Raw genomic sequence first — 225,417 nt, forward strand, 5'->3', positions numbered from 1 at the left:
GTCTGTTACCATGCTAGCATAGTATGATTTTAATGTCAAGCATTTTTTGATAGTAGATACAGAGAAATTCAAAAAAATGTAAGTGGGGATTAAAGAAAAAGGCCCCGAGGTGAGAACCACCAAGGGGCCAGTGTGACCAGTTTGCTGAAGAATGAGCTCAATGAATTCAATGAACTCAAGGAATTTCCTGCTCCAGCCGAGCTTTGCTCTGCTTTGAGGCGAGGAGAGCGGGGTTGCTCTGGTCAAAGTTGTGGCCGAGGCGGCAGTACCAGAGGTCGCTCACACGGTTGCCAAGCCAGATGAGGCACGCGACCTTGCGGTCGTCGCCGAACCCCTGTCGAGATCCCCACAGGCAGACTGTCTTACCCTTGAACTCTTCCGGGTATGTCTCGGGATCCTTGAGCCAACCCTGGACAACCGGATGTTCGAGGTAATAGTGGCGGCCCCTGAATTTCGGATCTTTGTAGTACTCATCGAGCATGAGTCCGCTGCCTCCTCCCCTCTCCTGTGCCGGATGAAGATGGAGTTCGAAATTCCCCCGTGATTCATCCACCATGGCTTGCAATCTGCTTGCAAGCCACTCCGGCGAACGCTTGCCATTCTGGACCATCTTGGCGATAGACGCCCAAAGATCGAAGATCCGTTTCCAGACGTCAACTTTGCCACTACTCATGGCTTTCTCCTGTAAAGAACCCGCCCGCTACCAACAGGCGTTTCCGGATTCTGCCGGAACAGTTGCGAGAATACCTCGCTAAATCTATTTTAATCTAATCACATAAAAGCTATGCTGTCACGGCAAAAAATTTTAAAGCATTTTGGAGTAGGGTTTCTCGGACTTTTTCAAAATCTTCCCCCTTTATTTCAGATATCTTTTTGACGACTTCCCTGACATGCATCGGCTCATTTCTTTTACCCCGAAACGGTTCCGGAGAAACATACGGACAATCTGTTTCGGTCATAATTCTATCGAGTGGCGTATTTTTTATAATCTCATCGTATTGCCGGGCGAAAGTTATAACTCCGGTAAACGAAAGAAAAAAGCCGGCATCTAAAATTTCTTTGGCCTCTTCCCAAGAACCGGCAAAAAAATGGAAATTGCCGGAAACTTTCGCTTCTGATTTCAATATTTCCAGAGCGTCGCGGTAAGCGGATTTTCCGGAACCAGCTTGCCCTGAACTTGCCTGCAGTGAGTTTGTCGAACCTGTTGAAGGGTTTCGAACATGGAGCATCAAAGGTTTCTTGAATTCATTAGCTAGGGCAATTTGGGCTGAAAAAGATTCGCGCTGTTTCTTTTCTGATTCCGGGGTGCAGCGATAATAATCCAACCCGCATTCCCCTATTCCTAAAACTTTTGGATGCTTTAAAAGTTCGCGATAATAATTTTCGTCTAAAACTTCGCCACGCGAAACAAACCCCTCGACTTCGCTCGGGGCAAGTTCCTTTCCGCTACTTCCGAGTTCTTTTTCATCATGGAAAGATTTATCTGTATGAATCGGATGAATACCGACAATTGCATAAACACCTTTTTCATATTTTTCCACCAATTCAACCGCAGATTTGGAGGTATCTTTCTGCGTGCCAACATTTATCATCCATACGCCCGCCTCCAAAGCGCGCTCTATAACTGCTTCCCGATCTTCATCATAAGCGGCAAAATTTACGTGGGCGTGGATGTCAATGTATTGGGTAGGTTTAGGATTCATGAATTAATCTTTTCTGGGAAATAGCGAATTTTTGGGCATTTTGTTTTGCTTTATTAAATCCATAATCTTTTCAGCTGTTTTGGGTATAAATGGTTGGAGGTAGAATCCTATAATATACAGTTCTGATACAAGTTCTTGAATAATATGGTTACCAATTTCTGGATTAGATTTAACAACTTTAAATGGCTGCTCCTTTTGAATCTTTCTATCAAGTTTTTGAATCTTGGAAAATATAAAATTCATCGCTTCACCTATTTCAAACCTGTTGAATACGTCAATCATATGTTGAGGATAATTTTGTTTATATAATGAGGTTAAAACATCATTATCTACAGCCATTTTCATAATCCTAGAAACCAAATTTCCTAGTCCATTTGCTAGGTCAGCATTATAAGCGGTCTTGAATTTTTCAAGAGTAAATTCGCTATCTTCAAAAGAGTTTACGTGCCGCGCCAAATAAAAACGCAAGGCATCTGTGCCGTACTCTTCAATAATTTCAATCGGGTCAACCGTATTCCCTAAACTTTTGCTCATTTTTACTCCGCCTTCGCCCAAAATAAAGCCATTGATAATAATTTGCTCGGACGTCTGAATTCCGGCTGACATAAGCATTGCTTGCCACATTGCCGACTGCTGACGGAGATTGTCTTTGCCGGCATATTGAGTTACCGGCCACCATTTCTTAAAATTTTCTTCATCTTCAGACCAGCCGATCGCTGAAATGTAGTTTACCAACGCGTCAAACCAAACATACATTACATGTTCCGAATCGTCCGGCACCTCTACACCCCACGGCATTTTTTCTTTAAGGCGCGAAATACTGAAATCTTCCAATCCCCTTTCAACGAATCTTTTAATTTCATTAAAACGGAAATTTGGCACCACAAAATCCGGATTTTTTTCATAAAATTCCAAAAGCGGTTTTTGATATTTAGAAAAACGGAAAAAATAGTTTTCTTCTTCAAGAATCTCAATACTTAAATTCGGATGATCCGGACATTTTCCATCAACCAATTCTGATTCAGTCTTTTCCAGCTCACAACCAACACAATATTTAACGCTGTAATTTTTTTTATAAATATCGCCGTTTTTCTGGCAAACACGCCAAAATTCTTGAGCCGCGACAATATGCTCCGGATCAGTCGTCCGAATAAAATTTAAATCAGGAAGCATGCCGAGTTGCCGGACAAAATTTTTAAACTTTTCAGCATACTCATCAACATAAACTTGTGGGTCTTTTCCTTGTTCTTGTGCTTTCCGATAAATTTTTAATCCGTGCTCATCGGTGCCGGTATTAAAAAAAACTTCAAAACCCATAAGTTTTTTATATCGGGCAATAATATCGGCTCTGACAAATTCCAAAGCATGCCCGAGATGGGGCTCGGCGTTCACATAAGGCAAGGTGGTGGTAATGTAAAAAGTTTTTTTCTGGTTCACAAGTCAAGAAGTTTTTTCCGGCGTTTTTTTGGCATGTTTTCTTTTATCCATGTCCTCCAAAAAAACCATCGCAACCGCCGCCAAAGGAACAGAAATCAAAATCCCTAAAAATCCGGCTAACTTGAAGCCGACGACCAAAGACAAAATAACAATAATCGGCGAAAGACCGACAACTTTTTTGACAACCAAAGGGTAAATCAGCTGACTTTCAAACTGCTGAATGATGACGTAAAGGCCGATAACAATAAAAGCCATCGTTAGTCCACCATCCAAAAAACCGAGGGCGATAGCCGGCACCGCGGCAATAATCGGCCCAAAGACCGGAATAATTTCCATAATCGCCGCCAAAAAAGCTAAGAGCAAGGCATTCGGAACCCCCAAAAGCAAGAGGCCAAGGTAAGTCAAAACTCCAACAATAACAGCAAGAACTATCTGACCCTGTACCCACAGACCGATTTTGGCTTCCGACCGGTGCCACAAGTCAAGAATATATGCTTCATATTTTAAAGGCGTTACTAAGCGCAAGAAATGTGACACTCCACCTTTCTGAACTGAAAGATAGAAAGATAGAACAATAATCAAGACCAAAGACAACATACCGCCAAAGAAGACCGACGCAGCGCTAAGAAAATTAAAACTGCCGGACAAAGCTAAATTGGCTTGAGTAACAAATTCTTGGAGTGAAAAATCTCTGATCACCGACTGACCCAAAAAGCCGTCCTGCAGAGGATTCCAAACCTCAAGCTCGGTTAAATGCTCCGGCAAATCTTTAAGCAAAACGGTTGTTTCGTTTAAAAGCGGAACAAGAAGAAAATAAAAAGAAATAGCAAAAATCAAAGCTGCTAAAAGATAGACAATCAAAACCGCTATAACTCTCGGTATTTTGTGTTTGCCAAACCAGCGAGTAGCCGGCTCAACCGCCGAAGCAATGAGAACCGCAGTCAAAACTACTAAAACTAAATCGCGAAGGACAAACAAAGCCCAAACCAAAATCAATATAAAAACAACCTTAAAAACACTTCCAGTGGAAATATTTAGCATTTTTAAATAATAGCATAAATTGGTGGCTAGTCAGTAGTGAGTGGTTTTTAGAAAAATCAGCAAAAAATGGTTGGGTAGTCTTGCAACATTAGGACACTTGCTACACTCCATACAACACAACTCTTTACCAGACCATTTACCACCAAAATCAATCTCCTTTCAAACAATTTAAGACGGCCGTCTTAAATTGTTTGAAATTAAATTAATTGAATTATTTATATCAAATGCATCAAAATCAAATTCGCAAGATTTTTAGAAGAGTATTTTTGTTTTTAACTTCCCCAACAACAGCTAGATTGAGTTTTCGGTTTTGGAAAATGTCTTTGGCAATTTTTTGAATGTCACCAGCAGTTACCGCTTTTATTTCTTTTGCCATTTGCTCCGGTGTTTCTAAAGAATGTTTCAAAACTTCTTGGTAGCCGAAAAATTCGGCCATAGCGTCAGAGGTTTCAAGCCCTAAAAATAAATTGCCAATCAAATAATCTTTGGCTTTTTTTAACTCTCCTTCCGGCACAATTTCATCCTTCAGCCGGCAAAATTCGGCAAGAATCGCGAGAATCACCTCCTCAATCCGCTTTTTATCCACGCCGGCTGAAACCGCCAAGTAACCGTGGTCGGTATATTCATCAGTAAACGATTTGACATAATAACCGACTCCCATTTCTTCGCGCAGTTTCTGAAAAAGCCGACTGGACATCCCCTGCCCTAAAACGGCGTTCAAAACTTTGAGCGCCGGCAGTTTTGAACTTTTAATTGAAAAAGTTCTAACACCTAAAATCAAATGTGTTTGGTCGGTCTTTTTTTGTTTTATTAAAATTTGCGGAGAATTTTGCCGCTCAACAACGGCCAGCTTTTTCTCCCTACTTTTACTTTTTAGATTGGCAAAAGCTTTATTCGCTTCTTTCAAAACCTCCCGTCGATTAAAATTACCGGCGACAATTAAAGTCGTAGTGTTTGCTAAATAATGTTTGTCGCGATAAGAGACAAAATCCTCTCGCTTCATTTTTTTGACCGTCTCTCGGGTGCCGGCAATATTCCAACCAGCTGGCTGATCGCCGTAAAGAAGCGACATAAAAAGATCGTAGATATGGCGCTGGGGCGTATCTTCATACATATTTATTTCTTCAACAATCACACCTTTTTCTTTTTCCATCTCTCCGACCGGAAAAGTTGGATGGAGATACAAATCAGAAATAATATCAACGAGCTTTTTGAAATGTTTCGGATGAGCTTTGGCGTAGTAGCCGGTAAACTCTTGAGAAGTAAAAGCGTTGTATTGAGAGCCGATTGAATCAAGCTCGCGACTCAAATCAATGGCTTTCGGCCGTTTTGTTGTGCCCTTAAAACACATATGCTCCAAAAAATGCGACAAGCCGCTGATGTTTTTGGTCTCATATTTTGAACCGGCTTCAACCATAATTAAAACCGTGACCGCCGGATTGTCTTTGTGCGGAATGGTTATTAGCCGTAAACCGTTTTTGAGAATGGTTTTTTGAAATTTCATATTTAAAATCAATCGGAAAAAAGATGGATTAGCTCTTTTATTTGAGTTCTTTTTTGCTCGCCCGTATCGCGATCGCGGACAGTAACAGTCTCGTCTTCAAGAGTCTGAAAATCAATTGTTACGCAAAAAGGCGTTCCGATTTCATCCTGCCGACGGTAACGCTTGCCGATGTTGCCGTTGTCATCGAAAGTTACCATCGAAATTTCTTTGCGAATCATTTCATAAACCTCTCTCGCCTTCTTTACAAGCTCCGGCTTATTTTTCAAAAGCGGAAATACCGCGACCTTAACCGGCGCGATTTCCGGCTTTAACTTTAAGTAAACTCTTTTTTCACCTCCCATTTCGTCTTCGGTGTAGGCTTCAAGTAGTACGAATAAGACAGCTCTATCAACACCACCGGAACATTCAATATCCCACGGAATAAATTTACTCTTCGACTCTTCATCAAAATACGAAAGATCTTCATTGGAATATTCGCTATGCCTCTTCAAATCCCAATCAGCGCGGTGATGTATTCCCCATGCTTCTTTCCACCCAGCAAATGGCGTATTGTATTCAATATCCCAAGCATCTTTTGCATAGTGAGCTCTTTCATCTTCCGCGTGCTGGCGAAATCTTAGGTTCTCCTCTTTAAACCCGAGGCCAAGATACCACTCCCATGCAAATTGTTTCCAATATTCAAACCACTTCTTCCCTTCAGATTCTTCCGGCTTGATATAAAATTGCAATTCCATCTGTTCGAACTCTCTTTGTCGGAAGAGAAAATCTCTAGGAGTAATCTCATTTCTAAAAGCTTTGCCAATCTGGCCTATACCAAAAGGTATTTTGGGGTGCATAGAATCTAAAATATTTTTAAAGTTAACATGCACACCTTGAGTTACTTCCCCGCGTAAATACACTTTCTTAGATGTTTCTTCTGACGCACCTAATTTTGTTTCTACTAAGAGATTAAATACTTTCGGTTCGGACCATTCCACCTTTTCTTTCTTATGTTTCGCTTCGTGTTCTACAATCGCTTCGGGCTGATCGGCCCTAACTCGTTCGTGACAAATTTTGCATTCCACAAGCGGATCAACCAGTCCAGCTTCACTAGTATGACCAGAAGCATCCCAAACGCTTGCGGGCATTAAAATAGCCGCGCTCATTCCATATACATCCTCTCTATCAGAAATAAATTTTTTCCAGAAATATTGTTTGATATTATGCCTTAACTCCACCCCGTAAGGTCCGTAATCAAAAATTCCCGACAGTCCCCCGTAAATTTCAGAACCTTGGAAAATGAAGCCTCGGCGCTTGCAAAGGCTGACAATTTTGTTCATTAGTTCTTCTTTCTGATTCATAGATATTTAGGGCGATACTACTCGGCCCATTTGGAACGAATAAATCGGATCAGTTGTAATTCTGATGGTTGCTGGTGGGTTACGATCCGAAACCTCTCTTCCCACAAAAACATCACGTCCAGTCGCTAAAACTTCCCCGACTAAATTTGATTCATTATTAACCTGCCCCAAGCTCGGCGAAAACCTTACCTGGAAAGCCACTTCAAGTGGCGCATTTGAAATTCCCTGACCGGAAAGGATTCGGCTTATATTCCATTTTACAATTCGTGTGTTCGGGTCGAATTTCAAATCAGCAGAAGATGGACTAATTCGATTAAGCCATTCTACATAAACTGGCAGAATTGCGCTAACTTCAATATCGGCAACCTCATTTATGTTATTACTAAGAGACCAAATTATAGTATAGGTCGTTGAACTCTCGGCTTTAGGCGGAAGTGGACCGGAATTTACAAACGGTCCAACAGAATAAACCGCCCGTGAAGCGACAGTCAAATCAGTCTCAACCTTAACATCTCTCAAAGAAGAAATGGTTATTTCCTCTGGCGAGCGCCCTTCTAACAAACGTGTCCCTTTTATAGTCGCTGTCATTTTTACTGATGAATTTTTTAAATTTTCCAAATCACGAGCATTAAATTTGTTAATCGCAAAAGAAAAATCTAAAGTTCCACTTTGCCCACTTCTTATCTTCAAAAAATCTGCAAAAGTATTTTTATCCCAAATAATTAAATTCTCCTGGGACCGGTAAAAACCACGGCGATCTGGTGACACGGAAGCCCTATCCCAACCATTACCGGCAAAAGACAGGTTTATGGAGACATCACTCAAATCGTCTGGCAAATTGTTTCTCCAATTTATCTGTCCACGGACGGTATTACCAAGCTTGCTAATATATTCACCCGATTGAGTGCCTTCGATGTCCATCCTAAGGGCCAAAGCCGGCTGTCTTATAAAGACCGGCTCGCTGTGTGACAACAATTCCGTGCCAATTATTCTTTCGTCAGTCTGACTCTGAATGCCCACAAAATATCTAAAATTCTTCTCATCTCCGTCTTGCCCACCGATTATTCCTCTTAAAACAATTTCTGACCGACCCCTTGGCTCTAAATCTCCAATAACCCAAATTCTGTTATCGAAAGACGGTTCTGGCAAAGACTGGGTAAAAGAAAATTCCGGCGGATATTCGGCAATAAGCATCAGGTTCTTCAAAACCGAAGTTGAATTAGAAATAATAGAAATTCTTGATTCTATTTCTTGACCAGATCTTGCTTCAGGCGACGCTAAAACAGAAACAGAAATCGGCGCAGAACGAAGCTCAACTTTGTAAATTTCCTCCTTAGCAAAAACACTTCGCCCTTCGCGAGTCTTGTATTGTACTAAAATTTTTATTTCCTTGATGCTCTGTGCCGGACCAAACAAAACTGAATTAAACACTCTTGAAAAGCGGCCGTCTTTTGGGGACAAAACCCCAACTATTTCTTCTTGTCTCAAAATTGGCTTTTGTAAATCCATTGGATCTCTTGTCCCGTCCGGATACTCCAGAATTAAAACCACATCTTCAAGTAGAATCCGATTTTTATTAACTACCGAAACGTCAAGGGAAAGCTCCTGCCCGGATTCAATTGCTGACAAACCCTTTACATCAATAATTACTTTGTCAGAGCTGATTCTGTTAAACCCAAAAAAAATCGCTACCATGGCAAGCGAAACTGCCAAGATAGAAAACGAGATTGAAAAAAACAGCGATCTTCTCAGAAAATTTTGAGAAAAATGAAATTTCTTTTTCGCCTTCTTCTCAATTTCCGGCCAATTTTCCCGAGCTTCAGTTTTTTGGCTATCCAAGGAGTGGCGAGATTTTCGCAAAATCGAAGGCCGATTTTGAGCATAAAGTTCTTTTTCCAGTCTATCTATGGCATTTAGCTCGTTCTGGTCTTTTGGATTTTTACCCTTCCTAATATCATTCATACAGAAAAGATTTTAACATAAATATAAGGATAGAGCGCTCGGTTTTTACAAAATTATTGTTTGTCTTTTTTACCAAACTAAGCTAACTAAAAAGCTGGCTGGCCTTAAAGGAAGCGTTTATTTCCTTCACTGCTTCACGCCTCCACGAAGAAAAAATTTTCAAATCTTCCGGTAACAAATTTTCTTTTTGCAAAAAAACTTGCCAAGGCCCACCGTCTCCAAGATACCCCAGAAAATTTAGAGAGCGCAAAATCGCTATGCATTCAAAATTTTTCAATTGTTCGGGAGACAAGGGGTTGAGAAGTAAAAAATTAATGTCGTTTTTGATTGAGTCAAAAAAAATATGATTCTGCTCATCTTCAGGTAAAAGTTTTTGAATAAGAGTGAAAAAACGAGCAATAAAATAAAATTTGTCGTCAGCTTGGAGAGCAAAATAGAGATTTAAATTCGACAGAGCATCGGTAATTTTCCAACCATTCTTACCCTTAATAAAGGTAAAATTGCCGGCAGAATAATCGGTCAAGGCCGGCTTGAGTTTCGAGTGGGGCGCCCGAGCGCTTTGCGCTCGGGCGTAAATCAAGCCCAAATCGCGAGTAAAGATTTTGTACATTTTACTGGCTTCGCCTGAATTAAAATTTGCCAAAACAAAGCCGGGAGTATGATATTTTTGATACATTTATAACTCTTCCAATTTAATACCACCTTCGCCAAATTCAATTTTCACCTTAGTCTGCTTATAAATTTCCTTTTCCAATCCCCCTAGAGAATTTTTCAAGCTAGAATCAAAAATAAATTCGGCCTGATCTTGCGGTTTGAGGTTTTTTTTCTTTCTTAGATCCTGAATCTGGCGAACCAAATCTCGGAATCGACCTTCTTTTTCAAGTTCCGGAGTAATTTTAGAATCAAGTAAAACCTCTTCTGAAAGAGTCTCAGCAAAAATTATCTCCTTCACATTTACCTCATCCTTTACAAGATTTGTTAGCTCTTCCTGATTTTGCAGTTTCAAACTTTTAACTTCCAGTTTCCCTAAGGGTTGCCGAACTTTCAGGCCCGCCTTCGCCCTCTGTTCAAGCGCCAAAGAAACAATTCTCCTAACTTCTTTCATGTCTTCTAAAATTTTTGTTTCGAGTTTTGTATGTCGGGCTGTATTTTTAGGCCAATCTTTCAGATGAACACTTTCAGGCCCACCCTCATATTTTTCCTTCAATGATTGATAAATTAATTCAGCAAAAAACGGTATAAACGGCGCAATAATAACCGACAAATTCTCCAAAACAAAATAAGTTGTCGTCAAAGCTGTGTTTTTATCCGACTCATTTTCATCATTTTTAAATCTGTCTCGCGAGCGCCGCAAATACCAAGTTGAAAGATCATCAACAAAATCAGTTATTGAGCGAGTCGCCCGATCAAGCGCATACCTTTCCAAAGATTGGGTGACTTCTTCAAGAAGTTCATCTAAACGAGCTAAAATCCAAATGTCTAAAACATTCGGAGAATCCGGCCGGCCTTGAACTTTTAAGCCCGATTTTTCATAAAGTTTATAAAATTGCAAAACATTTCCAAGCCGCAACAAAACTTTTTGCATTGCTTCCTGAACGCCCTTTTCCGAAAAATTCAAATCCTGACCACGAACAACCGGCGATGTTAAAAGATACAAACGCATTGCGTCAGCCCCATACTTTTTTACGATTTCCATCGGATCTGGATAATTTTTCAACCGCTTGGACATTTTTTGTCCGTCTTCAGCCAAAATCGTGCCATTTACTACAACAGCTTTATAAGGACTCTTACCAAAAAGCAAAGTCCCCAAGACTAGCATTGAATAAAACCAGCCGCGGGTTTGATCCAACCCTTCAGCAATAAAATCCGCCGGGTAACCGACTGGCCGATTGAAAATTCCCGGGCGCGGATTGAAAATTTTCAGGTTTTCAAAAGGAAAATGGTTTTGAGCGTAGGGCATTGAACCGGATTCAAACCAGCAATCAAAAACTTCCGGTACCCTTTTCATTTCCCCGCCACATTTACACTGAAATTTTATTTCATCAATAAAAGGTCTGTGAAGTTCGAGTTCAAAATTTTCATTTCTCGGTAATGGTAAATATTTTATCTCCTTAAATCCGCCGGTTTTTACGTAGTCGTCGTGAAGATTCTTCTCTGCTACAGACTGACCATCGCTCCAGCCCAAAGCGCCGGCTTCCATCATCCAAATCGGATATTCGTGAGTAACAATCAAAATGTTTTTGCCTTCATACCTTCTTTCCATTTCAGAAAGAAAATCACAAACTCTTTTTTTGACATCAGAAAGATTCTCTCCACCATTCGGCCTTTTGGTTACCTTCTCTAAAGTTGAAGAAAAATATTTCCTATACTCCTCAATCGGTTTTAGATTAAATTCTCCAGAATCTATCTCTCTAATTCTTTTGTCAAAAAAGATTTTTTCAGAAGGTAGATTTAATTCTTCAGCAATAATTTCTGTAGTTTCTTTGGTTCGGAAAAAATCTGAAGAAAAAACTAGGTCAATTCTTTCTTCCTCTCAAATGACGGGCGGTTTTTTGGGCCTCCAGACGACCCTTCTCCGTCAGATAATGCGGGTTTTCCGGTCTACCACTAACTATGTTTTTAGCATTACTCTCGGCCTCACCATGGCGGACCAAGATGTAATTGTTTTTGGATTGAAGCTTACTGCTTAATTTTTCAACCGAACCGACAATTTCTTTAAACTCGCATTTTTCACATTTCCAAACCGGAACCGGCGCTCCCCAAAAACGGCTTCGTGAAATTGACCAATCTTTTGCATCCGCAAGCCAATTGCCAAATCGGTATTTGCCAACTTCTTCCGGCACCCATTTTATTTTCTTGTTTTCAGCGACTAACTTATCACGGTGTTTCGAAACTTCAACAAACCAAGAACTAGATGCGTAATTGAGAAGTGGCGTATCACAGCGCCAACAGTGCGGATATGAATGAACCACTTTTTTCTTTGAGAAAAGAAGCCCTTTATGCGCCAAATTTTTGATAATTTCGATGTCAGTTCGCTGACTGTCTTCCTTGGGCTTCACAAGTAGGCCGGCAAAATCTTTAACCTCCGGTTTGAATTTACCGGTAACGTCGACGTGCTGAATAAATGGTAGATTTTCTCTTTTTGATAATTCATAGTCTTCCGAACCGAAAGCCGGCGCGATGTGAACAATGCCTGTACCCTCTTCAAGAGACACGAAATTATCTGCATAAACTTTCCAGCCGTTTTCTCTACCTTTTAAGCTTGTGTCATTTGAGTAATAATCAAAAAGCGGCTCATATTTGAAACCAACCAATTTTTTGCCTTTAAATTCCTCAATAATTTCATACTGCTTGTCAGCCAAAACTTCGCCGGCTCGGTCCTTGGCTAAAATATAAATTTCATCTTCAAGTTTTACTTTTATATAATCAGCTTCAGAATTTACGGCTAGCGCGACATTGCCCGGGAGTGTCCATGGCGTTGTCGTCCACGCCAATAAGTAAGTTTTTTCAGCTTTTGGAATTTGGAATTTGGAATTTGTTTGTGCTTGAGTGTTTGTAACTTGGAATTTTGCAGTAACTGATATATCGGTCACGTCGCGGTAACCTTGCGCGACTTCAAAATTGGAAAGGGTAGTTTCGCATCTAGGACAAAGATGCATTGACTTGAAACCCTCATAAACCATTCCCTTGTCATACAATGTCTTAAAAGCCCACCAAACTGATTCAGTATAAGAAGCATCCATTGTTCGATAATCTTTTTCCATATCAACAAATCGGCCGAAGCGCGGGATTTGTCGGCGCCACTCGTCGGCATAACGCAAAACGCTATCCGAAGCTTTTTGGTTGAAATTATGGATTCCATAATCAATAATGTCTTTTTTGGTTTTTAGACCGATTTCCTGTTCAATTAAATTTTCAACCGGCAGGCCATGGCAATCCCAACCCCACCTTCTTGGCACGTGATATCCCTGCATAGTTTTGAAGCGAGGAATTACGTCCTTAATTGTTCCAGCTAAAATGTGGCCATAATGAGGTAAACCTGTCGCAAAAGGTGGACCGTCATAAAAAATGAAAGTGCCTTCTGGCGAAGGTTTTTGAAGTGTTTTTTCAAAAATTTTGTTTTCTTGCCAAAATTTCAGGATTTCTTCTTCCCTCTCGGAAAGCTGGTTTTTATTAGACTCGTCGGACATATGAGGATGATTTTAGCATAATTAGGGTATAGGGTTTAGCCACTAGGGTTTAGGAAAAGAAAACGCCCCGCGCGAGTACGCGCGGGGCGAAGGATTCAGGCGCTCTATACAAAGTTCCTAAAAAGTCAAAATTAGAATTTAATAAAGAGTCCGCCAAGCATAATTATTTGAGGCGTCCTTAGCGCAGACTTCCGCAGAATCCTTAACTCCCGACGCTCCTTGAGTAAACCAAAAAGTTCCTCTTTGAGATACATTGCATGATGGTCTGGATTCTTCTGATAAAATTTTTACCCCGCCGTTTACCTGCAATTTTGCGCTCGGATCAGCCGTGCCGATTCCGACATTGCCGGATTTGGTCATTAAAAAATTTGGAATTTGATTGATACCGTCAGAAATAACAAACGAAGCGTCTCTTGTACCATCATTGCCAACCTGCCAAGTCCCCTCGCGATTTTTAAAATAAACTAAAGATGACTCCTTATTACCACCTGCTTCTATAGAAACAATCGTATATCCATCGGGTCTAAAGAGGTGTAAAAGAGTCTCAGGATTTGTTGTCCCAATTCCAACATTTCCTCCGCCGGTAGAGGTGATTCTCATCCTTTCTGTGTTGTTAGTTCCAAAACGAAGATAACCATTTTCAAAGTTCCAAATAGTAGAGTTCAATTGGTTGTTATTCATTCCGACAAACAAACCGTCGGTGGCAAGGTGGCCACTGTTGTCGTTAGTAAGAAGTATGGCGCTCTCTCCACTTTGGGCAACATGGAGTCTTTTTTGCGGATTTTCTGTTCCGATACCGACATTACCCTCAAAACTACTGTCTCGACTTGAATATTGTCTAAAACCACCAACAGAAACAACTCCGTCTCCGCTACTACTAATGCCAAAAACTCCTGTCCCAAGTTGACTAGAACCCATTATTCCTTTTCCAAATTCACTAACCCCTTTTATTCCTGCCCCAGCGAAAAAAGGATTTTTACTGTACCCGTAAATTGCCGTGGCTGTTTCTAGGCCATCCGGACCATCAAATTCTTCCGTAGAGATGGCTCCCAACATAATAGGAATGGGTGGTAACCAGTCATCTCCTATGTGAATCACATCGTTTGTATCAAATTCCAAATTCCTCAAAAAACTGTTGGCGACCCACTTTTGGCCGTCACACTTTACTGTCTGGCCCTTGACCCCTATTGGCAAAAGAGTTGAGCCGCAAGTTCCGGAAACTTTTTTTGAATCAAGTTTTGTCAAAGTTTCGTTTGTCTCCAGTAAAGACAGACTGGTATTTAAATTTTGTTTAGTGGAAATTAAAGCGGTTGACTTAGGTTTAGACGAGACAACTTGCGCTGATTGTTCTAAGCCCGACAGATAATTTATTATTGCGCTGAAAAATGATTGTAGCGGATTCTGAACGGTCTGCTCTTCAGCGTAAGCACTTGTGGTAGAAAAAAAGAGAAGTGAAAAAATGAATATCGCGAACACTAAATTTTTCATATTTTTCATGTTAATTATTAGTTATTTAGCTGATAAAAAGCACAAAAATTATATCACATCCTCTCCGGCACCTTTATACCTAAGAGATTAAGGCCGTTTGTAAGGGTGATAAGAAAAGCTGCGGTTAGGGCGATTTTGTAAGGAGAGTTTTGGTCGACGAGATCAACAATTTTTTCTTTGGCGTAAAAACTGTTGAACGCTCCGGACAGCTCGATCAAATATCCGACCAGCTTTTGCGGTGCAAAATCTCTTGCCGCAACTTCTACCACGCTCGGAAATCTGTACAGCAGTTTTTCAACATCGTTCACATTCTCCCCTCCTCTTTTGACACCGGCTTTTACTTTTTCTGTTCGCGCTTTTTCCAAAACCGACTTCGCCCGCACAGCCGAATACTGCAAATATGGTCCGGAATCACCTTCAAATGAAAGTGATTTTTCAAAATCAAAGACAATGTTCCGGCCAAGAGCTTGTTTCAAAATTGAATATTTCAAAGCGGCCACCGCAATCTGATCAGCAACCTCTTCTTTCTTTTCGATTTGCCGATCTTTCATCTTTTCAAGCGCCATTTTTTTAAGTTCATTCAAAAGCCATTCGCCGGAAATGATACTGCCAGTCCTAGAAGACATCCGGCCTTCCGGCAGACGTAGACGGCCGTGCGAAAGATGCTCTATCTTGCCGTTTAAATCCGGAAAAACGAATTCGGCCGCCTTCATCACGACCTTGTAATATTCGGCTTGCTCAACATCGGTTACGGTAATTGACCGGTCAAATTTAAAAAATTTACGCTTGAGTTCAATCAGTCCCAAATCTTTGGCTTCGTATGTCGGCAGACCTTCTGAATTTATAAAAACTCGTGTGTGGAGACCGGATTTTTCTTCTGGGAAAATTATCGCGTTGTCACTTTTTTCAAAAATATCTGGATTTTTTTCAACCAATTTTTTACCTATTTCTCCGGCTTGGCTTTCAAAAAAGTGACCGTCAAACCTACTTCCAAGTCGAGTATAAATTTCCTCAAAATGCTGTAGCGACAATTCTCGGCCTTTTTTGTAAATTTTATTTATTTCCGGATCAGATTCGTCGTAAATTTTTTTGTTTATTTCAACAATTTCTTTCTTGGCGACCTCATCACCTTCATAAGCCCTATCACCTTCTGCATAAAACTTTCCGAGGTCGTGAATAGCTAATTGTGAATAGTCAAAGTTTTTATCAATAATTGCCCAAATCGCTTTAGCCACATGAAGCCCGACATCGCCGTGATAAGTCACACATTTAAGCTTCGGAGCTTCGGCTTCGAGCAAACGTGAGACCGCCTCGCCAACAATGTTGTTTACTAAGTGGCCAATGTGAAATTCTTTAAAAGGATTCGGCTGGGTATGCTCAATTATTATTTTTTGGCCAGCCAAATTTTTATTCCTGCCCCACCTATCTCCTTCTTTTAAAATTTTCTTTATTTCCTCTACAAAAAATTCTTTTGCTAAATAAAAATTTATAAACCCCGGCCCAGCAATTTCAATTTTTTCAATTTCCTTAGGTTTTGACGCTATCATATATGGTAGTAGTTTTTCGGCAATCTCACGCGGATTTTTATTCAAGTCTTTTGCATAAACCAAAGAAACATTTGAGGAAAAATCTCCATGAGAAATTTCAGCAGGATGCTCAAGCTCTATCCTTGGATCTTTAACCCCAAAACTTTCCAGAGCTCCTTTTATTAAATTTTCCAGCTTTTCTTTCATTTGTATTTCCCTAAACCCTATTGGCTACACCCTATACCCTAGACCCTATTTCCTCCCCGTACTACCCCACCGACCTTCGCCACGACTGGAAGACGAGAGCTCATCAACTTTCTCAAAACCGGCAAAAACCACCGGATGCACAATCAGCTGGGCAATTTTGTCGCCTTTTTCTATTGTATAAGATTCGTGCCCAAGGTTAACTAAATGCACATTATACTCCCCGCGATAGCCAGCATCATAAACCCCGCCCATCACATGAAGTCCGGCTTTGGAAATACTGCCTTTGTCATGAACAATAGCTCCAAAACCTTCCGGAAATTCCAAAGCGAAACCCAAAAAGAAAATGTACCGCTCACCTGGTTTTAAAATTTTGTCTTCCAGCGAATACAAATCCAAACCAATATCGCCCGGATGAGCGTAAGACGGAATTTTGGCCTCGGAATTCAAAATTTTTATTTTAAAAATCGGTTTATCCATAACCTAGAAATTATATCTTGATTGGTATTAAAAAGAAAAAGAGCGCCCAGACCAGATGGTCAAGGCGCCCTGAGGGTGAACGAGAGAGAGGATCAGTAGTAGACGATTTGGATCGTCGGTTTGACGAGAATGCAGACCGAGGTGTCTGCACTGCAGGACAGGTTCTTTTCACAATCAATCGGTCGATTGCAGAACCCGATGCGATCTTTGCACTCGCATTTGTCCATGACCACGATGGACACCATGCCCTCTGCCATGAAAAGCTGGGTAGCTCTCCCGACAAAGAGTTCTCCATCAGAGAACTGGATGGCCAGTCCGAGGACCGGCCGGCCGTGCCTCATGGCGAGAAAGCCGGAGATGTGGTCAACCCCGTTGTTCTCGTCAGAGGAAAGAGGAGTCACCGCTTCAAACTCGATCCAGTTCTCAGTGAGGATGAACTCCTGCTTGATGACAAAAGTCGTCCCATCGACGACAACTGTCATCCTGTCTCCATCGTAGTGCACGATGATTTTGCGGTCACCATCGGCGCTCGAGTAGGCGATGTAGAAGAGGTCTCCGATGGGAAGCTCGTCCCGAACATCCGGAACCATCTGCCGAACAACCGGTTGAGCCATGAGATTGGCCGGGAAGAAAACGAAAGCGACCATCAGAGCGAGGGTGTACACCACATGTTTGCACTTCATGTTCTACTCCTTGGCTTGGGATGAGGTATTCATCGACGAACCAATCCCCACTCGTACGTCCGAGTAGTTGAAAGACCAGACTGAAACTGTCCAACCCGATTGTGAATTCTGACATTCTCCCTTCTGGTCAGCAGACCGGTATCGACATCAAGGAAGTAAGTATTGGCGCCATAGTAGAAATCCAGGCGCCCCTTCTCATCTTCCTCTTCAAACTTGTAGTGCCGGTTGACAACCTTGTAGACCTTTCGGCCATTCAAAACATCTTCCTGGACCTCTCCTTTGGAGATTTGCTGGGCAAGATCGTTAGCCCAACAGTTTCTCCAGAAAAGCCATGCTTCAATGTTGGCCCCGCAGGAAACAGGCAGTCCAGACGTTGCAGGATTACCTAGTTCCAAACTGGCCGACTCCATCCAATCCTCATCGCAGAGGCCGGACAGATTGAAGCGTTTGGTCTTTGTGCTCCCATCAGGCTGAACCACCTCCGCCACCCCAACAACCAAACTGGTACTCTTGTCCTCCGTGAGACGAACGATAGTAACCGGTTGGTCGGAGATGTCATGCCGGAAGATTTCCGACACCAAACTTGTAGGGGTCATAGTCATCGTGGTGAGAATCTGAACACGGTGGTGTTCGCCAGCCACAAGTGCCTGGCGAATGGCCGCCTCAGGATCTCTCTCTCCAACCTGACTGTCTTGAAGATTCATCTCGTAGTAGGTGACGTCTTCCGTCATCTCGATCACGATCTTCTTCTCGGCAGAGTTGACCTTGTCGCGGAACCGCTCCGCGATCTCTGCGGCAGTAGGCAGTACTTCTGCCACGACTGCGTCCCGCGTAGGCGGATCTGCCTGCGACGAAACGATCGCCGCAAGGAATGCCGAGATCAAAACCAGGATCCTGTTGAACTCCTTCATGCGTGTCTCCTTGTTTTTTCTCTGTGCTCTCTCTCAAAGAGCTGGTGTTTTGGTAATTCTGCTACCATTATAGCAAAAAAACCGTTTTGTCAACAGGTTGTGGAGAATTATGGATTAGAGCCCCCGCTTCCTCGCCAAGGCGAGGAAGCGGGGGCCTGATTTAATTTCTTAAAATTTTATCTATTTTTTGAGCAATCTTGATGAAATCTTTTTCCTTTTTACCACGGGTTGTCTCGGCCGCGGTGCCAAGCCGGATCCCGGACGGATCAACTGGGCTACGAGAATCAAACGGAATAGTATTTTTATTAACAATGATTCCGGCTTTTTCCAATTTATCACTGGCTTCTTTGCCGCCAATTCCTCCTGCCCTGAGCGAAGTCGAAGGGTTTCCGTTATTCCAGACGTCAACCAAAAGTAAATGTGAATCAGTGCCGCCGGAAATTATTCGCCAGCCGAGTTTTTGCAGTTCTTGAGCGAGCGCTTGGGCATTTTTAACAACTTGTTTGGTATATTTTTTAAATTCCGGTTTATCCGCCTCTGCTAAAGCTACGGCGACCGAAGCGATTTGATTCAAATGTGGACCGCCCTGAAGTCCCGGAAAAACCGCCCTATCAATTTTTTTATTCAGTTCTCTTTCATCAATTCTGGAAAAAATCATGGCTGAACGCGGGCCACGCAAAGTTTTATGAACAGTCGTTGTTACAACATCAGCGTAGGGAAAGGGTGATGGATAAACTCCGCCGGCAATAAGTCCGGCAATGTGAGACATGTCCACCATTAAATAAGCGCCCCTTCGACCTTGCTCAGGGTAAACCACAGAATCCGCAATTTCTCTAAATTTTTTCCAATCAATAATTCGCGGGTAAGCGGTAAAGCCGGCGACAATTATTCTCGGCTTTTCTTTTTTGGCGATTTTTTTCAACTCTTCGTAATTTATCGTCTCGGTATTCTTGTCCACACCATACGGAACCTGCTTCCAAATTTTTCCGGTAATTGAAACCTTGTGGCCGTGAGTCAGATGGCCGCCGTGGTCGAGCGACATGCCCATAATCTTTCCTTGCTCCGCCGAAGCATTCTGCGAAGGCGAGACGCCTGCTGGAACAAGTGCGAGATAAACGGCGACATTGGCTGGCGAGCCAGAAAGCGGTTGGACGTTTACAGACCATTTAGCAGGATTTAATTTAAATAATTTCAGAGCTCGCTTTTTAGCCAGATCTTCCACCTTGTCTGAAATTTCGTTGCCCCCGTAGTAGCGATACTTAGAATAGCCCTCGGCATATTTATTGGTAAGTTCAGAGCCCAAAGCTTTCAGCACATCGCTTGAAACATAATTTTCCGAAGCGATAAGATTGATGACGCTTTTTTGCCTTTTTTCCTCAGCTTTTATGAGTTTTTCTATCTCCTTATCTTTCATAGCGTATATACTATCACATTTTTTAACCAATATCGGTATTTTATTTGGTCTTATGAAAAATATTTTTAATACTTATTTTAATTTGATTTTTATCCATAAAAATAAAAAATTTTATAATCAATCTACCACGGCCGTGGTAGATTGATTATAAGAAGGCAAATTGTTATAATCATCTAATATGATTTATAGAGGTTCATTTTCGGAACTAATTCTTAAACTACTTCTTTACAAGACCCTCCCCTATAAAGATGTTGAGGAACTTGTAAGAAAACATAAACAATACAAAAACAAACCTAGCGCTTCTATTAGAAACACACTCACTCGATTAAGAAAGAAGGGGTTGGTCAAAAAAACTCAAACCGGCTGGTCATCCAGCAATCTGATAAATTCAGTGCTAAAAAATAACATCAATGAATTAGATAAAATTAAACTTCAAGCGTCTAAGAATAAAAAGAATGGGGAGATGATAGTAATGTATGACATACCTGAATACCTAAGGTCAAAAAGAGATATATTAAGAGATGGACTAAAGGTTCTTGACTTCAAACAAAAACAGCAGAGTGTCTGGATAGGTCCTGCCCCACTACCTGAAGAATTTATGAAATTTATTAATGATTTAAAAATTACAAAATATATAAATTTCTTTAAAGTTAAGGAAGAAGATATTGTGTAATCATTTCGGCACGGCCGTCGTGAAATGATTATATTTTACAATCCAATATATTTAGATCTAAAAAAATATTTCAGATTTTCAATTTTTTCTTTACAATTTCAAAAACTTTTTGGTGCACGTCCTCTGGCGACATGCAAATATTTCCCTTGCAACAAGAAATTTTCTCCCAATTTTTATTTGTTTTATGGAGATAAAGAGCGGTATTTCGAGAATCTTTAAGATGAAGTAAATTGTCTTCGGCCACATCACGCTTACCGTTTAAATATTTCTTGCTTCTTTTGGTAACTTTGTTCTCCAGCCATTTTTTACTGACTTCAAAAGGTACATCCAAATAAATCACCGTGTCCGGTCGCGGGATTTTAAAAATTTCAAATTCCATTTTATCCAGCCATAACAAAAACTTTCTTCTCTTAGTCGCGGAGCGAATTTTACTACCCTGATGAATTTGATTGGCGCTGACATATCTGTCCGAAATCACAACGTAACCAGCATCAAGCCATTTTCTGATTTGCTGACTTGATTCAAAGCGGTCGGCGGCATAAAGCACCGAAGCAACCTGCGGATCTGTCTGAATAAAATCACCAAACTTACCAGACAAATAATCACCAATAAGCGCACCAAAAAAATTATCGTAATACCTCGGAAAATCAATCGTCTTCACTTTGTAACCCTCTCTTTTAAGTCGATCGGCCAAAAATTTGGTCTGGGTCGCTTTCCCTGACCCATCAATGCCGTCTATAACAATTAATTTTCCTGTTTTCATTTTTTTATTTTATTTAAACTGTCTACCCAAAATATGAGTTGGAGTTGAAAAATTAAAAAGCTTTTCACTACCATCAAGAAGGAATACATTTTTAATCCCTGCTTCAATCATTTTATCCCAGCACGGCTTACAACACCACCAATGACCCCAAAGATATAGATCGGCACCAGAAATATCTTCTTTGGTTTTTCTAGCATCTAGAATTGCTCTTGGCTCCGCATGACTGTCATATCCACTGCACCCGGGACAAAGCCAGTATCTTGTACCAGACTTTATTTTGAAAAATTTCCTAATACAAAAACCGTCTCGATGAAATTTTTGGAGTTTAGAATTCTTAAGAAGCGATTGATTGGCTCCTGTCCCTACAATAGAATCTTCAATAACAATAACCGCACCAGTTGGCTGCATTGAATCACTTGAAAGATTCCGCGCCGCTTCCATCGCCGCCCTCATAAAAGGATTATTATCTGGAACATAAAAAATCTTTCGGCCTTCCGGGAGGTATGGGTACTCAATCATGATTAGATTATTGTATAATGGCACTACCTTAATGACAAAGTTTGACCAAATCTACAAAGAAATGCTTAGAGCTCTCATGGAGCGCGGTATTGAAGAATATTCCGAGCGAACCAAACTCCACACCAAAGCTCTTCCTGGCATGCACTTCCAAATTAATCCAGAGTATGACGGTTTTCCGCTTTTAACTCTTCGAAAAATTCCCGTTATTGCTCCCATTGCAGAACAAGTCTGGTTTCTCTCTGGCTCCAGAAAGCCGGAGGAACTTTTACGCGATTTCACAAAAATTTGGGACGTCTTCACCAACCCAAACGACGTTGTGACTGTCGCTTACGGTTATCGCTGGCGCAAACATTTCGGCCGAGACCAAATCGGCAAACTCATTGAACTTTTAGAGAAAGAGCCAAGCTCCCGACATGGAGTTGTCATCGCTTGGGACCCGGGCCAAGACGGCCTCTCAACTTTCAAAAAAGCCAACGTCCCCTGCCCTTACACTTTCACGGTAAATATCATCGGGGGCAAACTTCATTTGCATAACATTGTCCGTTCAAACGATATGGTTTTAGGATTTCCTTTTGATGTCACTGGATTTTGTTTTCTGCAATACGTTTTGGCGCAAAAGCTCGGAGTCGAAGTCGGAACATATTCCCATTCAATTTCAAACGCCCATATTTACGAGAACCATTATCCGGCGGCAGAAGAAATGATAAAAAGAACTAATGGCCATCCGCCGATTAAATTAGCTCTGCCGGAAAAGACTTTTGAACGCGCAGAAAAAAAAGACGCGGATTTAATAAATGAAATTACAGAACAGCTTAAAGAGCAGTATAATCCGATGGAAAAAATTGAGGGGTTAAAAATCGCGCTTTAATACATCCCGTACGAAGTATTATATGTACTATACATACGTATTACAGAGTCATCAAAACAAGAGATTATACACCGGGTACACGAGTGACTTACGGAAACGTTTTAAAGAACATAACGATGGAAAATCGTCATACACCAAAAATCGCGGTCCTTACGAGCTTATTTATTATGAAGCATGTTTAAATAAAGAAGATGCGAGGTCGAGATAATTATATCTTAAATCAGGAAGAGGTAAGCGTTACCTTAAATCAAGGTTAAGACGTTTCCTACTTCGTACGGGATGAAAACATACATTATCGCAGCACTGTCAGCCGACGGCTTCATAGCAAAAAATAACACCGAGTCGTCCACAAAATGGACAAGCAAGGAAGACACGGCTTTTTTCCGAGAGCGGACAAAAAAAACCGGAGTGATGATTATGGGCTCTACGACTTTTGAAACTTTTGGTGGAAAACCCCTGCCCGGCCGACGCAACATCATTTATTCAAGATCTAAAAAATACGAAGGTGTAGAAACAACTTCAGAATCTCCAAAAGATCTTTTAAATCGCCTAAAGAAAGAAGGGGTGGAAGAAGTCGCCATTTGCGGGGGATCTTCCATTTACACCCTTTTTGCCGAAGCTGGACTGGTGGACAAACTAATTTTAACGATAGAAAATATAATTTTTGGAGAAGGAGTGCGGTTGTTTAATAAAAAAATTGATTTGAAAATTTGCTTGGCTTTACACCAACAAATCGGCCCGAATACGGTTGTGCTAGAATATGATGTAAAACTGCTGAAACACGCTGAACCTAAAATACACCACTGAAGAACGCCGAAAAGAATCAGCGACCAATCAGCGTTTTGATCGGCGACCAATCAGCGGAATAATCATGGCTATAATCACAAAAAAACAAATTTTAGAGAGAATTGAAAAGGGCGAGATCGGCTTCAAGCCGGAGCTTGACCAGTTCCAGCTGCAAGCCCACGCTGTTGATCTTCGGCTGGGATTTACTTTTTTAATTCCAAAAATTTGGCGGCTGACTGAAAGAGGCCGAGAGGCCGTCAACATTGACCATTTTGCCAAAGATCGGCCGCAGTATTTTGACACGGTAGAATTGGAAAAAGGCCAGTTCTTTGACCTTCTACCCGGCGAACATATTTTGGTTTCAACTTTAGAATCAATAAAAGTGCCGGCTGATTTAATGGCCGTTCTTTACCCTCGCTCTTCGGTAAATAGAAAAGGTCTTTCGGTTGATTTGACCGGTATCATTGATTCCGGCTACGAAGGCCAGCTGGCGGTGCCGGTTAGGAATAATACTCAAGCTCAAACAGTCCGGCTTTACCCGGGAGAAAGGTTTTGCCAAGTTGTTTTTGACCGGCTTGATGAAAAAGTTGAAATTACAAAAAGCCGATATCATAAAAAAGACATTATTGAAGGTTTTATAAGAAACCATGGAGAAAAATCGGAACGAGACGAAGAAGAGATTGGGATGATTAGAAAAGGTGAGATTAAAGAGCTGAAAGAAAAATATAAGATTAACAATTGACAGTTAACCTTTAACAATTAACTAAAGACCAAATTTCGCAAAGCGAAATTTGGTCTAGTTACATGTCACTTGTCACAGGTAAAATGTTTTTATTTTACCTCCACCCCCATGCTTCTAGCGGTGCCTTCAATTATTTTTGCGGCGGCTTCAATATCATTTGCGTTGAGGTCCGTCATTTTTTCTTCAGCAATTTTTTTAATCTGCTCGCGCGAAATCGTACCGGCCTTGGAAACCAAATTCTTTCCCGACCCTTTTTCTTTACCGATAGCTTTCAGAATAAGCCGCGAAGCCGGCGGAGTTTTCAAAACAAAATCAAAACTTCGGTCTTCATAGACGCTAATTTCAGCTGGAATAAGCTGACCTTTTTTTTCTTGAGTCCTGTCATTAAACTGCTTAACAAATTCACCGATATTAATACCAGCTTGGCCCAAAGTTGGCCCCAGAGGAGGAGCTGGTGTTGCCGCCCCGCCCATCGCTTGAACTTTTATTTTTTTAACTAATTTTTTAGCCATCCCTTTTGGAACTTATTTCGTAAATTTAGAGCTATTATCTTACTTATTTATAGACTTCTGTCCAGCCCGATTCAAAAACTCTGGAGATCCCCAAAGATCTAACAAGACGAGAATTTAAATCCTCTTCACTTGCAAGAAATCCAGCTCAACCGGTGTTTCCCGGCCGAACATTGAGACCAAAACTTTAACTTTTCCTCGAACTTCGTCAATTTCAGAAACTTTGCCTTCCAAATCTTTAAATGGACCATCAACAATTACTACCGCATCATTTTGCATCAAATTTATTGAATGTTTAGTGGTATCTTTACTCATTCTCTGGAACAGTTCGTCTATCTCTTTTTTATCTATTGGCACTGGATAAATTCCAGAACCAACAAAACCGGTAACTCGTGGGGTATTTCTAACCACGTACCAAGAATCATCAGTAACAACCATTTCAACCAAAATATAGCCGGGATAAATTTTTTCTTCTTCTTCAACCCTCTTTCCACCCTTAATTTTTATTTTCTTCTCTGTAGGCACGATGACATTAAAAATCTTGTCTTCCATACCCAAAGACTCAATTCTTTGTTTTAAATTTCGGGCAACAGCATTTTCGTAACCGGCATAAGTATGAATAACATACCAATTTCGGCCCTCGGAAATTTTTTGCTTGACCGAAGAAAGTTGGGAATCACCAACTTCCTTTTCAAAAACGTGAGTGTCAGAAGAGATCTCTATTTTGCCGTCCGAATTCTCCTCCTTCGGCTGATTTTGCTGATTATTTTCATCCATAACTAATAACTAAAATACAAGATATTCAATGATTTGGGCAAAAATATAATCAAATAGACCCAAAAATAAGGCGACGAAAAAAGAGATAGCAACAACAACGAGAGTAAAAACCAAAGTTTGTCGTCTGGTCGGCCAGCTGACATGCTTCAACTCGCCTTTGGTATCTTTGACATAATTTAATACTCGCTTCATAAAATCTTTAAAAAAAGCCCTGACGGGCGTAGCCCAATACTACGCCCTTATGAAATTAAAGTCAATAAGACAACTCACCTTATCTCATAGGTGATATGGACTTGAGAGATAATCTTGTTCTCACCGGCAGGAATTCCGGGAACAGGCGTCGCTTCTGATTTTAATACGGCCTCATTCATAAAATCGCCGCCTAAACCATACGGATAAAAATCTCCGGATTCAGAAAAATTCACCATTCTCACTAATTTTACTCCCAGGTCACGGCTCAAATCCTTGGCTTTTTTCTGGGCTTCTTCTATTGCCATTTTTCTGGCTTCGGCTTTATGACTTTCTTTGTTATCAACCAAGAAATCCGGACCAGAAATATTTGAAACATTTGCTCCGCCTAAAACAGAGATTATTTCTCCAACCTTGTCCAAGTTACGAATTTTTAAAGAAATTGAATGGCTTAATTCATAGCCAACCAAAACTCTTTCATTTGAGGGAATTCGGTATCCAGAAACAAAGTTCGCGTATTCATAACGCGGAGAAAGATTATAGCCAGTGGTTTTAATATCTTTTTCTTCCAGTCCTTTCTGTTTTAATTCACCTAAAAGAGAGTTCATCTTTTTAGTAACTGCCGCTTGGGTTTCAGAAGCAGTTGCCTTCTCTTCAGTAATAGAAAAAGACACTGTGGCAACATCAGGTACGGCAAAGACTTCCCCTGTACCAGAAACAGAAATTACATTTTGCGGATAAACTCCCGAACCAATATAACGAAAATCCTTTAAATCGCTTATAACCCTAACGACCAAAAACAATGACAATAAGATAGCGACCAAACTTGCTGCCTTGAAAAACTTGTTTAATTCTGGACTGCTCATAATTTTTATAGTTTAAACTAAATAATAATCACCTAATCATCTTATCAAATCTTTCTCTTGTAAGCGATAAGCAGAAATTAAATTTTCAAAAAGCGCCGAAACAGTAAGCGGTCCAACCCCGCCAGGAACCGGAGTTATCGCCTCAACAATATCCTTAACCGCTTCAAAATCAACGTCGCCGACAATTTTTCTGCCAGAAATCTCTTCCTCAAGCTTACCGGTTGGTAAAGAATTTATGCCGACATCAATAACAATCTGGCCCGGAGACACAAATTTCTCATCAACAAAATTCGGCTGACCGATTGCTACGACCAAGATTTCCGCCTGTCGGCTAATTTCAGAAAGATTTTCTGTTTTTCTGTGAGACACAGTGATTGTCGCGTCACGATTCAAAAAAGCCAGCGCAATCGGTTTGCCGACAAGATCCGACCGGCCGATAATAACCACTCTCTTTCCGCTCAAAGAAATCTCAAAAAAATCCAAAATATTCAAAACACCCTTGGCGGTGGCCGGAATAAATCCACCCGCCTCTTTATTCCAAAGCTTTTTTAAATTCACAGACGAGAGGCCGTCCACATCTTTTTGACAATCAATTTCATCAAAAAAACTGCTGGAACCTAAATGACTTGGTAACGGCAATTGCAATATAATTCCGTGAAAATTTCTATCAATATTCACTTTTTTGAGTTCTCTTGCCAGACTTTCTTGATCTATGCTGTCCGCAAAACGGAAATGCTCAACCTGCGCGCCTATTTGTTCGGCAAACTCTTTTTTCTTTTTTATATAAAGTGTAGACTCGGGATTATCGCCAACTTGGAAAATCGCAAGTTTTGGGGATTTGGAAAAACCAGCAATCTCTTCCGTAAGTTTGTTTTTTATTCGCAAAGCCACTTTTTTACCATCAAGGATTTTTGTCATTTTTTGAATATACAACGAAAATCAAAATTACTCCACAGAAAAAGCCCCGACGATTGGGGCTTGTTGTCAGTTAGGAGTCCTGACGATGAAGTAGTTGCCGACGCCGTAGACCTGCGGCTGATGAGGTTCCGACCGCTTCTCTGTCTCGAGAAGGTGCAGATGGTAGCCGTCTTTTTTATCACAGATTGAGACGGCAAGAATTTCATCGTTATTCCCGGTAACGAAGAAGTGCCACCAAAATCCGGAAGGAAGTGCTGGCAATTTGTTTTCCCCCACGATCCAGCGAATCTGTCGGGAAGACAAAACCAGTTTCTGTCTGATGTGCCTCTCACCTCCGGCTGCCCGGACAATGGCTTGCATGTTTAGATTGACCGTCAAACGGCGCGCTTCCGCTCTTGTTGCCTCCGTAGCAACATTTGGCACACCAAACCGGTCAATTCCCGAAGCCTGCTTGAACGGAGAACTTCGGTCTTCTTCCTTGACCAAGAACGGGTGGGTGTCCACCAATTCAAGTGGCGGGATCTCGAACGATCCCTGCACCTTCTGGAGCGCCCGAAAACTTCGCCTCGACATGATCGGCAACGCCAACCTATTGTCAGAATCCATCTCGCCCCCTTCTGCCGGTTTCCGGCTGAAATTTCCACGAGCCAGCACAAAACAGTCCGGATAAAATTTTATCAAGACTTAAATCAAACTCCAAATCCTAGGTGTTAAAAATCGCCTCGGTCTTGCTTAAGAATGTTTTCAGAAAAGTTACTTCTTAAAGAAGATGTGGTAGAGATTGAGCGGAGATTCTTAAACTCGCCACGAACAGATCCGGTAACCACTGGCGAGATTAAAATACCTGTGTTTGGTCCCTCTTCGCTGACAGAAATATCTTCTGAGCCAGTATCAGAAAATTCAATTCTAATCGGCAGTTTGTGACTGGCCTCCAAAAGCATTTTAATTTCACTTGCCGATCTGAAAACCGAATCAAAAACTTCTATCGCCTCTCTGTTGGATTTTATTTCAAACAAAACTCGGCCTTCCTCCAATTCACCTCTTATCTGACTTAATCTTTTACCAAAATTATCGTTGACTATTTTTTGTCTCTTTATCAAAATTTCAGCATCATCAACCGCCTTTTCAGCCCTAGCCAACTTGATTTTTGCGGTTTCCGACAAATCATTGGGTGCTCCTTCTATATCAACTTCTGGTGCAATGGAGCGCTCCATGGTGATACTAGCTAGATTTTCTTTGGCTCTGGGAGCAACAGACGCAACTTCTCCAACAACAACTTCGAGACTTGAGAGGATTCTCTCGTTAGCGCTCAAAGATATTTCAAGTTGGTCCTGCAAAATCGCCACCTTTTCGTTTTCTCCCATATTTTTCAGAACACCAACATAGTTTTTTATATTTTCAACATGTTTTTCCAGCCGGCTCTCAACAATCTCTATAGCTTCTGGTGAAAGACGCCCTGTGGCAATAACTGCTTGAGTCTCTTGTAATCTCTTTCCAACTAATTTAACTTCCCGAGTAGCTTTGGCGGCAGTTGAGAAATCAAAAGACCCAGCCAGACGCTCGTTGAATTCGGTTTTGACAGGATATAACAAGTCTCCGGGTACTGCTCTACTAGCCGCTGCCATAACCCCGCCCCCGCTCAAAACAAAAATCAAAAGTGCGGCAAACGAAACCGCCAAGCGTGGTTGCGACAAATACCAAAACCACTTTTGAGCAAAACGCTGTTTGTCCAAATCCCCTCTTAGACTTATCAGATTTATTTCCGAAATAATTCTATTTTTCAGGAGATTTTTTTCATCTTCTGATAGATGAATATTATTAAACTCTGAAAAAATTTTTTGAAATTTGTCTTCCATATTATTCTAAAGTATCCATTTTCTCTTTAAGTTTTTTCATCGCTCTATTTAAGCGAACCGAAGCGGCGTTTTCTTTGATATTTAAAACATCTGCAATCTCCGAGGGTGAGAGACCATCAAGAAATCGCCAGATGATAATCTCTTTGTCTTTCTCGCTAAGCTCGTCAATTAAATCTTTAACCCTTGAAAACTCGGCGTTTTCTAAAATCTCATCTCTCGCTTCGGAGAAATCAAAACCTTTTTCGGAAAGTTGGTCTAAAGAAACATTCTTACCTTGCCGGTAATAATCTATAATCAAATTACTAGCCACCCTATAAAGAAAGGTTTTTATGTTACGGACTTCCTTGCCGGAAGAAATATACTTCCAAGTCCGAACAAAAGTCTCTTGAACCAAATCTTCGGCTTTTTCTTTATCCGACACCTTGAAAAAACAGTGCCGAAAAAGAGCATCGGCGTGTTCGTCATAGGATTTTATAAATTCCTGTTTTGCTCTTTCTAAAGGTTCCATAATAAAGACGAAAAATAAAGAAAGTTCTTACCCACAAAAATCTGATTTTTAAATTCTAACAAATCAAGAAAACAAAGCGGTGCGCTTTGTGAACACCCCTAGTGATAGTCAGACCGACTGTTTTGGAGAGCCCGAACCTGTTGCACCGCTTCTTCCCCAGTTATAACACCCTCCTTAAAATTCTCTTTGATTGAATTTATAATTGAATTCTCCCGATCAGCTGCTCCCGTTTGCATAATCTGGTTTCTAATCACTTCAATTTCTGTCAGCGGATCAGGTCTTTTTTCATATTCATTTATCATTGATTCAAAATTCATATTTTTGGGGTGCCTATCGGGAATCGAACCCGAATTGCAAGTTCCACAAACTTGAGTGTTAACCGTTACACCATAGGCACCATTATTCAATCTTCAATACTTCGGAGCGGTTTCTTTGACTCCAGACAAGTGATTTGCCAACCGCGCCAGTGCATAAAGTAAGCTAGACAACCTGTTGAGAAAAGATTTTGTGTCGGCGGAAATTTTTACTTCACCTACCTCCTCTCCCGCCACCACTCTCCTCTCGGCTCTCCTTGCTAAAGTTCTAGCGACATCCAACATCGCCGCCTGTTCCGAACCTCCGGAAATAAAAAAACTTGTTATCGGTGGTAATTCTTTTTCAATTGAGTTGATAATGTCTTCCATCTGCCTGACCTTGTCTGCGGTAATATTTTTCGGAGCGCCGGCAACCTCCGCTTGGACAATGAAGAGGTTTTCTTGGGCGTCGTGAATTATCTCGGCAAAATTTCTTTGAGCTAACTTCAAGTCACTAGTTTTAACCTTGCAAAGACCGAGAAAGGAATTGATTTCATCCAAAGAGCCGAGGGCTTCAGCTACCGCTGAATTTTTTGAGATTCTAGTGCCCGGCGGACAACTGTATGTTTTTGTTGTACCGTCGTCACCTTTTCCTGTAAAAAGTGCCATATTTTTAGCGTTTTAGCATTCGGTTTAAACCAATGCTATAAGTCACTTTAACAAAAATACGGAAAATAATCTACGAGCGGTGCTGTAATTACAAGACTCGCGAGAGTCTTTTTTTAAGAGGCAACGGATTAACTAAGATATGAGGTGAACAATAAGTACAACAAGCGCAACTACAAGTAGTGCGTGGATAAAATTGCCTCCCACCTTAAAGCTAAACCCAAGAAGCCAGAGAACAAACAAAGCGATAATTATTGTCCAAAGCATATTATTTATGTGCGGTTATATATTTTCTTAAGCTTAAGAAGACCCCGATGTGCTTGGACGGCAACAGCATTTCTCGACTGCCCTGTAATAAGAGATATTTCTTTAAGTGAGAGATCCTGCGCATATCTCATTCGCATTACTTTCTCGTATTTTTCCGGTAGATATTGGATCAAAAGAATTGCCGCCTTGCTATCAAAAGTAGTGGCCACACGTTCTGAATCATCAAAACCCGGTTCAAATCCTTTTTCAAGAAGAACGTCAAGAGAAGATGTTTTACGCTTACGGTATTCATCAATAATCAGATGATTAAGGATGTGATAAAGAAACGGCTTCATTAAATCAATCTTTCCTCCCTTAACTAAATATATCCAAGTCTTCATGAAGGTATCTTGAACCAAATCTTGACTAGTTTTTTGATTATTTACTTTGAAAAAAGCGTATGAGTTCATTCTTTTCTCATAGTCATTGTGCGCTGAGGTCAGTATTCCCTCTCGCTCGATTCTTTGCTTCGGGGTCATCATATAAATTAAGCCGAGTGCAGAAGAGTTACATTACAAGACTATTACAGAGGTTCGGTGGTTTTTGGAAGTATCTATATTTTAAGGGCCCATATGGCCTTATTTTGGAGAGACCTGCCTTATTACAGAAACATTACAAAAGCGCCAGAGACAATAAGGGAGTACTTAGATTTTAAGTATAGCACTTCAGACATCTTATAGCGAGTCTTTGTAAGAATACAGATTTTCTAGCGGCATTTGCTGTATGGAAAATAATGAAATTGAAAATAAAAATATGGAAGAGAGCAAAAGACTCGCAGAGCAGGCGCGTATCACGATCGGCCCTGATTTTATAAATCATTTCTGGGAAAAAAGCTGGACATACATCAAGACGGTGGTTGATGTTGTGCGTGAGCCGGTTTTAATCCTAGATAAAAATTTCCACGTAATGGCAGCTAATGAATCTTTCTACCGAGTGTTTCAGGTTGAAGCAAAAGATACTGAACAAAAAAACGTTTATGAATTGGGAAACGGCCAGTGGAATATTCCCTCTTTACGAAAACTACTCGAGGACATTTTGCCTAAAAACACATTTTTTAAAGGATTTGAGGTCACTCACGAATTTCCTTCGATCGGACAAAAAACGATGATTCTAAACGCCCGACAAATTCATGTTGAAGAAGATACCGATTTTCCTCCAATCATACTTCTTGCCATAGAAGATGTTACAGAAATGATGGGTGTTGCCGAAATGCTCGCACGCCACACAAAACGTTTTGAAATACAAACAGGAGAACGTATAGAGAAGTTGGAAGTTTATATCAAAAAATTAGAGAGAAAAGTCAACGAACTTAAAAGTAATCCTAAAAATTCATAAAAATCTTCTGTAATCACGTCTGTAATGATGTCCAGTGCGAAGCGGCATTATCTGTAGGGATTATACATAAAAGGTCGATTGTGTAGGACACCTCAATAATCTCTAAAATTTAATCTAAAAAAACTATATGAACAAAAAAATAACTCTACAAAAAAACTCATCGCGCGTAAATATTCTCTTCAGCGTAATGTTGATGGCAACACTTATTTTCTCAATCTTCGGAATTAAAAGTGTGTATGCTGCCATTACTAGCCAATTAGATATTGGCGATAGCGGCTCACAAGTTACCGAACTTCAAACATATCTATCAACAAATGTGAGCATCTACCCTGAAGGTTTAGTTACTGGATATTTCGGCCAGCTTACCAAGGCGGCAGTAGAAAGATTCCAAACAGCGCAAGGGATTGTCTCTCAAGGAACGCCGGCAACAACCGGTTATGGTCGTGTCGGGCCACAGACAATAGCAAGGATCAATAGTCTTATGGGTTCTGGAGGTTCTGCTGGGGGAAATCAAGCATCTTGGGACACTTCGCCAAGATTGAGCAACCCTACAGTTCAGCACACAAATACAAGTGCAACCTTCGCGTGGACAACCAACGAGCCAACTCAAGGTCAGGTCTATTGGAGCAATATGCCTCTTCAACTCAATGAGGCAACAGGGCACCGCCAACAGCCATACGTAAGTGGAGCACTTGCAGCTAATGCTAGCGGCATGCAAACCAACCATGCGGTTACGGTTTCAAACCTGCAAGCAGATACTACATATTACTACCTCGTCCGAGGTGTTGATAATGTAGGGAACATGAGTATGGTATGGCCAAGTCACTTTCGCACCAATCAATAACTGATTCGGAAAGTGAAATAAAAAATCACCGCCTGAGGATCGGTGATTTTTTATACAAAATTATTTCTTAACACTTAATCAATCTTCAGATTTCCAAAACCGTTGAGTTCTGTATTGGTGCCCAGAGCGGGATTTGAACCCGCACGCTCTTGCGAGCATAGGCCCTCAACCTATTGTGTATACCAATTCCACCATCTGGGCATACAAATTAGTATGAGCCAAAAAGTGTCTTGGCTCAAGGAGAAAACCGACTACTTGGTTTCTTCTTTAGTTTCAGAGACTTCAGCACTTTTAATCGCTTCCGCTTTTTGCTCTGCTGACTCTGTTATTTCTTCCTCAACTTGTTCTATTTCATTTAATTGTGACTCGTCTGAAATGCTTACTTCTGGAAGATTTCTAATATTTCTCATCTGACGTCTGATTTCTTTAGAGGCCTTGTCTCTGATGTGGTAAAGCTTGGCTCGACGGACTTTTGACCTTCTCACAATTTCAATTTTATCAATCATCGGCGAATAAATTGGAAAGATTCTTTCAACTCCAACACCGCTTGTCACTTTACGAACGGTAAAAGTCCCGCCGGATTCCTTGCCGTGCTTAACCGCTAAAACCAGCCCCTCAAAAACTTGGGTTCGGAACTTGTCTTTTTCCTTGATTTTCTGAAAGACCTTAACCGTGTCGCCGGATCTTATATCAATTTTTTTTCTCTCCTCAATTTTGACCGGAGAAATTATCAAATTTTTAGCTTGCATAGTGAAAACAAATCTATCACAAAGCCGGTAAATTGACAATAAAAAGGTTGATTCTGCCCATTTTATTTCATTGTAGAGTTTTTGCTCTGATTTAGGGCCTCCAATGCATTCACAAAATCTTCCGGCAGGGGCGCTTCCATTTCAATTGTTTTAGCGTTTGGCAATTGGAAACGAATTTGAAAAGCGTGAAGAGCCAGACGCTGGAAGCCGAGTAAGCACGGTTTTTTAGAAGCATAAATTTTGTCACAAACAACCGGATGATTTATGGCTTTGAAATGAACACGGATTTGATGTGTCCGACCGGTTTTCGGCCGAGCTTCTAAAAAAGAAATTTTTTCGCTGGACTCTGGATCGAGTCCAACATCTAAAAACCGCCATTCTGTTATGGCCGCCCGCAAGTTTCCACTCTTTCCGGAAAGTGCCGTCCAGCGCCTTGGGATTTTTTTGGTTCGACCGATCTCCAACTCAATCACTCCGCTTTTTTCTTTGGGATGGCCGTAGACAAAAGCACGATAAACTTTCTCAACTTTTCTGTCTTGGAATTGTTTTTTCAGAAAATCATGGACATCCTGATTTTTGGCTATTATTAAAACTCCGCTTGTCTCTCTGTCTAGTCGATGAACAATCCCAGGTCTTGGAATCGTCTCCCCTTGCGGGGAAAGCCATGGTTCTCCGACATCTTTAAGCGCCGGAAATTTTTCAATTACCCAATCGGCAACCGATGGCTCAATATTTCGCCCGTCGGAATGAACAATTAAGCCGGCCGGTTTGTTGATGACCAAGACACTCTCGTCTTCGTACAAAACTTTTATCTTTTCCAAGATTAAATTGTCGTTGGTCATTAATTAAAAGTTAATATGTATAGTGGTTAGTTAAGGGTCACATCGGTTTTTACTAAAATTTTATTTTAAATCCTTGAAGTTTTACCGCCGGTTCTCGCCAAGAAATTTCAACATTTGAAATTTTTGAACCAAAAGGCCCCTTCCATAAATGTTCAATAAATTTTTGAAGTTTTTCTTCACTACCTTGGGCCACAACTCGGACCTTGAAATCTGGAATATTTTCTACCTCTCCAGAAAGCCAGAGTCCGTCGGCTTTTCTTTTCACAAAATCACGATAACTGACCCCTTGGACCTTACCAGAAACAATTGCCTTTATTTCCTGCATACATATAAATTACAACGATTTTCTCTTGAATGAAAGTGTTTTTATATAACTTTACTGTTCCAGTGCAAGTTCGGAAATCTTTTCAATCCAACCCTTTATTGTCAAGAAGACTTTCATATCATTAACGTCTATATCTAGAGTTCCATATGGTAAAGTTTTTCTTTTTCGCAAACTTATCTTACTTTGTTTTAAATATGTTTTATAAAACTGACTACGAGGTATTCCTGAAATTTTAGACCAGTATCTTTCTGTTTCTTCTATGTCAGCACTCTCAAATGTATGAATGTGACCACGAAATTTATCTTCAGGGACACTACAGACTTCCCTGAAAAATCTCATCATTACTTTTATCACTAAAGGGTCGCTATTTGAGATACGGGCTGTCCAATGACCAGTTTTACTACCTTCACCCCAATAAATCATCGCGCCGACTATTTTTAAATCTCTATGTGATAAGTTAGAAAAATCTTTTTTTGCCGAATCTATTATTACTTTTCGTTTCGCGCTTATATTAGCTAGTCGGCTTAGTCTTCTCTTCTCTATAGACTCAACGCTTCTACCTCTTAAAGATATTCTTTTCTTTTGTGCTTTAGTGAGAACAATATCTCTAGTCCAAAAACTGACACTGGCTTTTGGAAAACCAGTCTTTTCTATGATCTGATTCATTGACATACCCTGTTTCCTTAATTCTCTGGCTTTTTCTTTTTCGACTATTTTCATTGAGTAGAGTATAGCATATGTAATATGATTAACATCAGTCTAATTATCCACGCATTGAAGAAAAAGGCGTTTTTAGGTATAAATATAGAGCGCGGTTAGCTCAGTTGGTAGAGCAATTGTTTTACACACAATAGGCCGTGGGTTCGAGTCCCTCACCGCGCATTGCGTATTGATTCAAAATAGAAATTAAAATTAATTTAAACGCTCCCATAGTTTAATGGATAGAATGCAAGATTGCGGATCTTGCGATCCAGGTTCGATTCCTGGTGGGAGCAACAGAAAGAAAAGTCTAAAATCCAACAAACTCAAGAATTTTCTGAAAAAATGGTTCATTTAATTCTTCTTCTTCCAAATACTGAAGCAAAAAATCTCTGACTTCTTCAATACTAATTTCTTCCGTAATCGGCAAATGAATATACGGCATCCAAAACTTGTTTGATTTGAAAAGTATTTTTGGATGAAGCGAGTCTCCTTCTATCCAAAAAGATTCAAGCGACCCGAAGGGGTAAAAATATTTGTCTAAAACAATTCCTCGATTGTTTACCTCAACATCAACAAGTCTTGGCCCACGTAAAGAGAAAATCACAAGCGCCAAAACCGCGACAATTATCAAAATAGCGAAAATATAGTTTCCCAAAATAATAGAGGCCAGAACAATTCCAAAAGCGATAATGCCAATCGCCCAATACCATTCAACGCCTTTGTGCCAGTGGGCAAATTCTGGACCCTGCCAATTTATTCTGCTTTCCATACTTTTTATAATATATCACAAAGAAAACCCGACATTAGAAAGTTTTAAAGAGGTAAAATCTGAATCACTGAATTCAAAAAACCGATAATATCCAAATTTGTAGAGGTCCAAGCAAAAATGAAAATCAGTGTGCAAAGAGCTGCTGACGCCAAACATAAAGAACACAACCTCCCTAGAACAACTAGCTGAATAAAAGTCAGATAGATTGAAAATAAAAAAGCCAGAATAGTAACGGACAAAATCGCGAAGGAAAAAAATTCGTGGTGTAGTTTAGGAAAGAAAAGAAAAACCGCATAACTTATGGAAACCAGCAAATAATATAAAATTCCCAAGTTCTCAACCGGAATTCCAAAAAACTTGGAATACTTACTCGTCACAACCGTCTGGCAGTCAAAACCAATCGGACAGACAAGATCTTCTTTAGAGACTCTTTTTCTCCTTATATGATCAGAAAGCCAGACCCCGACGAGTCCGAAGAGGCCTATTAGAGTAATCACAGAGAAATTGACCATATTATGCAAACATCTTATCACAAAATTGCCCGACTTTCTTGTTGAAAAGTTTTTGTAGAGTAAAAATTCCGTGATAACATTGTCCTTATGAAAATCAAAATTTCTAGTTTGTACTATCTTTATTTCGGTTTGATTCTGCTCGGTATGAGCGGTTTTATTTTTACCGTCTTCTTGCCAAAACCGGTTGGTTTTTATGCATTTATTGCCACGGCTGCTTTGGGCGGTTTTGGAGTTGCCACCAACATATTTATTACCAAAAAGAGCAAAAGACAATTAATCTGCCCGACCGGCTCTGACTGTAACGTTGTCGTCAACAGCCGATTTTCAAAATTCTTCGGAATCCCTCTTGAGAGAATGGGGATGACTTATTTTGCTTCTATTGTTATTTCTTATCTGTTCCTTATCTTCATACCAGAAATTTTCAGTCCTAATGCTTTAACAATTCTCGTAGCGCTAACTCTTTCGGCCGGCCTATTTTCTTCTTATCTTCTGTTTGTGCAAGCATTCTTACTCCGCGCTTGGTGTATTTGGTGTATTTTAGCTTCTTTTCTGTCCATAACGGTTTTTGTTTCTTCTTTTGCTAGCTTGCCTGTGGCTGTTGCTTTCTTGGCAGAATTCCAATACATCATCGCGGCAATAAGATTTTTTGGCTTTGCTTTTGCTGTTGGTGGTTCAACCGCCGCTGTATTTATTTTCTTTCGAATGTTAAAAGATTTGGACATAGACGACAAAGAGCTTCATCTTTTAAACGGAATTCTGGAGCTTGTTTGGGTCGGTTTTGGTTTAATACTTATTGGCCAACTGGCTTTTTATGTGATGTACGCGGAAATGCTTGCTTCTTCCGGACTTTTCATAATGCAAACCGCTGCTCTATTCGTCGCCGCTTTCGGCAATGCCGTTTCAATGATTATATACGGACCATTTTTGGTTTTTGTTCCATTTAGAAAAGAAGGTGGGCCAGATTCACCAATGTTTGCATCTCTTAGATTGCCGACCGTGATTGTTTGGGCTATCACCTTGTCGTCTTGGTATTTTGCTTTGGCGGTTGATTTTATTCCCAAACAATTTAATCTCGCAACCGCAGTTTTAAGCTATGTGGTAGTTTTAGTTGTCGCCGCCGCTTGTGGAATAATCTGGGAAAAGCGCTTTATAGAAAGGACAAAAACACAAGAAAATTCTATCTAGATTTCAACTTAATCTCTAAAAGCTGGAGCACCTTTTAGACGGAAATGAGACTATATGCTGCAAGTCTGTTCAGACGTTAATTTTTCCGCCACAATGCGGACCGCTCAGGTTCAGTACCAAGGTGGTGAGGTACCCTAAGGGTATTTTAGAGGATTTTCGATGACTCTATACTAGGCACTCGGGTCGCTAGTCAAAATTTGGACTGCTGTAGCCCAAGCCTCGTCCGGAGTCTCAAAGACTGGATATCCGAGCTTCTCTGCTTCATCCTTGTAATGAGGCCGCTCCCCGTTGAAGAATGCGTCAGCTTCGAGCTTTTGCAGTTCTTCCGTCGCACCCCAACGTGGCTCTTTCTTGTTTCTTTCAAAAGTTTCTTCAAAAGATCGTCCAATTATCGCGATTCCAGGAATATGTAAATCTCTATGTGCTAAGTGCGGAAGAATATTCACTCCTTCGAAAATCACAGGTCTATCCTCGTCAGCGTATTTGGCAAGCCTCACAAGAACCCCTGGCCAGAAACCTTCCGACTGCTTTACAAGGTTTGCCCACTGTTCCTCGTGAGTAGTGGTCGTGTAATAAGTATGTTCGTCTTGATCTAAATAAAAATTTACCCATTTCTTATATCTTTCATCTTTGGTCAACTCTTCTCTAAAGTCATCAATTGAAACACAAATGCCACCTACTTTTTCAGCAAGTTTTTTAGCTAGGTAAGATTTCCCCGCTGTTGGTATTCCAGTTATAAAAATTTTTTTCTTATCCATAATTCGAATCCCTTCGGGGTTTTTATGTTTTATCACTTTTGGGTTAAAAGTGTTTTTTCAGAAAAGCTCGACCTGAGCCAGATTTTAAATACTTCTCAAATTCAAATGCTTTGTATTTATCTGATGTGGCGAAATAAAATTCTAAACTTACCGGCAAGCGATTCTCTGTTGCTGGAACGTGACCCTTTGTGTGTCTCTCTAATCTTTCCTCAATATTGTCTGTGCAACCGACGTAAAAACCATCTTTGCATTTTAGACTATATACGTAGTACATAATTATGATTGGCGAAGGTCGCCTTCGCAAACCCACTGGCGGACTTCGTCACGCCGTAGGTTCGCTTCGGCGAACCGAATGTTGCCTTCGCAAACCCACTGGCGGACTTCGTCACGCCGTAGGTTCGCTTCGGCGAACCGAAGGCGGAGGAGGTGGGATTCGAACCCACGATGCCTTTCGACATGGCGGTTTTCAAGACCGCTGGAATAAACCACTATCCGACTCCTCCGAACTAAGGCGGATTAAATTTAACATTGCGGTTTTGTTCTGTTTACCTTACCAAAACAGAACCTGTATTTCGCTGAACAGAACTTTAAGCCCCCTTTTCGATTTTTACCTTTATTAACAATCGGCAATTACGTTGTTAATTGTTGGTCTCGTTTGTCTCAACTTTATACCTGTTAGCAACAAAAAATATATAGATGATGTCTAAAATCCCAAGTGTATTTACGATAAGGATTATTACGAACCACCTTTTGTGAGACAAGCGAGCCGCTTTCCAAAGGGCAATCCCCTTCCAAAGTAAGCTCCAAACCAAAATCAATAGAAATAAAGCGCTATTATTTCCCACAAAAGACGTAAATTCAGGACCCAATAAATCAGCCATACGAGAGCAATACTACCAAAAAAAATTTCCCTCGTAAATCTAGCGTAATTCCTTATATAGCTTCGCATGCTCTTACGTTCTATAATACAGAAATGCTTTTGGGTATTGATTACGGACAAAAAAATGTCGGCATAGCGTTATCCTCCGAAGATGCAGTTTTGGCTTTCCCGGAAGCAGTTTTAAAAAACAAAGAAGCTCTGTCTAAAATTAAAGAAATCTGTCAAAAACGAAAAATTACCGGGATTGTTCTAGGACAATCCTTGGATTTCAAAGGCAAACCGAATCCAATAATGACAAATATTCTGTCTTTCAAAAAAGAATTGGAGGACGAATTAAAAGTTCCGGTTTATCTGGAGCCGGAATTTTTAACGACCGCGCAAGCAGCGCAAGAACAGGGTCGTCACAAAAAGATTGACGCATCAGCTGCGGCTATAATCTTACAAAGTTTTATTGATAAAAAAAACCAAAAAACATAGTATAATTTTACCAATGCGTTTTTTTGATATTTTTCCTACTCCAAAATTTCTAAATCCTAATGTCGCCGGATTATCAATCAGCGATAGCTGCGTTTTTTTTGTTCAATTTTCTGTCCATAAAAATGGGAAGTTGGTTTTAAAAAAATTTGGTAAGCAAGAACTGCCAGAAAAATCGATAATTGGAGGGGAAATTAAAAACTCCAAAACAATCACGAGTATTCTGGAAGAATTAAAACGAAAAAATAATCTTCGCTTTATAAAAGCTAGCTTACCTGAAGAAAAAGGATTTATTTTCAAGACGGTTTTGCCAAAAATGAAAGAGAGTGAGATCGAGGGAGCCCTCCGATTTAAAATAGAAGAAAATGTACCAATATCAGCTAACGAAGCGGTCTTTGATTTTAAAATTTTGGGAACAATCGACAATAACTTAAGAGTGGCGGTTTCGGTCTTTCCCCAAAATACCGTTTATGAATTTTTAGAAATATTCAAAATGAGTGGATTAGTTCCGTTATCGTTTGAATCAGAAGCGCAAGCAACAGCTAATGCCGTAATAAAAAATAGTGATGCGAGGCCATATATGCTGATTCAGGCAGGAAAAAATAAAACCGGACTTTATATTGCCGAAAACCAAACAGTTCAGTACGCATCAAGCATTGAAGTCAACACCTTCTCTAAAGAAAAACTGGCAGGAACCCAAGATAGCGACGCAATGCCGATAAAATACATAGGTGAAGAAATAAAAATATACGGCTCGAAAGAAAAAACAGAACCCGTTAAGGAAGAAATGGAAAAACTACTTTCATATTGGCAATCAACAGACAAAAACAATCAGAAAATAAGAAAAGCATTTGTCTTTGGTGAAAATGTGGATGAAGAAATTTTAAAAAACATATCAGCGGTTTCGCCTATAGAAATTGAGCTAGCAAGTGTGTGGGCAAATTGTCTGTCTCCTGAAGAACAGGTGCCGGAATTAAATTTTGAAGAGTCGTTAAAATACGCAACTGCAATTGGATTGGCAATTCCAAGTAACCATCTTAAAAAACAAAATGGGTAATTTACTACCAACAGAATACAAAAAGGAAATTTATCGGATGTATAAAATCCGATTATTGATAGTTTTTATGATCTTCGTTTCTTTTACCGGATTGGTTATCTTGATTTTTCTAGCGCCGATATTTCTATCAGTAAATTTCGAATTTCAATCCCTTGAGAAAGAAAGAGCGGTTCTTGAGGCGGAAACACCAGAATTAAAAGTGATAACAGAACTTGAGTCTAAGGTGTCAGAGATTAATAGGAAAATCCAAGTATTAGGTCAAGACAGCGAGAGTAAGACAACCAAAGTTTTGTCAGAAATAATCAGCAACAAAACGACTGGGATAAAAATAAAATCCATAAGTTACTCAAAAAAAGAGACGGGCACAGTAATCTTTTTAAGAGGAGAAGCAACAACCAGAGAGTCACTCGTTCTTTTTGCGAAGCGACTTGAAGATATTGATAATTTTACTGATGTGAACTTGCCAGTTTCAGACTTGGCAAAAGACAGGGATTTGGTTTTTTCAATTACATTTTCAGTAATCTAAAACAGACAATGCCACACAATTCTAAAAAAACATTATTGTACACATTATTTCCGGCAATTATTATTTGGGTTGTCGCGACTTTGGTGTTTACAACCACCGAAAACAAAAAGTCTGATGTTTTAGAATTGTCCGCATCCGTCGTAAATCATGAATTAAAGAAAGAGGGTGTGCGTCTTTTAGCCCAAGACCTTGAAAAACTCCAAGCGGAGTTTGAAGAATTGGAAAGTTTTGCGGTCGGAATTAGCCAAGAAGAAGTTGTCAGCTTTATAGAAAAAATTGAGAAGCTAGCCGAGGTTAGCGGTGTTCAGTCATCTGTTGAAAAAATCGACGTCATAAAGACGGAGGAAGGTTTTTTTGAGATGTTGGAATTAACAATAAAAGCATTTGGAACATGGGGTGGAGTTTTTCATTTCTTGAGCTTAGTAGAAAATCTTCCATATCAAATTGATGTTAAAAATATTGTGCTTGAATCAAAAACTTCAGAACAGGGAGATTCGGCTCCAGAATGGCAATTGCAAATATCTTTCCAAACTTTAAAATTCAAATAAAAAATGGATGCTTTTCTTAAAAAATTGAAGTCGTTTAGTTCTAAAGGTTCTGTATACAAAAAGTACACCAGTCATCCAGACCGAGATTGGTTGATTATGTTTTACACTTTCTCTGTAATCAATTTATTAATTGCCGGTCTTTTGTTTTTTGAATATCAAAAAACAAAAGATCTGGCAGCTACGGAGACTGGCAGTCCGTCTCAAGAAATTCAGTCTGTAGACAAAAACAGCTTAGTAAAGACCTTGGAAGTCTATAGAGAAAAGAAAAACCGATTTGAATCGTTATTGGAAGAGAGACCGGAGAGCAGAAACCCTGCTATTTAAATTTGCACTTTTGTTTTCTCCGTTTTTAGTGTAATTTGTTATTTGAATCATCTGCCCTCGTAGTTAAATGGATATAACTGGAGACTTCTAATCTCCCATTCTAGGTTCGATTCCTAGCGAGGGCACCGTAACATTTGGCTTGTTATTGTCTAAGATTTTAAAAAATATATAATTTATTAATTATTAGAAAAACAAAATAAAAATGGACAAAATAGTCAGAGACTTTGTTTCTCAAGAACCCCGTCAGTACAAAATGAAAATCGGAAGGACAGTTGCCTCGTCTCTTACCGGATTTGTGGTCGGAGCGGTTTCAGCAAGTATCGTCTGGCATGTCGCTCTAAACAATTTTGGAATATAAACAAAACAAAACGCCCCACGACGAGAGTCGCGGGGCGTTTTGTTTTTAATTTCTAATTTTTGATAAGGGAGGCCATTTGAGATTTCTTTCTGGATGCCTTTTCTTTACTTATAACTCCCCTTTTAGCTGCCTTGTCTATAGCTTTGTAAACTTCTGGAAGAATCCCTTTGGCTTCGTCGAGTTTTTGATCTGCCGTCAGTTTCTTGATCTTTTTAATAGCGCTAGACATAGCATCTTTCCGGCGAAGATTAAAAACCCTTTTCTTCTTAGAGCTTCGTAAGGCTTTTTTGGCTGAACTTGTAATTGGCATAATTTTGTCCAGCCATCTTAACACAAGAAGAAGAAAAGTCAAAAAACAGCCCCAACCGAAGTTGGGGCCAGAGAGTTCTCTCCCAATTAGGGAGAAATGGCCGGGGCTGGACTTGAACCAGCAACCTGCAGATTTGGAATCTGTTGCTCTACCAATTGAGCTACCCAGCCAACAATTTCTTAATCTAGGGAAAGATGCTATTATTCTTCGCCCAAAAAGTCAAACTTTGCTATCATTTAGTCAACAAAATGATTGCTAAACTCAAAGGTCCAGTAATTTTCAAAGACGAAAAAAGCGTAATTATTGACGCAAACGGTGTCGGTTATAGAATTTTCACGCCGGCACATTGCCTTTTAACATTCAAAATTGATGAAACAGCCGAGATCTGGACGCACCTCTCGGTCAAAGAAACTTCCTTGGAAATTTTCGGATTTCTTTCGCAATCGGAACTAAATTTTTTTGAACTTCTGATTTCAATTTCGGGCATCGGACCGCGGTCGGCTTTGGGAATTTTAAACCTCGCCGAAATAGAATCCTTAAAAAAAGGAATTTCGGAAGGCGACATAACTTATCTGACCAAAGTCTCCGGCATCGGTAAAAAAACCGCCGAAAAAATAGTGGTGGAATTAAAAGACAAGTTGGGCTCAAAAGGATCGCAAGCAAGCTCAACCAAAGAAGACGTGGAGGTTGTGGAGGCCCTAAAAGCCCTTGGTTATTCCCAAGAAGAAGCTCGAAGTGCTTTGAAATCTGTTTCAGCCGAAACGCAAGGTACTTCGGCAAAAATAAAAGAGGCGCTGAGAATTTTAAGTAATTAAATGAATCTTATAAAATCCTTGATCCCAAAAAAAATCATCGATATCTGTCGTCCGACATATCATTACTCTCTCGCTTTTCTTGGCGCTGTGATTTACCGCTTTCCTTCAAGGAAAATAAAAGTTGTGGCGGTGACCGGCACCAAAGGCAAATCAACAACAACCGAGATTGTGAACGCTATTTTGGAAGAAGCTGGACTAAAAACCGCCCTGGCCAATACTTTGCGATTCAAAATCGGCGGAAAAGAAAAAAGGAATTTGTTTAAAATGACCATGCCGGGCAGGTTTTTCTTGCAAAAATTTTTGCGACAGGCGGTTAAAGAAGGTTGCGACTTTGCAATAATTGAAATGACTTCCGAAGGCGCAAGGCAGTTTCGTCACAAATTCATTGACCTGGACGCTTTAATTTTCACCAATCTTTCTCCAGAACACATTGAATCGCATGGCTCTTACGAAAATTATGTCAGGGCTAAATTGAAAATTGCCGAGGCGCTTTCCAGAAGCAGTAAGAAAAGAAAAATTTTAATCATAAACAATGACGAAAAAGAAGCCGAAAAATTTAAAGCCGTAAAAAATACTAAAAAATTTTTGTACTCGATAAGTGACATGGCCGACCTTCTGCTCCAAGACCAAAAAAGTTCTTTCGTCTGGCAAGGTCGGCGCATTGAAACAAAATTAATCGGCAAGTTCAACATCTATAATATCCTCGGTGCCCTGTCTTTAACCGAAGCGCTCGGCGTTGATTTGGAAAAAGCCAGACGAGCGATTGAAAAAATAGAAAAAATAAGGGGACGGGTGGAAAAAATTCCAGCAAACGGTTTTGATGTTTATGTTGACTATGCCCATACGATTGATTCACTAACAAAACTTTATGAAGCTTTTCCGAATAATAAAAAGATTTGCGTGCTCGGTAATACCGGTGGCGGACGTGATCAATGGAAACGCCCGGGTATGGCAAAAGTTGCTAACGAATACTGTCAGGAAGTGATTCTGACAAATGAAGATCCTTACGACGAAGACCCGCAAAAAATTTTGGATGAAATGGCGGTTTCCGTATCAAAAGAAAAATTAAAAATTATCTTGGACCGGCGGGAAGCGATTCGCACTTCTCTAATAAACGCGAAAGAAAAATCCTCGCTAATCAAGACGGACAAAAAAAGTGAAAAAGTGGTTGTTCTTATCACCGGTAAAGGCACCGATCCTTTCATCATGGGCCCCCACGGCTCAAAAATTCCTTGGGACGATGCAGGTGTGGTGAGGGAGGAATTGAAGAAATTAGGGTATAGGGTCTAGGGTTTAGGGTTTAGGGGAATGAAGTGCCCCCGGATCGCAAGCGCGAGCCGGGGGCGTGTTTGTAGTTTTTAGGCTCTCATTTTAGCCGATGCCGCGGAGAGAGCCGATCCCGGAACCTCGAACTTCTGAGAGTTCTACTTTCCGGGAAACTATACTTCCTTACTACATTCTAACAATCCTATTATTTTTGTCAAGTCGTTCGTAATATCCCAATAGCTTGGAATCACTTCTCTCTGGGAGGTTAAACCTTGCCGTGAGCTATTATAGAAAACCGCCAAGCACCGGGGTGCTTGGCAGAGGGCGGAGGACCAAGGACAAAGTGTCCGAGGAAGACATAGTGACTGAGGTCCGAGCTACTTGTTGCGGAAGCGGAGGGCGGGATTATTGATGTCCAAGAAGCTGTCGCTGAGCCAATACCAGCGCAACACGATCTCGCCATCGTTCCAGTACAAATACCGGACGTAGAGGTTGCCGTCAGGGTTGCGGTAACGTACAAAGCATCATCTGCGCCACCACTCCTTGAATTCTCTTAGAGTTGTATAGAATTTAGCATCAAAATGCCTCAATGTTTTGTACCAAGTATCTTCATTTTTTTTGAAGTTTCTACATACACCACTCTATCCAAAACCTTGGTTGTGAATACTCCCGGTGTATGGATACTGGGTTCGGTAGCGAAAAGCCGTAACCGCCCGCATATTCACCTACTGCCACTTTTATTTTATCACAGAAAAAGCCCCGACCGAAATCGAGGCCTCCATTTTTGACGCTTTGGATTGCGTTTGGCGAAAATCGCCGCGAAGAACTAAGGTCAAAGGGTCTGAAAGACCCGAGTACCCAAGTTCTAAGCACTAACTTGCGAGCAACGCCGCAGGGAGGTCGGAGAGGCACCCGTCGTCGAGCCAGTAGCCGTCCCAGTCCCACCCGCCACCGTCCCAGGACAAAAACCGGACGCAGAGGCGGCCGCCAGGGGAGCGGTAGACCGTTCCCCAGAAAAGGAGGTAACGGGTCCGGCCCTGATCGTCGACCTTCCAGCTGTCAGGAATGAGGTCGGGGTGAGCCAGGAGATAGTCGAGAACGTTGGCGTTGAGAACCGGCTTGCCTTCAAGCTCCTTGCGAAGCTTGTCGCCCTTGATGACCTTGTCACATTGCTGGTTCGGCGAAAGGAAGAACTCGATCTTCTTCCCGTCGAGGTAGAGGTCGTCGCCGTCGCGAGTCAGCTTGAGGTCGCCAGACTTCTGGTGCTTTTCCACCTCCCAGCCGCTGGGAACGAATGGGTCGGCATTGCCGAGAATGATGTGGTCCTTGATGACCACTTCGACGGTGCCAGCGAGAAAGCGCTGAACGCCATCCTCGCCACCCAGCTTGTCCCAGACGGCTTCGATGCGGCCCAAAGTGTTAGGATACTTGCTCATGACATCTCCTTTCCGACTTCTAGTCGGATTTTTCTACTTACCCTACTAGGGTTCGAGTGGTTTGTGCCATTTGTGCCAGATGACGACCACACTGGTAGTCATAGCCAGAAAACCTCTATTTTAAAGGTCTTTTGGCTATGACCGCTTTTTCTTTTCCACCAAACTTTTGTCTTGCCCGCCAAAATTATTTTAGAATTTAGGTGGGCGAGCAAAACCTAGGCGGACAAGTAGCTCTTTTAAGGTACAAATTTCTGCTTTAGATTATACATAAACATACCTTCCTGCCAATGGTTGCAGGTTCCCGAAGCATCCCTATACCCTATTGGCTATACCCTAAACCCTAACTTAACAAGTGCAATTTATCTCCACAACAGTAAACACTAAAGGCCCAAGCATTGCTTTGGGCCTTTAGTGTATGGCTTTCTGCAAGTTCTAATATTCTAAGATTTCGGCAGAGATCCTGAGACTAATTAGAAACCCCTTTAGATACTCTTCAGAATATTAATGAGCTTCCGATTTATGAAGACTGTTTGCTTCTGAAATGTGGCTCCTTGCTGAAGGATTCCGTATTCTTTGAGAAGATTCAGGTATCTTTTACAGGTGGTCACGGGTACACCAGTACTCCTACTCACCATAGGTGCCGTGAGATACGGCTGTTTAAAAGCATAATCAAGTACCATGATCATTCGCATACTTGCTGCCTGCTTTTCGACAACAGCTTTTCCATTCTTGTATAGCTCATCAATATCTAGTACGAGCTTGAGAGAAAGTTCCGCTTGTCTTTGAATACCCTTGAGGAAGAACGTGAGCCACTTATACCAATCCTCTTTCTGATCCACAGCAGAAAGGGCCTTCATGTATGAAGGTTTATGTTCCTCGAAATAACCGCTTGGATAAAGAATGGGCAGCGTAAGGAGACCTTCTTTTATAAGGTATAGCGTAATTAGCAGACGCCCCACTCGGCCGTTACCATCTTTGAAAGGATGGATGGCCTCGAATCTGTGATGAATAACACCACAAGCAATTAACGGATTGAGTTTCCCACTATCTTGCATAAAGGCAATCAACTGCTCCATCAGCGCTGGCACATGCACTCCGTCTGGTGGAAGATACCTCGCTTTTCCTTTATCCGTGCCATCTTTACCAATCCACACTTCATCCTTTCTGAATTCGCCAGGAAGTTTCTTACTCCCTCGCGCACCATGCAAGAGAGTTTTATGCATCTCCCTTATGACAAACTCACTAAGTCCATGCTTTTCAAGTCCTGCAAGCCCTTTGTACATTGCCCGTTCGTAATTCACAATCTCCTGCGCTTCGTTTCGCATCTCAACAGATTGTTCAGCAAGACCCAGCTGATACGCATCTTCTATTGAGGCCTGTGTTCCCTCGAGCTGTGAACTCGATTCGGCTTCCTTTGCCAAAACTGGCCTCATCAAAAGATCAGGGTTCTGTAAAAGACGAGCAGTCTGCCTCAAACTACCAATTGCACCTTGCGTTTGAGCAAGTTGATTTGCCAATTCTTCATCATAAATCTCCTTAAGCTTTGGGGGGAAAGTATGGCCTAAAATAATGTTTTCCTTCATCCATCCATTTTTAGCAGAAAATGGTCGGATTGGCAAGTCATCCAACCATAAATGGTCGGATAACTTTTTGGACGTTCAAAATGCACGATTAACGGTCGGAATATTTCAATCCCTTGGGACGATGCGGAGGTGGTGAGGGAGGAATTGAAGAATCAGGGTCTAGGGCGCAGCCAATAGCCAATAGGGTCTATTATTTATTGATATTTCACTGGCAAGGTAAAACCCTGTCAGTAGAATTACTATTAAGAAAAACCCGCGCCGCAAGGACGCTGGGGGGGGGACGAACAGTGCCAGCCCACAACTCCAAGTGAGAATCCTTACTTAGAATTCCTTGAAGTAAGGAACTGGTTGAGGCCTGAAGCAGCAGTAAGAACCAGAACGAGATTCGCGATCCAGACGATTCTCGTGATATCCGGCCTGCCCAAAATGAACGGCAAAAAAGCATTAAACATCACGAGAATGAAGATGAGCAACAATGCGAGGAACATGCTCTTTGGCATTTGACTTACTCCTTATGAATGTCTCATCGGGCCGTGAAACGCCTACCAAGAAACCCTGATTCTGTTTGTAATATTAGCACAAACTCTTGAAACCACAAGTTTCTATATATGCCCCCGATTATACACAAAAATACCTTCCTGTCAATGGTTGCAGGTTCCGCGCGATCTCTAAAACCTTACTGTGGGATTAACCAGACAAAGAAAAAGCCCCGCATCGCTGCGGGACTTCTATGTCTACGTCTGATATGTTGCGACAATTTTATCGCAAGCAAAGAGCCCAAAAGTTCAGAGCGTCAAGTCCTAAGCGCTAACTTGCGCGGATGGTGGCGGAGGCGGAAACATGGCTCTCGCATCGAACTGGCGGTAGATGGATCGCCAGCAAGCCCAGTCGTAGTCCCAGTACAGACACCGGGCGCAGAGGATGCCATCAGGGTTGCAGTAGACCGTTCCCCAGAAGAAGATGTAATGGATGTAGCCCCGCTCATCCACCTTCCAGCTGTCGGGAATAAGGTCGGGATGAGCCAAGAGGTAGTCGAGAACGTTGGCATTCAGGAATGGCTCCTTCGCGAGCTCCTCGAGGGACTTCTTGTCATCGATGGATTTGTTGCCCATATGATTCGGTGGGAAGGTAATCTTCTTGCCATCCAAGAACAAATCGTCGCCCTCGCGCGTGAGCTGGAGGTTGCCAGACTTCGTGTGCTTTTCCACCTTCCAGCCGTCTGGCACGAACGGGTCGGCGCTACAGTTGATGATGTGGTTCTTGATGACAACAGCGAGCTCGTCACGAAGGAGCCGATCGACACCCTCCTCGCCACCCAGCTTGTCCCAGACGGCTTCGATGCGGCCCAAAGTGTTAGGATACTTGCTCATGACATCTCCTTTCCGACTTCTAGTCGGATTTTTCTACTTACCCTACTAGGGTTCGAGTGGTTTGTGCCATTTGTGCCAGATGACGACCACACTGGTAGTCATAGCCAGAAAACCTCTATTTTAAAGGTCTTTTGGCTATGACCGCCTTTTTACAAATAGCTCTTTTAGGTACAAATTTCTGCTTTAGATTATACATAAACATACCTTCCTGTCAATGGTTGCAGGTTCCCGAAGCATCCCTATACCCTATTGGCTATACCCTAGTTCTAGCAGGTGCAATTTATCTCCACCATCCCGCACTTCTTGCACTTTAATTTCATTTTACCCGCATTAATGCACGCTCTCCAATGACTTGGATCAAAAACAGCCGAAGTTATTTTGCATTCCGGGCATTTGAAGCCGTCAACTTCCCCGCCGCAGGTTGAGCAATGTTTGCTTGAAGCAATATTTATATGACTCATGATTTAATTTTACTCCCTGAATAGATAATGTAAAATGACTACGAACTACTTAGTACTAACTAAAAACTAATTCATCCTCTCAAAATTTTTGGCTGTGAAATTATGATAATAGATTTTACCCCGCCCTATTTTTTAAAAAGCCATCCCGCCCCAATTTCACTTTTTCAAAACAACAGATAGTGGTTAAATGTTATTATGTTGAGTATCCCATCTGCGACAGGCTTCGCCCGGCAAAGGATGAGCTATTCGCTCACGCCTGTCGCATGTAAATCAAAAGGTGAAATTGGAGCGGGATGCTCAAAAATTATATTCATTAACATTCATTAATTTTTGGCATGCCAGAACTACCCGAAGTCCACACAACCGCAAAAATGCTAAATAATCTTCTGTCCGGACGGAAGATTTTAGATGTCTGGACAAGTTATGGAGGGGTGATTCACGAGGGCAAAAATCATATAAAAAACAGAAAATATTTTTCTGGATTTAAGAAAAAAGTTGTTGGTGAGAAAGTGAAGAGTGTCAGCCGGCGGGGTAAAAATGTTTTGATTCATCTTTCAGACAACAAAACAATTTTAGTTCATATGAAAATGACGGGCCACTTACTTTTCGGTAGCTATCGAAAAGTAAGTGGAAACTCTAAGTCCGAAACTCTAAATTCTAAACAAGCTCAAAATTCAAAATCTAAAATTACAAACAGCTGGGAAAAAGAAAAATGGATGCCAAATGAACCGGCAAAATCACCACTTTGGGATCCTTTCAACAGATTCGTTAGATTGGTTTTTATCCTCTCTGGCAAAAAACACTTGGTTCTCTCCGATGTTCGTAAATTTGCCAAAGTTTGCTTGATTGAAAAGGATGAAAAAACTGACATTGATACGCTTGGGCCGGAGCCACTTGAAAAAAGTTTCGGATTTTCGAATTTCAAGTTTCAACTTATGAAAAAACCAGCCTGGAAAATCAAAACCGCGCTAATGAATCAAGAACTCATCGCCGGAGTTGGAAATATTTATTCAGACGAAGTTCTTTGGCTTGCCGACATTCATCCGGAAAGCCAAGTTTCAAAAATCCCAGAGAAAAAAAAGAAAATTTTGTTTCAAGAGCTAAAAATAATTTTAAAGAAAGGAATTGAATTCAGTGGCGACTCAACATCGGACTATCGCCGGCCAGATGGTCAACGTGGGTCTTTTCAACACCACCATAAGGTTTACCAAAGAAAAGGAGAAAGGTGCCTTAAAAAGAACTGTGCCGGAACAATTTCCAGAATTGTCGTCACCGGCCGTAGCGCTCATTTCTGCCCCAAACACCAAAAAAAATACTAAATTTCCAAAATTCTAAATAGAGCGATGCCGGTAGCTACCGAAACGTTGAGAGACTCTTTTTTACCCTTCATCGGAATTTCAGCCACAACGTCGCTTAATTTTAAAACTGATTCTGGCAGACCATCTACTTCCCCGCCCAAAACAAAAGCGGCTTTTTCTTTGGCTGAAACTGTTTTGTAATCAACTGAATTTTTGGACTGTTCGATTGAGATAATTTGAAAACCTTCTTTTTTAAGATTTTTTAAAACTTCTAAAGAAGATTCGGCTTTCTCCCAAGGAATGTTTTTTTCAGCGCCGAGAGCAACTTTGGCCAAATCTTTTCTCGTCCGACCGAAACGATCTTTTGGAGTCGGTGTTACGCCTACTAAATAAATTTTTGAAACGCCGCAAGTATCAGCGGTTCTAAAAATAGAACCAACGTTATGAACGCTCCGAATGTCACACAAAATTAAAACTGTATCTTTTTTACTGTTGGCCATTGACTATTTTTAAGATAAAATGTGAGCATGCTTAATCCTTTCCCTGAACTTTTAACTTACGGACTTATGGCGCCATTTATTCTGCGTCTAGTTGTCGGTTACTTATTTATAAATCTTGGCTACTTGAAACTGACCTCGGAAAAGGGTCGGTGGTTATCTTCTGTCAGTTCTTTAAGATTAAAGCCGGCGGAATTTTTTGTAAAGATTTTTGCTTTGATGGAAATTATTGGTGGAGCAATGCTTTTTATCGGTCTTTACACCCAAGTCGCTGCTTTGGCTTTGGCATTTTTGACCTTTAGCGAGCTTTATGTTGAGTATAAAGAAGAAAGTTTGCTTAAAAGAAATCTGGTTTTTTATCTTTTGCTTTTTGCCATCTGCCTTTCTCTTCTTTTTTCTGGAGCGGGTTTCTTGGCTTTTGACTTGCCGCTTTAGAATTTTTTGATATATTTTAGTTTTGTAAATCTGCCTAAAGCTGTTTTGGTAGGTATGAAGTTAGTTATTTCCGATTATAGCTGTTTTGGTAGGTATGAAGTTAGTTATTTCCGCTTATAGCTGTTTTGGTAGGTATGAAGTTTATTATTTCCGATTATAGCTGTTTTGGTAGGTAGGTATGAAGTAAAAATATATCCGCCCATAGCTCAATTGGTAGAGCAGTTGACTTTTAATCAATTGGTTGTAGGTTCGAGTCCTACTGGGCGGACAAGTTATATCTTCAAAATAAATTTTTCTAGACTAGAGAGAAAATCTATTTTGCCTAAATGGGCTTCGTGATAAAGCGAATTCAAACCAGAAGAAAGTTTTTTCAAATCTTCGGCTGAAAAATTCTTTGAAAATTCCTTGGCTTTTTTATAAGGAAACGATTTTAACCCGCTCTCGGCTTCATTTTTTGAATCCAAGACAATCAAAATATTTTTTACCTGCCAAAAAAGCACTCCCAGAATTTCTTCCGGAGTAAAGCCGGCTGTTTGGGCTTTTAGAAAAAGAATCCAGAATTTTTTTCGATCTCTTCGACCAAAAGCGTCTGAAAGACTATAGAGATTAAAAGGTCTAATCTCCGGTAAATCCATCTTCTCTATTTTTGCTTTCCCTTTCAAAACTTCAGTTAGTTTTTTTTCTTCTTCCGTCTCCAATAAAACAAACACATTAGGAGACTCTGAAAAACCTAAGACGCTCTCTAAAAACAAATCTCTAAATTCAGATACGGAAAAAATTTGGTCAAAGACTGCGATAATTTGTTTTTCAAAAAGACCCTGCCCTTTAATCAAGTTTTCAATTTCAGACCGAGAAAAATTATCCTGAACAAAACGTAAAACAGAATTACTACCCGTCTTTTCTTGAAATTCTCGGATCAAATCAGCCAAACGCCTGTTTTTCTTTACGTAGTCATTACCAAAAAGCGCGATTATCATATTTTACTTTTGAGAGGTTTAAGTTCTAACCAATTTTTGCCGACTTCTGCGCTTGCCAAAAGCGGCACCCCGTTTATTTCTTTCGGATCCAAAACTCTTTCCATAATTTCTTTAATTTTTGGTACTAATTCTTCCAATAAATCGTTATGAATTTCGTAAACCAACTCATCGTGAATCTGCAAAACCAAACGAACTTTATCTTGCAATTCATTTTCCTGAACATATCTATCAACCCCAATCATCGCCAACTTTATTATATCGGCTGCAGTCCCTTGGAGAGGTGCGTTAACTGCCATTCTTTCCGCCGCTGAACGAATATAATCTATACCGGACCTAAGCGCCGGAAAGTATCGACGACGTCCAAAAAAAGTCTCTGTGAAGCCATTTTTTCTGGCTTTTTCTTTTACATCTTCCAAATAAGTGGCTAGGGTTGCAAACTTTTTAAAATAATCATCAAGAAATCTTTGAGCTTCCTCCCTACTTGATCCCAAACTAAGACGCAAGGCGTTTACCCCCATACCATAAATAATTCCAAAATTTATAACCTTGGCTTTACGCCTCATTTCATAATTAACTTTTTCAATTGGTACTCCAAAAACCTCTGAGGCTACGGCGCTGTGGATGTCGCCATTTTCGTGAAAAACATTAATTAATTTTTTTTCGCCCGAAAGAAAAGCTGCAACTCTAAGCTCAATTTGCGAGTAGTCAAAAGCCGAAAGCTCAAAACCTTCCTCGGCGACAAAAGCTTTTCGTATCCTTTTACCCAGTTCAGTCTTTATTGGGATGTTCTGCAAATTCGGAGAGTTTGATGACATTCGCCCAGTTGTTGTCCCGGTTTGAGAAAATTTGGCATGCAGTCGACCGTCGGCAGACAGCATTTCTGGGATGTTGTCTATATAGGTTGAGAGAAGTTTCTGAAATTCTCGATACTCCAAAATCAGGGGTATTACCGGATGCAAGTCTTTCATTTTCTCTAATTCTGATTCGCGTGTTGATTTGGCGCCAGTTGAAGTCTTTTTCTGGTTTTTCGGCTTAAGCTTTAGGTTTTCAAAAAGAATAACCCCCAACTGTTTCGGAGAGTTGATATTAAATTCCAAACCGGACAATTGCCAGATTTTCTTCTCTAATTTCGAAAGCTCTGTGTGATATTCACCGGAAAGCTCTTTCAGAAAGGAGGTGTCAATTTTTATTCCCCGATCTTCCATCCTCTCAACAACTGAAATGAGAGGAGTTTCAATTTCTTCAAATAATTTTTTTAAATTTCTTTTTTCTAACTCGACAAAAACTTTTTCTTTTGCCTTCTCAAAAGAATCGGTTGATGCAAATCTCAAGACATCTTCGGTTGTTGGATTTGTAATGTTAGAATCCAACAACCAAAGAGCCACGAGTGTTTCTTTTAAATCTTTTTCTGGAATCCTATAATTTTTGGAATGGTCAATAAGTTCCAAACGAGGGTCTTCTTTTTTTTCTGAAAAATCATTTTTAACTCTGTCAGCCAAAGCCCTGAATTCTAAATCTTCAAAAATCTTCAAAATTTTTGATTTGTCCAAAATTTTCACCCACTCTTTTTCTGGTAATTTAAAATCTATCGGCACCTCTCTGTTTATAAGCGCCAAAGTTTTAGAAAATATGGCTTCTTCTTCGTTGTTTAGCAAAATCTCTATAATTCTCTTTGAAACTCCAACCTTCTCAAATCTCTCCGGCGCTCTTTTCAATTCTTTGTACATATCCTCAATAGTCCTGAATTCTTTTATTAAAATACTAGCGGTTTTTTCCCCAATACCCGGCACCCCAATAATATTGTCAGATGGGTCACCCCTCAAACCCTTATAGTCAGGTAGGAGTTCTGGACCAAAACCAAACCTCTCTCTCACGCCGTTTTCATCATAAACTACTGTATCTTTTATTCCCTTTTTTAAGGTATATACTCTGACTTTATCACCAGAAACCAACTGCAAAGTGTCCATGTCGCCAGAAGCGATTATGATTTCAAGGTCTTTCTGTTTCTTTAGTTTTTCTACTATTGTTCCCAAAAGATCGTCAGCTTCGTATCCAGGCATCTCATAAGTTGGGATACTGAAACTTTTAAAAACTTCTTTTGATTTTTCAATTTGCCAGATTAAATCTTCCTTGGTCTTGGCTCTTTTGGCCTTGTATCCCTCATAAGCTTCGTGGCGGTAGGTCGGCTTGCCGACATCAAAACAAGCAACTATGTAGTCCGGCTTAAATTCAGAAATAATTTTAAGAAGCATAAGGGATAGACCGTAGAGAGCGCCGGTCGGCTCACCTTTATTGGAAGAAAAGTCTGGTAGAGCATGATAAGCTCGATGAAGAATAGCTTGTGCGTCCAAAAGGACCAGCCGTTTTTTATCTTTGTCTTTAGTTTTAGTCATTTTTAAGTTCAAAGATCAAAGTCCCAAATTCAATTTTTGAGTTTGATTAGAACCCAAGGTTTAGGTTTTTAATTGACTTGATTTCTCTCTCCGACTCGTTTACAACTCTTAATCTAATGATAACAGCTCCTTTAGGAATCACACTAATCACATTTTCCGGCCACTCAATAAAAACTAAGTTGTCTTGTTCGGAAACAATATCCTGCCAACCAAGACTCAAAAGCTCGCTTCCAGACTTAAGTCTGTAAGCGTCAATGTGTATAAGGTTCTTGAAAGACGGGGTGTTGATTTTATAACGTTTCAAAATTACAAAGGTGGGGCTAGTGATATGCTCTTTGATTCCGAGCGCTTTTGCCAAAGACTTTACAAGGGTGGTTTTACCGGCTCCAAGCTCACCGGAAAGACATATGATCACGGCTTGTTTACTCTGTTGTTTTGAATAAAGTAGCTTGACCAAATTTTTTGCAAAATCGTCAGTCTCTTTTAAGCTTTTTGAAATAAACTTCATAAAACAATTTTAACAGACAAAACGACCATTTGTTCAAACACGCTAAAGGGGTTAAAATGTACTTGATTATGGCCAAATTTCAAGAAGAAAAACAGAACCTGAAAATCGAGGAATTAAGAAAGTCCGAAGCAGAAGAATTGGCCCAAACTCTTTCTTCAAAGTACGGTCTTTCGTATATTGATTTAACAATAAGTCCAATAAATATAGAAGCCCTGAAAATTTTAAGTGAAAAAGACGCTAGAGCGTTCGGGCTTGCTGTTTTTGATGTCATAAATAAACGCCTGAAAATCGGCATCTTAGCACCCAACAATCTAAAAAGTCGAGAAATGATAGAATCTCTAAAAAGAAAAGGTTACCAGATAGAGTTGTACATGGTCTCTCAAGAGGGTCTAAACAGGGCGTGGGAAAGATACGCTGATCTTCATACATCAGTAAAAACAAGAAGTGGCGCTCTCGATATTTCCAACGAAGGTCTTTTAAGTTTGATAAAAAACGCCAACAGTCTTGACTCAATAAAACAGCTTGTAGAAAAAAATCTGGTTTCAAAAGAGATTAACCGGACCTCAAAAATTCTTGAAGTGATATTAGCCGGCGCTTTGTCTATAAAAGCTTCAGATATTCACTTGGAGCCGGAAGAAAATTATGTTCGCCTGCGCTTTCGATTAGACGGAGTCTTAACCGACATCTTGAATTTTGATAACGCAACATACAAACTTTTATTGTCTAGAATAAAACTTCTTTCGGGGCTGAAGCTAAACATAACAAGCCAAGCTCAGGATGGGCGATTTAGTATTATTTTAAAAGACGAAGAAATAGAAATAAGAACCTCAATTTTACCCGGAGCTTATGCCGAAACAATAGTTTTGAGAATCCTGAATCCAAAAGCGATATCCGTGTCTTTAGAAAATCTAGGCATGCATCCACGTCTGTTGAAAGTCTTACTTTACGAAATAAGTAAGCCAAACGGTATGATTTTAACCACTGGTCCAACTGGCTCTGGAAAGACAACAACCCTTTACGCCTTCCTAAAAAAAATCCACCAGCCGGGAATTAAAATAATTACAATTGAAAATCCGATTGAATACCACCTACCGGGAATTGTCCAAACACAAACCGACAACAAAGAGGGTTACACCTTCCTCTCTGGTTTAAGAAGTGCTCTGCGACAAGACCCAGATGTCATAATGGTTGGCGAAATTCGAGATTCTGAAACAGCTTCGGTCGCCATCAACGCCGCTCTTACTGGACACTTGGTTTTTTCAACACTCCACACCAACAATGCCGCCGGCACCTTCCCTCGCCTCATAGACCTGAAGATAAATCCGAAGGTTATAACTTCGGCAATCAATGTAGCTATGGCTCAACGCCTTGTAAGACGGCTTTGTCCTAAGTGCCGAAAAGTTAAAAAATTGTCAGGGCAAGAGAGAAGTTCGGTTTTAAAAATTTTGGAGTCTATAAAAGAAAAAAGCTACCTTGAAAATCTACAAACAGAAAATGTTTGGGAAACCCAGGGTTGCAAAGAATGCAACTTTACCGGTTTTGCCGGAAGAGTTGGGGTTTATGAAGCTATAAGAACCGATGAAAAAGTTGAGGGAGTAATACAAAATAATCCGAGCGAGCGAGAAATAAAAAAAGCGGCAGAAAATCAGGGGCTTTTAACCATGGCGCAAGACGGAATAATTAAGGTTTTTCAAGGAGTTACGTCTATAGCTGAACTTGAAAGAGTGGTTGAACTGCTAGAATAAAAAGGTGTGAATTGCGATATTGATTTCTGATTTATTACGTGAAATGATCAAGTAATAAAAAACACAAACCTCTAAGCAACACTTTTAAGTGGAACAAAAAAGCATGGTTGATAGCTAGGGATAATTTCAGCCAAGACCAAAAGGTCCCCGCTAAAAACCAAAAGGCCCGGAGGCCCGTTGCTTAGAGGTTTGTGTTTTCAATTTGCCAAATTTCTTAGGCACAACCATCCTAGCATAAAACATGGTTTATGTCAAATGTTTTAAACTTTCAAAAAATAGTAAAATGACAGAATAAAAAGACAAGTATGGGAAAAAAAGAGGTAGAAGAAAAAAACGATTTTCAATATTTAGACCAAAAACTTCGACCGAGTAGGTGGGATGAATACATAGGCCAGAAAAATATAAAAGATAATTTGCATATTTTGCTCTCGGCAGCGAAAGAAAGAGAGCATCCACCGGAACATATTCTCTTTTATGGCCCGCCCGGGCTCGGTAAAACAACTTTAGCGCATTTAATTGCCAAAGAAATCAGTGCTCAGATAAAAATAACTTCCGGTCCAGCGATTGAAAGGGTCGGAGACTTGGCTTCAATTTTAACCAATCTCTCACCGGGCGACATTCTATTTATTGACGAAGTCCATCGACTGAACAAAGTCATTGAAGAGGTTTTGTATCCGGCTATGGAGTCTGGCACCTTAGATATTGTCTTAGGTAAAGGACCTTCAGCCCGTACCGTGCAGTTAGAATTGCCACCCTTCACCTTAATTGCCGCTACCACCAGAGTAGCGCTTATTTCCTCTCCGCTTCGTAGTCGTTTTTCCGGCGGGATTTTCCGCTTGGAATACTACAACCAAGAAGAAATAGCCGAAATCGTCAGACGGTCAGCAAAAATTTTGGGAATTGAAATTGATGACAAAGCGGTTTTGGAAATTGCCAAGCGCAGCCGCTTTACGCCTCGCACCGCCAATTATTTTCTTAAGAGATGTCGCGATTATGCCCAGATTAAAAAACGAGGGCTGGACGAGAAAACAGCAAAAGAGGCTTTAGAGCTTTTGGGAATTGATGAAATGGGGCTTGCATCATCTGACCGAAAAATTCTTGAGGTTATCGCCGAAAATTTTAAAGGCGGACCGGTCGGGCTTAACACCCTTTCAGCTTCCATTTCCGAAGAGATGGCAACGATCGAGGAATACAACGAACCGTATTTAATCCAGATCGGCTTTTTGGAACGCACCCCTCGCGGTCGCTCATTAACCGATCTTGGCTTTAAACATTTAGGTCGCAAAAAAGAGGGGTTGTTTTAAAAAAATATAAAGGTTCCTCGAGTCAAGCCCCAAGGGTAATGTACAAACAACTTTTGGCACCTTTAATAAATACACACAGGTAGTTTTAAGTAGTTTTAATGTACCCAAAAACAATAACATACCCATTAATAACATGTCCATTTCAGTTCAGGCATTTTCAAACAATCTATGACGGCCGTCATAGATTGTTTGAAAATTTAATTCTTGATGTTAAAATTAATAAAGCAAGAAATAAAAGAGAAGAAAGTATAAAAAATAATTAAGACAAATAAAAAATATGATTTACAGGGGAACAATAACTGAAATGCTCCTTAAAGCCCTTCTTTACAAGACCCACTCTTTCAGAGAGGTTGAAGAAATGGTTAAAAAATATAAACCTAACAAAGAGGTTTCCCGAATTTCAATTTTAAACACTCTTTATAGGTTGAAAAAGAGGGGTTTGGTCACCAAAACGGCTTCCGGCTGGTCGGCAAACAAGACCACTAAATCGGCACTTGCTAATAGAAGTAATTTTAATAAAAATTATTTTTCTAAAAACAAAAAAGATGGACAGATAAAAGAAATGATTGTTATGTATGATATTCCAGAAAATCTAAGAGCAAAACGGGAGCGCTTACGAGAAGGATTAAAAGCTTTAGAGTTTAAACAAAAACAGCAAAGTGTTTGGATTGGACCAGCCCCATTACCAAAAGAGTTTATTAAATATCTTGCTGAATTGAAAATAATAAAATTTATCAATTTTTTTCAAGTCAAAGAAAAGGATATTGTTTAATCAAACATTTTAAGACGGCCGTCTTAAAATGTTTGATTAGTAAAACAAAATTTTATTAATTAATATTATTAATTAATTCTCTGTTAACCAGTGATTTAAATTCTGTTAACTGGTATCAAAATACTATGAATTGGAATTCAAATTGTAAACTAGTATCTAAAAGAAGTCTGTTAAAACCATAGAAATACGAAAATAAGAAGCGAGAGATAAATATGTTACTATCTATAAAATTGAAGTTTAAAATTTATTAAAATATGGCAGGTCACAACAAATGGTCAAAAGTTAAGAGAAAGAAAGCGGTTTCGGATGCTGAAAAAAGTAAGGTCTTCAGTAAAATCGTCAAGTTAATCAGCAGTGAGGCAAGAAAATCCGGCGGAGTTGAATCAGCCGGACTTAAAACGGCAATTGAAAAAGCCAAGGAAGCTAACGTACCAAAAGATGTCATTGAACGGGCAGTTAAAAAAGCTAAAGAAAGTGCGCCACAAGAGTCAATTACCTACGAAGCATACGGGCCGGGCGGAGTAGCTTTGATAATAGAAGCACTGACTGAAAACCGAAACAAAGCGGCGGCCGAGGTAAAACACATTCTTTCCAAGCACGGCTTTTCTTTGGCCTCGCCGGGAAGCGCCACCTGGGCTTTTCAAAAAGACCCGGCATCCGGCAACCCTGACGCAATGATCGGGGCAGGTTGGCAAGCAACAACAATGATTAAGTTGTCAGAAGAAGATGGTGAAAAACTCGGGGCCTTGATTGACGATTTAGAAGAAAACGACGAAGTGCAAGAGGTTTTCATGAATGCCGAATAAAATTGAAAAATATTTTTAATTGATGAAAAATTTATCGGACTTCCTTAAAAAATTCAGGGTTCTGGTGAAGGACGACAGTGAATTGAAAAAAATAATTTCTGAATCTTTCAAATCGGCTGCCGGAATTGCCACAGAAACTGAAAGTTTTGAATTTAAAAACGGAATAATATCTTTGAAATCAGAAAAATTTAGCCCTTCACAAAAAAATGCTGTTTTTTTAAGAAAAAAAGAAATTCTTTTGGAAATAGAAAAAAGAAGCGGAAAAAATTTCAAAGACGTAAGGTTCTAATCAACAAGAATTAGTCCGTGATGGAAAAAGAAATTTCTGTTTCAGACTTGTTGAAAACAGAGTCGTAAACAACCGCCCTCAAAACATTTTCTCCAAACGGCGCCCCAACCTCTTGTGGCACAAAGGAGAAAGTAAAGTTTGGTGCGTCAGCGCTTCCCAAAAAGCCATCGTTTAAGAAAAACTCAATTTTATTCCTTGGATAGAATCCATTGGTACTTGTCCGAACATTAATTTTTTGGTTGGCCGAATACTCGCGACCTGACAGTGGCTCATTAACGCTAATACTTGGGAATCGTTCCGGAACATGAACGTCGTCAAACTCTGTTGGTAAATCAGCTTCAGTCAGCTCTCTTATCCCCTGCCTTACCACCCATTCTCTAACTGGAAAATCCCAGAGTTGGTATTGGGAATCACGCGCCGGGTTTATGGGTCTCTCACCTCTTGGATTGTCTTTGTCCAGCCAATGAAGAATGGTTCTGATTTCGCCGATAACAAGTTCTTCCAGGGTTTCTTTTGGAGTGAACTCCGTCGCCAGCTTGCCGGAAATTTTATCAACCAAGAAAGATTCGCCACCCTGCCAGACACCTCTCAAAACAGGTTTCAAGTCTCCTGTTTCAGACGGAGCGTCTAGAGATTGGCTGGAGAATTTCTCTGCCGGAAACATTGGCAAAACTTCTTCCATAAAAGCTCTCCAAAAAGGCGCGATAATAAAACCTGCAATTTGTTTTTCCATCGGAGAATTATCATTATTTCCAGCCCAAGCGCCAACAGCTAGGTTCGGTGTATAACCAACAATCCAAGCATCACGATAATCATTGGTCGTTCCAGTTTTAACAGCTACTTGCTGGTTAGCAAAGTGGAGTGGAGAGTTTTGCCCAAAGGCCGGAGCACGAGCTGAATTGTCTGAAAGAATATCTGAAATTTTACGAGCCGTGTCTTCAGATAAAACTATTCTGGGCTCCAAAGTATTCTTTTCTAAAACATTACCTTTTGAATCCATAATTTCCATTATTACCGAATGCGGGATGCGGACCCCATCATTGGCAAAAACCCCATAGGCACTTGTCAGGTCAAGAAGTGCGACCTCGCCACCACCTAAAACTAGGGTCAATCCGTATCTGTTGGCATCTCCCAAATTTTGAATACCCATGGCGCGTGCCAGATTTAGTGTTTCTTGGAGCCCGGCAAGATAGAGAGTCTTAACGGAAGGAACATTGACTGATTGTGCTAGGGCCTCTCTCATAGTAATCGGCCCGCGGAAAACATTATCGTAGTTTTGAGGCATATAACAATTTGCGCCGACACCTTGTGGGGAACAGCCAGTGGTAAACACTGTCGGCAAATCAAACAAAGAAGTTTCTGGTGTATATCCCTTATTGAAAGCCGCGGCATAAGCAAAGGGTTTGAAAGCCGAGCCCGGCTGTCTGAAAGCTGTTGCCACATTAAAATTACCATCAATCTCTTCGTCAAAATAATCGCGTGAACCAACCATAGTTAAAATTTCTCCGGTTTTTGGTGCAACAACAACTAACGCGATGTTTTCGGCATCAAAATTATCTTTGTTTCTTAAAGCAAAATCTTTAGCCAGATCTTCGGCCTTCTTTTGCATTTCATAATCAAGAGTCGTTATAACCTTTAGACCGCCACTTTCCAAAACCTGCCGACCATATTTGCTTTCAAGAAGCTCTTTTACATACATTACAAAGTGCGGGGCTTTTATACCACGATCCTCTCGAGGTCTGAATTTTACTTCTTCTGAAACGGCGCTCTGATACTCATCTTGAGTGATAAAGTTGTACCTTAGCATTTCTGTAAGCACTAGATTCTTACGACCCTCCAGTCTCTCTCGATTATCTTTTTGATAAGGTGAGTAAAAAGATGGGGCTTGCGGCAAAGCAGCAAGATAAGCGGCTTCCGCCAAAGTTACATCTTTTGCTTTTTTACCAAAAAAAGCATTGGACGCCTCTTCTACACCGTAAATATTTCCACCGTAAGGACTTTCGTTCAAATACAAAGCCAAAATTTCGTCTTTAGAAAGCAAGTTTTCAAGCTTAACAGCCAAAACCCACTCTTTTATTTTTCTAGAAATTTTTTTCTCGGTCGTAAGTAAGGAATTTTTTATAACCTGTTGGGTAATAGTTGAACCACCTTGTCTAAACTGAAGCGAGCCAAGGTTAACAAAAACCGCGCGCAAGGTTGAACGAATCTGGATTCCTTTGTGATTATAGAAATTGGCGTCTTCTATGGCCAAGGTCGCAATTTTAATATTCTCTGATATGTCTTCAAGTGGAACAATTGTTCTTTTAATATCTTGAGATATGTCAAAAAGTAAAACCTCGCCGGTCCGATCGTATATTTTTGTAGACTGAATCACTTTTCTTTCATCAAAAGACTGCAGATCGGGAATTTTGAAAGTTGATATCCAAACAGCCAAAGACCCAAGGATTAAAAACCCAGCAATTAGAACCCATAAAAATAAAATTTTAAGCCCGCCCCTTAACCACTCCATCTTGATTTTTAAATAAGACAACAACAGATAAAAATATTACCACGAATCAGCAAATATGATACATTTAATACAAAATTATGAAACCAAACCCTAAAGAAATAGCGTCTTTCTTCTCAAGAGGTGTTTATCAGTTTATTGACCCAGACGATGTTTTTCAAAAAAAACTGAAGGAGAAAATTTCCGGAAAATACCAAAAACCACTAATTGTGAAGTGGGGGGTAGATCCAACCCGCCCAGATCTTCATCTAGGGCACGCTGTTATCTTAAGGAAACTAAGACAACTTCAGGATTGGGGTTGTAAGGTTGTTTTTTTGGTTGGAGATTTCACTTCCTTGATTGGTGATCCAACGGGAAGAAATAAAGTTAGACCGGAAATTGAACAAAATGAGGTAGAAGCTAACATGAAAACTTATTTAGAGCAGGCCGGAAAAATCTTAAGAACAGATAAAGACTCTTTTTCCTGGATAAGAAATTCGGATTGGTTTACTTCTCCTACCGACCTTAATTTGCCTGAAGACTACAAAGTTAATTTAGAAATAGACAAAAAAGGAGAGAAAACCAGCGCGCCGATAAACCCGAACTCATTTGTCGGCAAGGCAATTGTATTTGAAAAGACCAGAATGCAAATCGGAATTTCCGAACAAAAAAAGGTAGCGGTAATAACTTTAAAAAATTTTTTGTGGTTTTTAAAAAAAACAACCCACGCCAAACTAATTGAAAGAGATATGTTCCAAGAGCGACTTAAATCGGGACAAGAACTTTACGCGCACGAATTAATGTACCCGGTTCTCCAGGGAATTGACTCTCAAATCATCGCGCAAATCTACGGTAGCTGTGACATCGAGGTTGGAGGCAGTGATCAAGTTTTCAATATGCTTTATGGGCGCGACACGATGAGAATATCCGGACTCTCACCTCAATCTGTCTTGTCTTTTAAGCTTCTGGAAGGAACAGGTGGTAAAGAAAAAATGAGCAAAAGCTTAGATAATTACATTGGGATTAATGAGTCACCAGAAGAAATTTTTGGGAAGACCATGTCCATACCTGACAACTTGATAACCCAATATTTTATCCTTTGCACCTATACCCCGGAGGAAGAAATAAAAGAAATAGAGAACAAACTTGAAGATCCAGAGAATAATCCAAGAGACTTAAAATTAAGGTTGGCAAAAGAAATCACAGCAATTTACCACGGACAAGATAAAGCTAACAAAGCTGAAGAAAGTTTTTTAAAAATTTTCCAAAAAAAATCAGTGCCAGAGGACATGAAAACCGTTGAGGTTATGAAGGGAGAAAAACTGTCAGAAATTCTAAAAAAAGAAGGATTGGTAAAATCAAAATCGGATTTCAGAAGATTGGTACAAGAAGGGGCTGTTGAAGAAGTTAGTAGCGAACAAAAAATTTCTGACCCTGAATTTAAAATTTATGAAGAAACCTCAATAAAAATAGGAAAAAGAAGGTTCGTTCGAATTCAGCCAAAATAAAGTACCTTACTGAACCCAAACTTCATTCTGAATTGCCAAAAAACAAAATCCCCATAGCGGGGGTTTTGTTTTAGTATCTACATCTCCTCTTCGTCTTCATCATCTCCAATATCATCATCTTCAGTATCCTCGGTTTCTTCCATTTCGTTTAATTCGTCTCCCATGTTTTGGATTATTTAACATGATAAGTCGGCGACCACCTTCGTATATCCGAAGGTAAATCATTTTTAGCAGATTTATTTTTTTTTGTAAACGTCATTTTTAGAGCCTGTGGATAACGAGCTACTACCCCAAATCAGAGAACCTAAACGAGGCGCAAGCGGTAAGACCAACAGCGATTGCATCATATTCGTCGTCCTCCAACTTCCCCTTTTTCTCTATTTTTACAAGTCTCTTAACCATCTCTTCAACCTGCGACTTATCACTTCGGCCATAACCAGTTACCGCAATTTTTACCTCAAGAGGGGAGTAATGTTTTGTTTGCATTCCAAAAAGCATAGCTTCATACAAAATAATTCCACGCGCCTCCGAAACAAGCAGAGCAGTTTTTTGATTTTTATTAAAAAATAAATTTTCCATTGCCAGCAGGTCTGGCGAAAAATCTTTTGAGACTTTTTTAATTTTTTGGCCAATTAAAAGCCATCTCTTTTCCTTGTCAGATTTTTTCGTAAAGAAACACTCCGAATGAATAAGTGTTTCTTTCCCGCCACGGACTTTTTCCAAAACAGCAATCCCCAGTTTTTCATAGCCCGGGTCAACAGCCAGAATTCTTATTTTTTGCATTTTAAAAAATAGGAAATTACCTATTCATAGGCATCACCAGATACAAGAAGCTCTTGTCCCCTACACCGCGTATAACCATCGGTTTAGATACATCATTTAAAGAAATTGACACGCTGTCAGAAGAGATAGAGCTCAAACAATCAGCAATATACTTTATGTTAAAACTTATATCCAACTCCTTGCCAGAAAGAGCGGCGTCCAACTTACAATTGTTCTCTCCCAACTCCGAGTGTCTCGTCCGAACCTCCAAATCCTTTTTTGCCGGAGAAACTAAAAAGTTAATTTGATTGAGCTTGTCAGACCAGACGTTCGCCAACTTCAGTGCCGAAATTAAATCTTGACGCAAAATTACAGCTTCGGTCTCAAACTCCTTAGAAATAATTTGTTTGTAATCCGGAAAAGAGCTATCAACCAGACGGGAGGTGATATAAATTCCGTCAGAGCTTAGAGAAATCTGATTTTTATCCAAAAAAATGTTTGTTTCGCCTGTCTCGTCTTCTAAAACCCTGACAATCTCAAGAGCGTTTTTATAAGGCAAGAGAACATTTCCAAAATCCTTATTTTGCTTCACTTTTATTCTTTTTTCCGCCAAACGAAAAGAGTCTGTAGCCACAAAAACCATTTCACCGGAGTCGGTGTAGATAAAAACACTCGACAACTCTGGCTTTATGGAGGACTGTGTTGAGCTATACCAAACAGATTTTAAACCGTTAGTAAAGTCCTTGGTTGAGACTGAAAAGGCGTCAGATTTTGTCTCTGGAATCGAAGGGAAGTCGTTAATATCTTTTGTTTTTATAACTGATCTGTTTTTTTCAGTTGCGACCACTATTTCTCCGTCTCTGCCCTCAATTTTTATATTTTTGCCGGATGGCAAGTTTGTCAAAAGATTATTTAAAATTTCCCCAGGGACAGCCACCGAGCCAGGTTTTTCTGTTTTTACCGGAACATCCAAACAAACCCCGATTTCAAGATTAGTGGCCTTAATAGTCAATCGATTATTCTTGTTCTCCAAAAGTAAACAACTCAAAATCGGTAGTCCTGGATTTCTATTTGTCGCTAGTCGACTAGCTTTGGAAACCGCTTCTGATAATTTGTCTTTTGAACATTCTAGTTTCATTTTATTTTTCTATATTATTTCTTAATTATTTATTGTTATTTTTATTATTATCTTTGTTGATAAGTGGAAAAGTGTTTTTTGTCTTTATTTCTAGGCCTATTTATTTTTTGTCAGTGTGTAAATGTTGTTTAAAAGTCAGGCGATCTTCCAAATAAGTTGTTTATAAAAAACCACCGTCCTTAAAATTCTTTGAGATATCAGTCGTTTATCCACGTGTTTGCTTTTGTTTTTCCACATCATTTTTTCAACTAATAATCGACCTTAGTTGCTCTATTTCTTTAAATAAAACGCTGTCGTTTTTTATCTCCCCTCTTATTTTCTCGCAAGAATGAATTACGGTTGTGTGATCTCGCCCACCCAACTTCTCACCGATTGATGGATAGGAAATCCCAAAATCTTCCCTAAGGAGGTACATTATTATTTGTCTTGGTTTTATAACCTCCTTTTTCCTGGTTTTTTCGTATATGGTTCCTTCTTCCATATTATAAAAATCGGAAACAATTTTAATAACCTCTTTTACCGACAGTGTCTTTTTGGGTTTAGAGCTGTGGCGTAGAAGATTTTTTACGTCGTTTAGAGTTAACTCCCTGTTTTTAATTTGGTGTTGGCAGGAGATCGTGTTTAACGCTCCCTCAAGTTCCCTAACGTTTGAAGTGATGGTTGAGGCGATGAAGTCTATTATCTCCTGCGAGAGCTCAATATTGAGACTTTTGGACTTGGTTTTAAGTATCGCTGCTCTTGACTCATGGTCAGGAATAGGAATATCTACAATCATTCCAGCGCTAAATCTGGATTTTAATCTATCTTCCATATCAGGAATGAAATTCGGGTGCTTGTCTGACGAAAATATTATCTGTTTGTTGCTATCGTGTATGTTGTTAAATAAATGGAACAGCTCTTCTTGAGTCTTTTCTTTGCTGGAAAGAAACTGAATGTCGTCCATTATCAAAACATCGTATTTTCTGTATTTTTCCTTAAAATTATTGACCTTGTTAGTCTGCACTGAATTTATGTAATCCATAGCAAATTTTTCAGATGTCGCATAATGAACTCTTTTTTCCGGGTAAGAAGTTTTTATTTGATTCCCTATTGCTTGAATAAGGTGGGTTTTACCGACCCCCGTGTTGCCGTAGATAAAAAGAGGGTTGTAAACTAAACCCGGCTGTTTGACAATTGCTTGGGAGGCGGCAAAAGCAAGTTCGTTAAACGGACCGACGACAAAAGAATCAAAAGTGTATTTTGGGTTTAGATTGTCCTCTCTGTTTATATGAAACTCCCCGAGAGGAAGTTCTTTGTTTGCAATACCCCTGACAGACACGGGTTTTGAGGGTGACTCAACACCTCTTTTTTTGGGGTCAGTCGGAGAGATGTTGTATTCAAGCGCTCGAACATCGTCAGACAACTTTCTTATGGTTTTTAGTATGAAATTGTGGTGCTTTGAGGAAAGCCATTCCTTAACAAAAGCATTCGGCACGCTCAAAAAAACCACCCCGCCATCCTTTTTTGATATTAAGGTATCTTTAAACCAGGTATTAAAATTGGCAGGAGAGATACTCATCTCTATTTCGGCCAAGGCGTTTTCCCAGAGTTTTTTGTTGTCGTCCATAGTTTTGCGTTAGTAATTATATCTTTTGATTTTGATTTTGAAACTTGTTAAAAAGCTCCAATTGTGTTTATAATATGTTTACAAGTTGTTAATAAAATTTATGGCTAAAGCAAACAAACTAAAAAGACGAAAAAGATCTAGAGCCCACGGCTTTCTGGGAAGGATGAAAACTGCTAGTGGAAGACGCACTATCAGATTAAGGAGGCGGAAAGGAAGAAAGAATCTCTCCGCCTAACCCAACTTTTGTTTTTTATGCTCCCCTCTTCTCTTAGAGTCAGGAAAGAGTATTTTCGGGAAATTTTTAAGAGTGGAAAATTTTTTCCTAGCAAAAACCTGACTATTGTAGTCTTGGAAACAAAAGAATTGGCGCAAAAACAAAGCCGGTTTTCTTTTTCAATCTCCTCCAAGGTCTCCGGAAATGCTGTTGATAGAAACAAACTGCGTCGGCGCGGCTACGCGGCGGTCAAAGACTTAATTCTCCAGATAAAACCGGGCTTTTTAGCGGTTTTTGTTCTAAAAAAAGGTGCCGAAAAGCTGAATTTTGAAGAATATAAGAAGGAAATAGAAGATCTCCTAAAAAAATCTAGCTTGACAGACAGGTAACAATTTGATAGGTTTTGCCAGGAAATGAACCTAGACAGAAGCTCGGAGCTTTCTGTCGGACAGAACAAGGAGAATGAGCGTGGAGTTGCTTTTGCTTAAGGGAATCTTAGGAATGATTATTTCCGCGGCAGCTGGGTTCCTTACAGCGATCGTGGGCGTTGTAATGTGCGCAACCCTCTTCAAGAAAGAGATTCAGTTAAGAACAGCCCTTCTTTTCTTCGGAATCCCCACCTCTGTGATTATCTTCCTCATCCTGATACCGTTTTCCCATATTCTCATCTCTGAGGAGAGGAGAGAGGTTGAGGAGGCCAGGAAAGCCTACGCCGAAGAGAATTTCGGGAATGCCCAAGTCGGCGACTTCATCCTCCATTCTGACGGCACGGTTGGCGTTATCCTTTGGGAAACCTCGCACGGTCTGCGTGTCCAATACCTGGAATCTGCGGGTGTTGGAGGAGGAGGACTACTCCCCTTTAAGCTCCACCCACATCTCGTCGAAGGGTCAATCCTAATCCCCTACGGCGCCGGCGAGGAGCCGAGCCACGAATGGGCCGAGGTTGCCCAACAGTACTTCGCACCGGTTATCTCAAGGCGAGAGCGGTAAGGCTCGTCTAGCCGGAGGAATGAACGGCAAGACCCCCTTGAAACCGCACGTGGCAAGCAGACACGGTCTGCACCGCGCGCGGTTTTTTCTTTTCAATATTCGAAAATCTCCAGTGGTCTGACCGCTGGGAGTTTATTGACTAACTTGCGAACTTTCGAAGTCCGCAAGTATGTGATAACGAGACGTCACCTCGCGGAAGTTTGGAATTTTACTGAAAATGGATTAAAATACCGAGATGTCTTGGTTATATAACACTCTGATGTATGAGCCCCTATACAACGGGCTTATTTTTTTGATGGACATCGGGGCTGATGCCGGTGTGGCAGTTGTAGTCTTAACCTTGATTGTTCGTTTTATTCTGTTCCCTCTTTCCAGAAAAGCGGTTATAACCCAGCAAAATGTAAAAAGATTTCAACCGGAAATAGATGCAATAAAAGAAAAGTACAAAAAAGATCGGCAAGAACAGGCCCGCAAAATTTTAGAGCTTTACAAAGAAAAAGGTATCAACCCGTTTTCCAGTTTTTTTCTAATTTTAATTCAGCTCCCAATCATTTTTGCTTTGTACCGAATTTTTTGGGCTTCCGGTTTGCCGGAAATTAAGCAAAATATTTTGTATTCTTTTGTGCCGGTTCCTGAATCTGTCAACATGGTATTTATCGGAATTTTTGATATTGCTTCTAAAAGCTGGGTTCTGGCGGTTTTGGTTGGCATAACAACTTTTGTCCAAATGAAGCTTTCAATGCCAGCTTTGAAAGGGGCTAAGCCGATAGGTCAATCGTTTAAAGATGATTTAGCGCGCAGTATGAATATCCAAATGCGATATTTTTTTCCGGTAATTTCCATATTTATTTCCTACACTCTATCTGGCGCTATCGCTCTCTACTGGCTGACGAGCAACTTGTTTACCATTGGCCAAGAAATTGTTATAAAAAGAACAAACGGAATTAAATCAGAAAAAAATGGAAATAAACAAAAACAATGAAGAACAAGGTGAGAGCTTGGCCTATTGTTTAGAGGTTAAAGGTGTAATTGAAGAGATGCTTTGTCGAATGAGAGTTGATTACGATGAAATAGAGGTTTTCAAGGGTCTTTCTGATTCAGGCCCGAAGTTTGTGGTTAAAAGTCAGGAGTCTGGAATTTTAATTGGTCACCATGGTGAGAATTTGCGTGCCTTCAGTCACTTGGTTAGAAGGATAATTTTCCAACGAAAAAATGGTGTTACCAGATTTACTCTTGATATAAATAATTATCAAGAAGAGTCAGCAAAGAAAATAAGAAATAAAGTTATTTTCGTGGCAGATGAGGTAAAGAAAAGTAAAAAACCTGTTGAGCTTGAACCGATGTCGGCTTATGAAAGAATGATAATCCACTCCTTGTTTTCTTCCGACCCGGAAATTCAGACAGAATCAATTGGTGAAAAATCGGAAAGGCGGGTTGTTATTCGACCCAAGACTTAAGTTTAAACAATCAACTTTTAGTTTAATTTGTAGGCCCAAAGAGAGTGGTCTTTTTTGTTAATGAAGAACAAGAATTCTTCATTGTCATCCATCAGTAGATTGGTTGCGTCTGCGTCTTCTAATAAAAACATTGGGTATACATTATTTTTTTCCAAATTTATTTCCCACAAAGCGTCTTCAAAAGAAACTAATCCTTGGAGCCAGCTGTCGGGGTAAATGGCTCCCGTCGGAACTGACTCCGGGGTGGCGCAATAAATTAAGTTTTCATTTTTCTTGCTCCAGACACATTTTTCGGTGAAAGTTTCAAGGAAATTCAAATCTGGTCGCTCTTTGTTTTCTAGGTCGAGAACTCTTAGGAAGATTTTGGCGTTATCAAATCCGGAATAAAGAAATCGGTCTCCGTTGGGGCTTGCCAGAACCGACAAGCCGAAAACTTCACTAAGAATTTTTCTTAGACCACCGTTCGTGTTTAAAACATACGCACTACCCGGGAAGATAAAAGACGGTTTAGTTGTAAGAAGTATTTCATTTTCGGAAATCGCTTCAGCCGACCATTCTTTTGCTGGAGACTCAAAGACTTGTTCTCTCTCGGTTCCGTTTGGGTTAGAAATAAAACCAACAGACCCCTCGCTGTCTTCCAAAATATAGAAAATTTTATTTGATTCGGGTAAATATGTAAGATTTTTTATGTCTGTCGGCAGGAAGGTCAAAGAGGTTTTGTAAAGACCTTCCCCCTCTTCTTCAACCACAATCGGCTTTTTGGCACCAGTTATTTCGTTTAATTTTTCTCTAGTCCTCTCATCGACAACTCCGTTTGACTCTTCTATGGTTGCATATTTTTCTTGAAATCTTTCAACCGCGGCTTTGGTGGCCGGACCGAAAATTGAGGTTTCTAATCCAGGACTGCCACTACCGGAGACCGCGACTCTGGTATCTGGGTCTTGGTTTAAAACTCTTTGCAAGTTCAATACCGCCACTCCAGTGCTCCCCTGTTGTAGTTCGGTTGTGAATTCGTAGCCGGAAATAATTCCGCCGATTTCAGACTCGGGACTTAGAATTTGCAAAGCGACACTCTCTATTGTTTCCCGGTCTTCTTTTAAAAATCTTAAAATGGCGGTGTCTGTGCCGGCCCAGACAGCTTCTTGGATTTTTGGCAAGGTGGTGTTGGAAATTCTAATCAAATTAGCGGAATAAGAGCCTGTTTCCCAAATATGGCCGGTGGCGCGGTCTATAAATCTAACAAAAATTTCTCCATTTTGACTGAAAACATTAAATCCGGCGATTGGGTTTTGAGAAATTTTAGATAGTGGTGAGTTAAAAATTTGTTCTGTGGGGCTGAATTCATTTTCTCCAACCTCTTCCTGGGTCGGAGTAACTGGTCTTAAAGTCGGCGTTTCGGAAGTTCGGCCAAAAGGAAAGAAGTCGCGGATGCTCAATCCCGAATTTTCTTCTCCCGGCGCTTGGCGAGTAGCAAGAATAAAGAAAGTAAGCGCCAAAACGGCAACAACTATCAGGATAATTAAAATTACTTTCTTTTTTTTCATATTTATATTAATCCGGAACGCGCTCACAGACATAAGCAATGCATTTAGGTGGTCCGGCGTATATTGGCCATTGATTGTCTCTTATTTTATCCCAGCACTTCTTACTTGATTCAAACGTATCCTCAAACGGTCCGAAACTTGTCCTCTTTCCACCACAGTTTCTTGTTCCCGGAATTCGTGTGTCTATTCTAAATATCCTATAATTTCCCGGCGGGTCACCAGTGTCTTTTAAGACATCATTTACTCCACCCACAATTGGATCTTCTAATGGAGGTGGTGGTAGCAGCTCTTCCTCTTCTTGTACGCTTTCTGGTTTTGTTATGTTCAATTTGAGGGAAAGTAGGTCTGGATTAATGGTATAGAGGATAATCCAAGCGGCGATAGCCAAGAAAAGTCCGATTAGCGCCTTGCTGATTTTTTCTTTACCGTCTTCTTTACCAGAAAAAGAACCAGAGGTTATGTATTGTATCCCACCAATCATTATAACGAGAACCGCCAAAACGCCGGTAATTCCAATTGCCAAGGCAAAAGCCCCACTTAAATAATTAGCCAGAACAACCGGCTCATTGTTGGGTGTAACGCCAGGGATTGGCGCTAGTGGAACGTACCCGGTATCTTGCGCTGTGGCGAATAAAGGCAGAGCGCTTAAAACAGAAAGAACGAGTATTAGAATTATCAGATTTTTATTTTTCTTCATACTAAAAAACTATTCGGTTAGATTTAAAATAATTTCTGATTGCCCAGTCTGCAGAAGTTTATTTTTATGTCTTACACTTAAAGAAATTTCAGCTTGGCCGGTAATTTGTCCTTCTTTTCGTAAAGTTAAAGAACTCCTGTTTCCGGCGGATTGCCCTGCTTGGCGCCAAGAATATTCCAAATCATTACTGTTCTTGAGCGATGCTGAAAAAAAATATGGCACAGCAGACAGAGTAATTTCTCTATCTTTTAATTCAAAACCCAGAACCGCCCTGTTCAGCATAAGTCCGTATAGAGGACTGTCTTCATAAATTATAACCCGTGGGTTGGAGTTTACGATCCTTGCGGATTTTTCAGCTCTGATTGAGCCGTCCGAATTTGAAACCTCGACCTTTATGTTTAAAGGTCTTGTTATCGGGCCGGTACTGATGGTGATTTTATCTTTTCCTAATCCAGAATCTCTTTGCAATAAAGTGTTGTCTCTATACCATCGGAAAAATAAATTTTGAGGATTAATTCTTTGGCCACTACTGTTTAAAAATATGGGAAGAGCTGATATTGACACCTCACTTCTGTCGGTGAAAATTGCTCGACCTTTGTAAAACGGCGGGGTGTAGGTTTCGGCGTTCCAAATCAAATCAACTTCGGCCGATCTCATACTTACTTCCCTTCTGAACTCCTGTCCACTAAGAGTTGTTAATTCTAAGACAAGGCGGGTTAATTCTCCCAGCTGGCCTGATTCAAATTCAAATTCCGTTTCGCCGATACCACTTTTTGCCAATTCGCCGTTCAGGAACCATGAAATGTTAGCTCGCTTTAAGTCTGTGAGATTCATCTCGACGCTGGCGAGCACTGTTTCCAATGGCGCTGGATTGGCTGGTTTTAGATTCAAAACAAGAAACTCATCAAGAATCGGCATTTGGGCACTTAAAAGTGATGGCGAAAATAAGAAAATAAGAAATGTAAACAAGAAATAAGTTTTTTTTACGGTTTCGACTGTTTCAAATTTCATATGTTAAATTTTATCATAATTTGGCGATCGAGCTCATTCCAGACTTACTCTTTTTAGTTGTCCAAATTGTTATAGCAACCGAGCCGGTTATAGCTGGTAACATGTTTACAAGTGGGATCAGGGATATGACAAGACCACTTCCCATCGCGGCGATTCTTTTTCCAGTCATTAATTTCACTCCCTTCATCATAAACCACAGGAAAAACACAATATAAGCCATTCCACCTATGACAATGCTTATGATCTGGCCGATGACGGGAATTAAATTGATTAAAAAAATAATTAGATCAAAAAACAATGCGGTGCCAATCATGAGATAAATTGAGCCAAGCCCAATTTTCTGGCTCTCGTCTTCCGAGCCCGAAACTGCTGTTGGTTTTTTAAGATTTGGCTTTGGTGTTTTGTCGGGCATTTTTATTTTTCACTCTCCTTCTCTTCCAATTCTTGCTTGGCTTTTTTGATGGCCAGAATTTGCGATGGGTCGGAAGTGATAATTTGGTCTTCGGTGTAAGAGGCGATGATTTTTATAGCTACGTGCTTTAGTCCGGCAAAGAAAATTCCCTCTCCGACACCAGATTCCAAAAGCAAAAACTTTTCTTCGTCGGTTAGATTAAAAACCTTCTGGAGCTTCTCTATAACCGTCGGCGATTGTTTTAACAAAATTTGAATTGAAGAATTGGTGATAATCGGTAAACCGTAAGGTGACCTTAAGAAGTCATCAACGTCTTGAGTGATTGTTGAAAGACCAAGATAGTATTTTCGGCCTCTTTTGGCTAAGCTCAAAAGGAATGAAGCGGTATCTTCAGACTTCATCATCCACCACGCTTCGTCAATGACCAATAACCGTTTCTTCAGCTCTTTTCTGATAGCGTTCCAAATGTAGTGCATTACGATGTACATAGCCACCGGCTTGAGCTCATCCTCCATATCTCTTAAGGAGAAGACCACAAATTTATTGTTGATATCTATATTGGTCGGCTGATTTATAAAACCAGACCAAGTACCAACTGTGTATTTGGTCAGTCTTTGGGCCAAAGATTCTGCGCCACTCATTCCCTTTAAAACCATTTCAAAATCTGAAAGCAATGGCGCTTCTACGTTTGAAAAATTGGATTCCGGTGTGATGTCTCTTAAGGCGTAAGTTTCTGTGATGGCGCGGTCGATGATTGCGTCTTCTTCCGGTGTTAGACCGCCGAGCATCAGACGGAACAAGCCGACTAAATTTATAATGTGTGAACGCAGAACGTCGGCATTTGATTCATCCTCGCCGGCTATTGGCAGGTCAAAGGGGTTTATGTGGTGCTCGGAAGTTAAAGAAATTTTGAAATAGCGCCCTCCGATAGCGTCGGCCATGTATTCATATTCCCTCTCCGGATCAATAACCATAACATCGGCATCAAACATTAAAGTTCTTAAGATTTCCAATTTTGTTGCGTAACTTTTGCCGGAACCGGATTTGGCAAAAACAACCGAGTTATAATTTTCCAGAGAAAATCTGTCAAAAAGAACCAAGCTTGAGTTGTGCCGGTTTATTCCGTAAAGAATTCCTCTGTCAGACGTTAAGTCAAAGGAAATAAAAGGAAAAACACTGGAGAGAGGTGAAGAGTTTAATTTTGAATGGACTTCTAAAAGGTCTGTGCCGATTGGGACAACGCTTTTGAAACCTTGTTCTTGCTGGAAGAGCGCGGGTTTGACATATACCAGTTGGGCTTCCAAAACTGATTTTATTTCTGTTTCTATTTTGTCTAACTCCTTCTCATTATCTGCATAGATTGAAATGTATAGTCCGACATCAAAAATTTTTTCTTGGGCCTGCTGAAGTTGGTCTCGAAGATTTTCCAAGTCTTGGTAGGCAGTATCAAGCATTGGGTCTCTAACCATTCCCTTTTCCTCTCGGCCATGTATCTGGCTTTGAACTTCGGCGACTTTTTTTTGAAATTGTTTGAGGATTCTTGCGGTGTCTATTGGGTGAACAAAAATTGAAACATCGTAAATTTTATCCAGGTTTATAATCGGTGAAAACCAACCTTCCGCTAGGTATCTCGGGTAAGAAATTACAAAATATGTTCTGGCGATTTTATTGCCGAGATTCAGTTCTCGAGGACTGACTTTTAGAGCGCTTGGCGCGATGACGTCTTTAAGCTCCAAGACGCTCGCCTGGTAAAGCTCTTGGGGCAATTTTAAGATCTCCTCATCCCCACCTCCTTTCTCTTTGTTTTTCTTTTTAAATATGCTTAAAATTCCCATTTTTATTCTTCAAGCTTAATAGCTTTTTCAAGCTCCCCAGGATTGAAAGTTTTGTAAAAGAGTTCAACAACTTCCTCTGTCCTTAAAACTACGGTTCTCAAACCAAAACTTATAAGACCTTGTTCTAAAACTGAAATTCTCTGCTCTAATTGAGTTAAGTTTTCTTCAAAAACATCACCCTCACTTTCTTTCTTGTCTACGTTTTTTTCTTTTCTTCGAAAGTTGGCTAAAGAAATTCCGCCTCCTTTACCCCTTTTAATTATTGATGGGGTGTAAGGTATTACTATGAAAAAATGTTTTGTCATTATATTGGTGTTTTCGGTGAAAGCTTTTATAAAACCAATATATTCTCTGACCTGAATTTTCATCAAATCGCTTTTTTGTGCCTTCTCTCTTTCTTCTAAGAGAGCAAGGTATGGTCTAATGTCGAGCCGTCTTGATTGCACTACAATCTGTACCGAGAAATCTAAAGAGTTCAGAAGGTTTTGAAACTGAAAAATTATTGCTTTTCTTTCCTCCTCGGATTTTAAGGCAAAGTTTGTGGAAGAAACCATCAAAATCGCTCTCAAACTCCCATCTTTTAGGGTTATGATTCCGTTCCTTATTTCTTTTATTGGAACAAACTCTTGTGTTGCTTTAGCAGAAATTGCCATTTTATTAAAAATTATATTTCAGTTTTTTAACTGAAAGACCGTATAAAACATTCTATCATTTTTTTACCCGATTTTTTCTGACACCTTGCTGTCTTTGTATCTCCTGATTTCTTCTCCCTGTTCTTTCACATCTAATTTCCAAGTTAAGTCTTTGAGTTTTGAGCCGGTCAGTCGTGGAACAAACTCATCCGGCATTTTTTCTGTTTGTTTCGCATCTTTTATTACTATCTCTTCTTTTTCTTCTTTTCTCCAAATATAAAGTTTGCCGGAGAGCAAGTATTTAAAAGCTGCCTCAAGAATTTCAATGAATGGTTTGTTATTGATTTTCCAAAATGCCAACGCTAGACCCAAAGCACCAATTGGTAGGATAAGTAAAAGAGCTAAAAAACGCGGCAAGACATTATATAGCACGATTATAATTCCAGCTGTTCCGGCAAGATAAATAAACTGCTTTAAAGTAAAAGGGCCGATAATTTTGTCCTCTACTTCTATAAATTGTGGGACTTGAAAACGCATAAGCTAGGGTTTAGGGAAGAAAGAAGTTTGTTTAACATCTTCATTACTTCCACTAATTAATTATACACTTTTTCGGTTTCGTTTTTGTTAGCCAGTTTCAGGTCTATAACTAATAAAAGTTGAGTTTCTAATTCTGCCCCAGAACCAAAAGCAACTCTTACGAATTGAATATATTCTTGTCTTGATTTCCTACTATAACCTTCTGCAAGCTTCTGCAAGGTTAGACGGAATGGAAACTGCCGACCGACGCATTTGTGAAACCAGCCCGTATAATTCCTCTCTTGGAAATTGTTTGGTCAGGTTATAGACAGACTTAACAAGTTCGAAATTTTTTTGCCAAACAATCAGGTCTTTATAAGATTGCATTTCCCTATTGGCTATACCCTAGACCCTAAATCCTATTCGAGAGGTTCACGATACGGGTCGGTGCTGTGATATCTTTCTTTTCTGGATTTTTCTATTTCTTCTTGGCTTTTTGCAAACGATAAATCATTGTTGCCGGTCGGCAAATTTTCCGGAGCAGAAGGTCTTGGCTCTGGTCGGAAATCAGTTTGTCTTGATTCGCCTGTAATCTGCCGTTCAAATGCTGTTTTCTGTCCGTAAGCTGGTGGATGTTCTATTTCTTCCAAAATTCGGCTTTTGTCCAAATTCTCTTCATCATCTTCTTCCTCGTACTGATTTTCTATTTCTACACCCCCGACATTTCCTTTCCAGTCAAAGTCGTTTGCGCCTAAATCTTTTGCCGGTTCAATCCCATATCTTTTTGTATTGTTTATGGGTGGATTTTCTTTTATTGCCGAGTTAAAGACCGGCGCTTTATCATTTTTTATTTCCGGCACTTTAGACAATTCCTCTCTGATTCTTTTTAAAGAGTCGTTTGGTTCTGGTTTTTTTACTGCTGTCTGGGGCGGTATATATGTTTCTGGCTCTCTTCGTGCCACTCTTTCAGATCTTTCGTTTAGGCCGGCGGATAAATTTGGAGTGTAATTTTTCTCTTGCGGTTTCTGGTTTTCTTTTTCGCCGAGACCAGTTTCCGTCATTCCTTTTTCGTTTTCTTCAATCGCTTCTTCTATAGCTTCCAAAGTTGTTTCCACCGGACGAAAAATGTTTTTATAGACATCGGTTGAAATCAAAGATGCTTGGCCAAAACTAATACCTAATTGTTTTTGAATGTTACCACCGTAGTCGCTTAAATTTTCTAAACCCAAAAGCACAAAGTAGGTTTCGTTTTTTAGCGCTTCCAGTTGGTCTTCACTTAAGCCGTTGGCGGTGGCGATTGCTCGGAACTTACCCCTCAATTCAGGGTTAGCGATTGTTTGTTTAAGGTCGTCAGGTAAGTTTTGATAATTTTCTTTTATTAATTGCTTTAAATCATCCATTTTATTTTTTATTTTTAATCAACAAATTTATTTTTTGTCTTTGTCTGACCCTTTGTCTTTCCCCCCTTTTTCCTCATCTAAGATATCTCTTATAACGCTTTCAATATTTTGGCCAGGAGCTTTACCTGTCCGAATAGCTTTAGCTGCCGCTATTCTTTGTTCTTTGTTTGAAAATGAGAAGGTTTGTCTTAAAACCCCTCTCGGTCTCTCAAGTTCTTCGGCTCTTTGCTCCATTACAGCTTTTTTCACTTGCGCTCCTTTGATTTGGGCGTTTGTATTCCTTTGTTTGTATCTTTCTCTAAGTTTTTTCATTTCCTGTAAATATTTCTTTCTAGCTTCAATTATCTGTCGTTTTGCTTCTTCTTCCGCTTCTTCTTGGGTTCCCGCTCCGACAGCTACTGTATCTATTTTTTCCTGCTCTATTCTGTCTAATTCTGCTTGGTATGTGCGGCCGATTCTTCCTGCCTTACCTTTGTCTGGCGATGCCTCAACCGTGGCCATTCTCTGGCTTCTCTGCTCCACTACTTCTTGTTCAGCCTTTTCCCCAGCCTTTTTTGCTTTTTCTACTTCAATTTTTGCAAAAGCATCCCTTCGTTTATCTCTTGCTTTTTGAAAGTCCGCGCCACTTGGGCCTTTACCACCAAACTTGCTCTTTGAAAGTCCCGTAAGCGGGGCTCTTAACATAGAACCAACAGCTGTTTGTCCGAATCTCGTACCACCGAGCGCTCTGTCAGCCCCTGCAGCCAATCTGCCGACGGTTTGTCTTGCCGGAGCTGACCCCATTCTTTTGGCGCTGTTGCTTGCCCATTTCACCGCTTTTTCTCCACCCTGAACCCCGATTAATTTCGCGGCGACGATTGAGAATGCTGCCATTCCTATAACCACTATAAAATTGAAGATTATCGCCATTTTGTCTTTCAAAAGACCCTCCACGAACCCTTCCTTATTAGAACCACTTAATCCGTCTGGTATTATGCGGGTGAGAGATTCTCCCAAATTTGTTCCACCGTTTGTCAATCCATTTAGTACTAGTATTGTTACCCAGATCAAAGCTAGAAAAATTGGAGCAAAGATCGCTTGAGAGATAAGTGCATCCCACCATTTTTTTGACCAATCGTCCTTCGGTAAAGCCATAGCGGCAAAAGCTAGAGGTGAAAGAATCATCAGGAATATTAAGACCACAAACCTTATTGTTAAAAGAATTGCTGCGGCGGCAAAAACAAAAGCTACCACCATAAAAAGGAAAAAACTTAAAATTGCTACCAGAAGAATGTTTAAGGGGCCGTTGACAGTGCTTAGTAATTTTTCTGCTCCCGCTAAATTAAAAGCACTTTCAAGTCCGAGTTGTCTCATAAATGCTCCGGAGAGGCCTAAATCTTTTCCGGTGCTTGAGACCCCCACCTCTTCTATTTGATTATAGAAACTTGTTGCCACAATATTTGAGGCATCTATAAGAGCTTTTGTGAAAAACAAACTGAAATTTATTAGTAGAGCGATGATTATGACATGAACCAAGAGTTTTTTGGTGGTAGCGGTATCCATCCGCAAAATGGTCATTATGGCGATGTATAGGATGATGAAGATAAAGAAAATATTGGCGAGGTCTCGGAAAGTCCCCCAGGCATCTGTTATGACCGGCAGGTCTCTAACCCTTTGAGCCATTTCCACGATCGTATAATCAAGAGTGTAGTTTAACAATAGTCCAGCCAAGCCAAGAACCCAACCGGCAAGCATGATTATAAATTTACCAATCCAAGAAGCTATGCCTTCTGCAAAACCTTCAGCGAATTCTTTAGGTTTTTCAGCTACCATTTGACCTCCTTGGATAATTCCACGAATAGCTATATCTGCGCCGGGAAGCGGCACAATTTGAGCTTCAGAAGATTTTGTTTCAATAAACGGTAACGGAAAAACAGCCGAAAAAAATAAGAAAACTATTAGAGTTGAGAGAAACAGAAATTTTTGTTTTTTGTTAATGCCCGTTAAGTTTTTCATAGCGGCAGGGTTGATGTGGCGACACTCATTGACCGACCAGATTCTTGCTCAAGATCGTTAAACGCGGATACCTGGTAAGTATATTCTGTATTGGGAAACAAGCCGACATCTGTAAATACCGTCTCTGTTGTAGTTACGACAGAGACGTCATTCCTCCATACCCGATAGTTTATTGATCCGATTTGTCCGACTGCTGGATCCCAACCAAGACGAACTGTTGTCCATGTCGTGTCGAGAACTTTCAAATTTTCAGGAGTTAAGGGAGCGTATTGGCGGGTCGGTACTTTTTCGTCAGCTCTGGCCTGCGCTGCCCCCTTTAATCCGCCGCTACTTAAAGCGCCGGTGATGAGTTGGCTCGAAAGAGATTGTAGAATACGGTCAAAACTGTCAGCTGTTTCAAGTTCCCGCAGTTCCGTTCCAAGGGCGGTATCTAAACTGTTGGCAATTGTTTTGCCTGGCGTAATTATATTCCCGATATCATCGGTCAAAGAGAAAAATCCGTCGCCCCAGTTTAATTTCATAAGCTCTGTGTTTTGGGCGCCTGCGATTCTGGAATTAAGCTCGGCTTCAGTTGCCGAATAAGCTCCGTAAGGATTGTTTTGCGGTTGGATAATCTGAAACCAACCATCCCATCCGCCGACTGAAAAACCACCGGGCTTTGTAAAATTAGCGTAACTTTCCGCATTTTGGAGCGCGCCGGAGAGGGTGCAGGACCACCGCGATCTACTCGACTCAAATTGGTTATTATATTTGAAATTCAAGAGGCCTCTTAAATCAAAGCCGAACTCGGGAGTTTTGAACGGACTGCAGAGGAAACTCTCTAAGCCGGCGCTGTTTATAAACCCACCAGCAACAGAATCGGCAACGCCTAAAAAGAAATTATTTGGATCGGTAACAAATGCCGACCCACCAGCAAATCCAGAATCCACCCACTTGATTATATTGCTTGTTACCATGCCTAAAATTCCGCTTGAAATCTGTCGGGCGATGAAATCGTGGCTTGTCGGAGCGAGTGAAGCGGCCACTCCCGGACTTAGGGGATAAATTCCTGGTACTTGGCCGACTTCTTTTGCAGTGTTGGCGCCAGTGGCAATCGCAGTGTTCATTCCGTAGGTGTTTAGAAAAGTTCCTTGTAGAGCGTCAATTGGAACGTGTGGTTGAGCTTTGGCTTGGATTGGGGCGAGCGTGCAAAACATCGCCAAAAACATCGCCGAGCAGAATAAGAAGTTTTTTTCAGCTTTGGTTTTCAGGAAATTCATTTAATAAAAATTTATAAATTTAAATATTCAGAACTTTTTCAATCACGTAGCCCGGGTCGTTTGGAGAGAAATAAACATCGTTTTTCTTCAAATATTCGCTGATTTTTGAAAGTGCCTCGCGTAAATCAGAACCATATCCGGCGTAATTACTGATAATAAATATTCCATCAACCGGGTCTGACAAAACAGTTTCAAAATTCTGAATGCTGATTCTGACTCCATTTAAGGCATTTATCATTTCAAGATGCGAGGAAGCGATTTCCGCAGGTGTTTCAAGTTTCAGATATTCGGAGATTAAATTGTCGTAATTTTTTATTACCAGCTCAAGTTGTTTTAATTCAGCCGGACTGTTTAACTGCATAGCTTTGGCCAAAACGTCGTTTGGGTTAGGAACATTTGCGGAAAAAGAGTATTTTTGGGAGATTTCGCCAATCTTGTTTCCGTAAAGACGCAGATCTTCTTTGCTGTTTCTAGCGCTGATTTTCAGATCCGAAATTCTGTATTCCGTCGCTGATTTTCTTAAAATTTCCTGATCAATGGGGTTTTTGTCAAATATTTTTTTTATTACTTCTTCCTCATCTATCCTTTCTTTGTTTTTCTGGGCTTGGAAGTATTCTTCTAAGACTCCTTTTGCCAACTCATCCGCATAGGCGCCGCTGACTCTGGGAATAATCATTTGCCGTCTTTCCAAGATTTCTTTTTCCCACATAGCCAAAGAATTGTTTGGGGACTCGGTTCTTATAATCGGCTGGTCGGACTTATAAACTAGTTCGCGCTCGGCGCCCAATTCAACGCTCGCTGCCGTGACAATTATCACTAGGGAAAAAACTATCGCTCCGATTATGGTTATGATTGATTTTCTAGGCATAAAACTTAAAAGTATTATATCAAATAAAAGCCGGAATTCATTTTGTTTTTCAGCTGTGTGGATTATTTTCTCTACCTTGTTGTATAATAGGCGAAATGTTTTTTAAAGAAAAAAAATTGAAGATTTACAAATACTTTTTGGCCGTTTTTATTTTCTTCCTTTTAATTTTTGGCGGGTTTGGTTTGGGCTTTTCGCAAAAAGATTTTAAACCGGGAATCGTTTTCTTGTCGCAGAAACTGGGTTGGTTTAACCTTGGCTTGGCAAACGCTTCAAATCACTTTTCTTTTTTGCTTTTGCAGGCCGAAAACTGCCGGGAAATAGTTTCGGCGTACGGAGAGTTGACTGATAGCAGGATTAGCGTTTGTGTTTCAGCTTTTAGAAGTTGGGAAAAATGGGGCTTTGAAAGAAACGATGATTTTCACCCGCTTTGGCTGACTTGGCTTTATTGGAAAGAAAACCCCGACAAGCAGGCACCTCTGACTTTTGATGGTTGGGCAAGGGGGGCTTCCGGCATGCTTAATTCTTGGGCAAAATTCATGAGTGAATATGAGGGGCCGTTAGATGATATTCACAACCCTTGCCACGACATCACTCTTCACTACTCTTCCAGTGTCATTAATACTCCGCTACAAAATCCGGATACGGGATGGAGAAACTATTCCAGTTATTACGAATCATGTGAAGAAAAATTCAACAAATTTTCGGAATATGAATATGACGATCCGGAGCACCCGCTCTATCTTTTTTGGGAACAATGGAACACAGACCAATCTTGGGAGACGGATGATGGACAACAGAATCTTATTCCGCCCCCAATTTTCAGCCAATGGGAAATTGGCGCTGGACTTTTAGCCGAGAGCGAATGGAATTTTACGAGGCAGCCGTTTTTTAGTAGTTTACCTGGCTTTGGTGGGAGGGTCGCAAGCGTTATGGACTGCACCTGCGACGAGACTAAGCTTTTTTATTTAACACCCGTTCCCGGAAGCTGGTCTGGGCCGTATTTGGTAAGAGAGTCAACTGACTTGCACCCGGTTTACGGTCCTGTTTCTTCAGGCCGGTGGGTTTTGGGGAATGTTAATTCCGGCGGATCTTGCATGATGACTTCCAATACCGGTTGCTATCCAATCCCGACAATGTTTAAAGTTCAGCCTCGTCCGGCCGGAGTCGGCGCTAGCCAATAGTTTTTCTAATTAAAATTTTTCGCCAAACAACCCCAATTTTCCAGAGTCAAATTTTCGGCTCGGCTTTTCTCGGTGATATTACATTTTTTGTAAACCTCTTCTAATTTTTCTTTTGGCGCGAAAATCAGGAACTTCTTCTGTAAAATTTTTCTTTTCTCGGCGAAGCCGACTTTTATAATCTCAAAAAATTTTTCTTCCGCGATTTGGTTTTTCCGGAAAAAATCACGGCTGATATTCTTTATGGCGATAATCCCCGAATCTACTTTTGGCGCTGGACTGAATTCTTTGGCTCGGACTGTTTGGATGTATTTCGGATTACCAAAGGTTTTAACGCTTATGGACAATAAACTTTCTTTTTTATCTTGGGCTACTATTCTTTTGGCGACTTCTTTTTGGAGCATTAAGACCATGGCCGCTGGCTGGTTGTCGCTTTGTAAAAACTTTCGTAAAAACTTTCCAGTTATGTAGTATGGTAAATTAGCTACCAATTTGTAGCTATTTTTAATGTAAGTACTTTGGTCTATTTCTAAAATGTCACCATGAATTATTGTAAGTTTTCCGCTAGAAATTTCAGCCCCGAATTTTTCTTTTAGAAACGGGATAAAACGATCGTCTTTTTCGATCGTGATAACTCTACTCCCCTGTTTTAACAATTCTTCAGTCAACAATCCTTCTCCTGGCCCGACTTCTACCACCAAATCGTCTGGCAAGATTTCTGCCGCCTCTCTCATTGTTTTCAAAATTTTCCTGTTTCTCAAGAAATTTTGACCGAGAGTTTTTTTGGCTTTAATTCTCATTTTTTTACTTTAAAATTCGATGTTTATGAAGTTTGAAGACCGGTTGTAAAATTCTATCAATTCGCCCGGAATGTCGGCGATGAAGGATGAAGGCAGGTTATAGACATTGTTGCCAAAAATTCCCCGCCGACCCGCGTAAGAAAGAAAAACCTTTTTTCTGGCTCGCGTCAGGGCGACATAAAACAGACGCCTTTCTTCTTCTTTTTCTTCCGCTCTCATATTTGGGCGTTCATAAGGAAATAAATTTTCTTCAAGGCCACTAATAAAGACATAATCAAACTCCAAACCTTTGGCGGCATGCGCTGTCATGAGTTTCAAATTTTCTTGAGGTTTTTCCGGTGAATCTTCGTCGGTGGCGAGCGAAACATCGTCTAAAAATTTGCTCAATGATTCACTGGGATTTCCGTAAGAATATCTGCCGGCGAAATTCACAAGCTCAAGGATGTTCTCTAAGCGTTCTATGTCTTCAACTCCACCTTTCTCCAGATGATTTTTCAACCCGCTTTTTTCCAAGACAAACCTGATTAATTCAGATGGATATTTTGTCTCTGACTCCTTTTTTATTTCCAGCAAAAAATCTCTAAATTTTTTAATTTTTATTTTAATTCCGATGTTCAGCTCGCTTTCTTTTCCGGCAAAAATTTTCAGAAGAGAGGTTTTCCCTAAGCCCCTTGGCGGTACATTTATTATTCTTTTAATATCCGAGAAGCTTTCCCAGTCCAATGCCGCTCTTAGATATGAGACGATGTCTTTTATTTCTTTTCTTTCAAAAAATTTGATGCCAATAACTTGGTATGGCAGGCCCTCCCCCATAAAGACCTCTTCTAAAGCCCGCGATTGAAAGTTGGCTCGGTAGAGCACGGCGATTTCTTTTGCCGAAACACCGCCTTGAATAAGGTCTTTGACTAGCGTGGCGATTTTTGCAGCTTCATCAATCTCATTTTCCGCTTCTATGAGTGAAAGTTTATCCCCTATTTCGTTTCTGGTGAATAAATTTTTTTCCGGCCGGAGTGTGTTCTTTTTTATGACTTCGTTAGCGGCATTTAGAATGTTTTGACTTGATCGATAATTCTCTTCCAAAAAAATCATCTTTGCTTCCGGGTAGTCTTTTTCAAAATCAATTAGGTTTTTGAATCTGGCACCTCTGAAGCTGTAAACACACTGGTCGTGGTCGCCGACCACGCAGATATTTCGCTTGTCTTTTGCCAGTCGTTTGGCAATTTCATACTGAGCTTTGTTGGTGTCTTGGTATTCATCAATGTGTATGTAGTGCCAAAGGTCATGATATTTTTTAAGGATTTCGTCTTTTCTCAACAAAAACTCACACTTTAGAAGTAAATCGTCAAAATCCAAGGCCCTCTCTCTTTTTAGAATTTTTTCATACTCTCGCCAAACGTGAACAACTTCTTTTGGTAGGTATGAAAACCCAGAATCTTCAAACGAAAATTCTTCAAAATCTTCCGGAGTCTTGAGTTCGCCCTTTTGTTTTGAGATTAAACTTAAAATTGCGCCGGGAGACAAATCACTTTTTTTTCCAAGGTTTTTCAAAGACTCTTTTATAGCTTTTTTTGAGTCTTCGCGGTCAAAAATTTTAAAATACCTGTTTAGGCCGAAGATTTTTGAATTTTCTTTTATTATTTTTACACCCAATGCATGGAATGTTCCGAGGAACGGACCTTTACCATTATGAATCTCAACCCCTCCTTGTTTAAGGAGTTCAAAAACTCTATCTCTCATTTCCCGCGCGGCTTTATTGGTAAAAGTAATTGCCAGAATTTTTTCCGGATCCACCCCGCTTTTTATAAGATGGAGAATTCTCCAAGTCAGGGTTTTGGTTTTTCCGGCTCCGGCTCCGGCCACTATCAAAACCGGCCCGTCAATCGTTTCAACCGCCTCTTTTTGCTTTGGATTTAATTTTTCAGAAATATTTTTCATTTTTAGTCAAGGAAAGTCTCTATCCACAGACCATTTATGTTACTATTGACTCCCCACCTTGTATCGCTATAATGGCAAGTATACCAGAAATGAGGTCACCCTGAATTCAGAGGCGACAGGACACAGAAATTCCGAATTATCATTAATTTAAGCAATATTTTACTTGATTCTCAAAATATCGACCCCCCAGGGTCTCTAAGTCGGGGTCGTAAAAACTGTATTTTATTTGGAAGAACCTTTCTGATAAAGGCCTTGTTGTTGCTTGTGGCGGTTTCTGTTCCTTTTTTAGCTCAAGCTAAAATCATTTCTTTCGTTTCTAATCTTTTTGCCAGCGGAAACGAGGTTTGGGACAAAACAGCTCCAAATTCTCAACAAATGAATTTACTTGAAGCCCCACTATCCCCTTTCAACTCAATTGGTGGTGGAGACGTTATTATTGACGGTGGTGCTCTGCTAGTTGAGGGCGGTCTTTTGTCAGGGCAAGGCGACAGCTTGCACGAACCTGGCAAAATAAGCGTCTATGTTGTACGCGAAGGAGATTCCTTGTCGCAAATTGCTAAAATGTTTAATGTTTCGGTCAATACTATACGTTGGGGTAACGATATAAAGGGTAACACTATAGCTCCCGGGCAAACTCTTGTGATTTTGCCAATTTCTGGCATTCGCCATACCGTAACATCCGGAGATACTTTAGAGAAAATCTCCTCCCGTTATAAAGGAGACGTGGAAGAAATTATTGCTTACAACAATATCAGCAAAGATTCGAAACTTGCCGTAGGTGAGATATTGGTAATTCCGGGCGGTATTATTCCTGAATCAAGTCCAACAGTGAGAACCTCTTCGTCTTCTTCTGGTTCACAATCTCGACCGTCTTCAGGCGCGCCGGTTTACGAGGGCTATTATTTAAGACCGATTTCAGGCGGTTACCGCTCTCAAGGTATTCACGGCTACAATGGTGTTGATTTGGCAGCTTCTGCAGGCACTTCAATTATGGCTTCGGCAAGCGGAGTTGTTACCGTCAGTAGAAATTCCGGCTGGAACGGCGGTTACGGTAATTACATAGTTATTTCACATCCAAATGGTACTCAAACTCTCTATGCTCACAACCGCAGTAACACTGTCTCTGTCGGCGAACAGGTAAAACAGGGTCAGGTTATCGGTTATGTTGGTTCAACAGGAAGATCAACCGGTCCGCATGTCCACTTTGAAATTCGTGGAGCTAAGAATCCGTTTTAGTTTCTTTCTCTCTTATAAATTTTCAGAACTGTTTCATTGACTTTTTACTATAAGTTCGCTATAGTCTAAAAAGACAAAAAAGAACGCTTGTCGCGTTCTTATAGACGAAAGGAAGCGGAAATGAGAAAGGCGTTTTCTGTCATCGAGACCCTCACGGTTCTCGCCATATTGGTGATTCTTGGTCTCATTCTGTTTGTCCATTGGCCTCTGGCGCCAACTCCGACACCGCCTGACACGACCAAGATTGTGGAGAAATACGGAAAGAAGTGGGAGGGTGTTCAGGTTGGCGACATCCTCATCAATCAGCGCGCCGGCCACGCTTACTTTTTTCTGTCGTTTGAGGGGAATGACTCGTTGCAGGTCTGGAGCTTGAATAATCGCCACGCTGTGGCCGATCCGATTCTGCCGATTCATAATCGGGCATTTGATTTCCGGATCATTCCTCGTGGCGATCCGGAGAATCCAAGCCCGGAATGGCTTCAGGCGCTTGACGAGTGGTTCAGGCGTTTTGTGCCAGACCAGCCTCGAGACAAATGAGAGAGGTCTGAACCCACACCCCGCACGCGAGTGTGGGGTTTCTTATTTAAATACTAAAAATCGTTAATCTTTTTCGGCCGGTATTGCAGGGCCTCAAGTAAGTGGTTTTCTTTTATTTCCTCCGACTCTTCAAGGTCGCCAATCGTGCGTGATAATTTTAAGACTTTATGGTACGACCGAGCTGATAAATCAAGCTTTCGGGCAATGTCGTTAAATTTTTTTTGTAATTCTTCCGGAATCGTCAAATATTCAATCAAATTTTTAGCTGAAAGCCGACTATTGGTTTTTATATTTTTTAAACCAAGTTTTTCAAATCTGTCTTGCTGAAATTTTCTGGCTTTGACGACTCGTTCTTTGATTTTTTCTGTCTCGCTTTCTTTTCTTTGCTCCGAAAGTTTTTCATAATCAACTTTTGAGACTTCAAGCCATAAATCAATCCGATCCATGATTGGCCCTGAAATTTTTCTTTGATAACGACTGATTGCGCTTGGTGGGCAAAGACAATCTTTACCCTTAACTCCAAAATTTCCGCAGGGGCAAGGGTTCATGGCGGCGATCAAGATAAAGTCAGCCGGGAAAAGTGCCGAACCCTTACTTCGAGAAACGTTTATAACTCTTTCTTCAAGTGGTTGACGCAGGGATTCTACAACTCGTCGGTCAAATTCTGGAAATTCGTCCAAGAAAAGAACACCGCGGTGAGCTAGGGTTATTTCGCCGGGTTTGGGAATTTGTCCTCCACCGCCAACAATAGAGACGTGTGATGATGTGTGGTGGGGTGAACGGAACGGCGGATGAACAATTAATGGCTCTCGCAAACTGCCGGCCACCGAATGGATTCCGGTGATTTCCAGAATTTCTTCAAAAGACATTGGTGGTAGAAGGAAGGCGAAAGCTTTGGCCAACATGGTTTTGCCGGTGCCCGGCGGGCCATACATAGAAACATTATGTCCGCCGGCGGCAGCAATTTCCAAACCACGTTTGGCACTCTCTTGACCGCGAACATCAGCAAAATCAATTGAATAATACCTTGCTTCCGTATTAAATTTGGTTTTTGGTTGGGGTGTAATTTTTGCTTGCCAGTGCTCTTCTTCAAATTTCTCACTCTTTTTTTCGTTGACGTGCGCAACCACTTCTTTTAGGTTTTTGGCACCAAAGATTTTTAGCCCATTTATCAATCCGGCTTCCTTAGCATTTCCCTTTGGCAAATAAATTTCTTCAAATCCTTGATTTCTAGCTTCTTCAGCTAATGGCAAAACCCCTTTCAGTGGTTGAAGTTCGCCGTTCAACGATAATTCTCCCAAAAATAGTTTTTTGTCTGGATTAAATTTGATTTCTTCTGCGGCCAAAAGGTATCCTAGGGCAATCGGCAAATCAAAAATTGGCCCTTCTTTTTTTAGGTCGGCTGGGGCCAGGGAGACAATAACTTTTTGATTTTTGGTTTTAGGTGAGCTGAATCCTGTGTTTTTTATTGCAGCTGAAACACGATCTTTTGATTCTTCTACTGCTTTGTCGGGCAAACCAACAATTGAAAAAGAGTTTAAACCTTTTGATAAATCTATCTCAACACTGATAATTTTGGCTTTCAGTAAAACATTTTGGGCACTGAATACTTTTGCAAACGCCATAATTATCTTTGCTTTTTATTTAGTTATTCATATGCTCTTTACAAGTTTCGGCCGCAGGGTTGGCTTCCAGCCGGTCGCGCTCGATCGGCTCGCCAGAGATTTTGCAAAAACCGTAACTACCATCCTCTATCTTTTTTAGGGCATTTTTGACATTGTTGAACCTGATTTCCAACTCATTTAAAATACTAGCGTTCTCTCTGTAGGCCTCATAGGCGTCTCCAACTTCATTGGCGTCAGCCGAAGAAACTATAATTTCTGCCGGTCTTGCCTCCCAGTCTTCTTTGTTATCAGGGTTTATTCTTCCAACACTCTCCAATTCTTCTATTAGAATCTTTTTTTCTTCCTCAAGTTTTTGTCGGAGGTGTTCAAGGTCTAAATCGTTTCTTTTTTGCATATTCAAATAATAGCATGAATTAGTCGGTGGTTAGTAGTTTTTAGAAAAATTATCAAAAAAGAAAAGTAGGGACCGGTTTTGCTATATTAGGATCCTTAACGCACTAGGGGCCGGTTTTGTTACACCCCACACAACACAATTCTTTGTCATTAAAATAAATTTTTACCAAAAATAACTCTTTACAAATAAACCACTAACCAAAAACCATTAACTCTATTTCAAACAATTTAAGACGTCCGTCCTAGATTGTTTGAAAACCAAAATAATTGAATTATTAATATCAAATGCATCAAAATCAAATTCTCAAAATTTTGTTTGTCCAAAACAGTGAAATTTTTATCTAACTGAAATAGTAAACCTGTTCAGAATTTCCCGAAATGCTTCTTCTCTGTCGGTGATAACCAAGTGTTGATTATCTAAGAAAGAATACAAAACAATTGTTTCTCCGCCTCGGGCACGCAAAATTCTTAAATCGCGATTTCTGGATGTCGCGTCTTCAAAACCGCTTCTCGACTCCAAATCCTTAGCCAAGATGTCTTTAAGATCTTTTGCAACATTTTTTTCCCAAGAAAACATTCCAGCAAAGGTGTGGTCGAAAGACTCAATTTCTAAGATAACAAACGGCGAAAGGGTTTCTGTGGATACAAAACCAAAGATTGCTTTGTCGCCAAGAGCTCTTAAAAGAGATTGTGGCGCGTTTTCTGCAATTGACACAAAGTCCTTTGCGCTAATTGGAATTTCTCCGCCCGGAGTTTTTTGAGTCAGATAAATTATGTTTATACCGCTTTGGACATCTTCTTTTTGAGAATTAATAGCAGAAATTAGCGTGTCTTTTTTTAATTCAGAAATAGAAACCACCTTTAAAGCGTCTGCGCGAATTATCGTGTCTTGTATTTGTTGTTCTGGTTTGACAGGGACTGATTTTATTATTTTTCTCTCTCTAATCACTCTTGATATTTCCAAAGAAACAAGAATCATACCCAGGACAACTAGAAAGACCAACCCACCGATGATAATTTTTTTCATCAAGAGGGGTTCTTTTCGGAAGTTTCTTTCTTTTTTCTTCGAAGTGTTTTTTTTCTGCTCTTCTAGGTGGATTTGAGCTTTTGAAGCCTCTTTGTCTCGTATAAATTCTGCTAAATCGCGCTCGTAAGTTCGTATCGGCTTAACAACTTTGAAATAATTTTCTTGGTTGTTGGAAACACTCGCCTCGCGATTTTGTTTTTTACTTTCTTCCGGTGTCCATTTCTGGTTTTCTAGAGTCATTGTTTGATAATTTGTTTTTTATGAAATCCGGATCAGCTTCTTTCAGTGAAAGCTTTATCCTGTCTCTTTCGTCAATCTCTTTAATTATAACAGGTATTTTTTCTCCTAGACTTAAAACTTTTTCTATTCTTTCAATTCTTGTCGGCGCGATTTCCGAAATATGTAATAAGCCCTCGGCGTTTACTCCAATCTTTACGAAAGCCCCGAACTCAACGATTTTTGTTATTTCGCCAATATATTTTTCCCCAGCTTTATATTCTTTTGTCATTTCCCTAACAATAATTGCGGCTTTTTCAGCCCCGCCGTTTTTGCCGGTGATGAAGACACTACCGTCGTCCTCAATGTCAATTTCCGTCTCGGTAGCTTCTCTGATTTGGTTTATGGTTTTGCCGCCAGAGCCGATGACTAGTCCAATTTGATCCGGCTTTATTTTGACTATGACAATTTCCGGAGCATTTGGTGAAATTTTTTCACGAGGTTTAATAATTTCACTTTCTATTTTGTCTAAGATTTGCAATCTCGCTTCTTTACCCTTTTGGAGTGCTTCTATCAGAATCTTGAGTGGTACACCGTGGACTTTGACGTCCATCTGAACGGCTGTGATCCCTTCTCGCGTGCCGGCAACTTTGAAATCCATATCCCCATGATGGTCTTCTGGGCCTTGAATATCGGTCAGGATTTTATACTTTTCTTCATTTTCCATCATAAGTCCGACTGCGATGCCGGCCACCGGTCTTTTTATTGGAACTCCGCCGTCCATTAAGGCCAAAGTGCCGGCGCAGACTGAAGCCATTGAGGTTGAGCCGTTGGAAGCAAAGCATTCCGAGACCAGACGAATCGTGTAAGGAAAATCTTCTTTGCTCGGCAAGACGGCAGACAAAGCTTTTTCTGCCAAAGCGCCGTGGCCGATCATTCGTCGGTTAAAACCGCCAACTCGTCCGGTTTCGCCTGTTGAAAATGGCGGGAAGTTGTAGTGATGCATAAATCTTTTCTGGGATTGGAATTCCATGGCATCTATTATCTGCGAGTCGCTTGGCCCGCCGAGCGTCAAAGCCGAGAAAACATGCGTTCCGCCTCGGTAGAAAATTCCTGATCCGTGGAGAATTGGTGAAATTCCTCCGGCCTTAGCAAAAATCGGCCGGATTTCATCAAGTTTTCTACCATCAGCTCGTTTTTCTTTTTCAATTGCCTCTTTGTGGATAAGTTCGTTGGTTTTTTCTTCGTAATATTCTTTGGCCAAATTAATATCAATTCCTGGCGCTTCTTTAACAAAAGTTTCAATCCATATTTCTCCTAGTTCGGAGATTTTTTCCTTAGAACCGCTAAAAAGATATTCCGACATTTTTTCTTTGATATGTTTGTCAAAAACTTCAGTCAATTCTTTTGGAAATTCGGCTTTTTCCACCAACATTTTTTCTTGGCCGATTTCTTTTATGATATTTTTTTGAAATTCTTGGAGTTTATTGATTTCTGTCAAAGCTAGCTCAAAAGCTTCGGCGAGTTCGCCTTCTTTTATCTCTAATGCTCCAACCTCAATCATATTTATGCTGTTTTCTTTTCCACAACAGAGAATATCAGCGATAGAATTTTCCTCGCGCTCTTTATAAGTCGGATTTACCTTTAAGCGAGAATCGTCTTGGTTTTTGCCGATTCTGACAGCGCTGACTGGCCCGTTCCACGGAACTTTTGAGGTGCCCAAAGCCAAAGAGGCACCAATAACTGCTAAAACATCCGGATCGTATTCGCCGAGCGACAAAACGGTGATGATGACTTGAACTTCGTGTCGAATATGTTGTTCAAACAGCGGTCTTATGGTTCTATCAACTATTCTGCCGGATAGGATCGCTTCTTCAGTTGGTCTCCCCTCTCTTTTGTTAAAACGTCCGCCTAGAATTTTGCCGACAGCGTAGAATTTTTCTTCAAAATCAACGGTTAAAGGGAAAAAATCTATGTTGTCTTTGGGGTATTTTGAGATTACGGATGTTGCCAGAATTACGGTGTCACCCATTCGTACCATTACCGAACCATTGGCTTGATCGGCCAAATTATTGAATTCAACTGATAGCTTTTGACCGGCGAGATCAAGCTCGTATTCTTTTTTGTCCATTTTCTTAACTCGCCTTCGGATTCTAGTTAGAAACCTGAAAGGGGTTTCTCCCTATCACCGAAGACCAGTAATTATGAGTAATAAGAAAAATATAACAGATTATCCACTTTTCTGCCATTTTCAAAACCGTTTTTGTATTTTTTGTTATAATAAGATTGTTATTAATTAAAAACGGTCGATTAAATTTTATCAGCTACTTTTACAAAAAATGAAAAATAGCGCTTTAAATTGGATTGTCTGGATTTTGTTGGTTGTCGGTGGTCTTAATTGGGGTTTGGTTGGCCTCGGTTCTTTCATGGGTGGCAACTGGAATGTCGTCAACTGGATTTTCGGTTCATGGCCACTTGTTGAGGGCTTGGTTTATGTTTTGGTCGGTCTTGCTGCAGTTCTTTTTGTTTTCAGCGGCCGATGTCGTACCTGCATGCCGAAAGGTTCCCAAGGCGGATCTGCTCCGATGGCTTAGTTTTACTTGAATTTCAGCCGTAGTTGATCCGAACTCCGATTCGTTTTTTTGGGTCGGGGTTCGGCGACACGGTATTTTTTACGCTTAATACTTTATGTTGGAAAAAATTTCCAACCTGTCTTTTAAAAAGGAAGATGGCGGAAGCGACATCTTAGAGATTTTGATAAAAGAAGCTTTTGAGTTGAATGCTTCAGACATCCACATTGATCCGACAAGTACCTATTTGAATATTCGTTTCAGAATAGATGGTGGCTTATACAGACTACCCTCTGTTGATTTGGAAAAACATTCTGAAATCATTTCTAGAATTAAGATTTTGGCTGGTTTGCGGATTGACGAAAGAAGAAAGGCGCAAGATGGGCGGATGCGCTTGGAATTTCCAGGTGGTAAATTTGTTGATATCCGAATTTCAATGGTCCCCTCTTTTCACGGTGAGAGTGCTGTTTTAAGAATGCTCTATGATCGGGACGAGGCAATGAATCTTTCCTTTTTAGGTTTTGGAGACGAGAATCTTTTAAAAATAGAGAGGGCGATAAAGAAGACTGGGGGTATGATTTTATCAACGGGTCCGACTGGTTCGGGGAAAACCACCACCTTATATTCCATACTTAAGGTCTTGAATAGAGAAGATGTTTCAATCGTTACTATAGAGGAACCGGTTGAATATTCTATCCCAAATATAAGGCAGATTCAGGTTGATTACGGTTGCCAATTAAATTTTGCCAATGGTCTGCGCTCTATTTTGCGGCAAGACCCAAATATAATAATGGTTGGTGAAATTCGTGATAAAGAAACTGCCCAAATTGCTGTTAACGCAGCCCTTACTGGTCACCTCTTACTCTCAACTTTGCACACCAACGACTCCGTGGCCACCTTGCCACGGCTCATTGATATGGGCGTTGAACCTTTTCTCTTGGCGTCAACTTTTAATTTGGCAATCAACCAAAGACTTGTCAAAAAGATTTGTCAAAATTGTAAAGCTGAAATGGAGATAAAAGATAAACAAAAGCGCTCGCTTGAGGAACTTTTGGGTCAAGCTTTACCCGACTCACCCTTTTACAAGGGTTTAGGATGTGAAATGTGCCACAAAAGCGGATATTCTGGTCGGACTTTGGTTGCAGAAGTTTTAAGCGTGGATGAAGAAATTCGCCGGCTTGTTATCGATAAAAAATCAGCCGGGGAAATCAGGCGAATAGCGATAAAAAACGGGATGACACCACTACTTCACGATGGAATTTTAAAAGCTTCTCTTGGTATCACTACATTAGAAGAGGCTTTGCGTGTTGGTTATGAATAAAATCTTTGATAAGTTAATAAATTTTAAAAAGATTCGTCGGCAAAAAATCAAAATCAGTTTGCCAGAGCAAATTAGTTTCGCCAGTCGACTTTCCTATCTTCTGGATTCCGGAATTCCAATTTTAGAATCTATCAGAATTCTTGAAGTCAAAACTAAAAGTAAGCGGGTTAAAGATTTTTATAAAAAGATTTCCGAAGAAATCTCTTTGGGTCGGTCTTTGTCGCAAAGCTTGAGGCCGTATTTTGACGGCTTTGCTTTGAGTGTTATAGAGATTGGTCAGCAGGGCGGGTTTCTGGGCAGTAATTTGAAATATTTGGCGGAGGAGTTAAAAAAGAAAAAAGAATTGCGGAAAGGGGCGATTCAAGCCCTCGTTTACCCTTCTTTTATCGCTCTTTCAACCTTGGGAATCATTATTTTTTTGTCAATGTATATTTTCCCAAAAATTCTACCTGTTATTTCCGGGCTCAATATAAAATTACCGCTTAGTACTCGTGCTGTTATATTTTTTAGTGATTTTTTAAGTCAGACATGGTTTTACTTCCTGATTCTTATTGTGCTTTTCACAACTCTGTTTTTTTGGGTGCTCAAAAAAAACGATAAGTTTAAGTTTTTTGTCCACAAAAAGATTTTTCGAATCCCTTTTTGGGGTGGAATTTACCGAGACTGTCTGCTGGCAGGTTTCTGCCGAACTTTTGGAATGTTGCTACAGGCCGGTCTATCTGTGGATCGGGCGCTGGAGATTTCTGAATCGGCTACTAGCAATCTTTTTCTTCAGTCAAAAATTTGTGAAATTCGTTCTGGTGTTTGTCGTGGTGTCAGTCTCTCTAGCTTTCTGTTTGCCGATAGCAAATTTTTTCCTTCCGATATTTCCGAGATGTCAGCGGTTGGCGAGAGAACCGGAAATCTAGCATCGGTTTTTATCAGTCTTGGCGATTTCTATAGCGAACAGTTTTCCGACCAAATAAAAAGAATTTCTTCGGTGATAGAGCCGGGACTACTTGTTGTCGCCGGTCTTTTGGTCGGTTTTGTTGCTGTCTCAATAATTTCACCTGTCTATGAAATCACAAAAAGTTTCCACCAAAGGTAATACTTTGCGCCTTGCCGGATTTTCAATCGCAGAAATTTTAATCGCTCTTTCAATTTTCTCTTTGGTCTTGTCTGGCGGGTTTTTTCTTAATCTAGACATGTTTACTGTTGGAAATTTTTTGGCGGAAGAAAAAGTTTTACGCGCTCTGTTAAAAGAGTCTCGAAGTCGAGCTCTGGCAAACTTTAATGAAATTTCTCACGGAGTCTTTGTTGGGTCTGATAAATTTTTCATTTTTGCTGGTGAAGACTTTTCCAATTCTGAAGTTTTGGAAGAATTTAACAGAAATAAAAAAGTGAAAATCACTCTTGATGAAGAAGAAAATTTTGAAATAGTTTTTGAAAAACGTTCGGCGCGAGTAAAAGAAAAGAAAGAAATCATGATTTCTGACGGAGCGCGTAAAAGTTTTATTTTTATTGGTCTTGAGGGAGAGATTAAATTGCGATGAGTTTTAGAAATAAGAATGTGAAAAGTTCTGGTTTTAGTATTTTTGAAATTCTCATCGCTCTTTTTATTTTTGCTTCAACCGTAGCGGCAGTTTTTGTTTTGATGTTTGGCAATCAGCTAGCGGTCATTAAAGCCGGAGTTTTTCAGGAACTTTTGGCGCGCTCACAGTTTGCGCTTGAGAGAGCTAAAGCCGACGCCGTTTTAGATTTTGAAGAAGTCTCATCTTGGAAACAAACAAAAGACGGGTTTGAAACGGAAAGAGAAGTTTCTTTGTTTTATGAGCACACAAAAGCTATTAAGACCACCACCTCTTCTCTCACAGATAAAAACTCTCGCCCCTCTGTTTTGTCAGTTTTAGTTTCAGATTGGCAGAGCAGTATCGGACAATCAACTTGTTACAGAAAATTACCGCCAGCAAAAAAATATAAAATTCTTGGAGAAGCGTTCTCACTGCCAGGATCAACGTCTGCGTCAGGCGTGGATGTCTCTTACGGCCTTGCTTATGTCACCCTGGAGTCTGGCGCTGGCAACAATTTTTTAATTGTTGATGTGAGAGATCCAAGCGATCCTTTTTTGTTTGAATCTTTGGCAACAGGACTAAGGTTGAATTTTCTACGTTCTGCTTCCGGCTTTGTCTTTCTCGCCGCCCATTCGCTTGCTTCTCAATTACAAGTAATAAATTTGTCGGATTCGTCTATCTCTAATTTTAAAATTAGGTCAGACGATCCTGAAATCAAAGACCCCGGTCAAGGTGTGAGCTTACACTATTCAAAAAATAAAATTTATTTAGGAACGGCGGCGTCTGAAAATTACGGACCGGAATTTCATATTCTGGACGTGAAAGACCCCCTGAATCCGAATCTAGTTTGGTCTTGGGACATAGGCAGTCGAGTTAATGACATTGTTGTGAAGAATAACTTTGCTTTTTTGGCCTCGGTCAATCCGCACCCGTTAAGAATCGTTGATTTGAATAGCCCGCAATCCGAACCGATTAAGATTTCGGTCGATTCTTCCAGCAACCCTAATCATTCCGGACAAAAATTATTTTTATTAGACGATCTTCTGGTATTAGGTCGATCTGTTTTAAATCCAAATGACGATTACAATGAGCTTTTGGTTTTTAATATGAAACAGCCAGAATCGCCTGAATTTATTACTGGATTATCAATCAAAGAGAGTGTGCGAGACTTAATTTTCAGAGAAGGTTTGATTATTGCAGTAACAACTTTTGACAATGAAAACAAAATTAGGTTTTTTGATTTCCAAGACGGTGTTTTGGATGAAAATTCTTTTAATATAGAACTACCGGGGAAACCGACTTCCTTGGATTGTGAAGATGACATTTTTTATGTTGTGACAGAACAGCCAAGTAAATTAGTAATAATCGCGCCGGAAAAGTAATGAAACGAACAATTAGAAATAATGACGGATTTCTTTTACTAGAAGCAGTTATCTATTTGGCGCTCTTTTTGGTTTTTGTTGGAGGAGTCGCTTCCAGTTTTTACCACTTATCTTTTTCAGACCAAGATTTATCAGAAGAAGTGTTGGTCATTGACGAAGCCGAATTTGTTTTGAAAAAAATAAATTGGCTTTTGTCCGACACCTCCAAAGTTCTTAAGCCAGCGTCTGGTGAAACGACTGAATATCTTTTGATAAAGGATGAATTTGAAAAGACTACAAAAATTTTTCTAGACAACGGATTGGTTGTTATGGAAGTTGATGAAGAAGAAATTTTTTTGCATGACGAAAAAGTGGTTTTTGAGAATTTGAGATTTTTTAATCATTCCGATGTGCCAGTTCAAAATTTTTTAGTCGAGACCAGTTTTATGGTCGGAGGTCGACAGTTTCAATCAGCTCGTTTTGGTTATGAAAAAACAAATTAGAAAGAAAAAAACCGAAGGATACGCAGCGCTTTTGGCAGTGGTTATAATTTCTTTTATGGCCTTTACCGCGGTTTCTTCTTCGTCACTTGAAGGTATTAAAAGTTTTTTCGGAGTTTTGGACAGAGAGAGTAAAGAAATCGGATTCAATTTAGCACTCTCTTGTTTTGACCAAGCGGTTTTGCGGGTTGTTCAAAATCCGAATTGGCAACCAAGTTCTACTTCCGAAGAATTGTTTTTAGATGGTGGGACGTGTTTGATAAAAGAAATTAGTTTTTTAGATAATCAGAATTTTAAAGTTATGACCGAAGCCAAAGTTGGCAAAACCCACACTTCCTTAACCGGAGTTTTTGATTTGTTAAATTTTGAAATTATTTCTTTAAAAGAAATCTAAATTTTCAGTTTAAAAGAATCTTAGCGGTGATACTGATAGCGGCAGTTTCAGTCCGCAAAATCTGATTGCCAAGCGAATAGACTGGGATATCGTTATTTTTAAAACTCTCAATTTCTTTTTGTGCGAAACCGCCTTCCGGGCCGATGAAAACACCAGCTTTGTTAAATCGGATTTTTTCTAATGAAAATTTCTCACCTCTTGGGTCAAGGGCGAAGTAAAAAATATCAGAAGCTCTATTTTTTATCACCTCACTTAAAATTCTCGGTTCACTGATTTCTGCCAACATATTTTTGCCTGATTGCTCCGCCGCTTCTTTTATTATTTTTCGGCTTCTTTCCAAATTGATTTTTTGTTTGATACTCCTTTCAGAAATTATCGGCGAGAATTTTTTAACACCCAGCTCAACTCCCTTCTCCAGAATCCACTCAAATCGATCTTTTTTAATAAAAGCTGGGAAAAGTTCAAGTTCAAACTTTATGCTTTGTTCCACTTTTCTTTTTTCAACGACTGAAAATTTCGCGCCATCTTTACTAAGATTTTCTATAACACACTGAAATTCAAAATCACCGCCGTCAAAGAGAATGACTGAACCGCCAGTTTTTAGTCGCAGAACATTTTTCCATTGATTTATCAGATTCTTTTCTTTCACGACTATTTCCTGCTTCTCGTTTATTTTTTGTTCTATAAAAAAGCGATGGACTTTCATGGGAATTTTTGATAAATTTCAAACATTATAATAATTGTAGATTCCATAAAAACAAAATGCTTATACCAACAGTTATAGAAAAAAGCCAATTTGGCGAAAGGGCCTACGACATCTATTCTCGGCTCCTAAAAGAAAGAATTATTTTTTTGGGTGGGCCGATTGACGATTATGTTGCTAACTTAGTTATTGCCCAGCTTTTGTTTTTAGAATCAGAAGACAACAAAAAGGACGTGTCTTTGTATATTAACTCTCCAGGCGGTTCGGTAACTTCTACTTTAGCGATGCTCGATACCATGAACCACATAAAACCGGATGTCGCTACGGTCTGTGTGGGTATTGCCGCTTCAGGTGCTGCTATTCTTCTTTCTGCTGGTGCCAAAGGTAAAAGATTTGCTCTGCCAAATTCTGAAGTTATGATCCACCAGCCATGGGGTGGGGCGCAAGGTCAAGCAACGGACATAGAAATTACCGCTAAACAAATTTTAAAAACCAGAGACAAATTAAATCAGATTTTAGCCGAACAAACCGGTCAGTCGTTGGAAAAAATCAAAAAAGATGTGGATCGCGACTATTTTATGTCGGCGGAAGAAGCCAAAAAATACGGAATTATAGATAAGATTCACCAACCAAAAAGTTCTTGATTTACTTGCGTCTTGTTCCCTCTTTGTTATACTTAATTTGTCTGTTCTAGGTTTTGCAGGTTGTCCAGTTGGTGCCTGTCGGTCAAAGGTCTGACGCTCAATCGGCTCTAGACCGGCCACCCGCCCTGTGGGGCAAGAAAACGGGTAAAACTGGCTCCTGCGAATACCGGCCCCGGGGCGTTTCCACGCCCCGGGGCTTTTTCCTAGACTTTTTTGAAACTATAGAGTACTATAAAAAAGTACTTTTATTTTTTTAATTTGATGATTTCGCTTCTTTTTAGCTTTTCTTTCGGATTTTTCCTAAATTTTCAGGTCATGTTCAAGAAAAAACCAATCTTACCAAATTCTTTACTTCCTTTTTAGGATTTTTCTGCGTTAGAAAATAGAAAGTTCAGAAGAAAGCGAATTCATTCGCTTTTATGTCGTTAAAAATAGTGTTGCTGTTGCTTATAGCGGCGGGTTTAGCCGGAATCGCTTTTGGCTACTTTTTGCGTTGGATTATTTCACTTGGCAAAAAGGGTTCTGTTGAGCTTGAAATCAAGCAGAGAATTTTTGAAGCTAATACCGAAGCTAAGAAAATTGTTTCGGAAGCTGAAGAAAAAGCCAGAAAATTTCTTGAAGAAGCAAAAAAAGAAATCAAAGAAAGAGAGGTTGGAATTAAGAGGCAAGAAGAGAGGTTGATAAAAAAAGAAGAATTTTTGGATAAAAGGCAGGTTGATATAGACAAAGAAGCTGAAAGTATAAGACAGAAAGTTGTTGAAGTCAGGGCGATTAAGGATAAAGTTGATGAGGTTTTGAAACAACGTCAATCGGAGCTTGAGAAAATAAGTCAATTAAGCAAGGACGAGGCCAGAAAGGAACTTTTTGCTTCTGTTGAGAAAGAGAGCGAAGAAGATTTGGTTGCCCGGATGCAAAAACTTGAATCCCAAGCAAATGAGCGCTTGGAGAGAAAGGCGAAAGATATTTTAGCTACTACGATTCAGAGGTTGGCGTCTTCGGTTTCTTCAGACATTATGACCACAAACGTTGTAATTCCTTCTGATGAAGTGAAGGGTAAAATTATCGGCAAAGAAGGGCGTAATATCAAGGCCTTTGAGCGGGTAACTGGCGTTGAAGTTATAATTGATGACACACCGGGCTCTATCACTCTTTCTTCTTTTGACCCTATCCGACGTCAAGTTGCTAAAGTGGCTTTGGAAAATCTTATTTTAGATGGCAGAATTCAGCCGGTAAAAATTGAGGAGATGGTTGCTAAATCAAAAGAGGAAATTAGCAAGATAATTAAAGAAAAAGGTGAACAAGCGGCTTACGAATGCGGGGTTTTGAATCTTGATCCAAGAATTATTATGATTCTAGGCCGACTCCATTTCCGTACCAGTTATGGTCAAAACGTGCTCCAACACTCAATTGAAATGACCCATATTGCTGGAATGCTTGCCGAAGAGCTTGGGGCAGACATTGCTGTAGCTAAAGCCGGCGCTCTTCTACACGATATCGGCAAAGCCCTTGACCATGAAGTAGCCGGTAGCCACGTCGAGATCGGACGCAGAATTCTTCAAAAGTTTGGCGCTAGCGAAGAGATTATAAAAGCTATGCAGGCCCATCATGGTGAATACCCTTACGAGACCATAGAGTCAATAATCGTTCAGGTGGCTGATGCTATTTCTGGGGGACGCCCGGGCGCCAGAAGAGATACGGTGGAAAACTATTTGAAACGCCTTGGAGAGCTTGAGGCAATAGCCAATTCATTTAAGGGGGTTGAAAAATCTTACGCTCTGCAAGCCGGAAGAGAGATCAGGATTTTTGTTACTCCAGATCAAGTTTCTGATTTAGATGCCCAAAAAATGGCTAGAGATATAGCTTTAAGAGTTGAAAATGAGCTAAAATATCCGGGTGAAATAAGAGTAACTGTTATTAGAGAAACTAGAGTTGTAGAATATGCTCGGTAGGGGTCAGCAGTAGAGAGGATATCAGATAATAATTTTTTCCTGGAACGTCTAGATTTGAATTGTGAAGAACACTTGCTCTTAAAAAACCTTGATATATAATGTTTTTTGAGCTATAAAGCAAGAAAGCTTTGTGGAATAAGGAAAAGTCGAATTTCCTTTCTGACAATTTATCAGTAAAAATCGTTTTACTATGAATAAAGCATCAATTGTGGAGGCCGTTCACGCCAAGATCGGTGGTACCAAAGTTCAAGCCGAGCAGGCCGTTGATACGGTAGTTGATTCAATTATTAGTGCCTTGAAACAAGGTAACGAAGTTTCTATTGCCGGCCTCGGTATCTTTTCAGTTAAAACTCGCGCCGCAAGAACCGCTCGAAATCCTCGCACCGGCGAGAGTATTCAGGTTCCTTCAATGAAGGTTCCTAAGTTTAGAGCCGCCAAAGGTCTTAAAGACGCTGTAAAATAACGGCTCAAGAGAAAAGGAATTTCCATAAGGTCTGCAAAAACATCCTGCTAAAAGCAGGATGTTTTTGTTTTGGTGCGGGATGGGAGAATCGGTCACAAATATTTTGCTTCGCAAAATTTCGCTACCCCGTCTCGCTCTCGCCTTCGGCGAGAAGCTCCGACCTTCGATTCTCCACGCAGGCAAAGCAGTTTGCCTGCTCATCCCTTCCTCACTACGTTCGGTGCGGGATGGGAGAATCGGTCACAAATATTTTGCTTCGCAAAATTTCGCTACCCCGTCTCGCTCTCGCCTTTGGCGAGAAGCTCCGACCTTCGATTCTCCACGCAGGCAAAGCAGTTTGCCTGCTCATCCCTTCCTCACTACGTTCGGTGCGGGATGGGAGAATCGGTCACAAATATTTTGCTTCGCAAAATTTCGCTACCCCGTCTCGCTCTCGCCTTTGGCGAGAAGCTCCGACCTTCGATTCTCCACGCAGGCAAAGCAGTTTGCCTGCTCATCCCTTCCTCACTACGTTCGGTGCGGGATGGGAGAATCGAACTCCCGACCGCGGTTTGGAAAACCGCTATTATACCATTTAACTAATCCCGCCCTTTTTCTAAACTCTAAAATACTAGCAAAAAACAAAAACCTCGACAAATTTGTCGAGGTTTTTGTTTCTGAAAAGTCAGTGAAAGTTACATAGAACCTTCTCCACCTCCTTCTGTTCCTTCAGTTTCAGGAGCCGGGGTAGTTTCTTCTCCGTTGTCTACTGGTGTTTGATTGTCGTCCATTGTTTTTTATATTAACCCTGCAAAACCTGCCATCAAAAATTTATTTTAGCGGCAGACAAATCAGGATGTATTGATAATTATTAAATCCGGCTTTTAGCCAGATTCTTCCCTATTATACACTATATCTAGAAAAGTCAAAATATTTATCCCTCAATTATCAACATCTAAAGCTTTCTGGAAGTCGTCATTTACATCCAACTTATTTGTTTTTTCTAAACCGCATGAGAGGCATTTGTGCAACAATAGATTTTTCTGGCTTCTCTTGAAAAAAGAAATCGGCTTCATGAGTCCACCGCAGTCCGAGCCCCTGTCCCCCGGGTTTATATCTACATGCCGGCTCCAAAGGCAAACGGGGCAATGATTGGTGTAGCCGTTTCCTTTCACAAACTGTCTGCAATTCAAACACTCAAAGTCCTCTATTTTTCTTTGAAATCTTTTCATTAAAACATTCATTGTTCTTGAGAAATATGCTAGCATAGCGATGTTGAAGAAAAAAGACGGAGCGTAGTATAACGGTAGTATACATGGTTTGGGACCATGCGGTCCGAGTTCGATTCTCGGCGCTCCGAACGAAACGAAGTGGGGTGAGGGGTGAGCAAGCCAACTTCTTGGCCTGTGTTCGGAATAGAACGATGGAGCATGTTATGAGGGTGGGAAACACTCTCGGTGTCTCGATCAAATAAAGATTTGGTTTCTATCTAATTTTTCTATTCCGGCAGAATGTCCTCAATCATCCGGACTTTTGCTGTTTTTCGGTCCGGGCTTAATAGAATTGCAATTACCGCGAATTTCCAATCAGAATTTTCCATTTTATTTTGTAATAAATACGTTTGGACAGCCATGCCGATTCTCTTTATCTTATGCTTCTCGACTCTTTCTTCCGGCCGATTCAATTCCCTATCTTCTTTCTCAAGACTAGTTTTGACTTCAATGAAATAATAAAAAATGTCTTTTTTAGAGACAATGTCTATTTCCCCAAATTTTCGTCTAAAATTACGATTAAGTATTTTATAACCCTTATTTTTGAGGAATTTGCAGGCAATTTCCTCACCTAACTCCCCTGTTTCTAAATGTTCCGGCAATTTTTTATTGTCTTTTTGACTTTTAAATGAAAATACCATTTTTACGGCTTAAACAAAGGATTTTTGGGTGAAAAATAATAATTTTTTGTCCAATAAAATTTTGTCCTTTATGCACATTTCCCCAGAGTTATCCACAGATATTGTCGTTAAGAAGTTATATTTTGATGCTAGTGTGTCCGCACGATAATTTTGTGATAGCGCACGGCACAGGGTAAAAACCAATGGTAAAAATTTAGTGTGCGGGTAGGGAGAATCGAACTCCCGTCTGATCCTTGGCAAGGACCTGTCATACCACTAAACTATACCCGCAGTATCATTAAAACTTTTAACTTGTAAAAGTTAACGATAACCATAATAACAGAATAATAAATTCATTGTCCAGAGTAATTTGTTGTTAGTTTTGGTTATCGGTCATCATTTATTAGTTATTATAAACAATGTTTTTCTTTGTCGGAGTTCGGATTACTGAAATTCTAACGAATTTCAGTCTTGGCGGCAAATTCTTTGTTCTTTTAAATTATTAAAAATGAAAAGACCACCGTTCGCTTTCGCTACTAGGCGGCCTGGCTGTGGAGGGATGTTCTACTCGTTCATTCCCACCATCTTCTTGAGCTCATGCAGTAAGCTCTTCTTCGGATTGGGATTGAGGTCGTTGCTGACGTCCCAACTTGCACCCGAGTGGATGATATGCAGGATGCGCTCACGCAACTTCATCACATCCTTCGCCGAAGTGCCCTGCACGGTTAAGATCAAGTTTCGAGAGCCGAACCGCAGAAGATGCTGATCGTTCTGTTCGTACTCCTTGAACCCATTGCGACACACTTGTCCATGTGCGTTGCCGAGGTAGAAGTAAGCTTCCAACGGCTCCTGGGGGCCGCGCCAACCCTCTCGCGGATCTGTGGAAGAGACATTAATCCCCATCCTCCAACTCACAGTCATCCCCTCCGGAACGACGAAGTCATCCGGCAGGGTGACGAACGAGAGTTTGCGGACGACTTCTCCTTCGCGATTCAAAAGAACTAGACTCGACATGGTACTACTCCTTTCTTCTTTGCGTCTTGAGTTGTCCCAAGATCGCTGAGTGAAGTGAACAAGCCATCATGGTGATTGCTCTAAATATTAGTATAGCAATTTATACTAGTTTGTCAAGGTTTCGTGAAGATAAAAAACAGCCATATTTCAGGTCATTTTTCACTCAAAAATCCAATGATTAACTTTTCCAACGCGGTGCCCCCGGCAGGAATTGAACCCACATCAACCGGTTCGAAGCCGGTTATTCTATCCATTAAACTACGGGGGCGATGCCTAAAATTATATTGAAAAATTAGCGAAAAATCAAAGTCTGTAATAAAATTTAAGATTATGCATCTGAACAATCCTAAAATTCCTAAGGAAATAATAAAAATTGCCGAAGAGTTGAAAAATGCCGGTTTTGAAGCTTATCTTGTGGGCGGTTGTGTTCGAGATTTGATTATTGGATTGAAACCGAAGGATTGGGATTTTGCCACCAATGCCCTACCCGACGAGATAATGAAGATTTTTAAAAACTCATTCTACGAAAATGAATACGGTACTGTCGGGGTTGTTAACGATTCGCCAGACGATGGAAATTTAGACGAGACTTTGAAAGTCGTAGAAATCACCCCCTACAGAGAAGAGACCGGCTATTCTGATTTTAGAAGGCCAGATGAAGTTAAGTTCGGGACAACATTGGAGAAAGACTTGAGCCGTAGGGATTTCACTATAAACGCCATAGCTCTAGACCCACATAAAGGACAAGTTATTGACCCATATAAAGGACAAGTTGATATAAAAGACAAAATTATAAAGGCCGTAGGCAAACCAGAAGAAAGATTTGGAGAAGACGGTTTAAGAATTCTAAGAGCTGTCCGTTTAGCTTCGGAGTTGGGATTTGAAATTGAAAAGCAAACAAGGACAGCGATTGTTTCCGGTTCGAGTTTCATAAGAAACATATCTCAAGAAAGGATAAGAGATGAGTTTTCTCGAATAATAATGTCAAAAAGCCCAGAAAATGGCCTTATTCTTTGCCAAGAGCTAGGTATTTTAAAAGAATTTTTACCAGAATTGGAAAGAGCTGTTGGGATAAAACAAAATAAAGCGCATTCTTACGATGTTTGGACGCACCTTTTAAAGAGTTTACAGCATGCAGCCAACAAAAATATGTCTTTTCACGTGAAACTATCAGCTCTATTCCACGATATTTCAAAGCCAAATACTAGGAGGTGGTCAGAAGAAAAAAAGGATTGGACTTTTTACGGTCACGATGTTGTTGGTTCACGTGAAACAGAGAGAATATTAAAAAGACTGAAGTTTCCCGTGAAAACGGTTGAGAAAGTTTCTAAACTGGTTAGATGGCACATGTTCTTTTCTGACACCGATAAAATAACACTTTCTGCGGTGAGAAGATTGGTTGCGAATGTGGGAAAAGAAGATATTTGGGAATTAATGGATTTAAGGTCTTGTGATCGAATAGGAACAGGGAGGCCAAAAGAAAGCCCATATAGATTAAGGAAATTCCATTCAATGATAGAAGAGGTTATTGCTGACCCAGTCTCTGTATCTATGCTAAAGATAGATGGTGCGAGAATAATGGAAGTTACACAAGAAACACCCGGACCAAGAATAGGTTTTATTCTGCACGCACTACTTGAAGATGTTTTGGATGACCCGTCTTTAAATGATGAAAAATACTTAGAAAATAGGGCAGTTGAGCTATCAAAATTGGCAAATTCAGAACTTGAGAAGATAGGGCAAAGCGCAAAAGGTAGGAAGGAAGAGGAGGAAAACAAAAAATTGGCTGAAATTCGTGGAAAATACTATGTTAAATAGCCAAGATACAGGTTTCACTTGAAACAGACAAAGCCTCGCGGTTGCGAGGCTTTTTTGTCTTTAATCGCCACGAGCAGAAATATCAGATAATTATACCTAGTTTTTAAGATGAAGTTTGTAGTGTGTATTTATCGAACATCTCCGTTCGGGCGTTTTGCGGTTGAACCGCTGAAGAACAACATCTACTCGGCAACAGAGGTTGCCTAAAAGACATCCTTTTTAATTATACAAATTAATAAAGGACATAAAAGTTTTTAAAGGACAAATATGTGGATAACTCGAACGAGTAATGATTATTTGGCTATATTTAAAGAAATAGGGCAGTGGTCTGAACCAAAGATTTCGCTGTGTATTTTTGTTGAGATTAAATTTGGCATAAGATCTTGACTGGCAAAAAAATAATCAATTCTCCAACCAACATTTCGGTTTCTGGCAAAAGTTTTCATATCCCAGTAGGTGTAAGCTTCCTTTATGTCGGGGTAAAAATGACGAAATACATCCAAATATCCTCTTGCTATGACTTTGTCTATCCACGCGCGTTCTTCTGGAAGAAAACCTGTGTTTTTTGAATTTTCTCTTGGTCTGGCCAGATCAATTTCTTTGTGTGCGGTGTTTATATCTCCACAAAATATGACAGAAAGCCCCATTTTTCTTAGATTTTCTGTGAATTTTAAGAATTCTTCGTAGAATTCAAGTTTGAATTTTAATCTATCCGGCCCGCTCCCGCCGTTTGGAAAATAGACATTTATTAAAGCTAAATCACCAAAATAAGCCGTTAAAAGCCGTCCTTCTTTATCAAATTTTTCTTGCCCCATTCCTTCTTCAACTGCGTCCGGTTTGTCTTTTGAATAAATGGCAACTCCGCTATAGCCCTTTTTTTCTTTGGAGTGGTCAAAAAAGCTGAAATATCCTTGAGGATTTCTGACCTCTTCCGGAAGTTGGTCTGGATGAGCTTTGGTCTCTTGAAGACAGAGAATATCGGGCTTTTCGTTCAAAAACCAATCCCAACAACCCTTTTTATAGCAAGCCCTTATGCCATTTACGTTCCAAGATATGATTTTCACGGCTAAATGATAACACGGATGAAAATGAAAAACCGACCGCCCTTGTGCTTGGCAGTCTTGGATTCGGCGGAACCCAGTTTCTCTTTGGAGATTAAGATGACCACAAGCGGTGCCCTATTTTTGGCCATTTTTACACACATCCATTAAATCTAGTAAAAAGTGCCAAAAGTGTTTAGACATTACCTATTTTAATTGACTTTTTGCTTTGTTTTGCTATAATAAAGGTAGATTTTTCGAAAACCTCTTGGACCTTCGGCTTGTTGCTGTTGGTTTCTTGAGAGACAAGAAAAAGGAGCGGGGAATGAAAAGGCAAAGGCAGAAGTCCGCGCCTTTGGCGGCGGCAGGAACGCTACTGTTCGTGGTCGCGTTCGGTTCCGGCTGCTCAAATGCCGGGGAAGGTGCCTTGTCTGGCGCCGCGCTCGGGGCTCTGGCTGGAATGGGACTTGGGTCCCTTACCGGTAGCATGGGGCAGGGCGCGGCCGCCGGTGCGATCATCGGTGGCGTCGGGGGAGCAGTCATCGGCGACCAGAACAGTCGCCAGGAAAGGTACCGTTGACCCCGGAAGGGCTGTCCAGACTGAACCGAAAGGTGAAAGTCTGGCAGCCCCATTTTTTTGAATTGATATTTTATTAAATTATGCTAGAATATAGCTATGTTGACAAAGAATAAGAAACAAAGGGCCATAAAAGCTGTAAAAATCCATGATTCTGATACTGGGTCCCCGGAAGTTCAGATCGCCATTTTAACAAAAAGGATAGAAGAGCTTTCTGGTCATTTAAAGAAAAACAATAAAGACAATCATTCAAGAAGAGGTCTTTTGGGTCTAGTTGCTAAACGCCAAAAGCATATGAATTATCTTGCCAAAAAAAATCCGGCCAGATATAGGTCTGTTTTAAAAAAGTTAGAACTTAAAAAGGTTAAATAATGCCTATTTTATAAGATAAATTTTTACGACGAGAATCCTTCTCGTTTTTAAAGTGTTTTATGTCTGTAATTAAACACGCGCATCAGAAAGTTGGAGTTTTCATAGATACCCAGAATCTTTATCACAGTGCCAAGCATTTATACAACGCTCGAGTTAACTTCGGGCAAGTTTTAAAAGACGCGGTCTCTGATCGACTCATAATTCGAGCTATTGCTTATGTCATAACGACGGAAACCGGCGAGGAAAAGGCCTTTTTTGAGGCATTGGTTAAACTTGGGATAGAAACCAAGACAAAAAACCTCCAGATTTTTGCTGGCGGGGCTAAAAAAGGGGATTGGGATGTCGGGATTGCTGTTGATGCTATAAAATTTGCGCCGAAACTTGACGCTGTTGTTTTGGTTTCGGGTGATGGTGATTTCGTGCCTCTTGTTGAGTATCTTAAGACCAATCAAGGTTGTCAGGTTGAAGTTGCTTCTTTCAGGCGCTCGGCTTCAAGCCGGCTCATAGAAGTAGCTGATGATTTTATTGATCTAGATAAAGATCCTAAGAAATATCTTCTTCAGTCTAGCCGACCGAGAAGGCAGAGAGGTTAGTTTTTTCGGATTGTTGGTGGGCTCTCGAAATAGGGTAGTGATGCCTGACGTTTTTCAGGCCTTTTTGTGTATAAAAGTGTTTGTAAAAATTTAGATTAGATAGTATATTTTGTTTCGGGTCAAATTTTATGAATCTAATTTTTTTTAAATGAAAAAATCAATAATCGTCTTAGTTATTGTTGTAGCTCTGGTTGTAGTCGGAGCGGTTTGGGCTTTCAACACCAACCGAGCCGTCGCACCGGAGAATGGAGTTGTCCAAAATGGGGAGGTTGATACTTCCGATTGGCAGACGTATCGAAATGAGGAGTTAGGGTTTGAGTTTAGGTATCCAAGGGAGTGGGGGGAAGTTGCAGTTTCTCCGGTAACTCCAATAGTTTCAATGGTTATAGGCATACCAGGTAATGATCAGAGTAAAATTCGCTTTAACATAAATTCTGCTCAAAGAACTGATCAACAGTTGAAAAACTTAGTATATTTACAGGTAGAGGGAGATCAGTGTGAATTCAATCTAGCAACCTCAAGAGAACTTCCAAATAGTAAATTTTCCAGTATAAGAATGGAGCAAACACAAACACGACTATCCTGGGAAGAATGTCTGACTATTTCTAATACTATTCCAGACGATAGAAAAGAAAGAAAAGTTATTAGTCCTCACGCCTATACCGTTGTCTATCTTAATGACAACGAAGTTCCAGAAGTTATGCGAAAAGATTATCAGGAATTTAAATTATTTATAAAATCGTTTAAAACGATATGATGATCAAACAAAAACATCTTTTTATCACTATTCTTGTTTTGGGTCTGTTCACTCTATCTTTACTTGCTGTAGCAGACACCACGAATTCTACACAATCTCTTATTTCTAATTCTGAAACAGAAAAAGATGTTGTGGAGGGTAAATCAAAAACCACTAGTTCTAGCGACCCGATTCTCCCAATAATTACTGATACACAAAAGCCAGCAACAACCTATACTCACCCAGAACTCGGTTATTCTTTTGAGTATTTATCAGATTGGTTGCTCGGCACTTATAAAAGCAACGGCTATGAGGCAGTAGGACTATGGGACCCCGTAGCACAACAGCAAGAGGGCGCGGAAGGCCATCTCATACAAGGGGCGAAGATTGAAATATCCACCTGCAACTGCGCTCCAATAAGTTCTTTCAAAAACACAATCGTAGAACGAACCGGAAAAGGCCCTGAAACAATAACCAGTGTTTCTGAATCAACCCTTAATATTTATAAGGACCAAACACCAGTATCAGTTGTAAGAGTAGATTACAAAACAGAACTCGGGGGAGGTAAAAGCGTATATTTTGTTGGTAGAGATGGATTGCTTTATGTGCTCACTTTAGGGATTCCGAATCTTGAAACTTTGGGAACTGGCCAACTTCAAGAATACAGGTCTGTTTTTGAGGACGTGATTCAATCATTTACCTTTAGCGAAATTGCTTATGAAAACCACTAAGATATTAAGCATAATTTTTGGAACACTCATTTTCTTTGCTGTAGTTTTATCTGTTTTTGCCAACCCAAGAATATTATATCTACCTTTTACTGATCTTGAAGTTTTTCTCAAGCACGGATGGTACTATGATGAACAGGAAACAGATGAGCATAAAGGAATAGATTATTTCAAAGGACAGTCAGGAAACTGGCAAGAGTTTGAAATTCTCGCTGTGGCGGGAGGAGTAGCTGAGTATAGACCAAATGGTAGTCCAACGTGGGGTAATTATGTTGTTATTGACCATCAAACCGGCTCACCCCCTTATTATACCGTTTACGCTCATCTAGAAAGCTCACCCTTACCCGCTTATACACAAACGGCAGTTAATGAAGGTGATTTAATAGGTATTGCTGGTGCTACTGGGTTCACCGATCCACCGGGAACAGTTCATCTACATCTTGAATGGTCAAAGGACGGAATAGGGCAGTTTGGTACTAAACTTGATCCTTATGGGATTAAAAAATATTACACATATTATCCTGGTTATCCAAATTTTATAGATTGTGGCATTGACCTTCAAAATCCAGGTGTTTTCTGGTGGACAGAATGTCCGCCGATTCCACCTGGTGGAGGCGGGGATGATCCACTTCCGGTAATAAATGTTTCCGGAAATATCACCGAAGACACAACATGGAAAGCGGGGTATGTGTATTTAATTCAGGGGTCAGTGACGGTGGTTGAAAATGTAACTTTAACTTTAGAGCCCGGAGTAATCGTCAAATTTCAAAACACCTCCTCCCGCTTCAACATCTACGGAAACCTCTACGCCCAAGGAACCCAACAAAACAAAATCCACTTCACCTCATACAAAGACGATACGGTCGGCGGTGATTCAAACGGAGATGGCAACAATTCATCGCCGGCTCCCAGCAATTGGCGGCAAATCACTGTCTTTGAGAATGGTTCAGCCGATCTTTCCCACGCCGTCTTGCGCTATGGCGGCTACACTTGCGCCTACTGCGGCATCAATCCCGGAGGTCTTTTAGTGGACGGCGGACAACTTACCCTCGCCGACACTTTGATTGAGAAGAACAATTATGGGATATATTTCAAAAACATCACCGGCACTACAAGCATTTCCAACTCCACCATTTCTAACAACACTTCTTATGGCATCTTCTCAACCGGCGGCAACCACGACATATATCTCTCCAACTCCACCATCTCCAACCATTCCGATACCGGTATCTATGCTTCCGCCAGCGCCACAACTACTGTTTCGCTTTTGAACAATACTTTCCAGAACAACCAAACAAGAGACGGTTACTTTTCCATTTCCAACATTAACTTCATCAACCAAGGGAACACTACTTCAGGCACCGGAGGCAACGGCTTCCACATTTCAGGCACTCTTTTAGGCAACCAAATCTGGAACCCTGGTGTCCCTTACATTATCAGCACCGTCACCTTACCGGCCGATACCACTCTCACAATTAACCCCAATACCATCGTCAAATTTCAAAACACCTCCTCCCGCTTCAACATCTACGGAAACCTCTACGCCCAAGGAACCCAACAAAACAAAATCCACTTCACCTCATACAAAGACGATACGGTCGGCGGTGATTCAAACGGAGATGGCAACAATTCATCGCCGGCTCCCAGCAATTGGCGGCAAATCACTGTCTTTGAGAATGGTTCAGCCGATCTTTCCCACGCCGTCTTGCGCTATGGCGGCTACACTTGCGCCTACTGCGGCATCAATCCCGGAGGTCTTTTAGTGGACGGCGGACAACTTACCCTCGCCGACACTTTGATTGAGAAGAACAATTATGGGATATATTTCAAAAACATCACCGGCACTACAAGCATTTCCAACTCCACCATTTCTAACAACACTTCTTATGGCATCTTCTCAACCGGCGGCAACCACGACATATATCTCTCCAACTCCACCATCTCCAACCATTCCGATACCGGTATCTATGCTTCCGCCAGCGCCACAACTACTGTTTCGCTTTTGAACAATACTTTCCAGAACAACCAAACAAGAGACGGTTACTTTTCCATTTCCAACATTAACTTCATCAACCAAGGGAACACTACTTCAGGCACCGGAGGCAACGGCTTCCACATTTCAGGCACTCTTTTAGGCAACCAAATCTGGAACCCTGGTGTCCCTTACATTATCAGCACCGTCACCTTACCGGCCGATACCACTCTCACAATTAACCCCAATACCATCGTCAAATTTCAAAACACCTCCTCCCGCTTCAACATCTACGGAAACCTCTACGCCCAAGGAACCCAACAAAACAAAATCTACTTCACCTCATACAAAGACGATACGGTCGGCGGTGATTCAAACGGAGATGGCAACAATTCATCGCCGGCTCCCAGCAATTGGCGGCAAATCACTGTCTTTGAGAATGGTTCAGCCGATCTTTCCCACGCCGTCTTGCGCTATGGCGGCTACACTTGCGCCTACTGCGGCATCAATCCCGGAGGTCTTTTAGTGGACGGCGGACAACTTACCCTCGCCGACACTTTGATTGAGAAGAACAATTATGGGATATATTTCAAAAACATCACCGGCACTACAAGCATTTCCAACTCCACCATTTCTAACAACACTTCTTATGGCATCTTCTCAACCGGCGGCAACCACGACATATATCTCTCCAACTCCACCATCTCCAACCATTCCGATACCGGTATCTATGCTTCCGCCAGCGCCACAACTACTGTTTCGCTTTTGAACAATACTTTCCAGAACAACCAAACAAGAGACGGTTACTTTTCCATTTCCAACATTAACTTCATCAACCAAGGGAACACTACTTCAGGCACCGGAGGCAACGGCTTCCACATTTCAGGCACTCTTTTAGGCAACCAAATCTGGAACCCTGGTGTCCCTTACATTATCAGCACCGTCACCTTACCGGCCGATACCACTCTCACAATTAACCCCAATACCATCGTCAAATTTCAAAACACCTCCTCCCGCTTCAACATCTACGGAAACCTCTACGCCCAAGGAACCCAACAAAACAAAATCTACTTCACCTCTTACCGAGACGACACAATCGGAGGTGACTCCAACGGAGATGGCAACAATTCATCGCCGGCTCCCAGCAATTGGCGGCAAATCACTGTCTTTGAGAATGGTTCAGCCGATCTTTCCCACGCCGTCTTGCGCTATGGCGGCTACACTTGCGCCTACTGCGGCATCAATCCCGGAGGTCTTTTAGTGGACGGCGGACAACTTACCCTCGCCGACACTTTGATTGAGAAGAACAATTATGGGATCTACCGGCGGACTAGCGGTAATGTTTCCGTCACTCAAAGCTCAATTAAAGAGAATACCTCCTACGGCATATATCACACCGGCACCGGGACAACGACCGCCACTTCAAACTGGTGGGGAGATCCGAGCGGGCCTTATCATCCGCAAAACAATCCAAACGGACAAGGCGACAGAGTCTCAAATAATGTGGAATTCAGCTCCTGGTTAATTGAGGATCCTTTTTGGAAACAATTTATATTTCCCAAAAAGTAGCTATCTTACAACTTTCATTGGAATGTTCTCGTCAATTTCAGCCGACCGGGCGTAAATTATTATTCTATTTCCTTCCTCGGCGCCCGTCTTGCCGATATAGTAGCCGGTATTGTAATCAGTTTTGTCTTTTAGGTGCCCGTCTTTTGGGTCAATTGGCATTTCGGCAATATATTTTGGCACTAAGCAATCATACAGATCAATTTCTCCTTGCGAGCTTCCAGATTTTATAACTGTGGTTGGCAAGCCATTGTCATCCTGACTTGTTAGAATTTCTTTTTCTACTCCGTTGCAGGTAAAGATGCCTCTATTTTCAGCCATATTTTGGCCGACAGCATTTAAAATAGCGTGGATTGCGCTAGCCCTCTGCGTGTCGCGGGCTTGGGCGAACTGATGCCCCGGATTAATAGCAACTAAAACTATGCCAGCCAAAATGGCCAGAATCCCAATGACTATTAGAACTTCAATTAGAGTAAATCCCAGTTTTTTGTTTGTTTCCATAAAAAAGACAAATCGCCATTTTTAAATTTTAATTTTTGGCAATATTCCTTTTTTATTTTACTGCTGATTCTCCAAGAACTCCAGAACCGCTGTGTTTATAAGAATTGTTTCTACAAAGATTTCAGCTCGATTTCTATCAGCACCCGGGTATTCTTTAATAACCTTTTCAACTTCTTGCTCCAAGATTTTCGGGTCAGCGGTAATTTTTTCCACAGCGGCTATTTTGTTCAGCACCAACTGGCTTTGAGCCCTTTTTTCTGCCTGTGGACGCCAATCTTGCCTTATTTTCTCTTCATCGGCCTTGGTTTTTTCCAAATAATCTTTAAATGACATACCGGCGACTTCTATCTCTTCTTTAAATTGCGCCAACATCTTTTCCAACTCTCCTCTTACTAGAATTTCCGGTAATTCAATTTCTGAATCTTTTATTATTTTTTCCAGAATTGCTGTCCTTTTTTTGTTTTTTTGTTGGTGCTTCTTTTCTTCTTTTAAATTTTGTTTGATCTTTTGTTTTAAGTCTTCTAAATCTGTGAAATTTCCAAGCTCTTTTACGAAATCTTGATCCAATTCCGGCAATTTCCCATCTTCCTGTTTTCGGGCCTGTCTGACTGAATCTATTACCTTTTCAACTTCGTCATCACCAACTTCAGGATCCTCCTCAATCGGATTTTTGTCTTCCGAAGCGATTTTTTTGTAGTCAGCTAATTTAACTTCCGGCACTATTGAGGTTTTAATTTTTACACCAAGCTCGTTGCCTAAAGCCAGTTTTGTAATGGTAACTTCCGGCCGACCTATAGCTTCAATTTTGTGTTCCAACAAAATTTGCGGATAAATTTCTTTAATAGCTTCTTCAGCGGCGTCTTCGAGAATCCGAGCTTCGCCGACTTTTTCAATAATCATTTTTTCCGGCGCGTTTCCTTTACGAAAACCGGGGAGCTCCAAGTTTTCTTTGTATCTTTTTACAATCTTTTTTCTCTGCTCCGCTAGTTTTTCTGCTGAAATTTGCAGGTCAATTTCTATCTCGGCGTTCCCGAGTTTTTTTATTTCCAATTTGTAATTTTTGTTTGTCATCGTCCAGGCACTATATACTTTTTGCTTTTTATTTTCAAGTTTGGGGTTTAAACAAAAAATCCCGCAGAAGCGCGGGATTTTTTGTTTCAGAATAGAGTATAGAGTTTTGTTGTTAGATTTCCTCGATTTCTCTTGCCGCGGCTTCTAGCTCGGCGTCCAGATTGCTAAGGTCTGTTTTTTCGAGATCAGCTTCTATCGATGCCAACTCGTCTGAATCGTCCAAACTTCTAAAGTCTCCCAATTCGTTTTCTATATCAGTAACCGATGGCTCATTGGCCGATGGGCCTATTGGACTTTCATCGTTGATAAAGAAGTACAAACTGCCGACAATTATCAAAGCTAGGATAATAACAAGGCCGATTGTTGGGCCCCAAGATTTGGAGTCTCCAGATGATGTTTGAGAGTTTGCGTTTTGGTTGTTTTCAAAATTATCCATAAAATTTTTTTAACTTTTTAATTTTATTGTGACCTCATACTTATGACAACCTCCACAAGCGCCTGATGAGCTTCTTGTATTGTGTTTCTCAAGTTGTGGACGAGTTCTCTAATTCTAGCAAATTCTTCCGTCAGGTTTTCTCCTGTCAAAATTTCTTGGTAGTTTTGGGATACTGTCGTTAATTTGGCGCTAGCGTCTTCGATTTTTGTTCTGGCTTCGGCCAAAAGATTTTTAGCTTGGGTTAGGTCTTGGCCTTCAGCTTCACTTTTTTCGATTCTTGATTCAATTCTGTCCGCCAAATTATTTAATCTCTCTATTGCGGCAGTCATTCTGGTCAGCATATTACTCATGTATTTTAGGTAATTTCTGACGCGCATTTCAACGCCTCTTTCAATCTGCTCTGGGCTCATTGTTCCAGCTAGTTCTGCTCTGCTGACAGCTCTTTCAACTAGAGCCGGAGAGACATTCTTGCTTCTCAAGCTAACCTCCTCTTCTTGCATTGAGACCGCCAAACACCTTCTCTGAAGCTCTGATGCTCTGACTGTTTGACACTTTTCCAAAACTCCAGAAATTCTAGGAAGATCTTCTTGATATCTAGTGAAGTTGTTCAAAAGGAGTAGGGCATCAAGTGTGTTGACTGTTCTGTCGTTATTTAAGTCGGCTGGGCAACTTGTGCTAACCGCAGGACAAGGTCCGAACGATTCGACTAATATTTTGAAGTCTGTGAAATCAACGTGACCGTCGCCATTAAGGTCGCCAAAGATTCTGTCTTCTGGCGGTACCAAAGAGGCAATTTGAGTTAAACTTGCCCGACCAGGCATTGCTCCGCTTCTGATTGGCGAAACTGATGCCGGATTCATTCTGGAATCGCGGATAACTGGATTAACTCCTTGCACATTTTCTTCTGGGACTGGAATAATATTCCCCAAAGTTCTATTGATTTCTTCGTTTATCCTGTGGGAAGGCGCTTCTTGCTCAACTTCAGCATAAACGGCTGGCGCTGAAAAAATCAGCCCCAAAGACAAAACAAAAATGAAATTTTTTTTCATATGGTTTTTGTTAAAATAATAAATTTAAACTTATAAAAAAACTCGTTACTTATTACAAAGACGTAAATATCTAAGTTTTCTTACTTCCGGTCTTCTGATTTATACATTTCAACCGAGCGTAAAAATGCTTTTTGCGCTTCGTCTTTGCCTTTAAATCCAAGAATCACAACTTCTTTGTTTTGCAGTTTTTTGTAAGTTGAAAAGAAATGCTCGATTTCTTTTAGAGTGTGCTTGTTTATGTCTGCCAAATCGTGTATTTCGGAAAAACGCGGGTCATCAACTGGAACGGCAATAATTTTGTCATCGCTATCCCCGCTGTCTGTCATATTTAAAATTGCCACCGGTCTTGCTCGGACTAAAACGGAAGGCAAGAGCGGAAAAGTGGTTAAAACTATGACGTCCAAGGCATCGCCGTCATCCCAGAGTGTTTGTGGAACAAAGCCGTAGTCCATCGGATAGTCTTGAGCGGTGTGCATTGTCCGATCCAGAGCGATTAAGCCGGTTTTTTTATCAATTTCGTATTTATTTTTTGAGCCACGCGGAATTTCAATAATCACATTCATTTTTTCCGCTGTCCCCGGGTCTATGTCGTGGAGAAGATTCATAATTATTCCGTATTTATATTTTTATTATTCTGTAAGGTTTTCTTTGATCTCTGTTTCTCCCGTTGCATCCGCTTCCGCCAGATTTTCGCCTTTGGCAGACCTGACATCTATTTTCCAGCCGGTTAATTTGGCGGCCAGTCGGACATTTTGTCCGCCACGGCCAATTGCAAGTGACTGTTGGTCTTCCGTAACAAACGCTATCGCTTTGTTTTCTTTCTCATCTATCTCAACTTCCATGACTTTAGCAGGCGACAGGGAATCTTCAACAAATTTTTTCGGATCTTCAGACCATTCTATTATATCAATCTTTTCTCCGCCAAGCTCGGACATTACTGTGGAAACTCTGACTCCGCGCTGGCCGACCATCGAACCGACTGGATCTATGTGTTCGTCAATTGAGGCGACTGCGATTTTTGAGCGCGAACCGGCTTCTCGGGCGACTGTCTTGACCACTACTGTTTCAGCGCTGATTTCCGGCACTTCAGCTTCAAAAAGTTTTTCCAAAAACTTCGGGTTTGTTCTGGAGAGTCGTAGAAAAATACCTCTAGCACTTTCTTCTACTTTGTAGAGATACGCCCTGACTCTTTCTCCCTGTGAAAATCTTTCTCCTGGTATTTGGTCTTCAAAAGATAAAATTCCAGTTGCTTTACCAACATCTATGAATATATTTCCTCTCTCAATTCTCTGAACCGTTCCACTGACGATTTCCCCTTCTTGTGCACCGTATTCTTTAAGAACCGCCACTTTTTCGGCCTCTCTGATTTTTTGGATTATGACTTGTTTAGCTGTCTGTGAAGCGATTCTGCCGAAATCCCCCTTAGATTCAAGAGGAAAGACCAATTCTTCGCCGACTTGCGTGTCCTTCTTAACTTTTTTGGCGTCCTCAATCCAGATATGGTGTTCCGGATTGAATAATTCTTTAACTGGTTCTTTTTCGTCTTGTTGTTCAGCTTTGATTTCCTCTAATGCTTCCTTGTCGGCAACTGCGGTATTTTCATCCACAACTATCTTTACTTGGAAAAATTGGGCTTGGCCGGTTTGCGGATCAAACTGGGCTTTGATAATTTGACCTCGTTCGCCGTATTCTTTTTTATAGGCCGTGGCCAAAGCCGACTCTATGGCTTCAAAGGCCTTTTCTTTCGGCACACCCCTTTCTTCTTCAAGCTGTTCTAAAACTGAATTTATTACTTTTAGGTCAAACATTTATTTTATTTATTTTTCTAAAAATTAAGTCCGCCGGAGGGCGAACTTCAAGTGTCCTTATTTTACTCTTTTGCAATTTATTAGTCAAATTCGGGGTGTAAGAATGGGTGTAATACAACGTCTTCATTGGTGGTCGAAACGAAAGATTACTTTAGATTTTACTTTATAAACAAAGTTAATTATGAAAAATTCAAAATTTATTAGAGTCAGTTTTTCTGTGGTTTTGGTTTTTGTCTTGGCTTTCGTCGTGTCTGGTGTGGTTTTTGCCCAATCAGACAATGATACGAGAGTTAATGACAGGGCAAAATCGATTGAGCCGATTTCAGTAATGCCGGTAAGTTTGCAATTCGGCAATATTCTTAGAGTCGGTTCAGACAACGAAAATGTCAGACAGTTGCAAGTCAATCTTAAACGCTTGGGTTATTTCCCAGCTGAAGTTTCTGAAACTGGTTTCTTTGGTTCAATAACCGAAGAAGCGGTTAGAAAATTTCAGATTGCCAGAAGTATTCCTGTTTCAGGAATTGCTGATAGTGTGACTCTTGGCGCTTTGATGAAAACTGCCAACCCAGCTAGAGTTTCTGCCGAAAGTCTTGTTGGTACACGCTGTCTTGCTGATTGGAATAATGACGGCCTCGTTGATACAAGAGATTTACTGGCTTTCTTGAACGCCTGGTCTGCTAAAGACATCTCGGCTGATATAAACAGAGATAACGTTGTAGATCACCTAGATTTTGGGATGTTTGTCAGAGTTTGGAATCAGGGCTGTCCCGCACCAAATCTAGACAAATGTTCTTCAACTGACTTCAACAAGGACAACGTAATTGATACTAGGGACTTAACCTCTTATCTAAACGCTTGGACTTTGAGAGACATCTCGGCTGATATGAATGGCAATGGCTCTGTTGAGCAAGAAGATTTTCAAACCTTCCTTGATCTCTGGAAAGAGTGTTCTGTAAGATAAATACCGAAACTTGCTTGACTAAAAATACGAAACAACCCTGCCTTTAGGCGGGGTTGTTTCGTATCTTCCTTTTTTTGATATTTAGTGTTAAATTTATTTTGATGAGAATAATAAAGGCTCCCCGGGGCAAAGCCACAGGGTATTGTCAGAACCCGCTTTACTCGTCCATTCGCGTGACAGAGCCGCGCGGTATTGAACCTATATTAGCTCCTCGGCCGTCGGCACGATGGAGTCGGCCTTTGGCCAGACGAAGTCAGCCGTCGGCACGATGGAGTCGACCTTTGGCCAGACGAAGTCGGCTCGGAAATGTGAAAGCTTTGCTTTCCCATTTCTCTCGCTCTACGTCGCTAATAAAAGGAAGAGTTTTTGTTTATTTTGCTTTTCCCGTTATTTTTTCTATTCTATTTTCTGTCGGTCTAAATTCTGCCAATGCCCAGATTGGTGGTGGGGTTCCAACTTTTACAAAACTTTATGGCGCCGCTTGGTCTTCTAATATCGGCTGGATAAGTTTCAATTCTTGCGAGGTGGATTTGTCGGAAGGAGCGGAGGACTGCCCACCGGGGGTTTCGTATTCTGTCCAAGTAAATAATGAGACAGGTCTTATGACCGGCACCGCTTGGTCTCCCAATGTTGGCTGGCTACAATTTGGCGGTTTGTCTGGTTTTCCTGAAGGCGGTGGTACTGAAGCGACCAATGCCAAAATTGTGCTTTCACAGGGAGCGTCCTTCGGGAAGGTTGAGGGCTGGGCTAGATTTTTAGCTGGTACGGATGACCCGGATGACGGCTGGGATGGTTGGGTTTCAATGTCAGGAACTAATTATCCATCCCCGCAAAGTAATGGTAACGGCGGAGTAACTTATAATGCGGAGCTCGGTAAATTACTTGGTGCTGCTTGGGGTGGGCCGGTTGTCGGTTGGATTTATTTTGGCGATACGACGGGTGATTGGCCGAATGTTTGGTATGGCTTGCCAGACGCAGTGCCGGACGAGTTTGATTATTCTCTAGACTCTTCGTCTCCTAATTATGAAATTTCAATTCCTGCGGGTGGATCAGGAGATGTTACTGTTTCTATAGATTTAGAGAGTGGGGAACCAGAAAGCGTAGAATTGTCGTATCCGGTAAATCCCAACGACGGCATCTCTGTTTCTAAAGTTGGTGGTGATGAAAATCCTTGTGTACCAATGCAAAATGACAGTTGCGAGATTATTCTTCGGATAAGTGTTGGGGGTGATGTGGAGGAAGGAGAATACGAATTTATTGTTTCCGGAACTCCATTAGATAAAAACACAACGGTGAGATTTTCTGTGCCCGCTCCGCAACCGCCACCGCCGGTCGTAAATTGCTCGGCTGAAGGTGGAATAGCCGGCGGGAAATTCTTCTTTTTAGACGAAACGCCAGTTAATTGGAGTGCTTCCATATCTATAACAGGAGAGGGTGAGCCGGAAGAGCCGGAATATGTTTGGCGGAGCGATGGTATAGTTGTGGCTGATTGTGATGATGACGACGAGTGCGAATTGTCTTATACGACCGTCGGTCCAAAATTGACTGAAATATCAATTGACGGCGGTTTGGAATTCTATCAATGTGACCCAATATTTATAATCCCGAGAAGTATCTTCTTTATAGAAATTTAATAAAAAACTATGGTTCATAAAGTTTATTCTGAAGAATTGGAAAAGAGATTAAAAAGAGTAAAATGGTATTATCTCGGACTTTTCTCTGCTATTTCTGTTGCCATTATTTTATTACTTATAGTTATTAGGTCCGAAACCCGTTTTTTTGTTGAGGTGCAGGAGACGAGGGTTAGTTTGACAGCCGAAGAAAGGACAGAGATTGAAAATCGACTACTGGCTGGTTGGGCGAAAAGAGATTTGGGTTTTAACGAGCGCAGGGAGATCGAAATAAAGGTCTTGGGGGCGGATGTGGAAGCTAAAGTTTTATCGCCAGAGGAAAGAGAAAAAATTGAAGAGCGTTTAAAATGATTAAAAATTATAATTTAATTTTCAAGTCTGACTTGAAACTTTAAAAATTATGAAAAAATATTTAACAAGCGTAAAAATTGTAATTCTGGCCGGCGCATTATCGGTCGGAGTCGGTTTTGTCTTGGCACAATGGACACCACCAGGGCAACCTTTTCCAGATGGTAATACGCCACCTCCGGTGAATGTTGGTTCAAGTGAACAGGTCAAAGAAGGTTCTTTTTGGGCGAACTTTATCGGCTCACAAGGTCCGGCTTATGTTGCTGGAAATTTTGAAGTCGGCAGTCGGCTGACAATTGCCGGTGGTGATCCGGAAGCTACTAAAATTTTAGTAGCTGAAAACAACGAAGGGCTGGTGGCTTGGAGCAGTGTCAGTTCTTTTTCCTGTGAGAGAAGAACAAGCACTTCTGCCAATTCTTCAACCGCTTCGGTCTCCTGTGTGCCCGGGGAAATTTTAACTGGCGGAGGCGGGGATTGTGGTAATCGGACCATGAATTACTCAAGACCCCATGCAACTCAAGAGAGGTGGGAGGTTCAGTGCGCACAAATTGCGACTTCGGTTTCTGCAATGGCAATTTGTTGTGAACCAAATTTGAGATTTCTTGATGTTGGTGGGCCAATGCAACCTATTTAAAAAAATGTGAACAAAAAACCCCGCTTTCGCGGGGTTTTTTGTTATAATTCAATTGTAGAAATTTTTCTTAAACATTTTTTATGCACGTTAACTCGGAACAATTAAAAGAATTTATCGTTGACTCCGGTCTAATTTCTCAAAAGGATTTAAAAGAAGCGGAAAAAAAATCTAAATCTGAAAAAAAACAACTGGAAGACGTGCTTCTTAAAAATAATTTGTTAAATACCGATGAGCTTCGGAGGATTCAAGCTATGGTTTTAGGCATTCCCTTTGTAGATCTTAAAAATCAAAAGATTGATTTTGAAGTTTTGTCTCTAATTCCGGAGCCGGTGGCTAGAAGTCACAGCATTGTGGCTTTTCGAAAGACTAAAGATTCTCTTGAGGTGGCAATGCTTGATACTGATGATTTACCAGCGATTGATTTTGTCAGGAAGCGGGTTGGCTTGAAGATTCTACCCCGCTTGACCAATGAAGAGTCAATTAGAGATGTTATTCTCCAGTATCAAAAATCACTTAAAGCTGAATTCGGAGAAATAATCAAAAAAGAATCAGATTCTCTGAAAATGGTGACAGAAGGCGGACCCGAGGAGATGTCGGGCGACGATTTGAAAAAGCTGGCGGAGGATTTGCCGGTCGTAAGGATTGTTGACACTCTTCTCAAACACGCAATTATTCAAAAGGCGTCCGATATTCATATTGAACCACTGGAGAGCCAAGTTGTTGTTCGTTATCGCATAGATGGAATTTTGCGCGATGCGATGGTTTTGCCGAAAAATGTCGCTTTAAGCATAATTGCTAGAATAAAAGTTCTTGCTAACTTGAAATTGGATGAAAAGCGCTTGCCGCAAGACGGTCGTTTCAGGATTGATATGGCCAGCGAGAAAGTTTCTTTTCGCGTCTCAACTCTGCCGGTGTATTACGGAGAAAAAGCTGTTATGCGCCTTTTGCGCGAGAACGCCTCCGGTTTTACTTTGGAATTACTTGGTTTTCACGGTGAGGCCCTAGAAAGAATTCACACTGCCACACGGCTTTCAAACGGAATGATTTTGACCACCGGTCCGACCGGTTCCGGAAAAACCACAACTTTGTATTCGGTTTTAGAAATTTTGAATACCCCGGATGTAAATATTTCAACCATTGAGGATCCAGTTGAATATCAAATGAATAGAGTGAATCAAACCCAGGTCAAACCGGAAATTGGACTGACTTTTGCTGCCGGATTGAGAACTCTTGTCCGTCAAGATCCAGACATAATTATGGTTGGCGAAATTCGAGACAATGAGACAGCTTCTTTGGCGGTCAACGCCGCCCTGACTGGTCATTTAGTGTTGTCCACTTTGCACACCAATTCGGCTGCGGGCGCTATTCCTCGTCTGATCGACATGAAGGTTGAGCCGTTTCTTATTGTTTCAACCGTTAATGTTGTGATTGCTCAACGCTTGGTTAGAAAATTAACGGAAAAAAGGGAGAAACATTTTCTGACTCAAGCCGAATTAGACAATTTAGGCAAAATGGTTGATCTGGAAAGAATTTTGGATTTTCTTAAAGAGGAAAAAATTGTTGACGCAAAAGCCGATTGGAAAGAAATTCCTTTTTTCAAACCAAAGCCGGGTGAAGAATCGGAAGATGGATTTAGCGGTAGAATCGGAATATATGAAGTTTTAAAAATCTCACCTTCTATAAAAGAATTAATCTTACAGAGTAAAACCGACAAAGAAATAGAAGAGCGAGCTAAAAAAGAGGGAATGATGACAATGATTGAAGATGGGATTTTTAAGGCGGTTCAGGGCTACACTACTATTGAAGAGATTTTAAGGGTTATTTCAGAATAAAAATAAAATGAAATTTAATTTCAAAGCGATTAAATCAACAGGCGAGCGTTATGAAGGTGTCAGGGAGGCAGTTGACGAGCGCTCTCTTTATAGTGAATTGAAAAAAGCGGGAGATACTGTAATTTCAGTTTTTGAAGTTAAAGGTAAAAAGAAGAATTCTTTGGTGGCGAGTTTGTCCGGACTTTTTGGACGAGTTGGAGCATCTGAAAAAATAAATTTTGCGAAGAATCTCGGTTCGATGATTGATTCGGGGTTGCCAATGACGCGCTCTCTTTCGGTTTTGGAAAGGCAAACTAGAAACAAAAAATTCAAAACAATAATTTCACGGATTCAACAAGGCGTTGGTCGCGGTGAATCTTTGAGTGAGTCGGTGACGCAATTTCCCGAAGTTTTCTCGCCCCTCTTTGTTTCTATGGTTAAGGCGGGCGAAGAAAGCGGAAGTATCGCTAAATCGCTTAAGTCTGTATCTGAACAAATGGAAAGAACACGTCTTTTGGTCAGCAGGTTGAGGGGGGCAATGATTTATCCGGCGATCGTAATCTCGGTAATGCTTATAATCAGTGTTTTGTTGCTTATCTTTCTGGTACCAACTTTGACCCAGACTTTTTCCGAGCTTGATCTGGATTTGCCCTTGAGCACCAGAATAATAATTGGCTTAAGTAGCTTTCTTAAAGAAAATACTTTTTCTTCTTTGCTTATCTTGGTTTTTCTAGTTTCTTCAATGGCTTTTATTTTCCGGACGAAAGGTGGTAGAAGAGTGTTGAGTTTCAGTTTTCTTAAAATGCCGGTGATTTCAGCTTTGATAAAAGAAAGCAATTCCGCCCGCACAGCTCGCACGCTTTCAAGTTTATTATCCGCTGGAGTTGATTTTTTGGTTGCGATTCAGATAACTCAAGAGGTTGTTCAAAACCCCTTCTACAAAAAAGTCTTGAAAAAAGCCGAGGAGAATGTGAAAAAAGGCGATTCCATTGCTTCGGTTTTCTTGGAAAAGAACGCTCAGAATTTGTATCCGCCTTTTGTCGGCGAAATGGTTTCTATTGGGGAAGAAACTGGGAAGCTTTCGGAAATGTTTTCCAATATCGCCGATTTTTATGAAGAAGAAGTCAATCAAAAGACCAAGAATTTTTCTACGATTGTTGAACCGGTTTTGATGGTTTTTATCGGACTCTTTGTTGGTATTTTTGCTGTCTCAATGCTCGGTCCGATTTACTCGCTCGTTGATGCACTGTAGAATAACAATCAGTTTTTGTGCAGAAGGTTTAGCTTTTTATGTCAAAAATCAAAAATCAAAAATCTTTTTTTAAGCAGGGTTTTACTCTTCTTGAAATTCTTGTTGTCATCGTTATTGTCACCATCTTATCGTTTATTTCCTACGCTTCTTTTGCCGCCTTGCATAAAAACAGAATATTAGAAAAAGAAGCGGGTGTTGTAGTTTCTGTGCTCGAAGAAGCGCGCTCTCTCTCAATTTCTTCAAAAGATGCCTCACAATACGGAGTTTTTTTTGAAGTTGGGGGCAATACAATAGCTTTGTTTTCCGGAGCTAATTATTCTCCCGAGTCGCAAGACAACAAAGTTTATATTTTAGATGAACTGGTTGTCATTTCTGGAGTAAATTTGGTCGGTGGGGAGACCGACACAGTTGTTTTCCAAAGATTGACTGGCGCGACTGATCAACATGGGACAATTGTTATTGCTCGCACTCAAGATTCAGAGGACAATATTACTATCGCTGTCTATCCGACCGGTGTAATAGAGAGATTAGAATAGTCTAATATTTTTATGAAGAATAGAAACAATAGAGGGTTGACTGTTGTGGAGCTTTTGGTGGCAGTTGCGATTATAACGGTTTTTATAACCTCAATTGCTTATTCGTATTCGGCTATTTTGCGATTGGCTTTTAATAACACACTAAGCATTAAAGCTGCTTTTCTGCTTGAGGATACGGTAGAAGCGGTAAAATTTTTGAAAAGAGTCAGCTGGCAAAATAATATCGCCGTCCTTGATTCAGATCAGGATTATTTTTTGAGTTTTACAGGTAGCGGTTGGGAGGTAGTTTCAGAAAATATTTTTATTGACGGGGTTTTTGAGAGAAAGTTTATTTTGGAAGATGTTAATCGTGACTCTGACGGTCGAGTCGTTGAATCGCCGAGCGGTACGCTTGATGCTGGCACCAAAAAATTAACCGCTTATGTTTCTTGGCAGAAAAGTAGTGCCACTACCACGCGTTCTATTACAACGTATCTATCAGATATATGAAAACAGGTCTCAAAAAAACAAAATCTGGTTTTTCTCTAATTGAGATGGTGATATATATTGCTATTATGGCTTTGATTTTGGTTGTTGTCGTCAATACTCTTTCAGTGATGATTTTGTCTCAAAAAAAGATAAAAAATCACAGAGTTATAGAACATTCATCTTCGGTGGCCTTAGAACGTTTGACTCGAGAGATAAAGAGTTCCAAGAGAATCGACTTTGACCAAAGCGTGTTTGGTTCTAATCCCGGCCGGCTCGTACTTGAAGTCGAAAATCTGATTGGTGAATCAAGAGAGATTGAGTTTTTTGTCGAGGACAGTATTTTAAAATTTAGAGATGGTGAATTAGTCGCGCCGCTAATTGATTCGCGAGCTACAATTGGAAGTTTTCTGCTCTATAGCTTGTCGGAAGACGGTGCGCAGGCCGTCCGGATTGCTCTGACAATAGAAGCTGGCTCTGGTGAGTTTGCTAAGACCGAAACATTTTACGCTAGCGCTTTAATGCGTAATTAAACAAGTTTGTTTTATGAAAAAAAATAGAAATAACGACTTATCACTTTGCCGAGGCCAAGCTGTCTTGATTGCTGCTATTTTCTTTTTGCTTATTTCTTCTGTTGTAATTTTTGGAATTGCTATTCCGATTTCAAAGCAAATTGCCGTGGCCTCCGACCTTTTTAAATCAAAAGAAAGCTTTTTTCTAGCCGAAGGCGGATTAGAAGACGTTTTTTATAGACTGGCTAACGGGTATGAGGTTTTGTCGTCCGAGCAACTTAACTTTGGTGATTATAATGTAAATATTGCTATTACTGATGCCGGTCAAAATAAGGTGATTGTCGCTGAAGCGGACAGAGGGTCTTATTTTCGTAAAATAAAAAGCGAATTATTTTTAGGTGAAGGTAATTCGTTTAATTATGCCGTCCAGTCAGGTAACGGAGGTTTTCGTATAGAGGGTGGGGCGACCGTGAATGGCAATATTTATTCTAATGGTGATGTTATTGGTCTTAGTGGTGTAACAGTAACCGGCTCTGTCGTAGCGGCAAGTAGCCCGACAGTTTTTCCTAATCAATCCAATAGCTCTCCATCCATTCCCCCAAACGACCTAACCTTCGGTTCTTCAAACGGTAATCAAGATTTTGCTCAAAGTTTTCGGCTAAGCGAGTCCGGTGCTGTTTACAAAGCCAGGATGTATATGAGAAAAAGCGGAAGTCCGAGCAATATTACCGTCAAAATTGCTTTTGACAATAATGGTCTCCCAGGCGCAATGGTGAGCGGTGCACAGGTAACATTACCGGCCGGTTCGGTCGGCACATCCTACGGTTGGGTGGAGGTGGTTTTTGGTTCTCAACCATATATACAATCCGACACTACTTATTGGTTGGTCTTAGACAAAGCAAATAATTCTGGAAGTTATACAATTGGAGCAAATACTGATTATGCGAGTGGCGTTGGCAAGGTCGGGAGATTTGGTTCGACGTGGAACGACACCTTTCCTTCGGGGTTAGATGGCTATTTTGAAATATTTATTGATGGCTTTGTTTCAAAGATTGAGGGGGAAGGCGGTAGTCAGTGGTATCAACCTTTTAATATAAACGGCGACAGTTGGGCAAACACAATTATTCAGACTAGGACTTATGGCACAATGTATTGTCAAAACTCAATTAATAATTATCCAGGACCTAGCGGAACCCCATGTGACACATCTCGTGCTGATCCTGCGCCTCAAGGTTTCCCAATTTCTGATTCAAATATTCAGTCATGGAAGGATGAGGTTTCGGACTCTATATCTAACAGTGATTTATGGGAGCAGAGTGAGACAATGACTGTGCCGTGGGACGGAATTAATAAAAACACGCCCCTCAAGGTAAATGGTAACTTAACCATTAGTTGCAATAACGGTTATCAAGCAGTTTTCAGCGACCTTTTGGTTACTGGTAATATGAGCATAGGTTCAAGTTGCACGACAATAATAAATGGATTTTTGAAAGTGAACGGCAATTTATCTATGTCTGGTGGCGATACAAATATCCTAATGCCGACTAAGACTGTTTGGGTTGGTGGCAATATTGATTTCGGAACAAAAAAACTTCAACTTCATTCGTCATATCTTAATGATAGTGGAATAATTTTAGTTGACGGAAGAGCAAATATTGGTGGCAGTTTTGTTTTTGAGGGTTCGGGGCAACCAACAAGTTTTCCAATTTTGGTTTCAACAAGCTTATGCCCGTTTGGTGCATCGTGTGGGGGAAACCCAGCTATAAGTGTGGCCGGTAGCGCTGGGGCTGCGGTTGTTGTTGCCCCTTACGGAACCTTGCGACTTGCAGGTGGTTCTGGGGTAAAAGCGATGGTTGCTCACCGAATTGAAATTTCCGGAAGCGGAGAGGTGAATTATGAGTCTGGACTAGCTGACATAACATTCTCTTCAGGTCCGTCAGGTGGCTGGAATGTGTTAAATTGGAGAGAGGTTGAGTAAAATTAAAATATGAAAAAAATAATAATTGGTAATTGCCCCGAAAAATTTAAAATCTTTGATTTTTTAATTTTTCGAGGGTCCCGTGATGTTCGAACCTTTTTTGTTAGTAGATATTATACTAGTTAATTAGATTTTAAATTAAACGGGGTCCTCGAAAATGTAATCTCACTCTGTTCGAACATTTTCGGGAGAAAATGAATTAAATATGAAAAAAATAATAATTGGTAATTGGAAGATGAATCCGGAAACGGCTGAAGAGGCCAAGCGGATTTTTTCCGGTATAAAAAAGCTGGCAAGAGATTTTAAAAAAACCGAAATTGTTATCTGCCCGCCGTTTGTTTTTCTTGTTTCACTTTCGACTTCCAACCTCCAGCTTTCAAACTTAAAGCTTGGCGCTCAAAATATTTTTGAAGAAGACCCGAAAAATGGCAGTCGGGCTTTTACCGGCGAAACGAGCGCCACAATGCTGAAAGGTTTAGCTGTTAAATATGTAATTTTAGGTCATTCTGAAAGGCGGGCGCGTGGCGAGACGGATGAGGTAGTTAATAAAAAAATAAAAACTGCTCTTAAAGCCGGCCTTACGCCCGTGGTTTGCGTTGGAGAAAACGAGCGCGATAGTGATGGAAAATTTTTTGAGATTTTAAAAAATCAAATTAAGAATACCTTTGCCGGACTAAAGAAAAATGATTTTTCAAGAATAATTTTGGCTTATGAGCCGGTCTGGGCGATTGGCAAGAGTGAAAGAGATAATCTCAAAGGTGCCGATTTACATGAAGCGGTAATTTTTATTAGAAAAGTTTTATCAGAAATTGTTGGTAAGCCGTCGGCTTTTAATGCCCGAATTATTTATGGCGGGTCGGTGTCTTCGGCTAACGTCGCGGATATCATTTCAAACGGTCGGGTTTCCGGAATTTTACCAGGCCGAGCCAGTTTGGATCCGAAAGAGATGAAAGAGATCTTAATAATCCTGGAAAAATTAAAGTGAGAAGTTTAAAAGGAATTGGTGATTTGTTCGGTAAGAAGGTTTTACTGCGTATTGATCTGAACGTTCCGATCAAAGACGGTAAAGCTCTGGAAAATTTCCGGATAAAAAAAGTCCTGCCAACTATAAATTTTTTAAAAGAGAGTGGGGCTAAGATAATCCTTCTTTCTCATTTGGAAGACAAGAATAAAAATGTTTTGGGACTAGGGCCGGTTTATGAATATTTGAGAAAATATTTTCCGGAAATTATTTTTGCCTCGGATTTTAGCGAGCTTAAAATAGCTATTCAGAATGCCGGGGCCGGAGATTTAATTCTTTTAGAAAATTTAAGGAATTGGCCGGGTGAAAAAAGTTGCGATGAAAATTTTATTAATGAACTGGCTTCATTCGGTGATATTTACATAAACGATGCTTTTTCGGTCTCTCACCGAGAGCACGCCTCAATTGTCGGTTTGCCGAAAAAACTTCCGAGTTTCACTGGATTTTTATTTGAGGAAGAATTGAAAAATTTATCGAAAGTTTTTTCGCCCGAACACCCCTTTCTTTTTATTCTCGGCGGCGCAAAAACCGAAACCAAACTTCCACTCTTTGCAAAATTTATTAAAACTGCCGATTATATTTTTATCGGCGGTGTTTTAGCCAACGATTTTTTAAAAGCCCGAGGATTTGAAGTTGGAAAATCCCTTGTTTCAAAAGGCATAGAAGAAGAAATCATTCGGCTTTCACAAAACTCAAAAGTTATTCTTTCTCAAAATGTCATTGTCGGAAACAAAGATATCTCGATTAAAAAATCTATTGGCAATGTTTCAGAAGAAGATGCGATAAAAGACGTGGTGGTTAGTGACTTAGAAGTTCTTGAGCGAGTCATTCAAAAATCAAAATTTATTCTTTGGAACGGCCCAATGGGGAATTTAGAAGAAAGTTTTTTGGAAGGTACGCAGAAATTAGCCAAGTTGATTTCTCAAAGTCCGGCCAAATCAATTATGGGCGGTGGAGATACAATTTCAGCTTTAGATGACTCCGTTTTGGAAAAATTCAGTTTTGTCTCAACCGCCGGCGGCGCGATGTTGGATTTTCTGGCCAACGAGACTTTGCCGGGGATAGAAGCGCTTGAGCTAGGAAATTAGGCGCTAGGCGTTAGGAATTTAGTAAGAAAAAAGCCCGGCGTCCTTGCGTCCGCCGGGCTTCTGGGGTCTCGCGTAACGCTAGTGCGCGCTGACGCAACCCCATCGCCCAACCTCACTTTCCTGCAAAGTGGGGTGGGCGTGTTGAGTCGCAACCTCCAGGTCGTGCCCGTTTGACCCGAAGTGAAGAGCTCCGCTGAACTAGGGGCCGTATTGCAGGCAGGCCAATTTCAATGCGTGCTCGTTGCGACCAACTTAACTTGTTTCTATTTAGGAGATTACCACCGTGCCTTTTTCTTGTCAATCTAGACCTTGCCGGGGATTGAATACTCGCGTTAGATTTTACTTTTAAAATAGAAAACCCGTCGCGAGGGCATAACTCGCGACGGGTTGTGGAGAAAATGATTAAAGACAGAGGATTCTCCTGTACGGAAGGTGAATGACTTCTTCCGCACATCCTCTACCTCTTCGTTCGGGGTCACGGCGCAGGGCACAGCCCCAAATCGCTACCCGAACGCTCTGTCGAAGATTCTATACCTTTTTTTATTTTTGTCAAGTATTTTCAGCTATCTTTCTTCTCTAAGTAGTTAAAACACGCCTTAAAATAAAGCTTTTACAAGGACTACCCTTGGTACAAGGACTACCCTTGGATTGGGGGGATTGATTGTCTGACTAAGAATTTTCTAGTATTTCCCTAAACCCTAAACCCTAGTCTCTAGACTCTATTCAAGGTTTTCTTTTATCTTTTCAGCGTTCTCTGGTAGGTCGCTTTTGTGTCCCTCGGCATCTCCGGCTGGGAAGACCCAAATGTGGGCGTGGGGCTGTTCGTCGCCGATAATTCGGCATAAAATCCACTCTGTTTTAAAGGCCTTTCTCTGGGCTAGGGCGATTTTCCGGGTAATTTCAAAATATTCACCAATATTAGGCACATCCCAAACCCAACGGTAATGCTCTTTGGGAACAACTTGAACGTGTCCCGGTGTCTGTGGATTGATGTCTAAAAAAGCCATAAAGTTTTCGTCTTCGTAAACTATGTGAGCCGACACTTCCTTTCTGGCAATTTTGCAAAAAATGCAATCTTTTTCCATGTTGGGGATTATAGCATGATATAATCTTGAAAATGAAAGAATATTCTTTGGCGGAAGTCCCGGTTTTGGCAGGTGACTCGGGGAATGACGCCGACATTCTTCTTAAAAAACTTCTTTATTTAAGGGGATTAAAAACTGAAGCGGAGATAGAAAAATTTTTAAATCCAGATTACGACGAGCATCTTCACGACCCTTTTCTATTGAACGATATTGAAATTGCCGCTGAACGGATTATTTCTGCTATAAAAGAGAATCAAAAAATTATCATTTACAGCGACTACGACGCCGATGGTATTCCGGGCGCAGTAATGCTTCGGGATTTCTTTGAGCAAATCAACTTTAAAAATTTTGAAAACTATATTCCGCATCGACACAACGATGGCTTCGGCTTACATTTGGAGGCGGTTGAAAGTTTTGCTGAAAAAAATACTCGACTTATCATTACAATTGATTGTGGCACGGCGGACGTTGCGCAAGTCAAAAAAGCTAACGACCTTGGAGTTGATGTCATTATTACGGACCACCACGAAATAAACGGCGGTGGCTTACCTCCGGCTTTGGCGGTCATAAATCCCAAGCGACCGGACTCAACTTATCCTTTTCCGCATCTATGCGGGGCGGCGGTGGTTTATAAGCTCATTCAAGCTCTGATCCAAAAAGGCGATTTTTCTTGGCCGTCTGGCAAAGAGAAATGGTTTTTAGATATGGCCGGCCTGGCGACTCTCTCTGACATGGTGCCGCTTTTGGGAGAGAACAGAATTTTTGCTTATTACGGCCTGAAAGTTTTGCGAAAGTCGCGGCGGCCGGGTCTGCGTCAAATTTTCCAGAAATTGAGAATAAACCAAAGATTTCTTTCCGAAGACGATATAACTTTTATGATTACCCCTCGGATTAACGCCGCTTCCAGAATGGGCAGCGCTGACGACGCCTTTTCTTTTTTAACCGCTAAGAATTTTTCGGAAGCCGAAGTGGCGGTGTTACGGCTAAATAAAATCAACGATGAAAGAAAGGGTCTTGTGGCCATAATCGTAAAAGAAATTAGAGGAAGAATTAGAGACAATGATCCAGGAATCCACGACAGGGCGGTTGTAATTGGTAATCCAAACTGGCGGCCATCTCTGCTTGGTTTAGTAGCCAATAGTTTGGTTGAGGATTTTAAACGACCGGTTTTTCTTTGGGGTCGAGACGGGGAGAATATGATAAAAGGTTCGTGTCGTTCCGATGGCAGGGCAGATATTCTGGCTGTGATGGAGCGGACTAAAGATTGTTTTTTAGAGTTCGGCGGTCACAAAATGGCCGGCGGTTTCTCGGTCTTTTTTGAAAAAATTCACACTTTGCCGGAGAGAATTTTTGCGGTTTGCGACGATTTGGCTCTTGAAAATAAAATAGAGGGTGGGATTTTGGCAATTGACGGAAAATTGAGTAGCCAAGACTTAACTCCGAAAACTTTTGAATTAATTGAAAAACTATCACCTTTTGGTGTCGGTAATCCTAAGCCCGTTTTTCTTTTGGAGAATTTGGAAATAAAATCAATCAAAAAATTTGGTCAAGGAGGCAAGCATGTTCGAATTACTTTTCTGGAAACTGACATACCAGGCATTTGTTTTTTTGCCAAACCGGAGAAATTTGAAGATTTGGTGGAGGGAAGCAGAGTGGATTTAGCGGTCAACTTGGAGAAGTCTTTTTTTATGAATCGTCCGGAGCTTCGTCTGCGGATTGTTGAAGTTTTTAAAAAAATATAATGAATCAGAAATCACAAATTATAATTTTTACAGACGGCGCGTCACGGGGTAATCCGGGCCCGGGGGGCTGGGGTGCCATCATCGCTGAAAGCGGCGATGTACGGATTAACGCGGATGAAAATGCACGCGGATTAACGCGGATTGTCGAACTCGGCGGGCGAGAAGAACATACCACCAACAACCGCATGGAATTAACTGCCGCAATAAAGGCTTTAGAATTTTCTCATACCCTAAACTCTGGTGGCTATACACTAATTTACACCGATTCAAAATACTTAATAGACGGAATAACTAAATGGATTTTTTCTTGGGAGAAAAGAAATTGGGTTACCAAAAACAAAGAGCCAGTTTTGAACAAAGATTTATGGGAAAAACTTTTAGAGCTGACAAAGTTTAGAGAGATAGAATGGAAATATGTTGGTGGACATTCCGGAATTGCCGGCAATGAGAGAGTAGACCAAATTGCCACTGAATTTGCCGACGGAAAAGCCACAAATCTTTTTTCAAGTGATATTTCAAAATATAAAATTGATATTTTAAATTTGAACGGGGAAGAAAAGAAAAAAAGTTCTAAAAATCGCTCTCGCAGTAAAGCTTATTCGTATTTAAGTATGGTAGAAGGTGTGGTCGAGAAGCATAAAACTTGGGCAGAGTGTGAGAGGAGGGTAAAAGGCAAAAGTGGCGCCAGATTCAAAAAAGCATTAAGTGCGGAAGAAGAAAAAGAAATTATAAAAAACTGGTCTCTCTGAAGTTAATTTTCTGGGCGGTGCAGGGCGGTGTAGAGTAGTGTAGAAAAATGAAGCTGAAAAGAAGTCGATTTTTAAGCATGATTGCTCTTATTCATAACCCTAGAGTGTTTCCGAGTTTCTTTGTTTTAAATATTTATTTCTTAAGAACACTACAGTGGTAATTAGAAAAACATAAAAAACAATCACGAGTGACCAATGGAAATTTTCTACTTTTATACCGCTCCATTTAAAGTTATCAAAAAACTGGCTTAAAGAAATTATATAGCTCAATAAAAGAAATGCCGGAAAAGAGAAAACCACTCCAACAGCTTGAGAAACGAGGCCGGCTAAGATTCCGATAAAACCGAAACCGATGACAAAAGGCAAGAGGGGCACGACAAGAACGTTGACTACCGGCGCGGAAAGAGAAAAGAGTCCGAAGTTGTAAACCAAAATCGGCAAAGTTGAAATCTGGGCGCCTAAAGTCATTGATAAGACTTTTTTCAACCAAACTAATTTTTTGTTTTTCAATACAGAAATTTTTTCAAGTATTAAATTAAAAAGCGGGGCGATATAGATAATTCCCAAAACCGCTAGAAATGACAGTTGAAAACCGGCATCAAAACGCAAAAGTGCGGGATTAAAAAGAAGCATTGCGAATGCCGCCAAGACTAAAGCTCTTGGTGCGAAGTAATTTCTCCGCACCTTTTCCGCCAGAAGCACTATACTTGCCATAATGCCGGCTCTGACCGCTGATGGTGGAAAGCCGACAAGGGCAATATAAAAAATAAGAAAAAATAAAACCAGATAAAAACCCCGATCCTTTCCCAACTTGGTTCCATAAGCAAAAAAAGCCATAAGAAGTGAAGCGATGATGGTGATGTGCATTCCAGAAATGGCGGTGATGTGGCGGATACCGGTTGTGTTAAAAGATTCCTTCAGATAATCCGGCAGAAGTTGTTTATCGCCCAAAACCATCGCGCCTAAAAGTTCGCTTTCAGGAAAAGGTAGGGCGCGTCTGTTGGCCTGCCTTAGCTTTTCTTTTATTTGTAAAATCGCGACATAGAAATTGAAACCACTCTTTTGGAGAATTTCTATTTCCGGATAATAGGAAACGGTTCGGATGCCGTCTTTTGATAAGAATTCGCGATAATTGAAATCAGGAAATTCTTTAGGAGTTTGTAATGTGCCTTGAATTAAAATTTTGTCTCCCGGGTTAAATTTTTGGGAAAGCTCGGTGCTGACTAAAATCTTTTCGTTTAGAGGTTGGGTTAGCAAGATATACTTGATGTGATTTTCTCTTAAATCTCTTTGCCCCCTTATGACGCCAGAGATTTTGACGACTTCTTCAGTGTCTCTAAAAATCCGCAGTTCATCTTTAGCAAAGAGTTTTGCTTCGGTTCTTAAAATTCCCAAACCGGCAAAAACAGAAATGAAAGCGATACCAAGAAAAAATTTAAGCGCTTGGCGATCTAATATAAAGATTAGCGTAAATACAGCGAGTGAAATAAAAGAGAGGTTAATGAAAAAAAGCCAGGGAAAATCAAAAAATGACCTTAAGAAAACTCCGACAACAAAAGCGGCGAGAGAATAAAACAGCCAATCAGCCAACTTCATTTTTTATTTTTTAATTTTGCGAGTAATTGTTTTCAATGGTCTCCCAATTTAAATTTTCAAAAAAGTCTTCCACGTATTGTTTTTTACCGCTCGGTTGATAATCGTAAACGAAAGCGTGCTCCCACATATCAAGCGCCAAAATCGGAGAAAGTCCTGTTAAGTGTCCTAAATGTTGTTCGTCAATCCAGGCGTTTAAGAGTCGGTCGGCTTTTTTGTCGTGATAAAGGATTGCCCATCCGATTCCGCGGGTTAGTGCCATATGCTTGAATTCCGCAAGCCAATCTTCAAAATTTCCGAATTCTTCTGTGGTTTTTGTTTTTAGTTTTGAGTCGTCTTTAAGCTCTCTTGCTCCGCCTTCAAATGATTTGAAATAAAATTCGTGGTTTCTCATGCCGTCAAATTCAAAGCCAAGCCGTCGGCGGAGTTCGCCAATCTGGTAAGTATTTTTTTCTCTGTCTTTTGAAAGTTCGGCAATTTTCTCCAAAATTAAATTAGTATGCTTAACATAGCCCGAATAAAGCTTCAAATGCTCCTCAATATTTTTCGCTGATATTCCCTTAAGCTCCGGAATATTAAATTTTTGTTCTTGATACTGCATATTTTTTAATGAGAGTAAGTAATTTTTACATTATAACATCTATCAATTTTTTAAAAAAAGAAAAACCCCACCAAAAGGCGGGGCGGTGGGACGGGTTTAGGGTGAACGGAAAGTAGTTACGTCATCATGCAGGCAAATGCCCCAGACCATGCTGCAAGTCCGACTGCCCCCACATAAATCTCCGGGCAATTCTTCCAGATTGTTGTAAGAAATTTCAGGATCACACCTCCAGCTGTATTTGTCTTGTGCACGTCTAACCTCTTTCTGTTTGTTGGTGTGTGGGGCAAACACAACGAGTGTTTACCAAGCTCCGTTTATTATAATACATAAAAATCCAATAGTTGTCTATGAGGGGGAGAGGTTGTATTATTATCTTGATTTTTTATTTTTTTAGAATGTTAGAAACTATTCAAAAGCATTCAAAAATTGCGCTTGTTGTTCTGCTTCTTCTAACAAATGTTTTTATTTGGAGTGTTGTTTGGTCTTCCGGTAATTCTCAATTTCAAATTTATTTTTTAGATGTCGGTCAAGGAGATGCAATTTTAATAAAATCACCCTCTGGCAATAAAATGTTAATTGATGGCGGGCAGAGCGCTTCGGCTTTGATGTTGGCCTTATCTAAAGCTATACCTTTCTATAGTAAAAAGATTGATGTTGTATTGGCAACACACCCGGATGCCGATCACATTGGCGGCTTGTCGGAAATTTTCAGGCGTTTTGAGGTGGATTTTGTTATCGATCCGGACGTCTTAGCTGAAACCAGAATTTTTAGGGATTTTCAAAATGCAGTTGCCTTGTCTGATTCCCAAAAACTGATAGCAAGAAGAGGTATGAAAATTGATTTGGGCGGTGGGGTTGTTTTTGTTGTCTTGTTTCCCGACCGAGATGTTTCAGGGCTTAACCCGAATGACGCTTCAATCGTCGGTAAATTATTTTTTGGTGATACAAGTTTTTTGCTTGCGGGCGACGCGCCGATAAAAATAGAGGAATATTTGAATTTTTTGGATAATGAATTTTTAGAAAGCGACGTCTTGAAAGTTGGGCATCACGGCTCTCGAACGTCAACTTCCGATGATTTTGTTACAGCTGTTAATCCAAAATACGCAATTATTTCGGCTGGTCGTGATAATAGATATGGTCATCCACACAGCGAAGTCTTGGAAATTTTGAAAAACACCGGAACAAAAATCCTCGGCACTTATGACCGCGGTACAATCCTTTTCAAATCCGACGGCCGGCGGTTGGAAATTAGAGATTAATTTAAGTAAATTTAAAACCCCCAACGGTCTGACCGCTGGGGGGTTTTGCTAGAGCCTAGCGCCTAACACCTAGCGCCTATTTAAATCACCCCAGCTTCCTTTAGAGTTTTGAAAGCTCCGTTTTTGCGAATAGTTTTCAGGCCTTTAGTAGAGATGTTTAAAGATACCGTTTTTTTAAGTTCCGGAATGTAGATTCTTTTGCGTTGGATATTCGGCCGCTTTGGTTTTTTGCCAGTCGGATTAAATTTGGTGGCACGTGTGCGGTTGGAATATCCCCCACCAACGATTGTTTTCTTTTGTGTGATTGGACAAATCTTACTCATGGAACAGGTAACATGTAATATTGAACATTGGAATTTCAGCCAGTTCTGTTCTAGACTTCATGTTTTATATTATATGAAATATTATGCTATCATAATCTCATTAAAAATCCAAACTTTTAACTTCCCACTTTAAACTTTTTATGGCCGGTCCTGATTTTATTTTTATAATAGTCATACTCATAATGTCGGTAGTGATCCACGAACTGGCTCACGGCTACTCGGCTCTTTGGCTTGGCGATTCTACCGCTAAATACGCCGGTCGGCTGACTCTAAACCCGATTAAACACCTTGACCCGGTCGGCTCGGTTTTGGTTCCGCTTTTACTCTATATTTTACCCGGCAATCTAATTTTTGGTTGGGCGAAGCCGGTTCCTTACAATCCCTACAATCTTCGCAACCAAAAATGGGGAGAAGCGATTGTAGCCGCCGCTGGGCCCTTAACCAATATATTGATAGCCGTAATATTCGGCTTAATCGTCCGACTGAATGTCGTTTTTGGAGTTTTTCCGCCGGCTTTCACTGATTTAGCGAGTATTGTTGTCTTTATGAATATTATTCTGGCGATTTTCAATCTTGTCCCAATCCCACCTCTTGATGGTTCAAAAATACTTTTTTCCGTTTTGCCATACCACATGCAGAGATTTCGTCTTGTCTTGGAGCAATTTGGCTTAATTTTGGTAATTTTTTTCATCTTTGTTCTTTGGCGATTTATCTTTCCGGTTGTCTTGTGGTTCTTTTATCTAATAACTGGTCCAGCTGGTATAGACGGACTAATGAGATTTTTGGGCTGACTTTAGTTTTCCCAGATTCCAAGTCTTGCTTTCTCTTTGGTCTGTGATAATATACAGCCCTGTATTTGTTTTTTAGCGTTTCGGGTTTTCAAATTTGATTTTAATTATGCCGACGATCAATCAATTAGTAAAAAAAAGCAGAAAAAAGATTTCAAAGAAGTCAAAAGCGGTGGCTTTGGCCAAAGGTTTTAATGTGCTTAAAAATAAGCCGGTATATTACCCGGCGCCTTTTAAAAGAGGTGTTTGCGTTAAAGTTACTACCAAAACTCCAAAAAAACCGAATTCTGCTATCAGAAAAATCGCCAGAGTACGTTTGACAAATGGCATGGAAGTAACCGCCTATATTCCTGGTATTGGACATGCTCTACAGGAACACTCCGTTGTGCTTTTAAGAGGAGGAAGAGTAAAGGATGTTGGTTTGCGCTACACGATTGTCCGTGGCGTTTTGGATACGACCGGTGTTGAGAGCCGCCGACAGGGTAGAAGTTTATATGGATCTAAAAAACCAAAGTAACTAGGCGCTAGGAAAATTCCTAAAACCTAACATCCTAATAACCTAATTTTATGCGTAGAAAAATTAAAGACAAAAGAATATTGAGGCCAGACAATAAATACGATTCTCAAAAGATAGAGAAGTTTATAAATTACGTTATGGAAGACGGCAAAAAAGAGGTTGCTCGTAAGGTTGTATACGATTCTTTTGATTTGTTAACTAAAAAAGCCAAAGTGGAAGACCCGTTGGAAATTTTTGAAACTGCCCTGAAAAATACTACTCCAAACATGGAAGTCCGTTCGCGCCGAATTGGAGGTGCCAATTACCAGATTCCGAGAGAAGTCAGAGCCGAAAGAAGGCAAGCCCTTTCAATGAAGTGGATTATTGAAGCGGCGAGAAACAAAAAAGGCAAGCCGATGAGAGAGCGGCTTTCAGACGAGATTTTATCAGCCAGCAAAAATGAAGGCGAGGCGGTGAAGAAGCGAGAAAATACGCACAAAATGGCGGAAGCCAATAAGGCCTTTGCCCATTTCGCGTGGTAGTGTCTTATTTTTTTTGATAAATTTTCTTACACTGCAAACTTTTTAAAAAATTCTCAATATTTATGAATCGCGACTATCCATTAGAAAAAGTACGAAATTTTGGCATTATCGCTCATATTGATGCTGGGAAAACCACCACTTCCGAACGCGTTCTTTTTTATACTGGCGTTTCTCACAAAATAGGCGAGGTGCATGAAGGGCAAGCGATTATGGATTGGATGGAGCAGGAGAAGGAGCGTGGCATTACGATAACTTCTGCTGCCACCACTTGTTTTTGGGTGCCGACCTATGAAGAAAAATCCGACCAAAGTAAGAAGCATAGGTTTAATATAATTGATACTCCGGGCCACGTTGATTTTACAGTTGAAGTGGAGCGCTCACTTAAGGTTTTAGACGGCGGAGTCGTAGTTTTTGATGGTGTGGCCGGCGTTGAGCCACAATCAGAAACAGTTTGGCGACAAGCTGACAAATATAAAGTTCCAAGAATTTGTTTTATCAACAAGCTAGACAGAATGGGCGGAAGTTTCGAGAAGTCGTTTCAGTCAATTTTGAAAAGGTTGACGAAAAACGCAGTCAGAATGCAGATTCCAATCGGTGAAGAAAGCTCTTTTGAGGCGATTATAGACCTCCTTAGAATGAAGACTTATTATTTTGAAGGCGAGATGGGAAATACTTTGCGAGAAGCAGAAATTCCGGAGAGCCATAAGGCCGACGCTCTAAAGTACCACGCGGAACTTGTTGAAAAAATTGTAGAAAATGACGAGCTTTTAATGAGTAAATATCTTGATGGACAGGAAATTCCTATTAGTGATTTGAAAAAGACTTTAAGAAAAGCCGTCATTGAAAATAAGATAGTGCCGGTTTTCACTGGTTCGGCTTTGAAAAATAAGGGAGTGCAGTTGGTTTTGGATGCAGTGATAGATTATTTACCCTCGCCGATTGACGTGCCTCCGATAAAAGGAATAGACCCGAAGACTGGAGAGGAGATAGACAGAAAATCTTCTGACAGCGAGCCCTTTGCCGCTCTAGCTTTCAAGCTTCAAACCGATCCTTATGTCGGTCAATTAACTTATTTCCGGGTTTACTCTGGCATAATTTCTTCTGGCTCTTATGTTTATAATTCCACAACAGGAGAAAAAGAGAGACTTGGTCGTATTCTTAGAATGCACGCCAACGAAAGAGAAGAGGTCAAGACAGTTTTTGCTGGAGAAATCGCCGCCGCTGTGGGTCTTAGAAATGCCAAAACGGGGGACACTCTTTGTGATGAAAACAAGCAAATCATTTTGGAAAAAATAGAATTTCCGGAACCGGTTATTTCGTTGAGAGTTGAGCCAAAGACTAAGGCCGACCAGGAAAAAATGGGTATTGCCCTAAAGCGCCTATCGGATGAAGATCCAACCTTCAGGGTTAAAAGTGATCCGGAAACCGGTGAGACGGTTATTATGGGAATGGGCGAACTCCATTTGGAAATTTTAGTTGATCGAATGAAAAGAGAATTTAGTGTTGAGACAAGTGTCGGTAAACCGCAAGTAGCATATAAAGAAACAATTACCGGCACGGCTGAAGTTGAAAATAAATATATCAAACAAACTGGTGGTCGTGGACAATATGGTCATGTAAAGATAGTTTTAAAACCACTTGGACCCGCTCCAGAAAAATTACCGAAAAATATCAAACGGGAAGAGGGCTTTGAATTTATTGATTCAATCAAGGGCGGAGTCATACCGCAAGAATTCATTCCTGCTGTTGAAAAGGGAGTGAGGGAAGCTATGGAGAGAGGTGTTGTTGCCGGCTACAAAATGACAGATGTTTCCTGCGAATTAACTTTCGGCTCATATCACGATGTTGATTCTTCAGAAATTGCGTATAAGATTGCCGCCTCGCAAGCTTTTCAAGAAGCGGCCAAGAAAGCCAAGCCAGTACTTTTAGAGCCAATAATGAAAGTTGAAGTCGTTGTTCCGGAAAAATTTATGGGTGATATAACAGGCAATTTGAATTCTAAAAGAGGTCAGATTGATTCTATGGAAGACAAGGGTGAATTAAAATCAATTGTTGCCAAAGTTCCGCTTTCCGAAATGTTCGGATATGTTACTGCCTTGCGTTCTATGACTGAAGGACGAGGCACTGCTATGATGGAATTTGATCATTACGAAATCGTACCTCCAAACGTTGCTCAAGAAATAATTGAGTCAAGAAAATAGGTATTTAAAAAAGAGTATTCAACTGTCTTGCTTTTAGTGATAGAAACGTTTTGAATACTCAAATCTTAATAATTAACAGGAAATCCTTGACTCTAACTGTTTTTCTGTTAGTATGGTTCTACACTTAAAAGTGAAGTGATTTTTGTTGCTTGTTTTGAAAGACAGCGACAATCAGTTAATAATTAACAATTAACAATAAAAAATAATATGGCAGATTTTGATAGATCCAAGCCACATGTCAACGTCGGAACCATTGGTCACGTTGACCACGGCAAAACTACTTTGACCGCTGCGATTTTGAATGTTTTGAATCGTGCCGGCAAAAACGTTAAGTTGAAGGGCGTAGACCAAATTGACTCGGCTCCGGAAGAAAAAGCCAGAGGTATTACTATTGCTTTGTCTCACAACGAATATGAGACAGACAAAAGACATTATGCTCACATTGATGCCCCGGGCCACGCTGACTATATTAAAAACATGATTACTGGTGCCGCTCAAATGGACGGCGCGATTTTGGTTGTTGCCGCAACCGACGGTGTTATGCCACAGACCAGAGAGCACATTCTTTTGGCCAAGCAAATCGGCGTGCCTAAAATAATCGTTTTTCTAAATAAGTGTGACGCTGTGCCAGACAAAGAGCTTATTGACCTAGTTGAAGAAGAAGTCAGAGAGCTTTTGAATAAATATGAATTTGACGGTGCTAATGCTCCGGTTATTCGCGGTTCTGCTCTCAAGGCATTAGAATCTCAAGACAATAATGATGAATGGTCGCAAAAGGTTATGGAATTGGCTAATGCTCTTGACGAATATATTCCAATGCCGGAAAGAGATGTTGAAAAACCATTTCTTATGCCAGTTGAAGATATTTTCTCAATTGAAGGTAGAGGAACTGTGGTAACAGGTAGAATAGAGAGAGGAAAGTTGAAAGTTGGTGAAGAAATTGAGGTTGTCGGACTTAAAGATACCCAGAAAACAGTTGTTACTGGAATTGAAATGTTCAATAAATCACTCTCCGAAGGTATGGCTGGTGATAATGCCGGAATACTACTTCGCGGTTTGAAGAAAGAGGATATTCACCGCGGTCAAGTTCTAGCCAAGCCAGGTTCAATTACTCCGCACACCGAATTTGAAACGGAAGTCTATATCTTGAAGAAAGAGGAAGGTGGACGCCACACTCCATTTTTTACTGGATACAAACCGCAATTCTACATGAGAACAACTGACGTTACTGGAGAATCTACTTTGCCGGAAGGCGTTGAAATGGTTATGCCCGGAGATACAGTAAAACTCAAAGTCAAACTTGTGGCACCGGTCGCCCTTGAAGAACAACAAAGGTTTGCCATTAGAGAAGGAGGTAAAACAGTTGGTGCCGGAGTTGTTACCAAGGTTATAGCATAGATAATCAATCAAGCTCATTGTCATCTTAAGTTAACGGTGTTTGGTAAATCGTAAAACCAAAATATGCCAACTAAAGAAAAAAAAGAAAAAAAGGCCAAAAAGGGCGGAGATGCTGGTATTTCAAAACTGAGGATTCGTGTCAGAGCTTATGAACATAAAGTTCTGGATCTATCGGTAAAACAGATTATTGATACCGCCTTGAGGTTTGATGCTGAAGTCGTTGGGCCAATTCCTCTTCCAACAGAGATAAAAAAATACACCGTTAACCGAGCATCTTTTGTTTATAAAAACTCAAGAGAGCAATTTGAGATGAGGGTTCATAAAAGACTGATTGATATCATTAATCCGGACCCTAAAATAGTTGAATCTTTAACCAACCTTAACCTACCTTCAGGAGTTGAAATAGACGTGAAAATAATGTAAGAATAGGCGCTAGACTTTGGGTGCTAGAGACTAAAATTTGTTTCTGGGCCTGAAGTCTAGTTTTCTAAATTATTATGAAATTTATCATCGGAGAGAAAATCGGAATGACCCAAATATTTGATACCGACGGACGGGCTGTGCCGGCAACGGTTGTTAAAACTTGTCCGCAGGTTGTCACGCAGATAAAAAATCTTGAAACTGATGGCTATTTTGCCTTGCAGGTTGGTTTTCAGGAGGTAAAAGAAAAAAAGATAAAAAAGCCACAAAAGGGTCATTTGAAAGATTTGGGAAACTATAGATACTTTAAAGAGTTTCGCTTGTCCGGAGAAGATTTGTCTTCTTTTAAGGTTGGTGACAAGATTGTTTCCTCGATTTTCTCTGAAAACGACGATGTCCGTGTCTCGGCGGTTTCCAAAGCCAAGGGTTTTCAGGGCGTTGTAAAAAGACATGGTTTTGCCGGTGGTCCTAGGACTCACGGTCAGAAACATTCTGAAAGGGAGCCAGGATCAATTGGTGGTGGCGGACGAGCGGGTGGCCGAGTGGTAAAAGGCATGAAAATGGCCGGTAGAATGGGTGGAGACAGAGTAACTGTCAAAAATTTGAAAATCGTTAAAGTTGACAATGATGAAGGGTATTTAATGGTTTCCGGTGCGGTGCCCGGCAGAAAAGGAACTTTTGTTGAAATCTTGTCTATAGAGTAGTATTGATTTTTACTTAATATTTATGGAAGCCAAAATTTACAACAAAGAAGGAAAAGAGGCGGGAAAGATTCAATTACCCGAAGAGGTTTTTGGTGTTGCGTGGAATGACGATTTGATTCACAAAGTTGCGGTTTCTATGGCTTCAAACAAAAGGGCCGGTACGGCTCACACTAAAAATAGAGGTGAAGTAAGTGGTGGTGGTAAAAAACCTTGGAGGCAAAAAGGGACTGGTCGTGCCAGACACGGCTCAATTCGAAGCCCGATTTGGGTTGGTGGCGGAGTTGCTCACGGTCCTCGAAGTGATAAGAGTTTTGAAAAAAAGATAAATAAAAAAGAAAAAAATAAGGCCTTAAGGGTGGTTTTGAGCCGAAAGTTAGCTGATGGTGAGATATTATTTATTGAATCTTTTGATTTCTCTGGGCCAAAAACCAGTGAAGCTAAAAAAGCGCTGTCCTCTCTTTCCGCTGTTTCTGGTTTTGAAAATTTGGTTTCTAAGAAAAAGAATTCAGCAGTCATTGCTTTGGCTGATAAAAATAAAAATTTGGAGAAGAGTTTTAGGAATTTTGGGAATATGGAAGTGGAAGAGATTAAAAATATCAATCCGCTTTTATTACTCGAGCATAAATATTTGATTATAGCCAACCCCGAAGAATCATTGAAAAAAATTCCAGGTAAAATTTAATTATGGCGCTCTTTAAAACAAAAAAAGAAAAAAAACCAGCGATCGCAAAAGCTGTTGAAGAAAAAAAAGCCGAAAAGGTTTCTTCTGAATCTGGTGCAAACCCGACTTTGACGAAGGGTGATTTTTTGGCTAATTCGACGCTGAATTATCCAGCCGATGTCATTTTGAGGCCAAGGATTACCGAAAAAGCTACAGACGAACAACAAAAAGGCGTCTATATTTTTGAGGTCAGAAAAGATGCGACAAAAATTTCTGTTAGAAAAACCATAGAAAAAATTTATAAAGTTAATCCGCGCAAGATAAACATAGTAAAAAATCCAGCAAAAAACTTGATCGTAAGGGGAAGAAAAGGGGTTAAGCCGGCAGTTAAAAAAGCGTATGTTTATCTGAAAGATGGCGATAAAATAGACATTGTCTAACTTTTTCGGAACAGACTTTTATTTGTTTTTTAAAAAATATGAAAACATTCAAACCGACAACTGCAAGCAGAAGACAAATGTCTATCCCCGGCTTTAAGGGAGTTTTGACATCTAAGAAACCCCAGAAGTCTTTGACTAAAGGCGGGAAATTGGCTGTTGGGAGAAATAACCAAGGGCGGATTACCACCAGACATAAAGGTGGCGGACACAAGAAAAGATACAGAATGGTTGATTTTGCTTTGAATAAAAAAGGAATACCTTTCAAAATAGTTTCTGTTGAATATGATCCTTTCCGGACTGGTTTTATTGGTCTTGCAGTTTTTGCCGATGGAGAAAAGGCATACATACTCTTGCCTCAAGGGGTGGTGGCTGGTGAAGAGCTTTTGATTGGGGAAGAAGCTCCTATCAAGGCTGGTAATCGTTTACCTCTTAAGAATCTGGAGGTTGGAACCTTTGTCTACAATGTTGAATTAAAACCTTCCGGCGGAGCACGCCTTGTGAGAAGCGCGGGAAGTTTTGCTGAAATAGTCGCAAAAGACGCTGGATATATTGGACTTAAAATGCCTTCGAGCGAAGTGCGTAGGGTGCCAGAAAATTGCTGGGCATCAGTTGGTTCGGTTTCTAATCCGGAAAATCGTTTGGTAAATATTGGTAAAGCCGGAAGGAGCAGGTGGCTTGGTATCCGTCCGACCGTCAGGGGTTCGGCTATGAATCCGGTTGACCATCCTTATGGTGGAGGTGAAGGGCGTTCCGGTCGCGGATTAAGAAGGGCTAAAAGCAAATGGGGAAAGCCGACAGGTAAGGGCCAAAAGACCAGAAAAACCAAGAAGTACTCAAATAAGTTCATAGTTTCCAGAAGGAAGGTCGGCAAGAAGCGCCAATAGGACTTTTTGTTTGACAATAAAACGCTTTCTGCTATTCTTTTTATAGCTCGCCATGAGCTTTTATTTTTAATATGGTTAGATCATCAAAAAAAGGACCTTACGTTGACCCAAGATTACTGAAGAAGATTTCCGGTAAAAAACCTGATGATGTTGGAGTTATCAAGACTTGGTCGCGGGACAGTCAAATTTCACCGGAAATGGTGGGTTTTGCTTTTGGTGTTCATAATGGCAGGGAACATATTGAGGTAAGAGTAAATGAAGACATGGTCGGACATCGTCTTGGCGAATTCTCTTTGACTAGAAAATTTGTTAAACACGGCGGAAAGATGCAGAAAGATTTGGAGCAGAAAAAGAAAGAATCTGAAATAGAGGCGGCAAGAGCGGCAAAGACAAGTGGGGATTCAGCTAAAGCTCCGGGAAAATAATTTAAATAAGGAACATGAAAACCGTTTCAGCAAAACTGAATATGTTGAGGCAGTCGCCGAGAAAAGTCCGATTGGCGGCGGATGCAATTCGCGGCAAGGCGGTTAATGATGCCTTGGTGGCTTTAAGTTTTTTAAATAAAAGCGCCGCTTCACCGATTAAAAAACTTGTTCAATCAGCCGCGGCTAATGCCAAAGGACTTGGACTTGACCCAGATCAGCTAAAAGTCAAAAAAATTTCAGTGGATGCAGGAACGATATTATACCGACGCCGGTTTCGCGCCCGAGGACGAGTTATGCCGGTTCGCAAAAGAACCAGCCATATTTCTTTAGTTTTGGAAGAAAAACCGATGAAAAAAGATGGCGCGGAAATTATAAGTAGTAAAAAATCCAAGCCAAACAAAAAATAAATTTATGCCGCACAATGTTCATCCTTATGCTCATAGAATTGGAATTTTAAGAGGTTGGAAGTCTCAATGGTTTGGCTTGAAGCAGAAATATACCGATTCTTTAAGAAGCGACCTTCTGATTAGAGACTTTCTAAAGAAAAGGTTGAAAGGATTTTATATTGCGAACGTTATAATTGAAAGAAATCAAAAAATTTTGAAAGTCGTTATCGAGACTTCAAGACCGGGCTTAATTATAGGCCGGAGTGGAGAAGGTGCCGCTAAACTGAAAGAAGAATTGGTCAAGAAGATTAGAAAGGCCGGTTTTTCTTCGGAAGCGCAGGAGTTAAAGATCGATATTAAAGAAGTGAAATCTCCAGAATCAAACGCCGCTATTGTCAGTCAAATGATCGCTGAAGGTTTGGAGAAAAGAATGCCTTTTCGTCGAGTAATAAAGCAGACCCTGGACAAAGTAATGGCTAATCGAGATGTAATTGGTGCAAAGATTCAGCTTTCAGGCCGTTTAGGTGGCGCAACAATGTCCAGAAAGGAGAGCAAAAAAGCCGGTAGAATTCCTCTTCAGACTTTTCGCGCTGATGTTGATTTTGCGAGACAAGAAGCCGTGTTGCCTTACGGTAACTTGGGAATAAAAGTCTGGATTTACAGAGGAGATATCTTTGAGGAGAAAGGTGCAAAAAGTAATTAGCCCAATGTAGTTTTGAGATACCATTACACAGAATTTATTTAGAGCAACTGTTTCCAATAGAGTAATAAAAATAATTTAAAAATCATGCTGTTCCCAAAGAAAGTAAAATACAGAAAGTGGCACACTTTTCGAGAAAATCCTAAAAAAGTAAAAATTGCCACTCGCGGAACGGAAGTCTCTTTCGGCTCTTTCGGTCTGAAAGCGACAACCACATCTCGCATCAGGTCTAATCAAATAGAATCAGCCAGAAAAACAATCTCTCGAGCTATCGGCAAGACCGGAAAAATGTGGATTCGTATTTTTCCTGACATGCCCTTCACCTCTAAACCGGCTGAAGTTAAGATGGGTAAGGGTAAGGGAGACATTCAAGGATATCAGGTCCAAATAAGGCCCGGACGAATTCTTTTCGAGGTTGATGGAGTTTCTGCTGAAGTTGCGGCTGAAGCTTTGCGTAAGGGTGGTACGAAATTACCAGTCAAAACTAAAGTGGTCAGCCGTTTGTAATTTTATGGCGTTTAAACAAGACACAAAAGAATTAATAAAAATGTTGGCGGAGAAAAAAGAAGCTTTGAGAAATTTTCGCTTTAACATCGCCGGAGGAAAAATCAGAAATACCAAAGAAGGTCGGGACTTGAGGAAAGAGATTGCCAGAATTCTTACGGAGTTGCACCAAAGAGAGATTAATGTTAAGAAATAGTGCTTATGGATCAAGAGAAAACAACAAAAAGGAAAGTCTTGTCTGGGGTTGTGGTTTCAGACAAAATGAAAGACACAATCGTTGTTAAAGTTCAGCGTTTTGTTAAACATCCTAAATTTGGTAAATACGTTAAGATAAACAAGAAGTTTAAAGCCCACGATGCTGGTAATAGTAAAAAAATTGGAGACAAGGTTTCAATTGAAGAATGCCGTCCAATTAGTAAAGACAAGCATTTCAAAGTAATTTAAGTTCTGTCGTTTAAAACCACTGGTTTCAAATCATAGAATCCGAAATTTAAAATTAAAACATGCTTCAACCTCGTTCAATCGTAAATATCACCGACAATTCCGGCGCCAAAATCGGCCGAGTTTTTAAGATTTTAGGTGGTTCTAAAAGAAGATATGCGCAGATTGGAGATGTTTTGGTTTTATCAGTTCAGAAAGCCGAACCAAGAAAGGCGGTCAAGAAAAAGGATGTTTTGAGAGCAGTGGTTGTTAGGCAGAAGAAACCTTATCGACGCTCTGATGGGTCATATGTGCGTTTTGACGATAATGCAGTAGTTATTTTAGAGAAAGAGAAGAATGAGCCAATTGCCGGACGCGTATTCGGTCCGATTCCAAGAGAGATAGGTGAAAGAGGATTTCAAAAGATTGTTTCTTTGGCACCGGAAATCGTATAACACAAGTTGCCAAGAATATTTGTAATATGAAAATAAAAAAAGGAGACACAGTAAAAATAATTGCCGGAAAAGATAAAGGAAAATCGGGAAAAGTTGAAAGGGTTTTAACCGACAACAATAAAGTAATTATCCCGGGCCTTAACTTGTTTAAGTCGCACCAAAGACCAAAAAAACAAGGTCAAAAAGGGCAGATGGTTGATAAAAGTATGCCAATTCATATTTCCAATGTTATGTTTGTGGATCCTAAAAGCCAGAAACCTACAAGAATCGGAAAACGTTCAGAAAATGGCCGAATGAAAAGATATGCCAAAAAAAGCGGGCAATTAATTGATTAGTTAAAAGATTATGACTCAAATTGCGCAAAAATTGGAAAAGACCTTTGAAGCTTTGAAGCCAGCTATGGGCTATCAAGGCCAGATGCAAGCGCCTCGGTTAGAGAAGGTGGTTTTGAGTGTCGGCGTTGGATCTGTAAAAGACAAGAAGAAGCTTGAGGTTATTGAAGATCGATTAGCAAAAATAACTGGTCAAAAACCATCTCCTAGACCAGCAAAGATTTCTATAGCTAATTTTAAATCAAGACAAGGTGAAATTGTTGGTTACCAGATTACTTTAAGGGGTAAGAGAATGATAGATTTTTTGGAGAGATTTATCAGAATAGCCCTGCCTCGCTCCAAAGATTTCAAAGGTATTTCCTCTGATTTTCTTGACGATATAGGCAATTTGACTATCGGCATTAAAGAACACACCATTTTTCCTGAAACTTCTGATGAAGATATAAAGGATGTTTTTGGTTTGGCAGTGACGATTGTAACTACAGCCAAAAATAAGCCAGAAGCCGAAGCGTTTTTCAGACACCTCGGTTTACCTTTTAAAAAATAGGGATTGGGGTATAGCCAATAGTTCGGGTTTGTTGATTTATCAAATTGAGAATTTTTGATTTCGCATCATTCTGCGCAAAATTTTTATTGACAAATAAATTAGTTATGATAGAATAGAAAAGGATGTTATTTTACATTGTCGTTGCAAACGGGCAGGAAAATGTGTCTTAAGGACTCATTTTCCTGCCTGTGTTGGGCTGGATTTCCCGAAAGTGTCGACGGGCCAAGGGGAACTTGGAAAATCGACACAAGTATCTTCGCCTCCAGGTGAGGCAAGGAGAAAGTCATGAGGTATCTCAGTGAGAAGCGTCGTCAGCGGTTCGCCCGGGAATTTCCGGGGTTGGATCAGATCCCCGGTTTCAAATGGGCGTCGATCAAGAAGTTCGACGTCCAGCGTGTCAGTCCGTTCCTTCTTCAGGGAGGAGGGATTATCATGGATGATCACAGAACGGTCTTCTACGTTGTCTACAATGGAGCGATGACGCGCCTGGATGCCAATGTGATCTTCGATCCTTCCTCTGATCGGCGGCCGAGCATTTACGTGCGGTCTAATGGAGAGCAGATTTTTCAGATCAGTTCCAGACCGCCAGACTTCATCGTTGAGATCCGCAGCGAATGGGATTCCCACGGTAATTCCATTGATGTCTGCATTATCTACAAGGCCGACAAGTTCGACTGGGATGGATACTTCAAGCGTTTCGAGCCTGGACCGGAGAAGTTCGAGCAGTTCGTCTGATGACAGCCAGCAACGGCAAAACGTTCTCGATTGACGTCTAAACAATCGAAGCCCCGACCATCTGGCCGGGGTTTTCTTTTGTATTTTCCTAAACCCTACACCCCAAACCCTAAACCTCACTGGCTATACCCCAGACCCTATACCCTAATTTAAGACCTACGGCAAGGTTAAACCTCCCAGAGAAAATACTGCTTAACAAAGCGATATTTTTCTTACACCTAATTGTCAAGGTTTAACCTTGACAGTGCTTACGCCTTTATTTTTCTTGACATTGCAATTAAATTGTACTATCCTTAAAAAGGATACGGAAAAACATGTGGTTTTCCGACAAAGTTTGTCATCCGGTTTGCCTAGCTCCATGTAGGAGTTAGCGCTGAAATAGTCAAGAGACAAAAGGAGATAAAGATGAAGAATCTGTGGATTTGTACGACCAGGATCTTTCTGTTTCAGATCTTGGTTGGTGGAGTGACGTTCGGTATGACCGGCGATGTTGCACTTGCGGCTACCGCGGTCATCATCATGACCGCCGCCGCGGTCATTGTCACCGCCCTCTCTGCAATCTCCACAACCGCCACCTACGCTGATCTTTTAACCACTCTTGCCGCTCTCATCGCCGCCTTCGCTGCCCATGCCGCTCTCATCGCCGCTTTCGCCTTCATCGAACTCGCCGCCTTCGTCATCGCCGCCCTCGTCTTCGTCATCGCCAAAAACGCGAGGGAAAACGGAGCCAAGGAGCCGTTCTGGGCTCTGTGGCTGACGGCATTGCCGGCCGGTGTCGGTACGATTATCGGCGGTTCGTACCTGCTTGCCTTGCGCTTGCAGGGCCGGAGGACAACAACCGCTTGATGAGCCATACCCCCGCGTCCATGTGACGCGGGGTTTTTCTATTCTATTTCTGTCCCCACATTTTCAAACCATCTAAACCCTATACCCCAGCAGACCCTATACCCTAATTTGACATAAATCTCCTTTCTGCTATTCTTTTACAAGCTCACCAAGAGCTATTTTAATTAGGGTTAGGAGTTTTGAATTTCCCTAAACCCTAAACCCTAGTCGCTAAACCCTAGTTCTCATGGCCACTAAAGCCCAAATTGCAAAATCAAAGAAAAAACCAAAGTTTCAAACCCGAACTGTTCGGCGTTGTTTTAAGTGTGGTCGTTGCAGGGGTTATATGAGAGATTTTGACCTCTGCCGAATTTGTTTTAGGGAGTTTGCGAACGAAGGGGTTTTGCCGGGGATTAAGAAATCAAGCTGGTAATTTTTTAATTTATCCTTCACTAGATTTGGAAAAATGACTGATCCAATATCCGATTTATTAATAAGAATTAAAAACGCGGCGCAAACTGGGAAAAAGCACGCTTCTGTTTCTTATTCCAAACTAATGCTTAATTTGTTGGAAGTTCTTGAAAAAGAAGGTTTTGTAGAAAAGATTTCGCAGAAAGGTAAAAAACCCGGAGATCGATCTATTGAATTTGAAATTTCTTACGATGGCTCAAAACCGAAAGTCAAAGGTACGGAAAGGGTTTCCAGGTTTTCAAGAAGGGTGTATTTGAAAAATAAGGACATTGCGGCAGTCAGAAAAGGTTTCGGACGCGTTATTTTAACGACCCCCAAGGGAGTTATGGCAGACAGAGAAGCTATTAAAGAAAATATCGGCGGCGAGGCCTTGTTTCGAATTTGGTAATAAAAAATATGAGCAGAATAGGAAAAAAACCAATTTCTATACCGGAGAATACCACTGTCAGCTTAAACGACGGCCTTTTGCTGGTAAAGGGCCCAAAAGGTGAGATTTCCAGAAAGTTTAACGACAATATCAAAATTTCTGTTGAGGATAATTCGGTAAAGTTAACACCTGCAAAGAAAGATAATTTCAGCCAAGTTCTCTGGGGAACCTACGCTTCTCATGTTGCCAATATGGTAAGTGGGGTAAACACCGGTTTTGAGAAAAAACTCGTAATAGAGGGTATTGGATTTAAAGCGGAGGTTAAGGGCGATAGCATTGTCTTAAACGTCGGTTTCTCTCATCCCGTAGAGTTAAAAATCCCTGGAGGGATAAATGTTGTGACCGAAAAAGATTCAATAAAAATTTCCGGGATTGATAAAGAAATGGTCGGGCAGTTTGCCGCTAAAGTAAGAGATGTTAAGAAACCAGAACCTTACAAAGGAAAAGGTATTCATTACGAAGGAGAACAGATTAGAAGAAAACAAGGCAAGAAGTCTGCGTAAAAATTTTTAAACAAAGCTATGAAAGTCTTAACAAAGATAGAAAGAAGGAGAAAGAGAATAAGGTCAAAAATTTTTGGCACGGTAGAGCGACCACGGGTTAGTGTGTTTCGATCCAACACTTCTATCTACGCTCAAGTCATTGATGATAAAACCGGAGAGACATTGGTAGCTATTCATACTAAGAATGTTGAAGGTAAGAATCCTACCGAAAGAGCCAAACAAGCCGGCAAATTGTTGGCCGAGAAAGCTAAAGAAAAGAAAATTACAAAGATAGTTTTTGATAGAGGGGGTTATTTGTTTGGTGGTAAAATCAAGGCTTTAGCAGAAGGGTTGAGAGAGGGTGGTCTAGAATTTTAATTTGTTTTTTAAAGATTATGAAATCAGAAGAAAAAAAAGAGGAAAAAGCAGGGGCTGAAGTTGCAGACAACAAACAGCGTTCCGACAAGCCGGTCTTTGCAAAAAATAGAAGGCGCCGTTCGGACAAATTCGAAAAAGCCGGCCGACCTAAGCCGGAATTTGAACAGAAGATCATAGAGATCCGCAGGGTTGCCAGAGTTGTTTCTGGTGGAAGACGCTTTAGTTTTAGTGTGGCCTTAGTTGCCGGCAATAGAAAAGGATCAGTCGGTGTCGGGCTTGGCAAGTCAAATGATACTCCGGTTGCGATTGAAAAAGCTTACAGAGACGCAAAGAAAAATTTGATAAATATATCTTTAACCAAAGACTCCTCTATCCCACATTTGGTAAAAGGTAAATTTTCTAGCTCAAAAGTAATAATGATGCCGGCTCCTGGTAGAGGAATATTAGCCGGAAGCTCCGTTCGAGACGTGGTGGAATTGGCAGGAATAAAGAATATAAATTCTAAGGTTGTCTCCGGTAGCAAAAATAAGCTAAATAATGCCAAAGCGGCAATAGAAGCATTAGTTCAGTTTCAAGGTTAGATTTGAAATAAATTAAACACTATGCAGTTACACAACTTAAAACCAAAAACCAAAAACAAAAAATCCCGCCAGGTTGGACGTGGAGGTAAGAGAGGAAAAACCTCCGGTCGTGGTATGAAGGGGCAAAAAGCTCGAGCCGGTCGCAAATTAAGACCGGAAGTTAGAGATTTGATAAAGCGTTTGCCTAAAAAAAGAGGTTATAGATTCAAGAGTTTTCAGATCAAGCCCGTAATTATTTCTCTACAAGATATAGAAGACAATTTTTCATCTGGCGAAGAGGTTAGTCCTGATTCTTTATCTAAGAAAAATTTGATTACCAGAAAAGATTTGGAGATTGGAGTAAAAGTCTTGTCTGATGGTAAACTAACTAAAAAGATTGTTCTGTCCGGATGTTTGTTTTCCAGTTCTGCAAAGTCTGCAATTGAGAAAGCCGGAGGCGAGGTAAAATAAAAATATGAGCGGATTTAGCACAAAGTTAAAACTCATCTTCCAAGATAGGATTTTGAGAAAAAGAATATTTTTTGTCCTTGGGGCTTTAGTAGTCTTCAGGATGCTGGCATCCATCCCCATCCCCGGAGTTGACGCTTTTCAGTTAGAGAGGTTTTTTTCTGACAATCAATTTCTGGGTCTTTTGAACATTTTTTCCGGTGGTGGTTTGGCCAATCTTTCGATTGTGATGCTTGGTGTTGCGCCTTATATTACCGCTTCTATTATTATGCAGCTTCTGACCATTATGTCGCCCAAACTTAAAGCCATGTATCAGGAGGAGGGGGACGCGGGCAGGAAAAAATTTAATCAGTATTCAAGATTTTTGACCGTGCCTCTTGCTTTTATTCAAGGTTTTGGTTTTTTGGCTTTTCTTCGCTCACAGGGCGTGCTTGCGGAAATGACTTTAACTGATCAGTTGGTGAACGTTTTGATTATTGCCGCCGGTTCAATTTTGCTTATGTGGATTGGTGAATTAATTTCGGAGTTTGGTATTGGTAACGGAGTTTCAATATTAATTTTTGCCGGTATTGTCGCCGTCCTACCTTCAACTATTACCCAGCTCTTGTTTACTTTCGAAATATCGCAATTACCAATTTATCTTGCCGCCTTTGTTGCCGCTCTAGCGATAACTTACGGTGTGGTCTTTATTACTGAAGCCGAGAGGCCAATCCCAATTACTTATAGCAAGAGAATCAGGGGCTCTCGAGTCTTCGGTGGAGTTTCAACTTATTTACCGCTACGTTTGAATCAAGCTGGAGTAATTCCGATTATCTTTGCGCTCTCTATTCTTCTTTTCCCGCAAATGGTCTTAAATTTTCTAGGTAGTATTGATAATTTGACAGTTCAAAATATTTCTCAAATTCTTTTGAGAATTGTTGAACAGCCGTGGATTTACGCGACAGTCTATTTTGGTCTGGTTTTCCTCTTCACCTATTTTTATACTGCTGTAACTTTTGACCCGAATACGACCGCGACTCATTTGCAGAAGAGTGGAGCTTTTATCCCCGGAGTTCGTCCCGGAGAAAACACTTCTTCTTATGTCGGAAAGATTTTAACTCGCCTGACTTTGGTTGGCGCCTCGTTTTTGGGTATTATCGCTGTTCTACCCCTTGTTATGGTGGCTTTAACCGACATCACCGCTTTTGCTATCGGTGGCACAGGCCTTCTGATTGTTGTTTCGGTTGTGATTGATTTGATAAAGAAAATCGAAGCCCAGATAACAGCAAGAGAATATTAAAAGATGCAAATGCGAACACGAACTTTCATGTTTTTTGGCCCGTCTGGCTCTGGCAAAGGCACACAAGCCAAGCTCTTGATAGATTTTTTGGAAAATAAACAGGGACGGAAAGTTATTTACATAGAAACCGGCCAAAAAATAAGGGAATTTATAATTAATGGCGGTTATACCAGTCGCCTGACCAAAGAAATCATAGACAAAGGTGGACTTCTACCGGCTTTTTTGCCGGTTTGGCTTTGGACGAGTCATTTGAATGAAAATTTTACCGGTGAAGAAGATTTAGTGCTTGACGGTTTGTGTCGTCGACCATATGAAGCGCCGGTTTTGGATTCGGCTTTGAAATTCTACAAATTAGACAAGCCGTTTGTGGTTTCTTTAAATGTTTCTCGCGACTGGTCTATGGAAAGACTTAAATCAAGGGGCCGGAAAGATGACACCGAAGAATACATAAACAGCCGTCTTGATTGGTATGAAAAAGAGGTGGCGCCCTCGGTTGATTTCTTTAGGAATAATCCCGATTATAATCTTTTGGAGATTAACGGCGAACAACCCATAGAGAAAGTTTACGAAGAAATAATTCAAAAATCCGGAATCTAATTTTTCCAATTGTCTATTTTAAAAAACAAAGAGGAAATAGAAATTTTGCGGGAGGGCGGACGACGTTTGGCTCGGATTCTTGCCAAGATAAAAAGTGCCTCAAAACCCGGAATTAGCACCAAAGATCTTGATGATTTAGCTTTTCGGTTGGCAGATGAAGGTGGCGACAAACCGGCGTTTTTAAATTATTGTCCGGAAGAAAATGGCCGGCCATATCCAGCAACCCTTTGCGTTTCAGTAAATGAGGAATTGGTCCACGGCCTGCCTTCTCCCGAAAAAATTTTAAAAGACGGGGATATTATTTCTGTTGATATGGGTCTTAATCATCTGGGTCTTATAACAGATTCAGCAATAACTTTTCCGATAGGCAAGATTCAAAAAGAAACTCAGCTCTTACTTAAGGCGACAAGGGAATGTCTTGAAACTGGAATTAAGGAAGCTAAATCAGGAAACTTTGTTGGTGATATCGGTTTTGCTATAGAGAAAACAGCCAAAAAATACGGTTTTGATTTGGCAAAAGGACTGGCCGGACACGGTGTTGGTCACAAGGTCCATGAGGATCCGCTTATTCCGAATACTGGAAGGAGGGGGAATGGCATGAAGCTAAAAATTGGTATGGTTTTAGCGATTGAGCCAATGCTTTGTCTTGGCAGTGGTGAGATTTCTCTGGAAAAAGATGGATTTACTATTAGCACCAAAGACAAATCCCTTTGCGCTCATTTTGAACATACAATTGCGATTACCGAAAAAGGCCCGGAGGTGTTGACTTGTTGAAGTTCGCGATTTTGCTATTTTTAGTAAATTCTTCTATACTTTTTGCATTATCAACTACAGACTGTTAGCTACAAATTAATTTACTATGCACCCAAGCAAAGAAAAAACACTAGTTATCATTAAGCCCGATGGAATTCAGAGGACTTTGATCGGCGAGATTATTGGACGATATGAAAGAATCGGCTTAAAGCTCGTTGGGCTCAAAATTGTGGTGCCGAAAGAAGATCAAGTTCACGCTCACTACACAGTTGATCCGGAATGGATTCAAAAAACTGGTGAAAAGGCGATTTCGGCTTATGAGAAGAAAGGGCAAACTCCTCCCTCAACAGATCCGATGGAAGTCGGCAACAAAGTTTTGGAAAATTTGAAAAAATATTTAACATCCGGCCCGGTTGTGGCAATGGTTTGGCAAGGCGCTCATGCGGTTGAGGTTGTTCGAAAAATTACTGGAGGCACGGAACCCCGTTCAAGCGATGTCGGCACCATCCGAGGCGATTTTGTATTGGATTCATATCAAATGGCTGACACTGACGGCCGAGCTATCAGAAATCTTATTCACGCTTCCGGCTCAACTGATGAAGCTCAAAAAGAAATTTCTCTTTGGTTTGACGGAAATGAAATCGTAAATTATCGATTAGTTCAGGAACAAATCACATACGATGTAAATCTAGACGGGATTTTGGAGTAATTCTCTTGTTTTTGGTATAATCTATAAGGGGTTGTTTGAAACATTCTCTATGACATTTGTCAGGGAGTTCAAATTGCTCTACTCCTCGGAGTAGAGTTGAGAGCACCCACCTATGATTTTATAGGGCAAATGTTTTCAAATGACCCCCACTAAAATTCCTCCGCCCGAAGCGGGGGAATTTTAGTTTTGGCACTGTGATATCATTAAGGCGTGCAAAACTAGTTAAAAAATGGAAAATAAAATTCTAAAAATTATCCTAGGACTCATTGTCGCTATTGCTATTTTACACACGGTAGCCATCTATTTCTATTTGTATTACGAACTTTGGTGGTTTGATATTTTGATGCACTTTGTTGGCGGTTTTTGGACAGTCTTGTTTTTTCTCTGGCTTTTGGTTTTTTCTGGAGCGTTTTTGCTTGATGTTGAACGTAAAAATCCGGCGATTCTGTCTTTCTTGGCAACGTCTTTTCTTGTGATCGTTGCTGTTTTTTGGGAAATTTTTGAACTAAAATTTGGTCTGACTTCTCTTAACGACTTTGATTATATTCAAGACACAGTTTCTGATATCTTTTCGGCTTTTGCCGGCGGACTTTTGGCTTCTCTATTTTTCTTCCGGAAAGTTTTTAAAAACTTCTAAAAGAAAAAGGCGCCCCATACAGATAGCGCCCACGAAACCGTCTTCATCAGCTGCTGACTCTTTCCGCCTTACTCAGGTAGAGTTTCCGGCAGAGTTGACTCGGCTGGGGTTTGGTTTCCCCCCTTTCTTCTTTTTCTCCTTCTTTCCGGCACACTTCCTGTTCCTCTGCCGGATGCGTTGTTGATTGAGGTTTTTCCACACGCTCTTTTTCCATGGATTTCTCCTTCTTGGTGTGCGAGTCCAAAATATATGATAGCAAAATATCCACCTCGCGCAATGCAAGGTGTGGATTTTGACTGTTGGAGTTAGGAGATTTTTTTAATTACCCTCTTGAAAGTTTCCGGATGATTTTGTGCCAAGCCGGAGAGGATTTTTCTGTCTAAAGCGATATTGGCTTTTTTCAGAGCACCAATCAGTTTACTGTAAGAAACTCCCTGCTCTTTTGAAGCGGCTCCTATCCGCACGTTCCAAAGTTTTCGGAAGTCATTTTTCTTATCTCTTCGGTGCGCAAAAGCGTGAGCGCCAGCATGAACTAGCGCTTCATATGCTTGTCTTTCTTTTTTTGACCTGCCATGTCTGTAACCCTTGGCTCTCTTTAAAACATTCTTTCTTGTTTTAAGGGCGTGAACCCCCTTCTTTACTCTTGTCATGGTTCTTTCGGCTTAGATAATATTTTATTTTGATAAAAATCTTCTACTGATTCTCTTGTTAAATTTCAGAGATGAGGATCTCCTTTTTGCAATCCCTTTCCGACCGCTGTCTTTGGAATTGAAATGATTTTGACCAGTTTTTCTTGCAATAACTTTTCCTTTTCTGGTTACTTTCAACCTTTTTGTATACGATTTGTTTGTTTTCATAATCTTAAGTTATTAAACGCTTAGTTTTTGACTCTAGTTTTTTATTGTATCCTGAAGCTAATTTATAGAACTTATTTTTATTTTTTCTCTATTATTATTGTCATTCCCTTCGGACTTTTTTTGGGCGGTTCAGCGATTTTATACTCAACCGGCAATAATTTCAAGATTCTATCCATTCTGTCCTTCAAGAAGTTTTGTTCAAGATATTTTGTTCGGCCTGGTAGGAACAAATCAATTTTTACTCTGTGTTTTTCGCTTAACCACTCGCCGGCTTTTTTAGCTTTTAAGCCAAGGTCATGCTCTCCGGTACCGATTTTTATTTGTATATTTTTTACTTCTACTGACCGGGATTTTGACTTCGCTTGTTTTTGCTTCTTGTTTTCTTCGTACTGATATTTTCCAAAATCAGAGATTCTGGCTATGGGCGGATTGGCGTTTGGTGAAATTTCTATTAAATCAAGACCCAGCTCCTCGCTTTTTTTGAGAGCTTCACTTAAGGTCAAAATTCCGAGATTTTCGCCTTGGGATCCAATAACCCTTAATTCAGAGGCCCTAATTTGGTGGTTTATCCTTGCTTTCCAGTTATTCAATTATTTTAGGCGACAAGTTATTAACTTCTAAAGTATAGCACGACTTGTTTTTTACTGCAAATTTTTTCCTAGCGCTCTAGTGGTGATGGTGGTGATGGTGGTGTTCTATTTTTGGTTTTTGACCCTTATATTTTTCCAGCACAAAGACGGCAATCAATGTTGTTATTGGTATTGTCAGCACAAGGCCGATGCTTCCGACTATTGTTCGTAAGATTTCTAAGGCAAAAACTTCTTGATTCACAATCATTCCAATACTGGATTCGGAAATAGAAAAGAGCATGAGAAGTGGCAGGGCGGCACCGGTATAAGCTAAGGCCAGTGTGTTGACCAAAGCGCCGGCATGCTCGCGCCCGACTCGCAGGGCTTTGCCATAGACTTCTTTTTTGGAAAGGTTTGGATTTGTGCCATAAAGTTCGCTAACCACGGCCGATTGGGTTATGGCAATATCGTCGAGTACTCCAAGAACGCCGATTATTATTCCCGCCAAAAGTAATCCGGAAAGATCAAGTTGGCCGAAGGTGCTGAAGTTTAGATATATGGCTTCGTCGCTTGCGAAACCGGACAGTCGGCCGATTTTAACTGAAAGAAAAGCTAAGACGCTTGTGATAGAAACTGCCAGAATTGTTCCAGTGAACGCCACGGTTGATTCGCGATTGAATCCGTGGGTGAAATAGATTGCCAAAAAGAGAACAATTGTTGCAATTAAAGTGCTTGTTAGAACCGGCGGATACCCATTTAAAAGTAACGGCAGAAGTATATAAATAATGACCAAAAAAGTTCCAAATAATCCCAACAGCGCCCTAAGCCCTTGCCATCCTCCGAAAATTAGAATCGTAAACGCAAAAAGCAAAGAAAATATTATCAATGTGGGTCGTCGGTCCACGTCTCTGACAGAGAATATTTCTCTTCCGTCTATTGTTATTAGAAAATTGAGAAAAAAGGTGTCTCCGATTTTCAGGGGGATGTAATCGTTTTGCAAAGATATTATTTCACCACTTCTTTCTCCTTCCATAATTCTGGCTTCCAAAACCTGAACCACCGTTTCTGTATCGGTGCCGGGAATTAGGACCTTTTCTTCAGAAACCACTTTCTCAACCTTTGCTTTCCATGCCCCCTGAAAATCTTGATGAATTTCTTGACCAAGAGCGATTTGGTTTGCGGTCGGCAGGAGAAAAAAGAGCAATATTAAAAAAAATGTTTTTAATCTTGGCATTTTCTGCACACCCCGAATAGTTCAAAAGAGTGTTCCATTATTCTATCAAAATAAGATGACGAACGCAGGATTTTTTTGCTGATACGGTCAATGACACATTTGTTCGGGTAGAGGTTAAAATCTTCGACTAAACCACATTTTTTACAGACGATGTGGTGATGGTGGTTTTCGCTTAATTCGTACGACGTAAAATTTCCGCCCAGATCTACTTTGCGGATAAGGTTTTTCTCCAGAAAAGTTTCAAGATTTCTGTAAATGGTGGCCAAATCCGCACCTCTGCCAGCCATTTTTTTATGGAGCTTCTCGGCATTTAAAGGGGCGCGAGAGTCTTTGAATAATTTTAGCATCCAAACTCGGGTCGATGTAACTTTCAAACCATTTTGTTTCAGGATGTCTTGTTTTGTTTTGTTGTTTGACATGTTTTTAGGGTCTGATAATATAATGCTATTACAAATGCGAATAATTTGCAATTAAAATGTTAACTTTTTATATTTTATTAAGTGTTTTTGCTGTCAGCTTGATCTCTTTGATCGGAGCTTTGACTCTGTCTTTTCAAAAAGAATTTTTGCAAAAAATTCTTTTTGTGCTGGTCGGCTTAGCCGCTGGCGCTCTTTTCGGCGATGCTTTTCTCCATCTTATTCCGGAAGCGTTTGAACACGTTGAAAATTGGGTAATCATCTCTCTTATGGTTTTGGCCGGGATTTTAACTTTTTTTGTTTTAGAAAAATTTCTCCATTGGCACCACCATCACGGTGTTGAAAGCGTGGAAGAGTGCCATACGTTAGAGCAGATGGAAAATCACAAAGGCAAAATCAAGCCGCTTGGGGTTTTAGTTTTGACTTCCGACTCCGTTCACAATTTGGTTGACGGCGTTATAATTGCCGCAAGTTTCTTTATAAGCATTGAAGTTGGAATTGCTACCGCCATCGCCGTGGCTTTGCACGAAATTCCCCAAGAGATTGCCGATTTCGGGCTTTTAGTCCACTCCGGAATGTCGCGACTCAAGGCTTTGACTTGGAATTTTGCTACCGCCCTGTTCGCTGTTTTAGGAGCTAGTTTGACTATCCTTTTTGGTGTTTTTTTGGAGCCTTACATTTTTCACATCGGCGCTTTCGCCGCCGGCGCCTTTATCTATATCGCTGGTTCAGACTTGGTGCCGGAAATTCACAAAACTCGCAACCTAAAAAAATCCGCCATTCAATTCGCTTCTATAATTGTTGGAATTCTAATAATGCTTTCTCTCGTTGCTTTGGAGGAAGGACATCACGATGAGGAGGAACATAACAATTTTGGTGAAATAGTGGAAATCCAAACTATCTGATTTTTAAAAAATCTTTACAAAAAACATTCTAACATTCTATAGAATGTTAGAATGTTTTTTTATGATTAGAATTTAAGAATCCTGATTCCTGGTTATTTTTTTGTAATCTGCTGCCAGAGCCAGATGCCGAGAAGTATCGCGTCTACAAATATCACAATCCAAAAGATTGTGAATAAGAGACCGGCTCCTCCCATCATGCCCCAGCCGCTAAAGTTCATCATATGAGGTTATTATAGCATTTCTAATCCTCCATTCTTTTTCTCATTTGCATAAAATACCCCTAGGGGGTATAATTGGGAAACAATAACTAATAATCAATAACGATATGAAAGCTGAATATAAAAACAAAGCCAAAAGACGACTTAAGATAATTGAAGGGCAGATCAGAGGTCTACAGAAGATGGTCGAGAATGATAAATACTGCGTTGATATTATTGTTCAAGCAGAGGCAGTAAAGGAGGCGCTTTCTGGGATTGAGGATTTGATTTTGGAGAATCATTTGTCTACTCATGTTATGGAGCAGATGAAATCTGGAAAAGAGAGTAAAGCAACTAAAGAGATTTTGTTGTTATATAAATTATCAAGAAAGAAATAATTTGTTTTACTATTTTTAATTTTAGAAAAATCTATGAATTCAAAAATTTCGTTTATTTTAATAGGAGTTGTCGGAATATTTATCGGCATTTTAATTGCACCAATTTTCTCCGGTAACCTGATGATGGGATTTACTCCCGGCAAAAAATTAGCACCCACTACTTCTCTAGGAAATATAGATAGACACTTTATTGAGGAGATGATTCCTCATCATAATGGTGCTATTGCTATGGCAGAGCTCGCTCTTGAACGTTCAGGGCGGGAAGAGATTAGATCCTTATCTGAAGATATTATTAAAGCCCAGACTTTGGAAAATAATCAGATGAAAGAGTGGTATCAAGCTTGGTTTGGCGGAGAAGTTCCGGAAAGTTTTTCGGGAATGTCCGGTATGATGCATGGCCAAATGCCTATGCATATGGAGGGAATGGAGGGAGACATTGAAGCTCTACTAAGAGCAGAAAATTTCGACCTTGAGTTTTTAAGGCAAATGATTTTACACCATGAAATGGCTATTATGATGGCCAGAATGCTATCTACCGGAAGTGTCCGGTCAGAAATGCAAATTTTGGCTGACCAGATTATAACTTCTCAATCTGAAGAGATTGAAATTATGAGAAACTGGCAAAAAGAATGGTCTAAAAAATAATTAGAAAGATTAAAAATTAGATATGAGTGAAACTATAAAAAATTTTTATACTTGTCCTATGCACCCGGAAATTCAAAAAGATGGTCCGGGAATGTGTCCGGAATGTGGGATGAATTTAGTAAAAAGTAGAAAGTCAAAAGTAGAAAGTAAAGATGCTGCAAGCCACGATAAACATCAAGGACACAAAACGGAAAGTTTTTTGCGGAAATTTTGGGTGGCTTTAATTTTGACAATACCGCTTGTAGCTTATTCAGAACTTCCAGAATTGTTTTTCGGCAAAGGATTACCGTATTTCCCCGGACTTGAATATTTGATTCTGGTTTTAGGTTCAATCGTCTTTTTCTACGGCGGTTGGGTTTTTCTGACAGGGGCATTTAGAGAACTTCGAGCTCGGTTGCCGGGAATGATGACTTTGATTGCTTTGGCGATTTCAGCAGCTTATCTTTGGAGTATTTATGCCATTTTTGCCGGCGAACACCCTCTTTTCTGGGAGCTTGGAACTTTAGTGACAATTATGCTTTTAGGCCACTGGCTTGAAATGAAGGCGGTTAAAAAAGCCCGCGGTGCTCTAAAAGAATTAGCAAAATTAATTCCCGACACTGCCGAATTAATATTAAGGACATCAGATGTCAATATATCGACATCGCAAGTCCTTAATTTGAATAAAGGAGGGTTTAAAACAAAAATTATTTCGATTCTAGAGCTTAGAGTCGGAGATGTGGTTTTGGTAAAACCGGGGGCGAGAGTGCCGGCTGATGGAAAAGTTATTCGGGGTCAATCTGAACTGGACGAGTCAATTGTAACCGGTGAATCAAAGTTGGTTTCCAAAAAAGCCGGAGATGAAGTAATTGCCGGTACCATAAACAGCGACGGAAGTTTAGAAGTTGAGGTAACAAAAATCGGTGAAGAAACTTTTTTAGCCGGAATAATGCGTTTGGTTGCTGAAGCCGAAAGCTCTAAGTCACGCCTTCAAATTCTCTCCGACAAAGCGGCGCTCGTTTTAACAATTATTGCCGTTTCAGCTGGAGCTATTACTTTAACTGCTTGGCTTTTGGCTGGCCGGGAAGTTGCTTTCGCGGTAGCTCGGCTAGTGGCAGTTTTGGTTATTGCCTGTCCTCACGCTTTGGGCCTAGCTGTGCCATTAGTTGCATCAATTTCTACCAATATGGCGGCTTCAAACGGTTTTATCGTAAAGAGGCGTCTGGCTCTTGAAGAAGCTCGCCGAATCCAAGTTGTGCTTTTTGACAAAACCGGGACTTTAACGGAAGGAAGGTTTGGTGTGGATGTAATTTTGTCTGCCGATGGAGTTGAAGAGAATAAAGTTTTGCAAATGGCTGCTTCTGTAAATAAACATTCCGAACACTCAATTGCCAAAGCAATAGTTGAAGAAGCAAAAAAAAGAAATATTGGTCTTGAAGACATAAAAAATTTTGAGCGCCTAGCTGGTAAAGGCGCAAAAGGATTTATCCTCGGAAAAGAAATTTTAGTGGGAAGCGAGGTTTTGGTAAAGGAGAAAAATATTCAAATTAGCGAAGATGTTTATTCAAAAGTTAAAGGGTTAGAAGGGCAAGGTAAAACGGTAATTTTTGCTTTGTCTGGAGATAAACTTTTAGGCGGCATTGCCTTATCGGATGTTATTCGTCCAGAGTCCAAAAAAGCGGTTGAGATGCTCCATAATCAGGGTATTAAGGTTGCAATGGTTACGGGGGACTCGGAAGATGTGGCCTCTTATGTTGCTAAAGAATTGGGGATTGATGAATATTTTGCTCGGGTCTTGCCAGAGCAAAAGGTTGAGAAAGTCAAAGAATTGCAAAATCGTGGTTTGAAAGTGGCGTTTGTGGGCGATGGTGTGAACGACGCTCCGGCTTTAACTCAAGCCGACTTGGGAATTGCGGTCGGTGCAGGCACTAATGTGGCCATTGAATCGGCTGGCATAATTTTAGCTAAAAATGATCCACAAGACATTTCGAAAATAATCAGGCTTTCAAAGCTAACTTACAATAAAATGATTCAGAATCTTTTCTGGGCAACGGGTTACAACATTATCGCTTTGCCTTTGGCAGCCGGAGCGCTGATGTTTTACGGGGTGCCGCCGGTGGAGCCGGCAGTGGCCGCAATTTTTATGTCGGCCTCAACTGTTATCGTGGCAGTAAATGCAATGTTTTTAAGAAGTAGGTCATTGAATTAAAAATTAAAATAAACTAATTTATGAAAAAAATATTTTTTATTTTTACTACCCTTGTTGTGTTTGCCGGAATATTATTTTTTTGGCAAAGTTCCCCAGATGTTGTTCAAATAAGTTTAGCCGGAGAAAAGGTAGAAGTTTTTAAAACACCCGAGTGTGGTTGTTGCGGAGTCTATGTCAACTATCTTTCCAGAAGCGGAGTAGAAGTGGAAGCAAAAAATGTTTCTAATTTTGAGTTGGGAAAAATGAAAGAGGAATACGGAATTCCGCAAAGTTTATCAAGTTGCCACACTTCATTTGTGGCCGGCTATGCGATTGAAGGTCATATTCCGCTTGAAGTGATTGAGAAACTACTGACAGAGAAGCCGGATATAAAAGGTATTGCGTTACCAGGGATGCCTTCTGGAACACCCGGAATGCCGGGGCCAAAGACCGAAGACTGGGTTATTTATGCTACTTCAAATGATGGAGAAATTTATGAATTTATAAAAATATGAAAAAAGAATTATTAACTTTGCTAGGTTTGTTTGCGCTTGCACCTAAATTTGTTTCGGCTCATTGTCCGCTTTGCACCGCTGGCGCCGGAGTACTCGCGGTTTTTGCCGCCTCAATTGGTGTTAAAACGCCGGTAGTCGGAGTTTTTATCGGTGCTTTTGCATTAGCTTTAGGTCTCTGGATGGCGCGGCTTATAAAAAAGAAGCACATGAAATATCAGGACACCCTCGTTGCGGTCGGTGTTTATTTATTAACAATCGTTCCCATAATGCCTTTTATCATAGAATACCGTCCTCTTTACATTTCTTTTTTCGGCGAATACGGAACTTTATTCCATAACACTTATCTTATAAACCCCTATGTTTTCGGATCGGTTTTAGGAGGCATTCTGTTATTTTTGGCACCTTATTTAAGCAGATTTATTGCCCGTTTAAGAAATGGTCAAATCCTACCTTATCAGGGTTTGGGAATCACCTTCATTCTTCTTATTGTGGCAGGGGTAATTTTACAACTGACAATTTAATATGCTCTGGGCTTTAATTTCAATAGCCGTTTTATTTTTTCTCTCGCTCGGATTAAAAAAGCTGTTTCCAAGCTTGTGCGCCATTTGCTTTTCGGTATTCGCCACTTGGCTTTTTGGACTTCTTTTATATTTTTCGGGGCAAATTTTTATTGAAATTGACCCGCTGGTTTTGGCTCTTCTTATGGGCGGAAGTGCTGTCGGATTTTTATATTATTTAAACCGTCATCTGCCGAAAAGATTTCTGGTGTTTCGGTTGCCGTATCTTTTAACCGTTTTCATTGTTTTTTATTTTTTCCTTAAATTTGAGATTGATTTGCCGGTGTTGGTTTTTGTCTTTGTTATTTGGGTAATTTTCGGATTGGTTTTTCTTCTTAGAAATAAAACAGCCGACGGTTGGTTTAAAAAAATAATAGATTGTTGTAGAAGTTGGTGATTTATGGTTTTGTTGGGCTGAAGGCGGTTTGATAGCAATAATGCTGATATAATAATATTGTTATGTTTTATTGGTTCTAATTTTTAATCTATATTAATTATGAAAAAATTACTTAAATTTTCATCAGGTTTGGCGATTGTAGCCGGCATAGCAATGGTTGTCGCCGGTATTTGGGGAATTTGTTTTACTTATAAAAATATTTCGGCAGAAAATATTATTACGCCGTCCGACGCTAGGATTCCGGAAGTAGTAGTGCGAGGACCGCTGACCTTAAAAGCTCAAGCCGATATTATACGTGAGCATACTTTGCGGATGACAGACGGAAAAACTTATGCGGAGATGCCAAGACTTGTGCCAAGACTTGATACTAAAGGCCGTCCGGTTTTAAACGAAGAAGGTGAGCCGGTTATGGTCCCTAACGAAGCTCGAAACATTTGGATTACCGCCACAGCTCTCATCACTGCTCTTCATTTGGGAATTTTAACCTATGTTTTTTCCGGACTGATTTTACTACTCGGACTGATTTCAATTTGGACTGGAATTATTTTTTGTCTGCTTTCTAGGAGGGGTTTTTAATTTTCTTTAAATGGATTCAAAAAATAAAAAAATTATAAAGGCTCCTCAGGGCAAAGCCACAGGGTATTGTCAGAACTCGCTTTACTCGTTCATTCGCGCGACAGAGCTGCGCAGTATTGAACCTATATTAGCTCCTCGGCCGTTGGCACGATGGAGTCGGCCTTTGGCCAGACGAAGTCGGCCGTCGGCACGATGGAGTCGGCCTTTGGCCAGACGAAGTCGGCTCGGAAATGTGAAAGCTTTGCTTTCCCATTTCTCTCGCTCTACGTCGCTAATAAAATTTTTAACTATTGCAATCGTCGCTTTTCTTTTTGCGCGTCTGGCTTTAAACCTGCCTCTTGTTTATTTGCCTCTAAATTTGTTTTTTGTTTCAAGCTATCTTTTGTTGTTTGCCTTGCTTCAGAAAAATTCCGCATGGTTTTTGTTTCTTCTGGCTATCTTCTTGTCGGTTGATTCAATGTTTGGCACTTATTTTTTTGCCGGCGGTCGCATTGGTCAGATTGAATATTTTGGTACAATGGCTGTTAATTTATTATTTACCACCTTTGGTATTTGGCGAGACAGGTTAAAATATTCCAGTTAATCAGCTAAAAAGTCGAGATTACTCGCTTTCTTTTAGTTATGTTAAAATTAAAAATATGAAAAAAAATAACGCGTTTTTGTGGGTTGGTTTTGGAGTTTTTATTATTGCTTCAGTGTTTGGAATTATTTTTTTGGGTGCTAAGACGGACAAATCCTCCGGCTTGGTTTCTCGTGAGCCACAGCCGATTAGCGCATCTGATTGGATAAATGGTGAGATGTCGGCCGAGGTTGTGATTATAGAATATTCTGATTTTGAGTGCCCTGCCTGTGCTTCTTATTTCCCAATCCTAAAAGATTTGAAAGAGAAGTTCGGTTCGCAAATCGCAGTTGTTTATAGACATTTTCCTCTTACACAAATTCACAGAAATGCGGAGCTCGCCTCGTTGGCATCAGAAGCGGCTGGCCGTCAGGGGAAGTTTTGGGAAATGCATGATTTATTGTTTGAAAACCAGAGAAATTGGTCTGCCAATTTCGGGGCTAAAGAAATTTTCATCGGTTATGCACAGCAATTACAACTTGATGAAGAACAATTCATAAATGACCTTGACGCGAAAGACTTGCAAGATAAAGTTTCTGCTAGTTATAGAGAGGGGGTTTCAATTGGTATTGCCGGCACCCCAACTTTTTTCTTGAACGGAGAAAAAATTTCCAACCCGCGCGGTTATGAAGAATTTGAAAGAGTTATTTCTGAAAAATTAAATCAATGACAAAAAGTATAAAGATTGCTGTTGTTATATTTTTAGTGGTAGGTGTTATTGGTTTTCTTGACGCGACTTATCTTACGGTTGAGCATTATCGTGGCAATATTCCGCCGTGCACGATTCAGGGCTGTGAAGTTGTTTTGACGAGTGAACAAAGCAAAATTTTTGGCGTTCCGGTCGCTCTTCTGGGCGCTTTGTATTACTTGGTCATTTTGATCTTGTCTGTCAGTTTTCTTGATGGTAAGAAAGAGGGGGTTATTAGATTTGCTTCTCGGCTTACTTTTTTAGGGTTTATTGCTTCGGTATATTTTGTTTATCTTCAGTTTTTTGTTATTGGAGAGATTTGTCAGTATTGCATGATTTCGGCCGGCACCTCAACCCTTCTTTTTGTTTTAGGAATTTATATTTTAATTAAAACTCGCCAGAGCAAGGTGGTGCAATATTAGTTATACCAATTAACAAAAATCAGCTCTGTTAAAACAGGGCTGATTTTTGTACAAATGGAGATGGCGAGAATCGAACTCGCGTGCAAAAGGTGATTAAATGTACTTCTACAAGGCATAGTTCGTTTTTTCCGCTTACAGCGGATTTAAATGAACAAGCTTTAAAACAAACAAAACACTTATTCACCGAGCCCCATAAGTTTCGAAAATTGAATGAGACAATTCAATCTCTATCCCGACCCGCGCTACGCCGAAAGCTTCGGCGAGGCGAGAAATATTACACCTCTAACTCTTTATCGGAAGTCGAAAGAAGAGATGTCGCTCGAGCTTTATTAAGCGTGAGCGAAAGCAAATTGGTTGGCCCCGAAATACGGAGATACAACTGATTTTGCTTTTGCAACTAAGTTGTTTGCACTTAGAAGTTTCCAAGCTTTTTGAGAGTTCTTGGAGCTCTACCTTGCGCGCAGACAATCAGTCTTTTGTCTAGACCGATCATCCCCAAATATGAGGCTCTAGGGCATTAGACCCTAGGCTCTAGGAAAATTCTGTTTTCTCCTAAGGCCTAGCGCCTAATCCGCCAGCTGGCGGACCTAATGCCTATCTGTCAAAGATCTTTCAATTCGCGTTGGGTGTCGCGCAGAGTATCGCGCTTTTTTATATCCTCACGCTTGTCGTATTTCTTCTTTCCTTTTGCGACAGCCAACTCAAGCTTGATTTTGTTGCCTTTAGTATATACTGAAATTGGCACTATTGTCAACCCTTTTTGCTTTTCAAGGCCGGCAAACCTAGCAATCTCTTTTTTGGTTAAGAGTAGCTTTCTCTCTCGTCTCGATTCATATTCTTTTGGCGTATTACCAGCTTGGTATGGAGGGATTTCCAAATTTAAAACAAAAGCTTCTCCATCTTTTGTAGTAGCATATCCGCCTTCAAGCGAACCCCTCTTACTTTTCAGAGATTTAACCTCAAACCCGAAAAGTTTAATTCCGGCTTCAAATTTTTCTATGAATTCGTAATTGAGACCGGCTTTTTTGTTTTTTAATAAAATCATCTTTCTGAAATGTACAAAATTGTTTATCAATCTCAAATAGATTATACTGGACAGACGATTTAATCCACAAGGTTAATTTAACCGTTATATAAAAATTCAAAATGCCCCAACAAAAAAATCAAAAGAAAGGAGAACAAAAGAAAAAGGTCTTTTTAGTTAGAAAACCAGTAAAAAAGGGAAAAACGCCGGATAAAAAGCAGTTCTGGATGAATCTGTTGACGGCTTTTTTGTTTTTCTTCATCCTTATCACTTTCTATTCTTTTATTGTAGAACAGAGGCAGAAAGCAGAGATTATCGCTATTTCGCAGTTAGCTCAAGATGTTAGATCAGGAATTGTTTCAGAGATTGTAATTCGTGGCGACAAGTTGGAAATTTTGTATCAAGACGAAGCTGTGAAGGAATCAAAAAAAGAAGTAGGGGTTTCGTTGACCGAAGTTTTGGTCTATCACGGCGCGTCACCGGAAGATCTGGCTGGTGTTTCAATTGAAGTTAAAAACCAGTCTGGTTTTGGTTTTTGGCTTTTGAATCTGGCGCCGTTTTTAATTCCCCTAATTTTTATCATTTTTATCATCTGGTTTTTATCAAGGCAGGTTCGTGGCGCCGGAATGCAAGCTTTTTCTTTTGGCCAATCGAAAGCCCGAATGATTTTGCCTCATGATAGTAAACAGAGAGTAACCTTCAAGGATGTTGCCGGTGTCAAAGAAGCCAAGGAAGAATTGAAAGAAGTTGTTGATTTTCTCCGTAATCCTAAAAAGTTTATAGAAATTGGCGCGCGGATTCCAAAAGGGGCACTCTTGATCGGCCCTAGCGGTACCGGCAAAACTCTTCTTGCCAGAGCAGTCGCTGGTGAAGCCGGAGTCGCTTTCTTTTCAATTTCTGGTTCAGAATTTGTTGAAATGTTTGTAGGTGTGGGCGCTTCAAGAGTCAGAGACCTTTTCAAGATGGCTAAGCAGGCGGCGCCAGCTATAATTTTTATTGATGAGATTGACGCCGTTGGCCGAGTTCGCGGGACTGGTGTGGGCGGAGGTAACGACGAGCGTGAGCAGACACTGAACCAAATCTTGGTAGAAATGGACGGTTTTGAGCCAAATGAAAAAATAATAATTTTGGCGGCAACAAATCGCCCGGATGTTTTGGATCCAGCTCTTGTCCGACCCGGACGTTTTGATAGACGTGTTGTGATAGACATGCCGGACAGAGACGACAGGGAAGAAATTCTGAAAATTCATGCCGGTGGTAAAAAACTCGCTGAAGATGTAAATTTGCGGGTTATTGCCGAACGAACTCCGGGTTTTTCCGGCGCTGATTTATATTCATTAATGAATGAGGCGGCGATTTTGGCGGCTCGAGAAGAGCGTCAGAAAATTTCCCAATACGATCTTGTCCGTTCAATTGAAAAAGTTATGCTTGGCCCTGAACGTCGAAGTCATATTCTTTCCAAAAAAGAAAAGGAAATAACCGCTTATCACGAAGCCGGCCATGCTCTTGTGGCTAGCGTCTTGCCTTATGCTGATCCGGTCCATAAAATTTCAATTATTTCTCGCGGGCGAGCGGCTGGCTATACTCTGAAATTGCCGTTTGAAGACAAACGGCTCCAATCGCGTAAAGAATTTTTAGACGATATTGCTGTTTCGCTTGGTGGCTATGCGGCCGAGACGATGATGTTTGATGATCTAACCACTGGTTCCTCAAATGATTTACAGGTTTCAACTGCTCTGGCGCGTGATATGGTGACTAAATACGGCATGTCAGAAAAGCTCGGCGCCATGGCTTTTGAGGGTCAAGCAGGCAGAACAATGTTTGGCCATGGGCTGGACGAAAAAGAGTATTCGGAAGAAGTTAGCGCTTTGATTGACGAGGAAGTCAGCAAGATTATGAAAGAGGGTTTAGTAAAAGCCCAACAGATTTTGACTGAAAAGAAAAATGTTTTAGACGCTATTGCTTTGCGTTTGATTGAGGTTGAGACGATTGAACGTGAAGAATTTGACCAAATTCTAGTTGCCAACGGCATTCAGCTAAAGAAAAAAGAACAAGAAAATTCCTAAATCTGCCCCAGCTTTCTTGTGGATAAACTATCGGTCTTTTGTGGTATAATCTTTAGATATGATTACGGACAATGTTAATGAAGTAAGCTCGGCTAAGAGAAAATTTCTGGAAAAGGTTGGGCGTTTGACAGCCGATTATCGACGCGAGGTCCAATCTGTCGCGGCTGTTCTGGAAAAAGAGCACCTGTCTCGTTTAAGTGAAGAATTAAAAAATTCTTAATGTCTTCTGAATCAATAAAACCTAGTGCCGGAGAGGAGAAATTGGGACAGCCAATTTCGGAAGAGGGATTGGAAACTCCGGAAACTTTGAAAACTCCGGAAAAGCCAAGCGATGTCATCGCGACTATTGAAGGTGTTAATGGTGAGGTTGTGGCAGTTATGAATAGCGCTTACAAGAGGGTTGAAGGTTTGGGCGGCGATCCGAATCTTTTGCGAGATGCTGACCAAAAATTATCAGCCGGAATGGAAGCCGCCAAGAATGATTTTTTAAGAGAATTTGTTGACGCCGCGCCTGATGTCTTGCGAGCAAGGGTAAACGAAGTGGCTTCACTTTTAGCGACGATTAACGAACCTTCCGCTAAAGACTTAGAGCGAGAATTTGCATTGGATCCAGAAACTGCCAAAGTCTATTTTACTTTAGCTAGTGCATTCAATAGTGTTTCGGAAAAGACTAGAGCAGAAAATATTGAAAATTCTAAAGAAGAAATCACACCCGGTTCATTAGTTACACGCCAGGGTTGGTCTGAACCCGGAAAAGTTTGGAAAATAGAAAACGGTCAGGCCTTTATTGAGGGTGTGGCTAATAGTGTTCCCCTAGACGATCTTTCTTTATTTGAAGAAAAGATAGCAGAGCCAGAGACGCAACCTGTGAATGATTCAACACCTCTAGAAACGGTAGAAGTTAAAAATCCAACTGAACAAGAATTTCAAAATAGAGAGGTTACGATTGAATCAGAGACACCGCCTGTAGTAGAGACAAAAAACGCGGAGATTCCAAAATCTGTGTTGAAGCAATTGAGTCCGGACAATCGGAATCTGATTCAAAAATTACCCGAGAAGACCTGGAATTTTTTGAGAGATAAAATTTTAACTCCGCCGATTTTTGCCACCAAACTTATTGCCAGCCGAATTTCGCATAAAGCTCTGAGAGATGCCGGTGAAGTTCATCTCCGCTACGGATTTATCGGTTCCAGAGTCGGCACTCTTTTCAACAGTGTTTTGATTGATAGAGAAAAAACCGGATGGATTAGGTACGGCACAACCTTGGAGGGGATCCAGCAAAAATTTGATAAAACTGACGAGATTGCCAAAGAATATGAAAGCCAGATCGCCGAGCTTGATAGACAGGAAAGAGAATTGTCGGCACAAGGGACACTTTCGTCTTCAGAAAGGTTAAAGATTGAGCATGTCAGAGAACGTATAAACAGGAAATTGGAGCAAGTCAGAAACAAAAGAAATGCCTTGAGTCATCGGTCAGAAGAAGTCGGTGCCAGAATTAGTCGTTATGAAAATCGCCGTCAAGTTATTTCTGAAAACTTGATAAAGCGGGTTGAGTCGCGCCTTAAACCGCTCGAGTCCAGGATGGAGAAGATAAAATCCGCCAAGCAAAAATTGGAAGCCGAAACTCAAGAATTGAAGCGGGCGGTTGAAGAGAGACAAGCTCGGCTAGAAGATTTGAAGGCAAGGATGTCGGCAAATCCAAATCTAAAATCGGTCTTAAAACCCCGAAGCAAAGAAATTTCAGCGATTATGAAAAAAGCCGAAAAATTGATTGAATATAGGCAGACCAAAATAAGAGATTTTGACCGACAGATTTCGTTCTTGGTAGAAAGACTTAATCCCTATGACGAGATGAGGTCAAAGTTTCAAGGATTTATGAAATCACCAGTCTAAAATGACAAATGTAAAAATGACAAAAGAAGAGAAAGAGCTTTTGAGAGATTTTGAAAAAGAACTCGCCGAGTTTGGGGTTTTTGTTCGAGACTTTGAAAAAAAGACTGAAAAACAGTTTGTTGAAATTGAAAAAGATTTTGAGAAGCAAAAATTAGATTTTGAGAAATTAGAGGCAGAGATAATTGCTTTTGAAGAGAGACATGCAGAAGAGATTGATTCTTTGGCGATCAAATCTTTAATTAAAGAATAAAAAAAAGAGCCCCGACGCGGTGTCGGGGTCTTAGGTGCTGTTCAGGCGGCCGTGGCAAGAGAGAGGTGTCTCGTCTTGGTGCCTTCTGCGGTAATTGTGATTACCGCTCCGTCGTTCATGGCTTGGAGGAAGTCGGTTACCAAAATTGACACCGCACGTCGCCGATCTCCGTCATTCAAAAAAGGGTATTGCCTTTTTGTGGCAATAACCAATTTTTCCAACAGAGGGCGAAGCTCTTTTCCCCAGTCAAATTCTCCCCGCATCGCTTTTCTCCTTCTGTGTTTTGCCTGTGTTTTGCCCGGACTCTCTATCTTTCATACCAAAAAAACAAAAAATAGTCAAATATTGACATAATTATTAAACAGGAAACTGGAGGCAGAGAAAATCTGGCCCCGCTCCAGATCTCGCGAGAACCATGACTGGTGAACCAGTCTTTCTTCCGGCCTGCCGGAAAGAATCAACACAGCCCGCCCAAGTTGCGAAAGCAACTCGGGCGGTTTTTTTATGATACAATTATCAAAATAAAACACCATGCCTGAAAGTTTCGGAAAAAATTTTGGCAAATTTGATTCAGTTGAAGCAGAATTGGAATATTTACGGGAGAAAGTTCGGGAAAAGGAGGCGGCTTTTGAGGGCGCCAAAGAGCGGCCGGAAACGGAAAAAATAATTTCCGAAGAAATAGAAAGCTATCGCCGAGAGCCGACAGCTGGCCCGAAAGTTGAAATTCAACCCTCTGAAACAAAGGGCATTATTGAAGGCCTTAAGCCCGAGCCACACGACAAGCAAATGAGTGAGTTGGCCGCTCTCATTCAAGAGAAGGGAATTAAAAACGCTTTTGCCATTTTGGACAAAGTCGGCGACTCGCATTTGGAAGATGACCTTCATCGCTTTTTGGTCCAATATGTCAAAGCCGGCTATAAGCTCGGGCTTAAAGAAAAAGAGCCGCTTTACCGCGCGCTTAATATGACGCTTTTTGAAATTCTTTTGCCGGAAGAATACCGAGATAAAAATGAGCAGCAAAAGCCACTGAAAGAATTGATTTCTTCAATGGAGCAATTTTATGCAGGTATGCTCTCAATTCATGATCCGAAAAAGTGGCCAAGCCACTTTTCCATAGAGTTGGCGATGCCGGCAGTTGGCGAGGAATTCAGTTTTTATGTTTCGGTGCCAACAGAAAAAAGTGAGTTGTTTGAAAAGCAGATCTTATCAGTTTTTCCGAATGCTAAAGTTATTGAACAAAAAGACGATTACAACATTTTTAATGAAGATGGCGCGTCAGTTGGCTCAATCCTTGGTTTATCTAATAAACCGATTTTTCCAATAAAAACTTATGAAGAATTTGATTATGACCCAATCAACTCACTACTCAACGCTTTTTCAAAGGTAGACAAGGTTGGTGAGGGTGCATCGATTCAGATTATTTTTAGCCCTTCTGGTGGCGGAGAGATTTTGCGGAAATTCAAATATGCTTTGGAAGAAATAAAAAAAGGTAAATCGGTTAAAGAAGCCGCCAAGGTGCCGATGAGTTTCGGTGGCGAAGTTGTCGGAACTTTAAGAGAGGTATTTAGTTCAAACAAGAAAAAGACAACAGACAAAGACGGTATTCCGGTTCAGAGAAATGAAGAAGTTAATCAGCAGGCATTAGAAAACATCCAGAAAAAAATTTCTTCGCCGATTATCAAGACTAATATCCGACTAGTTGCTTCTTCTCGAACCGAAGATGAAGCTAGCTCAATTTTGTCTGATTTGGAGTCGGCTTTTAACCAATTTGAAAATACAGATGGCAATAAATTCAAATTCTTACGACTTTCAGGTAATAAATTATTTCAAATGCAAAAAGATTTTTCATTTCGGATGTTTCGTGACGACTATGCCCTGCCATTAAATTTAAAAGAGTTGACAAGTATTATGCACTTGAACACCGAAGCGGTGAAAAGCGCGCCGCAGTTGAAACGCGCCAAATCCGGATCGGCGCCGACGCCAAGCGGCTTGCCGGCAGATGGAGTTTTGCTCGGGGTAAACCGGCATCGCAATTTGGCAACCGAGGTTAAAATTACTGACGAAGACCGGCTCCGACATTTTTACATCATCGGTCAGACCGGCACCGGTAAATCCTCGCTTTTGAAAAATTTGATTATTCAGGATATTGAAAAAGGTAATGGTGTCTGCTTTATTGATCCGCACGGCGTTGATATTTTGGATGTTTTGGCAAATGTGCCGAAAGAGAGGTATGAAGATGTTATCTATTTTGATCCGAGCTACACTGCCCGGCCGATGGGACTAAATATGCTGGAGTTTGACCAGAATTTTCCGGAGCAAAAAACCTTTGTGGTCAACGAGCTTTTCAGTATTTTCCAAAAGCTTTATGGTGGGGTTCCGGAATCAATGGGTCCGATGTTTGAACAATATTTCAGAAACGCGACAATGCTGGTCATTGAAGACCCGTCATCTGGCTCAACGCTTCTGGATGTTTCTCGTGTTATGGCCAATAAGTCCTACCGCGACCTCAAACTTTCCAAATGCAAAAATCCGATTGTTGTTCAGTTTTGGCGGGAAGTCGCCGAGAAAGCCGGCGGTGAAGCGGCTTTGGCAAATATCGTGCCTTATATCACCAGCAAATTTGACGTCTTTTTGGCCAACGACATTATGCGGCCGATTGTCGCTCAAGAAAAATCAGCTTTGAATTTCCGAGAGATTATGGATAGTCGCAAAATTCTTCTGGTCAATTTGGCAAAAGGACGTTTGGGTGACATTAACAGCAATCTCTTGGGACTCATAATTGTTGGCAAAATTTTAATGGCCGCACTGTCGCGAGTGGATTCTTTTGGTAAAGAAATTCACCCTTTTTATCTTTATATCGACGAGTTTCAAAATGTTACGACCGATTCAATCTCAACTATTTTATCCGAAGCCAGAAAATACAAATTGTCTCTGACCATCGCCCATCAATTCATCGCCCAGCTTGAAGAGGGAATTCGTGACTCGGTTTTCGGCAATGTCGGCTCTCTTTCGTCTTTTAGAATCGGCTCGGATGATGCCGAATACTTGGAAAAACAATTCTCGCCGGTTTTCTCCGCCAAAGATTTGATGAATATAGACAATTATAATTGCTACTTGAAACTTTTGGTTCACGGCCGGCCGGTTACGCCGTTTAATATTGAAATTCCGCCGCCCAAACCCGGCCGGCCGGAAGTTGCCGACAAATTAAAAGAACTCTCTTACTTAAAATTCGGCCGCGACCGTGAGGAGATTGAGCAGGAGATAATGAGAAAACATCAGTAACTGTCCCTTCCTTTATCAGATTCTCACATACAATATAAATACGAACCTGATATAATATAGAAGTTATTTATAACTTAAAGGTTCGTGTATGGCTAGAAGAAAAGATAAAGAAAAAGCTATTCAACTCCGACTTAAAGGAATGAGTTATAGCCAAATTAAGCAACAGCTCGGACTAAGTAAAAGTACATTAAGCGGTTGGCTTTCTGATTATCCTTTGTCTCCTGAAAGGATTAAAGAGCTAAGAGATATCAATCCTAGAAGAATTGAGAATTTTCGGAATACGATGAGGAAGAAAAGAGAGGAAAGATTGTCAAAAGTTTATGAAAGAGTAAAAAAAGATATTAGCAAACTTAATAAAAGAGAGATATTTTTATGTGGCCTGTTTTTGTATTGGGGTGAAGGATATAAGACGGCTGTTACAACAACGGCTGTAGCCAACACAGATCCTGCCGTACTCAAATTCTTTATTAAATGGCTCAAAACTATTCACGCTCCCTTTGATAAAATAAAGGTAAAAATTCATTTATATAAGGATATGGATAAAGATGAAATTGTAAGATATTGGAGTAAAGAACTAAAATTACCCACAAAGTGTTTTACTCAAATATATATAAAAAAATCCAAATTATCTGGTTTGAATTATAAAAATGGTTTTGGTAAGGGAACTTGCAACGTCATGATACACAACAGAGACCTGAACGAGTATGTGATAATGGCAATGAAGTATCTTCAAGAAGAAGTTTCTAAAAACTAGAAATTATTGTAATATACTTTCAGATTTGCGCCTATAGCTCAATTGGTAGAGCGTCCGTCTTATACACGGAAGGTTTCTTGGTTCGAGTCCAAGTGGGCGCATTATCAGCTTTTATTATCCGCGTATATCAGCGGGTATTTTACATCTGCGTTAATCCGCGTTTACTCAAAATGATACTTTCCTTTCTGGTTTTCCAGAATCTCTCTTAAGTGTTGGTGTTTTAGTTCTTTTAATTCCGGATCGGACTCAACAATTTCTCGGGCTTCGTTTCTGGCCGCCTCAACCATTTTAATATTTTTGATGGCTTCCATGCCGAGGTCCGTTATGCCCCATTGTTTTTGGCCATAAAGTTCGCCAGCACCCCTTTGCGCAAGATCCAATTCTGCCAATTCAAAGCCGTTCTTGGCTGTAATCATGGCTTTGAGTCGCTCTATTGATTTTCCTGATTTTGAATCGGAGAAAACAAAACAATATGCTTGATGTCGGCTTCGTAAAACTCGGCCACGGAGCTGATGCAGTTGCGCCAAGCCGAATCTTTCTGCACCTTCTATAATAATTGTGGTGGCGTTTGGCACGTTGACACCGACTTCCACGACGGAAGTCGCGCAAAGAATTTGGATTTCATTTTTGGTAAATTTATCCATAACTTTTTCTTTCTCGTCTTTTTTGAGTTTGCTATGAAGAATGCCAATTTCATATTCCGGAAAAATTTCTTTTTTGAGGCGCCTTGCTTCTTCTGTGACTGATTTAACATTTAGAGCCATTTCTTTTTCCGGATCTGGTTCGTTGATGCGGGGGCAAACAACATAAAGTTGTCGACCCGCCACAAGTTCGTGTCGGATTTTTTCATAAGTTTCTTTTCTTTTTTGAGGCGTGACAATTTCCGTAATGACCGGTTTTCGGCCACTTGGCATTTGGTCCAAAATAGTTAAATCTAAATCGCCGTAAATTGTTAGAGCCAGTGTTCGGGGAATCGGCGTGGCGGTCATTGAAAGCAGATGCGGCAAAATATCGTCTTTTTTTCTAAGCCGGCTTCTTTGGGCGGTGCCGAAGCGGTGCTGTTCGTCAATTATGACAAAAGCCAGATTTTTAAAGTTCACTTTTTTTTCAATTAAAGAATGAGTGCCGATGAGAATTGGAATTTCCCCTTGAGCGACCCATTTTAGAAGCTGCGATTTAGAAATTGTTGTTGCTTCATTTGGGTTAATTTTTGACGGAAATTTTTTACAACCTGATCCGGTGATTAATCCGACTTTTATGTTAAGGCCGGCAAAGGTTTCAACAAAAGTTTTAAAATGCTGATTGGCGAGAATTTCTGTCGGCGCCATATAAGCCACCTGCAGTCCGCCGAATTTATTATCCGGTGGAGGAGTGGAAATAGTCGCGTAAGAAGTAATGGCGGCGACTGCCGTTTTTCCGCTTCCGACATCTCCCTCTAAAAGACGCGACATCGGAAATTCTCTTTTAAAATCTTTTAAGATTTCTGAAACCGCTCTATCTTGCGCATCAGTCAATCTGAACGGCAGTTTCTTCAAAAATCCCTCCAAATCTTTTTTTGTTTTTTCAATTCTGAATGATTTTTTTTCTTGGCTCGCTTTTCTTTCTTTTTGTTTTTCAAGCTGAATGAAAAATATTTCTTGAAAAGCGAACCTTTTTCTGGCGGCTAAATAATCGCCTTCTTTTTTTGGTATATGAATCCAGACGAAAGAAGATTTTAATGTCGGTAAATTGTATTTCTTCAAAATTTCTGACGGAATCGGATCTTTCTGTTCTTCTAAAATTCCACTACGCAAGATTTTTTGGACAGCGAAATAAAACCAGCGCGAGCTTAATCCGGTCGTTTCTTTATAAATTGGCTCAAAAGGATTTTTGTCTTGATTTTCGGAATCTTGATTTAAGATTGGTAGTGGAATTTCTGTTATTTTATCAATTGTCGGATTAACAAAACAAAGCGTGTTTTTTCTTTCAGATACTTTTCCGGAAATTTTAACCAACGGATTACCGGCAAACATTTTTGCCAGATAGGGCTGATTAAGCCAGAGAATTTTAATTTTACCGGTCGGATCAACCAGCGTTCCTCGAGAAAACGGCCTTTTGCCACTCCATGTTTTTCCGGTTTCCAGATTCGAAAGCCGTCCGTAGACAGACACCTCGTCTTCTTTTTGGAGACCGTTTATTGGCTTTTGAGTAAGCGTTTTTTCGTAGCGGATTGGAAAAAAATTCAAAATGTCACCATAGGTGTTAAGACCAAATTTTTTTAAGCCAGATTTTTGTTTGGGGTTTAGACGAAAATTTTCTTCAAGTGGTTTTTGGAGTATGTCTGTCATTCTTCATATTCTATGCTCTCTTCTTGGAAAAGAAAATCATCAATTTCTTCCAGTCCTTTGGTTTTTCCTAAATTCTGAACTTCCGGACATTCTGGCAAGTCGCAGGCCGGCGGAATTCTTTTCACAACTGAACCATCAGGGCAGGTTAACGTTTCTATCGGGCAGGTCTCGGACTCAAAATTGATTTTGCTTTTGTTTAGAATATGAAAAATTCCGCCGGTTATAAAAATAGCAATAATTAAGATAAAAGATATGTTTTCTTTATTCAGCATATACTTACGGCAGTATCCGGGCTAATCTACCAACAATTGGCAGTGCCCGTTTTTTGCCGAGTAAGACATTCACGGCACCGAAGCACCAAAGTATAAAAATTGAAGAGAAAATTAAAAATCTTAAGAAAAGCCAGTCTGTTAATCCGGCTAAAAAATACGCCACGACTGACAATATAAATAAAACAAATGCTTGTTTTAGATGATACCAGACAAATTTACTTTTTCTGTGTTTAGATAAAAGTGGCAAGAAAAAAAATAAATAAGCAACAAATGCCCAGAAGACTTCAACCTCGCTTGGTTCGTCTTGGCTTTCAATTGTCTTTTGGTTAGGATTTTCCGACATCTCCTAATTCTAACCCCACTTGGTATTTTTGAATAGTTTTTATGAAGACAAAAAATGCCGTGGTGGGTAAAGATTTCTACTTAACCAAACTTCCTTCCGAAACGGATTGGTCAACCGAAAGCAGAGAAAAGGTGTTGGCTTCGCCGGCGGCCAAAATCATGCCCTGACTTTGGAGCCCCATAAGACTTCTTGGTTCTAAGTTATAGACGAAAGCGTATTTATTGCCAATCAAAACTGAAACATCTTCAAAATAAAGACCAATGCCGGCGATAATCTGTTTCTCACCTTCATGTCCAAAAGAGACTATGAGTTTTACAAGTTTTAGGGAACCATCAACTCTCTCGGCGCTTAAAATTTTGCCAACTCGAATCTCAATCTTTTTTAAATCTTCTATTGTAGCCATGTTTTTATGATTTGCGAACGTCGCCTTCGCAAACCCACTGGCGGACTTCGTCACGCCGTAGGTTCGCTTCGGCGAATCGAATGTTGCCTTCGCAAACCCACTGGCGGACTTCGTCACGCCGTAGGTTCGCTTCGGCGAACCGAATGTTGCCTTCGCAAACCCACTGGCGGACTTCGTCACGCCGTAGGTTCGCTTCGGCGAACCGAATGTTGCCTTCGCAAACCCACTGGCGGACTTCGTCACGCCGTAGGTTCGCTTCGGCGAACCGAAGGCGGAGGAGGTGGGATTTGAACCCACGAGGGGATTTCTCCCCTACGGATTAGCAATCCGCTCCGTTAGACCACTCCGGCACTCCTCCAGACCACCTTACTTTAAGCTTTTAATCTAAAACTTTCAACTTTTTGTTAGTGTGCTACCACCACTGCTTTTATCTTTTTAGCCCCAGCTTTTCTCAAAACTTTTTTAATCTCATTCAATGTGGCGCCTGTGGTTATGACATCATCAACAATAATCAGATTCCGTCCTTTGATTTTCTCCACACTAGAAACCTTGAAACAACCATTTAAATTTTTACTTCTTTCGGTCTTGCTTTTCAAAGAGCTCTGGTCTTTTGTTTCTCTGGATTTTGTTAAAACTTTAAGTTCCGCTTCAAAATTTTCTCCTTTATCTGTTTTCAAAATTTCTTTAACTAGAATTTCTGTTTGATTGTACCCGCGTTTTGCCAACTTTTTCTTTGATAGGGGAACGGGCAACAATATCGGTTTTTGAAAATTTTCAAAAATCGCCCAATCATTCATTTGACCAATAAGTTCTTCACGCATGGCTTTTGCCAAGACTTCCGCTGCTTTAAAATTATTTTTGTATTTTAGTTCCCAGATTAGTTTTTTTGCCAAAGTATCACCATAGTCAAAAATAACGATTGTGTTGTCGTCGTGCCAATCGAGGGGTTTTTTAATTTCTCTAATTCTGTCTTCTGTAACTGATTCTGGTAATTGTGAGCTTGGAAAAACCAGTCCCAACAAAGTCTCTTTTATATTTTTTATAAAAATATCCACTTTCTTTGCTTTTTTGTATGATATTATGTAATGAATTAATTATCGCATTTTTGTAAAAAATGTTTACTGGTTTATTCAAGAAAAAAGGAAGTAATACGGTTGTCGGCATTGATATTGGTAGCTCGGCCATAAAAGTTGTCCAGCTTTCGGAGAAAAGAGGTAAGGCGGTTTTGGACACTTATGGCGCTTTAGCGCTCGGACCTTATGCGGGTGTTGAAATAGGACAGGCCACGAATTTGCCAGCCGATAAAATAATTTCCGCTCTAACGGAAATATTAAAAGAGTCAAAAGTTTCGACAAACGCCTCATCGATCGCCATTCCCTTCAACTCAACTCTTATGACGGTTATAGAATTGCCATCTGCAAGTGAAAGACATCTAAAAAATATTATCCCGATTGAAGCCAAGAAGTATGTGCCCGTGCCAATAAGTGAAGTGTCTTTGGATTGGTCAATTTTACCGAAAGATCAGGTTGAGTCGGAAAGTCAGACGACAAGAAATGAATCAGAAAAAGAAAACAAAGAAGGTGGTGCTGGCAACGACAAGACAGAAGAAAAGGCGGTTGGTGAAAAAATTAAAGTTTTAATAGTTGCTATTCATAATGATGTTTTTGGTAAATTCAAACAGATTATTGCTGGTGCCGGTTTGGAATCCGATATTTTTGAAGTTGAAATTTTTAGCACGCTACGAGCGGTTTTGGAGCCAACCGCAGAGCCAATTATGATTATGGATGTCGGTGCCGCTTCAACAAAGCTCTATGTTGTGGAGAGGGGTAATATTGAAAATTCACATACCATCAACCGTGGTTCGCAGGATATAACTTCTACTATTTCGCGCTCTTTACGTATTCCGATAAAAGAAGCCGAAATTGTGAAGCGGACCAAAGGTCTTGCTTTTCGCGAGGACAAAGAACTTGGCGGGGCGATTTTTTTAACTCTTGACCACATTTTTGCCGAGACCGCTAAAGTGATTAGGAATTACAATGCTAAAAACAATCAGGCCTTGAATAAGATTATTTTGGTCGGCGGTGGCTCTAGTATGAAAGGTTTTGCCGAAGCGGCGAGCGCCAATTTGCAGGTTGAAGTTTTGTCGAGCGACCCCTTTTCTAAAGTCGAAGCGCCGGTTTTTGTTTCCGATGTATTGAAAAATACCGGTCCGGAATTTGCCACAGCAGTTGGTGTTGCCTTGAGATATTTGTCAGAACAATAATAGTGGAATACTCGCTTTGCCAGTTGTTCTTTATGTTCTATAATTAATAAATCCAAGGACAAAAACACAACAACCTTTTCTGAAGTTTTTGTTTTTGGTCGCACCACAAACCCAAAAGTGGAACAAAAATCATCTTCATCTTTTATTCCTAAAAGCGTCGGTCCGAAAACTTTGAGGGCCAGGAAGCCTTTCAGCTTGTTTATTTGGCTGGTTTCTTTCTTGTTTATCGCCTCAGTATCTTCGTCGGTTATTATGTTCTTTTATGAAAGATTTTTGTTAAGCCAGCACGAAGCTAAAAAAGAGGCGATCCAAAACGAAATTCGAGCTTTTGAACCGGAACTGACTAGAGAATTGACCGCGGTCAAAAACCGTGTGGATTCTGGACAAAAACTTCTTCAAAGCCACATTTCAGCATCATCTTTCTTCTTGCTTCTTGAGAGTCTGACAGTGCGGAATGTCTTTTTTAGCGAACTTTCTTTGAACACTTCTTCTGACAGTTGGCCAACGATTCAAGCAAAAGGTGAAGCGCCAAGCTATGCTGTTCTGGCTTTTCAGTCAAATTCTTTGAAAGGGTCAGACGTTATTCGGAATGTGAAATTTGGTGATGTTAATTTAAATGAAAAGGGCACAGTAGGTTTTTCTCTAGAAATGGAGGTTGATCCGCGCTTAGTTCTTTACTCCGCTTTATTTCCTCGGCTTGAAGATTCTTCTTCCGAAACACAATCAGAGGTTGAATCTGAAGAACTTATACCAGAAACAGAATCAGAGCCAGCAGAATAATAATTTTATAAATTATGCGAAATTTTTTTCCAATAATAATAATAGTTGCCACCGCCGGCTTGGTTTATATGTACGTCTGGCCGCAGTTTAACAATGTCCAGGAGCTTTGGGCGGACGGCAGAAATTATGATGATGTATTAGCCAAGTCTGCCGAATTGAGGCAGGTTAGAGAAGGGTTAAGGGAGGTTTTGAGAGATTTACCGACACCTGAGCTGGAAAAACTTTCCAAAATGATTCCAAGTGGCAGTGACAACGTTCAATTGATTTTGGATATTGATAATCTTGCCAGACGCCGTGGGATCTTGATGGAAAACATAAAAACCTCGTTCTCCGAAGACGAAACAGTAAATTCTCGTAGTAGTAAAGCCACGCAGTCTTCGGGTGTTTACAATACAATGGTTGTAAATTTTCAGTTCAGCGCTTCGTATGAGAACTTGATTCTTTTTCTTAGAGACATAGAAGACAGCTTGCGAATAATGGATGTCTTGTCAATAAAGATCAAGGGCGATGAAGAGCGACCGAAAATTCAAAATTACGAACTATCAATAAGAACTTATTGGTTGAAATAAAATAAAATGGATTTAGCAAAAAAATTAAGAGAAAATAAAAATACGATTATTCTGGTGGTTATTATCGGCGGGATTTTTTTGGGGTTTTGGTCTCTGAATAGGGGTAAAGAACCGTTATTGTCGGTTACAGTCCGAACCCCAAATCAAGAAATCATCGGCCGAGAACTTGTAGTTGAGCTTGAAAGGTTGAGAACCCTAAGTCGGATAAACACTTCGCTTTTCAATGACCCAGTTTTTAGAAGGTTGCAAGACACCGAAGTACGTCCAGCAGTTCAGTCAATAGGCAGGAGAAATCCTTTTGTGCCGCAAGCTTTAGAATAATTGCCGACGTGTGAATTTTAAAATATCTGTCTATTCCAGAATTTTCTTGTCGGCAATTATTCTATGGCAAACGGTTTCAATATTCAAAAGATAAAAATTGGCAACCAAAAAATTCCGAGCGAAATTCTAAGCATTGTTCCGGAAGAATCAGCCAAGCACTATAAATTTGCCCCACTTGGTATAAGGGACAGTGTTTTGGAATTAGGCATAGTTGATCCAGATAATATTGAGGCAAGAGATGCTCTAAATTTCATTTCGGCCAAAACCAGGTTGCCTTACAAACTTTTTTTGATTTCGGAAGAAGATTTTGAAAAGGTTTTGTCTATGTATCGCGGATTGTCAGAAGAGGTGACAAAAGCCCTTTCCCAACTTGAGGGTAACTCTGAAGCCGTCACCGGCGTGTCTTTCAGTCAGGAGGAAGAAGATTCAATAAAAGAAAAAAAACTCAAAGACACAAGTGAGAAGCAAGAGACAAAAATAGTTGAAACGGCTCCAATCACAAAAATCGTTGCCACAATTTTGCGTTATGCCGCTGAAGGTAATGCTTCTGATGTCCACATTGAAAAAATGACGGAGAATATAAGGGTTCGTTTTCGGGTGGACGGTGTTTTAAATACAAGTCTAGTTTTACCTGCCAAGGTTCATTCTGCGATTGTCGCAAGAATAAAACTTTTATCAAACATGAAGTTGGATGAAAAGCGTAAGCCACAAGACGGAAGGTTTAGCGCTAAAATCGATGGTCGGAAGATTGATTTTCGTGTTTCAACCTTTCCAACTTATCATGGCGAGAAGGTGGTGATGAGAATTTTGGATTCCGGAAAAGGTATGAAGAAGCTCGAAGAGCTTGGATTTTCGGAAGACAGCTTGGTGATGGTTAGAAAAGCCATAAAAAAACCTTACGGCTTGATTTTGATTTCTGGTCCGACCGGTAGCGGAAAGACAACTACTCTATATTCAATCCTCAATGAATTTGATAGGGAAAAAAACAACGTGCTTTCTTTGGAGGATCCGATTGAATACAACATTGAGGGCGTTAACCAGTCGCAAGTCCGCTCAGATATTGGCTATACTTTCGCTAACGGTTTGAGAACTACTTTGCGCCAAGATCCAGACATTATAATGGTCGGTGAAATCAGAGATGCGGAAACTGCCGGTCTTGCGATTCAGGCCGCTTTGACTGGACATTTAGTTCTGGCAACAATCCACACCAATAATGCTGCGGGTGTCATTCCGCGTCTTATAGACATGAAGGTTGACCCGTATCTCATTGCCCCTACTTTGATTTTGGCAATGGCGCAAAGACTTGTAAGCTTGCTGTGTCCGGGGGCCGGCACGCCGACTCCGATTGAAGGTTCAATCAAAATGATGATAGACAAGCAGTTTAGTGATCTACCCGAAGAATTTCGCAAGAAACTGCCGATTGGGAATGAGGTTTACCGCTTGTCGCCCGGGCCCGAATGCCCGTCTGGTACTAGGGGCAGGATAGTCGTTTCCGAAATGTTTGAGATGGATAAAGATGTTGAGAGCGCGATTCTGAAGGGCTCGTCTGAACTTGAAATAGACAAAATCTTGAGAAATAAAGGCATGCTTAAAATGAAAGAAGATGCGATTTTGAAGTCATTTAAACGACTCATACCTTTTGAAGAGATATTGGGTTTGTAGTCTAAAAGCTGTAGATTTGAAATTTATATTCTGAAACTGTATATTACTACTATGCCTGATAAAAAAAATTATAAAATTTTATTGTTAGACGATGACCGACTACTTCTGAATATGTACGAGAAGAAGTTTAGCGCTTATGGTCATGAAGTCTTAGCAACACTAAGCAGTGCCGAAGCTCTTTCAAAACTTCGCGAAGGATATAACCCCGACATTTTAATACTTGATGTTGTTATGCCTCATCCGGACGGAGTCGAGGTCTTAAAGATTATTAGGGAAGAAAAACTTGCTGACTCTGCCACCGTGGTAATGCTTACCAATCAAGGTGCATCTCAAGACATCGAAAAGGCAAAGCAGTATGGTATAGATGGCTACATTATCAAAGCCGCTCTTATCCCCTCCGAAGTTGCCATTGAAGTTTTAAAAATCGCCGAAAGCAAGAAAAGATAATTTTTTTCTATTTCTTCATTTCCCCAGTCTTTATCTGGCGTATATTTAAATCACGGGTTAAAATAGATTTAGGAAACTAGACAAAATTATTTTTAAATTTTGTCCGGATTCAAATTTCCTAGATAAAATGAATTATAAACAAGAATTGGACGAGCTCGTAAAAATTGTTTTGGCCGAAGGCGGGTCCGATTTGCATTTAGGCGAGGGTAGGAAGCCGACAATTAGAGTCAACGGCTCACTTATCCCAATTTCTAACAAAGAATCCATCAACCGTGAGTATATATACGGCATGATTGACGAGCTTTTGACCACTGAAAACAAAAAAAGGTTTTTGGCCTTGAAAAATGTTGATTTCGCTTATAGTCATGTCAACAAAGAGAGATTTAGAGGTAACTCATATTTTCAACAAGGTCTTATAGCCATTTCTCTAAGATATATTCCGGAAAAAATCAGAACTTTTGAGGAGCTAAATTTGCCTCCGATTTTGGAGAATTTTACTGAAAAGAAGCAAGGTTTTTTCTTGGTTGTCGGACCGGTTGGTCAAGGTAAGAGCACGACATTGGCGGCCATGATTGAATTGATAAACCAAAGGCGTGCCGAGCACATAATCACTATCGAAGACCCGATTGAGTATGTTTTCAAGGAAAACAAATCAATAATCGACCAGCGGGAAATCAGGACTGATAGTCCAGATTTTTACAGTGCTTTGAAAAATGTTTTCAGGCAGGATGTTAATGTAGTGATGGTCGGCGAAATGCGCGAGACCGAGACGATTGCAACGGCCGTTACCGCCGCCGAAACTGGACATTACATTCTTTCAACTCTACACACAAATGACGCGGCGCAAACTGTTGAGAGAGTAATTGATGCTTTTCCGGCTGCCCAACAAAACCAAATTCGTCTTCAGCTCGCTGGCAGTTTAACCGGAATATTTTCACAAAGATTGGTGCCGACAATTGCCGGTGGTTTGGTGCCAGCTTATGAGCTTTTGATAAATAATACCGCCGTCTCAAACGTCATTAGAGAAAACAGAGTTTATGAAATTTCGACCATTATTGAAACCGGCTTAGGCGAAGGTATGATAAGTCTAAACCGCTCGCTTGTTGAATTGGTCCGGTCTGGACAGATTACCGCTGAAAATGCTTTTAGGTATTCAAACGACGTGAAGAGTCTGGAAAAACTCCTGTAATAGTTTTGTAGTTTGTAGTTGTTAGTTTATAGTTTGATATTAATAGACAGATGGGCAGAGGATATAAAGATTTAATTGTTTGGCAGAAGGCAAAAAATTTTTGTGTAAAAATATACAGAGTGACTGAGGAGTTTCCTAAATCAGAAACTTTTGGATTAGTAAGTCAATTAAGAAGGTCGTGTGTATCTATCCCGTCAAATATAGCAGAGGGCTCCAAAAGAAACAGTAAAAAAGACCAAAATCAATTTTACTCTATTGCCTACGGTTCGGGAGCCGAGGTTGAAACCCAGTTGGATATTTCAAAAGAATTATTTCCAACATTAAAAGATAAAATTACCGCTATTGAAAATGAGCTGACTGAGATTATGAAGATGTTAAATAAGTTAAGAAGTTATAAACTATAGTCTATCAACCATAAACTAAAAACTATAAACTGATATGTTATTCAAATACCACGCCATAGATAATAGTGGAGCTGAAAAAGAGGGAATAATTGATGCTTTGAACAAAGATGTGGCTATCAGCTCTTTGCAAAACAGAGGTCTTGTAGTTTCGTCTGTTGAGCTTCTTGAGAAACCATCAATCTTAAGAAAAATTCCGTTTCTAAATAGGGTTGCTTCAAAAGATATTGTGATCGTGACCCGTCAGATGGCGACCTTGTTTGAGGCGCAAGTTTCAGCTTTAAGAGTTTTTCGTCTGCTGTCTTCGGAAACTGATCACCCGGTCTTGAAGAGGTCTTTGGGTCAAGTCGCTGATGATTTGCAGGAAGGAAGTTCAATTTCCGCCGCCTTGGAAAAGCATCCGCATATTTTTTCAGACTTCTATGTCAGCATGGTCAAAGTCGGTGAAGAGTCCGGAAGATTGAGTCAGGTTTTTGTTTACCTCGCTGATTATTTGGACCGGACTTATGCCGTAACAACCAAAGCCAAGCACGCCCTAATTTATCCGACTTTTGTTATTATCGCTTTTATAGGCGTGATGGTTCTTTTGTTTACTGTGGTTATTCCGAGAATTACCCCGATTTTGCTTGAGACAGGAGTTGATTTGCCGGTTTACACTAAAGCTGTTTTGTGGATGAGCTCTTTTCTTTTGAACTACGGAATTTATCTTTTGGTGGCACTTATTATCATGACTTTTGTCTTTTTTAAATATTTCCGGACACAAAGCGGGCGTTTGACCTTGGATAATTTAAAACTTAGCGTGCCCTATGTCAGCAATTTGTACCAGAAACTTTATTTGACCAGAATTGCCGACAATATGAATACTATGACTTCAAGCGGTGTTTCGATGATTCAAGCCATTGAATCAACTGCCGAAGTTGTTGACAATGAGATTTTCAAAGAGATTCTGCAGGACGCCGCTCTGAAAGTGAAAGCCGGCAAGTCGCTTTCTTCGGCTTTGGCCGAATATCGTGAAGTGCCGAGCATTATGACCCAGATGATAAAAGTTGGCGAAGAGACCGGCGAGCTTGCGCATATTTTGGATACTTTGGCGAAATTTTACCAACGTGAAGTTATCACCGCGGTTGACACCTTGACCGATATGATCCAGCCGGCAATCATTGTCGTCTTGGGTCTTGGTGTCGGTTTTCTTCTCGCCGCTGTGCTTATGCCAATCTACAACATCGCCGGTGCATTTTAAGTAGGGTATAGGGTCTAGGGTATATAGCCAATAGGGAAAATGCAATCTTACAAAAATCTGATTGTTTGGCAAAAAAATTTCGAACTTGTTAAATCTGTCTATAACCTGACCAAACAATTTCCAAGAGAGGAATTATACGGACTGGTTTCACAGATGCGCCGGTCGGCAGTTTCCATTCCGTCTAACCTTGCAGAAGGTTATAGTAGGAAATCAAGACAAGAATATATTCAGTTTGTAAGAATTGCTTTTGGTTCTGGGGCGGAATTAGAAACTCAACTTTTATTAGTTATAGACCTGAAACTGGCTAACCAAAACGAAACCGAAAAAGTGTATAATCAATTAGTGGAGGTAATGAAAATGCTGAACAAATTAATTTCTTCCCTAACCCCTAAACCCTAGTGGCTAGTCGCTATACCCTAGTCTCTAAACCCTATCTCACTTATCCACACCCTCTTTGTAGTACCTTACCTCTTTGTTATAATTAAATTCGTCGTAAAGACAAATATTATTGGGATTTTGGTCGAATCAAGCCCAATTTTAAAAAAATTATTAGTAGAGTTAAAAGTTAAGAATTGTTCGCGCGAGCAATTTTAAAGTCTTAACAAGACTTAATAAAAATAAATTATGAACATTTTCAGAAAAAGTCAAAAAGGTTTTACCTTAATTGAACTTTTGGTTGTTATCGCTATTATCGGTATCTTGTCTTCAGTTGTATTGGCTTCGCTTAATACTGCTAGAACAAAAGCAGCTATTTCAGCATATCAAGCTGAACTAAGAGGCGCTGTTCCATCACTTCTTGTTGATTGTGATGGCGCTGCTTCAGGTGCGAATGCTACAGTTGCGGCTACTGAGAGACATGCTGCAATCACAGTCACTTGTGATGGACTCGGCGGATTTGCTGATGTACAAGTTCCACCAATTCCGGCTACATTAGCAGAATGTGGAACGGTCACTGATGAGGGTGTAACCTTTACAGGTGCAGTTTGCGCATAAGCTTTCATTCTAAATGAGACCTACAGCAAGGAATTTGCTTGATAATTCCTTGATAAGAAAAACCCCCGCAAAACGGGGGTTTTTCTTTAAACTTCTAAAGTTTCCCACAACATCCTTACCTTATCAAGGAATTTCCTTGATAGAATAAAGGTATATGGGAATAAGAAACATAACTTTTTCCGAGGGTGAATTTTATCACGTATTCAACCGAGGTGTAGATAAAAGGGTTATTTTTATTGATAATGGCGATCGCGAACGTTTTGTCCGCCTTTTGTACGCGACAAACAGTACTATGGAAGCGCATATCAGCAATTATCAAGGAATTTCCTTGATAGAAATCCCGCGAGGGGAGACTATTGTAGACATTGGCGCGTGGTGCATTATGCCTAACCATTTTCATCTTCTGTTGAGGGAAAAAATTGAAAAAGGGATAAGTATTTTTATGAAAAAGCTATTAACGGGATATTCAATGTATTTTAATACTAAATATCAAAGGAAGGGTAAACTTTTTGAAGGGAAGTTTTCAGCAAAACATTTAAATACTGATAATTATTTAAAATACCAATACGCTTATATCCATTTGAACCCAATCGGCATTATTGAAAATGGTTGGAAACAAAAAAAGATTAATGACAAAGAAGGAGCCAAAAAATTTCTTTCTTCTTACGATTATTCAAGTTATTTAGACTATGCAAAATCAGACGACAGAGTAGAATCAGCCATTTTAGAAAAACCGGCATTTCCGGAATACTTTCAAACTTTCACTGAATTTAATTCAATGATTGATGAATGGATAAATTTTGAAGAATTATAATTTTTGCTTTTTTTGGTTTATAATTATTCTCATAATGCATAGAAAAAATAAAGGCTTCACCTTGATAGAGCTCTTGGTGGTAATTTCTATTATTGGTGTTTTGGCTTCTATCGTTCTGGTCTCTCTTCAAAGCGCCAGGGAAAGAGCGCGACTAGCTGATGTTCAGAGTTCTTTAAGGTCAATTGTTCCTGCGGTAGTTTTATGCGTTGATTCTAATTCAGACCTTACTTGCGGACAATCGGGCCAGACCTTTCCTTGCACAGGTCAAGATGGCGGGGGGGACCAACCTTCAGCCGGCGTGCCAATATGTGGCAATCTAAGCGCTACAGATGTTGCCTGGCCCAATTTACCAGCTGGCTGGAGTTATGGAAACAACGCAAGGACTAACCAAATAGAATCGACTTTTGAATATTCCGCAACTGGTAATGGTAATACCGTAACCTGCACTGAAACTGGCTGCCAAACAGAAAATTAAATGACCATCTTTTTTTCTATTTCAATTTTTATTCTAGGAACTTTAGTCGGTAGTTTTTTGAATGTGGTGACTCTGCGCTATGGCACGGATAGAGGTGTTGTTCGCAAGCGTTCTTCTTGCCCGTCGTGTAAAAAGGTCTTAGGTCCTGCCGAGCTCGTTCCAATCCTAAGTTTTATTTTGCAAAAGGGCAGATGCCGAAAGTGTAAGGCCAAAATTTCTTGGCAGTATCCGCTGGTGGAATTTTTGACCGGCCTTGTTTTTCTCCTAGTTTTTTTAAAAGTTATCCTTTATCAAGGAAATTCCTTGATATCAAGGAATTTCCTTGATATGGGGACTATTGGAGAATTGTTTTTCTACTGGACAATCTTTTCTGTTCTAATTGCCATTTCAGTTTACGATTTCCATCATAAAATTATTCCGGATGAATTTGTTTTCACCTTTATCGCGCTTTCTTTTCTTGTCGGTTTTCTGGAATTTTTGAATTCCGGATTTTTAGCTTGGCTTTTGGCCGGACCCTTGATTGTCGCACCATTTTTTCTAATTTGGCTTTTTTCCGGCGGGCGTTGGATGGGCTTTGGCGATGTTAAGCTCGCGCTTGGTATCGGCTGGTTTCTCGGAATTGTCGGGGGAATTTACGCGATCCTTTGGTCTTTTTGGATTGGAGGAGCAGTGGCGATTGTTCTTTTACTTTCAAAAAATTTTCTATCAACATTACCGTCCAAAGGCGCGTTGTTTTCAGAGCTTAAAGGGCTTACAATTAAGAGTGAAATCCCATTCGGTCCGTTTCTGGTCTTGGGCACGATGATTTATTTTTTTGCGGAACATGACTTTTTGGGGCTCGACATGTTTTTCAGACTAATTTTCTAGCCCCAACCTTTGTCTTATGAAGAAAAATCAGAATCTTGAATCCGGCATCACACTGATTGAACTATTAGTCTCGATTTTTATTATTATCCTTATAACCTCTGTTGTTGTCTTTAACCATCGCGCCTTTACCGACAAACTGGAAATTACCAATCTGGCTTTTGATATTGCTCTCACTATCAGGGAAGCGCAGGTTTCGGGCATTGCCGTAGAGCAGGCGCCTGATGTCGGGGGATTTGAAAACGCTTTCGGAGTCTCTTTTTTCATAAGGACACAGCCGAGCGAGGGCGGAGATGTTAATAATGATAAAATTTTTATAAGATTCATAGATTTTGATTCGGAAGGTGATACTGATTTTTTAATGTATAACGGCACTTACGATTGCACCGATTCAGAATGTTTGGAAAAAGTTGAAATAGGTCGTGGAAATAAAATAAGTCATATTTGCTACAGGAACGGAGGGGCTTTGAAGTGCGGTAGTCCGATAAGAAGTGAGCCGAGAGGGGTTGATATCGCCTTTTTAAGACCCAAGCCGGACGCTTCCATAAAATTCAGAGATGCGGGAGGGGAATATCTTTCAAGCGATGAAGGGGTATCTCTTGATAATTTGGAAGCGGTAATTTGTCTTGAGTCGCCCTTGGGTAGAAAAAAGAGCGTTCATGTTTTACCGACTGGTCAGATTTCGGTTCGAGACGGTGAAGGATGTCTTACACCTGGTGGCGGGCCGGGCGGAGGTGCTCCAGGAGGAGGTGGTCCAGGAGGAGGTGCTCCAGGAGGAGGTGGTCCACCCGGCTAATAACTTGATATTCAAATTTTCTTAAATTTATAGCAAATTATGTTAGTTAAAAAACACAAGAACAAAAAAGATAGAGGTCTAATTCTCTTGGAGTTGGTTGTGGCTTTGGGAATTTTCTTGGCGGTTATGACGATTGGTATGGGAGCAGTCTTGGAGATGTATGGGCTAAATAAAAAAAGTCAGTCGTTGAAACTCGTTATGACCAATTTAAATTTTGCAGTTGAAAGTATGGCGCGGGAAATTGTGGTGGGAACGGATTATAGATGTGACGACTCTGGCACCGAACCCTTTGATTGTCCGATGGGCGGGGAGGGCGGAAAAGCGATCACTTTTTGTTCAAGTGAAAATCAGAAGGTTTTTTACAGGTTTTCAGAAGATTTAAAGTCTATCCAGCGGTATGTGGAAAAAGATGAGGATGAAGATACGTGTGATGAACATAGTCCAGACGGAGACAAGTTCCAGGATATTACCGCGCCGGAAGTTGAGATAGAGAAATTACATTTTTTTGTTGAGGGGACCGGGACCGGGACTGGAGATTGCGAAAAGCAACCAAGGGTTGTGATTTTGATAGAGGGAGTTGCTGGGGTTCGTGAAGAAGAAAAGTCGGAATTTTCAATACAGACCACGGTGTCCCAAAGAGTGCCTAAAATAAACGCATCATGTACTTATTAAATAAAAAAATCAAAAAATCTAAGAGCGGGTTTTCTCTGGTGGAGACATTAGTTGCGATTTTTATTTTGGCGATGGCGATTGCGGCGGCGATGACTGTTGCCAATAGCAGTTTGCAGGCCAGCTTTTACGCACGAGACAGAATCGCCGCTTTCTTTTTGGCACAAGAAGCCATAGAACTTATAAAAAATAAAAGGGATGTGAATGGATTGTCTGGTAACCGATGGCTTGGCGGTATTGCCAATTGGGATTCATATGGCGGTTGGTGTGGAGAGAATAGTGATTGCGGGATTGATATCGATGGAAATAATTTAGAACAATGTCTAATTCAAGGATGTGAGTTGTGTAAAGACGAAAGTGGTTTATTGTTACATCGGGGAAACAATGCTTCCACCCCTTGCGATGGATTAGAACGCACCGGGATTTTTAGGACCATAAATATGAAAAAAATAAACGCAAACGAGGCAAAAATAACTGTAAAAGTGTCTTGGACACGGGGGCTTGGCACAAAAGAGCTTGTAGTCTCGGAGCACATTCTTAACTGGCATCCGTTTAGCGATATTGAAGAATAAATATGAAATCTGACAAAAAACAAAAAGGAATTTCTCTTTTCATTGCGGTTCTGGTGGCTTCTGTAGCAGCGCTTTTTAGTTTTGCGATTTCAAATATTGCTTTGCGGGAAGTTATTTTGGCGCAGACTGGCAGGGACTCGCAGTTGTCTTTTTATGCCGCAAATTCCGGCATTGAATGTGCCCTTTTTTGGGATTTGAAAAAAGGTTCATTTGAACCTGGGAAAATCAGCCAGATAAATTGCAATAATCAGACCAAGACTGTAGATATGAGACTAAGTACGGATGATGGAACTACTTATGTCTTTAACTTACCCATAAACAATGCGATTTCTTTGGGAGATTCCTCAAACGACTCTTGTTTTGTTTTTACTATGACGAAAAAAATAAATTTTGACGACGGCAATGAAGGTGAAATTGAAAGTATTGATACCACCCTTGTTTCCCGTGGTTATAATACTTGCGATTTTAACAGCGCGCGGGTTTTGGAAAGAGCGATACGGGTAACGTATTAGTGAGTAGAGAGGAGGTAAGCGGTAGTGTAAAATAGCTCTATGCCCAAAGCCCCAAAAGAAGTCATAGAGCGTCTAGAGAAACTTAAAAAAACGATAGAGCGCCATCGTTATCTTTATCACGTTTTAGATAAGGAAGAGATTTCACCATCGGCGCTGGATTCTTTGAAACATGAGCTTTCCGAAATTGAAAGCCAATATCCGCAACTTATTACTCCAGACTCGCCGTCGCAAAGGGTAGCCGGAGCGCCCCTAAAAGGTTTCAAAAAAGTTGTTCACAAAGTCCCACAATGGTCTTTCAATGATGCTTTTTCAGAAGAGGAAATTTACGAATTTGATAAAAGAGTTAAAAGATTTTTAAAGGATTCACTAGGAGGAGAACATAATCCGACTTACACCGCGGAACTTAAGATTGACGGTCTCAAAGTCGTTTTAGATTATGAGAAAGGAGTTTTAAAAACTGCAGCGACGCGTGGCGACGGTAAAGTTGGTGAAGATGTTACGCACAACATTCGGACAATTCAATCGGTGCCGATCAAACTTGAGAAGGAAATTGATGTTTTGGTTGAGGGCGAAGTTTGGATGAGTAAGACTGGATTAAAAAAACTCAATCGTGAGAGGGAAGTTAGAAAATTGCCTCTTTTTGCCAATCCGAGAAACGCGGCCGCCGGTTCAATCCGCCAGCTTGACCCGAAAGTTGCCGCGAAGCGAGAGCTAGATACATATATTTATGATTTAGCACTTGCCAGCATCAGTATTCCCGATACTCAATTTGAAGAATTAAAACTTTTAGAAAAATTAGGTTTTAAAATCAATAAAAATTTTAAACTCTGCAAGAACATTGATGAAGTCATAGCGTTTTGGAGAGAGTGGCACTTGCCTTCTGGTAGGCATGGAAACAAGTCTGAAAAAGAAAATTATCTTGTGGATGGCGTGGTGGTGAAGGTAAACGAGAAAAGATTTCAGGAAGCGATTGGCTACACCGGCAAAGCCCCACGTTTTGCTATCGCTTTGAAATTTCCAGCCGAGCAGGTAACGACCACGGTTGAGGATATCGTTCTTCAAATAGGCCGAACTGGGGTTTTGACTCCGGTTGCTCATTTGCGTCCGGTGTCCGTTGCCGGTTCCGTGGTCTCGCGTGCGACACTTCATAATGAAGATGAAATCAAGCGACTTGATGTTAGGGTGGGCGACACGGTAATTCTCCAAAAAGCCGGCGATGTCATTCCGGATATTATTGAAGTGGTAAAAGAAATGCGAACCGGCAAAGAAATTCCCTTTGTCTGGCCGAAGCGTGTTGCCGAATGTGGTGGCGACGGTTCAATTGAAAGAATTCCCGGACAAGCGGCTTGGCGATGCGTTGCTAAAAACTCTTTTGCCCAACAAAGAAGAAAGTTTTATTATTTTGTTTCTAAAAAGTGCTTTGATATTGACCACTTAGGTCCGAAAGTTGTTGACCAGCTTCTCGATGCCAATCTTATCGCTCATTATGCCGATATTTTTACTCTCAAAAAAGGCGACCTTTTAAGTTTGGAAAGATTTGCCGAAAAGTCGGCCGATAATCTTTTGGAGTCAATTGAAAAAGGAAAGAGAATCACCCTAGCTAAATTTTTGGCCGCCCTTTCAATTCCTTTGGTTGGTGAAGAGATGGCACTTGATTTGGCCCGGAGGTTTAAAACAGTTGAAAAATTAAGGAGCGCGACTTTTGAGGAGCTCGATACTATTGAAGGAATAGGCCCGAAGGTCGCCGAATCGGTAGTCTCTTGGTTCAAAGACAAAGATAATCAAAAGACAATTGAAGACCTTTTGAAAGTAGTTGAAATTGAAAATGAAACTCCACTGGACGGGAAAGAGAAAAAGAGCAAAATTTTCGGCAAAAGTTTTGTTTTGACCGGTTCTCTTGAATCGGTGTCTCGCGAAGAAGCCAAAGAAAAAATCCGAGCACTTGGTGGCAGTGTCTCAAGCTCTGTCTCAAGTAAAACTGATTTTGTGGTAGCCGGCACGGACCCGGGTTCAAAACTTGAAAAAGCCCGAAAACTTAATGTCAAAATTGTTGAAGAAAAAGAATTTTTGGATATGTTAAAATAGCTTAACTATGGCGGAAATAAGCACAGAAGACTTAAATAAGCTGGCTGAACTAGCCAGATTGAGATTTGACTCGGCTGAACTAGAGTCTTTTTCAAAAGATATCGACTCAATTTTGTCTTATGTAAAACAGGTACAAGAGGTAGCAATCGGAGAGATTTCTAACCGGCCGGCCGGAGTTTACGCACTCTTGGAAAACCAAATGAGGCGGGACGAAAACCCTCATCCGGCCGGAGAATTTACGGAAAAGATTCTCGGTCAAGCACCACAAAGAGAGGGAAATTACTTTAAGGTTAAGAAAATACTTTAGCAAATTGCTCTAATTAAACTAATTTTTAATTTCTAAACAATGACCAATTATTATTTTGAAATTCTAAACTCTAAGTTCTAATCAAACTTAAAACTCAAAGATTAAAACTCTAAAATGAAATTTGGAACTTTGATCTTAGAACTTAAAACTTGATTAGAGTTTAGAACTTAGAGTTTAAAATGTTGTAGAATAATTAGGCCAATTCTTTTGAAGAAGTGTTACTAAAAACTATGTCAATCGATCTAAAATCATTAACCATACGCAATACTCACGACCATCTCAAGGCGGGTGATTTTTCTGTTATGGAATTGGTCGAATCATGCGTCAAAAACATTGAAAAAGAAAATCCGGAATTAAATGCCTTCCTGGAAATTTTTGACGATTGGAAAAACCAAACTGAAGAAGCGCAGGAGTTTTTTCGTTCCGGCCAAGCCGATTTTTTAACCGGCATACCAATTGCCGTAAAAGATAACATCTTGATAGAAGGTAAAATCTGTTCGGCTGGTTCAAAGATTTTAGAAAATTATCGCGCGGTTTATGATTCCACCGTTGCTTCAAAATTAAAGAAAAGAAAAAGTATTTTGCTCGGTCGGACAAACATGGATGAGTTTGCTATGGGTTCGTCAACGGAAAACTCGGCTTACGGCCTGTCTAGGAATCCTCTCGATAAAGAGAGAGTGCCGGGTGGTTCAAGTGGCGGCTCGGCGGTGGCGGTTGCTATGGGTGGCTCGCTTGGCGCTTTGGGCTCTGAAACTGCCGGCTCTGTTCGCCAGCCAGCAAGTTTTTGCGGACTTGTCGGTCTTAAGCCGACATACGGGAGTGTATCAAGGTATGGGCTTATCGCTCTTGGTTCTTCTCTTGACCAAATCGGACCTTTTGCAAAAACCGTCGGAGACATTGAAATATTGTTTGATGCTATAAAAGGCCACGATCCGCTTGACGCAACAACTGCTAAAGTTTTGGGAAGTGATAGTTTGCCTAAAGACTTGGTGATTGGTGTGCCAAGGGATATTTTGTCCCAGCCCGGGATAGATAAAGAAGTTTTGAAAAATTTTGAAGATTCAATCGCGCGGCTTTCTAAGCTCGGATTTCATATAAAAGACATTTCTTTACCTCACACTTCATATTCTTTGGCTGTTTATTACATAATCATGCCGGCTGAAGTTTCTTCCAATCTGGCGCGGTTTGATGGAGTTAAATACGGCTTGAGAAAAGAAGGAGAAAATCTGCTTGATGAGTATGTAAAAACCAGAACAAGCGGTTTTGGAAAAGAACCGCGTCGCAGAATTATTTTGGGAACATACGTTTTGTCTACCGGATATTACGACGCCTTTTATAACAAAGCTAATTTGGTGCGCAATCTTATCATCGATGATTTTGAAAAGGTCTTTGCCGACGGCGTTCATTTGGTCGCTACGCCGACAACTCCAACTGAAGCGTTTAAGATTGGAGAGAAAGCGAACAACCCTCTTTCAATGTATATGTCTGATCTGTTGACCGCGCCGGCAAATATCGCTGGTTTGCCAGCAATTTCTTTGCCAAGCGGTTTTACCGAAAAAAACAAAATGCCGCTCGGATTGCAGTTTATCGCACCAAATTTTAGAGAGGACATGCTATTTGAAGCTGGTAAGCGTTTTTTGGGAGAGAATGATTGATTGTTATAAGAGCTTGGGTGATAATTTAAAAGAAATTTTTAATTTTTGATTGATTAAAACAATGGCCGATTACAAACCAAAGACACCAAGTTCCTCAAGTTCTGACCCGATTGAGATTTTGCTCATTCTTGGTTTTCTAACTCTTATTGGAGGTTTTTTACTTGAGAGAATCATCTCTTTTTCAAGAGCAGAGGGTCCATTTTTGGAGGTCGCATACTCTTATTTCATCAATGTTTTTTATGTGATAATGCCACTTTCTTTTGTAATTTCATCTGTTTTCTTGTTTGGGATAATTTATAGTTTACGGAAACTTAGTCGATTGAATAGGGAGCTCAAGCTTAAATTTCATTCTCAAAAATCTGATTTTGGTTCGAGCGAAACCGTCTTTAAAAAGGCAGAAGAAAGATGGGGAAAGATTTTAGAGCATTTGGAGTCTTTTAATATGAGTGATTGGAAAATGGCGATTCTTGAAGCAGACATAATGCTTGAGGAAATGGTTGACAAGATGGGTTATCCTGGCGTAGGTTTAGGCGAAAAATTGAAAAATATTGAGCGGAGCGATTTTAATACTTTGGACAAGGCGTGGGAAGCGCATAAAATAAGAAATACCATAGCGCACGAAGGGACCAGCTTTTATATTACGCAAAGCGAGGCCAGAAGAGTCATCGGGCTTTTTGAAGAAGTATTCAAAGAGTTTAAATATATTTAAATTCACAAAAACCCGCTTAAGCGGGTTTTTGTGAACCTTGTTGCGGGGGCCCGAATTGCACGGACGTCTCCAGGTTATGAGCCTGACGAGATACTACTTCTCCACCCCGCGAGAATTTGTTTGTTAATTATACAGAAATTTTTTAAAAATGCAACGCTTATTGAATTATTTCTCTTAAAATGTTATTTTCTTGTAACAATTGTCGGGGTAGCTCAGTTGGTTAGAGCGCGGGACTCATAAGCCCGAGGTCGTGGGTTCGACCCCCACCCCCGACACACGACACAGAAAATTTTTTTTGTTAGAATCACTGTGTTAGTTTTGCGGGTGTAGCTCAATTTGGTTAGAGCACTCCCCTGTCACGGGAGAGGTTGCGGGTTCAAGTCCCGTCGCTCGCGCATTTCGGGATTAAAGGCGGCAAATTCGTCTTTTTTCGTAAGTTGAAGATCTAGCCAATTATAAGCTATCTTTGTCGCTGATTTGTCTGTGTTAAAATTTAGTTATGTCTTTTGAATCTCCAATTTCAAGAAAAGAGCCAATCAGGAAAGTTAATATTGAGGGGGGTGTGAGTAAGGAAGAGCACGATCTTGTGGTTGGCATTTGCATTACTCGCTTGGCAAAAAACAAAGAAGGAGAAGGAGAGGAGGTGACGGAATATCTCTTGGTGCAAAGAGATCCACCTGATGGTCCATGGTATTTTCCTGGCGGAAAAGTGCATCAAGGAGAAACTATGAAAGACGCGCTTAAAAGAGAGCTTGAAGAAGAGGTGGGTTTAAAGTATGAGGAAGATTACTCCGGACCATTTAGAGATTTAACTTCAGGTTCTTACAATATAGAAGGCAAAAATTTTGCGATTGTTAATGTTTCTATTCCCCGAGATTCCATTAAAAAAGAACCGAAATTACAAAGCGATGACAAAGTCCAAAAAATGATCTGGACCAAAGACCCTTTAAGTCTAGATTTAATACCGCAGACGAGAGAAATTTTAGAGGCAAAGATGAAGGGGGAAACAAATTTACCAAAAAGTAAGATGAAGAATGTGAAAAACTAATTATACATATTTTCAATTCTAGAGTTTTCGTATATAACAAATTTACAAATATAGTCCCTCGGGACTCTGCCCTCAACAATTCGGGCAGGCGGCGGGGCAACTTATTTTCGCTCGGGCGGATCAGCAGGAGGAGGTGAGGGGGAGGAATGCCGAGCCGCCCACCAAATGGTTGGTCAAAAACCGAGAGGTCTAATTCTGGAGCCGACCCGGGGACTTGAACCCCGCACCTACGGTTTACGATACCGTTGCTCTACCAGATGAGCTAGGTCGGCAGTGTTTCTACTATAAACTAAAAACTACCGACCACAAACCATTTCGGAGTCCCTATTGTACTCCGCTCGAACCTATTTTAGCAAAAATACCGAATGACCTGCCACGCGCCGCGCGCGTGGCGATGCGATACCAAATCGTACGCATTGGAGTTCGTGATGACTCTCAAACGCCGCCCAGCGCCTCCGCATCCGCTCCGGCGCTCCGCCCTCGCCCCGTTTCCGCTCTCATACTTTTCTTTTTTCGCGGGGGGATTTTTCAAAAATTGAATGGGCGGAAAACGGGGCTCGGTCGGCCTTCACCTAGGAAGGTGAAGGTGGGACGGCTTCCCATGCGGTGCCTCGTGACTTATTCCTGTTTATATTGGCGTTCATGGTTAAAGGGATGGCACCCTCGGCATCCGCCTCGGGCTATTTCCGCTAGGGCTACGAGCGCCTAAATGCCTATGTGCGCTGCTTTTCCTCGCACTCCCGCTCTGCGGAGCGGGCGCTCGGGCAGCGCCTCTGTTTGGGGGAGAAAACGATTTTCTCCCCCAGCTTCAGGCTCCTCCTCGCAGTGGTTCACCAGAGTCTTCAGTGCTTAATTGTGTTTGTCTTTTGCACGCGCTTTGTGGCTTCGTTTAACGTGCCTTCGGAGTCCGCCTTCGCACAACCCCCTCTTTTAGTTTTCATCCTTTCGTTTAGAGTGTCGCTTCCGCTACTAAACTTCTGTGACTTCGGTGTTCGTCGGCGCTCGTCCTTTAGCCCTGGACGCTCCTAGTGGAAATAGCCCGAGGCGCTGCCTTATGTGCTTGCCTGGCCGTGTTCACGGCTCCCACCCGTGCGCGCACAAACCCCGCCCGCTGACGCGGGCGGGGTTGCCTTATACTTTTTAAGTTAAATCTCTTCTACTATCGGGACGCCTAAAATAGAAAGTCCGTTTTTTATTACTATTCCAACAGATTTTGTTAGTGCAAGCTTGTAATTTTCTCTCGGAGAACCGTCAAGGATCGGTTCTTTGGCATACCATGAATTAAAAGCAGAGCATATTTCTAGCAAGTATTGAGCAATGCCATGCACAGATAAATCTGATCTGGCCATCTTAATGACGTCTGGTAAAAACAGAAGGAGCCACAGGAGCCTTTTTTCATCTTTCTGGTCATTGAAAATAAATTTGGAAAAATCATGGGTATCTTTCGCCACTTCTTTTTTGCGTAAAATTGACTGAGTTCGAACGTATGTATACAAAATATAGATTCCAGAGTCACCTGATGTCTCTATTGATTTCTCGGTATCAAATGTAATGTCCTGTGTTCGATCCGGCTTAAGTAGAGCAAACTTTACTGAAGCAATTGCCAGACGTTCGGAAAGTTCTTCCATTATTTCTGAATCCACCTTACCTTCATTAAGAAAACGTTGATGGATCTTTTCTTTGACCTGATCAATCACATCATCAATAAGCACAACCGTGCCTTCTCTTGAAGACATTTTCTTAAACCCACCTGATTCTCCCTTCAGACCGACATACCCATAAGGAATATGTGTGAAATCATGAATGTCCCCGATACCCAACTGTTCACACACTGCAAAAAGCTGCTTCATGGCCAGAGATTGTTCTGGACCAATTACCCATACCAATTTATCGGCGCCATAACGGTTCTTTTTAAGAACAGTGAGAGCAATGTCCTGAGTGATATATAGAGATGTTCCGTCTCTCTTTAGTAATATCGTGTCTGAGATGTTATAAGCGGATAAATCGGTCAATATCGCACCATCCTCTAATTGCTTAAAAATACCTTCCTTGAGACCGCGTTCAACATACTCTTTACCAGATTGATAATGCTCATGTTCATGCCATATAACATCCCAGTGATTTTCTAACCGTGAAAGCGTTCTATTCATTCCTTCATATGCGTAGTTAAGAACATGAGACCAGAGATTCCATATTTGCTCATTATGATTTTCCCATTCGACAACAAAGTTACGGACTTTATTCTCCACTTCAGAAGATTGTTTGAAATCGCTCTCTCCCAACACATAGCATTTGGTGACGAATAAATCAGGCTTTATCCCAATTTCTGACGGAGCAAGCCATTCATCCTTATGAGAAATCCAGTAAGTAACATCGATTGGTAAATCATCTTTCTTTCTCATATGCGCAAGAAATCCCCACATTAATTTTGCGATAGCTATACCGCGATTGTTATCCACCGCATCAGACACAACAGATGCTCCGTTCCATTTCAATAACCGAACAAGTCCCATGCCGACCAAATTATTACGCAAGTGACCCAAATGCATTGCTTTGTTTGGGTTTGGGGATGTGTGTTCAACCACCCACTTTTCTCCAGATAAGTCAGTATTACTTCCAAAGCCTGATCCTTGATTTAAAATATCCTTAAGAAGACTGCTAAAAAAATCTTCGGAAAAAGTTATATTAATAAACCCTGGTTTTATTACTTCAATCGTTTTAACATCTTTTATTTTTCTTGATAAAAGATGTCCGGCTATCTTATTCGCTAAAGCAAACGGGCTGATCTTTGCATTTTTTGAATATTTAAGAGCAATATTGCACGTAACATCTCCCATTTCTTGACTCGGTGTCCTATCCAAACTCACCGCCGAAGTACTGATTTCAAAATCAGTAATACATTTTGCTATTTCAGATCGAATTGTTGCTAATGTCTTCGAATACATATTTGTGTTAATTAACCCATCTTAACAGAAAAATAGCTAATAATAAATGGAATAATCTGGTTTTATCAAGTATTATTAAAATAATGAAAACCCACAATTTTCTTATCGCTACAACAAGACCAGAACTGATCGTTCGACAAGTCAATGCCTTTATAAAAGTGAGAAATGGAAGGCAGATAAATTTTTATATATTTGATGATAGTTATGACAAGAAAGAATACTTTTTAAGAGAAATTTCTAAGCTACCTAAGGACGAGGCGTGGGTGAAAGTCTTTTATTTTAGCCTTGACCAACAGAAGGCAATGCTTCTGGACACTGCACGCAAATACTCCTTAAAACTTCATGTATCAGGAGAAGAAATACTGAAGTGTTTTGAGGAGAAAAATGAATTGCGGGGTATTAGAAGTATTCAAAACAAATCTATCCTGATCTTCTATTTAAAAAACAATCAAAACAACAGTATTATCCATAAAATTGATGACGATATTCTACCATACGAAGCTGACAGACGAAATGGTCGCGTAGAAATAATTCCTAAATACGACTTCTTTCAACATAAGGAAAATGTCATAGGTCATGACAAAAAAGTAATCTGCGGAAGTAACTATACTATTGATTCACCGAGTCCATTGGTGCACTATGCGGATTTTGCAGAGTTTGTATATAAGTTTCTTACTATAGCTAAAACAAAAACGGAATCCGAATTGGTTGGAGAAAATACAGTCACCATCTCACCTTCTCAGGCGGAAGAGGTATTAGATATCCACAACATTGTTAAGCTATTACCAATAGGCAAAAATCATACTTTTGGAAGCGCTCTCAGGGAACTTGAAAATCATATAAATTTTTTTAATAAAGGAATCTCAAGAGTTGTTATAAATGATAATCGTCTACAGGAAAAAGGGACTAATAAATTCTTTCCGGGTGGTTGCGTTTCTTTTCTCTACAATAATGTCCCTACACTCACACCACTCTTCGGGAATCAAGACCTTCTATGGGAACTTTTTGAGGCGCTTGATGGAAAAACAATTTTCACCGATGGTTGTATTGGGCACGTAAAATCAGAATCAAATCGATCATCTATACTTGAAGATTTAAAAGACTCTTCTTACAAGCACCAAACATCTGTAACCTATGCGGTGTTCAGCCATTTAGTTAGTAAAAATAGAGACGGTTCTCTGCATGATTTTGAAAAGAATTTTGTACATTTAATGAATAAGTGGTTAGAGGAAGCACGAGATTACACAAAAGATATACTACGTATATTAAACCATGAAGATGGTCTTTGGTTTCGTTCCGTTCAATACAGAAATGTTCTAAATAACTTAAAAGTTATTCTGAATGAATTTGAAAAATCTTATGAAGAAATAAAATCAAATTTCTCTTATTCAAATATAGATGCTGATCGAATCGTTACAGATTATTTTCAAAAGAAGGGCATTTTCGATAAGTTGTTAAAACAAATCATCTCCGAACATGTTTAGCATCATCATACCAGTACATAACTCATTAAAAATTCTCTCAGAGAATCTGAAAAATATTTGCTCCCAGATTGAGGCGTCTGATGAGATTATTGTAGTTGACGATAAGAGTGATAATGCGATTGAAATCAAAGAATTGGCCTATAGCTATAATGCAAAATATTATTACATCAATCCACATTCAACATATAATCGATGTCTGGCAATAAATACGGGAGTTAAAAATGCCAGTAATAAATGGATCGTGGAATTAGATCAGGATAAAATACCAAATAGTAACGATTATTTTAAAGCTATACGCGAGGAAATATCAAAGAATGATGACTATAAAATCGTCAGGTTTGGACACACCACAAACCACTTTCCAATCGAAATCAAATTGAAATACATAGATAAAAACAATAAGGCGACCTTCAATGCAATAGTAGGAGGCAATACTTGCTATTCCAAGCAACTTTTTAATGAAGTTGGTGGATACGACACTAAATTTGATGGCAACAAAGGATTCCAAGATTTCGATCTTTTCTATCGTTTTCAAAAACATGGCGCCAAACTATGTTATATAAAATCAATGCTCGCAGATCATGTGGATTCTCACCAAAAAACAAACCAGATGTACAAGAAAAATATGTCTAGATTTTTTAATAAACATGGGTTTTATCCAGAGGTCGACTGAATGAAATAAACTATGAAGCGTAAATCACTACTTATCCTCGCACCGCCTGTGCCGCCACACCACATAGGGGGCGATGGAAAATTTGCGCTTGATATCGCTACTGAATTAAGCAGGAGGGGTCAGAAAGTCACTATCTTAACCCCGTTTTATAATGGCAGTTTTATAGATGAGCGACCTAACGATTTTTTAAGAATAATCAGAGTCCCGATCAGTGATCCGCTCAGTAAAGACCCATGGGACGTGCCTATTTGGGATCCAGAATTTACAATAGGAAGAGACAAGGTTCTTTTGGAGCATATAAGAAACCTTAATCTAATAAATAAAGATGTGTGGGTTCATGAGATAGGCGGGTCTATTTACAATCGGTTACTACTTACTTTAAAAAACCAGGAAGAACTGTTTTACAGTTGTCACATACAGATTGTCTTAGAAAATTACGATAAACTCATACCAAATAACAGGGATTTGAAAAAGCTTACTCTTGAGTCGCAACGATTGCTTATTAAAAATGCTTCGATGGTGTTCTTTTTATCAAAATTTGATTTCATACCATTTCAATACGATGTTAAAGACTACCGAATAGTTCCTAATGGAGTTGAGCTATCCAAATTTGTTTTTAAAAAGCAAGTTGAAAGAGATGCGTGGTATCGCATCTTTATCGGAGGAAGGTTGCATGACAAAATGAAAGGAGCGACAGAAATGTTCCCGATCCTTAATATGATTTTAGAAAAAGAAAAAATGGTTGAATTGCATGTCTGTGCTCCCGATAAAACGTACTTCGAGCACTTCAGCGCTGAAGCAATGAAGCATGTTCATTACCATGGATGGATTTCAGTCCAAAAAACTCAAGAGATTATAGGACGCTGTGATTTAAGCCTCGTACCATCTCTTTATGAGCCGTTTGGATTACTTGCCCTTGAGTCTCTAGCAAACGGCATACCAGTACTTGGTACAAAGACCGGAGGATTATCGGAGATGATAATACCAAATACCAATGGGGACTTTATAGATACGCAATATCCAAATAAAGTGAAAACTATACTCGAGTATTACATATCACGCAAAAATAATTTACAACAACGAGATATTCAAGACAGTATCAGGAGGACGGTCGAAAAATATGATATCAAAAATATTGCTAATCTCTATATTAATAATCTCGGAGAATTTCAAGCGTCTGAATGTTAGACATCTGCTACAAACTTCTTACGGAATCTATTTCTTAGCTTTATTAGCGATGGAAACAAAAATTCAGGACGCACAATGGCACGTTTTACATACATCCAGAGACTTTCCATGCGGCCAAAATGCCTTATTAAAACTTTATGTTCTTCAGTTTTTCTAGTTCCTTGTTCTCTAATTTCCGCTAAAGAATTTTGGTGTATTCGATATCCAGCAGTGACTTCTGGTATATAGCCTATCTTTGTGTTAACAATTTTTGCATATTCAAACGAAGAAAGCGCGATGTCCACATCCTCAGCGCACCCAATATTAGGATCAAATGGTCCATCAAAACCATAACGTCTTTTAACCCACAAGGTTAATCCTTCCAAAAAGTCTTTCCTCCAACACATGGTCGGATATGGCATCTTGCCAAAAATCCAAAAATTCTTGTATGCCCTTTGAGGGTTAAGAGCTTTCCAAACAAGGCGACCAGGGATATCATTATCGAAAAAAATAAAAGCATCAGAATAGCCAAAAGAAAATTGATTTTTCTCCATAAAAGATAATCTCAAACCGAGATTGGTAACGAGATCATCAGAATCAGTGAATGAAATATATTTATGGTTGGAAATATCAATACCTGCTATATTTTTATGCTTGAGGCATAACTCTATTGCATAGTTTCTTGCATTTGTCGAACTTAGTGGTTCTGCATGAGACTTTTCTCTTCTGATCACTCTTCGCGTTGGATGGTCGGCATATTTTTTGCTTAATACCGAGTACATATCATCAGTGCTTCCATCGTCGACGATTAAATGGAAAAGATTGTCGAGATTTTGCGAATCAACTGATTGTATTGTTTGTTCAAGATATTGGCGTCTATTTAGAAACCTCTGATCTCCAGACCGAGAATAATATGTGGTAATTAGAATCATAAAGAATTGATAATTTTCTCAAGCAACTTTTCTAGATATTCAAGGTGCCCAGAAAAATCAGAGTCAGATGTGTGAGGATTTCCTATTGTAACCCCCAGAACACGCAATTTTTGCTTACTAGGAATAATTTTCTCCGTGACATCGATAATGTCAAAAGTGTGTATGCACATGTAGCCCTCCGTATACGTCAGATTGTGAAGTGATTGGTTGATTTGGTTTATTAATGAAGAGTCGAAAGTGATGTCTGGATAGTGTGATTGAAGTTTTTCTGGTGAAATAGAGAAAACTACACTATTTAGCTCAACATTATTAAGAGCGATGAAGTACTTCGATTCATTCATTGTTATAGACCACTTTTTTGCTAGGCTGAAGCGGTAATCCACCAACTCTCCCACACCATCAACACCAAGATGCTTCATGAAGAACCATAATTTTAAACTATCGAATGGTCTGCTCCCTAAAAATGGTGTTATCTGCCCCAAATCAAATGAACCCTTTTGAATAGTAATATCTGTGGATTTACTAATCAGCTGAAGGTCGGCTAGATCTCTAAAGAGTATTGCGCTTGAGGAATATGGTATACCCAACCCCTTGTGTGGATCGATACTGATTGAATCAGCCATTTCAATTCCTTGCATTTTCGCCTTTAAATTTTTTGAAAACAAGGCCACACCGCCATGACACGCATCGACATGTAGCCATACACTATGTTTTCTTGTAATCAGTGCTATTTTCTCAAAATTTTCGATGGTAGTTGTTCTCGAATCACCAGCTTGTGCTACCACCGCAACTACTTTTGATGTTTTACTATTGTTGTATGTAACGAGCTTTGTTTCCAAATCATCATAATCAAGACGGTAATCATTAAGCATATTTATCTTCACAATATTCTCTTCCCCCAAACCGAGCCACCAGAATGCGGCTATATGAGAATAATGATAAATGGTATCGCCGGTAATGAGTAAGATCGGCTTTATATTTGATTCTGTTAAACCTTGCTTTCGTGATTCTGGAAAAACCTTACAACGAGCAACTAAAAGTCCGATGGTATTTGCAAGAGTACCACCAGTAACCATCACTCCTCCCACATCCAAAGCATTTCCAGGGATTTCTTTTGGATTCGCAAAACCAATAAGCTGGCGAAGCCAGTGAATAACCTGCACTTCGACAAAAGTCCCGGTTGGTGCGCTCTTAGCAGTTGCTATAAGATTCTGATTTGTAAAACACTCTAAAATACTTGCCGCCAATGCGGATGTGGCATTTCCAGAATCAGGAAAAGCTAAATAATTTGGAGATGATTGTCTTATTGAACCATCAAGTATTTTTGTTTGATATTCTGATATAACTTGCTCCAAAGCCTGACCTTTCTCAGGGATATTCTCTAACAGATTTGCTTGAACTTTTTGTTCCGGATAAAAATTTAAAACTTTATGGTGATTATTGGTAATAAAATCAACACCGATATCTAAGCACTTTCTAAAAACCTTTTCCCCATATTCCTTGCCAATATCGCCAAGAAACTTACTCTTTAAATCAAACTCAGATTTATCTGTTAATCTATTTAATGAGTTGATAGCATTGGATCTTCGCACGGTATATTTGTTTTCTGAAATAAGCACTAAGCCCTGCTGTTCGAGTTTCGATAGTATCAGCGGTAGATGCCTATCCAGATATTGTCTCGTGTAATTTGTATTGCAGAAACCCAAATATTCTTTGCCCTCATCTAATAATCGGGTTATTATTTCTTGCTGATCAAAAGTATCTTTGCTACCGGATAACAACAGTAACAGTATGATAGATTGAAGACATCTGGTTTTTAATTCCTCAAAACTTGCCGGGTCGCCTATAATCAACTGACTGGGACCAGCGCAAGCACTCAACCATTGTCTATACTCGTTGAATGTTGTCCACTCATTCGCGGCAAGAGGTAAAATCTCTACATGTTTTTGATCGTAAGTAAATCCGTATCCAGCTATTGCTTTTTCCAACTCAGAACGAGTAATAAACTCACCCGGGTAATGTTCATCAGGAATAAGTGCATAATCAACGTGAAACTGGATAAAGAATTCCTTAAACTCGTCAACCTTAGATTGAATTAAACTTCCGTCTTTGAAGATAAGTAATAAATCAATATCACTCGCTGGTTTGTTCTCAAGGCGAGCTCGGGAACCAAAAATAACTGCATATTCAACCTCAGTCGGAAACTGTTCCATTATCTTATTCGAAAGAGTATGGATTAATTCGTCTTGATTTTCTATGTTGAACATCATAGTATTTATTTATGCAATTCACTATTTAACTTCTCGACGAGAAACCCATGTAGATGGCCGTTACTTAAAATAGCTCCTTTTATTGGACAATCATAACGTTGATCTTCACCAAATAAGTCCGTTACCTTACCACCAGCCTCTTCAATAATAATCTTTAGTGGAGCAATATCGTACAAAGTATCCCACCAAAATATCACCGCATCCGCTTTCCCCATAGCCAGATAAGAGCAGTGTTCTGAAAAAGAATAGAAATCAAGATAATACTTCGCGTCTTTTATAATATCTTTAATGAATGCACTGGGGGCATATAGTGCATTTTTATCATACAGACCAAAAATCTTTGCATCGCTAATGGATCTAGTATCTGATATAAATATTTGATCGCATTTTTGATAGTTAGTGATTTTAGTCTTAAACGCACCACCACCCTTAAACGCAAAAAGTATTCGGTTTAAAATAGGATTTGCAACCACACCAAGCACTGGGGCGCCATCATCCAGTAGGCCTACTGATATTGTCCAGTTCGCTGAACCCATTACGAATGCGTCTGTTCCATCTATCGGATCAATAACCCATTGGAAATTAGAATTTTTCTTGAGAGAGATTTCTTCTCCCAAAACACCTTCTCCGGGATATTTTATGCTTATTTCGCTAATAAATTTTTTATTTAGGAAAACATCCAATTCTGTCACTAATGAGCCATCATTCTTTGAGTGATTATCATTATTACCATTATTAAAATGCTCCAGAGCCTTGTTTGCATTTGACGAAATAAACTTGAGCAGAAAATCAAGTCTATTATTTAGTTCCATGGAATGTAATCTAGCGTAAAATTACTTTATTTTCAAGAAATTTTAGGCCCGACCGAGCCCCGTTTTCCGCCCATTCAATTTTTGAAAAATCCCCCCGCGAAAAAAGAAAAGTATGAGAGCGGAAACGGGGCGAGGGCGGAGCGCCGGAGCGGATGCGGAGGCGCTGGGCGGCGTTTGAGAGTCATCACGAACTCCAATGCGTACGATTTGGTATCGCATCGCCACGCGCGCGGCGCGTGGCAGGTCATTCGGTATTTTTGCTAAAATAGGTTCGAGCGGAGTACAATAGGGACTCAAGAATCAAACTCAACTGCTTTTTAGGGGCAGAAGTTTTGGCGGCGCGAAGCGCCGCATAAGGGGGGATGGGATTTCCGCGCGCTTCGCGCGCGTGAAGGAGGTTCAGAAAATTCTGATCCGAAAATTTTGGAGGGAGGATCAAAAGGCAGCTCTGCAAGTTTATGTGTGTTTACCCCACCCGCCCGTGCGCACACACCAATCATCGCCGTTTTTGCGGAGACATTATAAAACGGCGATGATTGCTCCCATGGAAAGTGCTATACTTTAAGTGCAATCAATCCGACAGGTCGTCTTTCCTAATGGCCGTCCCAGACAGTTCAAGGCGACTTGGATTGATTGCACCGGGGCGGCCATTTAAGTTTATGAAATATTTTCTATACGCTAGAAAATCTACTGATGTCGAGGACAAGCAAGTGCTTTCTATTGAAGCACAGCTTTCAGAGTTGAGAATTATTGCCAGAAATCAGGAGTTGGAAATTTTAGAAGAGTTTATTGAAAAACGAAGTGCAAAATCTCCAGGCCGCCCCACGTTCGGCGACATGATGGCGCGGATTCAAAAGGGCGAAGCGAATGGCATTATTTGTTGGAAGGTAGACCGCCTCGCGAGAAATCCCGTGGATGGCGGACAAGTGCAGTGGCTTTTGCAGCAAGGTGTCATTCGCCACATTCAAACACACGACCGCTCGCACTATCCGAACGACAATGTGTTGATGATGTCCGTCGAGCTCGGGATGGCGAACGAGTACATACGCCAACTCTCCGCAAACACAGCACGGGGATTGCGGCAAAAAGCGAGGCAAGGAATTTATCCCGGACTCGCCCCTATCGGTTACATAAATGATCCGCGCACCAAAACCATCCGCGTTCACAAGAAAAATGCCGCGCTGGTGCGCGAAATGTTTGAAAAGTACGCAAGCGGAAGCGCAACGCTCGACGGCCTCGCGACTTTTCTTGAAAACGCAGGCGTAATATCAAAAGGAAATCGTCGCGTCCATATCTCGCGCATCTCGTTCATTTTGCAAAATCCATTTTATTACGGACACTTCCGCTACGCGGGCGAAGTGTACGAGGGAAATCACATGTCTCTCATTTCAAAAGCACTGTACGACAAGGCGAACGCAGTGCTTCGCGGACGTGGCCGGACACTCGCCGTCAAAACCGATCCTGCGCCATACTGCGGACTCCTGCGTTGCGGCTTCTGCGGCATGGCAATCACGGCCGAGATGAAAGAGAAGCATCAGAAGAACGGGAATGTTCATCGCTACACATATTACCGATGTACACGCAAGAACAAGGCCGTGAGATGCAAAGAAGCGCCGATGCGAAGCGAGCTTTTGGACTCGCAACTTTCGGCGCTTCTTTCCGAATACACCATGTCGCAGGAGTGGGTATCTCCACTTTCGGAGATGCTGAATACAGAAGCCGCTAACGCTTCCAAAACGGCGGCGGAGGCCGTTCAAGAACTGCGAGACAAGTGCGAAAACATTTCTCGGCAAATAACGCGCTTGACGGACTTGTATGTTGCCGAGGACATCGAGCGCGAAGATTACTTGTCTCGCAGGCGTTCTCTTATGTCGGAACGCCGGACGATAGAAGAAAATATCGTCCGTCTTGAACGAGCCCCCGCTTTATGGGTTGAACCTGTCCGAAATTGGATAACGGACGCTTCAACACTGGACAAAATCGCGCAAGCGGAAGACCTCCTTTTGAAAAAATCATCCCTCCAAAAAATTTTCGGATTGAACCTCTCAATTCACGCGCGCGAAGCGCGCGGAAATCCCATCCCCCCTTATGCGGCGCTTCGCGCCGCCAAAACTTCTGCCCCTAAAAAGCAGTTGAGTTTGATTCTTGAGCCAACGGTCGGAATTGAACCGACGACCTCGCCCTTCGCTTTTACCCCTGTTTCCTAGAAGCTTATCAGGGGGCTAGACTGTATCTTAGACTTATTCGTAATTGTGAACTTAGTCTCCCTTGTCAGTCGTTCGGGCCTCCCAATTAAATTAACTGAGATGCCACGGTCTTAACCAAGCTCTGGTCTTTAACCGTTATTCAGGATTCTCTAAAAGATTTCTCTTTTAGAGGGCAGAAATGCTTTCTACCATGGGCGTGCTCTACCAACTGAGCTACGTTGGCGCATTAAATTAATGCGTGGCTAAATCCTATTATATAAAATCACTTTTTTCAACACTTTTTCATGTTAAAATCAAAACTACGATCAGGAAATTGAGGCGCTCCTGCTTATGCTCCCATGCCTCCCGCCAAAGAAGGCTTCGGCCTGAAAGATGGAAACAGGGTAAAGCGGATTAGATACCCGCTGTGGGTGGGTTGAATTCCCACCGTTAACACTTTGTACCCCTGTATCTCCCGCCCGAAAGGGAAACCGGCGGCCCCGTTTAGCGGGGAGCCCTCACGCACGAAAAAGTGCGAGAGGGTTTTTTATTTAGCCCCGCCCGCCTTTGGCGGGCGGGGCAACCTTTTTAAATTTGTTATACTTTTCTCATGGATAAAGAAGCGATTGAACAAAAACTCAAAGAACTTGAAAAAGAGATGGCCGACCCATCTTTTTGGCAGAATAAAGCCCGCGCTAAGCAAATTGTTGAAGAATATAATGACCTAAAACTTGAAAAGGAGGGCTTGGGCAAATACGACAAGGGCGACGCCATTATGACTATTTTTTCTGGTGCTGGCGGTGATGACGCCGAGGATTTCTCCAGAATTCTTTTGGAAATGTATATGAAATTTTTCCAAAAACAGGGTTGGGACATAACCATTCTTCATCAAAACGAAAATGATCACGGCGGTTACCGCAATATCACTCTTGAAATTAGTGGCCCATCTTCCGCCAAAGATTCGGCGGGCAAGAAAGGTCCTTACGGAACTCTGAAAAACGAATCAGGCGTCCACCGCTTGGTCCGAATCTCGCCGTTCAATGCCAAAAAAATGCGCCACACCTCTTTTTCTCTGGTTGAAGTTATTCCAAAATTCCAGAAAATTACTGATTTTGAAATTCCAGAAAATGAGTTGAGGTTTGAATTTTCTCGTTCCAGCGGCCCGGGTGGGCAAAACGTCAACAAGCGCGAGACTGCCGTGAGGATTGTTCATATTCCGACAAATATTTCCGCTCACGCTGATGGCGAGCGCTCTCAAGCCCAAAACAAAGAGAAAGCCATGCAGATTCTGAAAGGTAAGTTGTTTAAAGCCCTTGAGGAAGAGCGAATAAAAAAAGTTGAAGGTATGTATGTTTCAAAGACCACAGAAATTGAATGGGGTAATCAAATTCGCTCTTACGTTTTTCACCCTTACAAAATGGTAAAAGACCATAGAACTGTCGTTGAAACAAGTGATGTGGAAAGCGTATTAAATGGTAATATAGAGATGTTTGTAGATTTCAAAAATCACAAAACATAGCGAATCGTTTTGTTCAATACAATCAGCCATGATTTATTTTGATAAAGTTTCAAAAATCTATTCTGACAATTCAATTGGACTTGAAGAGATAACCTTGTCTTTTGAGCCCAGCGAATTTGTCTCCATAGTCGGTCATTCTGGCGCTGGAAAAACAACACTTTTAAAAATGCTTTTGGCGGAAGAACGGCCAACTCAAGGCAAAGTTTTTCTTGAGTCAGTAGATATTCACTCCTTGCGCCGACAAGATATGATTTATTATCGCCGGAGAATTGGTGTGGTCTTTCAAGACTTCCGTCTTTTGCCTCACAAAACTGTTTTTGAGAATGTGGCTTTTGCTATGGAAGCCGCCGGTCGGAGCGATGAAGAAATTGAAAGCGATGTCCCACATGTTTTGGAATTGGTGGATCTTGGCAAAAAGTTCTGGAATTTTCCAAATGAGCTTTCCGGCGGTGAAAAACAAAGAGTAGCGATTGCAAGGGCGATAGTTAATCAACCGGACATTGTAATTGCTGACGAGCCGACTGGTAACTTGGACCCTTTGAATACTTACGAGATTATCCAGATTTTACAGAAGATAAACGATTTGGGGACAATGGTTGTTTTGACAACACACAATAAAGGGGTGATTGATTCTCTTGGTAGGCGGGTTATTACCATGGAAAAAGGTAAGGTCATAAGAGATAGCAAAGAAGGGAGATATGTTCTGTGATAAAATCTCATAAGAGACTTTATTAAATTTATTATAATGTTTTGGGTAAACACAAAAAGAATAATCAGATCGGGTTTTTTTAATTTTTTTCGCAATGGTTTTGTTTCGCTTTCTTCTGTCTTGGTGATGCTTGTTACTCTCTTCACTATCGGCTCGGTGATTTTTCTGGGAGCTATTTTAAATTCAACATTGGAAATTTTGAAAGATAAGGTTGATATCCGTGTGACTTTTGTGGTTAGCGCGCTTGAGAGTGATATTCTGGATCTTCAAAAAAAGATTGAGGGTTTGCCGGAAGTAGAATATGTTGTATATACTTCGCGCGAAGAGGCATTAGAAAAATTTACTGAAAGACATCGGGGCGATCAGCTTGTTTTGCAGGCCTTGGAGGAACTTGGCGATAATCCGCTTGGCGCATCTTTAAACGTCAAAGCTAAAGACCCAACTCAATACGAAGGGGTTGCTAATTTTTTACAGACCGGGAATTTTTTGTCAGTTGATGGAGTGCCGATAATAGATCGGGTCAATTTCTTTCAGAACAAGCCGGCGATAGATCGTCTTTCAAGTATCATAAAGACCTCGGAACAGTTAGGGTTTATTCTAGCTATGATTTTGGCTTTTGTTTCTGTGCTGATTACTTTTAACACGATTCGTTTAGCAATTTATATTTCCAAGGAAGAGATATCTGTTATGAAGCTCGTTGGTGCGAGTCCGATGTATATTAAAGGCCCGTTTGTGGTCAGCGGAATTTTATACGGACTTTTTGCTGGAATTTTGACTCTTCTGATTTTTCTGCCGGTCACTTATTGGCTTGGCGGTGTGACAGAAAGATTTTTCATTGGATTGAATATGTTTGGATATTATCTGGGAAATTTTGGGCAGATTGCCGTTATTGTTTTGATTTCTGGAGTCGCTATCGGCGCTTTGTCGAGTTACTTGGCAGCTAGAAGATATCTTAAAAACTAAAAGGTAAAAAAGATGCCGTCGCCAACCAAAAGAAACCATAAATATATTTTTGTTATAGGCGGAGTGATGTCTGGAGTTGGCAAAGGAATAGCGACTGCTTCAATCGGAAAAATTCTTCAGGCACGAGGTTTTAGAATCAATCCGATAAAAATAGATCCTTATCTAAACGTTGACGCCGGCACCATGAACCCCACTGAACATGGTGAGGTTTTTGTTTTGGATTCCGGATTGGAGTGCGACCAAGATATGGGTAATTACGAACGGTTTATGGGTTTGGATTTGCGACCAGAGGATTATATGACAAGCGGTATGGTCTACCAGCATGTTATTGAAAAAGAGAGAAATCTTGGATATCGAGGTAAGTGTGTTGAGGCGATCCCTCATATAACGGACGAAATCACAAGGAGGATAGGTAGGTCAGCAGAATTATCTAGTTCAGATGTTACTTTGGTAGAGATCGGTGGCACAGTTGGGGATTATCAAAATATAATGTTTATTGAAGCCGCCAGAGTTTTGCGGCTGAAAAATCCTAGAGACGTAATTTTTATTTTGGTTAGTTTCTTGCCGATTCCCTCAACTTTGGGCGAGATGAAAACTCGGCCAACTCAAAATGCAGTCAGAATGCTCAATTCCTATGGAGTTCAGCCAGACATTATTATTGCCAGAAGCGAGCGGCCCCTTGATAAGAAAAGAAAAGAGAAAATAGCGATTTCTTGCAATGTCTTTGAAGATCATGTTATTTCGGCTCCGGACATTGAAAGCGTTTATGATGTACCGATAAATTTTGAAAAAGACAATTTAGGCAAAATAATTTCTGATTGTTTGGAATTAAAGGCCAAAAGCCCGCGCAACGGCCTTTCGTCTTGGCGCCGATTTGTGGCTAACTCAAAGAGGTCAAAAAAACAAGTAAAAATAGCGATTGCCGGCAAGTATTTTGATACTGGCGATTTTGTTTTGTCTGATGCCTACATTTCTGTCATAGAAGCGATTAAAACCTCGGCCTTTTCAGAATTAGTCGAACCAGAGCTCCACTGGTTGAACAGTAAAGATTTTGAGGAAGATCCGGAGAAGTTGAAAATTTTAAAAAATTACGACGGGGTCATTATCCCCGGTGGTTTCGGTGAATCCGGCATTGAAGGAAAAATCAGCGCCATCCAATTTTTGCGGGAAAATAAGATTCCATTTTTTGGGTTGTGCTATGGTATGCAACTTGCGGTTATTGAATATGCCAGAAATGTTTTGAAACTGAAAGGTGCTCATACCACCGAAGTGAATTCGGAAACACTGCATCCAGTTATTGATATAATGCCGGAGCAAAAAAAGCTCTTGAAAGAAGGAAAATACGGCGCCACAATGAGGCTTGGCGCTTATCCTTGCCGTCTTCGCGCTGGTACGGTTGCTCGAGAAATTTACGGTAAAGAAAATATTTCAGAACGTCACCGACACCGATTTGAAGTTAACCCTGAATATGTTGATCAAATTTATGAAGCCGGGCTGATTTTTTCTGGTACTTCACCGGATGGGCGATTGATGGAAATTGCCGAACTACCAAAAAACAAGCACCCGTTTTTCTTAGGAACCCAATTTCATCCGGAGTTTTTAGCAAGGCCCTTGAGACCGCATCCTTTGTTTTCGGCTTTCATTCGTGCCTCCAAAGACCGCTCTAAGAGTTAGCCCTCCCAAATGTAGCTTTAATTTTTAATCTCTAAACAATGACCAATTATTATTTTGAAATTCTAAACTCTAAGTTCTAATCAAACTTAAAACTCAAAGATTAAAACTCTAAAATGAAATTTGGAACTTTGATCTTAGAACTTAAAACTTGATTAGGGTTTAGAGTTTAGAACTTAGAGTTTAAAATGTTGTAGAATAATTAGGCCAAATTTTTTTGGATTCTCCTAAACTCTATTGGCTAACCCCTGACCCAATTGTGGAAAAAGCGATATTTAAGCAGCATCTGAAAAGCTGTCTTGCGATTCTTCTAGACGACTAGTCTCGGTAAGTTCTGTAAAGACTCTAATTAAAACTTCCTCCTCATTCTCAGTAATCCTTTGATTTTCTGGAAAATTAAAGCCTTTATCTGAAACGTAAGTAATAAAATTTTTTGCAAAATTTTTCTCGTCTGGACTCAAATCAGAAATTCCCGAGAGAACTCGGTCTATTTCTCCTTTTTTTAGATATTCCGCAAGTAATCTCTGTGCTTCATCATAAAGCACCTCTCGTTCGGTAAAAGTTCCAACCGTAGGATCACCATGACTAGATACATTATGTTTTCCCTTAAATCCTTCTTGTCGTCTACTTCCTCTTAATACCGCTCCCATCAATGCTCCTCCTAAAACTTGACCGATGCCGCTTGCCACTTTATCAGTGTCTCGAAAACCTCTATTATTATCCGTATCAAGAAGAGGCATTCTACGTCGAGCGTTCCAAGAATCAGGGTATTGTTCACCCTCGTTTGGTATCTGGTTTGGTGTACCCTCAAAACCCATATTATTAATTATAAAGTAAAAATTTAAAAACTGGAATGGATGAGGTGTTAACATAAAACCATCCAAAATTCTCAAAAATCTGTGGGGTGATTATATACCAAATCTCTTTGACTTTAATCCTCGGAAATAGTTTAATCAAAAGGTGAATATTAAGTACGATCAGGATCAAATCGAAAAATCAAAAGAATTTGCCAGACGAGGGATGGAAGTCGATAGGCCTTTTGTATCTGAGCTTTGTAATGAGAGATTCTTGATCATGCCTCTTGTTTTTTCTCCTATCTTATTTCCATCGGCGGGAATTTTTTATCCAAATTTTCCTTACCGCGCGGAAGAAAATTTTTTGGAAATTGGTTGTGGGGCTGGTTACGGATCAATTCTGGCAATTAAAAATGGTGCCAAGCGTGCATTGGCGACAGACATTAGCCCTGCTGCACTTGAGAATACAAAATTAAATTGCGAATTACATAAAGTTGAAGACAAGATAGAGGTAATTGAAAGCAATCTTTTTGAAAATGTGGAAGGTAAGTTTTCTACTATTTACTGGAATCATCCTTTCATAACAGCGCCGGAAGATTATAAGTTTGAAAACATTGTTGAAAAAGCTATTTTTGATCCGGGGTACAAGCTTTTAAAAAGATTTGTAAGTGAGGCCGGAAATTACTTGGCATCAGGTGGAAGGGTTTTGATAGGTTTAGCTGATGTAGGTGGTTTGGAATATTTTAGAGAATTGGCCAAAGAGAACGGATTTAATGAAGAAGAAATTTTGAGAAAGGTTGGATATGAAGGAAATAAAATTGAAGTTACTCTGCATGAATTGATAAGAAAATAATTTAAGCACTAGTGCGTAGTTTTCTTATCCATAAACATTCCAATATTCTATAGAATGTTGGAATGTTTATTGGCTAATCCGACAGCTGGCGGACTAACCCTAACCCCTGACCCAATTGTGGAAAAAGCGGAACAGTTTTTTGAGTTTCAGGATAGAATTTAAAATATATGAAAAAGAATACATACTTTGTTGTGACGTCTTTGTTATTTTTTGTCGTCACAATGGTTCATTTGTCACGCGTTGCATTCGGTTGGGAAGTGAATATCGGTGCGTTTTATGTTCCGATGTGGCTTTCTTGGGTCGCGGTTTTTGGCATTGGCTTCTTGTCTCTTCACGGCTATCGTTTCAGCCGTAAAATCTAGACCAAACTCTTCAATAGAAATAGCTTCTTGTTGAATTGAATAATTCATATTTTTTCTATATTCTGTAGAAGTTAGAAGTATTGCGGGTTGGTGTAAAGGTAGCACGTCGCTCTCTGGAAGCGAAAATTGGGGTTCGAATCCCTGACCCGCAGCCAAGTCGTGCGGCGCACGAAGAGCGTCGATGCAATGCTTTTCAAAGTCTGCATAGAGCAATGATCTCGTGATAACGATACAATTAAATTATGAAAAAAATAATAATC

The 225,417-nt window shown here is 40.5% G+C and carries 250 protein-coding genes, 19 tRNA genes, 1 other RNA gene and 2 pseudogenes (1 of these 272 running past the window's edge); 155 read left to right on the forward strand and 117 right to left on the reverse strand.

Annotated features, from left to right (window positions below):
• Positions 1-175: 175 nt before the first annotated feature.
• From QY304_02390 to glyA, 16 genes are all read right to left on the reverse strand, one after another.
• Entirely contained in the window at positions 176-673 is a 498-nt protein-coding gene (locus QY304_02390; protein WKZ26226.1) for a hypothetical protein, read from the reverse strand.
• Between the two features lie 109 nt (positions 674-782).
• Complete coding sequence (locus tag QY304_02395; GenBank protein ID WKZ26227.1) at positions 783-1,703, reverse strand: TatD family hydrolase; 921 nt, start codon at positions 1,701-1,703, stop codon at positions 783-785.
• 3 nt (positions 1,704-1,706) lie between these two features.
• Complete coding sequence (metG, locus tag QY304_02400; GenBank protein ID WKZ26228.1) at positions 1,707-3,140, reverse strand: methionine--tRNA ligase; 1,434 nt, start codon at positions 3,138-3,140, stop codon at positions 1,707-1,709.
• Between the two features lie 3 nt (positions 3,141-3,143).
• Positions 3,144-4,181 carry an AI-2E family transporter gene (locus QY304_02405; GenBank protein ID WKZ26229.1) on the reverse strand — a complete coding sequence of 346 codons (1,038 nt, stop codon included), beginning with the start codon at positions 4,179-4,181 and terminating at the stop codon, positions 3,144-3,146.
• Between the two features lie 235 nt (positions 4,182-4,416).
• Positions 4,417-5,685, reverse strand: a complete 1,269-nt coding sequence (locus tag QY304_02410; GenBank protein WKZ26230.1) for a pitrilysin family protein — start codon at positions 5,683-5,685, stop codon at positions 4,417-4,419.
• 8 nt (positions 5,686-5,693) lie between these two features.
• The gene (locus QY304_02415; GenBank protein WKZ26231.1) at positions 5,694-7,025 is read right to left on the reverse strand and encodes a glycine--tRNA ligase; all 1,332 of its coding nucleotides are present in this window, start codon (positions 7,023-7,025) and stop codon (positions 5,694-5,696) included.
• Positions 7,026-7,031: 6 nt separating this feature from the next.
• Positions 7,032-8,987, reverse strand: coding sequence for a hypothetical protein (locus QY304_02420; GenBank protein ID WKZ26232.1), 1,956 nt, complete (start codon positions 8,985-8,987; stop codon positions 7,032-7,034).
• Positions 8,988-9,069: 82 nt separating this feature from the next.
• A complete protein-coding gene (locus QY304_02425) occupies positions 9,070-9,663 on the reverse strand; it encodes a recombination protein O N-terminal domain-containing protein (GenBank protein WKZ26233.1) in 594 nt (197 codons plus the stop codon).
• A complete protein-coding gene (locus QY304_02430) occupies positions 9,664-11,457 on the reverse strand; it encodes a class I tRNA ligase family protein (GenBank protein ID WKZ26820.1) in 1,794 nt (597 codons plus the stop codon). It lies immediately after the preceding gene.
• A gap of 46 nt (positions 11,458-11,503) precedes the next feature.
• Positions 11,504-13,177 (reverse strand): class I tRNA ligase family protein, encoded by a 1,674-nt coding sequence (locus QY304_02435; GenBank protein WKZ26234.1) that lies wholly within the window; start codon positions 13,175-13,177, stop codon positions 11,504-11,506.
• Positions 13,178-13,315: 138 nt separating this feature from the next.
• A complete protein-coding gene (locus QY304_02440) occupies positions 13,316-14,665 on the reverse strand; it encodes a hypothetical protein (protein WKZ26235.1) in 1,350 nt (449 codons plus the stop codon).
• 53 nt (positions 14,666-14,718) lie between these two features.
• Complete coding sequence (argS, locus tag QY304_02445) at positions 14,719-16,398, reverse strand: arginine--tRNA ligase (GenBank protein WKZ26236.1); 1,680 nt, start codon at positions 16,396-16,398, stop codon at positions 14,719-14,721.
• A gap of 45 nt (positions 16,399-16,443) precedes the next feature.
• Complete coding sequence (gene dut / locus QY304_02450; protein WKZ26237.1) at positions 16,444-16,875, reverse strand: dUTP diphosphatase; 432 nt, start codon at positions 16,873-16,875, stop codon at positions 16,444-16,446.
• Positions 16,876-16,967: 92 nt separating this feature from the next.
• Positions 16,968-17,558, reverse strand: a complete 591-nt coding sequence (locus tag QY304_02455; GenBank protein WKZ26238.1) for a hypothetical protein — start codon at positions 17,556-17,558, stop codon at positions 16,968-16,970.
• Between the two features lie 29 nt (positions 17,559-17,587).
• Positions 17,588-18,376: a hypothetical protein gene (locus QY304_02460; GenBank protein WKZ26239.1), complete on the reverse strand. Its 789-nt coding sequence runs from the start codon at positions 18,374-18,376 to the stop codon at positions 17,588-17,590.
• Between the two features lie 253 nt (positions 18,377-18,629).
• Positions 18,630-19,883 carry a serine hydroxymethyltransferase gene (gene glyA / locus QY304_02465; protein WKZ26240.1) on the reverse strand — a complete coding sequence of 418 codons (1,254 nt, stop codon included), beginning with the start codon at positions 19,881-19,883 and terminating at the stop codon, positions 18,630-18,632.
• 178 nt (positions 19,884-20,061) lie between these two features.
• Between glyA and QY304_02470 the strand changes: the two genes are divergently transcribed.
• Positions 20,062-20,556, forward strand: a complete 495-nt coding sequence (locus QY304_02470; GenBank protein ID WKZ26241.1) for a hypothetical protein — start codon at positions 20,062-20,064, stop codon at positions 20,554-20,556.
• Between the two features lie 70 nt (positions 20,557-20,626).
• Here QY304_02470 and QY304_02475 read toward each other — a convergent pair whose 3' ends face one another.
• Positions 20,627-21,319, reverse strand: coding sequence for a deoxynucleoside kinase (locus QY304_02475; GenBank protein WKZ26242.1), 693 nt, complete (start codon positions 21,317-21,319; stop codon positions 20,627-20,629).
• Between the two features lie 9 nt (positions 21,320-21,328).
• Entirely contained in the window at positions 21,329-21,838 is a 510-nt protein-coding gene (locus tag QY304_02480) for a deaminase (GenBank protein WKZ26243.1), read from the reverse strand.
• A 31-nt stretch (positions 21,839-21,869) separates the two neighbouring features.
• Between QY304_02480 and QY304_02485 the strand changes: the two genes are divergently transcribed.
• The 4 genes and pseudogenes from QY304_02485 to dcd all read left to right on the forward strand — a co-directional run bounded on the left by QY304_02485 (position 21,870) and on the right by dcd (position 24,234).
• Complete coding sequence (locus QY304_02485; GenBank protein ID WKZ26244.1) at positions 21,870-22,706, forward strand: thymidylate synthase; 837 nt, start codon at positions 21,870-21,872, stop codon at positions 22,704-22,706.
• Positions 22,707-22,728: 22 nt separating this feature from the next.
• Positions 22,729-22,989 (forward strand): annotated as a pseudogene (locus QY304_02490) (GIY-YIG nuclease family protein).
• A complete protein-coding gene (locus tag QY304_02495) occupies positions 22,986-23,513 on the forward strand; it encodes a dihydrofolate reductase family protein (protein ID WKZ26245.1) in 528 nt (175 codons plus the stop codon). Before QY304_02490 ends, QY304_02495 begins: the two are co-directional and overlap by 4 nt.
• A gap of 64 nt (positions 23,514-23,577) precedes the next feature.
• Positions 23,578-24,234 (forward strand): dCTP deaminase, encoded by a 657-nt coding sequence (gene dcd, locus QY304_02500; GenBank protein ID WKZ26246.1) that lies wholly within the window; start codon positions 23,578-23,580, stop codon positions 24,232-24,234.
• Between the two features lie 89 nt (positions 24,235-24,323).
• On the opposite strand, the gene rplK is transcribed toward dcd, so the two are convergent.
• The 13 genes from rplK to QY304_02565 all read right to left on the reverse strand — a co-directional run bounded on the left by rplK (position 24,324) and on the right by QY304_02565 (position 31,532).
• Positions 24,324-24,746 (reverse strand): 50S ribosomal protein L11, encoded by a 423-nt coding sequence (gene rplK, locus QY304_02505; protein WKZ26247.1) that lies wholly within the window; start codon positions 24,744-24,746, stop codon positions 24,324-24,326.
• A gap of 114 nt (positions 24,747-24,860) precedes the next feature.
• Complete coding sequence (gene nusG / locus QY304_02510; GenBank protein WKZ26821.1) at positions 24,861-25,460, reverse strand: transcription termination/antitermination protein NusG; 600 nt, start codon at positions 25,458-25,460, stop codon at positions 24,861-24,863.
• A 69-nt stretch (positions 25,461-25,529) separates the two neighbouring features.
• Positions 25,530-25,712, reverse strand: coding sequence for a preprotein translocase subunit SecE (gene secE / locus QY304_02515; GenBank protein WKZ26248.1), 183 nt, complete (start codon positions 25,710-25,712; stop codon positions 25,530-25,532).
• A gap of 74 nt (positions 25,713-25,786) precedes the next feature.
• Positions 25,787-26,575 carry an SIMPL domain-containing protein gene (locus tag QY304_02520; GenBank protein WKZ26249.1) on the reverse strand — a complete coding sequence of 263 codons (789 nt, stop codon included), beginning with the start codon at positions 26,573-26,575 and terminating at the stop codon, positions 25,787-25,789.
• A 36-nt stretch (positions 26,576-26,611) separates the two neighbouring features.
• Positions 26,612-27,493, reverse strand: a complete 882-nt coding sequence (locus tag QY304_02525) for a bifunctional 5,10-methylenetetrahydrofolate dehydrogenase/5,10-methenyltetrahydrofolate cyclohydrolase (GenBank protein ID WKZ26250.1) — start codon at positions 27,491-27,493, stop codon at positions 26,612-26,614.
• Positions 27,494-27,559: 66 nt separating this feature from the next.
• Positions 27,560-28,099: a hypothetical protein gene (locus QY304_02530; protein WKZ26251.1), complete on the reverse strand. Its 540-nt coding sequence runs from the start codon at positions 28,097-28,099 to the stop codon at positions 27,560-27,562.
• A gap of 104 nt (positions 28,100-28,203) precedes the next feature.
• The gene (locus QY304_02535) at positions 28,204-29,349 is read right to left on the reverse strand and encodes a DUF5667 domain-containing protein (protein WKZ26252.1); all 1,146 of its coding nucleotides are present in this window, start codon (positions 29,347-29,349) and stop codon (positions 28,204-28,206) included.
• 1 nt (position 29,350) lies between these two features.
• Positions 29,351-29,857, reverse strand: coding sequence for an RNA polymerase sigma factor (locus QY304_02540; protein WKZ26253.1), 507 nt, complete (start codon positions 29,855-29,857; stop codon positions 29,351-29,353).
• A 98-nt stretch (positions 29,858-29,955) separates the two neighbouring features.
• Positions 29,956-30,174, reverse strand: coding sequence for a hypothetical protein (locus tag QY304_02545; GenBank protein ID WKZ26254.1), 219 nt, complete (start codon positions 30,172-30,174; stop codon positions 29,956-29,958).
• A 5-nt stretch (positions 30,175-30,179) separates the two neighbouring features.
• Positions 30,180-30,254, reverse strand: a tRNA-His gene (locus QY304_02550).
• Between the two features lie 13 nt (positions 30,255-30,267).
• Complete coding sequence (locus QY304_02555; protein WKZ26255.1) at positions 30,268-30,819, reverse strand: cob(I)yrinic acid a,c-diamide adenosyltransferase; 552 nt, start codon at positions 30,817-30,819, stop codon at positions 30,268-30,270.
• A gap of 132 nt (positions 30,820-30,951) precedes the next feature.
• Complete coding sequence (locus tag QY304_02560) at positions 30,952-31,083, reverse strand: lmo0937 family membrane protein (protein WKZ26256.1); 132 nt, start codon at positions 31,081-31,083, stop codon at positions 30,952-30,954.
• A 5-nt stretch (positions 31,084-31,088) separates the two neighbouring features.
• Positions 31,089-31,532: an RNA polymerase sigma factor gene (locus QY304_02565; GenBank protein WKZ26257.1), complete on the reverse strand. Its 444-nt coding sequence runs from the start codon at positions 31,530-31,532 to the stop codon at positions 31,089-31,091.
• 313 nt (positions 31,533-31,845) lie between these two features.
• Between QY304_02565 and QY304_02570 the strand changes: the two genes are divergently transcribed.
• Positions 31,846-32,457 carry a PAS domain-containing protein gene (locus QY304_02570; GenBank protein ID WKZ26258.1) on the forward strand — a complete coding sequence of 204 codons (612 nt, stop codon included), beginning with the start codon at positions 31,846-31,848 and terminating at the stop codon, positions 32,455-32,457.
• A gap of 127 nt (positions 32,458-32,584) precedes the next feature.
• Positions 32,585-33,301, forward strand: coding sequence for a peptidoglycan-binding protein (locus tag QY304_02575; protein ID WKZ26259.1), 717 nt, complete (start codon positions 32,585-32,587; stop codon positions 33,299-33,301).
• Positions 33,302-33,416: 115 nt separating this feature from the next.
• On the opposite strand, the gene QY304_02580 is transcribed toward QY304_02575, so the two are convergent.
• The 5 genes from QY304_02580 to QY304_02600 all read right to left on the reverse strand — a co-directional run bounded on the left by QY304_02580 (position 33,417) and on the right by QY304_02600 (position 35,937).
• Positions 33,417-33,502, reverse strand: a tRNA-Leu gene (locus QY304_02580).
• A gap of 50 nt (positions 33,503-33,552) precedes the next feature.
• Positions 33,553-34,050, reverse strand: coding sequence for a 50S ribosomal protein L19 (rplS, locus tag QY304_02585; protein ID WKZ26260.1), 498 nt, complete (start codon positions 34,048-34,050; stop codon positions 33,553-33,555).
• A 62-nt stretch (positions 34,051-34,112) separates the two neighbouring features.
• Positions 34,113-34,892, reverse strand: a complete 780-nt coding sequence (locus QY304_02590) for an RluA family pseudouridine synthase (GenBank protein WKZ26261.1) — start codon at positions 34,890-34,892, stop codon at positions 34,113-34,115.
• Between the two features lie 52 nt (positions 34,893-34,944).
• Positions 34,945-35,217 (reverse strand): acylphosphatase, encoded by a 273-nt coding sequence (locus QY304_02595; GenBank protein WKZ26262.1) that lies wholly within the window; start codon positions 35,215-35,217, stop codon positions 34,945-34,947.
• 51 nt (positions 35,218-35,268) lie between these two features.
• A complete protein-coding gene (locus QY304_02600; GenBank protein WKZ26263.1) occupies positions 35,269-35,937 on the reverse strand; it encodes a hypothetical protein in 669 nt (222 codons plus the stop codon).
• A gap of 89 nt (positions 35,938-36,026) precedes the next feature.
• On the opposite strand from QY304_02600, the gene QY304_02605 reads away from it, so the two are divergent.
• Together QY304_02605 and QY304_02610 are read left to right on the forward strand one after the other, a co-directional pair.
• Positions 36,027-36,099, forward strand: a tRNA-Val gene (locus QY304_02605).
• A gap of 41 nt (positions 36,100-36,140) precedes the next feature.
• Positions 36,141-36,212: transfer RNA gene (locus tag QY304_02610), tRNA-Arg, on the forward strand.
• A gap of 14 nt (positions 36,213-36,226) precedes the next feature.
• Here the strand turns inward: QY304_02610 and QY304_02615 are convergent.
• Positions 36,227-36,688 carry a hypothetical protein gene (locus QY304_02615; GenBank protein ID WKZ26264.1) on the reverse strand — a complete coding sequence of 154 codons (462 nt, stop codon included), beginning with the start codon at positions 36,686-36,688 and terminating at the stop codon, positions 36,227-36,229.
• Between the two features lie 44 nt (positions 36,689-36,732).
• Positions 36,733-37,200 carry a vitamin K epoxide reductase family protein gene (locus tag QY304_02620; GenBank protein ID WKZ26265.1) on the reverse strand — a complete coding sequence of 156 codons (468 nt, stop codon included), beginning with the start codon at positions 37,198-37,200 and terminating at the stop codon, positions 36,733-36,735.
• Positions 37,201-37,287: 87 nt separating this feature from the next.
• Between QY304_02620 and QY304_02625 the strand changes: the two genes are divergently transcribed.
• A complete protein-coding gene (locus QY304_02625; GenBank protein ID WKZ26266.1) occupies positions 37,288-38,385 on the forward strand; it encodes a vitamin K epoxide reductase family protein in 1,098 nt (365 codons plus the stop codon).
• Between the two features lie 170 nt (positions 38,386-38,555).
• On the opposite strand, the gene QY304_02630 is transcribed toward QY304_02625, so the two are convergent.
• The 4 genes from QY304_02630 to QY304_02645 form a co-directional block, all read right to left on the reverse strand.
• The gene (locus QY304_02630) at positions 38,556-39,143 is read right to left on the reverse strand and encodes a hypothetical protein (GenBank protein ID WKZ26267.1); all 588 of its coding nucleotides are present in this window, start codon (positions 39,141-39,143) and stop codon (positions 38,556-38,558) included.
• 43 nt (positions 39,144-39,186) lie between these two features.
• Entirely contained in the window at positions 39,187-39,417 is a 231-nt protein-coding gene (locus QY304_02635) for a GIY-YIG nuclease family protein (GenBank protein WKZ26268.1), read from the reverse strand.
• 144 nt (positions 39,418-39,561) lie between these two features.
• A tRNA-Ser gene (locus tag QY304_02640) sits at positions 39,562-39,646 on the reverse strand.
• 135 nt (positions 39,647-39,781) lie between these two features.
• Positions 39,782-40,024, reverse strand: coding sequence for a DUF5652 family protein (locus tag QY304_02645; GenBank protein ID WKZ26269.1), 243 nt, complete (start codon positions 40,022-40,024; stop codon positions 39,782-39,784).
• 92 nt (positions 40,025-40,116) lie between these two features.
• Between QY304_02645 and ruvX the strand changes: the two genes are divergently transcribed.
• From ruvX to QY304_02680, 7 genes are all read left to right on the forward strand, one after another.
• Entirely contained in the window at positions 40,117-40,500 is a 384-nt protein-coding gene (gene ruvX, locus QY304_02650; GenBank protein ID WKZ26270.1) for a Holliday junction resolvase RuvX, read from the forward strand.
• A gap of 13 nt (positions 40,501-40,513) precedes the next feature.
• Positions 40,514-41,554, forward strand: coding sequence for a pilus assembly protein PilM (pilM, locus tag QY304_02655; protein ID WKZ26271.1), 1,041 nt, complete (start codon positions 40,514-40,516; stop codon positions 41,552-41,554).
• Positions 41,547-42,080, forward strand: coding sequence for a hypothetical protein (locus QY304_02660; GenBank protein ID WKZ26272.1), 534 nt, complete (start codon positions 41,547-41,549; stop codon positions 42,078-42,080). The genes pilM (QY304_02655) and QY304_02660 overlap by 8 nt, the downstream gene beginning before the upstream one ends.
• Before the next feature lie 35 nt (positions 42,081-42,115).
• Positions 42,116-42,628, forward strand: coding sequence for a type 4a pilus biogenesis protein PilO (gene pilO / locus QY304_02665; protein ID WKZ26273.1), 513 nt, complete (start codon positions 42,116-42,118; stop codon positions 42,626-42,628).
• Positions 42,629-42,631: 3 nt separating this feature from the next.
• On the forward strand, positions 42,632-42,952 hold the full coding sequence (locus tag QY304_02670; GenBank protein ID WKZ26274.1) for a hypothetical protein: 321 nt from the start codon (positions 42,632-42,634) through the stop codon (positions 42,950-42,952).
• A gap of 53 nt (positions 42,953-43,005) precedes the next feature.
• Positions 43,006-43,077, forward strand: a tRNA-Arg gene (locus QY304_02675).
• 77 nt (positions 43,078-43,154) lie between these two features.
• Positions 43,155-43,310, forward strand: coding sequence for a hypothetical protein (locus QY304_02680; protein WKZ26275.1), 156 nt, complete (start codon positions 43,155-43,157; stop codon positions 43,308-43,310).
• A gap of 52 nt (positions 43,311-43,362) precedes the next feature.
• On the opposite strand, the gene rpsT is transcribed toward QY304_02680, so the two are convergent.
• Together rpsT and QY304_02690 are read right to left on the reverse strand one after the other, a co-directional pair.
• On the reverse strand, positions 43,363-43,620 hold the full coding sequence (rpsT, locus tag QY304_02685) for a 30S ribosomal protein S20 (protein WKZ26276.1): 258 nt from the start codon (positions 43,618-43,620) through the stop codon (positions 43,363-43,365).
• Positions 43,621-43,717: 97 nt separating this feature from the next.
• Positions 43,718-43,790 (reverse strand) — tRNA-Trp (locus tag QY304_02690).
• Positions 43,791-43,814: 24 nt separating this feature from the next.
• Here QY304_02690 and ruvA point away from each other — a divergent pair.
• Together ruvA and murE are read left to right on the forward strand one after the other, a co-directional pair.
• Positions 43,815-44,435, forward strand: coding sequence for a Holliday junction branch migration protein RuvA (gene ruvA / locus QY304_02695; protein WKZ26277.1), 621 nt, complete (start codon positions 43,815-43,817; stop codon positions 44,433-44,435).
• Positions 44,436-45,725: a UDP-N-acetylmuramyl-tripeptide synthetase gene (murE, locus tag QY304_02700; protein ID WKZ26278.1), complete on the forward strand. Its 1,290-nt coding sequence runs from the start codon at positions 44,436-44,438 to the stop codon at positions 45,723-45,725.
• A gap of 848 nt (positions 45,726-46,573) precedes the next feature.
• Here murE and QY304_02705 read toward each other — a convergent pair.
• From QY304_02705 to QY304_02720, 4 genes are all read right to left on the reverse strand, one after another.
• Positions 46,574-47,137: a hypothetical protein gene (locus tag QY304_02705; protein ID WKZ26279.1), complete on the reverse strand. Its 564-nt coding sequence runs from the start codon at positions 47,135-47,137 to the stop codon at positions 46,574-46,576.
• A gap of 482 nt (positions 47,138-47,619) precedes the next feature.
• The gene (locus QY304_02710; protein WKZ26280.1) at positions 47,620-48,720 is read right to left on the reverse strand and encodes a Fic family protein; all 1,101 of its coding nucleotides are present in this window, start codon (positions 48,718-48,720) and stop codon (positions 47,620-47,622) included.
• 800 nt (positions 48,721-49,520) lie between these two features.
• Positions 49,521-50,090: a hypothetical protein gene (locus tag QY304_02715; GenBank protein WKZ26281.1), complete on the reverse strand. Its 570-nt coding sequence runs from the start codon at positions 50,088-50,090 to the stop codon at positions 49,521-49,523.
• Positions 50,091-50,356: 266 nt separating this feature from the next.
• Entirely contained in the window at positions 50,357-50,551 is a 195-nt protein-coding gene (locus QY304_02720) for a hypothetical protein (GenBank protein ID WKZ26282.1), read from the reverse strand.
• Positions 50,552-50,886: 335 nt separating this feature from the next.
• On the opposite strand from QY304_02720, the gene mutM reads away from it, so the two are divergent.
• Positions 50,887-51,870, forward strand: coding sequence for a bifunctional DNA-formamidopyrimidine glycosylase/DNA-(apurinic or apyrimidinic site) lyase (gene mutM, locus QY304_02725; protein WKZ26283.1), 984 nt, complete (start codon positions 50,887-50,889; stop codon positions 51,868-51,870).
• On the opposite strand, the gene QY304_02730 is transcribed toward mutM, so the two are convergent.
• Entirely contained in the window at positions 51,867-52,349 is a 483-nt protein-coding gene (locus QY304_02730; protein WKZ26284.1) for a TrmH family RNA methyltransferase, read from the reverse strand. The genes mutM and QY304_02730 overlap by 4 nt on opposite strands.
• Before the next feature lie 27 nt (positions 52,350-52,376).
• On the opposite strand from QY304_02730, the gene QY304_02735 reads away from it, so the two are divergent.
• On the forward strand, positions 52,377-52,781 hold the full coding sequence (locus tag QY304_02735) for a DoxX family protein (GenBank protein ID WKZ26285.1): 405 nt from the start codon (positions 52,377-52,379) through the stop codon (positions 52,779-52,781).
• Between the two features lie 195 nt (positions 52,782-52,976).
• Positions 52,977-53,049: transfer RNA gene (locus QY304_02740), tRNA-Lys, on the forward strand.
• Positions 53,050-53,053: 4 nt separating this feature from the next.
• On the opposite strand, the gene QY304_02745 is transcribed toward QY304_02740, so the two are convergent.
• The 3 genes from QY304_02745 to tsaE are packed head-to-tail and all read right to left on the reverse strand — an operon-like array spanning position 53,054 to position 56,659.
• On the reverse strand, positions 53,054-53,758 hold the full coding sequence (locus QY304_02745; GenBank protein WKZ26286.1) for a hypothetical protein: 705 nt from the start codon (positions 53,756-53,758) through the stop codon (positions 53,054-53,056).
• Complete coding sequence (locus QY304_02750; GenBank protein ID WKZ26287.1) at positions 53,755-56,151, reverse strand: DNA polymerase; 2,397 nt, start codon at positions 56,149-56,151, stop codon at positions 53,755-53,757. Before QY304_02750 ends, QY304_02745 begins: the two co-directional genes overlap by 4 nt.
• Positions 56,152-56,197: 46 nt before the next feature.
• Complete coding sequence (gene tsaE / locus QY304_02755; protein WKZ26288.1) at positions 56,198-56,659, reverse strand: tRNA (adenosine(37)-N6)-threonylcarbamoyltransferase complex ATPase subunit type 1 TsaE; 462 nt, start codon at positions 56,657-56,659, stop codon at positions 56,198-56,200.
• A 68-nt stretch (positions 56,660-56,727) separates the two neighbouring features.
• On the opposite strand from tsaE, the gene QY304_02760 reads away from it, so the two are divergent.
• From QY304_02760 to QY304_02780, 5 genes are all read left to right on the forward strand, one after another.
• A complete protein-coding gene (locus tag QY304_02760; protein ID WKZ26289.1) occupies positions 56,728-58,404 on the forward strand; it encodes a GspE/PulE family protein in 1,677 nt (558 codons plus the stop codon).
• Between the two features lie 305 nt (positions 58,405-58,709).
• Entirely contained in the window at positions 58,710-59,708 is a 999-nt protein-coding gene (ruvB, locus tag QY304_02765; GenBank protein WKZ26290.1) for a Holliday junction branch migration DNA helicase RuvB, read from the forward strand.
• Positions 59,709-59,985: 277 nt separating this feature from the next.
• Complete coding sequence (locus tag QY304_02770) at positions 59,986-60,480, forward strand: hypothetical protein (protein WKZ26291.1); 495 nt, start codon at positions 59,986-59,988, stop codon at positions 60,478-60,480.
• 254 nt (positions 60,481-60,734) lie between these two features.
• Positions 60,735-61,286 (forward strand): YebC/PmpR family DNA-binding transcriptional regulator, encoded by a 552-nt coding sequence (locus QY304_02775; protein ID WKZ26292.1) that lies wholly within the window; start codon positions 60,735-60,737, stop codon positions 61,284-61,286.
• A gap of 22 nt (positions 61,287-61,308) precedes the next feature.
• On the forward strand, positions 61,309-61,575 hold the full coding sequence (locus tag QY304_02780; protein WKZ26293.1) for a hypothetical protein: 267 nt from the start codon (positions 61,309-61,311) through the stop codon (positions 61,573-61,575).
• A 10-nt stretch (positions 61,576-61,585) separates the two neighbouring features.
• Here the strand turns inward: QY304_02780 and QY304_02785 are convergent, their stop codons facing one another.
• Positions 61,586-64,084 carry a PBP1A family penicillin-binding protein gene (locus QY304_02785; GenBank protein ID WKZ26294.1) on the reverse strand — a complete coding sequence of 833 codons (2,499 nt, stop codon included), beginning with the start codon at positions 64,082-64,084 and terminating at the stop codon, positions 61,586-61,588.
• Between the two features lie 77 nt (positions 64,085-64,161).
• Here QY304_02785 and tyrS point away from each other — a divergent pair, with 77 nt between their 5' ends.
• Positions 64,162-65,568 carry a tyrosine--tRNA ligase gene (gene tyrS, locus QY304_02790; protein WKZ26295.1) on the forward strand — a complete coding sequence of 469 codons (1,407 nt, stop codon included), beginning with the start codon at positions 64,162-64,164 and terminating at the stop codon, positions 65,566-65,568.
• A 285-nt stretch (positions 65,569-65,853) separates the two neighbouring features.
• On the opposite strand, the gene QY304_02795 is transcribed toward tyrS, so the two are convergent.
• The 3 genes from QY304_02795 to dnaA form a co-directional block, all read right to left on the reverse strand.
• The gene (locus QY304_02795; protein WKZ26296.1) at positions 65,854-66,351 is read right to left on the reverse strand and encodes a crossover junction endodeoxyribonuclease RuvC; all 498 of its coding nucleotides are present in this window, start codon (positions 66,349-66,351) and stop codon (positions 65,854-65,856) included.
• Positions 66,352-66,367: 16 nt separating this feature from the next.
• On the reverse strand, positions 66,368-67,468 hold the full coding sequence (gene dnaN, locus QY304_02800; protein ID WKZ26297.1) for a DNA polymerase III subunit beta: 1,101 nt from the start codon (positions 67,466-67,468) through the stop codon (positions 66,368-66,370).
• A 244-nt stretch (positions 67,469-67,712) separates the two neighbouring features.
• Positions 67,713-69,074 carry a chromosomal replication initiator protein DnaA gene (gene dnaA / locus QY304_02805; protein ID WKZ26298.1) on the reverse strand — a complete coding sequence of 454 codons (1,362 nt, stop codon included), beginning with the start codon at positions 69,072-69,074 and terminating at the stop codon, positions 67,713-67,715.
• 100 nt (positions 69,075-69,174) lie between these two features.
• On the opposite strand from dnaA, the gene rpmH reads away from it, so the two are divergent.
• From rpmH to QY304_02830, 5 genes are all read left to right on the forward strand, one after another.
• Complete coding sequence (gene rpmH / locus QY304_02810) at positions 69,175-69,309, forward strand: 50S ribosomal protein L34 (protein ID WKZ26299.1); 135 nt, start codon at positions 69,175-69,177, stop codon at positions 69,307-69,309.
• A 17-nt stretch (positions 69,310-69,326) separates the two neighbouring features.
• On the forward strand, positions 69,327-69,677 hold the full coding sequence (rnpA, locus tag QY304_02815) for a ribonuclease P protein component (protein ID WKZ26300.1): 351 nt from the start codon (positions 69,327-69,329) through the stop codon (positions 69,675-69,677).
• 73 nt (positions 69,678-69,750) lie between these two features.
• Positions 69,751-70,278 (forward strand): hypothetical protein, encoded by a 528-nt coding sequence (locus QY304_02820; protein ID WKZ26301.1) that lies wholly within the window; start codon positions 69,751-69,753, stop codon positions 70,276-70,278.
• Positions 70,279-70,513: 235 nt separating this feature from the next.
• Positions 70,514-71,260 carry a YidC/Oxa1 family membrane protein insertase gene (locus QY304_02825; GenBank protein ID WKZ26302.1) on the forward strand — a complete coding sequence of 249 codons (747 nt, stop codon included), beginning with the start codon at positions 70,514-70,516 and terminating at the stop codon, positions 71,258-71,260.
• Complete coding sequence (locus QY304_02830) at positions 71,238-71,735, forward strand: R3H domain-containing nucleic acid-binding protein (GenBank protein WKZ26303.1); 498 nt, start codon at positions 71,238-71,240, stop codon at positions 71,733-71,735. Before QY304_02825 ends, QY304_02830 begins: the two co-directional genes overlap by 23 nt.
• 17 nt (positions 71,736-71,752) lie before the next feature.
• Here QY304_02830 and QY304_02835 read toward each other — a convergent pair whose 3' ends face one another.
• The 13 genes from QY304_02835 to QY304_02895 form a co-directional block, all read right to left on the reverse strand.
• Positions 71,753-73,279 carry a peptidoglycan-binding domain-containing protein gene (locus QY304_02835; GenBank protein ID WKZ26304.1) on the reverse strand — a complete coding sequence of 509 codons (1,527 nt, stop codon included), beginning with the start codon at positions 73,277-73,279 and terminating at the stop codon, positions 71,753-71,755.
• 7 nt (positions 73,280-73,286) lie between these two features.
• Positions 73,287-73,976, reverse strand: a complete 690-nt coding sequence (locus QY304_02840) for a hypothetical protein (protein ID WKZ26305.1) — start codon at positions 73,974-73,976, stop codon at positions 73,287-73,289.
• 9 nt (positions 73,977-73,985) lie between these two features.
• A complete protein-coding gene (locus QY304_02845; protein WKZ26306.1) occupies positions 73,986-74,987 on the reverse strand; it encodes a hypothetical protein in 1,002 nt (333 codons plus the stop codon).
• Positions 74,988-75,000: 13 nt separating this feature from the next.
• Positions 75,001-75,399, reverse strand: a complete 399-nt coding sequence (locus QY304_02850; protein WKZ26307.1) for a hypothetical protein — start codon at positions 75,397-75,399, stop codon at positions 75,001-75,003.
• Between the two features lie 2 nt (positions 75,400-75,401).
• The gene (locus QY304_02855) at positions 75,402-77,234 is read right to left on the reverse strand and encodes a DUF87 domain-containing protein (GenBank protein WKZ26308.1); all 1,833 of its coding nucleotides are present in this window, start codon (positions 77,232-77,234) and stop codon (positions 75,402-75,404) included.
• A gap of 2 nt (positions 77,235-77,236) precedes the next feature.
• Positions 77,237-77,887 (reverse strand): hypothetical protein, encoded by a 651-nt coding sequence (locus QY304_02860; protein WKZ26309.1) that lies wholly within the window; start codon positions 77,885-77,887, stop codon positions 77,237-77,239.
• Between the two features lie 63 nt (positions 77,888-77,950).
• A complete protein-coding gene (locus tag QY304_02865; protein WKZ26310.1) occupies positions 77,951-78,403 on the reverse strand; it encodes a PrgI family protein in 453 nt (150 codons plus the stop codon).
• A gap of 56 nt (positions 78,404-78,459) precedes the next feature.
• On the reverse strand, positions 78,460-78,621 hold the full coding sequence (locus QY304_02870) for a four helix bundle protein (GenBank protein ID WKZ26311.1): 162 nt from the start codon (positions 78,619-78,621) through the stop codon (positions 78,460-78,462).
• Positions 78,596-78,769: a four helix bundle protein gene (locus tag QY304_02875; GenBank protein WKZ26312.1), complete on the reverse strand. Its 174-nt coding sequence runs from the start codon at positions 78,767-78,769 to the stop codon at positions 78,596-78,598. The genes QY304_02870 and QY304_02875 overlap by 26 nt, the downstream gene beginning before the upstream one ends.
• A gap of 32 nt (positions 78,770-78,801) precedes the next feature.
• Positions 78,802-79,782, reverse strand: a complete 981-nt coding sequence (locus QY304_02880) for a hypothetical protein (protein ID WKZ26313.1) — start codon at positions 79,780-79,782, stop codon at positions 78,802-78,804.
• Between the two features lie 27 nt (positions 79,783-79,809).
• Entirely contained in the window at positions 79,810-81,777 is a 1,968-nt protein-coding gene (locus QY304_02885; protein ID WKZ26314.1) for a hypothetical protein, read from the reverse strand.
• A complete protein-coding gene (locus tag QY304_02890; protein ID WKZ26315.1) occupies positions 81,774-83,036 on the reverse strand; it encodes a fibronectin type III domain-containing protein in 1,263 nt (420 codons plus the stop codon). The genes QY304_02885 and QY304_02890 overlap by 4 nt, the downstream gene beginning before the upstream one ends.
• Before the next feature lie 19 nt (positions 83,037-83,055).
• Positions 83,056-83,904 (reverse strand): hypothetical protein, encoded by an 849-nt coding sequence (locus tag QY304_02895; protein ID WKZ26316.1) that lies wholly within the window; start codon positions 83,902-83,904, stop codon positions 83,056-83,058.
• 95 nt (positions 83,905-83,999) lie between these two features.
• On the opposite strand from QY304_02895, the gene QY304_02900 reads away from it, so the two are divergent.
• Positions 84,000-85,085, forward strand: a complete 1,086-nt coding sequence (locus tag QY304_02900; protein WKZ26317.1) for a hypothetical protein — start codon at positions 84,000-84,002, stop codon at positions 85,083-85,085.
• 5 nt (positions 85,086-85,090) lie between these two features.
• On the opposite strand, the gene rsmA is transcribed toward QY304_02900, so the two are convergent.
• Entirely contained in the window at positions 85,091-85,882 is a 792-nt protein-coding gene (rsmA, locus tag QY304_02905; GenBank protein WKZ26318.1) for a 16S rRNA (adenine(1518)-N(6)/adenine(1519)-N(6))-dimethyltransferase RsmA, read from the reverse strand.
• Positions 85,883-85,891: 9 nt separating this feature from the next.
• A complete protein-coding gene (locus QY304_02910; protein WKZ26319.1) occupies positions 85,892-87,817 on the reverse strand; it encodes a UvrD-helicase domain-containing protein in 1,926 nt (641 codons plus the stop codon).
• A gap of 252 nt (positions 87,818-88,069) precedes the next feature.
• On the opposite strand from QY304_02910, the gene QY304_02915 reads away from it, so the two are divergent.
• A complete protein-coding gene (locus QY304_02915; GenBank protein ID WKZ26320.1) occupies positions 88,070-89,053 on the forward strand; it encodes a peptidoglycan DD-metalloendopeptidase family protein in 984 nt (327 codons plus the stop codon).
• A gap of 120 nt (positions 89,054-89,173) precedes the next feature.
• A complete protein-coding gene (locus QY304_02920; GenBank protein ID WKZ26321.1) occupies positions 89,174-89,590 on the forward strand; it encodes a hypothetical protein in 417 nt (138 codons plus the stop codon).
• 53 nt (positions 89,591-89,643) lie between these two features.
• On the opposite strand, the gene QY304_02925 is transcribed toward QY304_02920, so the two are convergent.
• The 4 genes from QY304_02925 to QY304_02940 form a co-directional block, all read right to left on the reverse strand.
• A complete protein-coding gene (locus QY304_02925) occupies positions 89,644-91,215 on the reverse strand; it encodes a YifB family Mg chelatase-like AAA ATPase (protein WKZ26322.1) in 1,572 nt (523 codons plus the stop codon).
• Positions 91,216-91,234: 19 nt separating this feature from the next.
• The gene (locus tag QY304_02930) at positions 91,235-91,609 is read right to left on the reverse strand and encodes a TraR/DksA C4-type zinc finger protein (protein WKZ26323.1); all 375 of its coding nucleotides are present in this window, start codon (positions 91,607-91,609) and stop codon (positions 91,235-91,237) included.
• Positions 91,610-91,945: 336 nt separating this feature from the next.
• On the reverse strand, positions 91,946-92,875 hold the full coding sequence (locus tag QY304_02935; protein WKZ26324.1) for a hypothetical protein: 930 nt from the start codon (positions 92,873-92,875) through the stop codon (positions 91,946-91,948).
• Positions 92,835-94,982, reverse strand: a complete 2,148-nt coding sequence (locus QY304_02940; protein ID WKZ26325.1) for a polyribonucleotide nucleotidyltransferase — start codon at positions 94,980-94,982, stop codon at positions 92,835-92,837. Before QY304_02940 ends, QY304_02935 begins: the two co-directional genes overlap by 41 nt.
• A 208-nt stretch (positions 94,983-95,190) precedes the next feature.
• Here QY304_02940 and QY304_02945 point away from each other — a divergent pair, with 208 nt between their 5' ends.
• The 7 genes from QY304_02945 to QY304_02975 all read left to right on the forward strand — a co-directional run bounded on the left by QY304_02945 (position 95,191) and on the right by QY304_02975 (position 100,547).
• Positions 95,191-95,445 carry a DUF378 domain-containing protein gene (locus QY304_02945; protein ID WKZ26326.1) on the forward strand — a complete coding sequence of 85 codons (255 nt, stop codon included), beginning with the start codon at positions 95,191-95,193 and terminating at the stop codon, positions 95,443-95,445.
• Positions 95,446-95,539: 94 nt separating this feature from the next.
• Complete coding sequence (locus tag QY304_02950; GenBank protein WKZ26327.1) at positions 95,540-96,742, forward strand: GspE/PulE family protein; 1,203 nt, start codon at positions 95,540-95,542, stop codon at positions 96,740-96,742.
• Positions 96,735-97,829: a type II secretion system F family protein gene (locus tag QY304_02955; GenBank protein WKZ26328.1), complete on the forward strand. Its 1,095-nt coding sequence runs from the start codon at positions 96,735-96,737 to the stop codon at positions 97,827-97,829. Before QY304_02950 ends, QY304_02955 begins: the two co-directional genes overlap by 8 nt.
• Complete coding sequence (locus tag QY304_02960; GenBank protein ID WKZ26329.1) at positions 97,798-98,274, forward strand: hypothetical protein; 477 nt, start codon at positions 97,798-97,800, stop codon at positions 98,272-98,274. Before QY304_02955 ends, QY304_02960 begins: the two co-directional genes overlap by 32 nt.
• A complete protein-coding gene (locus QY304_02965; protein WKZ26330.1) occupies positions 98,271-99,674 on the forward strand; it encodes a hypothetical protein in 1,404 nt (467 codons plus the stop codon). The genes QY304_02960 and QY304_02965 overlap by 4 nt, the downstream gene beginning before the upstream one ends.
• On the forward strand, positions 99,674-100,156 hold the full coding sequence (locus QY304_02970) for a hypothetical protein (GenBank protein ID WKZ26331.1): 483 nt from the start codon (positions 99,674-99,676) through the stop codon (positions 100,154-100,156). Before QY304_02965 ends, QY304_02970 begins: the two co-directional genes overlap by 1 nt.
• Positions 100,140-100,547, forward strand: a complete 408-nt coding sequence (locus QY304_02975) for a hypothetical protein (GenBank protein ID WKZ26332.1) — start codon at positions 100,140-100,142, stop codon at positions 100,545-100,547. The genes QY304_02970 and QY304_02975 overlap by 17 nt, the downstream gene beginning before the upstream one ends.
• 4 nt (positions 100,548-100,551) lie before the next feature.
• Here the strand turns inward: QY304_02975 and QY304_02980 are convergent, their stop codons facing one another.
• Positions 100,552-101,253 carry an RsmE family RNA methyltransferase gene (locus QY304_02980; protein ID WKZ26333.1) on the reverse strand — a complete coding sequence of 234 codons (702 nt, stop codon included), beginning with the start codon at positions 101,251-101,253 and terminating at the stop codon, positions 100,552-100,554.
• A gap of 56 nt (positions 101,254-101,309) precedes the next feature.
• On the opposite strand from QY304_02980, the gene clpP reads away from it, so the two are divergent.
• The 3 genes from clpP (at position 101,310) to QY304_02995 (ending at position 104,306) form a co-directional block, all read left to right on the forward strand.
• Entirely contained in the window at positions 101,310-101,894 is a 585-nt protein-coding gene (gene clpP / locus QY304_02985; protein WKZ26334.1) for an ATP-dependent Clp endopeptidase proteolytic subunit ClpP, read from the forward strand.
• A 419-nt stretch (positions 101,895-102,313) separates the two neighbouring features.
• Entirely contained in the window at positions 102,314-103,843 is a 1,530-nt protein-coding gene (gene rny, locus QY304_02990) for a ribonuclease Y (GenBank protein WKZ26335.1), read from the forward strand.
• Positions 103,844-104,033: 190 nt separating this feature from the next.
• Positions 104,034-104,306: an HU family DNA-binding protein gene (locus QY304_02995; protein WKZ26336.1), complete on the forward strand. Its 273-nt coding sequence runs from the start codon at positions 104,034-104,036 to the stop codon at positions 104,304-104,306.
• Between the two features lie 517 nt (positions 104,307-104,823).
• Here the strand turns inward: QY304_02995 and QY304_03000 are convergent.
• Together QY304_03000 and QY304_03005 are read right to left on the reverse strand one after the other, a co-directional pair.
• Positions 104,824-104,894, reverse strand: a tRNA-Gly gene (locus QY304_03000).
• A gap of 332 nt (positions 104,895-105,226) precedes the next feature.
• Positions 105,227-105,517: an RNHCP domain-containing protein gene (locus QY304_03005; GenBank protein ID WKZ26337.1), complete on the reverse strand. Its 291-nt coding sequence runs from the start codon at positions 105,515-105,517 to the stop codon at positions 105,227-105,229.
• Between the two features lie 57 nt (positions 105,518-105,574).
• Here QY304_03005 and QY304_03010 point away from each other — a divergent pair.
• Positions 105,575-105,645, forward strand: a tRNA-Pro gene (locus QY304_03010).
• Positions 105,646-105,783: 138 nt separating this feature from the next.
• Here the strand turns inward: QY304_03010 and QY304_03015 are convergent.
• From QY304_03015 to QY304_03030, 4 genes are all read right to left on the reverse strand, one after another.
• Entirely contained in the window at positions 105,784-106,197 is a 414-nt protein-coding gene (locus tag QY304_03015) for a YraN family protein (GenBank protein ID WKZ26338.1), read from the reverse strand.
• Positions 106,198-106,396: 199 nt separating this feature from the next.
• Positions 106,397-106,467, reverse strand: a tRNA-Gly gene (locus QY304_03020).
• 273 nt (positions 106,468-106,740) lie between these two features.
• Positions 106,741-107,190: a hypothetical protein gene (locus QY304_03025; protein WKZ26339.1), complete on the reverse strand. Its 450-nt coding sequence runs from the start codon at positions 107,188-107,190 to the stop codon at positions 106,741-106,743.
• Positions 107,191-107,386: 196 nt separating this feature from the next.
• Positions 107,387-107,458 (reverse strand) — tRNA-Arg (locus QY304_03030).
• 62 nt (positions 107,459-107,520) lie between these two features.
• Here QY304_03030 and QY304_03035 point away from each other — a divergent pair.
• On the forward strand, positions 107,521-109,008 hold the full coding sequence (locus QY304_03035; GenBank protein WKZ26340.1) for a CCA tRNA nucleotidyltransferase: 1,488 nt from the start codon (positions 107,521-107,523) through the stop codon (positions 109,006-109,008).
• Between the two features lie 293 nt (positions 109,009-109,301).
• Here the strand turns inward: QY304_03035 and QY304_03040 are convergent, their stop codons facing one another.
• Both QY304_03040 and QY304_03045 read right to left on the reverse strand, forming a co-directional pair.
• Positions 109,302-110,072 carry an exodeoxyribonuclease III gene (locus tag QY304_03040; GenBank protein WKZ26341.1) on the reverse strand — a complete coding sequence of 257 codons (771 nt, stop codon included), beginning with the start codon at positions 110,070-110,072 and terminating at the stop codon, positions 109,302-109,304.
• Positions 110,073-110,074: 2 nt separating this feature from the next.
• Positions 110,075-110,200: a hypothetical protein gene (locus tag QY304_03045; protein WKZ26342.1), complete on the reverse strand. Its 126-nt coding sequence runs from the start codon at positions 110,198-110,200 to the stop codon at positions 110,075-110,077.
• Between the two features lie 77 nt (positions 110,201-110,277).
• On the opposite strand from QY304_03045, the gene QY304_03050 reads away from it, so the two are divergent.
• From QY304_03050 to QY304_03075, 6 genes are all read left to right on the forward strand, one after another.
• Positions 110,278-110,628 carry a glycine zipper domain-containing protein gene (locus QY304_03050; protein WKZ26343.1) on the forward strand — a complete coding sequence of 117 codons (351 nt, stop codon included), beginning with the start codon at positions 110,278-110,280 and terminating at the stop codon, positions 110,626-110,628.
• A gap of 96 nt (positions 110,629-110,724) precedes the next feature.
• Positions 110,725-110,997: a 30S ribosomal protein S15 gene (rpsO, locus tag QY304_03055; protein ID WKZ26344.1), complete on the forward strand. Its 273-nt coding sequence runs from the start codon at positions 110,725-110,727 to the stop codon at positions 110,995-110,997.
• Positions 110,998-111,056: 59 nt separating this feature from the next.
• Positions 111,057-111,590 (forward strand): NYN domain-containing protein, encoded by a 534-nt coding sequence (locus QY304_03060; protein WKZ26345.1) that lies wholly within the window; start codon positions 111,057-111,059, stop codon positions 111,588-111,590.
• Positions 111,591-111,738: 148 nt separating this feature from the next.
• Positions 111,739-112,347 (forward strand): hypothetical protein, encoded by a 609-nt coding sequence (locus QY304_03065; protein WKZ26346.1) that lies wholly within the window; start codon positions 111,739-111,741, stop codon positions 112,345-112,347.
• Positions 112,344-113,057, forward strand: coding sequence for a hypothetical protein (locus QY304_03070; protein ID WKZ26347.1), 714 nt, complete (start codon positions 112,344-112,346; stop codon positions 113,055-113,057). The genes QY304_03065 and QY304_03070 overlap by 4 nt, the downstream gene beginning before the upstream one ends.
• Positions 113,044-116,595 (forward strand): right-handed parallel beta-helix repeat-containing protein, encoded by a 3,552-nt coding sequence (locus tag QY304_03075; protein WKZ26348.1) that lies wholly within the window; start codon positions 113,044-113,046, stop codon positions 116,593-116,595. The genes QY304_03070 and QY304_03075 overlap by 14 nt, the downstream gene beginning before the upstream one ends.
• On the opposite strand, the gene QY304_03080 is transcribed toward QY304_03075, so the two are convergent.
• The 6 genes from QY304_03080 to nusA form a co-directional block, all read right to left on the reverse strand.
• Positions 116,596-117,093, reverse strand: coding sequence for a type II secretion system protein (locus QY304_03080; protein WKZ26349.1), 498 nt, complete (start codon positions 117,091-117,093; stop codon positions 116,596-116,598).
• 57 nt (positions 117,094-117,150) lie between these two features.
• Positions 117,151-118,164, reverse strand: coding sequence for a trigger factor (locus QY304_03085; protein WKZ26350.1), 1,014 nt, complete (start codon positions 118,162-118,164; stop codon positions 117,151-117,153).
• Between the two features lie 112 nt (positions 118,165-118,276).
• Entirely contained in the window at positions 118,277-118,600 is a 324-nt protein-coding gene (locus QY304_03090; GenBank protein ID WKZ26351.1) for a hypothetical protein, read from the reverse strand.
• Positions 118,601-118,623: 23 nt separating this feature from the next.
• Positions 118,624-119,649, reverse strand: a complete 1,026-nt coding sequence (locus QY304_03095) for a dockerin type I domain-containing protein (GenBank protein ID WKZ26352.1) — start codon at positions 119,647-119,649, stop codon at positions 118,624-118,626.
• An 80-nt stretch (positions 119,650-119,729) separates the two neighbouring features.
• Positions 119,730-120,254, reverse strand: a complete 525-nt coding sequence (locus QY304_03100) for an inorganic diphosphatase (GenBank protein ID WKZ26353.1) — start codon at positions 120,252-120,254, stop codon at positions 119,730-119,732.
• Positions 120,255-120,278: 24 nt separating this feature from the next.
• Positions 120,279-121,457 (reverse strand): transcription termination factor NusA, encoded by a 1,179-nt coding sequence (gene nusA / locus QY304_03105; protein WKZ26354.1) that lies wholly within the window; start codon positions 121,455-121,457, stop codon positions 120,279-120,281.
• A 181-nt stretch (positions 121,458-121,638) separates the two neighbouring features.
• On the opposite strand from nusA, the gene QY304_03110 reads away from it, so the two are divergent.
• The 12 genes from QY304_03110 (at position 121,639) to pgk (ending at position 133,694) form a co-directional block, all read left to right on the forward strand.
• Positions 121,639-122,418 carry a GC-type dockerin domain-anchored protein gene (locus QY304_03110; protein ID WKZ26355.1) on the forward strand — a complete coding sequence of 260 codons (780 nt, stop codon included), beginning with the start codon at positions 121,639-121,641 and terminating at the stop codon, positions 122,416-122,418.
• Positions 122,419-122,726: 308 nt separating this feature from the next.
• On the forward strand, positions 122,727-124,052 hold the full coding sequence (locus QY304_03115; protein ID WKZ26356.1) for a hypothetical protein: 1,326 nt from the start codon (positions 122,727-122,729) through the stop codon (positions 124,050-124,052).
• A gap of 9 nt (positions 124,053-124,061) precedes the next feature.
• Positions 124,062-124,400, forward strand: coding sequence for a hypothetical protein (locus tag QY304_03120; GenBank protein WKZ26357.1), 339 nt, complete (start codon positions 124,062-124,064; stop codon positions 124,398-124,400).
• Positions 124,401-124,449: 49 nt separating this feature from the next.
• Positions 124,450-125,031 (forward strand): hypothetical protein, encoded by a 582-nt coding sequence (locus QY304_03125; GenBank protein WKZ26358.1) that lies wholly within the window; start codon positions 124,450-124,452, stop codon positions 125,029-125,031.
• Between the two features lie 80 nt (positions 125,032-125,111).
• Positions 125,112-126,863, forward strand: a complete 1,752-nt coding sequence (locus QY304_03130) for a GspE/PulE family protein (protein WKZ26359.1) — start codon at positions 125,112-125,114, stop codon at positions 126,861-126,863.
• A gap of 7 nt (positions 126,864-126,870) precedes the next feature.
• Complete coding sequence (locus tag QY304_03135; GenBank protein ID WKZ26360.1) at positions 126,871-128,094, forward strand: type II secretion system F family protein; 1,224 nt, start codon at positions 126,871-126,873, stop codon at positions 128,092-128,094.
• A gap of 38 nt (positions 128,095-128,132) precedes the next feature.
• Positions 128,133-128,630, forward strand: a complete 498-nt coding sequence (locus tag QY304_03140) for a prepilin-type N-terminal cleavage/methylation domain-containing protein (GenBank protein WKZ26361.1) — start codon at positions 128,133-128,135, stop codon at positions 128,628-128,630.
• Positions 128,631-128,642: 12 nt separating this feature from the next.
• A complete protein-coding gene (locus QY304_03145; protein WKZ26362.1) occupies positions 128,643-129,119 on the forward strand; it encodes a prepilin-type N-terminal cleavage/methylation domain-containing protein in 477 nt (158 codons plus the stop codon).
• Positions 129,116-129,628 (forward strand): prepilin-type N-terminal cleavage/methylation domain-containing protein, encoded by a 513-nt coding sequence (locus tag QY304_03150; protein WKZ26363.1) that lies wholly within the window; start codon positions 129,116-129,118, stop codon positions 129,626-129,628. The genes QY304_03145 and QY304_03150 overlap by 4 nt, the downstream gene beginning before the upstream one ends.
• Positions 129,629-129,641: 13 nt before the next feature.
• Positions 129,642-131,585 carry a choice-of-anchor R domain-containing protein gene (locus QY304_03155; protein WKZ26364.1) on the forward strand — a complete coding sequence of 648 codons (1,944 nt, stop codon included), beginning with the start codon at positions 129,642-129,644 and terminating at the stop codon, positions 131,583-131,585.
• Positions 131,586-131,790: 205 nt separating this feature from the next.
• Entirely contained in the window at positions 131,791-132,570 is a 780-nt protein-coding gene (tpiA, locus tag QY304_03160) for a triose-phosphate isomerase (protein WKZ26365.1), read from the forward strand.
• Positions 132,567-133,694 carry a phosphoglycerate kinase gene (gene pgk / locus QY304_03165; protein ID WKZ26366.1) on the forward strand — a complete coding sequence of 376 codons (1,128 nt, stop codon included), beginning with the start codon at positions 132,567-132,569 and terminating at the stop codon, positions 133,692-133,694. The genes tpiA and pgk overlap by 4 nt, the downstream gene beginning before the upstream one ends.
• A gap of 719 nt (positions 133,695-134,413) precedes the next feature.
• Here the strand turns inward: pgk and QY304_03170 are convergent.
• Complete coding sequence (locus QY304_03170) at positions 134,414-134,779, reverse strand: HIT domain-containing protein (GenBank protein ID WKZ26367.1); 366 nt, start codon at positions 134,777-134,779, stop codon at positions 134,414-134,416.
• Positions 134,780-134,811: 32 nt separating this feature from the next.
• On the opposite strand from QY304_03170, the gene recJ reads away from it, so the two are divergent.
• On the forward strand, positions 134,812-136,521 hold the full coding sequence (recJ, locus tag QY304_03175) for a single-stranded-DNA-specific exonuclease RecJ (protein ID WKZ26368.1): 1,710 nt from the start codon (positions 134,812-134,814) through the stop codon (positions 136,519-136,521).
• Positions 136,521-137,270: a ribonuclease HI gene (locus QY304_03180; GenBank protein ID WKZ26369.1), complete on the forward strand. Its 750-nt coding sequence runs from the start codon at positions 136,521-136,523 to the stop codon at positions 137,268-137,270. Before recJ ends, QY304_03180 begins: the two co-directional genes overlap by 1 nt.
• A gap of 99 nt (positions 137,271-137,369) precedes the next feature.
• Here QY304_03180 and QY304_03185 read toward each other — a convergent pair whose 3' ends face one another.
• The 3 genes from QY304_03185 to QY304_03195 all read right to left on the reverse strand — a co-directional run bounded on the left by QY304_03185 (position 137,370) and on the right by QY304_03195 (position 139,755).
• Positions 137,370-138,866: a ComEC/Rec2 family competence protein gene (locus QY304_03185; protein WKZ26370.1), complete on the reverse strand. Its 1,497-nt coding sequence runs from the start codon at positions 138,864-138,866 to the stop codon at positions 137,370-137,372.
• Between the two features lie 10 nt (positions 138,867-138,876).
• Positions 138,877-139,464 (reverse strand): Fe-Mn family superoxide dismutase, encoded by a 588-nt coding sequence (locus QY304_03190; GenBank protein ID WKZ26371.1) that lies wholly within the window; start codon positions 139,462-139,464, stop codon positions 138,877-138,879.
• A 96-nt stretch (positions 139,465-139,560) separates the two neighbouring features.
• On the reverse strand, positions 139,561-139,755 hold the full coding sequence (locus tag QY304_03195; GenBank protein ID WKZ26372.1) for a hypothetical protein: 195 nt from the start codon (positions 139,753-139,755) through the stop codon (positions 139,561-139,563).
• Between the two features lie 104 nt (positions 139,756-139,859).
• Between QY304_03195 and QY304_03200 the strand changes: the two genes are divergently transcribed.
• Positions 139,860-140,723 carry a ComEC/Rec2 family competence protein gene (locus tag QY304_03200; GenBank protein ID WKZ26373.1) on the forward strand — a complete coding sequence of 288 codons (864 nt, stop codon included), beginning with the start codon at positions 139,860-139,862 and terminating at the stop codon, positions 140,721-140,723.
• An 80-nt stretch (positions 140,724-140,803) separates the two neighbouring features.
• Here the strand turns inward: QY304_03200 and QY304_03205 are convergent, their stop codons facing one another.
• Positions 140,804-141,046 carry a bL28 family ribosomal protein gene (locus QY304_03205; protein WKZ26374.1) on the reverse strand — a complete coding sequence of 81 codons (243 nt, stop codon included), beginning with the start codon at positions 141,044-141,046 and terminating at the stop codon, positions 140,804-140,806.
• A 140-nt stretch (positions 141,047-141,186) separates the two neighbouring features.
• On the opposite strand from QY304_03205, the gene QY304_03210 reads away from it, so the two are divergent.
• The 32 genes and pseudogenes from QY304_03210 to QY304_03365 all read left to right on the forward strand — a co-directional run bounded on the left by QY304_03210 (position 141,187) and on the right by QY304_03365 (position 161,670).
• Complete coding sequence (locus tag QY304_03210) at positions 141,187-141,837, forward strand: site-2 protease family protein (protein WKZ26375.1); 651 nt, start codon at positions 141,187-141,189, stop codon at positions 141,835-141,837.
• 106 nt (positions 141,838-141,943) lie between these two features.
• A complete protein-coding gene (rpsL, locus tag QY304_03215) occupies positions 141,944-142,351 on the forward strand; it encodes a 30S ribosomal protein S12 (protein WKZ26376.1) in 408 nt (135 codons plus the stop codon).
• A 50-nt stretch (positions 142,352-142,401) separates the two neighbouring features.
• Positions 142,402-142,872, forward strand: coding sequence for a 30S ribosomal protein S7 (gene rpsG, locus QY304_03220; GenBank protein WKZ26377.1), 471 nt, complete (start codon positions 142,402-142,404; stop codon positions 142,870-142,872).
• A 62-nt stretch (positions 142,873-142,934) separates the two neighbouring features.
• Complete coding sequence (gene fusA, locus QY304_03225) at positions 142,935-145,073, forward strand: elongation factor G (protein ID WKZ26378.1); 2,139 nt, start codon at positions 142,935-142,937, stop codon at positions 145,071-145,073.
• 207 nt (positions 145,074-145,280) lie between these two features.
• Positions 145,281-146,471 (forward strand): elongation factor Tu, encoded by a 1,191-nt coding sequence (gene tuf, locus QY304_03230; GenBank protein ID WKZ26379.1) that lies wholly within the window; start codon positions 145,281-145,283, stop codon positions 146,469-146,471.
• Positions 146,472-146,534: 63 nt separating this feature from the next.
• On the forward strand, positions 146,535-146,894 hold the full coding sequence (gene rpsJ / locus QY304_03235) for a 30S ribosomal protein S10 (GenBank protein ID WKZ26380.1): 360 nt from the start codon (positions 146,535-146,537) through the stop codon (positions 146,892-146,894).
• A gap of 74 nt (positions 146,895-146,968) precedes the next feature.
• Positions 146,969-147,595: a 50S ribosomal protein L3 gene (gene rplC, locus QY304_03240; GenBank protein WKZ26381.1), complete on the forward strand. Its 627-nt coding sequence runs from the start codon at positions 146,969-146,971 to the stop codon at positions 147,593-147,595.
• Between the two features lie 22 nt (positions 147,596-147,617).
• Positions 147,618-148,277: a 50S ribosomal protein L4 gene (gene rplD / locus QY304_03245; GenBank protein ID WKZ26382.1), complete on the forward strand. Its 660-nt coding sequence runs from the start codon at positions 147,618-147,620 to the stop codon at positions 148,275-148,277.
• Positions 148,278-148,279: 2 nt separating this feature from the next.
• The gene (locus tag QY304_03250; GenBank protein WKZ26383.1) at positions 148,280-148,696 is read left to right on the forward strand and encodes a 50S ribosomal protein L23; all 417 of its coding nucleotides are present in this window, start codon (positions 148,280-148,282) and stop codon (positions 148,694-148,696) included.
• A gap of 38 nt (positions 148,697-148,734) precedes the next feature.
• Positions 148,735-149,580 (forward strand): 50S ribosomal protein L2, encoded by an 846-nt coding sequence (gene rplB, locus QY304_03255; protein ID WKZ26384.1) that lies wholly within the window; start codon positions 148,735-148,737, stop codon positions 149,578-149,580.
• A gap of 71 nt (positions 149,581-149,651) precedes the next feature.
• Entirely contained in the window at positions 149,652-150,005 is a 354-nt protein-coding gene (gene rpsS / locus QY304_03260; GenBank protein ID WKZ26385.1) for a 30S ribosomal protein S19, read from the forward strand.
• Positions 150,006-150,019: 14 nt separating this feature from the next.
• Positions 150,020-150,346, forward strand: a pseudogene (rplV, locus tag QY304_03265) (50S ribosomal protein L22).
• Between the two features lie 70 nt (positions 150,347-150,416).
• Positions 150,417-151,094, forward strand: coding sequence for a 30S ribosomal protein S3 (gene rpsC / locus QY304_03270; protein ID WKZ26386.1), 678 nt, complete (start codon positions 150,417-150,419; stop codon positions 151,092-151,094).
• 84 nt (positions 151,095-151,178) lie between these two features.
• A complete protein-coding gene (rplP, locus tag QY304_03275; protein WKZ26387.1) occupies positions 151,179-151,598 on the forward strand; it encodes a 50S ribosomal protein L16 in 420 nt (139 codons plus the stop codon).
• A 4-nt stretch (positions 151,599-151,602) separates the two neighbouring features.
• A complete protein-coding gene (gene rpmC / locus QY304_03280; protein ID WKZ26388.1) occupies positions 151,603-151,791 on the forward strand; it encodes a 50S ribosomal protein L29 in 189 nt (62 codons plus the stop codon).
• A 5-nt stretch (positions 151,792-151,796) separates the two neighbouring features.
• The gene (rpsQ, locus tag QY304_03285; protein WKZ26389.1) at positions 151,797-152,039 is read left to right on the forward strand and encodes a 30S ribosomal protein S17; all 243 of its coding nucleotides are present in this window, start codon (positions 151,797-151,799) and stop codon (positions 152,037-152,039) included.
• Positions 152,040-152,098: 59 nt separating this feature from the next.
• Positions 152,099-152,470 (forward strand): 50S ribosomal protein L14, encoded by a 372-nt coding sequence (rplN, locus tag QY304_03290; protein WKZ26390.1) that lies wholly within the window; start codon positions 152,099-152,101, stop codon positions 152,468-152,470.
• A gap of 26 nt (positions 152,471-152,496) precedes the next feature.
• Entirely contained in the window at positions 152,497-152,805 is a 309-nt protein-coding gene (gene rplX / locus QY304_03295) for a 50S ribosomal protein L24 (protein ID WKZ26391.1), read from the forward strand.
• 10 nt (positions 152,806-152,815) lie between these two features.
• Positions 152,816-153,349 (forward strand): 50S ribosomal protein L5, encoded by a 534-nt coding sequence (gene rplE / locus QY304_03300; GenBank protein WKZ26392.1) that lies wholly within the window; start codon positions 152,816-152,818, stop codon positions 153,347-153,349.
• Positions 153,350-153,634: 285 nt separating this feature from the next.
• Positions 153,635-154,084: a hypothetical protein gene (locus QY304_03305; GenBank protein WKZ26393.1), complete on the forward strand. Its 450-nt coding sequence runs from the start codon at positions 153,635-153,637 to the stop codon at positions 154,082-154,084.
• A 405-nt stretch (positions 154,085-154,489) separates the two neighbouring features.
• Positions 154,490-154,930, forward strand: a complete 441-nt coding sequence (locus QY304_03310) for a hypothetical protein (GenBank protein ID WKZ26394.1) — start codon at positions 154,490-154,492, stop codon at positions 154,928-154,930.
• A 226-nt stretch (positions 154,931-155,156) separates the two neighbouring features.
• Complete coding sequence (locus QY304_03315) at positions 155,157-155,342, forward strand: type Z 30S ribosomal protein S14 (GenBank protein ID WKZ26395.1); 186 nt, start codon at positions 155,157-155,159, stop codon at positions 155,340-155,342.
• Between the two features lie 33 nt (positions 155,343-155,375).
• Positions 155,376-155,768 carry a 30S ribosomal protein S8 gene (rpsH, locus tag QY304_03320; GenBank protein WKZ26396.1) on the forward strand — a complete coding sequence of 131 codons (393 nt, stop codon included), beginning with the start codon at positions 155,376-155,378 and terminating at the stop codon, positions 155,766-155,768.
• An 8-nt stretch (positions 155,769-155,776) separates the two neighbouring features.
• A complete protein-coding gene (gene rplF, locus QY304_03325) occupies positions 155,777-156,310 on the forward strand; it encodes a 50S ribosomal protein L6 (GenBank protein ID WKZ26397.1) in 534 nt (177 codons plus the stop codon).
• An 18-nt stretch (positions 156,311-156,328) separates the two neighbouring features.
• Positions 156,329-156,667: a 50S ribosomal protein L18 gene (rplR, locus tag QY304_03330; GenBank protein ID WKZ26398.1), complete on the forward strand. Its 339-nt coding sequence runs from the start codon at positions 156,329-156,331 to the stop codon at positions 156,665-156,667.
• Positions 156,668-156,684: 17 nt separating this feature from the next.
• Complete coding sequence (locus QY304_03335) at positions 156,685-157,248, forward strand: 30S ribosomal protein S5 (GenBank protein WKZ26399.1); 564 nt, start codon at positions 156,685-156,687, stop codon at positions 157,246-157,248.
• A 21-nt stretch (positions 157,249-157,269) separates the two neighbouring features.
• Entirely contained in the window at positions 157,270-157,698 is a 429-nt protein-coding gene (gene rplO / locus QY304_03340) for a 50S ribosomal protein L15 (protein WKZ26400.1), read from the forward strand.
• A gap of 4 nt (positions 157,699-157,702) precedes the next feature.
• Positions 157,703-158,974, forward strand: a complete 1,272-nt coding sequence (gene secY, locus QY304_03345; protein WKZ26401.1) for a preprotein translocase subunit SecY — start codon at positions 157,703-157,705, stop codon at positions 158,972-158,974.
• A 9-nt stretch (positions 158,975-158,983) separates the two neighbouring features.
• The gene (locus QY304_03350; GenBank protein WKZ26402.1) at positions 158,984-159,571 is read left to right on the forward strand and encodes a nucleoside monophosphate kinase; all 588 of its coding nucleotides are present in this window, start codon (positions 158,984-158,986) and stop codon (positions 159,569-159,571) included.
• Between the two features lie 9 nt (positions 159,572-159,580).
• On the forward strand, positions 159,581-160,345 hold the full coding sequence (map, locus tag QY304_03355) for a type I methionyl aminopeptidase (protein ID WKZ26403.1): 765 nt from the start codon (positions 159,581-159,583) through the stop codon (positions 160,343-160,345).
• A gap of 85 nt (positions 160,346-160,430) precedes the next feature.
• Positions 160,431-161,033, forward strand: a complete 603-nt coding sequence (locus QY304_03360; protein WKZ26404.1) for a nucleoside-diphosphate kinase — start codon at positions 160,431-160,433, stop codon at positions 161,031-161,033.
• Positions 161,034-161,262: 229 nt separating this feature from the next.
• On the forward strand, positions 161,263-161,670 hold the full coding sequence (locus QY304_03365) for a hypothetical protein (protein ID WKZ26405.1): 408 nt from the start codon (positions 161,263-161,265) through the stop codon (positions 161,668-161,670).
• Between the two features lie 305 nt (positions 161,671-161,975).
• Here the strand turns inward: QY304_03365 and rplT are convergent, their stop codons facing one another.
• The 5 genes from rplT to QY304_03390 all read right to left on the reverse strand — a co-directional run bounded on the left by rplT (position 161,976) and on the right by QY304_03390 (position 164,749).
• Entirely contained in the window at positions 161,976-162,320 is a 345-nt protein-coding gene (rplT, locus tag QY304_03370; GenBank protein ID WKZ26406.1) for a 50S ribosomal protein L20, read from the reverse strand.
• Between the two features lie 24 nt (positions 162,321-162,344).
• Entirely contained in the window at positions 162,345-162,527 is a 183-nt protein-coding gene (locus QY304_03375; protein WKZ26407.1) for a 50S ribosomal protein L35, read from the reverse strand.
• A 77-nt stretch (positions 162,528-162,604) separates the two neighbouring features.
• Positions 162,605-163,117, reverse strand: a complete 513-nt coding sequence (gene infC, locus QY304_03380) for a translation initiation factor IF-3 (GenBank protein WKZ26408.1) — start codon at positions 163,115-163,117, stop codon at positions 162,605-162,607.
• A 76-nt stretch (positions 163,118-163,193) separates the two neighbouring features.
• A complete protein-coding gene (locus QY304_03385; protein ID WKZ26409.1) occupies positions 163,194-164,330 on the reverse strand; it encodes a YibE/F family protein in 1,137 nt (378 codons plus the stop codon).
• On the reverse strand, positions 164,318-164,749 hold the full coding sequence (locus QY304_03390) for a Fur family transcriptional regulator (protein ID WKZ26410.1): 432 nt from the start codon (positions 164,747-164,749) through the stop codon (positions 164,318-164,320). Before QY304_03390 ends, QY304_03385 begins: the two co-directional genes overlap by 13 nt.
• A gap of 56 nt (positions 164,750-164,805) precedes the next feature.
• Between QY304_03390 and QY304_03395 the strand changes: the two genes are divergently transcribed.
• The 11 genes from QY304_03395 to QY304_03445 all read left to right on the forward strand — a co-directional run bounded on the left by QY304_03395 (position 164,806) and on the right by QY304_03445 (position 172,832).
• The gene (locus QY304_03395; protein WKZ26411.1) at positions 164,806-165,651 is read left to right on the forward strand and encodes a ZIP family metal transporter; all 846 of its coding nucleotides are present in this window, start codon (positions 164,806-164,808) and stop codon (positions 165,649-165,651) included.
• A gap of 325 nt (positions 165,652-165,976) precedes the next feature.
• The gene (locus tag QY304_03400; protein WKZ26412.1) at positions 165,977-166,246 is read left to right on the forward strand and encodes a metal-sensing transcriptional repressor; all 270 of its coding nucleotides are present in this window, start codon (positions 165,977-165,979) and stop codon (positions 166,244-166,246) included.
• A gap of 33 nt (positions 166,247-166,279) precedes the next feature.
• Entirely contained in the window at positions 166,280-166,891 is a 612-nt protein-coding gene (locus tag QY304_03405; protein ID WKZ26413.1) for a DUF305 domain-containing protein, read from the forward strand.
• 22 nt (positions 166,892-166,913) lie between these two features.
• Entirely contained in the window at positions 166,914-169,079 is a 2,166-nt protein-coding gene (locus QY304_03410; protein ID WKZ26414.1) for a heavy metal translocating P-type ATPase, read from the forward strand.
• 20 nt (positions 169,080-169,099) lie between these two features.
• Positions 169,100-169,573, forward strand: a complete 474-nt coding sequence (locus tag QY304_03415; GenBank protein ID WKZ26415.1) for a DUF411 domain-containing protein — start codon at positions 169,100-169,102, stop codon at positions 169,571-169,573.
• On the forward strand, positions 169,570-170,094 hold the full coding sequence (locus tag QY304_03420; GenBank protein ID WKZ26416.1) for a hypothetical protein: 525 nt from the start codon (positions 169,570-169,572) through the stop codon (positions 170,092-170,094). Before QY304_03415 ends, QY304_03420 begins: the two co-directional genes overlap by 4 nt.
• Before the next feature lies 1 nt (position 170,095).
• Positions 170,096-170,527: a hypothetical protein gene (locus QY304_03425; protein ID WKZ26417.1), complete on the forward strand. Its 432-nt coding sequence runs from the start codon at positions 170,096-170,098 to the stop codon at positions 170,525-170,527.
• Between the two features lie 99 nt (positions 170,528-170,626).
• On the forward strand, positions 170,627-171,103 hold the full coding sequence (locus tag QY304_03430) for a hypothetical protein (protein ID WKZ26418.1): 477 nt from the start codon (positions 170,627-170,629) through the stop codon (positions 171,101-171,103).
• Positions 171,104-171,335: 232 nt separating this feature from the next.
• Positions 171,336-171,686 (forward strand): hypothetical protein, encoded by a 351-nt coding sequence (locus QY304_03435; protein WKZ26419.1) that lies wholly within the window; start codon positions 171,336-171,338, stop codon positions 171,684-171,686.
• A 55-nt stretch (positions 171,687-171,741) separates the two neighbouring features.
• A complete protein-coding gene (locus QY304_03440) occupies positions 171,742-172,392 on the forward strand; it encodes a DsbA family protein (protein WKZ26420.1) in 651 nt (216 codons plus the stop codon).
• Complete coding sequence (locus QY304_03445) at positions 172,389-172,832, forward strand: vitamin K epoxide reductase family protein (protein ID WKZ26421.1); 444 nt, start codon at positions 172,389-172,391, stop codon at positions 172,830-172,832. Before QY304_03440 ends, QY304_03445 begins: the two co-directional genes overlap by 4 nt.
• 52 nt (positions 172,833-172,884) lie before the next feature.
• On the opposite strand, the gene ssrA is transcribed toward QY304_03445, so the two are convergent.
• Positions 172,885-173,329, reverse strand: a transfer-messenger RNA (tmRNA) gene (ssrA, locus tag QY304_03450).
• Between the two features lie 104 nt (positions 173,330-173,433).
• Positions 173,434-173,877 carry an SsrA-binding protein SmpB gene (smpB, locus tag QY304_03455; GenBank protein WKZ26422.1) on the reverse strand — a complete coding sequence of 148 codons (444 nt, stop codon included), beginning with the start codon at positions 173,875-173,877 and terminating at the stop codon, positions 173,434-173,436.
• Between the two features lie 101 nt (positions 173,878-173,978).
• Here smpB and ftsH point away from each other — a divergent pair, with 101 nt between their 5' ends.
• From ftsH to QY304_03475, 4 genes are read left to right on the forward strand one after another with little or no spacing between them, the layout of a single operon-like run.
• Positions 173,979-175,922: an ATP-dependent zinc metalloprotease FtsH gene (ftsH, locus tag QY304_03460; protein ID WKZ26423.1), complete on the forward strand. Its 1,944-nt coding sequence runs from the start codon at positions 173,979-173,981 to the stop codon at positions 175,920-175,922.
• 58 nt (positions 175,923-175,980) lie between these two features.
• Entirely contained in the window at positions 175,981-176,142 is a 162-nt protein-coding gene (locus tag QY304_03465) for a hypothetical protein (protein WKZ26424.1), read from the forward strand.
• Positions 176,142-177,815, forward strand: coding sequence for a hypothetical protein (locus QY304_03470; protein WKZ26425.1), 1,674 nt, complete (start codon positions 176,142-176,144; stop codon positions 177,813-177,815). Before QY304_03465 ends, QY304_03470 begins: the two co-directional genes overlap by 1 nt.
• 1 nt (position 177,816) lies before the next feature.
• The gene (locus tag QY304_03475) at positions 177,817-178,065 is read left to right on the forward strand and encodes a hypothetical protein (protein WKZ26426.1); all 249 of its coding nucleotides are present in this window, start codon (positions 177,817-177,819) and stop codon (positions 178,063-178,065) included.
• 41 nt (positions 178,066-178,106) lie between these two features.
• Here the strand turns inward: QY304_03475 and QY304_03480 are convergent, their stop codons facing one another.
• Positions 178,107-178,328 carry a hypothetical protein gene (locus QY304_03480; GenBank protein WKZ26427.1) on the reverse strand — a complete coding sequence of 74 codons (222 nt, stop codon included), beginning with the start codon at positions 178,326-178,328 and terminating at the stop codon, positions 178,107-178,109.
• 268 nt (positions 178,329-178,596) lie between these two features.
• Here QY304_03480 and QY304_03485 point away from each other — a divergent pair, with 268 nt between their 5' ends.
• The 3 genes from QY304_03485 to QY304_03495 all read left to right on the forward strand — a co-directional run bounded on the left by QY304_03485 (position 178,597) and on the right by QY304_03495 (position 182,202).
• On the forward strand, positions 178,597-181,347 hold the full coding sequence (locus QY304_03485; GenBank protein ID WKZ26428.1) for a DUF87 domain-containing protein: 2,751 nt from the start codon (positions 178,597-178,599) through the stop codon (positions 181,345-181,347).
• Positions 181,348-181,435: 88 nt separating this feature from the next.
• Positions 181,436-182,101 (forward strand): helix-turn-helix domain-containing protein, encoded by a 666-nt coding sequence (locus QY304_03490; GenBank protein WKZ26429.1) that lies wholly within the window; start codon positions 181,436-181,438, stop codon positions 182,099-182,101.
• A gap of 27 nt (positions 182,102-182,128) precedes the next feature.
• Positions 182,129-182,202, forward strand: a tRNA-Ile gene (locus QY304_03495).
• Between the two features lie 60 nt (positions 182,203-182,262).
• Here the strand turns inward: QY304_03495 and recG are convergent.
• The 6 genes from recG to QY304_03525 form a co-directional block, all read right to left on the reverse strand.
• Positions 182,263-184,428 carry an ATP-dependent DNA helicase RecG gene (gene recG / locus QY304_03500; GenBank protein ID WKZ26430.1) on the reverse strand — a complete coding sequence of 722 codons (2,166 nt, stop codon included), beginning with the start codon at positions 184,426-184,428 and terminating at the stop codon, positions 182,263-182,265.
• Positions 184,425-184,700, reverse strand: a complete 276-nt coding sequence (locus QY304_03505) for a hypothetical protein (protein WKZ26431.1) — start codon at positions 184,698-184,700, stop codon at positions 184,425-184,427. The genes recG and QY304_03505 overlap by 4 nt, the downstream gene beginning before the upstream one ends.
• A gap of 4 nt (positions 184,701-184,704) precedes the next feature.
• Entirely contained in the window at positions 184,705-185,043 is a 339-nt protein-coding gene (locus QY304_03510; GenBank protein ID WKZ26432.1) for a hypothetical protein, read from the reverse strand.
• Between the two features lie 76 nt (positions 185,044-185,119).
• Positions 185,120-185,743: a hypothetical protein gene (locus tag QY304_03515; protein WKZ26433.1), complete on the reverse strand. Its 624-nt coding sequence runs from the start codon at positions 185,741-185,743 to the stop codon at positions 185,120-185,122.
• A tRNA-Ser gene (locus tag QY304_03520) sits at positions 185,719-185,804 on the reverse strand. The genes QY304_03515 and QY304_03520 overlap by 25 nt, the downstream gene beginning before the upstream one ends.
• A 46-nt stretch (positions 185,805-185,850) precedes the next feature.
• The gene (locus tag QY304_03525; GenBank protein ID WKZ26434.1) at positions 185,851-186,501 is read right to left on the reverse strand and encodes a phosphoribosyltransferase family protein; all 651 of its coding nucleotides are present in this window, start codon (positions 186,499-186,501) and stop codon (positions 185,851-185,853) included.
• A 59-nt stretch (positions 186,502-186,560) separates the two neighbouring features.
• Between QY304_03525 and pilM (QY304_03530) the strand changes: the two genes are divergently transcribed.
• The 22 genes from pilM (QY304_03530) (at position 186,561) to QY304_03635 (ending at position 204,769) form a co-directional block, all read left to right on the forward strand.
• Entirely contained in the window at positions 186,561-187,709 is a 1,149-nt protein-coding gene (gene pilM / locus QY304_03530) for a pilus assembly protein PilM (GenBank protein WKZ26435.1), read from the forward strand.
• A 117-nt stretch (positions 187,710-187,826) separates the two neighbouring features.
• Positions 187,827-188,489 carry a hypothetical protein gene (locus QY304_03535; protein ID WKZ26436.1) on the forward strand — a complete coding sequence of 221 codons (663 nt, stop codon included), beginning with the start codon at positions 187,827-187,829 and terminating at the stop codon, positions 188,487-188,489.
• 14 nt (positions 188,490-188,503) lie between these two features.
• Positions 188,504-189,058: a type 4a pilus biogenesis protein PilO gene (gene pilO, locus QY304_03540; GenBank protein WKZ26437.1), complete on the forward strand. Its 555-nt coding sequence runs from the start codon at positions 188,504-188,506 to the stop codon at positions 189,056-189,058.
• Positions 189,059-189,064: 6 nt separating this feature from the next.
• Positions 189,065-189,379 (forward strand): hypothetical protein, encoded by a 315-nt coding sequence (locus QY304_03545; GenBank protein WKZ26438.1) that lies wholly within the window; start codon positions 189,065-189,067, stop codon positions 189,377-189,379.
• 63 nt (positions 189,380-189,442) lie between these two features.
• The gene (locus QY304_03550) at positions 189,443-191,041 is read left to right on the forward strand and encodes a GspE/PulE family protein (GenBank protein WKZ26439.1); all 1,599 of its coding nucleotides are present in this window, start codon (positions 189,443-189,445) and stop codon (positions 191,039-191,041) included.
• Positions 191,042-191,092: 51 nt separating this feature from the next.
• A complete protein-coding gene (locus QY304_03555; protein ID WKZ26440.1) occupies positions 191,093-191,488 on the forward strand; it encodes a response regulator in 396 nt (131 codons plus the stop codon).
• Positions 191,489-191,615: 127 nt separating this feature from the next.
• Positions 191,616-192,677 carry a PilT/PilU family type 4a pilus ATPase gene (locus tag QY304_03560; protein WKZ26441.1) on the forward strand — a complete coding sequence of 354 codons (1,062 nt, stop codon included), beginning with the start codon at positions 191,616-191,618 and terminating at the stop codon, positions 192,675-192,677.
• 50 nt (positions 192,678-192,727) lie between these two features.
• Positions 192,728-193,081: a four helix bundle protein gene (locus tag QY304_03565; protein ID WKZ26442.1), complete on the forward strand. Its 354-nt coding sequence runs from the start codon at positions 192,728-192,730 to the stop codon at positions 193,079-193,081.
• A 34-nt stretch (positions 193,082-193,115) separates the two neighbouring features.
• Positions 193,116-194,318, forward strand: a complete 1,203-nt coding sequence (locus QY304_03570; protein WKZ26443.1) for a type II secretion system F family protein — start codon at positions 193,116-193,118, stop codon at positions 194,316-194,318.
• Positions 194,319-194,357: 39 nt separating this feature from the next.
• A complete protein-coding gene (locus QY304_03575) occupies positions 194,358-194,717 on the forward strand; it encodes a four helix bundle protein (GenBank protein WKZ26444.1) in 360 nt (119 codons plus the stop codon).
• Positions 194,718-194,942: 225 nt separating this feature from the next.
• Positions 194,943-195,311, forward strand: a complete 369-nt coding sequence (locus tag QY304_03580) for a type II secretion system protein (GenBank protein WKZ26445.1) — start codon at positions 194,943-194,945, stop codon at positions 195,309-195,311.
• 154 nt (positions 195,312-195,465) lie between these two features.
• Positions 195,466-196,125: a transposase gene (locus tag QY304_03585; GenBank protein ID WKZ26446.1), complete on the forward strand. Its 660-nt coding sequence runs from the start codon at positions 195,466-195,468 to the stop codon at positions 196,123-196,125.
• 34 nt (positions 196,126-196,159) lie between these two features.
• A complete protein-coding gene (locus QY304_03590) occupies positions 196,160-196,600 on the forward strand; it encodes a type II secretion system protein (protein ID WKZ26447.1) in 441 nt (146 codons plus the stop codon).
• Entirely contained in the window at positions 196,601-197,467 is an 867-nt protein-coding gene (locus QY304_03595; protein ID WKZ26448.1) for a prepilin peptidase, read from the forward strand.
• A 16-nt stretch (positions 197,468-197,483) separates the two neighbouring features.
• Complete coding sequence (locus QY304_03600) at positions 197,484-198,260, forward strand: type II secretion system protein (GenBank protein ID WKZ26449.1); 777 nt, start codon at positions 197,484-197,486, stop codon at positions 198,258-198,260.
• A gap of 39 nt (positions 198,261-198,299) precedes the next feature.
• Positions 198,300-198,932, forward strand: coding sequence for a type II secretion system protein (locus QY304_03605; GenBank protein WKZ26450.1), 633 nt, complete (start codon positions 198,300-198,302; stop codon positions 198,930-198,932).
• Positions 198,920-199,501: a prepilin-type N-terminal cleavage/methylation domain-containing protein gene (locus QY304_03610; protein WKZ26451.1), complete on the forward strand. Its 582-nt coding sequence runs from the start codon at positions 198,920-198,922 to the stop codon at positions 199,499-199,501. Before QY304_03605 ends, QY304_03610 begins: the two co-directional genes overlap by 13 nt.
• Positions 199,502-199,503: 2 nt before the next feature.
• Positions 199,504-200,013, forward strand: coding sequence for a hypothetical protein (locus QY304_03615; protein WKZ26452.1), 510 nt, complete (start codon positions 199,504-199,506; stop codon positions 200,011-200,013).
• A gap of 39 nt (positions 200,014-200,052) precedes the next feature.
• Complete coding sequence (gene ligA, locus QY304_03620) at positions 200,053-202,098, forward strand: NAD-dependent DNA ligase LigA (protein WKZ26453.1); 2,046 nt, start codon at positions 200,053-200,055, stop codon at positions 202,096-202,098.
• A 7-nt stretch (positions 202,099-202,105) separates the two neighbouring features.
• Entirely contained in the window at positions 202,106-202,405 is a 300-nt protein-coding gene (gene gatC, locus QY304_03625; GenBank protein WKZ26454.1) for an Asp-tRNA(Asn)/Glu-tRNA(Gln) amidotransferase subunit GatC, read from the forward strand.
• Between the two features lie 230 nt (positions 202,406-202,635).
• Entirely contained in the window at positions 202,636-204,060 is a 1,425-nt protein-coding gene (gene gatA, locus QY304_03630; GenBank protein ID WKZ26455.1) for an Asp-tRNA(Asn)/Glu-tRNA(Gln) amidotransferase subunit GatA, read from the forward strand.
• Positions 204,061-204,121: 61 nt separating this feature from the next.
• Positions 204,122-204,769, forward strand: coding sequence for a hypothetical protein (locus QY304_03635; protein ID WKZ26456.1), 648 nt, complete (start codon positions 204,122-204,124; stop codon positions 204,767-204,769).
• 40 nt (positions 204,770-204,809) lie between these two features.
• Here QY304_03635 and QY304_03640 read toward each other — a convergent pair.
• Positions 204,810-204,880, reverse strand: a tRNA-Met gene (locus QY304_03640).
• A 90-nt stretch (positions 204,881-204,970) separates the two neighbouring features.
• Between QY304_03640 and QY304_03645 the strand changes: the two genes are divergently transcribed.
• From QY304_03645 to QY304_03655, 3 genes are all read left to right on the forward strand, one after another.
• A tRNA-Met gene (locus QY304_03645) sits at positions 204,971-205,044 on the forward strand.
• A gap of 45 nt (positions 205,045-205,089) precedes the next feature.
• Positions 205,090-205,164: transfer RNA gene (locus tag QY304_03650), tRNA-Asp, on the forward strand.
• A 104-nt stretch (positions 205,165-205,268) separates the two neighbouring features.
• Entirely contained in the window at positions 205,269-205,817 is a 549-nt protein-coding gene (locus tag QY304_03655; GenBank protein ID WKZ26457.1) for an NUDIX domain-containing protein, read from the forward strand.
• Positions 205,818-206,013: 196 nt separating this feature from the next.
• Here QY304_03655 and QY304_03660 read toward each other — a convergent pair.
• Positions 206,014-206,089 (reverse strand) — tRNA-Thr (locus tag QY304_03660).
• Positions 206,090-206,962: 873 nt separating this feature from the next.
• Positions 206,963-208,762: an arginine--tRNA ligase gene (gene argS, locus QY304_03665; protein ID WKZ26458.1), complete on the reverse strand. Its 1,800-nt coding sequence runs from the start codon at positions 208,760-208,762 to the stop codon at positions 206,963-206,965.
• An 83-nt stretch (positions 208,763-208,845) separates the two neighbouring features.
• Between argS (QY304_03665) and QY304_03670 the strand changes: the two genes are divergently transcribed.
• From QY304_03670 to QY304_03680, 3 genes are read left to right on the forward strand one after another with little or no spacing between them, the layout of a single operon-like run.
• A complete protein-coding gene (locus QY304_03670; protein WKZ26459.1) occupies positions 208,846-210,246 on the forward strand; it encodes a hypothetical protein in 1,401 nt (466 codons plus the stop codon).
• Positions 210,239-210,919, forward strand: a complete 681-nt coding sequence (locus QY304_03675) for a glycosyltransferase family A protein (GenBank protein WKZ26460.1) — start codon at positions 210,239-210,241, stop codon at positions 210,917-210,919. The genes QY304_03670 and QY304_03675 overlap by 8 nt, the downstream gene beginning before the upstream one ends.
• Positions 210,920-210,931: 12 nt before the next feature.
• The gene (locus QY304_03680; protein WKZ26461.1) at positions 210,932-212,107 is read left to right on the forward strand and encodes a glycosyltransferase family 4 protein; all 1,176 of its coding nucleotides are present in this window, start codon (positions 210,932-210,934) and stop codon (positions 212,105-212,107) included.
• Here QY304_03680 and QY304_03685 read toward each other — a convergent pair.
• Genes QY304_03685 through QY304_03695 form a run of 3 tightly spaced genes read right to left on the reverse strand, consistent with a single transcriptional unit; the run spans position 212,104 to position 216,100 of the window.
• Entirely contained in the window at positions 212,104-213,018 is a 915-nt protein-coding gene (locus QY304_03685) for a glycosyltransferase (protein ID WKZ26462.1), read from the reverse strand. The two genes, QY304_03680 and QY304_03685, sit on opposite strands and share 4 nt — an antisense overlap.
• Entirely contained in the window at positions 213,015-215,288 is a 2,274-nt protein-coding gene (locus QY304_03690; GenBank protein WKZ26463.1) for an aminotransferase class I/II-fold pyridoxal phosphate-dependent enzyme, read from the reverse strand. Before QY304_03690 ends, QY304_03685 begins: the two co-directional genes overlap by 4 nt.
• A gap of 5 nt (positions 215,289-215,293) precedes the next feature.
• Complete coding sequence (locus tag QY304_03695) at positions 215,294-216,100, reverse strand: inositol monophosphatase (protein ID WKZ26464.1); 807 nt, start codon at positions 216,098-216,100, stop codon at positions 215,294-215,296.
• 659 nt (positions 216,101-216,759) lie between these two features.
• Between QY304_03695 and QY304_03700 the strand changes: the two genes are divergently transcribed.
• The 5 genes from QY304_03700 to QY304_03720 all read left to right on the forward strand — a co-directional run bounded on the left by QY304_03700 (position 216,760) and on the right by QY304_03720 (position 223,151).
• Positions 216,760-218,307, forward strand: coding sequence for a recombinase family protein (locus QY304_03700; protein ID WKZ26465.1), 1,548 nt, complete (start codon positions 216,760-216,762; stop codon positions 218,305-218,307).
• 589 nt (positions 218,308-218,896) lie between these two features.
• Positions 218,897-219,805, forward strand: coding sequence for a PCRF domain-containing protein (locus tag QY304_03705; protein ID WKZ26466.1), 909 nt, complete (start codon positions 218,897-218,899; stop codon positions 219,803-219,805).
• Positions 219,806-219,833: 28 nt separating this feature from the next.
• Positions 219,834-220,514, forward strand: coding sequence for a cell division ATP-binding protein FtsE (ftsE, locus tag QY304_03710; protein ID WKZ26467.1), 681 nt, complete (start codon positions 219,834-219,836; stop codon positions 220,512-220,514).
• Between the two features lie 36 nt (positions 220,515-220,550).
• Entirely contained in the window at positions 220,551-221,477 is a 927-nt protein-coding gene (locus QY304_03715; protein ID WKZ26468.1) for a permease-like cell division protein FtsX, read from the forward strand.
• A 12-nt stretch (positions 221,478-221,489) separates the two neighbouring features.
• Positions 221,490-223,151: a CTP synthase gene (locus QY304_03720; GenBank protein WKZ26469.1), complete on the forward strand. Its 1,662-nt coding sequence runs from the start codon at positions 221,490-221,492 to the stop codon at positions 223,149-223,151.
• A gap of 272 nt (positions 223,152-223,423) precedes the next feature.
• Here the strand turns inward: QY304_03720 and QY304_03725 are convergent, their stop codons facing one another.
• A complete protein-coding gene (locus QY304_03725) occupies positions 223,424-223,966 on the reverse strand; it encodes a hypothetical protein (GenBank protein WKZ26470.1) in 543 nt (180 codons plus the stop codon).
• A 142-nt stretch (positions 223,967-224,108) separates the two neighbouring features.
• Here QY304_03725 and QY304_03730 point away from each other — a divergent pair, with 142 nt between their 5' ends.
• Positions 224,109-224,795 (forward strand): methyltransferase, encoded by a 687-nt coding sequence (locus QY304_03730; protein ID WKZ26471.1) that lies wholly within the window; start codon positions 224,109-224,111, stop codon positions 224,793-224,795.
• A 233-nt stretch (positions 224,796-225,028) separates the two neighbouring features.
• Here QY304_03730 and QY304_03735 read toward each other — a convergent pair whose 3' ends face one another.
• Positions 225,029-225,205 (reverse strand): hypothetical protein, encoded by a 177-nt coding sequence (locus QY304_03735; GenBank protein WKZ26472.1) that lies wholly within the window; start codon positions 225,203-225,205, stop codon positions 225,029-225,031.
• A 33-nt stretch (positions 225,206-225,238) separates the two neighbouring features.
• Here QY304_03735 and QY304_03740 point away from each other — a divergent pair.
• Together QY304_03740 and QY304_03745 are read left to right on the forward strand one after the other, a co-directional pair.
• Positions 225,239-225,312, forward strand: a tRNA-Gln gene (locus QY304_03740).
• Between the two features lie 87 nt (positions 225,313-225,399).
• Positions 225,400-225,417, forward strand: partial view of a ChbG/HpnK family deacetylase gene (locus QY304_03745; protein ID WKZ26473.1) — the 5' end (the start) only. It continues 642 nt past the right edge of the window; 18 of the gene's 660 nt are visible here — the first part of the coding sequence; the start codon lies at positions 225,400-225,402; its stop codon lies off the right edge, out of view.

Source organism: Candidatus Paceibacterota bacterium (genome assembly GCA_030583745.1).
Lineage (GTDB): Bacteria > Patescibacteriota > Minisyncoccia > Phycocordibacterales > BOKC01 > BOKC01.

Excerpts from the sequence above, each read along its gene's own strand:
- QY304_02390 (WKZ26226.1), bottom strand. The coding sequence starts at position 673 with ATGAGTAGTGGCAAAGTTGACGTCTGGAAACGGATCTTCGATCTTTGG.
- QY304_03130 (WKZ26359.1), top strand. The coding sequence starts at position 125,112 with ATGCACGTTAACTCGGAACAATTAAAAGAATTTATCGTTGACTCCGGT.
- QY304_03510 (WKZ26432.1), bottom strand. The coding sequence starts at position 185,043 with ATGTCGGAAAATCCTAACCAAAAGACAATTGAAAGCCAAGACGAACCA.
- QY304_02395 (WKZ26227.1), bottom strand. The coding sequence starts at position 1,703 with ATGAATCCTAAACCTACCCAATACATTGACATCCACGCCCACGTAAAT.
- QY304_02890 (WKZ26315.1), bottom strand. The coding sequence starts at position 83,036 with ATGAATTTCCTGAAAACCAAAGCTGAAAAAAACTTCTTATTCTGCTCG.
- QY304_02780 (WKZ26293.1), top strand. The coding sequence starts at position 61,309 with ATGAAAAATTTATCGGACTTCCTTAAAAAATTCAGGGTTCTGGTGAAG.
- QY304_03310 (WKZ26394.1), top strand. The coding sequence starts at position 154,490 with ATGAAGAATCTGTGGATTTGTACGACCAGGATCTTTCTGTTTCAGATC.
- QY304_02535 (WKZ26252.1), bottom strand. The coding sequence starts at position 29,349 with ATGGAAGACAAATTTCAAAAAATTTTTTCAGAGTTTAATAATATTCAT.
- QY304_03210 (WKZ26375.1), top strand. The coding sequence starts at position 141,187 with ATGGCCGGTCCTGATTTTATTTTTATAATAGTCATACTCATAATGTCG.
- QY304_03005 (WKZ26337.1), bottom strand. The coding sequence starts at position 105,517 with ATGAAAAGATTTCAAAGAAAAATAGAGGACTTTGAGTGTTTGAATTGC.
- QY304_02660 (WKZ26272.1), top strand. The coding sequence starts at position 41,547 with ATGGGTAATTTACTACCAACAGAATACAAAAAGGAAATTTATCGGATG.
- QY304_02840 (WKZ26305.1), bottom strand. The coding sequence starts at position 73,976 with ATGAAGAAAAATAAAAATCTGATAATTCTAATACTCGTTCTTTCTGTT.
- rplK (WKZ26247.1), bottom strand. The coding sequence starts at position 24,746 with ATGGCTAAAAAATTAGTTAAAAAAATAAAAGTTCAAGCGATGGGCGGG.
- tpiA (WKZ26365.1), top strand. The coding sequence starts at position 131,791 with ATGAAAAAAATAATAATTGGTAATTGGAAGATGAATCCGGAAACGGCT.
- QY304_03110 (WKZ26355.1), top strand. The coding sequence starts at position 121,639 with ATGAAAAATTCAAAATTTATTAGAGTCAGTTTTTCTGTGGTTTTGGTT.
- mutM (WKZ26283.1), top strand. The coding sequence starts at position 50,887 with ATGCCAGAACTACCCGAAGTCCACACAACCGCAAAAATGCTAAATAAT.
- QY304_03185 (WKZ26370.1), bottom strand. The coding sequence starts at position 138,866 with ATGAAGTTGGCTGATTGGCTGTTTTATTCTCTCGCCGCTTTTGTTGTC.
- rplE (WKZ26392.1), top strand. The coding sequence starts at position 152,816 with ATGACTCAAATTGCGCAAAAATTGGAAAAGACCTTTGAAGCTTTGAAG.
- pilM (WKZ26435.1), top strand. The coding sequence starts at position 186,561 with ATGTTTACTGGTTTATTCAAGAAAAAAGGAAGTAATACGGTTGTCGGC.
- rny (WKZ26335.1), top strand. The coding sequence starts at position 102,314 with ATGTCGTTAAAAATAGTGTTGCTGTTGCTTATAGCGGCGGGTTTAGCC.
- QY304_02645 (WKZ26269.1), bottom strand. The coding sequence starts at position 40,024 with ATGGCTGATTTATTGGGTCCTGAATTTACGTCTTTTGTGGGAAATAAT.
- QY304_03200 (WKZ26373.1), top strand. The coding sequence starts at position 139,860 with ATGTTAGAAACTATTCAAAAGCATTCAAAAATTGCGCTTGTTGTTCTG.
- QY304_03600 (WKZ26449.1), top strand. The coding sequence starts at position 197,484 with ATGAAGAAAAATCAGAATCTTGAATCCGGCATCACACTGATTGAACTA.
- QY304_03545 (WKZ26438.1), top strand. The coding sequence starts at position 189,065 with ATGGATTTAGCAAAAAAATTAAGAGAAAATAAAAATACGATTATTCTG.
- QY304_02620 (WKZ26265.1), bottom strand. The coding sequence starts at position 37,200 with ATGGTCAATTTCTCTGTGATTACTCTAATAGGCCTCTTCGGACTCGTC.
- QY304_02630 (WKZ26267.1), bottom strand. The coding sequence starts at position 39,143 with ATGGATAAGAAAAAAATTTTTATAACTGGAATACCAACAGCGGGGAAA.
- QY304_03690 (WKZ26463.1), bottom strand. The coding sequence starts at position 215,288 with ATGATGTTCAACATAGAAAATCAAGACGAATTAATCCATACTCTTTCG.
- QY304_03655 (WKZ26457.1), top strand. The coding sequence starts at position 205,269 with ATGTCTTTTGAATCTCCAATTTCAAGAAAAGAGCCAATCAGGAAAGTT.
- rplC (WKZ26381.1), top strand. The coding sequence starts at position 146,969 with ATGAAATTTATCATCGGAGAGAAAATCGGAATGACCCAAATATTTGAT.
- QY304_02925 (WKZ26322.1), bottom strand. The coding sequence starts at position 91,215 with ATGGCGTTTGCAAAAGTATTCAGTGCCCAAAATGTTTTACTGAAAGCC.
- QY304_02860 (WKZ26309.1), bottom strand. The coding sequence starts at position 77,887 with ATGGCAATTTCTGCTAAAGCAACACAAGAGTTTGTTCCAATAAAAGAA.
- gatA (WKZ26455.1), top strand. The coding sequence starts at position 202,636 with ATGTCAATCGATCTAAAATCATTAACCATACGCAATACTCACGACCAT.
- QY304_03680 (WKZ26461.1), top strand. The coding sequence starts at position 210,932 with ATGAAGCGTAAATCACTACTTATCCTCGCACCGCCTGTGCCGCCACAC.
- QY304_03390 (WKZ26410.1), bottom strand. The coding sequence starts at position 164,749 with ATGTCAAACAACAAAACAAAACAAGACATCCTGAAACAAAATGGTTTG.
- QY304_02910 (WKZ26319.1), bottom strand. The coding sequence starts at position 87,817 with ATGAAAAATATTTCTGAAAAATTAAATCCAAAGCAAAAAGAGGCGGTT.
- gatC (WKZ26454.1), top strand. The coding sequence starts at position 202,106 with ATGGCGGAAATAAGCACAGAAGACTTAAATAAGCTGGCTGAACTAGCC.
- QY304_03635 (WKZ26456.1), top strand. The coding sequence starts at position 204,122 with ATGGCCGATTACAAACCAAAGACACCAAGTTCCTCAAGTTCTGACCCG.
- ftsH (WKZ26423.1), top strand. The coding sequence starts at position 173,979 with ATGCCCCAACAAAAAAATCAAAAGAAAGGAGAACAAAAGAAAAAGGTC.
- QY304_02440 (WKZ26235.1), bottom strand. The coding sequence starts at position 14,665 with ATGAAAAATTTAGTGTTCGCGATATTCATTTTTTCACTTCTCTTTTTT.
- QY304_02495 (WKZ26245.1), top strand. The coding sequence starts at position 22,986 with ATGAAAACATACATTATCGCAGCACTGTCAGCCGACGGCTTCATAGCA.
- QY304_03150 (WKZ26363.1), top strand. The coding sequence starts at position 129,116 with ATGAAAACAGGTCTCAAAAAAACAAAATCTGGTTTTTCTCTAATTGAG.
- QY304_02855 (WKZ26308.1), bottom strand. The coding sequence starts at position 77,234 with ATGGGAATTTTAAGCATATTTAAAAAGAAAAACAAAGAGAAAGGAGGT.
- QY304_03145 (WKZ26362.1), top strand. The coding sequence starts at position 128,643 with ATGAAGAATAGAAACAATAGAGGGTTGACTGTTGTGGAGCTTTTGGTG.
- QY304_02555 (WKZ26255.1), bottom strand. The coding sequence starts at position 30,819 with ATGGCACTTTTTACAGGAAAAGGTGACGACGGTACAACAAAAACATAC.
- rplT (WKZ26406.1), bottom strand. The coding sequence starts at position 162,320 with ATGACAAGAGTAAAGAAGGGGGTTCACGCCCTTAAAACAAGAAAGAAT.
- QY304_03430 (WKZ26418.1), top strand. The coding sequence starts at position 170,627 with ATGAAAAAATTACTTAAATTTTCATCAGGTTTGGCGATTGTAGCCGGC.
- fusA (WKZ26378.1), top strand. The coding sequence starts at position 142,935 with ATGAATCGCGACTATCCATTAGAAAAAGTACGAAATTTTGGCATTATC.
- rplB (WKZ26384.1), top strand. The coding sequence starts at position 148,735 with ATGAAAACATTCAAACCGACAACTGCAAGCAGAAGACAAATGTCTATC.
- QY304_02730 (WKZ26284.1), bottom strand. The coding sequence starts at position 52,349 with ATGGCCAACAGTAAAAAAGATACAGTTTTAATTTTGTGTGACATTCGG.
- QY304_03045 (WKZ26342.1), bottom strand. The coding sequence starts at position 110,200 with ATGGCCAAAAATAGGGCACCGCTTGTGGTCATCTTAATCTCCAAAGAG.
- QY304_03335 (WKZ26399.1), top strand. The coding sequence starts at position 156,685 with ATGAAATCAGAAGAAAAAAAAGAGGAAAAAGCAGGGGCTGAAGTTGCA.
- QY304_03395 (WKZ26411.1), top strand. The coding sequence starts at position 164,806 with ATGTTAACTTTTTATATTTTATTAAGTGTTTTTGCTGTCAGCTTGATC.
- QY304_02480 (WKZ26243.1), bottom strand. The coding sequence starts at position 21,838 with ATGATTGAGTACCCATACCTCCCGGAAGGCCGAAAGATTTTTTATGTT.
- QY304_02560 (WKZ26256.1), bottom strand. The coding sequence starts at position 31,083 with ATGCTTTGGACAATAATTATCGCTTTGTTTGTTCTCTGGCTTCTTGGG.
- QY304_02770 (WKZ26291.1), top strand. The coding sequence starts at position 59,986 with ATGATTTACAGGGGAACAATAACTGAAATGCTCCTTAAAGCCCTTCTT.
- recJ (WKZ26368.1), top strand. The coding sequence starts at position 134,812 with ATGAAAGAATATTCTTTGGCGGAAGTCCCGGTTTTGGCAGGTGACTCG.
- ftsE (WKZ26467.1), top strand. The coding sequence starts at position 219,834 with ATGATTTATTTTGATAAAGTTTCAAAAATCTATTCTGACAATTCAATT.
- QY304_03090 (WKZ26351.1), bottom strand. The coding sequence starts at position 118,600 with ATGGATAATTTTGAAAACAACCAAAACGCAAACTCTCAAACATCATCT.
- QY304_03375 (WKZ26407.1), bottom strand. The coding sequence starts at position 162,527 with ATGAAAACAAACAAATCGTATACAAAAAGGTTGAAAGTAACCAGAAAA.
- QY304_03575 (WKZ26444.1), top strand. The coding sequence starts at position 194,358 with ATGCAATCTTACAAAAATCTGATTGTTTGGCAAAAAAATTTCGAACTT.
- clpP (WKZ26334.1), top strand. The coding sequence starts at position 101,310 with ATGCTTATACCAACAGTTATAGAAAAAAGCCAATTTGGCGAAAGGGCC.
- QY304_03560 (WKZ26441.1), top strand. The coding sequence starts at position 191,616 with ATGAATTATAAACAAGAATTGGACGAGCTCGTAAAAATTGTTTTGGCC.
- rpsG (WKZ26377.1), top strand. The coding sequence starts at position 142,402 with ATGCGTAGAAAAATTAAAGACAAAAGAATATTGAGGCCAGACAATAAA.
- QY304_02705 (WKZ26279.1), bottom strand. The coding sequence starts at position 47,137 with ATGAGCAAGTATCCTAACACTTTGGGCCGCATCGAAGCCGTCTGGGAC.
- QY304_03485 (WKZ26428.1), top strand. The coding sequence starts at position 178,597 with ATGCCTGAAAGTTTCGGAAAAAATTTTGGCAAATTTGATTCAGTTGAA.
- QY304_02520 (WKZ26249.1), bottom strand. The coding sequence starts at position 26,575 with ATGAGCAGTCCAGAATTAAACAAGTTTTTCAAGGCAGCAAGTTTGGTC.
- QY304_02930 (WKZ26323.1), bottom strand. The coding sequence starts at position 91,609 with ATGCAAAAAAGAAACGATTTAGACCTTGAACACCTCCGACAAAAACTT.
- QY304_03155 (WKZ26364.1), top strand. The coding sequence starts at position 129,642 with ATGAAAAAAAATAGAAATAACGACTTATCACTTTGCCGAGGCCAAGCT.
- QY304_02750 (WKZ26287.1), bottom strand. The coding sequence starts at position 56,151 with ATGACTAAAACTAAAGACAAAGATAAAAAACGGCTGGTCCTTTTGGAC.
- QY304_03565 (WKZ26442.1), top strand. The coding sequence starts at position 192,728 with ATGGGCAGAGGATATAAAGATTTAATTGTTTGGCAGAAGGCAAAAAAT.
- QY304_02960 (WKZ26329.1), top strand. The coding sequence starts at position 97,798 with ATGAAATCACAAAAAGTTTCCACCAAAGGTAATACTTTGCGCCTTGCC.
- QY304_02845 (WKZ26306.1), bottom strand. The coding sequence starts at position 74,987 with ATGAAATTTGAAACAGTCGAAACCGTAAAAAAAACTTATTTCTTGTTT.
- QY304_03360 (WKZ26404.1), top strand. The coding sequence starts at position 160,431 with ATGCACCCAAGCAAAGAAAAAACACTAGTTATCATTAAGCCCGATGGA.
- QY304_03065 (WKZ26346.1), top strand. The coding sequence starts at position 111,739 with ATGAAAAAATCAATAATCGTCTTAGTTATTGTTGTAGCTCTGGTTGTA.
- QY304_02865 (WKZ26310.1), bottom strand. The coding sequence starts at position 78,403 with ATGCGTTTTCAAGTCCCACAATTTATAGAAGTAGAGGACAAAATTATC.
- tyrS (WKZ26295.1), top strand. The coding sequence starts at position 64,162 with ATGAAACCAAACCCTAAAGAAATAGCGTCTTTCTTCTCAAGAGGTGTT.
- QY304_03410 (WKZ26414.1), top strand. The coding sequence starts at position 166,914 with ATGAGTGAAACTATAAAAAATTTTTATACTTGTCCTATGCACCCGGAA.
- QY304_03705 (WKZ26466.1), top strand. The coding sequence starts at position 218,897 with ATGGATAAAGAAGCGATTGAACAAAAACTCAAAGAACTTGAAAAAGAG.
- QY304_02525 (WKZ26250.1), bottom strand. The coding sequence starts at position 27,493 with ATGACAAAAATCCTTGATGGTAAAAAAGTGGCTTTGCGAATAAAAAAC.
- QY304_02980 (WKZ26333.1), bottom strand. The coding sequence starts at position 101,253 with ATGAAAGTCCATCGCTTTTTTATAGAACAAAAAATAAACGAGAAGCAG.
- QY304_02420 (WKZ26232.1), bottom strand. The coding sequence starts at position 8,987 with ATGAATGATATTAGGAAGGGTAAAAATCCAAAAGACCAGAACGAGCTA.
- QY304_03675 (WKZ26460.1), top strand. The coding sequence starts at position 210,239 with ATGTTTAGCATCATCATACCAGTACATAACTCATTAAAAATTCTCTCA.
- QY304_03610 (WKZ26451.1), top strand. The coding sequence starts at position 198,920 with ATGTACTTATTAAATAAAAAAATCAAAAAATCTAAGAGCGGGTTTTCT.
- QY304_03125 (WKZ26358.1), top strand. The coding sequence starts at position 124,450 with ATGAAAAAATATTTAACAAGCGTAAAAATTGTAATTCTGGCCGGCGCA.
- QY304_03035 (WKZ26340.1), top strand. The coding sequence starts at position 107,521 with ATGCATCTGAACAATCCTAAAATTCCTAAGGAAATAATAAAAATTGCC.
- QY304_03250 (WKZ26383.1), top strand. The coding sequence starts at position 148,280 with ATGGCGCTCTTTAAAACAAAAAAAGAAAAAAAACCAGCGATCGCAAAA.
- QY304_02670 (WKZ26274.1), top strand. The coding sequence starts at position 42,632 with ATGGATGCTTTTCTTAAAAAATTGAAGTCGTTTAGTTCTAAAGGTTCT.
- QY304_03550 (WKZ26439.1), top strand. The coding sequence starts at position 189,443 with ATGGCAAACGGTTTCAATATTCAAAAGATAAAAATTGGCAACCAAAAA.
- QY304_03060 (WKZ26345.1), top strand. The coding sequence starts at position 111,057 with ATGTCTGTAATTAAACACGCGCATCAGAAAGTTGGAGTTTTCATAGAT.
- QY304_02965 (WKZ26330.1), top strand. The coding sequence starts at position 98,271 with ATGAGTTTTAGAAATAAGAATGTGAAAAGTTCTGGTTTTAGTATTTTT.
- QY304_02470 (WKZ26241.1), top strand. The coding sequence starts at position 20,062 with ATGATTTATAGAGGTTCATTTTCGGAACTAATTCTTAAACTACTTCTT.
- QY304_03015 (WKZ26338.1), bottom strand. The coding sequence starts at position 106,197 with ATGGTATTTTCATTTAAAAGTCAAAAAGACAATAAAAAATTGCCGGAA.
- dut (WKZ26237.1), bottom strand. The coding sequence starts at position 16,875 with ATGGATAAACCGATTTTTAAAATAAAAATTTTGAATTCCGAGGCCAAA.
- QY304_03685 (WKZ26462.1), bottom strand. The coding sequence starts at position 213,018 with ATGATTCTAATTACCACATATTATTCTCGGTCTGGAGATCAGAGGTTT.
- QY304_02995 (WKZ26336.1), top strand. The coding sequence starts at position 104,034 with ATGAATAAAGCATCAATTGTGGAGGCCGTTCACGCCAAGATCGGTGGT.
- QY304_02680 (WKZ26275.1), top strand. The coding sequence starts at position 43,155 with ATGGACAAAATAGTCAGAGACTTTGTTTCTCAAGAACCCCGTCAGTAC.
- QY304_03135 (WKZ26360.1), top strand. The coding sequence starts at position 126,871 with ATGAAATTTAATTTCAAAGCGATTAAATCAACAGGCGAGCGTTATGAA.
- QY304_03140 (WKZ26361.1), top strand. The coding sequence starts at position 128,133 with ATGTCAAAAATCAAAAATCAAAAATCTTTTTTTAAGCAGGGTTTTACT.
- QY304_02530 (WKZ26251.1), bottom strand. The coding sequence starts at position 28,099 with ATGGATTCTGACAATAGGTTGGCGTTGCCGATCATGTCGAGGCGAAGT.
- tsaE (WKZ26288.1), bottom strand. The coding sequence starts at position 56,659 with ATGAAGTTTATTTCAAAAAGCTTAAAAGAGACTGACGATTTTGCAAAA.
- QY304_02970 (WKZ26331.1), top strand. The coding sequence starts at position 99,674 with ATGAAACGAACAATTAGAAATAATGACGGATTTCTTTTACTAGAAGCA.
- QY304_03425 (WKZ26417.1), top strand. The coding sequence starts at position 170,096 with ATGCTCTGGGCTTTAATTTCAATAGCCGTTTTATTTTTTCTCTCGCTC.
- QY304_02590 (WKZ26261.1), bottom strand. The coding sequence starts at position 34,892 with ATGACCAACGACAATTTAATCTTGGAAAAGATAAAAGTTTTGTACGAA.
- QY304_02935 (WKZ26324.1), bottom strand. The coding sequence starts at position 92,875 with ATGACTCTAGAAAACCAGAAATGGACACCGGAAGAAAGTAAAAAACAA.
- QY304_02825 (WKZ26302.1), top strand. The coding sequence starts at position 70,514 with ATGTCTTGGTTATATAACACTCTGATGTATGAGCCCCTATACAACGGG.
- QY304_02920 (WKZ26321.1), top strand. The coding sequence starts at position 89,174 with ATGAGAAAGGCGTTTTCTGTCATCGAGACCCTCACGGTTCTCGCCATA.
- QY304_02895 (WKZ26316.1), bottom strand. The coding sequence starts at position 83,904 with ATGCCTAGAAAATCAATCATAACCATAATCGGAGCGATAGTTTTTTCC.
- QY304_02540 (WKZ26253.1), bottom strand. The coding sequence starts at position 29,857 with ATGGAACCTTTAGAAAGAGCAAAACAGGAATTTATAAAATCCTATGAC.
- rsmA (WKZ26318.1), bottom strand. The coding sequence starts at position 85,882 with ATGAGAATTAAAGCCAAAAAAACTCTCGGTCAAAATTTCTTGAGAAAC.
- QY304_03475 (WKZ26426.1), top strand. The coding sequence starts at position 177,817 with ATGACAAATGTAAAAATGACAAAAGAAGAGAAAGAGCTTTTGAGAGAT.
- QY304_02410 (WKZ26230.1), bottom strand. The coding sequence starts at position 5,685 with ATGAAATTTCAAAAAACCATTCTCAAAAACGGTTTACGGCTAATAACC.
- QY304_03095 (WKZ26352.1), bottom strand. The coding sequence starts at position 119,649 with ATGAAAAAAAATTTCATTTTTGTTTTGTCTTTGGGGCTGATTTTTTCA.
- QY304_03735 (WKZ26472.1), bottom strand. The coding sequence starts at position 225,205 with ATGAATTATTCAATTCAACAAGAAGCTATTTCTATTGAAGAGTTTGGT.
- QY304_03365 (WKZ26405.1), top strand. The coding sequence starts at position 161,263 with ATGGAAAATAAAATTCTAAAAATTATCCTAGGACTCATTGTCGCTATT.
- QY304_03400 (WKZ26412.1), top strand. The coding sequence starts at position 165,977 with ATGAAAGCTGAATATAAAAACAAAGCCAAAAGACGACTTAAGATAATT.
- QY304_02625 (WKZ26266.1), top strand. The coding sequence starts at position 37,288 with ATGAAAATCAAAATTTCTAGTTTGTACTATCTTTATTTCGGTTTGATT.
- secE (WKZ26248.1), bottom strand. The coding sequence starts at position 25,712 with ATGAAGCGAGTATTAAATTATGTCAAAGATACCAAAGGCGAGTTGAAG.
- QY304_03405 (WKZ26413.1), top strand. The coding sequence starts at position 166,280 with ATGAATTCAAAAATTTCGTTTATTTTAATAGGAGTTGTCGGAATATTT.
- QY304_02415 (WKZ26231.1), bottom strand. The coding sequence starts at position 7,025 with ATGAATCAGAAAGAAGAACTAATGAACAAAATTGTCAGCCTTTGCAAG.
- QY304_02595 (WKZ26262.1), bottom strand. The coding sequence starts at position 35,217 with ATGCAGGAAATAAAGGCAATTGTTTCTGGTAAGGTCCAAGGGGTCAGT.
- QY304_03605 (WKZ26450.1), top strand. The coding sequence starts at position 198,300 with ATGTTAGTTAAAAAACACAAGAACAAAAAAGATAGAGGTCTAATTCTC.
- QY304_03120 (WKZ26357.1), top strand. The coding sequence starts at position 124,062 with ATGGTTCATAAAGTTTATTCTGAAGAATTGGAAAAGAGATTAAAAAGA.
- QY304_03570 (WKZ26443.1), top strand. The coding sequence starts at position 193,116 with ATGTTATTCAAATACCACGCCATAGATAATAGTGGAGCTGAAAAAGAG.
- QY304_03585 (WKZ26446.1), top strand. The coding sequence starts at position 195,466 with ATGGGAATAAGAAACATAACTTTTTCCGAGGGTGAATTTTATCACGTA.
- ligA (WKZ26453.1), top strand. The coding sequence starts at position 200,053 with ATGCCCAAAGCCCCAAAAGAAGTCATAGAGCGTCTAGAGAAACTTAAA.
- QY304_03100 (WKZ26353.1), bottom strand. The coding sequence starts at position 120,254 with ATGAATCTTCTCCACGACATAGACCCGGGGACAGCGGAAAAAATGAAT.
- rplP (WKZ26387.1), top strand. The coding sequence starts at position 151,179 with ATGCTGTTCCCAAAGAAAGTAAAATACAGAAAGTGGCACACTTTTCGA.
- QY304_03445 (WKZ26421.1), top strand. The coding sequence starts at position 172,389 with ATGACAAAAAGTATAAAGATTGCTGTTGTTATATTTTTAGTGGTAGGT.
- QY304_02565 (WKZ26257.1), bottom strand. The coding sequence starts at position 31,532 with ATGAACTCATACGCTTTTTTCAAAGTAAATAATCAAAAAACTAGTCAA.
- rpsC (WKZ26386.1), top strand. The coding sequence starts at position 150,417 with ATGCCGCACAATGTTCATCCTTATGCTCATAGAATTGGAATTTTAAGA.
- smpB (WKZ26422.1), bottom strand. The coding sequence starts at position 173,877 with ATGATTTTATTAAAAAACAAAAAAGCCGGTCTCAATTACGAATTCATA.
- QY304_03615 (WKZ26452.1), top strand. The coding sequence starts at position 199,504 with ATGAAATCTGACAAAAAACAAAAAGGAATTTCTCTTTTCATTGCGGTT.
- QY304_02735 (WKZ26285.1), top strand. The coding sequence starts at position 52,377 with ATGCTTAATCCTTTCCCTGAACTTTTAACTTACGGACTTATGGCGCCA.
- QY304_02405 (WKZ26229.1), bottom strand. The coding sequence starts at position 4,181 with ATGCTAAATATTTCCACTGGAAGTGTTTTTAAGGTTGTTTTTATATTG.
- pilO (WKZ26437.1), top strand. The coding sequence starts at position 188,504 with ATGCGAAATTTTTTTCCAATAATAATAATAGTTGCCACCGCCGGCTTG.
- rpsJ (WKZ26380.1), top strand. The coding sequence starts at position 146,535 with ATGCCAACTAAAGAAAAAAAAGAAAAAAAGGCCAAAAAGGGCGGAGAT.
- QY304_02425 (WKZ26233.1), bottom strand. The coding sequence starts at position 9,663 with ATGTATCAAAAATATCATACTCCCGGCTTTGTTTTGGCAAATTTTAAT.
- QY304_02475 (WKZ26242.1), bottom strand. The coding sequence starts at position 21,319 with ATGAAAACAGGAAAATTAATTGTTATAGACGGCATTGATGGGTCAGGG.
- QY304_03720 (WKZ26469.1), top strand. The coding sequence starts at position 221,490 with ATGCCGTCGCCAACCAAAAGAAACCATAAATATATTTTTGTTATAGGC.
- rpsS (WKZ26385.1), top strand. The coding sequence starts at position 149,652 with ATGGTTAGATCATCAAAAAAAGGACCTTACGTTGACCCAAGATTACTG.
- ruvX (WKZ26270.1), top strand. The coding sequence starts at position 40,117 with ATGCTTTTGGGTATTGATTACGGACAAAAAAATGTCGGCATAGCGTTA.
- QY304_02945 (WKZ26326.1), top strand. The coding sequence starts at position 95,191 with ATGAAAAATAGCGCTTTAAATTGGATTGTCTGGATTTTGTTGGTTGTC.
- QY304_03465 (WKZ26424.1), top strand. The coding sequence starts at position 175,981 with ATGATTACGGACAATGTTAATGAAGTAAGCTCGGCTAAGAGAAAATTT.
- QY304_03385 (WKZ26409.1), bottom strand. The coding sequence starts at position 164,330 with ATGCCAAGATTAAAAACATTTTTTTTAATATTGCTCTTTTTTCTCCTG.
- QY304_03075 (WKZ26348.1), top strand. The coding sequence starts at position 113,044 with ATGAAAACCACTAAGATATTAAGCATAATTTTTGGAACACTCATTTTC.
- QY304_02545 (WKZ26254.1), bottom strand. The coding sequence starts at position 30,174 with ATGAATTTTGAATCAATGATAAATGAATATGAAAAAAGACCTGATCCG.
- QY304_03085 (WKZ26350.1), bottom strand. The coding sequence starts at position 118,164 with ATGACAAACAAAAATTACAAATTGGAAATAAAAAAACTCGGGAACGCC.
- QY304_02455 (WKZ26238.1), bottom strand. The coding sequence starts at position 17,558 with ATGAAGTGCAAACATGTGGTGTACACCCTCGCTCTGATGGTCGCTTTC.
- QY304_02975 (WKZ26332.1), top strand. The coding sequence starts at position 100,140 with ATGAAAAAACAAATTAGAAAGAAAAAAACCGAAGGATACGCAGCGCTT.
- QY304_03695 (WKZ26464.1), bottom strand. The coding sequence starts at position 216,100 with ATGGAACTAAATAATAGACTTGATTTTCTGCTCAAGTTTATTTCGTCA.
- QY304_02940 (WKZ26325.1), bottom strand. The coding sequence starts at position 94,982 with ATGGACAAAAAAGAATACGAGCTTGATCTCGCCGGTCAAAAGCTATCA.
- QY304_03190 (WKZ26371.1), bottom strand. The coding sequence starts at position 139,464 with ATGCAGTATCAAGAACAAAAATTTAATATTCCGGAGCTTAAGGGAATA.
- secY (WKZ26401.1), top strand. The coding sequence starts at position 157,703 with ATGAGCGGATTTAGCACAAAGTTAAAACTCATCTTCCAAGATAGGATT.
- QY304_03205 (WKZ26374.1), bottom strand. The coding sequence starts at position 141,046 with ATGAGTAAGATTTGTCCAATCACACAAAAGAAAACAATCGTTGGTGGG.
- QY304_02760 (WKZ26289.1), top strand. The coding sequence starts at position 56,728 with ATGGCCAAATTTCAAGAAGAAAAACAGAACCTGAAAATCGAGGAATTA.
- QY304_02785 (WKZ26294.1), bottom strand. The coding sequence starts at position 64,084 with ATGGAGTGGTTAAGGGGCGGGCTTAAAATTTTATTTTTATGGGTTCTA.
- QY304_03170 (WKZ26367.1), bottom strand. The coding sequence starts at position 134,779 with ATGGAAAAAGATTGCATTTTTTGCAAAATTGCCAGAAAGGAAGTGTCG.
- rplO (WKZ26400.1), top strand. The coding sequence starts at position 157,270 with ATGCAGTTACACAACTTAAAACCAAAAACCAAAAACAAAAAATCCCGC.
- QY304_02850 (WKZ26307.1), bottom strand. The coding sequence starts at position 75,399 with ATGCCCGACAAAACACCAAAGCCAAATCTTAAAAAACCAACAGCAGTT.
- QY304_03415 (WKZ26415.1), top strand. The coding sequence starts at position 169,100 with ATGAAAAAAATATTTTTTATTTTTACTACCCTTGTTGTGTTTGCCGGA.
- QY304_02615 (WKZ26264.1), bottom strand. The coding sequence starts at position 36,688 with ATGGAAAGCAGAATAAATTGGCAGGGTCCAGAATTTGCCCACTGGCAC.
- QY304_03080 (WKZ26349.1), bottom strand. The coding sequence starts at position 117,093 with ATGGAAACAAACAAAAAACTGGGATTTACTCTAATTGAAGTTCTAATA.
- QY304_02485 (WKZ26244.1), top strand. The coding sequence starts at position 21,870 with ATGACAAAGTTTGACCAAATCTACAAAGAAATGCTTAGAGCTCTCATG.
- dnaA (WKZ26298.1), bottom strand. The coding sequence starts at position 69,074 with ATGGACGACAACAAAAAACTCTGGGAAAACGCCTTGGCCGAAATAGAG.
- QY304_02900 (WKZ26317.1), top strand. The coding sequence starts at position 84,000 with ATGTTTTTTAAAGAAAAAAAATTGAAGATTTACAAATACTTTTTGGCC.
- QY304_03480 (WKZ26427.1), bottom strand. The coding sequence starts at position 178,328 with ATGCGGGGAGAATTTGACTGGGGAAAAGAGCTTCGCCCTCTGTTGGAA.
- murE (WKZ26278.1), top strand. The coding sequence starts at position 44,436 with ATGAATCTTATAAAATCCTTGATCCCAAAAAAAATCATCGATATCTGT.
- QY304_02885 (WKZ26314.1), bottom strand. The coding sequence starts at position 81,777 with ATGAAAAACTTAACGGGCATTAACAAAAAACAAAAATTTCTGTTTCTC.
- QY304_02795 (WKZ26296.1), bottom strand. The coding sequence starts at position 66,351 with ATGCAAAAAATAAGAATTCTGGCTGTTGACCCGGGCTATGAAAAACTG.
- QY304_02820 (WKZ26301.1), top strand. The coding sequence starts at position 69,751 with ATGAGCGTGGAGTTGCTTTTGCTTAAGGGAATCTTAGGAATGATTATT.
- rplR (WKZ26398.1), top strand. The coding sequence starts at position 156,329 with ATGAAAGTCTTAACAAAGATAGAAAGAAGGAGAAAGAGAATAAGGTCA.
- QY304_03580 (WKZ26445.1), top strand. The coding sequence starts at position 194,943 with ATGAACATTTTCAGAAAAAGTCAAAAAGGTTTTACCTTAATTGAACTT.
- QY304_03350 (WKZ26402.1), top strand. The coding sequence starts at position 158,984 with ATGCGAACACGAACTTTCATGTTTTTTGGCCCGTCTGGCTCTGGCAAA.
- rpsQ (WKZ26389.1), top strand. The coding sequence starts at position 151,797 with ATGGATCAAGAGAAAACAACAAAAAGGAAAGTCTTGTCTGGGGTTGTG.
- QY304_03590 (WKZ26447.1), top strand. The coding sequence starts at position 196,160 with ATGCATAGAAAAAATAAAGGCTTCACCTTGATAGAGCTCTTGGTGGTA.
- QY304_03420 (WKZ26416.1), top strand. The coding sequence starts at position 169,570 with ATGAAAAAAGAATTATTAACTTTGCTAGGTTTGTTTGCGCTTGCACCT.
- rpsT (WKZ26276.1), bottom strand. The coding sequence starts at position 43,620 with ATGCCAATTACAAGTTCAGCCAAAAAAGCCTTACGAAGCTCTAAGAAG.
- QY304_02435 (WKZ26234.1), bottom strand. The coding sequence starts at position 13,177 with ATGTCCGACGAGTCTAATAAAAACCAGCTTTCCGAGAGGGAAGAAGAA.
- QY304_03555 (WKZ26440.1), top strand. The coding sequence starts at position 191,093 with ATGCCTGATAAAAAAAATTATAAAATTTTATTGTTAGACGATGACCGA.
- QY304_02775 (WKZ26292.1), top strand. The coding sequence starts at position 60,735 with ATGGCAGGTCACAACAAATGGTCAAAAGTTAAGAGAAAGAAAGCGGTT.
- rnpA (WKZ26300.1), top strand. The coding sequence starts at position 69,327 with ATGCTCCCCTCTTCTCTTAGAGTCAGGAAAGAGTATTTTCGGGAAATT.
- rpmC (WKZ26388.1), top strand. The coding sequence starts at position 151,603 with ATGGCGTTTAAACAAGACACAAAAGAATTAATAAAAATGTTGGCGGAG.
- QY304_03315 (WKZ26395.1), top strand. The coding sequence starts at position 155,157 with ATGGCCACTAAAGCCCAAATTGCAAAATCAAAGAAAAAACCAAAGTTT.
- QY304_03470 (WKZ26425.1), top strand. The coding sequence starts at position 176,142 with ATGTCTTCTGAATCAATAAAACCTAGTGCCGGAGAGGAGAAATTGGGA.
- QY304_02635 (WKZ26268.1), bottom strand. The coding sequence starts at position 39,417 with ATGTACTACGTATATAGTCTAAAATGCAAAGATGGTTTTTACGTCGGT.
- ruvA (WKZ26277.1), top strand. The coding sequence starts at position 43,815 with ATGCTATTATTCTTCGCCCAAAAAGTCAAACTTTGCTATCATTTAGTC.
- QY304_02880 (WKZ26313.1), bottom strand. The coding sequence starts at position 79,782 with ATGGATGATTTAAAGCAATTAATAAAAGAAAATTATCAAAACTTACCT.
- QY304_02575 (WKZ26259.1), top strand. The coding sequence starts at position 32,585 with ATGAACAAAAAAATAACTCTACAAAAAAACTCATCGCGCGTAAATATT.
- QY304_02715 (WKZ26281.1), bottom strand. The coding sequence starts at position 50,090 with ATGAGCAAGTATCCTAACACTTTGGGCCGCATCGAAGCCGTCTGGGAC.
- rpmH (WKZ26299.1), top strand. The coding sequence starts at position 69,175 with ATGGCTAAAGCAAACAAACTAAAAAGACGAAAAAGATCTAGAGCCCAC.
- QY304_03180 (WKZ26369.1), top strand. The coding sequence starts at position 136,521 with ATGAATCAGAAATCACAAATTATAATTTTTACAGACGGCGCGTCACGG.
- QY304_03440 (WKZ26420.1), top strand. The coding sequence starts at position 171,742 with ATGAAAAAAAATAACGCGTTTTTGTGGGTTGGTTTTGGAGTTTTTATT.
- QY304_03070 (WKZ26347.1), top strand. The coding sequence starts at position 112,344 with ATGATGATCAAACAAAAACATCTTTTTATCACTATTCTTGTTTTGGGT.
- nusA (WKZ26354.1), bottom strand. The coding sequence starts at position 121,457 with ATGTTTGACCTAAAAGTAATAAATTCAGTTTTAGAACAGCTTGAAGAA.
- rplN (WKZ26390.1), top strand. The coding sequence starts at position 152,099 with ATGCTTCAACCTCGTTCAATCGTAAATATCACCGACAATTCCGGCGCC.
- QY304_03700 (WKZ26465.1), top strand. The coding sequence starts at position 216,760 with ATGAAATATTTTCTATACGCTAGAAAATCTACTGATGTCGAGGACAAG.
- QY304_03025 (WKZ26339.1), bottom strand. The coding sequence starts at position 107,190 with ATGTCGAGTCTAGTTCTTTTGAATCGCGAAGGAGAAGTCGTCCGCAAA.
- QY304_02570 (WKZ26258.1), top strand. The coding sequence starts at position 31,846 with ATGGAAAATAATGAAATTGAAAATAAAAATATGGAAGAGAGCAAAAGA.
- QY304_02710 (WKZ26280.1), bottom strand. The coding sequence starts at position 48,720 with ATGAAGGAAAACATTATTTTAGGCCATACTTTCCCCCCAAAGCTTAAG.
- QY304_03715 (WKZ26468.1), top strand. The coding sequence starts at position 220,551 with ATGTTTTGGGTAAACACAAAAAGAATAATCAGATCGGGTTTTTTTAAT.
- dcd (WKZ26246.1), top strand. The coding sequence starts at position 23,578 with ATGGCTATAATCACAAAAAAACAAATTTTAGAGAGAATTGAAAAGGGC.
- rpsO (WKZ26344.1), top strand. The coding sequence starts at position 110,725 with ATGTTGACAAAGAATAAGAAACAAAGGGCCATAAAAGCTGTAAAAATC.
- QY304_03505 (WKZ26431.1), bottom strand. The coding sequence starts at position 184,700 with ATGCTGAATAAAGAAAACATATCTTTTATCTTAATTATTGCTATTTTT.
- rplX (WKZ26391.1), top strand. The coding sequence starts at position 152,497 with ATGAAAATAAAAAAAGGAGACACAGTAAAAATAATTGCCGGAAAAGAT.
- dnaN (WKZ26297.1), bottom strand. The coding sequence starts at position 67,468 with ATGAAACTAGAATGTTCAAAAGACAAATTATCAGAAGCGGTTTCCAAA.
- pilM (WKZ26271.1), top strand. The coding sequence starts at position 40,514 with ATGCGTTTTTTTGATATTTTTCCTACTCCAAAATTTCTAAATCCTAAT.
- ruvB (WKZ26290.1), top strand. The coding sequence starts at position 58,710 with ATGGGAAAAAAAGAGGTAGAAGAAAAAAACGATTTTCAATATTTAGAC.
- recG (WKZ26430.1), bottom strand. The coding sequence starts at position 184,428 with ATGACAGACATACTCCAAAAACCACTTGAAGAAAATTTTCGTCTAAAC.
- QY304_03490 (WKZ26429.1), top strand. The coding sequence starts at position 181,436 with ATGGCTAGAAGAAAAGATAAAGAAAAAGCTATTCAACTCCGACTTAAA.
- QY304_02875 (WKZ26312.1), bottom strand. The coding sequence starts at position 78,769 with ATGCAATCTTATAAAGACCTGATTGTTTGGCAAAAAAATTTCGAACTT.
- QY304_02835 (WKZ26304.1), bottom strand. The coding sequence starts at position 73,279 with ATGAAAAAAAAGAAAGTAATTTTAATTATCCTGATAGTTGTTGCCGTT.
- QY304_03725 (WKZ26470.1), bottom strand. The coding sequence starts at position 223,966 with ATGGGTTTTGAGGGTACACCAAACCAGATACCAAACGAGGGTGAACAA.
- QY304_03305 (WKZ26393.1), top strand. The coding sequence starts at position 153,635 with ATGAGGTATCTCAGTGAGAAGCGTCGTCAGCGGTTCGCCCGGGAATTT.
- QY304_02720 (WKZ26282.1), bottom strand. The coding sequence starts at position 50,551 with ATGAGTCATATAAATATTGCTTCAAGCAAACATTGCTCAACCTGCGGC.
- QY304_02745 (WKZ26286.1), bottom strand. The coding sequence starts at position 53,758 with ATGATAATCGCGCTTTTTGGTAATGACTACGTAAAGAAAAACAGGCGT.
- glyA (WKZ26240.1), bottom strand. The coding sequence starts at position 19,883 with ATGAAAGATAAGGAGATAGAAAAACTCATAAAAGCTGAGGAAAAAAGG.
- argS (WKZ26236.1), bottom strand. The coding sequence starts at position 16,398 with ATGAAAGAAAAGCTGGAAAATTTAATAAAAGGAGCTCTGGAAAGTTTT.
- rplD (WKZ26382.1), top strand. The coding sequence starts at position 147,618 with ATGGAAGCCAAAATTTACAACAAAGAAGGAAAAGAGGCGGGAAAGATT.
- rplS (WKZ26260.1), bottom strand. The coding sequence starts at position 34,050 with ATGCAAGCTAAAAATTTGATAATTTCTCCGGTCAAAATTGAGGAGAGA.
- argS (WKZ26458.1), bottom strand. The coding sequence starts at position 208,762 with ATGTATTCGAAGACATTAGCAACAATTCGATCTGAAATAGCAAAATGT.
- rpsH (WKZ26396.1), top strand. The coding sequence starts at position 155,376 with ATGACTGATCCAATATCCGATTTATTAATAAGAATTAAAAACGCGGCG.
- rplF (WKZ26397.1), top strand. The coding sequence starts at position 155,777 with ATGAGCAGAATAGGAAAAAAACCAATTTCTATACCGGAGAATACCACT.
- QY304_02830 (WKZ26303.1), top strand. The coding sequence starts at position 71,238 with ATGGAAATAAACAAAAACAATGAAGAACAAGGTGAGAGCTTGGCCTAT.
- QY304_03595 (WKZ26448.1), top strand. The coding sequence starts at position 196,601 with ATGACCATCTTTTTTTCTATTTCAATTTTTATTCTAGGAACTTTAGTC.
- QY304_02955 (WKZ26328.1), top strand. The coding sequence starts at position 96,735 with ATGAATAAAATCTTTGATAAGTTAATAAATTTTAAAAAGATTCGTCGG.
- QY304_02600 (WKZ26263.1), bottom strand. The coding sequence starts at position 35,937 with ATGAAAATAGTCGAAAAAGAAAAAGCCAGAGAATTAAGGAAACAGGGT.
- tuf (WKZ26379.1), top strand. The coding sequence starts at position 145,281 with ATGGCAGATTTTGATAGATCCAAGCCACATGTCAACGTCGGAACCATT.
- QY304_02950 (WKZ26327.1), top strand. The coding sequence starts at position 95,540 with ATGTTGGAAAAAATTTCCAACCTGTCTTTTAAAAAGGAAGATGGCGGA.
- rpsL (WKZ26376.1), top strand. The coding sequence starts at position 141,944 with ATGCCGACGATCAATCAATTAGTAAAAAAAAGCAGAAAAAAGATTTCA.
- QY304_03670 (WKZ26459.1), top strand. The coding sequence starts at position 208,846 with ATGAAAACCCACAATTTTCTTATCGCTACAACAAGACCAGAACTGATC.